Raw genomic sequence first — 228,374 nt, forward strand, 5'->3', positions numbered from 1 at the left:
AAAAGGTGAGAGAGGATTCCAATTATTGGACGCAGATTGAGAGTTACATCAATACCCGCACGGGCACGGACTTCAGTCATTCGGTATGTCCCGATTGCTACAAGGCGGTGGTGTTGCCGGAGTTGGAAAAATTGAAGGCCGATGCGGCCAAAGCGCGGGAGGAAGAAGCGGCGCGGGCCGCTCAAGACAGCGCGTCGTCTGAAGCGCTTTAAGCGATCCTTCATCTCATGGACGAAGCACGGGTATCTCGACTGGAAGAACGAATTGCATGGCTGGAGCGCCATGTATTGGAGCAGGACAAAGTCATGCTTCAGCAGGGGGACTTGGTCAAAAAATTGCGGGACGAACTTCTGACGATGCGGGAACGGGTTGGCGGGCGTGAAGTTCCGCTGGATCCCAACGAGCGGCCACCGCACTATTGAGTTTGGTCCATTTTCGGGGCTGGGGTTAAAGTCGGCGCGGCATTGCCAACGAAGGCGTGGCCCTCTGGGGCCCCCCTTCCCGGTCGCTTGGCGGAGAGGCCCTTTTCCCACTCACGCTGTTTCCTCGGCTTTCCGAGACACGTTCGCCAGCGCAGGGGCTCGGGCGTGGAGGTGATCCGCGGTGTTGGAGTGGGGCTTCTGGGCGCGAGGCGCCGCTCTTTTGGCAGCCGGTTTGGCAGTAGCATGTCTTATCGCCTGGATCAGGCATGCGGGGCGAAAACGTAACATTACATTGCTTGGCGAATGTGACGTGAAGGTTACGCTGTCACAGCAACGTAACACTTAACCCTGAGCCGACCATGAACCTCAAAAAAATCTTCTTCCCTCTTCTCGGTCTCGCTCTTGCCACCGTCGGTTCCGCAGCCGACGACGCCAAGGCGACCACGGGAGGCGTCACCAAAGTTGCCCACATCGCGGGCATGGACAAAGCACCGACGGTCGTTTCCCAGACCGCCCCGGTTTATCCGAGTTATTTGCGGGAGCGCGGGATCCAAGGGATTGCCACGGTCGAATTGCTAGTGGATTCGACCGGTCGTGTGGTGGAGGCGAAAGCGGTCCGTGCCACGGTCCCAGAGTTCGGCGTCCAAGCGGTGGCAGCTACAAAGCAGTGGACCTTCGCGCCGGCAGAGGCGGAAGGACAACCGATTGCGGCGCGCATCCAAGTTCCCTTCGAGTTTGTGATGCCGCAAGTAGCGGCTTTGGAGAGTGATAGGTAACCCTCCTCTCCCAGTCTGTCTGTATTCGGAGCGTCCACCTTTGGTGGGCGCTTTTTTTGTGGGTTTGTGTGGGCGTGCGCTTGGGCAAGGGGCTCACGCGGATGCAATTAGTGCGAGTGCTGCGACTACGCGGTTCCCGCACTTGTCTTGTCGAGGGGAGTCCTTTTGTATTCCTCGCTCGGCCCATTCTAGGGCATTCCACTCAACCTGACATGGCAGAACCAACTCAAAACCTCGACGACCTGTGGGAGCTCAGTGAATTGGAGCAGCGAATAGCAGCCCGTCCGATTCCGGAGGACATGGAGCGGTTGGCGGAAAAGTATGATCAATTTGGGTGGACGAACGAGGCGAACTCATTGCGCAAGCGCGCCTCCGATGCCCGGGCGAATCCCAGCAAACGCGAGGCGGTGCGACTGGTCGGCCCTTTTAACCCGATGGTCCTCTTGGAAATTCTGAAAGTTTTACACCTGACGAAGAAAACCGGGGAGCTGTTGCTGGAGTCCACTTCAGGGGTGACGGCTGCAGTCACGTTGGTCGATGGCGTGTTGGTCGACGCCCAAGCTGAGGACGTTCAACCCGGAATGCCTGCTTTACGTGAGGTGCTGGGTCTTTCTGGAGGGCGCTACCAGTTTCTCCCAGGGACCATGCGGGTAGCGTTCCAAACCTTACCTTCGGATAGTGCAGCTTTGTTGCTCCAGTTGTCCGATGAGTTTTGCGGAGTCTGAGCTCACGCCTCCGAGCCGAATCTATCAGCCATGGCCAATATACTTGTAGTCGAAGACGACCGCGCCACCGGGCAACTCATGCTTACGTTGGCCGAAAGCATGGGGCACACCTCCGCTCTCGCGAGCGATGGTGAGTCGGCACTCCGACTCGTGCGTGAGAGCCAGCCTGACATGATCATCTCCGATGTGCTCATGGAGCCGATGGATGGCTTGGAGCTGTTGGAAATTGTGCGGCGGGAATTTCCGGCAGTGGCCGTGGTCCTGTTTTCGGCTTCTCGCGATCCGGAGGTGCAGGTGCGGGCCCTGCGTTTGGGCTCCGTGCAATTCCTCGCGAAGCCCTTGAGAATCGAGCAACTCAAGAAGGTGCTGGAAAAGACGCTCGCAGATCGAGCTTCGGCGGCGGCTGACTCTGCGACCACGAGTGCCACCCTGAAAGCCCCGGTGCGTGAGATCACGGTCGAAGGTCTGGAGGAAGCGTTGCGCCCCTATCTGCCGGGGCCCCGCCTGCGTGATCAACGGTTTCGTTTGGCGCGTCTGGCCAAGGTTCGCAACCGCGTGCTGGTGGAGGCCGCGGAAGGAGTTTTCAACACCGACATGCTGGCGCTTTTGCACCGGCATTCGCATCGTGCGGCCGGACCTCTGGAGGTGATCAATTTTGCCAACTGTGAGTTGGACAATTTGACCGCGGAGTGGACCCAAAACGCCCACGCGTGGCTGCAGCGCTTCTCCGGCGGGACGCTTGTGTTCCTGCAGATTGAGAAACTGCCGCTGCACGCCCAGGGCTTGTTGGCGGACTTGGTGCGTCGGGTGCAGGATGTTCGCATCGTTGCCACCACGAGGCGCGACCCGGACCAACTGCTGGCGGAAGGCAGTCTGAACGAGAGCCTGTATTTTCGCCTGTCGCTGTTCTCAATGCGGGTGCCGCCGGTCTCCGAGTTGGGGTCGGACATCACGGAAGTGCTCTTGGATGCGGTGTGTGCGAGTTCCAGCTACAATCTCGCAGGTCGACCGGATTACGAGGGCGCGGCCCGCGAGGCGTTGGCGGCCTATTCTTGGCCGCGGAATTACTCGGAGCTACATCAAGTGGCCGACTACATCGCAGCCCGTCTGAAGCAGCCCCGGATATCGTTGGCGGAGTTGCCCGAATCCGTCGCGGCAGCGCGTTGGCCCTCGCTGGGAGAACACGTCAAAGAAGCCCTGAAACTGCACGTGGATCGAGTGGTTCGAACCACCAGTGACGCGGCTCGAGCGGCGGCGGTGTTGGGCGTGCCGGAGAGCCTGTTGCGAGCTCACCTTGAAGAGCCCAACGATGCGCTCTTGGCCGCCTTGGTAGAGCCGACCAGTCGCCCGAGTCTTCAAGCAATTACGCCGAGTTACGAACGCATCCTCATCGTGTCGTCCGACGATCTTTGGCGCACCTCGGCTGTCGCGATGGCCGTGCGTCCCGACCGCCTTGTTTTGGGGGTGCCGGATGCGCTGGCGGCGGTGTCCACCCTGCTCAATGCCCCGGAGTCTTTCGACCATGTCTTGATCGCGCCGCCGCTCGACGTCTTTTCCCCGGGAGAGATTGGTCGCCAGTTTCGCCGGATTTGCCCGGGCACCACCTTGGGATTGCTGGAAGCGTTTCCAGAACCGGAGGACTGTGAGCCATTCCACGAAATCTTTGATCGCCCGGACGACGGGGACCGGCTGGAGCGCCTCTTGGGGCTCATGCGCGACTACCGGGAAAAACACAGCGACGGTCGATCCGGCTGATGCCACCGCCCGACGTATTGCGCCTCATTTGCCATGGCTGCTGCACCCATTGATTTTTTTAACCGCTACTCTGGCGAAATCGAGCGCGAGCAGGTTTACGGAGAAAAGTGGCTGCGTTGGGCCTACGAAACGGGTCTGGGCCGTGCGACGACGGCCATGCTGCTGCGCCGGAAGTTTTTCTCGTGGTATTACGGCATGCGCATGGATCGCGTTTACAGCGGCAACAAGGTCCTGCCGTTCGTCGTCGATTACGATCTGGATGCCGACGAATTCGGCAAACAGGCGTGGGAGTATAAAACCTTCAATGAGTTTTTCGCCCGTAGCCTGAAGCCGGAGGCGCGTCCGATCGCACCCGGTGACGATGTGGCGGTTTTGCCGGCCGATGGCCGCCACTTGGCCTTCCCGGATGTCGACGCGGCGGACGGGTTTTACGTCAAAGGCTCCAAGTTCACGCTGGCCGAGCTCTTTGGCAGTGCGGCGGCGGCGGAGCCGTTTGCGGGCGGCAGCATGCTGATTTCGCGCCTCTGCCCGGTGGACTATCACCGCTTTCATTTCCCGGTCGAAGGTGTCCCGGAGCTTTCGAGCCTCATCAAGGGCTGGCTCTATTCGGTGAGCCCGATCGCGCTGCGCCGGCAGGTGCGTTACCTCGTCGAAAACAAACGTATGCTCACGCTTATCGAGTCGCCGCAGTTTGGGCAGGTGGCGATGTTTGAGGTCGGCGCGACCTGTGTCGGCACGATCAAGCAGCTGTTTGTCGAAGGCCGCACGAACGTGAAGGGCGAAGAAAAAGGGCTGTTTAAGTTTGGTGGCTCCTGCGTGATCACGGTGTTCCAGCGGGGGCGGATCACGTTGGCCGACGACTTGGTGGAGCACAGCCGGGAGCACCGTGAGGTTTACGCCAAGATGGGCGATGTGTTGGGCCGGGCGGCTGCTCAGAGCTGACCTGGTGCGGATTCACTGAAATTCTGGTTTTGCCTTTAGGAGGCGGAGCCGCAGAGCATCTTAAGCTGCTCAACTGCTCGGGTGGTGGAATGGTAGACACGAGGGTCTTAGAAGCCCTTGCCGTAAGGCGTGCTGGTTCGAGTCCAGTCCCGAGCACCAATGAGTTACGTAAGATTTCAAGTTTGAGATTGGCTGGTCCTATACTGCGCTCCTATACTGGAGGGCATGAAGGTGAGATCAACCAAGGTGCCGAACCTCGTCGTAACGGAGGAAACCGGCGTCTACTACGCTCGGGTTCGGGTGGCCGGGAAGCTCCGCTGGAAGTCGCTTCAGACAAAAGTTTTCTCCACTGCGAAGCTCCGCTTGAAGGACGAGGAGACGAAGATGCGGGCAGGTGCCATCGGCACCAACGAAGACGTCGGCGCGAAGCTCACTTTCGAGGACGCCTTCAAGCGCTACCGTGCGGCGGTGAATGCGGACGCGAGCCTCAAGCCGGCAACGAAACACTTTCGCCTGCGTTCAGAGCGCACCCTTCGTCGCACCTGGCCTGAACTCTGGCAACGTGAGCTGCGTCGCGTGAAGTCCGACGACTGTCGGCGATGGCTGAACGATTTTCGCAATGGCGGCGCGGCCTTCACTCCCAAGCGGGCCAAGACAAAGCGCCGGGGCGACAGCCCGACCACGATCAACGCAGCGATTCGCTTTCTGCGCGCCGTGTTCAATGTCGGCGTCGAAGCCGGCGTGATGTATGCCAACCCGGCCGATGCGCTCGAAACCGTAGCGCCGCGTCGCAAACTGCTCCAGCTTCCCAACCGCGACCAGTTCGCGAAGCTGGTCGGCGAGATCCGGGCCGCGCATTCCCGTTGGGGGCAGGGCCCTGGCGATATGGTTGAAGGCCTGGCCTATACCGGCGCGCGGGTGGGCGAGGCGCGACGCATGATCTGGGCACACGTCGATGAGGAGCGCGGCATGGTCACGATCCCCGGAGAAAAAACCGAAAGCGCTCCTCGCGTTAATCCGATGACGCCCGCGTTCCTGGACCTGATTCAGCGGATGAAAGAGCGTTACCAGCCTCGCCCGATCGATCCCATTTTTCAGGTTCGCTCGGTCCTCGGTTCACTTCGGGTTGGTTGTGAGAAGCTCGGAATTCCCAAGATCGACCATCACGATCTACGTCACCTTTTCGCGACGACCTGCATCGAAAGCGGGGTGGATGTCTTGGTTCTATCCAAGTGGCTCGGCCATAGCGACGGCGGTGCGCTCGTCTTACGAACCTACGGCCACCTGCGTCCGGAGCACAGCACCCGCGCGGCGAAGCTGGTGGATTTTGCGCCGCCAGCAGGGTGACTCAAATCCTGTGCCAATTGATTTGGGAGAAAGTGGTCCACGAAGAACCAGAGGCGGTCCTCACGAGATCCGGATAGTCTGACGGCGTCATGAAAAATCCTGAACAAAACCTCCTCCCCAAGCTTGGTTACTCCCGCGAGGAAGTGGCCAAGATACTCGGTATCAGTGTGGTCTCGATCGATCGACTGGTTCGTCGTCGCCTACTGCTTCCGAGTCGTGCAACCCGTCGGCCGCTCTTTCCTGCTTGGGAGATCGAACGCTTCCTGCGTGAGACCCAAGTGGCGGCTTGATTTCGATTGCGGCATGGGCGGCGTGCGGCGTTGCCTCCGCCCATGCCCCCTCCCGCCAAAAACCGACTCGGAGAGATTCAAGCGCTCCGGGATCTGCTCACGGACAGTTCCTGCCGCGGTCTCGCCAGCGAGATCCGCGTGTTTCTGAAAGTTTTATACACGCTACCGTCCGTGAAAGATTGGCTGGAGTGGTTGATCGATTCGGATCGGCTCGATGCTTGGAAGCGATTGGTGGACCAGGCGGACTCATCAGCACTGACGGAGCTGGAGTTGCCCGACTATGTCGCACGTCAAGTCGCCGGCGATCCTGCCTCCGTGGGCATGATACCTTCCTTCGCCGGACTGGCTGAGCGGGAGGTGATGACGATCATGCGTTTCGGCGGGCGCTACAACTCGCGCATCGGGATCGATGGAGCGCTCGCTCTCTTTGCTTTGGAGAAGGTTGCCAAAGAGGGAAAGGAGTTGCCGGCGTATCTCATGCTTCCGGTCCTTCGGACCGTATTCCGTGCCTGCACGCAGGGAGGGGCGAGTGGATTTCGATCAATGTCCAGACTGTTTGAACGAAGTCGGAGTGGAGCAGAGGGCCACTCGGGATTCGAAGAAAAAGACCTGTGGATGTGGCAGGTTCTCGACTATCTCCTGGGTCAGGAATGTGAGGAGTATTCGGCCAAAGAAATCGCTGATTCCTTTCCGGAGGGGCTCAAAGTTTACCCGGATCGAGCACAGATCGTCAGTTTTTGCGAACGGTGGGGGTGTCGGTGTCGTCCGACGTAAATTCTTGAACGAGAAAGGGTGAATCGACGTTTTTACATTTGTGGATAATTTATCGACAAAGCGTTGATTAAAAAAACGTTGCGAAAGGGCTTAAACGTCGTAGCGCCATTCTCCCATGAGTCTCAAAGCATACAGACGGCAGCTTGGTTCCTCGATGGCAGACTACTCCTATTTGATCGAGCTGATCGCGGCCGTTGACAGAGAATACACCGACGCTGGAGAGAGGCTCCAAAAATCCTTTGGCCTATCCCTTACCCTTCGGGAGACCAAGAAGCGGCTTATGGAAATGGTCGTTTCCGCCGGTAAGCGTATGATCCTGGTGACAGGATTCAAATCCGGCTTCGCGTTGTGGCCGGATGAAAACGCGACGGCCAAGGGTTTGATTGATGCGCTCCTTCGGCGGTCAGAGGCCGAAGACGGGAAGGGTAGCGACAACGCCAGTGTCGGCGGCGTGAGCTTGGCCGATCTAGAGCATCTGACCCCGGATCAACGAAATCGATTGTTGGCCTTTCTGGTCGGCGAGGTGCTCTCCATGAACATGGCGCTGCGGCAAAGCCTGGAGCAGACGATCGGAAAGGAAGTAGACCTGAACCAACTCAAGAAGACGTTCCTGCAAAAGCTGCAAGAAACCCCGCAATGGGCATTTGGCGAAACCGTTTTGGCCACCCCGAAGCAGAGCCAGAGCAACGGCTATCGACACCGTTTCTGACCTATCCATTGGTTCAGGAATTTTTCTCGGGAATCCGAAACGGATCTCGCCGGAACTAACTGCCCGTTCGCGTGCTCGCCGTTGCCAAAATGCTGATCCTTTACCGGTCCAGGCCAACGCAGCTTCAGCGCATACCGAGTCCGTCGACCACGACGGAATAGCGCTGGGGGCGTATACGTGGATGGGACTGAACGATCCTCGTTCAGCGTGCATCACCACTCACCGAGCCGAGTAGCCCTTTGGCTTCTTTGAGCCACTCCAGAGTGCGGGAACTCCAAGAAAGCCGACGGCGAAGGTCCTTCATTTCGGATTCATGCCAGTTCACGAGCTTGGCGTGATTCAGAATCCGGCGTCGCAGGCTTTGGGTGGCAGGAATCAAATCCAGTGTTTCTTGCAGCCACTTCAGCTCCACGTCGTTGATGGGTTGGCCCCCAGTTTCGCCTGTGTTTTCCGAGTCGGGATTTCCTGGGTTCTGCGCGACGACTTGCGACCGGCGAAAATTGTAGACGAGGACCTCACGGAGCCGGCTGCAATCATCCTCGGCTCGGTCGAATCGTTTGAGGCGCGCCACAGTGACCTTGCTCTCGGACAGCGTCATCGCGAGACGCACCCGCACACACTCCGCGGCTTCGATCGCATCTCGGAAAGTCAGCGCCGACGATCCCCGCAAACATAGCAGTGCTGTCTCCGCTTGCTCGCGCGTCGACCACCGCGGCACCGCCTCGCCTTCGGGATCTCCGAATTCTGGTGCATGGCGCCAATAGTAGGGACCGAAGAGTCGCTCCCACTCAGCGCCAAGTTCAGGCGCCGGCTTCAGCGGTTCCTCGCATTCCAAATCAATGCGGTCGGGTGGGCCTTTCCGGCTCATGAGGCTCGACGAATCAAGGATGCTGCGGAGTCCGAAAGTCCCAGCTTACCCTCGGCATGCGTCGCGATCCGCTTGAAAACCTCCGACGTCGGCGGCTCCTTCGCCAGCGTGGTGAATGCGGCGACAGGCTCGTTACGCTTGAGGGCGACAGGTTCGGAAACCAATGGCAGTCGGTGATAGTTGCAGGCCAAGCGAAGCCACTCGGGAGGCGAGGTTTCCCAGAGCAACAGCGTCTTGACCGCGTCCCGTTCAGAATCGGACCAAGGAAGAAGTTCCGATTCCAACCAGACCTGCTCCCGCATGTAGCGAGTGCTGTATTGGAGCTGCACCATTTTTCGAATCCACTGGTCGTATTCGACGCAGGGGAACACCATCGAATCCGCCGCCATGCCATCTCGGCACCATTCGGCAATCCCACGGAGTAGCTCATGGTGAAACCCATCGACCACCGGCAGATCGGCTTCTGCCTCCGCCTTGAGCTTCCGGCACGATTCAAGTGCTTCCGCTCTTGGAGAGGGAAACCCTACCTCGGCATGGGTAAGCTCCAATCGGGTCTCGATCAAATCGCAGGTCCCCCAAAGGCGCAGGATCTCCTTTCGAAAGGGAGAAAGGATTTCGAGCACCTGATGTGCTTTGGGCTCATGCTGGCGTTTACTGCTCATTGTTCAGGTGTGCGAAAAAGTGAAGTGATGGATTGCCGACTTGCTTCCGGTTCCCTCGGATTCGTTGATCGACTCTCACAACTGTGAGATGTGTGGTCAAGGCATACTCACAATAGTGAGATCCGTGTGACCGAACTCGACCGTCTCACGCGAGACCTCCACACGCGCATTGCCAAAGCCATCCGCCAAGAGCGGGTTAAAAGGAACCTCTCGATGTTGGCCGTTGCCGAGCAGGCCGGTCTTTCCCAGCAAATGGTCAGTTACGTCGAGCGAGGTATCCGAAAGCCCTCCCTTGATACCTTCGTGCGCCTCGCCCACGTGTTGAGGCTAGACCTCAGTCAGCTATTTGAAAGTGACGGCAAGCGCCGCAACAAGGCCTAGGAACCCTGCCGAATTCGATCAGTCGATGTTCAGCGCGTGGTGGTTACGGGGTTCCTTTTGGGTTTCAATGTCCCTCATTTGTCCCCCCGGCGAATGCCCCCCTGACCCGTAAATCGCGGTGTTCGGGAGCAAGCAGCCGCCCCTCAGCGCACCCCAATTGCCGCAGATCGAAACCGGCGAACGCACCGGCACCCGGAAAGAAGTAGCGGCTGGGGCAGTGAGCCACCAGATCGCCAGCGGCACCGCAGCCAACGTCGCTGGCCTGCCTCGTCCGCGCGGTTTCCATCAAAGGCGACAGCGGGGCGTATTCTGCGGGAACGATCAACGAGTTCCGCCTGCGCTCCCCGATCCAGCTCTACTGACCAGCGGCTATCCCATTCGCAACCAACTCGCGAACGCTGCTTTCCATTTTGAGGTGCGGCGATTAGTGGGAGGAATATCTTTGGGCGGGGCTCCCTCTCCGAGCGTCAGTCTAAGGTGCCAAGGTCTGGCGTCTTTATGTGGCGTGCCTTTGTCTAGGAGCATTTTTTGAAGGCGATTGTGGACAAATGCTCGCCAGATCGGATACCGTATGTCTTTACGGTATCCGCGATTCTATGGCAGAGTCCCTAACCAGCACCCAATCCAAGGTTCTCGCCTTTGTTGAGCAGTCAACGGCTCAAAACGGTCATCCACCCACGATGAAGGAAGTGTCGCGTCACTTCGGCTGGTCTAGCACGTCAACGGCTCAGCAGCATCTTGGTGCTCTCCAGAAGAAGGGTCGGCTGGACCGCATACCGAAGAGTCCCCGTTCTCTGCGTGTAACCAAGCCACTGCGACCGACCAGAGTAGACCAGACCGTAGCCGTGCCGCTAGTGGGACGAATCGCTGCAGGCGTGCCGATTTATGCTCTGGAGGAAGCCGAGGAAGTCCTTCCGCTGCCGCGAGCATTGTTTCATGGCAGCAGTCTTTTCGCTCTTCGCGTGAAGGGAGACAGCATGATGAACGCGGGCATATTTGACGGCGACATCGCGGTCTTACGTGCGGGGCCAGAGTTCTCGGACGGCGACATTGCTGCAGTCATCGTGGACGAAGAAGCCACTTTGAAACGCGTCTTTAAAACTAAGCGAGGTCTCCGTCTCCAAGCCGAGAACCCGGACTTCGCTGACCGCGTCGTTTCTTCAGACCAGATCAAGCAATCCTTCCGCCTTGCAGGCGTATTGGTTGGGACCATTCGCCGATTTACCTGACCATGACGGCGACGCTTTCCAAAAAGGATGAACGGCTGGCCGATGCATTGAAGGCCTATGGGTGCCCAGGTATTGTTTCGCTGCGAAACAACCAAAAGCACTCGCCCGATCATGTTCCTTATCTCGACTTGCTGTCGGACCAAGTGCAGGCAGAGGTTTCCCGGCTCCCTGATGCTGTGGCGGAATTTCAGGGAAAGCCCGTAATGTATCTACTAGATGCTGAAGCAGGCGAACCTGATGCATTGGAGCGAATCAGCCTTCAGCAGCGTCTCGCGAATCGTGGCGATCATGCAGTTTTAGCCGTTGTTCGGCCGGGGGAGTTGGTCATTTATCCACTGAATCTCGACCGTAGGACCTTGAATGAGAAAGGCATCGGGCGGCCTATTCGGGCTTCCGACCCCCGCGCGCCATTTTTATTCGACCAGATCGCCACCGGCTCGCCGTTCGGTCTTGAGGGCCAGTCCAAGGCTTCTGACCCCGTGTTTGAAGAGATTAAGTCGCTGCTCGATAAGGCGGTGGATGAACTGGTGATCAAAAAGGGCCTTGATGGTCTGGCCGTGCTCTCGATGACGGGCCGTGCGCTCTTCTTTCGGTTTTTGGTGGATCGCGAGATCGTGACGGACGACCTGATCACGGACATCTGCCCGGCGGCGAAAAGTGATCCCAAGGAATTCAGGCTGAGGCGGGTATTTTCAAACCCGGAACGAGCGGCTCAGACGTCGACTTGGCTCGACATCACCTTCAACGGAGACCTCCTGCCATTGATAGATTCCCTGCCGTTGGATGTTTCTGAAGCGAAACGCGCCAAAGCCTATGGGGAGGTTTACCAAAAGGCAGGTTTCGACTCCGCAAACAGCGTCTTTGAACACTTGGAGGCTATTTTGCGCGGCTGGGAGGCAACAAAGGGCCGGCTATTGCCCGGCATCATCGACTGGGACGAACTCAACTTCCGGCACATTCCTATCGGCGTGCTGAGCCAAGTATACGAGAACTTCAGTCATCGGGTGGACGACCTCGAATCAAAAGCCCGGTCTGTCCATTACACGCCACGAAGTCTTGCCAAACTGCTTGTGGATGAAGCTTTGGCCGGGTTGGACACACCGGCACACAAGGCCAAGATCCTCGACCCGGCCTGCGGGGCTGGGGTATTTTTGGTTCTCGCTCTTCGGGAATTGGTGCGCCGGCGATGGGCGGCTGACAAGGCGCGGCTAGGAGACTCGGTTCGTCGCCCGAGCAAGCAAGTCATCGAAAGCATCCTGCACAATCAAATCCGAGGCTTCGATGTGAGCGAGTCTGCTCTCCGGCTAGCTGCCCTGGGTCTTTATGTGACCGTTATTGAATTAAACGAGATCACCACGCCACCGTCCGCCCACCACGCTACCAAAGCCCTGCAAGGGCTTGTATTGTTCGATCAACGCACAGCTGAAGAGCGCACCCAGACAGGTTTTGTGCTTGGCAGTTTGGGCGACGCTGTAGATCGCAAGGAATTCGACGGTGAGTTTGATGTCGTAGTGGGTAACCCGCCGTGGAGCGTCGTGAATGACCCGGAGCGAAGCGAAGCTCTGGATCGGGCGGGAACCGAGGCCGCCAAGCGTGTTTTGGCAACGCGCGGGTTGGATGATGTGGCCACATCTTACCGCAATCCTGGGGGAGTGCCTGATCTTCCTTTTCTCTGGCGTGCCGCCGAGTGGACGCGGCCTGGAGGGTTCGTGGCTTTCGCAGTGGATGCTCGGTTCATTCTCAAACAAACCCCAACGGGGCTCGCTGCCAGAAATGCTTGGTTCCAAGCAATGCATGTCACGGGCATCTTGAATGGCTCTGACCTTGAAAAGACGAACGTTTGGGCCTGCCACGACCAACCATGGATTCTAATCTGGAGTCGGAACGAAAAACCGGATCTGGACTCTGCTTCTTTTCACCTCGCCACTCCAGTGCGAGAAGATGAGCTCGCCGGCCGAGGTGAGTTCCGCCTCGATTACAAGTCCGCCTATCAAGTCACCTCTGAGGCGGTCATCGAAAGCCCTTGGCTATGCAAGGCGCTCGCCATCGGTAGCACTTTGGATGTGCAGGTGATGCAGAAGCTCTGCAAAGCGGCAAACAAACGATCCATCGGAACTCTTTGGCAACATGACGAGCCAGTGAGTTGCCGAGGCTTAGACATCAGACCTTTTAGATTGGATAAATCCACCAAACGGCCGCGCCCGTGTCCCGTTTGGCTGGTCGATCTGGAGGTGTTCGACGGTGAAACACCGGACCTTTTGAGCAACGGGCGCTATCCGACATATCGAGAGCGCCACGGCGAGTTTGAGCCCAAACATACGAAGTCAGAAAACAATTTCAGAAGCCCTCTTGTTTGCATCAGCCGTAGTCCAGGCGAGACGCGCGACGATGCAAAATCCTTCCGTCTCCCAAGGCGCAAAATAGCATTTTCGAAGAACTATTTTGGATACACGACCTATTGGCACAAAGATCCGGACCTGTTGTGTGCGCTGTTGCATGTTATAGCTCACAGTCGGCTTTTTCAGCACTTTAGCTACATGCGAAGCGCTCAAGTGGGTGCCCGTAAGCGCATCCTGGACAAGTCAGACATCGACGCCTTCCCGTTTCCTGAGATTGAAAAACTGAGTAATGAGCAGCGGGCAGAGGCTCTCAGGCTTGCAGACTTACTGGATTCACATGGCGAAAGAGATTGGAAGGCGTTGGATGCGTTTGTTGGCGACCTCTTTGGCCTCACGAAAGCGGAGCAACAAATCGTATCCGACACCGTAACTTTCAACGGCCCCTATGCTGTGGTTCGTCAGCCAGCCATGCGTTCAGTGCCGGAAGAAGAGGCCAATGCTTTTGTCCGCACCTTAGAGCGGGCGATTCAACCGTTCTTTAAATCTGTGAGGCAGAAAGTGAAGGCATCGCTGATTCCACGGTTGGAGGGAGACTGGCGGCAGCCGTGGGCCTTTGTGACTTTGCTCGTGGACGGCGACGCATGGGAACCATCACCCAAGCTCATCGCCAGCCTTGTTGCTGAAGCGAGCTCCAGTGCTGCGAGCCGCGTTGTCATGCCGTTGCCCGAAGGTGGCCTTATTCTCGGTCTTTTAAATAAACGCCGGTTCTGGACACAGAGTCGGGCACGACTTTGCGCCCTGCACATCGCCGAAGAGCATCTGGAGCTGTGCTTCCCCCTGCCTGCCCGGAGATGACCGCCGGTTTCTTCACCCGTGCCTACCAAGTGCCGCATCCCCGCCTCAAGGAGAGGTGGATCTATGCCATCCACTTGGCGCTGGTGAGGGCGTTTGAAATGATCCGGGCCGACGGGTTCGATCTTTCTTCCGCTGATGAGGACGGCATCTCAAAGCAAATCGAAGAGATGTTTGAGAATCATCGGATTCGAGATGATGGCGGCGAACTGGATGTCAGTTTCATCCGTAGTGTAACGAGGGAGAGCGCAACAGCCAATCACGACGAATCCAGTATCCGCCGAAAGCCAGACCTCATCTTCAAGCTGAACAGAGAACTGCGCGAGACACACAATCGCGTCCAGGACGCGCTGTTCGCCGAGTGCAAACCTGTCGGCCGGGCGCATCCTCTACGCGATCATTACTGCGCCGTCGGGAAGAAGACTTCGGGAATCGAACGCTTCGTTTGCGGAGCTTATGCCTCGGCGATGGAACAAGGAATGATGATCGCCTACGTGCGAGACGGTTTTCAAATAGACCGAGATCTTGCGGATGCTTTGGCACTTCCCAAGACCCACGTTGGTCTCGGCGAGCCGACAGCTCTGACCTGCGTGATCGAATCAAACAGCAAGGAATGCCAAGGCCTTCACCTGACCACCCATCAGCGTCTGTTTTCATGGCCTCGCGGCAAGCCAGCCACTCCCATCGAACTCTACCACTCGTGGCACGAGTGTGGTTGATAGGAGGTCTTAAAACGAGTGGCGTTGCACGAACGGGGCCCCGTTTGCTCGCCCTGACAGTGACAGTTTGATCACGATTGACTGATTATGCGGTGCGGTGAAGTGCGCGTTCCACAACCGCTTCCTGAGTGACATGAGATGGACGTTTGTGAATGTGGATGTGCTGGCCCAAGGCACTGGTGGGGGCCGGCTCGCCTGCCGGTGAAGAGACGGCGAATATGGCGGCTTGATTGTCGGAGAAGCGCCGCCACCAGCTGCTGGAATAGCGAGGATGTTTCGTCGCAGAAACGGAGTCCTCAGGTCCTGTCGAGGCGAAGGAGCGGATGCTCAAAACCAGCAACTTTGAGCGTGGGATTGCGTTGCGTGCGACACGGGGTTGCACGGGCGCGTGAACGTTCTCACAACATCGCGATTGCCTCTAGGGGGAGTTTTCTGAGAATTCCTCTATGGGGTTGTTGAAGCGCTACCTTGAGCGTCAGCAGGAAGAGGGATGGAGTTCTGTTGGGGACAAGTATGTCTGCGCAAAATGCTTCTCAGACTACGCCATCTCCGATTTCGTGGAGTCGCATCCGGTCAAATGTAGCTGTGATTATTGCGGCAAGATCTCAGATGAGCCCCTAGCCGCGGAAATGGATGAGGTGCTATCTTTCATCGCCGGCGGTATTAACCGTGAATACGACATCCCCGAGAATTGCCTGCCGTGGGATGGTCGTGAAGGTGGATGGCAGATTGTCCAGCCGACAGATGGCTGGGATTTGGTAACTGATGGTGGATGGGTTAATGAGGATTCGGACGGGTGGGAAAAATTGCTGGAAGACCTTCGCGGCTCGTTTTCTGACAACGCGTATGTGCAGCGAGACCCGCTCGATCTATCACACAGTGAGCGTCTTGCGAGCTCGTGGGGAGCGTTCTGCCACACTGTGAAGCACCGGACTCGATTTGTGCTTTTTAAGCTTCGACGGACAAGGAAGCCGAAGCACACTTACTACCCGGACGACATGGAAGGCGTTCCGGTTTACCAGATTCTGGAGCAAATTGGCTGGCTCGCTCAGGATCTAGATCTCGTCCGGCATCTACCCCGAAAGAAGGTTCTAATTCGTGCAAGACAGCACGAGGCTGGAGTGCTACCAACCACTGCCGCCGATCTCGGGGCACCGCCATCTCACATGGCTAGTCAAAGCAGGATGAGCCCAGCGGGAATATCGATGTTCTACGCAGCCGACGACGAGCGGACTGCGTTTCTCGAAACCTACGATCCGGCTGCATCCGTTAAAGTAGAGATGAGTTTTGCGACTTTCGAAACTGCCCGAAAATTAAGGATACTAGACCTCACCGCATTGCCCCTCGTGCCGAGTATTTTCGACGAATCCCAATACGAGCGGCGGCATGATATTCTGTTTTTTCACGAACTAGCTCGCGACATTTCAAAGCCGATTGCCCGGGATGGCCGAGAGCACTACGAATACGTTCCGACCCAAATTGTCGCCGAGCATTTCCGCTCGGTTTTTCGGGATAGGCGCAGACCTATTGATGGAATCGCGTTTCGGAGCAGCCGTAAAGGGGCGGGCAAGTCTTACTGTCTCTTCACCGGTCCGGAAGGTTGCGATGATAGATTTCGGGACAAGCAGGCGGCCAAATTTCCGTGGAACAAGAAGCACAGATTTGTTGTGCTCCGAAACGTAGTCAGAAAGTCGGTTGTGAGTTGCATCTCGGGTTCCCAAAGTTAGTTCGTCACGTTTGGTAAAGCTAGAGGCCCCACCTCCCGCAGTCACATTGTGCGGTTTGATCAACCTGAGACCGGGGGCAAATACCTGGATATTTTGCCACTCCCGTTCGTGAGATTTTGGCTGTTTGTGGACTAATTCCTCGCTGGATTATTCGCATCGTCCGGTGGCCGTTTTGGCGCGCGGAACGGTGCTCAAAACCTATCCGCCGGTGCCGCGGTGGGCGACCGAAGTGATGCCGGATTAGGCCCGCGCTGGGCGATTTGGGTATTTTCCCCGACGCTGATCCGCTCCGTTTTTGAGCGGAAACGGGCGATATTGGTGGCGCAAAATGGACGCCGATTGCGGCGCCAATTGTGCGTCGTTGCGGGCCCTAATGGGCACAGTTTGGGCGCAGACTTGGGCGATTTCGCGGCCACAATTGCGGGGTTTGATGACGAATTGCGCCGATTCTTGCGGCTGATTGGAGAGGCGCGGAAGCCCTTGAAGGGCGCGCGGATTGATCGCGGCTTCGGGGGCGTGAAGACAGGAGGAATCGGCTTGCCATCACGAAGTTAAAAATCATAATTAACCCAATGTTAGTTAGTTATGATTTTATGGAATACGATCTTCAATGAGCCTGAGTGCTCACAAGTGGTCTGGGGGAAGCTCCGGACGGTGCTTTTTTCGTGTCCTTACAGCGTAAGGGGTAAGGTGTCCTTAACCATGGGGAAACGTGACCACGTTTCCGTCCTCTCAATGCGCGAATGCGCACGGTGACATGATCCGGCCTGGAATTCAGCGCAGCGTGAAAGTGGCGAGCGGTTACTTCCGCGAGCACTTGAAGGTCGGAGACTACTACACAGAGAAGTCGAATGTTCGCGGCGAGTGGTTCGGCAGTGGCGCCGCGAGATTGGGTTTGGTTCACGGCGTGAGTGAACGCGGGTTTCAACGCATGTGTGAGGGCAAGGATCCGCGCACGGGCGATCGATTGATCGCGCGCTTGAACGGCTTGCGAGTCGAACAGGGACGGCGCTGTCCAAACCGCCGCGTTGGTTTTGATTTTGTTTTTAGTCCGAGCAAGGGTGTGTCCGTGTTGGCGGAGTGCGGAGACGAACGGGTCAAGGCCGTCCATGACGACGCGGTGAAGGTCGCGTTGGGCGAGCTGGAGAAGTTTGTGGCGACCCGAGTTCGCCGGAACGGGGCGAACGATCGGCGAATGACCCAAAACTTCGTGGCCGCGCTGTTTCGACACGACACCAGCCGCGAGGGAGATCCGCACCTGCACACCCACGCCTTCGTCTTCAACGCCACGTTTGATGGCGAGGAAGGGCGCTGGAAGGCCTTGGAGCCGTCGGACATGTATCGGGCCCAGCGCTATGCCGATGCCTGCTACCAGCACCGGCTGCGTGAGGGACTCCTCAAGCTGGGGCACATGTGCATGGTGAAGGACGGTCGCGTGGAGGTTTGCGTGGTCACGTCCGAGACCGCGGAGAAGTTCTCCAAGCGCCATGCCCAGATTGACGAGATTGAGAAGGCCAACGGTGTTGAAGCGGCGACGCCGGCGGAACGCTACCAACTGCGGGAAAGGATCGCTCGGGAGTCGCGGGCGCAAAAGGACCGGGATCAGAGTTTGGACGATTTGAAAGCGCGTTGGCTGGCAGAGATGACGCCGAAGGAGCGTGATCGGCTGGCATTTCGTGCGTCGCGCAGGGAACTCGAGTTTACGGAGATCAGAACGAGCGTGAAGCGGGCCATTGATGTCGCCGAGGCTCATCTCTTCGAACGGAACGCGGTGGTGCACGACCGGGACTTGGTTGCGCACGCATTGCTGTCAGAAAGCGGACGCTTTTTATCGACGAAAGCGTTGTGGGCGGAAGTCAGAGCACGGCCGTATGTTCGCGATGAGTTGAATCCCGAAAGGATTTCATTGGCGGGTCAGTCGAAGATCGAACGGGAACTCGTTGAGCTCGTTGATCGGACCCGCGGTCGTCACGACGCCATCAATCCCGATTTCCTCGGATTAGACCCGCGTTTGGATGCCGAGCAGGCTCACGCGGTTCGCGCGTTGTTGGAGTCGCGGCATGGCACCAACGTGCTTCGCGGAAAGGCCGGCACGGGGAAGAGCTTTACGCTGAACAATGTCGTCGCTGGTGCCCGCGCTGGGGGTCGTGATGTTGTGGTCGTTGCGCCGCAGAACCAACAGGTCCGCGAGTTACAACGCGATGGCTTGGAGGCGCGCACGGTCGAGAGCCTATTGATGAAGCGCGATCTTCCGCATGGAGGCGTTCTGATTGTTGATGAAGCCGGCCAGTTGAGTGCCCGCCGCATGGTCGACCTGGTGAGGCTTTGCGCGTTGAAGCAGGCCCGATTGATTCTGTCAGGAGACACGCGACAGCACGGCGCGATCGAAGCCACGGACGCGTTGAGTTTGTTGGAGGACCGGGCCTGCCTTCCGACCGTCGAACTCAGTAAGATTCGCCGGCAGGATCCGACCCGCGGAAACACCGCGACCGAGCGACTCGCGATTCGAAGCTACCGTGACGCGGTCGCTGCGGCATCGAATGGAGATACGCAGCGTTCTCTCCGGCTTCTGGAGACGGAGAAAGCCGTAATCGAGGTCACGGAGCCGGCGCGGGTAGCCAAAGTGGCAGAGGCGTATGTCCAAGCCACTGAACGCGGCGACAGGGTGCTCGCGATCGGCCAAACGTGGAACGAAGTGAATCAATTGAACCAAGCGATTCGCGCAAATCTTCAGTCCTTTGGTAAAGTTTCCGGCTCGGTCGAATTGGAAACGCTGCAAAACCTCAATCTTACCCTTGGGCAACGCATGGAACCGGGAACCTATCAGCATTGCCGGGACCTCGTGTTCGTCCGCAGCTACGGCCGTTTCAAGAAAGGCGAGCGCGTCGAGGTTGCCGGAGCCACAGCACAAGGGTTGCGGCTCATGAAAAACGGCAAGGAGACCGTAGTCGGCTACTCGAAGGCGGATCGATTCATGGTCGTCCGGCCGCGACGGCTGAAGGTCGGGGTGGGTGACCACCTACAGCTCAAATTCAACGGCAAGTCCGAGGAAGGGCGCACACTGGCCAACGGAGAGCTCGTGCGGGTCGAAAAGGTCCAGTCAGACGGACGACTCGTCGTGCGCGACGACAGCGGCGTGCGGAAGACCCTCGGAGCCGACCAACGGATCTTTAACCACGGCTACGCTGTCACGTCTTACGGCTCCCAAGGCAAGACCGTCGACACCGTGTTGTTCTCCGATGCCGGAGCGGCAGGCGCCACGAACCAAAAGCAATGGTATGTCACGATCTCCCGCGGCCGCCGCCAGGCAAAAGTCTTCACGAGCGACCTAGCCAAGCTCAGAGAATCCATCCAGCGCGACGGCGATCGCGACTTCGCCCTCCAAGAGCGACCGATCAGCATCCAGCCCAAGCCGGCACCCACAGTGGTGCCAACAATCGCCAAGGAAGAGGACTTCGATGCGATGCAGGCATCCCGTGAACGACTTCAGCGATTCAAGCGCCATCAGTTCGTTCGAAACCACATCGCCCGCCAACAGGCTATCAAACGCCGACTCGGTCCTCGGCCTTGATGGCAGTGAAATTGGCAAGGAAATTGGAACGCCATCGGCTGGGGGCCGTATTACCACGTTGCAGTCGGCGGGGCTGCCCCTCCTTGCTGCGACCGGCTAAATCGGATAACTACTTCAAAGGACTCGGGACTTTTCTCTGTTTCTATAACTGGGTTGCCGGGTGCTAAAATAATATAGCGCGCATGAGCATCTGATTTAATGATTCTGAAATTGGGGGGCTAAGAGGCGGGGAAACATCGAGTTCGCGTTTTGGCAGGGCAGGCGCACCTACTTCTCAATCGACGAGGATGATTCGCGGAGATTCAATCAGGTGAATCGTTCATTTCATCCATCGTGGCCAGTTGCGCATATAGCTTTGAGCCTGTTGGAGTGATAGTCCAGTGTGGTTTCCTACTGCGACTACCCTTCGGCGAGGGTTTCGTTTTGATGAGATTCCTGGCCTGAAGCGCTCTAAGCATACCGTCGAATGGTGGGGATTGAATCACGCACGTCGGACGGTAAGCATGTTTCCCATGCTTGCTATTTAGTTTAGGCAACAACTCTGTTGCGAGTCTTGCTTCCAAAGTCCTCTTCAATGACGAAACGCTTGCACTTTCCTCAAGTTTGGGGGCTAAAACTGAGAAAGCACGATTCCAAGACCACTTATATTCAAGTTCGAATGGGTGCTGGTCGTTCCAAGAGGTCAAGCGCTGGTTTGGATTGTTAGATAGATAATAATGACCGGTCAATGAAAGGTTTAGTGTATCCGATAGGCCGTTTAGATTTTCCGAATCCTTGGGGCGAGCAGAGGCGTTCGTACGCTCAAGCTCCACTATGCGCTGTTGGAGTTTGGCGATTGCATCTTGGCCCTCAAGGATTGATGTAGAGCGAACCCAGCCGGGTTGTGGGTCGTGTTGGATGGCACTGATAATTGCCGACTTTATCGCCGATCCCAACCCATCGGGTGTGCTCCAGAAACGACACATGCGTTGTTTTGCTTTTTCGCGGAATTGGGCCAAACGTTTTCTTCCGACATCCGATTTCTCCAATTTTGCGCCGGTCAAGTTGTCGATGTTCTCGTGAAGGAAAGCGATCACAGGTTTTCCCAGTTCCAAAGCGTAGTCGAATTCTCGCTCAGTGTATCCGATTTGTCCATCTGGGGTTAGGCTTCCATAGCGACCGGCAATGATTAGAACATAATAATCGCAGTCGCTGATCACTCTCCGAATCAAGTCCCACTGAGTTGTGCTGGTTGCAGGGAACAACTCCATGCCGGACGGTATGCATAGGGTTTCAAGAAGCGCTTGAATCACGTGCTGGCGTTCTTCTTTTAGGTCTTCGAACGTAGAGCTTACAAAAACTTGGTAACGGCGATGCAGTGGATTTGAAGCGCCTAATGTCTGTGGCGCTTGGAGGTTCGGATCCAAATTTGGAGATCTCCGATTATGGTCCATGATACGTTCCGTGTACCCAACGGGTGCATTCGGCTCGTATCCGCCAAAAATTATTCTCTCCAGTTCTGGCAGCAAATCGGAGTTCGGCGGAAAATCCTCCGCCGCGTCAAGAACACCTGACTGCCAATCGGAAGGGCCGAACGATGCCGAGCGACTAAACAGATGCCCAGAACGAACTAGCACTCCAAGAAGATCGGCCGTCTTGTCGTCCAGACTTAGCGTCTCCTTGATCTCGGACCTCGAGAGATTGGTCTTCTCCGGGGATCGATGATAGAGGTCGCGCATGACTCCCAGATATCGAATCAGAAGCTGTTCGTAGTGCTCGCCTGAATTCGTCAGAAGGATGCCGATGATGCTGAGTTCGTACGTCGGCAGGTTCGTGTTACTGGTTTCCCAAAGAATGCTTCCGTTTAGTTCGCGGCGAACTGCGAGGACCTCTTGTTTTCCCCATTGCGAATGCATCGTTCGGCATCGCGGCCATTCTCCGCTATTTCGGAAAGCTTCCCAGATAGAGGTCAGGAGTTCGGCGGCTTGGGGGGAAATGGATTGTCGAAGGGAATGAAGCGTGGGCACGGTGCAGGAGTTGCCAAAAGAGTGAAGAAGCTGGATTCCCGGGTCGAGCGCGCGTTCGACAACACTCAATGGGGGTAGGTCGAAATTGTGGGAGGTCTTATTCGTTCTGCTTGAATTCCGGAACAGGACATTTGAGCGCCACTGGGCCCCGAAGGTCAGGAACAGGGAATCCACCGGAAACGCAGGATCGCGTCTCCCTTGGATACGGTGGGAACGATCTCAGGCCCGATCAATGTCAGTAAAAAGGAGATATCGCGAACGAGTTGTGATGTGATGGCCTAGGTCGAAACGAACTTGCGAGCAAGTAGCTGTCAGATTTGGATCGCATATGCCGAATCGGTCAGACTCCGCCACTTCTCAAGTATTAGCCAAAGCTGAGTTCGAACTACTCGCGGAGTTTCGTTTTACTTTGCGGCGTTTTCTAGGCTTCAGCGAAGCCGCAGCCAAAAGGCATGGCGTGAGCCCGCAACAGTATCAGGCTTTGCTTGCGATCGAAGGATTCCCAGGTCGCGACTGGGTGACGGTGAGCGAATTGGCCGAGCAATTGCGCATCGCGCACCATAGCGCTGTTGGTCTGGTCAATCGCATGGAAGGGCTGAAGTTGGTGAAACGCTCGGTCTCGACCGAAGACCGGCGGCGGGTCGAGGTTTCACTTCAGCCAGCTGGACGGGTGGTGCTGGGAAAACTGTATCGGGTGCACCGTGAGGAATTACGGACAGTGGGCCCAAAGTTGATCGCGTTGCTACAGGAGGCTTCGCTGCCGGAGTAGTGCCCTTCTTCCTTTGTTTCTGAGTTCACCCAAGAACGTGGAGATCGACGGGGGAGTAGAATCGTCGTTCCCTCGTAGTGGTGAGAAGAGCCGACTCGCATGGAAATGTCGTAACACGATAAAAATGACTGGATTTTGGTCGCGAAATCGGGTTCATCGGCCGGCTCATTTTATGTCTTCCAGTTTCAGAAAGTCACAGATCCTGCTAGCTACAGTAGGAGCGATCATTGCGGTGTCTGCCTTATCATTTGTCGCAGCCACGACTGAGGCGTTGTTACTGCTCGGTTCGTTTGGTGCTTCGACGCTGTTGCTGTTTGCCCTTCCGGAGGCACCCTTGTCGCAACCCCGTTCTGTGATAGGCGGTCACCTGATCGCTTCGCTGATCGCGTTGTGCTGTCTAGCTGCGTTTGGGCCGCAATGGTGGGCGGTGGGCGTGGCGACTGGATTGGGCGTCGGCCTGATGATGGTTACCCGCACGGTGCACCCGCCGGCCGGATCCAATGCGATCATTGTGTTTTTGGCCAAGCCCGGTTGGGATGTGTTGCTGTTCTCGACCGTGTTTGGAACCCTCGTGTTGATCGTGATTGCTATTGTGTATCATCGCCTCACCCGTCGGCATAAATATCCTCAATATTGGCGCGCGGCGGCGGTGTGAGGCGACGAAAGTTTCAGAACGCGACCGAAGAAAGCGATCCAAGCCGACTTGGCCTAAGTCGTGTGATCGATCGCTAATTAACGTCCGTCGGGGATCTCTGGGGTGTGGTTCGCTGACACTGAGATCGGATCCCTGATCTAAATTGGTGTCATTTGAATCGACTGATGGTGACTGTATCCACCTCAACGTGGTGTGACGAGGGCCGTCGTATTCGGCGACGTCACGGCCGTGTTAGCCGGTGGAGTCCAGTTACGGGGCATGTGGCCCCAGGTCGCCCTGCTTGGTCATGTCTGGTGGGTGGTTGAGCACGTCGTGCAGATGCCGTGACTGGATTGGCGGGGAGTAAATGATGGTCGAGCGCTGGCCGGCGTAGGGGGGGGCGACGAAGCGCCAGTTTTCACTCCCAGTTTGGTTCGGTGAATGGCGTTCTCAATGGGTGAAGGTTGGTGTTCAGACGAGTGTGACCGTGTTTGCGGTGAGCGTGCAGGGTATCCCACTAGTCGACGTCGACCGCTCGCGAAGGGCCGGCGTCGGGTGCAAATTTTCCCTTCGCCGAAAGGCCTAGCCATTCTGCAAAAATTATATCTGGTCCACAGGAAGGAATTGCAGACGGTCGGAGCTCAGATTATCGGGCTACTAAAACGTGCGGTTCCAACGGCAAACCGTGAAGTTGGTTCATGAAATCTCGGTGCGCCAATCGCTCAGGTCATCGCTGCCTTCTGGTAGCGACTCGCACAGCCATGAGGACAAGTATCGCTCGCTGCACGACGGCACGATGGTGACGATGCGTTTCCCAGCGTTTGCCGGTCGCCGTGCGAGTTGAATCGCGGCCCATACAGCCGCTCCAGAGGAAATGCCGATTGGTATGCCGTCGAGACGGTTTACCTCGAGGCTTACTGGACCGGAATCCTCCTCCCGCACTTTGATAACCTCATCGTAGATTGCGCAGTTGAGAACACCGGGGACAAATCCGGCCCCCAGTCCCTGCAGCCGATGTGGTCCGGGGCGTTCGCCGGAAAGAACTGCGGAGGTGGAGGGTTCCACGGCGACAATCTGAATGGATGGATTTCGTGGTTTCAAAATTTCGCCGATTCCAGTGATCGTTCCCCCGGTTCCGATGCCGGCGACCACGACGTCAACCTGGCCATCCGTGTCCCGCCATATTTCCTCCGCAGTTGTGGTGCGATGGATCGCGGGATTCGCAGGATTGTCGAATTGGGAGGGCACGAAGCTATCCGGTAGTTGCGAGGCTATCGCTCGGGCTTTTTCGATGGCGCCCTTCATACCCGCCGGTCCAGGGGTGAGGATCAGACGAGCCCCGAGAAGTTTCAGCATGCGGCGTCGTTCGAGAGTCATGGTTTCCGGCATTACCAGAACAAGGCGCAACCCCTTGGCGGCAGCGACGAAGGCCAAGGCGATACCGGTGTTTCCACTGGTGGCTTCTACGATAATCGTTTCGCTGGTGACTTTTCCGTCAGCGATGGCCCGTTCAATCATGGCCAGGCCAATTCGATCTTTCACGCTCGAGAGTGGGTTGAAAAATTCCAGTTTAAGTAGGATCTCCGCAGCGGCGTGATGCTTCGCGGCGGTGCGGTTGAGGCGAACCAGCGGCGTGTTTCCAATTGTTTCGGTGATATCAGAATAGATCCTGCTCATAATATTTAGTGGATTCGGATTCAATGGTCAGCAAGCGCCTGACCGAGGTCGGCTTTGATCTCGCCGAGATCTTCAATTCCAATTGAAAGGCGTATCAGAGAATCGGATATGCCAGCCCGTTCTCGTTCAGCGTCACCCATGCCTCGGTGGCTCGACATGGCCGGTCGGGTTGCCAAGCTTTCCATACCGCCGAGGCTGACCGCGTGAACGATCAAACGAAGGCGATCGATAAACCTCTCCGCCGCTGCGCGGCCTCCTTTGAGCTCAAAAGAGAGCACGGCTCCACCGTGTTTCATCTGGCGCCGCCCCACAGCAGCCTGAGGGTGATCCGGTAGACCAGCGTAGTGGACTCGCGAGACTTCTGGTCGATTAAGCAGCCAGGCCGCGATCGCGGCTCCGTTGTGATTGTGGGCTGCCATGCGAAGGGCGAAGGTGCGAAGTCCGCGCAGCACGAGCCAGGCATCGAACGCATTGACGGTGCCGCCGAGATTTTTGTGAATTCGCCGAGCGTTTGGGGTCAGCGGCTGACGACTAATCAAAGCCCCGCCGATCATGTCGGAGTGTCCGTTGAGATACTTCGTTGTGGAGTGAATGATCCAGTCGACATTCGCGAGGAAGGGACTCTGGTTGAACGGTGTGGCAATGGTGTTGTCCACGATAACTGGCGCGTCGTTCTGATGCGCCGCTTCAACCGTGGCTTTCAGGTCGATGAGCCTCATGAGCGGATTGGACGGGGATTCGAGCAGGACCGCTCCCGCGTCTACCAGCGCCTCAGACCATGCGGTGGGATTTTGTGCGTCGATGAATTGAACTGGAACGTGGAGAACGGAGGAGAGGATTTGAAGCAGTTCGAAACTCCCACCGTAGATGTCGGGATGCGTGACCAACGGGCCGTTGCGGCCATCCATGGCGATAGCTACCGCACACAAAACGGCGGCATTGCCGGAAGAGGTAACAAGAGCGCCCGCTCCGTCTTCCAAATCCGCGAGCGCGACGGCCAAGGCTTCTACGGTGGGATTGCCAAATCGGGAGTAGGCATATCCCGGTCGCGCACCAGCGAAGATCGCCTCCGCTTGTGCCGAGTCTCCCAGATGAAAGATGGTGCTCTGGGCAATGGAGGGGACAAAGGGGGTGTTCTCTGGCTCAGGTTCCCGGCGCGATCGGCCTGCGTGGGCGCAGAGGGTCTCCAGCGTGGGGCGAGGTGGAAGAGGGGGACGGTGAGGCATTTAGACTATGGTGGATCTAGAAAGCTGGTCGGTATGGGATTAAATATCGTAACGCGATATAAAAATAGCCACAGAGAATCTCTTTGTGGCGCGAGTGCGAACGCCATGTTTGGTAATCTCGGTGGGCGGCAACGACCAACCTTGAGCGGTTGGTTTGGTCCGGCCTCGACTTTGGGGATGAGTGAAACGGGGCGAGAATTTCCTCCTTCGAATATGCGAAGTAGCGTGATCAATTTTCGGGCGGCGGTGAATTCCCGGTCTCCGTGCTCAGACTACGACAGATCCGTTTCCCGGATCGAATCGGATCGAGTGGCGAGTAGATGCGCATATGATGGATGCCGACGGATGAAACCATCGGCGTAGTCACATTCAGCGATTATCCGAAAATCCTCGGCCGCTGCCCAAGTGAGCGCGGATTTCACCAACTGGGCGGCGAAGCCGCGTCCTCGCCAAACGCCTGGCACGAAGGTGTGGATGATCGTCACGACTGACCCGTCCAGACGATACCGAAGTTCGGCGAAATCATCGTTTTCAGTCAGAACAAATCGAGTGTGATCAGGTTCATGGACAACGGAGGGCACGTGGAGTGAAGGTTGAGAAGGATACGATGAGGGGAAAATGGGCGAGTGGCGTCGACGCAGGTTTGAGTCCGATCGGCGCCATCGCATCGCGGACTATGAACTCAAAGCTGAGGCCGCCGCCGACACGGGTGGTTGAACATCCATGAGTTTGAGTCTTCGTAAGCCGCCCGGCATCTGCCACGTGATTTCGTCTCCTTTTGAAAAACCGATCACAGCTGTGCCAAGCGGTGCAAAGACGGATATTTCGCCCTTTGCGATGTCGGCCTTTTCAGGCCAAGAGAGAGTGAATGTATCGACTTCTCCGCTGTCCAAATCCTTGACGATAAATTTCGAACCAAGTTGGACGGTGGACGAAGAGACCAGGGCAGGCGGTAAGAGGATTGCGCGAGAGAGCTCCTCGTGCAGGCGCTGCAAATTGAACCTCTTGCGAGAATGGGTGGAAAGCAACTGGCCCAGCTTCCAGGACAGTGCAGTGTGATCGCGTGTGGATAGAGTGATGGGTTGATTGGAAATCATCGGAAACAAGCTCCGTTTTTTTGGGGTTTAAATCATACGGGAGGAGGCCGCGACCGGTTCGCGCGAATGCGCGGTGCGTTTTGCCTTGGTCGAACGGCGCGGGCACAAAAAATGCGCCTATCGGCGCACAACACGTTGAGAATACCCGGGGAACGGCAGACGGTTGCTTAATGCGTTCAGGCCACCAAGACCCCGGGATCGGTCGGGAAGACAACGATCTCCTTGCTCGCGATGAGGCGATTCATGAGAGCAGCGACGGGGTTCATGGTTCTATTGTGATATGGCTTGTGGAATACGCGTCAAGAAACGCCGGTTACTCAGCTCATAGCGGAGGACTGAATTCAAACCGCAAAGAAGTTTACGGTTCGATAGGGGCGGAAATCAAGGGGGGGGAGAGTTGGACTCTACGCCCCTCCCAAGCGTTCAGCGACCATCGCTTTCAGTGCTTCGCCGTTGTGCACGGTGAGAACAGACCCGCCGACTTCGATCCAGCTTGCATCGCGGAACCGAGCCAGAGTGCGGGAAAGCGTTTCGGCAGTTGTCCCGATTTCTGCGGCCAGAACGCGCTTGGTGCGGCCGAGTGAAATTTTGCAGGGAGGACCTTTGGACTGATCACAGTGCCGAATAATCCAGCGGGCGAGTCGGGTCTCTACGTCTTTCAACGTGAGGTCATCCACTAGACCGACCAACACCCGCAGGTGCTGGCTCATCGAACCGAGCATACGGAGAGCAAGATCCGGACGCTCGGACACCAGTTCCAGAATGTCTGCTTTGGGCACCAGCAGGACGTTGCTCTGCTCAACTGCGCGGGCTGCCGCCGGGTAACCCGTGGGGCTGGCCATTGCGGCTTCGCCCATGGATTCACCGGGGCGAAACACATGGATCACCTGTTCCTTCCCCTGGGCGTTGACCCGGTGCACATTGATGGCGCCGCGCTGCACCACGTAAAAACCCACCGCGGGCTCACTTTCGCGAAACAGGTATTCGTCCTTGGCGAGTGCCCGGGGCTGCACGAACGATGCGATCCGCGTAATGTCTTCCTCGCTCAGGCCGGAGAATAACTGGCATTGGCGCAGTGTCGCTCCGAGGGCGATCAGGCGCATCGGATTGGAGCTGGATGAAGCGGGGCGGTTCGGCATGAACGGGCTTCATGGGCCGGTTGAGCGGCCTGCGCAACTCCCTTCGGACCGCCGAATGGCCGGGAAAACTGCTTTGTTCAGTGTTCCTCGCCCGGATCGGTGCAACCGAGCGCCGCCCGTCCGGCCGGAGTGATGCAATCCGGCGTCCAGGCCGGGTCCCAGACCATTTCGACTTCCACCGGTCGTCCGTCACTGGCCGATTCGGCGGCGGTGCGAGCGCCGTCGAAGAGCACCTGGCCCGACGGGCAATACATGGTCGTGAGCGTCATGGCGACGCGCAGGCGCTCGGGTTCAACATCGACGGAGTAGATCAGCCCCAGATCGGTGATGCTGATGCCAAACTCCGGGTCCATGACCGTGCCGAGGGCGTGGATGACGGCGGTGGCGAGAGCGGTATCGGTGTTCATTTTGAGGAGGCCTTGGTCGGACGCAGGTGGCACAGGATTTTGCAGAGATTGATCAGGTAGATGGCCGCGGCAGCGAACAGCGTCAGTCCGCCGACGCGCGAGGTGTAAACAGGGGCAACCCACCACATTGCGACGCAGAGCGTCGAAAGGGCGGCAAGGTGCAGCGTGAACCACGCGGCTTCGAGTCGGGGGCGACTCAGGTCGGTGGCCCGCGGCACGGTCTGTTTGCCGACCTTCGGACCGTAGGCCTGCATCCAGGTGAGAAACGGCACGATTTTGAGCAGCATGCCCATGACCGCCAAGGCCAGCGCGCCAGGCACGAGCACCAGCCCGTAGAGGGACACGGCGACCGGCGAGGGCCAGGCGCCGCTGTGCAGGAGGCGGGTGAGCGTCACGCCGATGGCCGCCGTTGCCAACAGGCCCAGTCCGGTCAGAAACGCCCGCAACGGTGTCTCCAGCTTCGGCTTGCGCCGACTGTGCAAGGTAGCGACGAGGGCTGCCCCCGAACAAACGATGCCGCCGAGTAACAGCAACGCGCCCAGAGTTGCCAGAGGGCTACGCTCCAGACCGAGTCCGAGCGCTAGCAGCGGCAGTCCGACCTGCGTGCAGATCAGCCCTGCAGCGATACATCGCGGTCGTTGGGCCGAACCCAGCGTGAACATGGGAACGAGTTGAAAGCCCGCGCCTTGTAGCAGGGTGAGGAAGAATCCCGCCAAACCGAGATGGGCATGGGCTCCGAGTAACGAGAGAATGGATACCGGAATCCACGGGGTGTGCCGGTTGGAGGCGGTGATCACCCCGAGCACGAAGGTGAGGGCGAGCCAGCCGGTGCTCAGGGGCAGGCAGGCGGCGATGGCGTCGCGGCGCGAACTCGCGAGGTAGGTGCGGCCGACGACGATCGCGCCAATGACACCACCGATGGCAATCAACGTGCCGCCGAGCGCGGCGGCGAGGTAGCGCCCAAGCGCGAGCCCAGGCACCAGTAGGAGTAGGCCCGTCAGGTGCAGGCCGAGGTGCCACCAGGCGGCGCGGACCCCGGCGAGCCGAGCTCCGAGAATGACCGGGGCGAGTTGGTAGACGGCACCGAGGCAGACGGTGAGCAGGAAACCCGGTAGCCAGAGGTGCATCAATCCCACCACGTGCGGGTGCACGTAGGGCAGGCGCACGAGCCCGGGCTGGAGCGCCAGCCAAGCTGTCGCGCCGAGCAGGCACAGCAGCCCGGCGACGATATAGCTGAGCGCCAAGGCGGGACGGGCGGAAAGTCCCGTGCCGGGAGCGAGAGCGGGCGCGGGGGGCGGGCGGCCCCGCCCCGCGCCGGTCGGCGTCCGGTCAGGCGCGTGGCTTGGTGATGCTGGTGCGCCAGGAACCATCGGCTTCGGCCTGTCCTTCATGAGTGCAACCGCGACTTCCAAGTTCGGGCAGCAGGTGAATGGGTTGCCGGTCCGTAAAGGCCTGCAAGGTGTCGCCGGGCGGCAGGGCTTCGAGTGCGGCGAGAATACGCAGCATGGGCTCGGGTGGTTCGAGTCCGCGGGCATCGACCAGCGTGACACCGCCGCAAGCGCTGCCGGTGGGGGCGGCTGCAGGCGCGGTCACCGGAGTTGCGGGCCGGGGCGTGGGGGCGAGGCGGGTGATGCGGACGGCGAACTGCTCGGGCCCGCGTTCTTCGTATTCCCAGTTGAAGGCGTGGGGAAACTCGGCCGCGAACTGGTAGTAGAGCGGCACCGGATCATGGTCATTGACCAAGGTGAAGTGCTCACCAACCGCGAGGTTGTGCCAGCGTTCAAAGATCATGCCGTGTTTGATGCGGCACGGAATCGGGCGCACATCGAAGCGAGTGTCGGTGGAAGATTCTAGGGATGGGTTCATAACGCTTCGCCATCCTACCGACCCGCGGCTGCGGTGTCCTTGATGCGCATCAAGGATGTCGCAGTTTGCTACAAATCAAAGCCCGGCCAGCGCCTGATCGAGATCGGCCAGCAGGTCGGCTTCGGCTTCCACGCCGACGGATAGCCGGATGAGAGCGTCCGAAACGCCGGCGCGGGCGCGGTCGGTCGGGCTCATGCCCCGGTGGCTCGACATGGCGGGACGCGTCACGAGGCTTTCCAAGCCACCGAGACTCACGGCGTGCACGATCAGGTGAAGGCGGTCGACAAAGCGTCGCGCGGCGACTTCTCCACCGGCGAGTTCGAACGAAAGCAAGGCCCCGCCGTGCTGCATCTGCCGCCGGGCCAGATCGTGCTGCGGGTGCGCGGGTAAACCTGCGTAGTGGACCCGCGTGACCGCGGGATGGCCGGCGAGCCAGGCGGCTACGGCGGCACCGTTGCGGTTGTGCGCCGCCATGCGCAGGGCAAAGGTGCGCAGGCCGCGCAGGACGAGCCAGGCGTCGAAGGCGTTGACCGTGCCGCCGAGGTTTTTGTGGATGCGACGCGCGAGGTCGGAGAGCGGTTCTCGACCGATCAACGCGCCGCCGATCATGTCGGAGTGGCCGTTGAGGTATTTGGTGGTGGAGTGCACGACCCAGTCGGCGCCGAGGGCGAGTGGGCGCTGGTTGAATGGCGTCGCGACCGTGTTGTCCACAATCACCGGGGCGCAGACGGGTTGGGCGGCGGCCGCAGTGGCGGCGACATCGATGAGGCGGAGCAGCGGGTTGGAGGGGGTCTCCAAGAGCACGGCTCCGGCGCGGCCGACGGCTGCGATCCAAGCGGCTTCATCCCGAGCGTCCACCCACTCGACCGGCACGTGGTGGACTTCGTGAAGGATTCTGAGGAGCTCAAAACTTCCGCCGTAGATGTCCTGATGGGTGACCAACGGACCGCTCCGGCCGGCAAGGGCGATCGTCACGGCGCAAAGCACCGCGGCGTTGCCGGACGCCGTGATGCAGGCGCCGGCCCCGCCTTCAAGACGCGCAAGGGTGGCGGCGAGGGTATCCACGGTTGGGTTACCGAAACGCGAATACGTGTAGCCGGGGAGCGTGCCGGAAAAAATCGCTTCGGCCTGGGCGGAGTCGCCGAGTTGGAAGATCGTGCTCTGCACGACGGGCGGCACGAAGGGCAGGTTGTCGATGGCCGGAGCGTTGCGGCTGGTGCCGGCGTGGGCGCAAAGCGTGTCGAAGGAAGGCTTTTCGGGGGACATGGAACGAATGGTGTGGTGGCGTTGGGGGCTCTGCTCCGGTTACTCCAGGCGCGTGATGCGGGTCGACCACGCACCATCGGCCCGGTGCGTCGGACTCACCTCATGTCCCAGTGAACGACAGAGTTCGATCAAGGGAGATGGTAAAAATGGCGCGATGACCGTCAGAGAATCTCCCGGTTGCAGGGCGTTGATCAGGGCGCGCAGTTGGGCGTAGGGTTCGCGGCCAGCGCGGAGCAGCGGCCTGACGTCGAAGGTCGTATCGTTGGGCATGGGACGAGTGTAGTGCGTCGAGGCAAATGCGTCCTTGAGCCAGCTCAAGGAAGTCGGTTATGACGCGAAGTCGAAGAGCTAATAGCCAGCGGGGCTTGATTCAGATCAAGGATTTGCCGGCCAGGTCGGACGATAATGGCCCAGTTCACTTCAACCCAAGCTCACGATAAACCCCATGACCAATCGCAACCTCTCCCGTCTGGTTCGCCTCCTGGCCCTGCCGTCGCTCCTCCTTGGCGCGAGCGCTCTGCTGCGAGCCGAAGAACCCGTCCAAGCCAAACCCGACGCCCGCAAGGCCGAGTTTGCCGCCAGTTTGCCGACCGAGCAGGCCGTGCTCACCGCCGCCCCGCACGTGCCGCCGCCGATTCAACGCGACCATCCTGCCCGCGTGGTGGTGAACCTAGAAGTGCGCGAGGTCGTCAAACGCCTCGCCGACGGGGTGGATTACACGTTCTGGACTTTTGGCGGAGAAGTTCCCGGTCTCTTCATCCGCGTGCGTGAGGGCGACTTGGTCGAGTTCCACCTTTCCAATCACCCAACATCCAAACTGCCCCACAACATCGACCTGCACGCGGTCACCGGTCCAGGCGGCGGCGCGGCCTCGTCCTTCACCGCGCCGGGGCATTCCTCGGTCTTTTCCTTTCAGGCCATCAATCCGGGGCTCTACGTCTACCACTGCGCGACCGCGCCGGTGCCGGTGCACGTCGCCGCGGGCATGTATGGCCTGATTCTCGTCGAACCGCGCGGCGGTCTGCCGGCGGTGAACAAGGAATACTACGTGATGCAGGGCGAGTTCTACACCGCCGGCGCCTATGGCGAGACCGGCCTGCAGACCTTCGACATGCCCAAGGCCCTCGACGAGCGGCCCCCGTATGTGGTGTTCAATGGTTCAGTCGGCTCAATGGTGGGAGACAAGGCCATCACCGCCAATGTCGGCGAAACTGTCCGCCTCTTTGTCGGCAATGGCGGACCCAACCTGATTTCCTCCTTCCACGTGATCGGTGAGATCTTTGACCGGGTCTACGGCGAGGGTGGCACGATCGCCAATCAGGACAACGTGCAGACCACGCTCGTGCCCGCAGGCGGCGCCGCCATGGTTGAGTTCCGCGTCGAGGTTCCCGGCACCTACATCCTGGTCGATCACTCGCTCATCCGCGCTTTCAACAAGGGCGCGCTGGGTATGCTCAAGGTCAACGGCGAACCCGACGCCATTGTCTACTCCGGCAAAGAGGTCGATGAGGTTTATCTCGGCGACCAGTCAGAGGCGGGTTCCGACGCCGCCCGTCGCGAAGAGGCGCTGCGGGCCGAGCGCGAAGAGGTCATCGCGGCCAATCCGCGTATTGCCGAGATCGATACCGAGATCCAGATGGAGCGCGGCAAACGCATCTACTTCTCCTCCTGCTTCGCCTGCCATGGCCAGGATGGCAACGGCATCCCGGCGGTCTTCCCGCCGCTCGCCAAGTCCGATTACCTCATGGCCGACAAGGATCGCGCGATCAAGGTGGTCATCAAGGGCCTCACTGGCCCGGTCACCGTCAACGGCACGACCTACAACAATGCCATGCCGCCGCAGGATCTCAACGACGAGCAGGTCGCCGACGTGCTCACGTTTGTGATGAACAGCTTCGGTAACACCGATGGTGTGGTCACCCCCGCTGACGTGAAGCGCGTGCGCACCGCCAACTGATCGATCCGTCCGCCGCGCCCGCTCCCTCTAATGACTTCCCACCGCCATCTCGCTTTGCTCGCGCTCGTCCTTGTGGGTGCGCCCGTTCGGGCCACTGATGGGGCGGAACGCGACCAGGTCCTGGTGCCAGCGGGAGAGTTTGCTCCGTTGCTGCGTTCACGCGATGAACCGGAACGCGTGCCGGTGGCGAGCTTTTGGATGGATGTGCGACCGGTCACCAATGCCGAATTCCTTGCCTTCGTGCGGGCCCACCCCGAGTGGGCCCGCTCCCGGGCGCGGCGGCTTTTTGTCGATTCCCAGTATCTGGCTCACTGGGCCGGTGACTTCGAACTCGGGCCGGCTGCGCCGCCGGACGCCCCGGTGGTCTATGTTTCTTGGTTTGCCGCCCGCGCCTATGCGGCTTCCTGGGGCGCGCGCCTGCCCTCCATCGCCGAATGGGAACGGGCGGCGGCGGTCGGGATCAGCACCGACAATGCCCGCACTGACCCGGCGGTCGCCGAGGTCATGGCGGGGTGGTTTTCCCGCCCCAACGAGGGTCCGTTGCCCGCGGTGGCCGGTGGAGCGCCCAACCGCCTCGGCGTTCACGATCTGTTCGGCCTGGTCTGGGAATGGGTCGAGGATTTTAACACGGCGTTGGTGACCGGTGAATCGCGGGCCGACACCGGTCTCGAGCGCAATCTTTTCTGCGGCGCGGGTTCGGTCGGGACCCGCGACAACACCGATTACCCGGCCTTCATGCGCGCAGGTTTTCGCAGCTCGCTGCGCGCTGCCTACTGTGTGCCCAACCTGGGCTTCCGCTGCGTCGTTACGCCATGAATGCCTCAAATGTTCTTTTCGCGTCCCTGCTTCTACTTTGTCCCTCGGCCTTGCAGGCGGCTTCGTCCTGTTGCGACTCGTCCGCCCCCGCGCCGTCCGCCGCCGCGGACGCGTGTTGCGCGGAGACCCCGGCGGAGGTGAAAACCGCTGCCTGCTGTGCTGAGGCACCGGCCGCCGCATCTGCCGCGGTCCTGCCCGATGCCTCGCTTTATCACTTTGACGCCGAATTCACCGACGACACCGGTGCGATCCGCCACCTCGCCGACTTTGCCGGCCGGCCGGTGGTGCTGACGATGTTCTTCGCCAGCTGTGGTTACGCCTGCCCGATGCTGGCTCACGACATGCGCAAAGTGCAGGAAACGCTGCCACCGGACGTGCGCGAGCAGGTGCAGTTTGTGATGGTGAGTTTCGACCCGGAGCGCGACACCGTGGAAAAGTTGCAGGCCTTTCGCGAGCAGGCCGGGGCCGACCAACGCTGGACCTTGATGCGCGGCGCGGACGGTGACGTGCGCACCCTCGCCATGTTACTCGGCGTGCAGTTTCGTCAGGAACCGAGCGGCGATTTCTCGCATTCCAACCTCATTACGGTGCTCGACACCGGCGGCGCGATTGCGCACCGCCGCGAGGGTCTGCAGGGTGGCCTGCCGGGGGTGAGCGAGGCTCTCGTGCGTCTCGCCACTTCACGCTGAGCCCGAGCGCTACCGCGAAAATATTCAGGAGTGGCTTGATGCAGATCAAGGCCTGCGACGGCGGTAGCGGCTAAGCTGGTGATCATGCCCCCGCTCGAACGTCCGACCCGCACTCCTTTCACGGTCAAACTCTCCTACGGCCTCCTGGCCGGGGTGGTCCTCACTTTTGCCGGCACACTGACGCAATCGGTTCTGGCATCATTCCACCCGCGGCCCAGAGATTCCGCGCCGGTGGCAACCCAGCTGACCGTGAGCGAGGAGCCCAAGGCGGATGTGGCCGAAGCCGGCGGCGATTCCGCCGACCTCGGGGCGAGCGTTTTTGCCCAGAACTGCGCGGCCTGTCATCAGGCCAGCGGTCAGGGGTTGCCCGGGGCGTTTCCGCCGCTTGCTGAGTCCGACTACTTCGCGACCGACATCGAGGCGGCCGCGAAGGTCGTGCTGCATGGCCTGGTTGGTCCTGTCACGGTCAACGGAGTCGACTACAACAGTGCGATGCCGGCCCTGCCGCTCGATGACGAGCAGGTCACGGCGGTGGTCAACTATATCGCGAAAGCGTGGGGCAATCAGGCGCCATCAATTTCGCTGGAGCAGGTCGTCGCCTTGCGTAACGGCAATTGAACTGCCCCTAAGTCGCGGTCTTTCGCGCAAATCGTATCGGATCTTGACCGGCGTCAAGGCGGGCGGAGGGCACTTGCGGTTAGGGTGCACCTGCCATGAATAAACCAACCAAGCTTCTTGCTTCCCTCCTTCTCGGACTTGCCAGTTTGGCGGCCTCCATTTTTGCCGCCGATGGGCCGCGCGAAGTCGCGATCACGGCCAACGATGCGATGCAGTTCAGCGTCAAGGAAATCACCGCCGCGCCGGGCGAGACTCTGCGCGTGAAACTCACGAATGTCGGTAAGATGCCCGCACAGGCGATGTCGCACAACTGGGTATTGCTCAAGCCGTCGACCCCCGCCGAGGTCAACGCCTTCGGCATGAAGGCCCAGAGCAAGGCTCCGACCTACCTGCCCGACGATCAGTCCGCCGTCATCGCGCACACCAAGCTGCTCGCTGGGGGCCAGAGCGATACGATCGAGTTCAAGGTTCCCGCCACCCCGGGCGAGTATCCCTTCCTCTGCACTTTCCCCGGCCACTTCGCCATCATGCGTGGCAAGCTGGTCGTCAAATGAACCAAGGCTAGAACAGGGTCTCCGCCACCAGCGCGATCATCATGAGCGGCAGGGTGGCGATGGTGACCAGAAACAGACGACGGGCGGGCTGGACCCGCCCGTCGTTTTGTTGGCGCAGCATGGCACAGGCGGCGTGAAGTAGCGCGCCGGCTGAGAGTATCCCGATCGTGCCGTAGATCGGCCCGACCGCGCCTAGCGACCAGGGAATCAAGACGGCGGCGCCCATGAGCCCGGCGTGCCCGGCCGACCACCAAGCGGTGGCGCGACCATCGGCGTCGATGACCGGCAGTAGGCGAAATCCGGCGCGGCGGTAATCCTCGCGATACATCCAGCCGACGGCAAAAAAGTGGGGCATCTGCCAAAACAACAGGGCGGCCGCCAACGCCCATGCTGCGGGGTGCTGTGGCGCGCCCGCCGCCGCCGCGCCCAACAAGGGGGGCAGGGCGCCGGAGATCGCGCCGACCTCGGTGGCCCAGCGGGTGCGCCGTTTCATTGGCGTGTAAACGAGACCGTAAAGCACGATGATGAGCGCGGCGATCGCGGCGGCCAGGGGCGTGGTGGTAGCCGCCAACAAACCGCAGCCCGCCAGACTCAGCGCGAGGCTGAAGCCCAGCGCGGTGCCGGCCGAGACGCGCCCGGCGGGCAGGGGGCGATCAGCCGTGCGGCGCATGAGCGCATCGGGTTCGCGTTCCCACCACTGATTGAAGGAAAGCGCCCCGCCGGCGGCCAGCGCGATGCCCAGGGGGGCCGGCAGGATCAGGTTTGCCTCCGGTCGGGCCACGAGCAGGCCGCTCACTCCGGAACAGACTGAAAAGAAGGCGAGCCGCGGTTTGGTCAGCGCCACCAACGCACGCAGGCGTTCACAAACTGTTGAGCTAGGATTCAAATGGTCCGAGGCGATCGCGAGGGGACGAGGGGCGGGAGGCATGTCGCAGCCTAGACCAAATGAGCGCGTTTTACCTTGATCCATATCAAGGCGCGGGGCGCGGACTTCACTTATGGTGGGTGGTAGCGATGCTGATGGATGCCTCCGACGCCCTTGTTTCTTTTGATCGTCCCGTTGGCGGCAGGCGGCGGACGCTGCGGGAGGGTCGGTCGTGATGGGTTTCGGCAAGCTCGCGCAAACGGCCCTCGCCGCCGGAGCGGTGCTGGCGCGGAACTTCGATGGCGGTCGCACCAAATTGAGCTCGGTCGAGATCGCGGGCGCCTGCGGTCACCCGCAGCCGGTGGTGGCCAAGGTCTTGGTCGCTTTGTCGGCGCGGGGGCTGGTGGATGGCACCCGCGGACCAGGCGGTGGTTATTGGCTGGCAGTGCCGCCGGTGCAGGTTGCGCTGCTTGAGATTGTCGTGCCCTTTGAACGGACGCGAAAGATGCTGTGTCCGTTGGCCACGGTCGGCGAAGCCGCAGGCGAGGGCTGCCTGGTGGCGCAAAAGGTTGAACAACTCTGCGGCCAGTGGCGGGACTACCTGCGTTCGACCACGCTCGCAGTGTTCCAGGCGGATCAACGCGGCGGAGATCGATCGGTTGGACTGAAGGTCGAAACTCGTGACAAGGCTTGATCCAGATCAAGGCGGCCGGGTGGGGGAGCGGTTACAGTGCGGTCACGTCCATGTCCGCGTCGATACTGCCACCTCCCGTCACCGCGCTCCCTTCGTTGGGACCGGGGCGCACGCGTCACCTGACCGCCCCGCTCGTGACGGCGACTCCCGCCCCCGCGCTGCGCTGGCTCAACCTGGCGCTCGGCAGTCTCTGGTTGGCGGGGCTGCTGTCGCTGGCGGTCGTGGTGGGGCGGCTGCCGTGGTTGGCGCGTTGGTTGGACGATCCCTTGTTCTTCAAGCGTTGCCTGGTCGTGCATGTGGACCTCGCGTTGGTGGTGTGGTTCTACGCCATGGCAGCGGCGCTGGCGGCGATGCGGGCGCCCCGCCTGCGCGACGTTGGCACGGCGGCGTCGACCGGCCTGTCCTTGATCGGTGTGGTGCTGATGCTGGCGGGCGCGGCGGTGCGCGGTGCCGAGCCGATTCTGGCCAACTACGTGCCGGTCATCGATCATCCGCTGTTTCTCGGCGGTCTGGCGCTGTTTTTTGCGGGTGTGCTCAGTTTTGTGATACGTGGTCTGTTGGCGACGGGCCGGGTGGCGGCGGCGGAGCTGCCCGGGGACGCCGCCACCGGCATCCTGGCTGCGACTGTCGCCCTGGTGGCGGCGGCGGCGACGTGGATAAGCACCCGCGCCGCATTGCCGGCGGGATTGGAGCGGCTGACCCATTTTGAGCTGGCGCACTGGGCGCCCGGGCACGTCCTCCAGGTCGCCAACGTCTGCGCCATGCTCGCGGTGTGGCTGTGGCTGACCCGACGGGCGACCGGCCAGGCGGTGCTGTCGGCCCGGATGGCGCGTGGATTGTTTGGGGCGCTGGTGGGGCCGCATCTTTTGCTCCCCTTGTTCAGTCTGCACGGCGCCGACCACCGGCTCTACGTGGAGAGCGCGACCTGGCTCATGCGCTGGACGATTTTCCCGGTCGTGCTGCTCACCCTTGGACTCATCGTGCGGCATGCGCGGCGGCACGGCCTCGCTCGGGACGGCGTGGGCCTGCTGGCGCTGCGGGCCGGTCAGATGAGCGCCGGGCTTACGTTGCTGGGCTTCGTGCTCGGGGCTTGTATCCGGAGCTCCACGACGCTGGTGCCCGCGCACTACCACGCCTCGCTGGGTGGCGTGACCGCGGCTTTCATGGCGGCCGGTTATCTGATCGTAGCGGGAGCAAGGACCGATGGGCTCGACCTCGCGCGCTGGCGGCGGGCGGGACGGCAGTTGTGGTGCTTCGGGATCGGCCAGGCGGTGTTTGCCCTCGGTTTTGCGTTTGCCGGTGCGCACGGGGCGGGGCGCAAGGCCTATGCCTCCGAGCAGCACGTGCGCTCGCTGAGCGAGCAGATCGGCCTCGGCGTAATGGGCCTGGGCGGCCTCGTCGCGGCCGTGGGCGGCATCTGGTTTCTTGTCCTGATGTGGCGGATGCAACGATCCGCCGCGCCACGTTTAACCCTCCCTGCTTCATCATGAAACCCACCCAAAAAACTCCGCTGCTGCAGCGACTGATGGACAACCCCTGGCTCCTCCTGGTGCTGGGCGTGGTCATCCCGCTGCTTTCCTACACCCTCTGGGGCTGGATCGAACTCTACAACGTGCCCCCGGCGCAGCTCCCCTGAGCCGCAGCGCGCCAATCCCCTGGAGATATTCCCATGAGTCTTACGCTTCCCGCCCGCGATTGGTTCCGCGCCCCCGAAGGGGCCGAAAAGCTCTGGATCGGCCTCGCGCTGCTCTGGTGCTTCGTGCTGAGCCTGATGATGCCCTACTGGCACTTTAAGGGGAAACAGAACAGTCGCGGCGAGGCCTATGCGGTCGCGCCGATGGACTTCCTGGAGCGCACCGAACGGTTCGTAACCGCAAATCAGGTGGGCGAGCACAACGGTTTTCCGTTGGTTGAGCCCGCCCCCGGCGGCGAGGCCTACCTCTTTGCCCGCATGTGGTCGTGGTATCCGGTGCTCAAGCTGCGTGAGGGTGAGACCTACCGGCTGCACCTGTCTTCCGGCGACCTGCAGCACGGCTTTTCGCTCCAGCCGCTCAATATGAACTTCCAGGTGCTGCCGGGCTACGACCACGTGCTCACGATCACACCGACCTCGAAGGGCACCTTCACCATCATCTGCAACGAGTTCTGCGGCATCGGCCACGAACACATGATCGGCCACATTCTGGTGGAGTGATCCGCCGACCGACGCCTCGACGTTTTCCACTGCAACTTTCCAACGCTTTTTCCCATCCATGTCTTCCTCCGCCACTTTGTCCGCGCCCGGGCCGGCGTCGCTTTCGGCTCCAGGCGCCAAGGCTCGCCCCTGTGACACGACCGGCCTGAAGGTCTGCCTCGGCGCCCAGCAGTTTATCAAACTCAACGCGGTTTCGGCCGTGGTGTTTCTATTGCTCGGCGGCATCGCCGCCATCCTGCTCGCGCTCACGCGCTGGCAGGCCGTCCATCTGCTGCGGGTGGATTGGTTCTATCGCATCCTCACCTTCCACGGCCTGAACATGCTGATCTTCTGGATCCTGTTCTTCGAGATCGCGATCCTCTACTTCGCCTGCACGGTGCCGCTGAATTCGAAGCTGTTCTCGCGCAAGGTCGCGTGGCTGTCCTTTGGCATGATGCTCACCGGCGCGGTCATGACCAACGTGGTGATCCTGCAGGGCAAGGCCGACGTGCTCATGACCAGTTACCTGCCGCTTCTTGCTCACCCGTTGTTTTATCTGGGCATCATCCTGATGGCGGTGGGCACGCTGGTAGGTGTCTACAATTTCTTCGCCACGCTCTACATTGCGCGCCGTGACAAAACCTACGAAGGTTCGGTGCCGTTGGTGACCTTTGGCGCGACGGCGGCGGCGATCATCGCGGTGGTGACGCTCCTGCATGGCGCGATCGTGATGGTGCCAACCTTCCTTTTCTCGCTTGGGTGGATCGCAGAACCCGACCCCATGTGGTATCGCATGATCTGGTGGGGACTGGGTCACCAGTCGCAGCAGGTCAACGTGTGCGCAATGGTCTCGGTCTGGTATCTCATTGGCCAGCTCGCGACCGGAGCGAAACCGGTCAACGAGACGGTCTGCCGGGGCGCGTTTGTGCTCTACATTCTGTTCATCAATCTTGCCTCGGCGCACCACCTCCTGGTGGACCCGGGCGTGGGTGCGACGTGGAAGATTTGGAACACCTCCTACGCCATGTATCTCGCCGTGCTCGCGTCGATGATCCACGGCTTCACGGTGCCGGCGTCGGTGGAAATGGCGATGCGCGCCAAGGGCCACGTGAAGGGCCTGTTCGGCTGGGTGTCGGCGCTGCCCTGGCGCAATCCGGCGTTCTCGGCGGCGTTGTTGTCGGTGCTCATCTTCGGCTTCGTCGGTGGCATCACCGGAGTGACACTCGGCACGCAGCAGATCAACATCATCGCCCATAACACGCTGCGCATCACCGGTCACTTCCATGCGACGGTGGTGGGTGGCACGACCCTGGCTTTCATGGGACTGGCCTACTATGTCATCCCGCTCATCTTCCGTCGTGACTTCATCTGGCGCAGCGCGGCCCGGGTGCAACCGTGGCTCTTTGGCGGCGGCATCCTGGCGGTGTCGCTCGGCATGTCCTTCGCGGGTTCGCTGGGCGTCGCCCGGCGCGTGTATGACATTGAGCACTCGGGCATCTACGGTCCGGCGGCGCACCTCTTCCTGGGCATCATGGGCATCGGCGCCATCGTGGCCGTCACGGGGCTGTTCCTCTTCGTGATCCTCTGCGTGGGCACACTGCTCTTCGGTAAATCCAACGCAGGCCGCGCCATGGCCGACTGGGGAGTGGCCGAGACCCTGCCCAACGCGCCGGGCGAGGCGCTGCTCGAAGACCATTGGGCGATGCGGGGCACGATCGTGCTGACGGCGGTGTTTCTCGCGAGTTTTGCAGTCTATTATTTCGCGAATTGGAAGGCCCTCGCCGATGTCTGGCCCGTGCGCTGAGTCTTCTCACCGGAGCCGCGGTCCGGTGCGACGCAGTGGCGTCGCACTGGGCCGTTTCCTGACGGGCGCCGGTCTGCCGGTTTTCGTCGGGGCGGCAACGGCCGTCTATGAACTCTTTCTGCTGGCGGTGCTGTTCGCCCCGGCGGACTGGGGTTTCTGGGGCGCGTTTGCCGAAGAGTTCAAAGTGTGGTGTTTCAGCTACGATCCGCGCACCGGTGGCATGGAGTGGATGGCGGTGGTCATCATGCTGGCGGAACCGCTCTTCATCTGCGGGGTGTTGGTCGGCATCTGGCGCATGGGCCGCGGCCGCTCGTTGGACCCCGCGCCAAGACTCGCGCGGCCGGTGCGACCGGCGATGGCGGGCGTGGTGTTTGGTCTGGTGGCGGTGGGTGGACTCTATGCCATCGGCCGACCGGCGGCAGAGCTGCCGGTGCCGCCGTTTCCGGGCGAGCGCATCCGCACCCAGTTGGAGCCGCCCACCTTTGCGCTAGTTGATCAACGTGGTGAGGCCGCGACGGATGCGGACCTGGCCGGCGCGGTCACACTGGTCACCGGGGTTTACGCCACCTGTTCAACTTCATGTCCGGAAATCCTGCTGCAGGTGCGCGATACGCTGGACGCCTTGCCGGCGGAGGTGCGCGACCGCCTGCGGGTGTGGGCGTTTTCGCTAAGTCCGGAATACGATACGGTCGAGCTTATGACGGGTGTGGCTGAGGCCTACGGATTCACGTATCCACAGTTCCGTTACCTCAATGGACCGGTGGCGCCGACCAAGGCCGTGCTGGAGAACTGGCAGTTCTCGGCCCGGCGGGATCCAAGCACGGGGCTGGTGGAGCATGCCAATCTGTTCATCCTACTCGATGCGCAGGGGAAGATCGCCTATCGCTTTAATCTCGATCGTCGGCACGAAGGCTGGCTGCGCGAGGCCATTTTGGCGCTGACGGCCGAGGCGGAGGCGGCGCGGTTGTGAGCGCAGGCGGTCCGAATCCGTTCGCGCCACCGCCGACCGCGCGGGGCGAGCGCTTGCTGCGAGCGTTGGACGCGCAATGGGCGCGGTGGGACGGTTGGGTGCAGCGACACCTGCCGGCCGAGGACAATCCCTGGGCACAGACCGGGCGGCTGGCGAACTGGTCCCTCGTCTTGGCCGTGTTTTCGGGCATCGCGTTGTTGATCTGGTATCGGTCGAGTCTGCACCAGGCGCACGATTCGCTGGCGGTATTGGCGGCAAGCGGCCGTTCGCTGGGTGGCTGGGTGCGCGCGCTGCATCGCTACAGCTCCGACCTCGCCATGCTGTTCATCGCGCTGCACGCACTGCGCATGCTTACAGCGTTGAAGTTCACCGGGGCGCGCTGGCTCCCGTGGGTGAGCGGCGTTGGCATGATCGTGATGGTGTGGTTCATCGGCTGGACCGGCTACTGGCTGGTGTGGGATCAACCCGCGCGGCAGATCGCGGTCACCTCGATGGGGTTTCTCGACGCGCTGCCGATTTTTGGCGAACCGCTCGGGCGGCTGTTTCTCACCGATCGGTTGGTGCCGAGTCTACTGTTCTTCGTCGTGTTTTTCCTGCACATGTTGCTGCCCTTGCTGATCGCGGTGGGGCTGGCGGCGCACCTGGTGCGCTTGACCCGGGTGAAGCTCCTGCCGGATCGTCGTTTGAAAATCGCGTTGGTGGTTGCGCTCGGGATCGCGGCGTGGATGGTTCCGGCTCCTCTGGACCCACCGGCACGGATGGCCGAACGTCCGGAGGTGCTGACGGTGGACGCGTGGTATCTCTCCCCGTTGGCCTTGGCTTCGCGGTTTGAGAAGGGCGGATTATGGTTGGCCATCGCCGGAGTCGGGTTGCTGGGGGCGGGAGTGCCGTGGTTGCTTGGCCGCCGATTTGCGCCGCGGCGCCAGGACGAAGGTCCGCGGCCTTCGGCTCTGTTCCAAACCACCGTGGAGATCGGCCGTTGCCACGCCTGCACCCAGTGCGAGCAGGATTGTCCCTACGACGCGGTGCACATGGTGCCGCGCACGGATGGCAAACCGTGGGACCATCAGGCGTGGGTGGACCCGACGCGATGTGTCGGTTGCGGTGTGTGTGTCGGGTCCTGCGATTCGGAGGCGATGCACCTGCCGTGGTTCGACGCGGTGGCGGAGGAGCCCGCGATCCAGGCGGTGACGCAGGCCGCGCTGACACAGGGCACCGGACCGGTGCGGGTGGCGCTGGTGGCGTGGGATGCGGTGGGCGGCGTGCAACGGTTTGATGAGTCCGCGTGGCGACGCACACTCCCGGGATATCAAGTGCATGGCGTGCCGACCGCCGCGTGGGTGCGACCGAAGTTTGTGGAACGACTGCTGGCCGGGGGCATTGAGCGCGTGCTGGTGGTGCGCGACGGGCGCGGTGAATCTGCCGCCCGCGACGGCAATCGTTGGGCGGAACAACGGCTCATGGGCGAACGCAAACCAGCCTTCCGTCCCCAGCGGGCCGGCGGCCACGACGACGCCATCCGGGTGTTCGACTTCACCCCCGGTGGCGAAGCGGGATTGCAGCAACGGGTGGCGGCGTGGAGTGCGGCGGGCGATGGGGCGTCGACGTTCTCGACTGCCCGCTCCTGGCGCGGCGCCGTGGTGTTGGCGGGAGTGCTGGGCCTGTTGCTGGCGTTGACGGTTGGCGGCAGTCACCTGCGCGTAACGAATCCGGAGGGCGTCGCGCCCGAGCTGGTGTTGTCGTTCAAGGCCTTTGGTCCACGGGAGACGGCCGCGACGGAGCGTTCGGCGGAGGAGCTGGCCAAGTTGCCCGTGCACATGCGCGGCGCCAGCGTCGGTAAGCCGCACCGCCTGCCGGTGGAGGTGACGCTCACGGTCGACGGTGAAGCGAACACGCGCACCTACGACGCCAAGGGGATTTCGCGCGACGGCCCCGCCATCGATGTGTGGCGGGTGAACCTCGAGCTTGGCGCGCATGTCGTCGAGATTCGGCTGCGGGATGAAGCGGGTGAGCAACGTTGGCAGGGCACCGTCGAAGCTCGTGAACGCCACCTCAACGTCATCACCTACGAACCGACCGAAGGCTTCCGTCTCGAGTGATCAGCTTTGCGACCGCATCTGCGTCCGGCACAGAGCGAGCGCGACGGCGGCGAGGGCGGTCACGGCGGCCGCAACCGCCAGCAGGGTGAAGGGATTTGCCCCTTTGAACGTCCAGCCCAGGGGCCAGAGCACGAGGATGCCTTGGGAGACCAGCACGCTGCCGAAGAAACCGGCGAGCGCGATCCGCAAACCGCGCCCGTCCGGCAGCCAGTGCCACCGCAGGCCCAGGGCCAGCAGGGCCGGGGTGACGATGCCGAGAAACACCAGGTGCAGGAACGCGATGACGATGAAACGGTGATTGGCCAGAGCCAGCAGTCCCGGCCACGCTGCCGCCGCCTGCAAAATGTGTTTGAGCGCCCAAGCACCGAGGGCGAGGCCGGCGAGAATGCGAACAAGCCCGCCTGGCGGCCTCCCTGCGGTTCGCAGGGCGCGGACAAACAGGACGACACCGATGAGTTGCGCCAATCCGCCCATGGCCGCGGCGCCGAAGACCCACGCGGGCGGATGCAGCCACAATGTGGATTGCGCGAGGGTCAGTACCAACCCCGCACCCAGCCAGTGGGCTGAGCGAGTGGCGGCGCGCTCGTCGATCTGGTGGCGGGTGGACGCCTCCTGCAGCACAGTGGCCTGCAGGAAGAAAAGGAACCAGCCGTTGTATTGGGCGTGCAGGTAGAAGTAGATCGACAGCGCGTAGAACGGGGAGTCGCGCAGGTCCAGCGCGGCCAGGGGCCCCAGGGCGAGTGGGCCGAGGCCCGAGAGCACCATTGCGCCCAATGCGATCCGCAGGTGGGGCCGCGCGGCGGGAGTTGCAACGTGGCCGCGCCAAAGCCACCACGCAAAAACAGCCGATGCCCCCATGTGCAGGGTGGAGAAGGCGATGGAAACCGGGCCGTAGCCCTGAAATGGATACGAGCAGAGCATGCCCAGCACCGCCACCTGCAGCACTGCGAACAGCCGCCACCAGCCGGGGTGGGCCAGGGTGGGCAGAAAGCGGTGCAGCGCGATCGCAAAACACGCGTTGAACACCCAGCCGAGGAAGGCGACGTGTGAATGCGTGTGGAGCAAGTGCCCGTAGTTGAGTCCTGCCACCGGATGGAGGGTGAGGCACCGCAATATTGCGCCAAGGGCAGCGCTCACGGCCAGGAATCCCAGCGCCACGGCAAATGCGCGGTGGGCGCGGCAGTTAGTGGAAGCGGTAGGGGCGGACATCGTGCGTGGGATGGAGAAGATGGGGGGATTGTGTGGCAACCCTGACCAAGTCCCTTGCGGTTGCTGGATCGGATATTTTGGACCTGACATTGGTGGTGGAAATGAAAGTCGTCGACTCCGGGTGCAGCGTTGTGACTTGCCGGGGGGTAGGTGGTCGGTGGAGTTTGGGAACATGTCGCCTGCTGCGCTCCTCTTTGAACTTGGCACCCATCGTCCCGATCGCGTGAAAGCCGCCCTGCAGGCGGTGCCCGCGCAGGCCGAGGGGTTGCGGGAAATCCTGCCGGCGCGGCTCGCCAACTGCGCCGCCCGCACGGTGGCCGATCCGTTGGACGAATCCGTCTCTGAGGCTTTCTGGTGGATGTATGTCGCCGCGGCGCTGCGATTGCCGGGATGCCACGCCTCGATCGTGCGCCTGCTGCGGAACGACGACGAGGTGGGCTACGCGCGCTGGGGCGACCTGGTGACCGAAGACGCGCCGGTGATCCTGGCCGATACCTTCGATGGCGAGGTGCGGCCGCTGATCGAGCTTGCGGACGACGAGGCCAGTGGGCCGTGGAATCGGGAAGCGGCGCTGCGGGCCTTGATCCGATTGACGGAAGAAACGCGCATCGAGCGCGCCGTGGTGATCGAGCTGATCACGCGGCAACTGGAGGATATGCTTCTTCATTTGCCGCGACTCTCGCGTGAGGCCGTCGACTCGATGCAGTTGGAAAACTTGGTGACGCACGCGACCAACCTGTGCCAGACCGTGGCCTTCGACCTGCGGGAGCCGCTGCTCCCGCCGCTCGTGCGCCAAGTGGTGCAGGCGGGCCTTTTCGATCGCCGCATGTGTGGTGTCGATGACTTGGAGGAAGGCCTCGTCGGGCGGGACAGGTTTCGGCCGCAGCGGCGACCGTCTATCCCACTGGACCTATGGCGGCATGTCAGTTGGTGGGCGTGCTTCGAAACTTCCCGCGACCGCCGGCCCAAATTGCCGAAGGTGAAAGCCAAGACCGGTCGCAATGGTCCATGCCCCTGCGGCAGCGGGAAAAAGTTCAAGAAATGCTGCGGGGCGTGAGCGGCGCGACGGATTCTTCCAAACCGCGGCCTTCGCCGGCTTCCTCGTGGGTGATGCCGTCACGGATGTGGTAGATGCGGCGGAAGGTGGGGATAATTTTTTCGTCGTGGGTCACGACGATGACGGCGGTCTGGTAGCGGCGCGCCATGGCGTTGAGAATGCGGATGACGGAGAGGGCGCGCACGCTGTCGAGCGGGGCGGTGGGTTCGTCGGCGAGGATGACCGGCGGATGATTGACGAGGGCGCGGGCGATGGAGACGCGTTGTTGTTCCCCGCCGGAGAGCTGGGCGGGCAGGGCGTCGGCGCGATGGGCCACGTCGAGGGCGGCGAGCAGCTCGTGGGCGCGCGTCCGGGCTTCGCGGTCGGAGAGGCCCGCCAGCATCGGCAGGAGCGCGACGTTGTCGGTGACATTGAGGAAGGGGATGAGGTGCGGGGCCTGGAAGACGAAGCCGATGCGGTCGCGGCGCAGAGCGCGCAGATCACGGAGTTTCCAACCGTCGTCGTAGATGACGTCGCCGCCGATGGCCATGCGACCGCCGGTGGGTTCGATGACCGCGCCGAGGCATTTGAGCAGGGTCGATTTGCCGGAACCGGAGGGGCCGACCAGGCCCACCACCTCGCCGGGGGCGACGTGGAGATTGACGCCCTTGAGGGCGTCGACGGCGGTGTCGCCGGCGCCGTAGCGTTTACGGAGGGCTGTGAGCGTGATGCCGACGGCGGGTTGCATGGCGCGAGGGTGGTTTGGGGCGGTCATCCGCCGATCGCTTCGGCGGGATCGACCCGCAGGGCGGCGCGAATGGCCACAAGACTGGCGACGACGCACAGGGCGACTACGACGCCCAGCCCGCGGGCGGTGTCGGCGGGCACGAGCAGCACGTATTTGGGGAAGAAGGGCGCCCAACTGGCGGCGACGATGCGGCCGACGGCGAACCCGATTAGGCCCAGTCCGACGGCCTGCTGCAGGATCATGCCGGCAATGGTGCGGTTGCGGGTGCCGATGAGTTTGAGCACGGCGATCTCGCGGATCTTGCCGAGGGTGAGGGTGTAGATGATGAAGGCCACGATGGCCGCGCTGACGAGGGCGAGGATGACGAGGAAGAGGCCGATCTGGCGGGCGGAGGTGGCGATGAGTTTGCGCACCAGGAGATCCTCCATCTGGGCGCGGGTGTAGACTTCGAGACGCTGCCAGCGGCGGATGGGCGCGGCGGCCGTTTCGGGATTGATGCCGGGAGTCAGGCGCACCAGGATGGCGTTGACCGAGTTGGTGGTGGTTTGGGTGCCGAGGATCGCGGCGAGCAGGCCCGGCACGCCCGGCCGGTTGAGTTCCGGGTTGGCGGTGGTACGACGGCGTTGTTGCAGGATGGCGTCGTTGTCTTTGAGGAATTGTTCGGCCTGGGCGTCCTTGAGGGGGATGAAGATCATGGGATCGCCGGCCGACGAGACCATGCGGCGCGTGAGGCCGACCACGTCGTAGGTATGGCGGCGCAGGGTGATGCGGTCGCCGATCCGCAGACCGGAGGCGACGTCGGCAATGGCCTCGTAGTGGGCGCGGGTGAGGTGTCGCCCGGCGATGAGAAATCCCGGGTGGCCGGGAGCGTCGGGTCCGCCGGGCACGACGCCTACCACCATGGCGCGTACGTCGCGTCCGCCATGACGCACCTGCATGGTGAGGTAGGTGACGTTGGCGGCGGCGTCCACGCCGGGCAGGGCGAGCACGCGGCGGTAGAGGTCGTCGGGCAATTGGGACGGTTCCGCGTAGGGGCCGAGGGTGCCGTGCTGCACGACCCAAAGATCGGCTCCGCTGTTGTCGAGCAGGGCCCGGCCGTCGGCCACGAGTCCGCGGTAGACGCCGGCCATGGTGAGGGTGACGCCGATCAACAGCCCGAGGCCCACGCCGGTGAAGACGAACTTGCCCCAACTGTGCAGGATGTCGCGGCCGGCGAGATTGATCATGGCCGACTGGCAACGAGGGTGGAGACGACCTGCACCCGAGAGCGGGTGTCGAGGGGGGATTGGCTGTAGGTCACGACGAGGCGACCCGGCGTCGGACCGTTGAGCAAAACCGTTTGACCGTCGAGATCGTGGCCGCCGGTGCGCACGGGGATGAAGGCCAGCGCACCGTCTTCCCATTGCCACACCCCGAGGTGGCCGCCGTGCCGCCGCAGCGCGGCATGGCTCACAACCGGCGCGGCGGGCAGGGCGGGCAGCGTCACGGTGACCTCGCCCAGTTCGCCGAGTGGCGGCAGCGGGTGGGGCGGGGCGTCGAAAACGACCTTGGCGAGCACCTCCTCGGTGATGGTGTCCGCCACGGGTTCAACCCGCAGGACCCGCCCGGTGAGGACGCGGCGCGTTTGGGAGTGCAGCACGATCTGGGCGGGCAGACCGGGGTGGAGACCGGCGGCCAGCGATTGGTCAAAACGAACATTCATCCACAGCGATTGGGGATCGATGAGTTCGATCACGGGCTGGCCGGCGACGACGGTGGTGCCCGCTTCGACATGGCGGGCGATGACCAGTCCGTCCACGGGTGCGACGAAGCGCAGATCGGCCTGCTGTTGGCGCAGCACCGCGAGATCTGCCGTGACCCGGGCGATCTCGTCGCGGGCGACCGCCTGCTGGGCGCGAGCGCTGGCAACGGCGGCGGCGGCGATGCGGCTGGCCTGCTCGGCGGTGTCCAAGTCCTCCTGGCTGACGGTCTGTGTGGCGAACAAGGCCCGCTGACGCCGCAGTTGTAGTTCGGCGAAGTCCTGGCGGGCGCTCGCCTCCGCGATGCGGGCTTCCGTCTCGGCCAAAGCGGAGTGCGCGCGGGCGAGCAGTGCTTCCTGCGCGTTGACACGATGATTGAAGCCCACCGGGTCCATCTCGCCCAGCACCTGGCCGGCGTGGACGAGGTCGCCAACATCGACCGTGAGGTGGAGGACGCGACCAGGCAGGGTGGGACCGATCTTGTGCCGGAGACGGGCCTCGACGGTGGCGATGCCAAAGAGCGTGGGTTGCACGGATTGCTCCGTGACGGCCGCCGTCACGACGGGCACGGCGGCGAGCGGACCGGTGCGCAGGGCGGCATAGAAGAACGCGCCGAGCAGCGCGAAGATGGCGCCAAACAGGGCCAACGAACGACGACGATGGGGCGAGAGTTTCATGGCGAAGAGGGCAGGAGACTGCGCCGCAGCAGGGCAAAGACGGTCGGGCCGCTCGACCGCAGTTGGCTGGGTTTGCCGCTGAGCAGGGATTGCATGACGAGACCCTGGATCGTGCCGATAAACACGGGCGCGATGACGACGGGATTAAGCGAGGGATCGATTTCAGCGTTGGCCTGACCGCGTTCAATCACCGCGCGGATGCGCGTGGCGTAGGCTCCGAGTAAGCTGCGCACCGCGATCTTCGCGGCCGTATCCTCCGCGCGCTGCAGCTCGGCAAAAATCAATCGCGGCACTCCCGGGTGGCGTGCCACAAACTGAAGGTGGGCCAGAAACATCGCCTCCAGAGTGGCGAGGGCCGCGCCGGGGGTGTTGGCTTTGTCCAGAGTCGCGAGCAGCTGTTCGGCGACCCACGCCATGACGGACTGCCACAAGGCCTCCTTGGTGGGAAAATGGCGAAACAGAGCCCCCTGAGTGAGCTGCATCTCCGCCGCGATGGCGGCGGTGGTGATCTCCTCCGGGTTGCGGCGCGCCGCCAGATCGATCACCGCCGAGACCGTGAGCGCCCGCCGTTCATCGGCGGGCAGGTGGCGGGAGGGGGAATGCACCGTTGCGGCGGGCGGGTGGGAAGTCGGGCGTGGCATAAAGTAAGTAAGTAAATACTAACAAATGGACGCCGGTCAAGCCTGCGCAGCAAATATGCCTGGGGTTCGTGATCGGCGGAGCGTCGTAATCGCGCGATCCGGCCCACCTCGGCAGTTCCGGAACGTCTACGGTCGAGTTGAATCGGGGTTGTCGTCGAACTCGTGGGCGAAACAGGCCGGACTGGCAAATCCACCGGTATTTTCTCCGGCGGCATTGGCGTCGTAGTCGTCGCCGTTTGTATCGTAGGCGGCGTAGCACGCTTCACAAAGTGGAATTCCGGCGACGAGCACGGAGGCGGGGGTGGGGCAATGGCGGCAGGTGGACGGGGTTTTCATCGGGTCATGGGGCCGTGGATACGGAGGTCGTCGGTGGTGTCCGTCGTCTCGGTCCAGCCGAGGCGCGCGGCGATCCGACGGCGCCAGCCGTCGGGCAGGGGCAGGGTGAGCGCGGAGGCAAGGTCGCCGATCGAGGCGGACTCGTGATAAAGCAACGCGGTGAGGCGACGGATCGGCCAGCGCGGATGCGGGCGGGCGAGGCAGGTGAGGCTATCGCCGACGGCCACGGAGCCCGGTTTCAGGACGCGGGCATACCAGCCGGTGCGCAGGGTGGCATGCACGCGTTGCACCATGTCCGGCACGTCGAAGCGATCGGCCAGTTTCCAGCAGGGCTGGCGGCCCTGAGTGATTTCCAGCGTGACCTGTTTACCGACACGCCAGCGGTCGCCGAGGCAGACGTCGGACTCGCTGAGGCCGGCGACGGCGAGGTTTTCGCCAAACGCGCCGGGGCGGTTGAGGCGCGGGAGGGGGCCGAGCTCGGTCCGCCAGGCGGCGTAGTGATCGATGGAATACAGAAGCACGGCTTTGTCGGGACCACCGTGGACGCGGCGGTCGGCCTGCTCGTCGCCGAAGAGGCCGAGGGCTTCGATCGCGACCGGGCCGGCGACCGGTTTCTTGTCGATGGCGCTGCTCGCGCCGGGGCGCGAGAGGGGCGCGATGCGGCCGGTGAGCACGTGGCGGAGGTGTCCGATGGGCGCGGGCATGATGGGTTCTGGAGTGAAGGCCACCGGGGCGACCGGCAAGGGAAGCGAACGAAAAGACGGGGTGGGCTTGATGCAGATCAAGGGTTCGGCGGGACGACCTTGCCGGTTGCGGCGGCGGAGCGTGGTTTTGAGTCGGCGCCCTGCGGAAATGGGTCCGCGGCTGCCGTCTGCTAATCATGATCGTTTCTCCAACCGAAGTCACCGTGGGTGAACTGGTGCGCGCCGTGCCGGCGCGAGCCCGCGTTTTTGAAAAGCTGCGCATCGATTATTGCTGCGGCGGAAAGAAGCCTTTGGCCGAGGCGTGCGCGCAGCGCGGGCTGGATGCGGCGACGGTGCTGACCATGCTGGAAGCGATCGAGCTCGGCGAGGCGGGCGTTGTGAATGCCGACGCTCTGTCAATCGGTGAACTGTGTGAACACATCGAACGCAGTCACCATGACTATCTGCGACAGGAGTTGCCGCGGCTGGATTTCATGACGCGCAAGGTCGCGGCGGTGCATGGCGCGGAGGAACCGCGCCTGATGGAGATCCGGCAAGTGTTTGAAGGCTTTGCGGCCGAGATCGTGCATCATACTCATGACGAGGAGCAGGTGGTGTTTCCGCGGTTGCGCGCCATCGAGAGTCCGGAGGGGGCGGGGGTGACGCCGGACGAGTTGCGGGGAATTTTTGCGCAGTTGGAGGAGGAGCACGACGGGGCCGGCGCGGCGCTGGAGAAGTTCCGCGCGTTGACCGACGACTTCACGCCGCCGGAGTGGGCCTGCAACACGTTCCGTGCGCTCTACGATTCGCTACACCAGTTGGAGCGCGACATGCACCAGCACGTGCACAAGGAGAACAATGTGCTGTTCCCGCGCGCCCTGGCGGCGCTGGGAAACTAAGGCGATGATGAACGAGTCACCGTCGTCATCACCGGCCCTCGTCACGCCGGCGGAGCATCAACCGTCGGCTTGGCTGACGGTGGATCTGCCGGTCGTGGCGCGGCACGTGCTGGTGGTGCGCCGCCGCCGCCTGCGCGCCGTGCTCGCCGTAGTGGCCGGAGGGCTGCGGGGGCGGCGGGATCGGCTGGCGCGCGAATGGTGGCGACTGCGACGAGAGATCGCCACACACTTGGCGGTCGAGCGGGCATGGCTCGGGCGGACGGCCGAGATGCCCACGCCGACGCAGGTAGCGATGGCGGCACGCGAGCATGAAGGGCTGTTGGATGCCTATACCGGATGGCGGGCGAGGCTGGAAGCGGAGGGCGGCGAGCGGTGGCGGACGCTACGGTTGGCCGTGCGACGGCTCGGGCGGGAGTTGGAGGAGCAGATTTATTGTGAGCAGGTGCTTCTGTTTCCGCGGCTGCGGGCGTTTCGGGCGATAGCCCGTGATGCCATCCAGGAGGGCGAAACGTGAGTGAGGATTTGCAGGCGCTGAAGTTGCGGGCCTTGGATGCGGCGGAGAACGCGATCATGATCACGGACTGCGACGGGATCATCCTTTGGGTGAATCCGGCGTGGGAGCGGTTGACCGGCTACCCTGCGGCTGAGGCGGTGGGGCAGACGCCGCGGATTCTCAAATCGGGTGTGCAGGATGCGGCTTTTTACGAGGGATTCTGGCGGACGGTGCTGGCCGGTAAATCGGTGAAGGGCGAGGTGGTCAACCGGCGCAAGGATGGCAGTCACTACACCGAATTGGAGACCATCACGCCGGTGCTGGATAAGGCCGGGCGGGTGTCGCACTTCATCGCGGTGAAGCAGGACATCACCGAGTCGCGCCGGGTGGAGGAAAACCTGCGTCAGACGCAGAAACTCGAGGCTCTGGGCCACCTGGCGGGTGGCGTGGCGCACGATTTCAACAACCTGCTCACGGTGATCCGCGGGCAGGCGCAATTGGCGGCGCTGGAGCGAGGGGTGGGTGAAGCATTGCGGGGGAGTCTGGAGGAGATTGAGCGGGCGGCCGACCAGGCGGCGAGTCTTACGCGGCAGTTGCTGGTCTTCAGTCGGCGCCAGGCGTGGCAGCCTGCGGTGTTTGATGTGGCGCAGACCCTGCGGAGGGCGTCAAGACTGTGGACGCGTCTGGCTGGCGACCACATCCGTTGCGAACTGGATATCGAGCACGATCCAGTGGCGTGGCAGGTGAGGGGGGACGAGTCGATGATCGAGCAGGTGGTCATGAATCTGGTGGTCAATGCCCGGGATGCGATGCCGGCGGGAGGTTCGATCAATATCCGGGCACTTCGCCGCGAAGCGACGGGCGAGGAGGTGCGGGATGGCGTGGCGGTGGTTGGCTCCGCCGGCATGGTGGTGGAACTGGTCGTGGCGGATGCGGGCACCGGCATGCCGCCCGAGGTTTGCGAGCGAGTCTTTGAGCCCTTTTTCAGCACCAAGGGGCCGGGGAAAGGCACGGGTCTGGGATTGGCCACGGTGTATGCCGTGGTGCGTCGTCATGGTGGAGCGGTGCGCATCGCCAGCGAGGTCGGTCGTGGCACCGTGGTGACCGTGGTCCTGCCTCTGACGGAGGAAGCCATCCCGGAGTCGGTCGGGAGAGTCGCGGAGGGCACGACGGACCTCGGCGCGGTTTCGGTGTGGGTGGTGGAGGATGACCTGGCGGTGCGGCGCTTCGTGCGGGACACCCTGGTGCGGCAAGGCGCGGTGGTGGCGACGTTCGGCTCCGGCGACGAGGCCTACCGAGCCTGGCAGCGGCGTCACTTTCAGGTGGATTTGATTCTGACCGATATTGGTCTGCCGGGGCACCTCAACGGGGCCGATCTGGCGGAACAGATATGGCGGGATCGACCGGACCTACCCGTGATCGGAATGAGTGCCCGGTCGGAGCTGGTGGAGGTGTTTGAACGGGCGGAGCGGCGGGGGGCGTTCTTGGCCAAGCCTTTTTCGCCGACTGCCCTGCAGGCGACGGTCGCACGCGTCATGGCGAACGACCGGGATCGCAAGAATCGCTGAGCCTCGAACAAGCCGTGCGGCGCGGAGGCTGCGTCGCTTGTGCTAGTTTGCAAGAATGGCGATGAAGTTGACCACGTGTTTGGACCGGGGCCGCGCCCGGATTTCAGGGGATTGGCAGCGGCTACTTTCGCACGCGCCCACCGGCAATCCGCTGGCGGAGCCGACGGCCCTGTATCACCTGATCGAGCCGACCCTTGCGCGCTTTCGGGAGCGCCTCGATATGATTGAGTTCCGCGAACAGAATCGGGTCGTGCGAGGCAAAGACACCTGGCCGCCGCACTGCCACTGCGGGCTCAATCCGTATCTCGAGTTTTACGTGCGCGGGGAGCGAGCGGTTATGGCCTACTTCCAACTGCAGGCATGGTTGTCGCCGGAAACGTTGCAGTGGGTGCAGGATCAGTTCCGCATCGTCGCGCTGGAAGACATCCGCGGGTTTGGCGGCGTCTGCCAGCGCAATCCGACCGTCAAGCGGGCAGCCCCAGCTGGCGAATAACGTCTGCCGCAGTGTAGTTCGCCTCACCGGGCGGAATGAAACGAGCCAGCTCGGTGGCGTCGACTCCGGCGGTGATCAGGGCGGGTTCGGTGAAGTCTTCTGGTTGACGTTGGCCTAGGCCGATCGTGCCCAACAGCCCGTTGCACAGGCACAACCGGCCGACGGTGTCGGCCGGATCGCCGCCCTTGGCAATGTAGTCGTCGACGGGTTCGGCGGGGCAGCGGTAGCCCAGGGAGCCATCGGGGCGACGGTAGGCCACGCGCAGGTAGCCAAGGTCGCAGCGACGCGGGCGCTGCACGATTTGTTCGGGATCGGCGAGGGTTCCGGGCACATTCAGGACTTTAAATGGTAGACCAGTCGGGGAGACGCGGGCGGCGGTTTCGACCCGCAGTTGCCCGGATCGACTCAGCGCAATGACCTGCGTCTTCAACTCGGCCGTGACACCGGACTCGGTGCAAAAGGCAAAGGCGGTGCCGAGTTGCACTCCTTGGGCACCGGCGGCTCGGGCGGAGGCCAGTCGATCGGCGCTGGCAAAGGACCCGGCCAGCCAGAAGGGACGATCGATCGCGCGCAAGGCGGCGAGATCAACCTCGTCCCTGGGGCCGTAGACCGGAGCTTCGCTTGTGGTGGCGTTGGTCGGGGCGCCGCGGGGCGGCGCGTTGTGACCGCCGGCGGTCCAGCCTTCAACGACAAAGCCGTCCACCCGGCCGCTGGCCTTGCGGGCCAGCGAGGTGGCGAGCACATGGGAAGAAACGATGGCGAGGAAGCGCGGCCGGTGCAGTGGCGGTAGTCCCGGCACCCAATCTGACGGGTCCAAGCGCAGCTCGACCGGGGGGGCGTTCCGATCGGGGTTGTCGTCCTCCACGTAGAGTTCAAGCATGGCCGGTTCACCGCGCGCGAATCGATCGAGCACTCCGGGAATGGCGCGGGGAATGCCGGCCCCCATCAGCACGTAGTCAACCCCGGCGAGCATGGCGCCAAAGAGTGTGGGCAGGGAGGGGAGTTGAATTTTCTCCAACAGGTTGAGTCCCACCACGCCGTCGTGTCCTTCCTTGGCCAGGAAGACCTCCACAAAGGCCGCGAGCGCAGTAAGACCGGTCCAGAAACGGCCGGCATCGTGACGCGGCATGGGAGCGGCGGCGTAGGGCGTGGCGTCGGGCCGTCCCTCCGGGCACCAATAACGATGGAGCACCGTTTCGGCTTCCGCCCGCAGCGGGCAGGCGGCGAGGGCGCGGCGGATGTCGCCGGTGAGATCGCCAGCCTGAAGACGACGCACGAGCACGCTGGCCAAGGCCGTGCCGGATACGACGCCCAGTTGCCCGCAGCGCGAGACCGCGCGCGCCAGTTTCCAGTCGGAAACACCGATGCCCATGCCGCCCTGAATCAGGGTGGGCCAGGCGGAAGAGGGAGAGAGGAAGGAGGTGGAAACCACAGGGCAGCCTAACAGGCGGGGCCGGTGCGCGCCTTGATGAAGATCAAGGTTGCGCTTGATCGCTGTGCCCGGTGCCCGTCGTAACGTCAATGATCGGGAACCTTGATCCTCATCAAGGCGCGTCGGGGCCATAGAGGATTATCATTGAGGACAAGTCTCACTCTCATGGCTTACTACTACGGATTGTTTGTCACGGTTCACCTGCTCTGCGCGATCACCTTCGCGGGGGCGGTGTTTTTTGAGGTGCTGGTGATCGAACCGCTGGAGAAGAAGCTTCCGCCCGGATTGGGGGCGCAGCTCGCGGAGGCCATCCCGGGTCACGTGCGCAAGTTTATGCCGGTGATCGTGGGGCTGCTCTTCCTCACGGGAGGGGCCATGTATTGGATCCACTACTCAACGCGCCCGGACTTCTTTTCCAGCCGCTTTGGGATCCTGCTCACGATCAAGATGACCCTGGCTTTTGCGGTGCTCGGGGTGTTCGTGACGGCGATCCGCGCCTCCATCAAGGGCACCATGGACCTCTGCCGGTTTCGCTACACGCACCGCATCGTCGCCGGACTCATGCTGGCGATCGTGCTCCTGGCGAAGGGAATGTTTTATCTTTGAGCGGCGTATCCACGGTTTCACTTCAAATTCGGAAACTCCATGACTGATCCAACCTACCTCCACGTTCCCGATCTCCTGGGCTGCTTCGAGCATCAGCCCGATAGCATTGTCAGCCGCACGCTGCACCACGATGCACACAGCAAGGTCGTGCTGTTCGGCTTCGCGGCCGGCCAGGAACTGTCCGAACACACCGCGACCGTGCCGGCGGTGATGCACTTCGTGGCGGGTGAGGCCGAAGTCTCGCTCGGCACCGATCGGATGAGTGTCAAGGCCGGTTCCTGGATCCGCATGCCGGCAAAACTGCCCCACGCCATCGTGGCGAAGTCCCCGGTGACCATGCTGCTCACGCTGTTCAAGTCGGCCAGAGGGCCGGCGGATTGAGGTCGGGACCGGATACGGAGCGGCCTTCATTCAATAACAAAGTTGAATGAAGTCCATGGCTGGTCCCGGAATCAAACGTTTACTCTACGCGCAGTTCGCCCAGGTGGCTAAGACGCTGGCGAGTGCGCCGCGGCTGGAGCTGTTGGAGTTGCTGGCGCAGCGCGAGCGCAGCGTGGAGGAGTTGGTGGGGCTCACCGACCTGCCGGTGGCGAATGTCTCGCAGCACCTCCAGCACCTGCGGCGCAGCGGTCTGGTCGCCAACCGCCGCGACGGGAAACACATCCACTACCGTCTCGCCGATCCGGCGGTGGTGAACCTCTTGGGCACTTTGCAGGAACTCGCCGAACGCAACCACGTCGAGACGGCACGCACCATTGATCGCTATTTCAAAAAACGCGATGCGCTCGAGCCGGTGTCGCGGACGGAGCTGCTGCGGCGGAAGAAGGCCGGAGCGGTGTTCGTGATCGACGTGCGTCCGGTGGAAGAGTTTGCCGAGGGCCACATCCCCGGCGCGATGCATGTGCCGCTGGTCGAGCTGGAGCGCCGACTGGCTGAGTTTCCGCGCGACCAGGAGATCGTGGCCTACTGCCGCGGGCCGTATTGCGTGCTGGCCTTCGAGGCGGTGGCGCGACTACGCCGGCAGGGTTATCAGGCGCGGCGCCTGCAGGATGGTTTCCCCGAATGGAAACTGGCGCGTCTACCGGTCGCGACGACAGCGGTGGCGTGAAGGTGGCGGACTGATATTTATCCTATGCAACTCGGCATCATCCTTTCCCAAACCGATCCTGAGACCGTCTTCAACGGGCTACGTTTGGCCAACTTCAGTCGACAGCAGGGCGATTCCGTAAAGGTTTTCCTGCTCGGTCGGGGCGTGGAACTCGATCACATCAATGATCCCCGCTTCGATGCCCGTGCGCAGGCGACGGCCCTGCTGGCGGCGGGCGGAGAGATCCTCGCCTGCGGCACCTGCCTGAAGCTGCGGAACGCGGTGGGCTCCGAACTTTGCCCGGTCTCGACCATGCAGGATCTCTATACGCTCGTGCGCGACTCGGATCGGGTCGTCACGCTTTGATTTCAGGACCTCCTTCATGAAGCTACGCGAGAGCGGCATGCCGCCGCAGAACTATTGGGAAACGCTGTTGGATGTGCCGGGCATTCTTGACGCCTTCGGTTTCGGGCCGTCCACGGGCGATTTGGTCGAGCTGGGCTGCGGCTACGGCACCTTTACGTTGCCGTTGGCGCAGCGCGTCAGCGGCACCGTGTTTGCCTGTGACGTTGAACCGGAGATGGTGGCGCACACGGTGCAACGCGCCGCGGCGGCCGGCCTCGATAACGTGAGGGTCGACGTGCGCGACGTGATACTGGAGGGCTTCGGGCGTCCGGCGGAGTCGTGCGATGCGGCGCTGTTGTTCAACATCCTGCATGCGGAGGATTCGGTCGGCCTCCTCCGCGCGGCGGCCGCCGTGGTGCGGCCGGGTGGGCAGGTGGCGGTCATTCACTGGCGCAGCGACGTGGTCACGCCGCGAGGGCCCTCGCTGGAGATTCGACCGCGTCCCGAGCAGGTGGTGACGTGGGCGGCGGAGGCCGGCCTCGCGTCGGTGCGCGCGCCGTTCTTATTGCCGCCTTGGCACTACGGGGTCGCGCTCGGCAAGTAGGCGGACGGCGTCGCGCAAGGCCGGTTCGAGTCGGGCGGCGTCGGCGGGGGCGAAGTCGACATGTTTGCTCTTGGCGACGGCGAGGCGGCTGAGGTCCCAGTGCAGGGCAGGCGTGACGCCGTGGCGGGCGAGGGTATGTCGGCCGCACTGCAGGGGGCAGCCATCGATCATGACAATGGGGCGGCCCGTGGCGGCGGCGTCTTTCGCGGTGCGGACGAGGGGTTTGACATCGCCGCCGAGCCCGACGATGCAGGACATCTCGGCCACGCCGGCGCGATCGAGGCGCAGGGCGAGGTGGTTGGCGAGCTGCGCGGCGCTGGAGCAGCCCGAGCAGGAGTAGATGAGCGGCTTTTCCGCGTCAGCGATGGCGGGCGTGGTGGTGTGGGACATGAGGTTGCGTGTGGTTGGGCCGAGTGTGTCCGGGAAAACAAAAAACTCCGCGGACACGAGGTCGGCGGAGTTTGGGTTGAGAAAATCAGGCAACCGACTTTACCGCCGAGGATAGTCACGGGTTACGACTACAACGACGGTGTCGACGGCCGCCTGGAGGGCGGTCGGGGCGAGTCGGAGGCGGTGGGCGGGAGTGGTCATGAAGTGCAGGGAGCTTATATCGGCTCGTTTTTCATGTCCTTGATCTGGATCAAGGTGCGGGCGAATTCGACACGTTAGGGTGGAGTCCGTATGGATGAACCAATGTCAGAACCGAAGAAATCGCTTTATGAACGTATGGGCGGTCGACTGGGGGTGATGAACCTGTTGCGCCATTTTTATGCCGATGTGCGGCAGCATGCCGAGATCGGGCCGGTTTTCGGCGCGCATGTGCATGACTGGCCCACACACTTGGAGAAGATCGGCGATTTCTGGTCGGGGGTGACGGGCGGGCCGGCGCTTTACCGGGGACCGATGCCGTTCAAACACCTGCACCTGCAGCTAGGGGAGAGGCATTTTCAAGCCTGGCTCGGGCTGTGGCACCGGCATTGCCGGGCCTGGCTGCCGGCGGCCGAGGCGGAGGAGTTGATTGGTTATGCCGAGGGCATCGGCGGCACTTTGCGGCGGATCGTTGCCCTGCATGGCGACGGGGCGGGAAGCGTGGGCCGCTCATGAGTTCCGCGACTCCCTCGCCGACGGAGACGCTCGACGTGCGCCTGGTGCCGTGCGCGGGCAAGCACGAGTTGATTTTCCACCGCTGGTCCGAGCTGGCCGTGGGCGGGGACTTGGTGCTCATCAACGACCACCGTCCGGAGCCCCTGCGTCGGCAATTCGAGCAGATGCTGGGCGGGTGCTATGTATGGGAGGAGATCGAGTCACCGGCGGACGGGTTTGCCGTGAAGCTTACCCGTCTGCGGCCGGACCCGGTCGGGTTTGATCCGACGCGGATCGGGGGCTGCGGGCTGCTGGCTGGTGGGCGCTTGGCCGGGGGGCGCGGTGGGTTATCGGCCGGAGGCGACGAAGCGTTCGACGATTCGATCCTGGTGGTGCTGCAACGGGACTACCGGGAGCTGATGCCCACGGAGGCGCGCGAACGCGTGCTGCGGCTGGCGGCGAGGTTGCCGGCCGAGACGGCGCTGTGGGTCGACCTGAATGGCCCCGATCCGGCGCTCGACACCGCGCTCACGGAACTCGGTTGCCGCATCCGCGGCTCGGCATTGATGGGGGCGACGCCGCGCTGGCGGTATGCGATCCGGCAACCCGAGGCAGCCGCAGCGGTCATGGTTGCGGATACGTGACGCGGATCGAGCCGGCGTTAAGGTCGGTGAGGGTGGTGATACGGCCGTCGGCCCACTGCACTTCGAGGCGCTCTACGGACTTGGCGAGGCCGAGACCGAAGATGAGTTCGGGACCGTGCTGACTGAGGTAGGACACATCGGCACCCCACCAGCGCCACTGGCGGCGGCCAGCGGATTCGATCATGACGCGGGCGCCGAAGCGGCGGGCGTCGGGGGCGTCGAGGTGGACGACGAGCGCCTGGCGATCGTCGCGCGGGGTGTCGTTGCGCAGGAGGACGGCGTCGCCTTGGTTTTGGCTGAAGGCGAGGTCGAGGTCACCGTCTCCATCGTAGTCGGCGAGGGCGAGTCCGCGGGCGGTGTAGGCTCGGGAGGTCGCCGGGCCGGCGAGCGCGGCGACGTCACGAAAGCCGCCGTCGTCCTGCATGAAGAGGAGCAAGGGTTCGGCGACGAGTCGGGTGCGGTCGTCGTCACGTTCGAGGGTGCTGCCATTGGCGACCACGAGGTCGATGCGGCCGTCGCGGTCGAGATCGGCGAACGCGCTGCCCCAGCCGACGCGGTCGATGGAGATCTCTCCGAGACGGAAGGGGCGGGCCTTGTCCAGATACTCGAGTTTGCCGGTGGCGGTGACGTGGCTTTGGTAGAGAGCGTTTTCCTGGGCCAGCCAATGGGCGATGAACAGATCGGGCAGGCCGTCGGGCGTGCCGTCGATGTCGCCTGTTTCGGCGACCGAGAGCCCCATGGAGCCGCGTCCGTCTGCGGTGCCGGTGACGGCGGAAAGATCGAGAAAGAAGACGGGTTCGTCAGGGCCGAAGTCGGCGCCGGAGTTGCGATAGAGACGGTTGGCGGAGACGTCGTTGTTGACGTAGAGATCCAACCAGCCGTCGCCGTCGAGGTCGCAGAAGAAGGCGGCGAGGCTGCGGCCATCGGGATTGGCGACGCCGGTGGCGGCGGTGACGTCCTCAAAGGTGCCGTCGCCGCGGTTGCGGAAGAGGCGGTTGGGCGAGGCGTCGTAGGCGTTGGAGTTGATGGTGTAGGGGGCCTCGTAGGCGGCGCCGGGCGGCGGGGGCGGCGGCTCGCGACCGTCGGAGTCGTAGTCGACGTAGTTGCAGAGGTAGAAGTCGAGGTGGCCGTCGCGGTCGTAGTCGCCCCAGGCGGTGCCGGTGCCCCAGCCGGGATCGTCAACCCCGGCGGCGACGGCGACGTCGATAAAGGTGCCGTCGCCAAGATTACGATACAGGCGATTTGGGCCGCGGTTGGTGACGTGGAGGTCGAGGTGGCCATCGTTGTCATAGTCGATCCACGTGGCGCCCATGCCGAATCCCGCGGGATCGGCGACGCCGGCAATGTCGGTGAGGTCGGTAAAAGTGCCGTCGCCGTTATTTCGATACAAACGGTTGCCAGAGGAGTCCCAGCCGACGGTGGGCACAATGCCTGGATGGTTGACAAGGTAGAGATCGGGATCGCCGTCGCCGTCGTAGTCGCCCCAGGCGAGACCGGAGCCATTGTCTTCCGGCAGGGCGCGGTGACGGGTCGGAGGGCCGTGGCGGAACACGAGGCCAGCGGGGGCGGTGACGTCGATGAAGCGAACGGGGGAATGATCGGCGCGGGCTTCGTCGGTGTAGGCGGTGCTGACGTGGATGCGCGCCTCCGCTTGGTCGGTGTCCTGCAGGCGCAGGAGCCACCACGCGGCGGCACTGAGCGCGCCGGTGCCGCCGATGAGGGCGAGCCAGGTCAAGCGGAGACGACGTCGGCGGAGCGAGGGACGGGGAGGCGGCCGATTCATGGGGTGACGGCGTCGTCCAGGACGATATGGCGGACGGCGGTGTCCTTGGTGACCGTGGGCTGCAGAACGCCGCTGTCGCGCTCCATTTCCGGAATCACGAGGTCGAGGAACTCCTGGCGGTAACGGCGGAAGTTCAGGCTGGCGGTGACGGTGAGCGGTCCGACGGCGTCGGCCGGGATGGCGACGTGGTAGGATTGTTTGTCAGCGTAACGGGGGAAGATGCTGCGGTTGCCGCTGCCGCCGGCCTTGCGCCAGAGCTCGTGGCGCAGCAGGGGCTGGCCGTGCTCATCGAGCGGCACGCCTTCCAGCACGAGGGTGCCCTCGTCGCGGGGGCGTCCGGGCTGGTGCTCGACGCCGGATTCGTCCTGGATGCGGCGGGTGACGGGATCGATGCCGCCGAACTCGGCGAGAACCGTGCCTGACGCGTCAGCGACGGTGAGGTGCACCCAGGCGCGCAGGAAATCGAGCGGACCAGTGATGAAGTTGTGACCGATCTTGCGGTTGCGCACGATTACCTGAAGTTCCAGAGGCGCGCCGCGGGGCGCGGAGTCGGGGGCGACGATTTCGATGGGGGCGACGGGGCCCTCGGGCCAGAGGTGGGCAATCTCGGGCAGCACGGTTTCGCCCTTGATCCAGGCTTCGGTGAGCGCGCGGTGTTTTTCCCAGTGCGGCAGTTTGAGCACCTCGGCCATGAAGAAGTTGGTCCCGATGGTGCCGTGATGGCGGTGGGCACCGTCGTCGGCGCTGCGGCGCAGGTCGCCGCCCTCGCCGGCGCCGGGGTCGCGGGAGCCGGGCACGAGGCGCATATGGCAATCGCGGCAGCTCAGGCTTTTGTCGGAGTTGCCCTCGTCGATCCAGTGACTCTTGCGCCACTCGTCGAATTGGTTCTGCGATGGGCTGGCACCGAAGCGGTTAAGTGCCTCGGGGATGAACTGCTTGTGGCAGGCACCGCAGAATTCGGGCGTGCGTAGGAGGTTACGGTCGTAGTCGATCAGATGCTGGCGCGGGTAGGCCCGAATCAGGAAATCGGATACACGCTTGGCGAGACCGGCGCTGTTTTCACCCAGATATTTGTGCGGGGGGACCAGCACGTAGTCGGCGTTGCCGCGCTGGTCGACCTGGGCAATGGAGTGGCACACGGCGCAGGAGATTCCCTCCTGCATGCCGGGAGCGGATAGACTGAGGTTGTGGATGTCCTTGGCGCCGGCAAAAAGGGAGATCGGATCGTGGCAGCCGGCGCAGTAGCGGGTGTCGGCGGCGCTACGGTCGGCGGCGAAGTTCCGCTGCACAGCCTGAAAAGGCGGGTTCATCGCGGAGAAGCGGTGAGCGCTTGGTTCCCACTCGGCCAGGATCTCCTCATGGCAGCCCGTCGTGCCGCAGGAGGCGGAGTGGGCAAGCATTTCGGGGTTGATGAAGTTGCCGTCCACGGTGGTGGCGTAGGTAGGGGCGAAGGGATTGCCGCGGTATTCCGCGAATTGTTGGGCGTATTCCGGCAGGGTGTAGCCATCGCGGGCGGTCAGGTGCACTGGAATTTGCGGCAGGAAGCTGGCCGTCAGCATGAGGGTGGCATAGACGCCGACGAGGGTGCCCGCGAGGGCAAGCGTGCGGTGGCGCAGTTTGGGTCCCAAGCCATGCAACAGGCGGAGCGGGCCGCCACGCCGCAGCCACGCGGCGACGAGGTGGGCGATCACGACGGTGGCCGTGGCCAATCCAGTGACAAGGTGGACTTGGTCCCAAAACGGGGAAACCCGGCTTCCGAAAAGCGCTTGGACAGTCACGGCGAGTCCGCTGCTGAGACATGTGAGCGTAAGGGCCAGCGCGCCGTAGCCGAGCAGCCCGACCACGGAGAGATTCTGGTCGCGCCAAGTTTGCCAGTGTCGGACTTGGTAGATCGCGAAAGGGCCGAGCAGGAGCACCCCGGCGATCCCGTGCAGCAGGACCTGCAACTGGGCGAGGAGAGAGAAGGGCGCCAGCAGTATCCATAGACCGGTGACGGCTTCGAGGGCGAAGCCGGCCAACACGAGCCACGTAAGCAGGGACGACCCTTTGGGCGATGCTTGACGGTGTCGCCGGGCAGCTGCGGTTGGTTGAGTTGCAGGCGGATGGGACAAAGCGGCGAGTGGGCGAGGCGCAGGCGGTGGGAGAGTTGGGCGCGGGGGCGGTGGTGCGAGTAGGGCATTTCCGGGACTCGGTGGCGCGGGAAGCCCGTTTGCTGCAGGAGCGGCCCACCTTTGCGGATGTGCTGGCGCTCGGACCGGGCGGAGCCGTGCTGTTGGAGCGGATCAGTGAAACCGAACTGGTGGACGTGACCGAGGCCGCAGGGTTTGGTGGGCTGAACGGCCGCGATGCCGCGTGGTTGGATTATGAATACGATGGCGATCTCGATCTACTCGTGGTGGGTGAGGCAGGTTTGACGCTGTGGCAAAACAACGGCTCGGGACGGTTTGAAGAAGTGGCGGCGATGGTTGGCCTCGACCCGAAGGGGCTGGGCATTTCGCTGGCGGTGGCGGACCTGGACGCCAACGGCGGCGTGGATGTGGTGGTGGCGGGGGCAGAGAATGGCACGACGGTGTGGCAGAATGTCCGGGCCGGTCGCTTCCGTGCGCCGACGGCACCGGTCGGTCCTTGGCCGTCGGCCGAACGCGCGCTGCTGGAGGACGTGGACAACGACGGAAGAGCGGATGTGGCGCTGGTGGGCTCCGGCCAGACCCGGCTGCGCCTCGGCGGCAAGGGCGGTGAAGTCGTGATGGACCATCCCGAGTGGACACCGACGGCGGCGGTGTGGGTGGACCTGGAGATGGACGGCTGGGTGGAGTTCTGTGCGGCAGCTGAAGGCGTAATGCGCATTTGGCGCCATGATGACGTGGGGGGCTGGCGAGAGAGCGGCGAGACGATGGCGCTGCCCACGAGCGCACAGGTAACCGACCTTATTGCGGCGGATGCCGATGGCGACGGCGACGACGATCTGTGGATTGTGAGCGAGACAGGACAGGTGACGGAGTTTCGCAACGACATGGTGCAGGTTGGGCGTGCGCTGCGACTCCGGCTGGAATCGGCGGCGATGGCTAATCACGGCGGCACCGGCGCGACGATCGAAGTGAGGGCGGGGCCGACGGTTGTAGCTCGTCAAGTTATGCGCGAAGTGCCGGCGGCGATCGGCCTGGGTGCACTCGCGCGGATGGATTCGGTGCAGGTGGTATGGCCCGATGGCACGGTCGATAACCTGATCAATGTCCCAGTGACGGGTGAGGTCGTGACGGTGGAACGCACGCGGGTGATCACGACCGGATCCTGCCCTTACCTTTATGCCTGGAATGGGGAGGAGTTCCGTTTTGTGACCGATTTTCTGGGGTCCGGCGCGTTGGGGCTCGCCCTGACGGGCGGCCTTAGCTGGCCCCCCGATCCGGTGGAAAAGGTGCGCATCGGTGATGATGCCGAACTGCAGCCGCGCGACGGACAGTATGAGATCGTGGTGAGCAGTGAGCTGCGCGAGGTGGACTATTTTGACGGGTTGCGGGTCATCGCGGTGGACCATCCGTCGAGCGAAGAAGTGCACCCGACCGATAGTTTCATGGCGCCGCCGGTGACGCCTTCGGAACTGTGGGCGGTGGGTGATGCGCGTCCGCTGCGGCGGGCGGTGGACAGCGTGGGGCGCGAGCTGACGGTGGCGTTGAGCGAAATCGACGGAACATTCGCCCCCTGTGGGGAAGTGCTGCCGCCACCCTTGCGCGGTGTGTGCAGACCGATCTCGCACACTTTGGACTTCGGTCCGATTGAGTCGGATGAAGGGCTGGTGCTGGCCGTGACCGGATTGCTGGAGTTTGGCACCGCGAGCTCGAACATCGCCTTGTCGCAGACGAACGCGGCGTCGCTGGTCTGGCCCACGCTGGAGGCCGAGGACGCCGGCGGCCAATGGCATGCGGTGGCCGTCAATCTGGGCATCCCGGACGGGCGCACCAAGACCAACGTGGTGGACCTGAGCGGACGCCTGCCGCAGGGCACAAGGCGGCTGCGGCTCACGACCTCGTTTAAAATTTATTGGGATCGTATCGCCTTGTTCACGCGACGCCCGTTGCCGGAGGAGCACCGGCACACCGTCGACTTCAGTCGGGCCGAGTTGGCCTGGCGCGGATTCTCGCGAGTGGAAACGGCGGTCGATGGAATCACGCGGGTGCCGGTGTTTGAGGAGGTGAGTGATCAACCGCCATGGCACACCACGCTCGAAGGCTGGTGCACCCGATACGGCGATGTGAGTGAGTTGTTGCGAGCAACCGACGGACGCTTGGCGGTGCTCAACGGAGGCGATGCAATGACCTTGGAGTGGTCGGCGAAGGCGCTCCCGCCGAAGCCTGCGGGATGGACGCGGACGTTCTTCCTCGACGCGGTGGGCTGGGACAAGGAGGAGAACGCCAACACGGACGGCGGAGATCGGGTGGAGCCTTTGCCCGGGCAACCGCTGGCGATTGATCCGGAAGGGACGAGTGTGCTGCGGGACGATTGGACCCGGCACTGCAACACGCGCTGGGTGCCGCGAGACCGCTTTGCGCCAACCCGCGCGAACCGTGAATAGTTTGCCTCAGGAGCATCGATCAAAATGAACTCAGACCTTGCCTACCTCAGTGCGGTGGAATTGGCGGCGGCGATAAGGACGAAGGCCTTGTCCCCGGTGGAAGTGGTGCGGTTTTTCCTAACGCGCATCGAGGCGGAGAACCCGCGGATCAATGCGTTCGTGAGGGTCTTACCCGAACATGCGCTCGCCCGTGCGGCCGCGGCCGAGGCGGCGGTGATGCGGGGGGAAAACATCGGGCCTCTGCACGGTGTGCCCGTGGCGATCAAGGATCTCTTCGATTTCAAGGCCGGTGTGCCCAATACCTTCGGGTGTCGCGTGTTTGCCGAATTTGTGCCGGAGGAGTCGGCGACATACGTGCAAAGGCTGGAGGCCGCGGGCGCGATTGTCATCGGCAAGACCAATACCCCGGAGTTTGGCCACAAGGGGACTACCGACAATCTGCTGTTTGGCCCAACCAGCACGCCGTTTGCGCCAGGCCGCAATGCCGGAGGATCGTCGGGTGGAAGTGCGGCGGCATTGGCGGCTGGCTTGGTGCCATTAGCCCAGGGGTCCGATGCGGGAGGATCCATCCGCATTCCCGCCGCGTGGTGCGGAGTTTATGGATACAAAGCATCCTTTGGACGGGTGGCGGCGGCGTATCGCCCCAATGCATTTCTTGCCCACACGCCCTTTGTTCATGCCGGCCCCATGGCCCGCTCGGTGAAGGACGCGGCGCTCATGCTCAACGTGATGGGTCGATCTCATCCCCGCGACCCGCTATGTCTGCCAGATGGCGGGGAGGACTTTCTGGCCGCAGCTAGCAGCAAGGTTCGCGGCCTGCGTGTAGCCTTCAGTCCGGACCTGGATGTGTTTCCTGTCGAGTCAGGCGTCGGGAGAGTGGTGGAGGCCGCATTGGATGGCTTCCGCGCCGCAGGTGCGTCGGTCGAACGAGTTAAGCTTGGGATCAAGCGACCGCAGTCGGAGTGGTCGGCCTTGTGGAATCGACAGATGGCGGTGCTTTACGCGGCAATGGCGGAGGATTTTCACGAGGCGGGGATCGACTTGGTCCACGATCACCGCAACCAAGTGCCGGTGGAGGTAATTGATCTGATCGAAACGGGACGTCGGATGAGTGCCTTGAGTTCCAAGCTCGACGATCGACTGCGGACGGAGTTTGCGGACGCGTTGCAGGACGTGTTGGATGACTATGATGCGTTGGTGACGCCGACGTTGGCGTGTCAACCGGTCGAGAACACGACGGACGGACGCACGCTCGGCCCAACACGAGTGGGCGGTGAGGCAGTAGATCCGGGCATCGGCTGGTGCCTGACCTATCCAATCAATTGGAGTGGCAACCCGGCGGCTTCTATTCCCGCGGGCTTGGATGATGACGGGCTACCTGTCGGCTTGCAACTGGTAGGACGTCGCCATGGGGATGCCACGGTGTTGGCATTGAGCCAAGCCTTCGAAGTAGCTCACCCTTGGCATGAAATCTACTCCCGCGCGGCAACTGGTTCAATCCGGGACTGTTGATTCTGAAGTCCATTGCGATCTCGCTCAACATTTGTTGGGCGTCGACTTGATAGGTGAGTATTAGCGTTCGGTGTGCCTAAAGGAGAGCCAAAATCAGGAGGCCCGAGAAACAAGCTAAGCATAAGCGTCCCGCGAGAGGGATGATGTTGAAACGGGTGGTGAGAGCGCGGTTCATGGTGAGTTCGGTTTGAGGTTGGAGTGAGCTTTACGCGCATGCGGATGGAGCCAGCCAGGTTCCCGGTCGCGTTCCTCCGCGTGACGTTGCAACTGAGCGGTCAGAATGGCGGATCGACCGAGATAACCGACCAAGCGGGAAGGTGATTCCCGTGAAACGACGGGCAGCCGGCCGATATGGTGTCGAAACATCCGGGCAAGCACAGCGCTCACTTCCTCATCGGGAAAGGCGGTGTGCAGCGTGCGGGAAGTGACTTCCGCAACCGGAAGACTGCCGCGGCCGGCAGCAAGCGCCTCCAGCAGGTCCCGCCGCGTGATGATACCGGACGGGATTCTGGATTCATCCGCGAGGATCAAGGCTTGGTGATGGCTTACCGTGGGATCATGGGCTCCAATGCGATTAGCCAGCGCTTGCACCGTGACATGGGGAGGAATGGTTTGCGGTTCGGTTTCCATCACCGACGAAACTCTCGTGTGAGCAAAGGCATCGGTAGCCATTTCAACCGGCACGGAAACCCCTCGTTGATGAACCGGTGTGGTCATAATCGAATGGCGGGACCACAACCGGGCGACCAGAATTGCAATGGGGCGGCGGTGGCCAACGGCCAAAGGGCGGTGGCGCTACCGGTGAATCTCCACCCCCAGAATGACGGATGCGATATAGGCGTGGGTGCCACCGGCAAAGAACGCGATCATGCCTGTAAGGGCGGCCAAGGCCGGGGGAACCGTTGGCAAGCCGATGGCTCCGGCGATCATGGTGGCCAGTAGGCCGACACCGCCGCCGGCGATCAACATGGGAGCGAGGGTCCCTCCAGAGGTGCCGCTGCTGAGCGAGATGACCCACGCGGCTAGCTTGCAGCCACAGATGATGAGCATAACAGCCACGGGGGCATCTCCGCGCAAAAGATCCTTTATTACATCGTAGCTGGCGCCAAATACGTGCGGCTGCCAAAGACCGATCAGCCCAACGGCCGCTCCCCCCAAAACGGGTCGCAGCATCCACGACCGGATGAAATGGGAAAAAAGTTTCTCCATGCCGTGAGCCGCCGCAGTGGCACTGACGGCGACGATCCCGGCGACCAAGCCAATGAATCCGATGCTCGGCCAGAGTTGCCAGTCCAGTTCAAGAGCCGCGCCCAAGGGGAAAACTGCGCCACCGCCCGTCCATGCATAGCGCACGGCCTGCGCGAGCGATGCAGCCAGCATGACCGGCACCAAAGAGCGGGCTTTGAACTCAAATAATAGGAGCTCGACTGTCAGCAGCGTGGCGGCCACCGGACTTCCGAATACCATGGTCATCGCCGCGGCTGCACCGGAGCTGAGAAGCACCCGGCGTTCGATCGCGGTCAAGGTCAGCACTTGCCCGATCAAGGAACCCAAGGCACTCCCGGTCGCGATGACGGGACCTTCCGCACCGTAGGGGCCGCCGGTGCCAATTGAAATGGCGGAGCCGATGGGCTTGAGCAGCGCCACCTGAGGCGAGATTCGGCTCCGGTTTACAAGCACCTGTTCCATGACCTCCGGTATGCCGTGTCCGAGAATGCTACGGGTTCCCCAGCGAGCCAGCAACGCGATGAGCACGGACCCCGCGACTGGAACCACCACGACCCAGCCACCCAGGCCGTGTGTCACCGGCGAGGTTAAGGTGGTGTCAATTCGGCCGTAAAAGGACAAGTTGGTGATCACTCCAATCAGGATCAAAAGCGAGTGAGCGGCGACAGCAGCGCCGAGGCTTACAACCAAGGCCAAGCCGCACAGCCAAACGCCGCGGAAATTTCCCGGCTGGCTCGAATCGACCAGCTGTTCGCTGGTTGAAGTGATGGGTGTGTTATCAGGCTGCACGTTTCTCGGATTTCAGCAAAGAATCCGTCGAATAAAACATCGTGAAGCGATATAAAAATCCCGTCCCCCCATGCCACCAGCGGTTAAGGCTAGGTGATTACAGGGCATGGGCGCGACGAACTGCATGCAATAGTTCGCCGCGATCTCGCGCGGTCGGAAGAACGTCGAAGTCTCTACCAACGACTCTCGTCGTCTCAAGCGGACATCCAGCGCACCGGAAACCGTGAGTTCGCCATTCAGCCCTCCGACCTGATCAAGGCCACGCAGAAGCCCCCAATCCACCGCCACATCCGAACGATCACGCCTCGAAGCGGCCGAGGCCTTGTCCATGCGCATGACCGCCCCACAAAGCCACGCAAACCCGCCGCGCCACCCAATCGTTCGGAGTCCGCCACGGCATGCGGCACTGACCGAACATTGTGCTTTTGCGGGTGTCGAATCAGACTGGCATTTCGGTAGGGAAACCTATGATTGGGTCGATGGCGAAGACCTTTTCGGAGCAGTCAGATATTGACGATCGAGCGAAGAGAATCTTGCGCGAACGCATCGAGGACTGGTGGACCTTGCGTGACCGAGTTCCCGATGTTCATGTGGATTACGAGATCGAGCACAAATGCGAAGGGGAACCCTCCGCACTCACGGCCTATGTGCAGTTGAAGGGAACAAGGAGGATCAATGTTTCCGGCGGGATGGCGCGTCTACAGCTCAAGACGAAACACCTCAGGTATTGGGTGAAGGCGCGACGACCTGTGATGCTGATACTCGTCGAAACATCGAGCGGACGTTCGTACTTCCTGTTCATGCAGGCATGGGTGCTTGAGAATCAACTTCAACAGGAACTGGAAAAGAAGAGCACCCTTCGTGTGCGAATTCCTCTGGAGCAAGAACTGAAGCCCGATAGCTTCCTGCGGGCGGTGCAAGAGGCAGATATCTACCTCAGAGAACAGCATCCCAGTTCCCCGGCGGCGGCGATCGCTGCTGCTGAGCAAGCGTGGTCCCATCTTGACCCACGCTTCCAGGTCGCTCTGACAGCCACCAAGGATCACAACACCTATGCAATCAGCCCCAAAGCGGGTGATCCCGTCAGTCTTAAGCTGACGCTCACGGGTCTCGCTCCGGAGCAGCTTCGTTCCGCGAAGTCGTCGCTCGACTGGGGGCGGCACTGCAAATTAACAACAGAGAAGATCAAGATCGAAGGGTCGCCGTTGTTTGAGACGATTGCCCAGAAGGCCCATCAGGCCGAGTTGGGTTTCAACGGCAACCGAAGAGCGGCTAGTGTCCGATTAATCGTGGGGAATCAACCCGCTCAACAGCTCACTGTGGATGGATTCTTATCAGCAGGCGCCGCTGGGATCGCTTTTACTGCGGATGAAGCGTCGCCCATTCGGGTAGGCTTGGAGTTCCCGAATAGTGGACGTTCGACGGCGATTGTTTCCATCAACCTGCAAACTGATCCAGATGCATGGGAGGGGCGCCGCCTCCTGTCGCTTACTCATCTGGATCAGGTGGCCCGGTTCTCTGAAACGGCCGAAAAATTCGATGGGCTCCGATTAGAATTATGGATGGGTGCGAACCGGCTATTGAAACCGGGAAAAAAGTTTAAATCAGAAAAGCTTTTTGAAGCACTCGCTTGGTGGTTCGGATTGCTGCGGGAGGCGGTTGATGCGGCGGTATACTTTGGGATCGATCCGATTGTTCCGAGGCTAGATTCTCTTTCCGATTCGCAAATCAGTAGGACTTGGCAAGCCATTCGCCTCGCGAAGAGCGGCACTCAAGAGGTCGAACATTACGACGTGGACCCGAGTGAAAAAGCCAAGGAATATTTCTCAGATGGAAAGGTCGAGGCCAGTGGATTTGTAAGGATAGCCATTCCATTGGAAATCGACATCTTGGCGCACAAAACCAAAGCAGGGTTCCTGCAACTAGAACCCGTTCATGGACGCATCGTGCGAATGGACAAGACGCACGGTGACGAAATCCTCCGCGTCTTCCCGACGGAATCACGAAGTTTTACGTTCCGACACGTTTCAGCGCTCGATACGTCCGGTGACACAGGCGATGGGGAGTGTTAGTGGATTTTTCAGACATAGCCTCCTGTCTTTGCTGATCTGAAACTGGTGCAGTTGCCTGGGCGCTTGGGAGTGGCCCCCTCGAAGCGAGTGCTGGATGAATTTCTGGCAACGGCGGTTGAGCACAGTCTGCTCCCGATTCAACGTGGAATGGGGTTCGCCTTCAGGAGTAGACGAGGGAGCAGGCCTCCGCTGGTTTTTCCTATACTCCGTCCTATACTCGGGCCCGAAATTCAGGCCTTTTCGGGACGATTCCGGACCGTGTTTGGCCTTTCTGTCGGTGTGGTTTGAGAGGCAGGGACAGGCGGAGACTGTTCGAGACCAACCACTTAAACGACCTTAGAAGCCCTTGCCGTAAGGCGTGCTGGTTCGAGTCCAGTCCCGAGCACCAGCCTTCGCTCCCGCGGGGAGCTTCGGCTGGCGGGGCCAGCGTCCGACTACGGAATATGGACTGGACGATGAACCATGGTTCGACGGAGCGGAGTGTCGCGGTGCGACACGGAGCGGAGATGGGGCGCCCGTAGGGCGATCTCGCGGAAGCGAGATCCCGCCTTTGGCGGGACCAATCCAGTCCCGAGCACCAGCCTTCGCTCCCGCGGGGAGCTTCGGCTGGCGGGGCCAGCGTTCGATCACGCGACACCTATCACGGCAGCGGCTGCAAACCTTCGGCGCGGACGGTCCAGGTGCCGTCGTTGGGGATGCCCGGATGAGGAGTCTCGTTGCCTTCCCAGCCGGCGATCATGAGGGCGACGGCGGAGAGGAAGGAGCCGTTGGCCGGTAGATAGACGGCTATTTCGGTGCGACCAGGGGCGGCACCTTGGCGGGCGCGGTCGCTGCCTTGGGGGCAGTGACCGTTGGGGGCGTAGCGGTTGTTGGGGCCGTCGCGTAGCAGGACTTCAATGGCATCCTGCGGGCGATTCAGCCGCGTCGCGGTCATGGCGATCATGGGGTAGTCCCAGCCCCAGATTTTGGTTTCCCAATCCCAGTCGGCCAACACGGCGTCGAGCGTGCGGTCCATGGTGGCGCGATCGACGTCGGGGCCACCGGGGAGGAAGCCGAGGGGCATGAGCATTTGCGGGTGGTCGTGCCGGCTGTTGAGGTTGGTCCAAGTGTCGGGGTGGGATTCGAGGGCGACGTATTTGCCGTCGTCGGTGGCGAGGGGCGGCAGGTGGGCGAGGCGGTGGTCCCAGTCGGCGTTGCGCTCCAAGCCGGCACGTTCGCGCCAGGTTTGCGCGGTTTCGAGCGCCCAACGCCAGTAAGCGAGTTCGAAGGACGGGTTTTGGCTGGTGGCTTGGTCGTGGATTTCCTGCGCGATCCACAACGGTGGGCCGAGCACGTAGGTGCCGCGGGTTTCGTCCCATTGCAGCATGGTGGCGAGGCAGGCGGCGGTGTCCTGCACGAGATCGAAGTAGTGTGTCGCGTGGGCGGCGGCCGGGTCGTGGCGGCGGAGCAACTCGGCTAGGTAGATGGGGTGGGGCTGGTTCCAGACGATGAGCGGGTTGCCGCCGGGGCTTTCGCGCATGTCTGGGCCGACCATCTTGGCCCAGCGGGCGCCGGCGAGATTGCGACTGGCGGCGAGGGTGCGGGCTTCGGGCAAGCGGCGCACAAACCAATCGAGATTGGTGGCGGCGAGATCGGGGCGGCCCCAAAGCACGAAGTGCGCGGTGTGCCACCAGATCATCTCAGTGTGGTGCTTCCCATACCACGTGTTGCAGGTGAGGCCACTCTCCTGCGGCGGCACCTCGCCGACGCTTTGCACGGCCGTGAGATATTGGGACTGCACGATGCGGCGCTCGAGTTTGGGCGCGAGCGGATTGGTGCTGCCGGTCAGGTCGACCGCGGCGCCGCGGGTCCAGAACTGCTCCCAATGGGCAGCGCTCGCAGCGCGAACAGCAGCGGGTTCCGGTATCCGGTTGGTGGGCACGGACTCGCTGTAGCGCAGACTGAGAGCGAGCGTGGTGGTGCCTTCGTTGGGTTCGAAGGCGAACGTGTGCGGGGCTGCGGCGTCGGGCGTGATGGGGAGGCTGGTGGTGACGGTGTAGGTGGTGCCGAGCACCTCGCGGGCGATGGTGTGTGTGTCGCGCAGCTCGGAGCGGTGAGACTCGGGTTGGCTCCAATCGAAGGCAGGGGTGTTTTTAACGGACGGATCGTGTCCGCGGGGGAAGCGCAGGCGGAGGCGGAGTTCGCCGCGCGCGACCAGCGGTGACTCGAGTTCGATGGCGATGGTGTCGGAATCGGGAGCGCAGCTGGTGCGCACCGAGACAGGCTCAGCACCGAGAGTAAAGTGGCTGGTGATGACGCCGGTCCATTGGTCGAGGGTTTGGTGGGGATCGACGATGTCAGCCGGGGTGAAGGGCGATCCGTCGGGTTTGCGCCAATCGAGCGCGAGCTGGCCGAGCGGATGGAGGCGCGGGTTGCGGCGCAGCCATTGACCGGCGGCTTCGTCGGAGTTGCTCGGCAAGGCCAAGGTCGTGCCGTCGGGTTGCACGTAATCGCGGTTGGCGTCGGCGACGGTGTAGTTCTCCGGGTTGGCTTCGGTCACCCAGCACCAGCGGGCGAGGGTTTCGAGGGGAATGCCGTTGGCGTAGTAGTGATCGCCGAAGGTCTGCAGACCGGTGACGTCGACGGTGAAGGCGAAGCCGCCATTGCCGACGGTGAGCGGGGCCCAGGGATCGACGGTGGTGACCACGGGATTGTTCCGGGCTACGAGGGCATGGCGGTCGATGGGGGGCGAGGCCGCGAGACTCGAGGCGAGGGCGACGAAAACGAGGAGGTGGCGCATGGCTCAGCGAGTGAAGTTGTCCGGTTTACCGCTGGTGCGCAGCGTTTGCAGATCCTCGACGTCGCGCAGCACCCAGGTGGGCTCACCCTCGGCGGGTTGAAGGGAGACATCGCGGAAGCTCGCACCATTGGCGCCTTCCAGGTGAATGGCCGGACGGGCGTCGGGGGTGTCGGTGCGCAGCTCGATGTCGTGCAGGCGCAGGTTGGCGACGTGGCGGGCGAACATCCCCCAGGATGGCATGGTGCCAAAAACATCGGGGTCGGGGTAGGCGCGCTCGTAGCCGGGGACTTCGCGGTTCGCCTGCTCGGCGGTGCCGCCGCCGGCGTAGTGGAAACGCAGGTTGGAGAGGGTCACGTCTTCGATGGGGTGGTCGGGCAGGCCGGCGATGAGGATGCCGTGATCGGGGGCGACGTTGGAGGCGACGATGTTGCTGATGTTGATGCGACGCACGGTGCCCGGGCCGGCGGCGACGGGACTGCGGAGGCGGGCGCCGAGGCGGATGAAGATGGGCGCGTTCTGAACGTCGCGCATGGTGATATTGCTGATACTCACGTCTTCGAGCACACCGCCATCGACCTGCTCGAGGGCGAGGCCGCGGGAGTAGTCGAAGACGCAGTTGTCGATGGTGATGTTGCGGAAGCCGCCGCCGGCTTCGGTGCCAAATTTGATGCGGCCCATCACGCCGCCAAAGCGCTGGGTGGTGCGGGTGCGGGTGCCGTCGAGGAGGGTGCCCTCGTCGTAGCCGGAGACGAAGCAGTTGGTGATGGTGACGTTCTCGCAGACGCGGGCGTAGCCGAGGCCGTGGGAGGATTTGAGGCAGATGGCGTCGTCCCACGGGGCGTTGACCGCGGTGTTGCTGATGCGGACGTTGGAGCAGGCATCGATGTCCATGCCGTCGCGGTTGGTATCGATGGTGAGGTTGTCGATGGTGAGGTTGTCGACGCCGGTGGCGAGGATGGCGAAGTGGCCGCCGTGCAGCATGCGAAAGTCGCGCAGGGTGACGTTGGTGCAGTTTTTGAGCGCGATGGCTTTGTTGCCGACGCCGGCGGGCAGGGCGTCGCGAGCGTTGGGGTAGTTGAAGGGACCCGGCGTGAGGTCGGGGCGGGGCGGGTAGTCGAAGGGACCGTCGGCCTTAAGCACGTCGGGCAGTTCGCCGTCGTCGGTGGGTGGTGGAGTGGCGTTGACGGGGAGGGATATGCGGCCGTTCCCGCGGGAGAGGCCGCGACCGTAGATGAGGCCAGGGCCGGTGATGGAGACGTCGGTCAGGTCCTCGCCGTAGATGAGGCTGTTGCGCCAGTGGCTGTGTCCAAAATCCTGATACTCGTTCCACTCGTTGGGCTCGGGCGCGTCGTAGCCGCCGGGTTCGCCGGGGGCGGGGGGATCGGCTGCGAGGAGGGTGGCACCCGGGCCGAGGTGCAGGGTGATGTGACTGCGCAGGCGGATGGTGTAACTCAGGTAGTCGCCGGCGGGCAGCACGACCGTGCCGCCGCCTGCGGCCGCGGCGGCTTCGATGGCGGCGTTGATGGCAGGCGAGTCGAGCGTGGTGCCGTCGCCGGTGGCGCCGTAGTCGCGCACGGAAAAAGTGCCGATGGTGGCGGATAGACTGGCCGAAGTGGCGAGAGCGAGCAGGCACGCGAGCAGACGGAGCAGCGGTCGGGGTAGGGGCATGGTGGGACACTAAAGGGGTGTTCGGATAAGAAGAAAGCCTGACCGGTCGATCCGGGTATCAACGAGGTCGATAGCAGTTAAACAATAGGGCGACATTTGTCGGGGCGGACCGGTTTGCGATTGCCGGAGGGGGGACGCGGGCCTTGCGTCTGAGCCCGTGTGGGCCCTCCCGATCAGGCTTCGATTTTTGGTAGGATTGTTGGGGGTAACTGTCGCTGGAGCCCAGCCGGTGGCACAGTTGGGCACGCAAGCGCTGCAGGAGGAGGCGCAGGTGCAAATCGAACGCGGTGCGTGGGGCGAAGCGGTGCCGTTTTTGCGCGAGTTAAATCGGCGGTTGCGCGAGTCGAGCGATGCGGCGGCGGTGCGGTCGCGGGAGCAGGTTTTGTATTTTCTCGGGTTGGGGCAGCTGCAGATGGCGAACCTGCCGGGGGCGGCGGACACGCTGGCGGAGTTTATTGCAACGTATCCGGAATCGCCACAGGCGGTGACGGCGCAACTGTATCGGGGGGACACCTACTACTACCAAGGGCGGCTGGCCGATGCGCGGGCGCTGTATGAAGAACTGGGGCGGCGATGGTCGCCGGGAGATCTGGGCGTGGCGGAGCGAGCGCTGTATTGGGAGCACTACGCGGACTGTGTATATGCGGAGAAAGACTGGGAGGCGGGGGCCGAGGTGTTCGCGGCCCTGCAAGGCGCGGCGGCGCAGCTGCTCGATGCGGGGGCGGCGCGCGAGAAGGGCGCCAAGGCCGCGTCGTATCGGCTGCAGGCGGCGATCGCGGCCAACGATTTTGCGGCGGCGCTGGAGCTGTTGCCGGAGCTCACCGGCGGGGCAGGGCGCACGCGGCACGACCTCGCGCTGAACCTCGCGCTCATGCGCGGCGGCGATGAACTCTATCAGGCCGGGCGCCACGGCGAGGCATTGTTCTTCTACGAACTGGTCCTGCGACCGGCGGAGCTGCGGCGCTTCTGGACGGAGCAGCGGGCGCGGCTGGAGGCGGAGCAGGCGCGGGTCGTCGGGGTGGCTTGGCTGGCGGATCGTGCGCTGGAGGTGGAGGGGGAACTGCGCGAAGCGGCGCAACGGTTGGGGCAGCTAGGAGAGGCGTTTGATGGGGAGACGAGCGATGCGGCGAAGCCGGTGAGCGACTATACGCAGGCGTTGGATTTTCGGGTGGCGCGCTGCTACCTCGCGGAGGAGCGGGTATTTGAAGCGTATTGGGCGTTCGTGCGGCTGGAGGAGTCGGCGACGGCGGATGGGTTTGTGGAGGAGGCGGTTTATGGTCAGGTGAAGACCGCGGCGGCGGCGGGGTTCGACGATCGGGTGCGACGCACGGCGCGACGTTACCTGCGCGAGGCGGCGTATGAGCGTTTCATCGGCGATGTGGGTTACGAACTGCTACAGACGGCGCTGCGAGCGGAGGACGAGTTGGCGGTGCAAGAACTCACCGAAGCGTTCATGGCGCGGGTGCGACTGGATCCGCGCCTGCAGGAAGCGCCGAAGCTGATTTACCTGGTGGGATCGACCTTGCTGGAGCGCGGTGATTTGGCGGGGTTGCGGGAGCGGCTGGAGCCGATGTTGGCGGCGTATCCGGAATATGGATTCAGCGATGGTCTGGCCTACTGGCTGGGCATGGCCGATGTGCTGGAAGGGCGCTACCGACCGGCGCGGGCGTATTTTGAGCGCATCGTGGCCGATTTTCCCAACGGCGGATATGCGGAGGACGCGCACTTTCGCATCGGGGTGTGTTGGTTTGGCCTGCTCGACTACAAGAAGGCGCGGCTGAAGCTGGATGGTTTCCTGCAGGACTATCCGGACAGTCGACTGGTTTGTGAGGCGCAGGCACTGCTGGGCGATCTGGCGGCGGCGGAAGGGCGGGTGGACGCGGCGCTCAATGCCTATGCGGCGGCGCGGGATGCGGGTGGGATGCTTTCGCCGCCGAATCAAGGTTACATCGACCATGCGGTGTTTCAGGGCGGCAAACTGCTGGCGGGGTCCGGGCGATGGGCGGAGATGGCGGAGTGGTTTGAAAGTTATCTGCGGCGCTGGGGTGAGGACGGGCGGGCGGGGGATGCGATCTATGAACTGGGGCGCGCGCAGGTGGCGCTGGGGCGCACGGATGCGATGCTCGACCTGTGGATCGAGTCGATCCTGCGCTTCGGCGATGATCCGCGGGATACGGGGCCGGACCTGATGCTGGCGGAGTATCCGGAGCACTACCGGGCGGTGCGGGGCGGCTCGCCGGAGGGCGTGTTTAAGGATGCTCTACGCATCGCGACCGCGCAGGCGGAAACGACCTTGGTGCTACGTCTGGCGACGGCCCTGCGGGCGTTGCCGGAGGTGGCGGGAGACGGGTTGCTGGAGGTGACGGCGGAGAATTTGGAGCAGGCGAGTGGAGCGGTGCTGGTGGCGGCGGCGCGGCGACTGGCGGAGGCGGACCCAGCGCTGGCGCGGACGGCCCTGGAGCGGGCAGTGGAGTTGTCGCCTTTTGCGCCGTTTGCGCCGGAGGCGTGGGCGCGGCTGGCAGAACTGCGCGAGCAGGCGGGGGAAGTGTTGCCGGCGATCGCGGCGTGGCAGCACGTGGCGGCGACGTTTCCGACGGCCCCGGAGGCGCGGGTGGCGCGGTTGCGCGAGGGCGATCTGCAGCGGGAACGGGGCGCGACGGCCAATGCGATCGCGGCGTATCGCGAGGTGTTGAAGGTGCGGGAGTGGCGTGGGGCGGCGTGGGCGGAGGCGAACTTTAAGATCGGGCTCACGCACTTCGAGGCGGGCGACTACGAAAAGGCGTTTGGGTTTTGCCAGCGGGTTTACGTGCTCTACGGCGGCGTGGCCGAGTGGGCGGCGGAGGCCTACCTCACCAGTGGATTGGCGTTGGAGCGGCTCGGTCGTGGTGATGAGGCAGTGGCGACGTATCGGGAGTTGGTGCAACAAAATCGACTGGCCGACACCAAAGCGGCGGCGGCGGCACGCGAGCGGCTGGAGGCGTTGGGGGCGTCATGAAAATGTGGTTACCGAAAGTGCTTTGGCTGGGGATCGTGGTGGGCGCCACGTTGACGGCGGAACCATTGCGGGCGCGTTGGGGCGGCGGAGAGGGCGATGGCGAGGGGCAATGGATGCAGGTGTTGGGGGTAGACGCGGCGGGCCGGGTGCGGTTGGTGCCGGAGGGGCAGCCGGAAGGAGAGGCTTTGGTGCCGCGGGAGGAGGCGAAGGGGTTGCGTTTTGAGCTGCCGCGGGATTACGAGCGGGCGCGACGGCTGGCGCTGGCGGGGCGGCATGGCGAGGCGGCGCTGTTGTTGCGCCGATTTGTGCCGGCGCTGGTGCCGTATACGCCGGTGCCGGAGTCGAACGCGGGGGCGGCGGTGCGACTGTATTTGCGTTCGCTGGTGCGGGAGGAGGCGTGGGCGGATGCGTTGGCGATGATGCTCGCGATCGAGCCGGAGCACGCGGGCACGGAGTTGGCGCGGGAGAGCGCGGAGCTGGCGCGGGGGTTACAGAGGGCGCAGCGTTGGGACGAGCTGCGTTTGCTGCTGGAGGTGTGGTGGGTGGCGGCGCCGACGGCGGAGTCCGCGGAGAGTCGGCGCAATGCCTTGGCGATGGCGACGGATCTGCGGCGCGGGGGTCAATGGGAGGAGGCGGCGGTGCTTTATGAGAAGCTGCGGCGCGGCACGGAAGGGGCGGAGCGGCGCACGCTTGATCTGTTGTTGGCCTATCTGGATTGGCACCGGGGCAGCGATCTGGGAGCGCGGGCTTTGTTGGAGGTGATGGAGGCACCGCCGGCGGCGGAGGATGACGGGGCTTTGTATCGGTTGTTGCGGGGGCGGTTGAATTTGGCGGCGGGGGAGACGCGGGCGGCGTTGGATGAATTGGCCACGGCATTGGTGGCGGCGGGCAGCACGAGCGAGTGGCGGATCGAGCTGGTCGCGGCGTTGGCGTTGGCGTATCGGGAAAATGGAGACGAGGCCGTGGCGGCGCGCATCACCGGGGATCTGCAACGGCAGCATCCGGATTCGCGATGGACGGCGGAAGCGAGCGCGGGGGAGCAAATTTTATGAAAACTCAACGAATCGAGTGGATGACGATCACGCGCTGGCTGTTGCTGGCCGGACTGGTGCCGGCGTTGTTGCACGCGCAGGACACGGCGGCGGCGAGTGCGGCGGACGGTGCGGGCGACGTGAGTCTGGGGCAGTTGTGGGCGCAGGGCGGTTGGGCGATGTATCCGCTGGCCTTGTTCTCGATGGCGGCGTTTGGGCTCATCGTTTTCAACGCGATGGCGATTCGAGAGAAGGCGCTGCTGCGGCCTGATGTGACTGCGCAGTTGGCGGAGACCTTGGGGCGGGGTGACGTGGCTTCGGCGCGCACCATGTGTGAGGAGGAACCGTGCCTGGTGGCCAACATCACGGCCGCGGGATTGGCGCGGGTGAAGGCGGGGGCGTATGACGTCGAAGCGGTGGAGAAGGCGATGGAGGAGGCTGCGGTGGAAGAGATCGCGGGGCCTTTTGGCGTGATCAGCTACCTGTCGATTTTGGCGACGCTGGCGCCGATGGTCGGCATGCTCGGCACGGTGTCCGGTATGATCAAAGCGTTCCGCAATATCGCGCTCGGCGGCATGGGCAAACCGGAGTTGTTGGCGGACAATATTTCGGAGGCGCTCATCACGACGGCGGTGGGTTTGGTGGTGGGAATTCCGGCGATGTTTGCCTTCTTCTTTTTCAAGAGTCGCTACGCGCGGCTGACCTCGCGGCTGGCGCGGATTTGCGGTGATTTGCATCACACGCTTACGCATGCGATGCGGACCAAAGGAGGCGGTGCGTGAAGATGGGGATGCAGGGCGCGGATGACGCGCGCTTCGACATGACGCCGATGATGGACATCGTGTTCCAGCTCATCGCGTTCTTCATGATCGTGGCGACTTACGTCACACGGGAGAAAGTCGAAGTGGAACTGCCGCTGGCGGTGAACGCGGCGATCGCGGAGAACCAGCAGGGCCGTATGATGATTTCCATTACGGTCGACGGCCAGGTGTGGGCGGGCTCGCGGGCGGTGAGCTTGGACGAACTCGCGAGCGACGTTCGCAGTTGGCTGACGGACGACGCTGATGCGAAGATCGTGATTCGGGCCGAACGTTCCAACAGCTACGGTTTGGTGAAGCAGGTGATGAAGGTCTGCCGCGATGCGGGGATCAGCGACATCATCTTCTCGTCGTTTCAATCGGAGGGCGGGGGATGAGGGAGGCTGACGCGATGAAGGGGGTGACCACGAAACACACTAAATACACGAAAGCCGTCAGCCTGATGGGTTTGGCCCACGGAACACACGGATTACACGGAACCGATTCTCTGCCGTTCCGTGTGTTCCGTGGGCGACCTCTGCAGTGGGGAGGAGTGGTTGGATGAAAACCAGTCGGGACATGTTTGCGGAGGAGGAGGGGTTCTCTTTGGACTCGATGCTGGATATCGTCTTCCTGCTGTTGATCTACTTCATGGTGACGGCGGCGTTTGTGAAGGAAGAGGCGGACATCAGCATGTCGTTGCCGAGTCGGGTGGAGCAGGACGAGCCGCTCGATATGCCGGAGGAGCAGGTGCTCGATATTCTGGCGGATGGACGCGTGCTCTTGAATGGGTTGGAGGTGGATGACGCGCTGAGTCCCGATCTGCCGATGCTTACGCGCACCTTGGCGCGGTTCCGACAGGCGGCGGATGACGCGCAGGTGCCGGCGTTTATCGTGGTGCAGCCGGAGGACGAAGCCCGGCATCAGCGGATCATTGATGTGCTCAACGCCTGTGCGGTGGCGAAGATCGAACTCGTATCCTTCAACTTGGAATGAAGCAGCGCGCCAAACGGAGCACCTTGTTTTGGGTCATCGCGATCAGTGTGGCGGTGCACGTGATAGCGGGCGCGATCTTTGCGGGGCTGAAGATCTACCGTTACACGGAGCCGCCGGAAGCGACCTTTGAGTCACCGCCGCCGGCGCGACGCATGGCGCAGGCGAATGTGGAATACCGGGTGGCGATGCAGCAGTTGCAGCAGCAGAGCGCGCGGCCGCCCGGGCAGACTGCAGGGGCGATGGACAGCCTGTTGGAGCAATCGCTGGAGTCATTCGACAGTCCGGGAGGCGCGTTTGGCACGTCGGCGCTGGGCGGCACGCCGGTGGTGGTGGGGGCGGGAGCGGGACGCGGCCGTGGTTTGGGGCGGATCGGTGGAGGGGGCGGTTCGCTGGCCATCGGGGTGTCGGCAGTGGACTTTTTTGGCATCAAGAAGCAGGGCGAACGCGTCTGTTTTATCGTGGATGCCGGGGCTTCGATGGTGGAGCCGGAGCGCGGTGATTTGCCGGGTTATGAGCGAGTGAAGGCGGAACTCGTGGCGATGGTGGAGGGGCTCTCGCCGGGCACGTTTTTTAACATCGTGGTGTTTGAGCGAGGGGTGGACCTCTACGCGCCGCGCATGGTGGTGGCCACGCGGGACAATACCTCGCAGGTGGCCGACTGGATCGCGCCGTATTGGCGGCTGGTGGACGGGAAGATCAAAGAGCGGGGAACGTTTCGGAAGAACTACGAACCGGAACTGGTGGACTGGGAGGGCGCGGGCGGAACCTCGCGCATGGATTTGGCGTTGGCGGCGGCGTTGGAGCAGCGGGCGGATTTGATTTTTATGATTACCGATGGCACGCCCTCGATCCGCTTGGCACGCAAGGAGGCCGAGGATCAAACGTGGCGGCGCCGGGTGGAGGGTTACGAGGAGGCGCGGGCGCGTTATGAGGCAAGTGAACGCGGAAAGCGGGAGATGGCGGCTTACGAGCAGGAACGGGCGGTTTGGCAGGCGGCGCGGGATCGCGAAAAGGCGGAGCGCGAAGCGAAAGGACTGCCGCCGGTCGTGCGCGAAGGCGGCAACCGCGGGGCACCGTCGCGGCCGGGTCCGTCGCGGCCGAGTCGGCCGACGGAGTATGCGGAGTTGGATGATTTGCAGCGCTGGGTGCGGCGGCGGGCGACGACGCTTTACGAGAGTGGCGGCAGTGCGTTGCCGAGTCTAAATCTGGTGGGTTATTCGCCCAACGCGCGGGGGACGGCGACGATCGAAGTGCTGGCGAAGACGTTCCCAGATGGGACGAGTCGGGTGATTGGGGCGTTTGCGGCGGGTGGGACGCCGTAGGGACGCGGAGGCGTTTCGCGACTTTCCGGGGTTTCGTGGGAAAACCGGTGGCGCAGCGGGCGATCTTGGCTAGGGTCACCGTCCCATGCCTAACGTTACCAAACTCCTGCACACGCGCATGCGTGTGAATGATATCGAAGCCACCGTGAAGTTTTACACCGAGGCGCTCGGTCTGACCGAGTCCCGTCGGCATACCTCGCCGCGTGGCGCGCAGTTGGTGTTCCTCGCGACGCCTAACAGCGAAGAGGAGATCGAGCTCTGCCAGATGCCGGCCGGCGCCGAACCGGTGAAGGTGCAGGAAGACCTCATGCACCTCGCGTTTGAAGTCGAAGACCTGGTCAAGTTTGCCGAGGACGCGAAGGCGGCTGGCTACGAGCTGAGCGACGGTCCGACCGAGACTGGAAGCGGCTCCATGATCGCCTTCATCGACGCGCCGGAAGGCTACGAGGTGGAGCTGATCCAGAAGGCGAAAGCCTGACGGGGTTATGATGTCGGGCGTAAAGCCCGACCCACAAATAAGTTACTCTGCCTGACGTGGGTCGGGCTTTACGCCCGACAACCACGCTCTTGTAAAACTAAGTCCGTTCACCGGCCTCCTTGGGTGCGTTCCCAGGCGAAGAGGTGTTGTTGGGCGAGGCCGGCGGTGGGGCCGTAGTGGACGCGGCCGAAGTGGGCGACTTGGGTGGGGCTCCACCCTTCGAGGCCGTAGCGGCGGGCCATGGCTTTGAGCATCCAGGTGTCGACGGGAAAGGCTTCGTGGTGGCCGAGGCCGAAGAGGAGCACGCAGTCGGCGATCTTTTCGCCCACGCCGGGCAAGGTGAGCAGGCGCATTTTGGCGGCGGCGTAGGGTAACGCGGCGGTTTCTTCCAGCCAGGCGGGAGCGGCGGCGAGGACCTCCGCGGTGCCCTTGATGTAGCGGGCGCGGAAACCGAGTTGGCAGGCGCGTAGGTCGGCTTCGGAGACGGCGGCGAGTTGTGGCCAGGTGGGCAAGGCGTTTTCCGAAACGCTGAAATTCTGAAAAGCTGAAACACTGAAATCGAGGGGTGTGCCAAGGCGGGTGGCGAGCAGAGCCAGCATCTGTTTGATCTGCGGGATCTGCTTGGTGGCGCTGCAGAGGAAGGCGAGCAGGGTCTCGCCGAAGGGCTGGCGCAGGATGCGCAGATGCGGGTGGAGCGCGTGGCAGGTGGCGAGGTGCGGGTCCGTCGCGAGCGGCAGGGCAGCGTCGATGCGGTCGTGGCGATCGTCATCGATGGCCAGGTAGTGGCGCAGGGCCGGGAGTGTGGTCTCGGCGAACGAGGCGGGGAGAGAATACTCGAGCGGCAGCGGCGGCGGAGAGGCAGGATTGTCGCGGCGTAAAGCCGCTCCCACAGTTGGAGTTGGCCTTAGGCGGAGGCGGGCGAGGTGGTGGGACCATTGGCCGATCCAGGTGGTGTCGTCGGATTCTGGATACCAACGGAAGGCCTGGCCGCCGTCGAGTTGCTCGCGGAGGCCGATGGCGGTGTAGGACGGGGCGCCGGGGAGAGGGGCCCACGGGGTCCAAGTGAGGGGTGGGGCGGACATGGGAAGGGCCGGCTCGCGGCCGGCCCAACGTCAGACGTCGTAGTCGAAGAAGTTGTCCTGCACGGCGGCGTGGATTTCGCCGAGGCGGATTTGGAAGGCGTCGAGGTATTCGTGCAGGCCGTTGCTGATGACGCTGGTGACGTCGGAGTTCTCGAGGTGCACGCGGGTCTGATTGATTTTGGCGAGGACCGGGTTTTGCTCGGCGTCGCCGTGGGCGGCGGCGATTTTGTTGAGGCAGTTTTCGGCCGAGATGATCGAGGCGAGAATGGAGCGAGGGAAGGCGCGGTCGTAGAGCAGGTAATCGACCGCGCGTTCGAGGTTGAGCTGACCGCGCTTGGAGCGGCGGAAGGCCTCAAAGCCGGAGCAGGAGCGCAGGACGGAGGCCCACTGCACGATGTCGAGGGCAGAGCCGACCTCGTGGAGGTCGGGCAGGATCATGAAGTATTTGATGTCGATGATACGCGACACGTTGTCGGCGCGCTCGAGGTAGCGGCCGAGCAGATAGAACCACCAGCCCTCGTCGCGGGGCAGCATGGATTCGGCGACGCCGTAGAGTTGTTGGATGCGCAGCTTGAGTTGGGCGAGGTAATCGCTGGAGCCCTGCTTTTGGTAGGTGCGGAAGCTGTGGGTCGAGAGCTCGTGGTAGAAGGTGTTGAGCGTCTCCCACATCTCGGAGGCGATCTGGTCCTGGATGCAGCGGGCGTTCTCGCGGGCGGCGGCGATGCAGGACACGTAGGAGGACGGGTTCTCGCGATCGAAGAGCAGGTAACGCACGACGGTCTCTTCGGAGATGTTGTCGCCGTGAATTTTGTGGAAGCCCTCGTCGTCGCCGGTGACGAAGACGAGTGGTTCCCAGGCGCGGGGGTCATCGGCGTCGCGGCGCGCCTCGAGGTCGAGGACGAGCTGGGCGTTGACGTCGACCAGGCGCACGGTGTTTTCGGCGCGCTCGAGTTGGCGGGCGGTCCAGTAGATGAGGCTGGCGACGCGGCTGAGCATGCCGGAACGGGCGGCGGATTCGGCGTCGTCGAGGATGAGGGGAGAAGTGGGCATGGCGGCGCAGGAGTGGATGGTTGCGGCGGAGGGCGGCGGGGCGGGCGGCGTCAGATGGCGATGCGTTCGCGGCCGGTTTCGGTGGTGGGTGGCGTCTCGGCCTCGGTGTCGGCGAGGACCCAGGTGTCCTTGGAGCCGCCGCCTTGGGAGGAGTTGACGACGAGGGAGCCCTTGGTGAGGGCGACGCGGGTGAGGCCGCCGGACATGATGCGAACCTTGTCGCCGTAGAGGATGTAGGGACGCAGGTCGAGGTGGCGGCCCTCGATGGCCTTGCCGTTGTTGCAAACGGTGGGGCAGCGGGAGAGGCCGAGGGTGGGTTGCGCGATGAAGTTGCGCGGGTGGGCGATGATCTTGGCGCGGAACTCCTCGATCTGCTCGCGGGTGGATTTGGGGCCGACGAGCATGCCGTAACCGCCGGCCTCGTTGACGCTTTTGACGACGAGGTCGGGGAGGTTTTCGAGCACGTAGGCGCGGTCCTTGGAATCGGAGGTGAGGAAGGTGTCGACGTTGGGGAGGACGGGGTCTTCCTGCAGGTAGAAGCGGATCATATCCGGCACGTAATAATAGATCGCCTTGTCGTCGGAGATGCCGGTGCCGATGGGGTTGGTGAGGGCGACGTTGCCCTTGCGGTAGGCTTCGAAGAGGCCGGGAACGCCGAGGAGGGAGTCCTTGCGGAAGACGGTCGGGTCGAGGAAGTCGTCGTCGATGCGGCGGTAGATGACGTGCACCCGCTTGAGGCCGTGGGTGCGCTTCATATAGACCTTGTCGTCCTGGACGACGAGGTCGTTGCCCTCGACGATATCGATGCCCATCTGGCGGGCGAGGAAGGCGTGTTCGAAGTAGGCGGAGTTGTAGACGCCGGGGGTGAGCAGGACGACGGTGGGCTCCTCGATGTCGGGGGCGAGGGAGGTGAGGAGGTTAAGCAGGTCTGACGGGTAGTTGGAGACCGGACGCACGCCGTATTTGCGCAGCAGGTTGGGGAAGACGCGCTTCATGACCTGGCGGTTTTCGAGCACGTAGCTGACGCCGGAGGGAGTGCGCAGGTTGTCTTCGAGCACACGGTAGGTGCCGTGTTGGTCGCGCACGAGGTCGGTGCCGTTGATGTGCACGTGGCGGTTGAGCGGCAGGTTGACGCCGACGAGTTCGCGGCGGAAGTGGGCGCAGCTCTCGACCAACTCACGCGGGACGATGCCCTCCTTCACGATGTGTTGGTCGTGGTAGATGTCGTAGAGGAACTGATCGAGCGCGATCATGCGCTGGGTGAGGCCGCGCACGAGGTGGCGCCACTCGTCGGCGGCGATGATGCGCGGGATCAGATCGAAGGGGAAAATCTTCTCGGTGCCGGCCTTGTCGGAGTAGACGGTGAACGTGACGCCGCGGCGCTTGAAGGTCTTGTCGGCGGTCTTCTGCCGCTGGGCGAGTTCACCCATGCCGTTAAGGCGGGCGTAGCGGTCGAAGAGGTTTTGGTAGTGCGGGCGGGGTTCACCGGCGTCGGTGAACATTTCGTCGTAGAAGGGGCCAGTGTCGTAGTTGGCGAAGAGATCGGACATGATGAGGCGGGCGTTCGGACAGGGGGGGCGGGTTTTAGGGAGCGTAATCGGTCCAGAGGAAACTTTGTTCGGCGGCGAGCAGGGTGCCGTCGGTGGCGGTGAGGGTGAGCGACCAGGCGACGGGGGCTTCCTCGGGATCGATCCAATCGCGACCGGTGAGGCCGACGTGGACGGCGTGACTGCCGGCGGGCAGGTCAAAGGTGAACGTGTGGGGCTCGGCCTGGGTGGTGCCGGGACGCACCACCTCGAGTTGCACGGTGGTGCCGGGATAGGCCGTGGCGGCGTCGGTGCGAATGAGCCAGTAGTAACCGCCGCGCGCGTTGGGCTGGGAACGCAGGGCGTTCTGGTTGATGGCGTCGGGGCTGCTGCCGAAGTATTCGCCGAGGCGGGTGAAACTGGTGGCATCCCGGTAGCCGGGCCAGACGCGCACGAGTTGGACGCGGGTCGCCGAGGAATCGGTGGGCGTGTCGGCGAGGGCGATGGCGGGGGCGGTCAGGAGGAGGGAGACGAAAATGGCGGTGAGGGATCGACGCATGCGGGGCCCGGCAACATGACGCAGAGTCCGACCGGGGGCAAGTCCGGTGCAATTCCTGTGCCGAGCCGCAGAGGATTTATCGGTGATCAGGGTAAGTTGAGCTCGGTGGCGGCGGACGGTTCGAGGCTCAGGTCCTGATAGCGACGGAAGCTGAGGGGGTTGGCAGTCCAACCGCGGACTTCCGGGCGAATGAGGAAGGGTTGGGTGCCGTGATAGAGCGGGACCATCGGCAGCTCGGTGAGGAGGCGAGTCTCGGCCTCCTGATAGGCGGCGAGGCGCGTGGCTTCGTCGGGGGCGCGAGCGGCGCGGGCGAGGGCGTCGTCGTAGGCGGCGTCGCTCCAGCCGGTGGCGTTGTTGCCGCCGTCGGTGATGAAGAGGGCGAGGAAGGTCTCGGGGTCGAGGTAGTCACCGATCCAGGCGGCGTTGGAGATGTCGTAGTTGAGGGCACGCTCGTCGCTGAGCCACACGCGTTGCTCTTTCACGGCGATCTCGGTGCGCAGGCCGAGCTCGCGCTGCCACATCTGTTGGATGGCTTCGAGGACGAGGCGGTCGATTTCGCGCGGGCGGGTAATGACTTCGAGGGGGCGCAGGCCGTCGCCTTTGGGGTAACCCGCGGCGGCGAGGAGGCGGCGGGCTTCGTCGGGATCGTAGCGCAACGGCGTCTCGGCAGTGTAGCCGTTGGTATTCGGGGGCGTGAGACGGGGGGCGGCGCGTTCGCCGCCGGTGAGCACGTGGTCGGCGAGGGCGTCGCGATCGATGGCGAGGGCGAGCGCGCGACGCACGCGCGGGTTATCGAGCGGCGGGCGGGTGGTGTTGAACCGCATGAAGGCGGTCTGGAAAAACGGGTCGAGGCGCAGGAGCTCCGGGGCGTCGGTCTGGTAGGCCTTGATTTTGGTGAGGGGCAGGCCGGAGGTGATGTGGAGTTGACCGGCGCGGAAGGCGTTTTCCTGAGCGGTGACGTTGGCGTAGGGGTGAAAAACGACGGCGTTGAGGGCGACGGCGTCGGCGGTGCGGAAGTGCGGGTTGCGCTCGGCGCGCAGGTGTTGATCGGGCGACCACTCGGTGAGTTGGAAGGGACCGTTGCCGATGAGGGTGCCGGCGCGGGCCCAGGGGTTGCTGAGGTTGATGGTGCCGCCGAGTTGGCGGAGCACATGCAGCGGCACGGGGTAGGCGACGGGTAGGGTCAGGATGGCCGGCAGGGCGGGCGTGGGATGTTCGAGCTCGATGCGGAGCGTGAGCGGATCGACGACCTTCACGCCCACCGCGACGAAGTCGGGTATCTCGCCGGCGGCGAAACGTTCGGCGTTTTTGATGGGGAAGAGGACGTAGGCGTATTCGGAGCCGATGGAGGGGGCGAGGGCGCGCACGAAGGAGTCGCGAAAGGTCTGGGCGTCGAGGGGTGTGCCGTCGGACCACTGCAAACCCTCGCGCAGGTGGAAGGTCCATGTGAGTCCGTCGGTCGAAGTTTCCCAAGACTCGGCCGCACCGGGCACGATGCGGGAGGTGTTGGCATCGAGAGCGGTGAGGCCTTCGAACAAGGCGGTGATGACCTGCATGTCGCTGAAGGCGATGGCGAGGTGCGGGTCGAGGGTCTCGGGTTCGTCGGAGATGGCGAGATGCAGCACGCCCTCGCGGTTGCCGACCTCGACGGCGGACTCACGCGGCGCGCAGCCTACGGCCATGAGGAGCAGGAGCAGCAAAGCGGACAAAAGCGTGAGCGGGGCGGCGGCGAAGCGAGGGCGCATGGAGGGAAAGAACGGTCGCCTGCAGACGATCGCAAGTTTGCGACGGGGTCTTGGAGCTTGCGGGCGCGGGGGCGGCGGCCTGTCATGCCGACGAACCCTCAACCAGTGAACAGCATGCAATGGTATTACGCTCTGAACGGCCAACGGGTTGGCCCGGTTTCCCCTCAAGACTTTGCCCAGGCCGTGGCCGACGGCACGGTGACCGGCGAGACCTTGGTCTGGCACGAAGGGATTCCGGCGTGGGTGCCGTGGCAGACGATCTCCGCAACGACGACGCTACCGGCGGTGGGCGCGGAAGGCGCGGGGAGCGACCTGCCGCCGGCCTTGGGCGCGCCGGAAGCGACGTCGGCAGGAGCAGGAGCCGCGGCGGAGGCTTGGACGCGGGCTGAGTTTGTGCGGCGCCTGCGGGAGAACGGCTTCGCCTTCAGCCTGGGCGAAGGGATCGGCCGTATTTGGAAAACCATGACGGACGGGTATTGGCTGGGACTGGGCGTGGTGGTGGTCGTGGCCCTGCTCACGATCGTGGCGGGGATGCTGCCGGTGATCGGCCTGCTCGCGAATATTCTGGTGGCGCCGCAGCTGACGGCCGGTGCGATGTGGTTTTTCCTGCAGCGCACGCGAGGGGAGAGTCCGGCGTTTGAGTCGGTGTTTGATGGCTTCCGGCTGCGTTTCGTGCCGCTGCTATTGCTCGGGCTGATTCAGTTTGCGGCCAGTTTCCTCATCGTCGGCCTGATGATCCTGATCATGCTCCCGTTCGGCCTGAGTCTGGATGCGCTGCAGGATAACGAGGCGATGGCGGCGATGATGAGTGGTGGGCTCGTGCTGACCTTGATGGGATTTGGCTTTGTGATCTCGATCGTGGCGGCCCGTTTCATGTTGGCCCACGTCATTGTGATGGACCAACCCGCTATGAACGTGATCGACGCTCTGTTGCTCAGCTGGCGAATCACCGGCATGCGATTCTGGTCGTTGTTGGCGATCTGCGTGCTCGTGATCGTCGTCACCTTTATCGGCTTTTTGCCCTTCATTGTGGGCTGGATCTTCCTGTTGCCGCTGGTGCCGGCGGCGGTGGCGCGGGTTTACGAAGACGCGCGTTTGTCGGCTGCGGGCACGCCGGCAGAATAATTGCGATAATGAGGGGTTGAGCTGAGCCGGTGAGCTGTCATGGAAAGTGGCACGCTTTCCTCAACCTCCATGGACTGGTTCTACGCGATCAACAACAACCGGCAGGGACCGGTGAATCCGGAAACACTCGCACGTCTCGTCAGCGACGGCACGATCACCGCGGAGACCTTGGTCTGGCGGCAGGGCATGGCGAAATGGGAACCCTATGGCGAGGTCGCGGCGGCCGAGGGACTCGATGTGCCGGGGCAGGGCGTGGACCCGGACTCGGCGATCTGCGCGGTCGACGGCAAACGTTATCCCAAGCGGGAGATGGTGGAGTATGAGGGGCGCTGGATCAGCGCCGGCAACCGCGATGTATTCTTTCAACGACTACGTGAGGGGGTGCCGCTCGATACCGGCAGCATCGTGCCGGGGCCGTATGGTTACGCGAACTTTGGCCGCCGCTTTGTAGCCAAGCTGCTTGATGGTTTCATCGTCTACGTCCTCAACACGGTGTTGCAGATGCTGACGATGCCGCTCTTCGCCTCCTCATTCATGCGGGATCCGGAGGCGATCTTCACTTACTCGATCATCATCCAGCTCATCGGTATCGTGGTCGGTCTGTCCTACGGCATTCTCTTTATCCGCAAGTTTGACGCCACGCCGGGCAAACTGGCTCTGGGCCTCAAGGTCCTCCGGGCGAATGGCGACAAGCTCTCCATAGGGCGCATCATTGGACGTTACTTCTCTGAATGGCTGAGCGGTCTGATCCTCGCGATCGGTTACCTCATGGCCGCGTGGGATGACGAACAACGCACCCTGCATGACCGCATTTGCGACACCCGCGTGATCAAGGCGCGCGCCTAATTTTCCTCCCGCACTGCATAGCATCATGGCACCCGAGCTCCTGACCAAGATCAAGTGTCCGCAGTGCACGAAGAACTTGGAGGCGATCGCTTGGGACGGAGACGGCGAGGCGACCTGCACCTGGTGCCAGACGCCCTTCGCGATTGCGGCCACCTATCCGGCCCTGGCGGCACCGGCGCAGGCCCCGGTCCCGACGGCCGTGAAAGTCGAAGCGGGGGCGACCTGTTTTTATCACGACGAAAACGAGGCGGTGCACACCTGCGACCATTGCGGGCGTTATCTGTGCAATGTCTGCAGTCTCGAATTCGACGAAGGCGTGACCTGTCCGGCATGTGTCTCCGTGAAACGAAACGAGAGCGACGAGGCGGTCGGCTCGCGCGTGTTGTATGACCGACTGGCGCTGGGCTTGGCGGTGCTGCCTCTGATCATATGGCCGTTCACCCTGCTCACGGCGCCCACCACGATCGGCGTGGTGATCTACGGGTGGAAAAAACCGACCAGTCTGGTGGGGGGGGGCAAAGCCCGCATGTTGATCGCGGCCGCGGTGGCGTTGATCGAGATCGTAGGATGGACGTTGGTCTTCGTCGGAGGATTTCCCCGCTAAACGGAGGCGCAGTGCGCATGGCGAAGAAGGAAAAACGTTACCATCGGCTCACCCGGCCCCGCTCTGGGCTCGGCACCTATGACAGTCTTTGGCGGGGCAAGGACCACTTGCTGGTGGTGAGTTCGAGCGGGTTCTCCGAATCGTATTATCGGTTTTTCCTGCGCGATATTCAGGCCTTCCTGGTGCGGCCCTCGAAGCGTTATTTCTACTTCAACCTCATCGGAGGCTGTATCGCTGGGCTGTCGCTCATGCCGCTGTTGGCGGATCTGGTGACCAACAAGTCGATGGAAGCGGCGATAGCGGACTGGATCGGTTTCGCCTTCCTTTTTGTCCCGAGCTTTTTGGTGCTGGTGGTGAACCTCATCAAAGGTCCCAGTTGCGTGGTTTCGGTCAGCACGGCCTTGCAGACCAAGGAACTACGACCGGTGGGGCGGCGCCGGACCTGGCGTCGGGTGCGGGCGAAGATCGAGCCCTTGATCCAGGAGGCGCAGGCGGCGTTGGTGAGCGCGGCTCAGGTGCCCGCGGAGCCGGTGGAGGTGCCGCCGATGCCGGACCCCACCCCGACGCCTACGCCTACTCCGACCGTAATCCCGAACTCCGACGACGACTCCGCGGATAACGGTGGTGCTGCCTCGCCGCCTCCACCGCCCGCATGAACGTTCCGCCCCTGCCGAAGACGGACGGCGCTGAGCCGGCCAGCCCGACGCGGGCGGCGCCGGTGCAAAAGCGACGTTGCATGCGCCACGCCCAACGTGAGGCGGTGGCGAAGTGTCTCGGCTGCGGCGGAGCCTTGTGTCGGGAGTGCGTCTCCACCCACGGCGGCAAAATTTATTGTGCGCCCTGTCGCGGCAAACTTCTCGCGGCGGAAGCGGAGGCGGGCAAACCGCGGCGACGTTTCGGGCCGGTGGTGCGACGCTGGGTGCTGTCGGGCCTAGCATTTCTCTTGGCCTGGACGGTGTTTTTGTTGATCGGGCGATTTGCGGTGAGCATTCCGCCGACGACCCATGACGCGACGTTGTGGGACCACTGGCAGGAGGGCGGACCATGAGCGCGGCGCGTCGTCAGTCCAAGCCGCTGAAGGACAGGGAAGGCATCGGTGGCGTGGCCATGGTGGAGGAGGCCCTGCATCTGCTGCGGCAGGCGCCGGCGGGTTGGTGGGTGTTGTATCTGGCCGGTGTGGTGCCGTGGCTGACGGGGCTGTTGTGGGTCTGGTCGCGCTGGGTCTGGCTCAAGCCCACGGCGGGCGAGCAGGCGTGGTTGGCGCTGTTGTTGGTGGGGCTCTTTTTCTGGCTCAAAGGCATGCAAAGCGAGTGCGCGGCGCGGCTGCTGGCGCTGCGGCACGGACGTCCGGCGGAGCCATGGTCCTGGCGGCGTTGGACACGGCGAGCGCAGGCGCAGTTTCGACTGCAGGCGTGGGGGCTGGTGGTGCTGCCGGCGATGGCGGCGCTGACGCTGCCCTTCGGTTGGGTGATGGCCTATTACCAAAGCGCGACGGTCCTGGGTGACGCGGAGAATCTCGATGGGGAGTCGCGGGCGCGGGCGATGGACTGGCCCGGGCAAAACCACCTCGGCCTGCTGTGGGTTTCGCTCGGCAGCCTCATCGTCTGGGTGAACCTCGCCACCTGTTTCTACCTGCTGCCGTGGTTGGCGAACCGCCTGCTCGGCATCGAAAACCTCTTCGCGACGCGCGGCATCCTGCTGCTCAATTCCACCTTCCTGCTCGTCGTGACGATGTTGGCCTGGATGGCGGTGGATCCGTTGATCAAGGCCTTCTACACGCTGCGGATTTTCTACGGGCAATCGCGGCGGGAGGCGAGTGACCTACGGGTGGAGTTGCGAACGCTGCTGGCGGGCAGTCGGGCGGCCCGCGTGGTTTCGGTGGCGTTCGTGGCGCTGGTGTTGGCGGGCAGCGGCATCGGCAGCAACCCGGCGCGCGCGGCCGAAGGCGACGCCAGCCGGATGGACGTGTCCGAGGCGGAGGTGCAGGCGGCGATCGACCGGGCGCTGCAGCAAACTGATTTTAAGTGGAACCTGCAGCCCCTGCCGCCGCCGCCCGATGAGTTGGCGGAGAAAGGATGGATGCAGGACATGGCGGAGTCGGCGCGGGATGCGGCGGTTGCGTTGCGCGACTCGATCCGGCGCACTTGGAGGCGCGTCACCGACTGGTTGGACAGCTGGACGAAGCCTGACAACGCGCCGGTCGTGCAGGAACGGCCCACCCGAGTGCGAGACGACGATGGCGGCGGCTCCTGGCTGACCCCGTTCCTCTACATCGTGTTGTTCGGCATCGTGCTCTTGCTCGGCTGGCTGGTGTGGCTGGCGGTGAAGAGGGGACGTATGCAGGTCGTGCCGGAAGTCATGGCGGCGCCGTCTGAGGCGGCGGTGCCGGATCTGCGGGACGAGCGGGTGCACGCGGCGCAGTTGCCGTGGGATCGCTGGCTGCAGTTGGCGCGCGAGTGCATGGATCGCGGGGAGTGGCGCTTGGCGTGGCGGGCCTTGTTTTTGGCGCAGTTGGCGCGACTGGCGGCGGAGGATTGGCTGCGACTGGATCCGGCCAAAACCAACCTGACCTACGAACGTGAATTGGCGCGCAACGTGCCGCACGATCCGGCGGTGGTGACCGGGTTTCGCGGGCGTCGCCAGGGCTTCGAGCGGGTGTGGTATGGCCGTGCCGAGGCAGGCGTGGACGAAGCCGAACAATGGTGGACGGAGCTGCGGCAGACGCCGGCGCCGTCGGCCCCGGCAGAAAGGGCGGTGGGATGAAGTCACGTTTTACCTGGGTCGCGCTGCTGGGACTGATCGTGCTGTTGGGCGCGGTGATTGTGCAGACCTATCATCGTCGGATCGCGCGCGACCTGTATCCGCTCTACTCCAGCCTGCGGGCGGATCGGCTCGGGCTGCGGGTCTTGCACGATACGATCAACGAGTTGCCGGGGCACCAAGCGACGCGCTGGAAGCGTGACCTGGCCGATCTGCGGGACACGCCGGACCGCGTGGTGCTGCTGGCCGGACTCGTGCCGGCGGAAGGCGAGTGGCTGGGCATGGGCAACGACGCGCGGCAGGCGCTGCAGCGGGCGGCTTACGCCGGGAACCGGGTGGTGCTCGCCTTTCGACCGCTCCGGGATGTGGCCAACCTTTTCGGGGAAAATCAGGGCATCGGGGACCCGAACGAAGACGAAGACAACGACGCGGAGGAGGAAGCGGATCCGCTGCCAAACGACACCGCGGAGTCCACGGAAGGCACATTCGTTTCGCTGGGTTTTGCGTTGCGGCGACGCTACGTGCACGACGACCGCGGGTTGGCGACCGCGACCGACGCAGCGCGGCAGCGGGGACTGCCGTCGGCGTTGCGCTGGCGGAGTGATGCCGCGCTCGAGCGGATGGATGACGTCGAAGGCTCGTGGCAGGTGCTCTACACCTATGGCGGTCGCCCGGTCGTGATGGAGCGGGCGCTGGGCCGCGGTTCGCTGGTGGTGATGCTCGAAACGTATCCGCTCAGCAATGAAGCGCTGCATGTCGCTCCCGAACCTTCGCTGGTGCGCTGGCTGCTCGACGGCAGCCGACAGGTGGAGTTTGTCGAAGCGCATCTCGGTGTGCGCGAGGATCCGGGTCTGGCGGCCTTGGCGCGGCGGTATGGCCTGTCGGGCGCGTTGATCGTGATCGCGCTGTGGGCGCTCCTGCTGGTGTGGCGGCGCACGGTGCTGTTTCTGCCGGAGCCGCCGGAACCGGCGACGCTCGATCTTACCTACGAACCGACGGCCGGCCTCGAAGCGCTGCTGCGCCGCTCGGTGCCGCCCGGCAAAGTGATGGACACCTGCGTGACGGAGTGGAAACACACGGCCCCGCCGCGCGAGCACGAGCGGCTGCAGCGTCAGCCCGGACTGTCACCAGTCGATGAATACAACCAGATTTCCCGCGAGCTGCGGCCGCGTTGACCCTTCCCCCAAACCGCCCCTCTGAATCCTCCGCTTTATGTCGAATCCTGTTCTCGAAAAATTGGTTCCCACCCTCAACGCGGCCCGCGCCGAGATCGCCAAGGTGATCATCGGACAGGAGGCCGTCATCGAGCTGGCACTCGTCACCCTGCTCACGCGGCAGCACGCGCTGCTGGAAGGCGTGCCCGGCGTGGCCAAGACCCTGCTGGTGCGCACGCTCGCGGCGGTGCTCGGTGTGCCGAGCGGGCGCGTGCAGTTTACGCCCGACCTCATGCCGGCCGACATCACCGGCACCAACGTTTTTAACCTGAAGGAGAACGCCTTCACCCTGATCAAGGGCCCCGTGTTCACCTCGTTTCTGCTGGCCGACGAAATCAACCGCGCGCCGGCCAAGACGCAGGCGGCGCTGTTGCAGGCCATGCAGGAGCGCGAAGTCACGATTGATCGCGACACGCATCGGTTGGATGAAAACTTCACGGTCTTCGCGACGCAGAATCCGGCGGATTCCGAAGGCACCTATCCGCTGCCGGAAGCGCAGAAGGATCGCTTCATGGTGAAGATTCAGATGGATGCGCCCAACCGGGAGCAGGAGCTGGAACTGGCCCAACGTTTGCTCGGCCAGGAGACGCCCGAGAAGGTGTTGGCGAGTGGCGGCGTGCAACCCGCGCTGGCCGGTGGCGAACTCGCGGCGCTGCGCGAGGTGCTGCAGAGCGTGACGATGCGCGAAGAGGTGGTGACTTACGCGGTCGACCTGGTGCGGGCGACCCGCGAGCACGAAAGTGTGATGGTCGGCGCGGGACCGCGCGCGACGCAGGCGTTGCTGTTGGGCGGTCGGGCCAAGGCGGCGTTGGCCGAGCGCGACTTTGTGACGCCGGACGACCTGCGGGCGCTGGCCGAGCCGGTGCTGGGGCATCGTCTGGTGCTGCGGCCGGAGTTTGAAATCGAAGGCCTGACGATCGACGAAGTGCTGGAGCGCCTGCTGGAACAGGTGCCGGTGCCGCGGTGAGGACGGACCATGATGGTCGATGTCACCAATGAACGGATACGATGATTGAGCCCGTGCACAGTCCGCAACCGGAAGGCCCGCAGTCCAGTGTGGTGCCGGGGCGGCGCCTGCTCGCGGGCGTGGCGGTGGTGGCGTTGTATGCCTTGCTGTGTGCGGCGTGGGACGAGTTGGCGGGCACGTGGCTGTTGGCGCTGGGCGGCTGGCTGCTGGTCGCGTTGGTGGACCTGGCTTGGAGTCTGCAGACGGTGAAGACGCCGGAGCTGAGCGTGGCGGAGGTGGTGCGCTTCACCAAGGACCGGGCGGGCACGTTGCGGGTGCATCTGGCGCGGCGGGAGGGCACGCCGGATCGGCTGCGGTTTGCGTTGGCGCTGCCGGGCGGGTTTACGGACGAACGGGACGAAGTTATGCTGACCCTGCCGGAGGAGGCGAAGTCGCATGTCGACTGGAAGGCGACGCCGGCGGCGCGGGGACGTTTTTATGGTGTGCGGGCGGCGTGTGAGCTGCGGTCGTGCTGGGGCTTTTGGGAGCTGCGGGAACGGCGAGTGTTGCCGTGCGAGCTGCGGGTGTATCCGGACCTGTTGAAAGAGCGGGCGGTGATGGCGGCGATGTTCCTCGATCGCGGTCAGTTTGGACAGAAGGTGACGCGCACGATCGGGCGCGGGCGGGAGTTTGAGAAGCTGCGGGAGTATCAGCCCGGCGACGGTTTTGATGAGATCCACTGGAAAGCGACGGCGAAGCAGGGTTATCCGGTGACGAAGGTGTTTCAGGCGGAGCGCACGCAGGAGATTTATGTGGTGCTCGACACCTCGCGACTGAGTGCGCGGCCGGTGCAGATGGACGGCATCACGACGACGGTGTTGGAGCGTTACCTGACCTCGGCGCTGGTTTTGCTGCAGGCGGCGCAGCGGCAGGGGGATCGGTTCGGACTGGTGGCGTATGGGAGCCGCGTGCGGGCGTTTCTGCGGGCGGGTAATGGAGCGGCGCATTACGGGGCGTGTCGGGAGGCGGTGCACACGCTGCAGCCGGTGCCGGAGACGCCGGACCCGGCGGAGATCGTGCGGTTTCTGCGCACACGACTGAGGCGGCGGGCGTTGTTGTTTTTCCTGACGGACCTGAGTGATCCGGTGTTGGCGGAGGAATTTGCGCGGCACATTGGACCGCTGGCGCGGCAGCATCTGGTGATGATCAACCAGGTGCGTCCGCCGGGCGTGCAGCCGCTCTTCGCCGGCGAGGCCGTGACGGAGACGGCCGAAGTGTATCAGCGACTGGCGGGACATCTGCGCTGGTCGGAGTTGCGCAAGGTGAGTCAGTTGCTGCGGCCGCAGGGCGCGACGGTGGCGATGATGGATGACGAAGCGTTGGCGGGGCATTTGGTCACGCAGTATCTCGAAGTGAAACGGAGGCAGGCGCTGTGATTGTGGATCTGGACAAATTCATCGCGGCGGAGCGGCCCGGCTGGTTGCGGCTGGACGAGATGCTGGCGCGGCGGGCGGAGGATCCGTGGGCGGAGATGACGCTGGAGGAGGCGCGGGAGTTGGAGCGGCTCTACCTGCGGGCGTCGGCCGATCTGGCGCGACTGTCGACCCTGGCGGCGGAGCCGGACGTGCAGCGGTATCTGGAGCGGCTGGTGGCGCGCGGGTATGCGGAAGTGCACGGCGGCGAAGTGCGGCGGGAGCGTTTTCAGGTTTGGCGCTGGCTGCGGGTGACGCTGCCGCAGGCGTGGCGTCGGCAACGCAAAGCCTTTGGGTTGGCCTTGGCGCTGATGCTGGTGGGCGCGGCGTTTGGGGGCGCGGCGGTGGCGTTTGATCCGGAGGCCAAGCCCGTGATCATGCCGTTTTCGCATCTGCTGGGGGATCCCTCGGAGCGGGTGGCGGAGGAGGAGGCGCAGAGCCGCTCGCCGAGTGGGCACCATTCGACCTTTGCCGGACAGTTGATGACCCACAACACGCAGGTGACGCTGACCGCGCTGGCGCTCGGCCTGACCTGGGGTGTGGGCACGCTGGTGCTGATGTTCTACAACGGCGTGATCCTGGGCGCGGTGGTGGTGGACTACGTGTTGGCGGGTGAAACGACGTTTTTGCTCGGCTGGTTGTTGCCGCACGGATCGATCGAGTTGCCGGCCATCCTGGTGGGCGGGCAGGCGGGGTTCGTATTGGCCGGAGCACTACTGGGACGCGGGCAACGCCAGCGGTTGGCCGATCGTCTGCGCGCGGTGGCGGGGGACGTGGTGACGTTGGCGGTGGGCGCGGCGTTGATGTTGGTGTGGGCGGGCATCGTGGAGTCGTTCATCTCCCAATATCACGAGCCGGTGTTGCCGTATTGGCTGAAAATCACGATGGGCCTGCTGGAGCTGACGGCGTTGATCGCCTACCTCGGTTGGAGTGGGCGCGGTGCGGAGCGGGCGTTGCCGAAAGGAGGGCGGCGATGACGGGGGCGGCGCCGGTGGCACGGATGGCGGAGATGCGCTTGCGCACGCCGGAAGGCGTGTCGTTCTCGCTGCGGCTGGCGAGTCCGCTGCTGCGCATGGTGGCGCTGTTGATCGACTGGGGCGTGGTGACGGTGGCGTGGGGACTGGTGGCGATCGTGATGGGGCTGCTGGAGCTGTTGGCCGGAGACTTCGCGCGGGGGGCGACGGTGGTGCTGTATTTTCTGCTCTCGCAAGGCTACCGCGTGTTCACCGAGTGGGCGTGGCGCGGGCAGACGCTGGGCAAGCGGCTGATGAAGCTGCGGGTGGTGGACGCGCGGGGGCTGCGGCTCACGCTGTCGCAGGTGCTGTTGCGCAACATCCTGCGGTTTGTGGACGCGTTGCCCGGCGCGTATGCGGTCGGCGGTGTGGCGGCGTTGCTTTCGGCGCGCGGGCAGCGGTTGGGGGATTTGGTGGCGGGCACGCTGGTGGTGTGGGAGCAGACGGAGCCGAGTCCGGATCTGGGGCTGTTGGGCGACAACAAATACAACTCCCTGCGCGGACATGCACCGGTGGTGGCGCGACTGCGGCAGGCGGTGTCGGCCAAGGAAGCGCGGGTGGCGTGGCAGGCGCTGCGGCGGCGGGAGCAGTTGGAGGACCGGGCGCGCCTGGCGCTGTTTGGCGAGCTGGCGGCGCATTTTCGGGCCGTGACCAAGTTCCCGCCGGAAACGGTGGATGGACTTTCGGACGAACAATTTGTGCGAAACGTGGTCGACGTATTGCTCGTGAAATGAGGCGCGACGGAGCGTCCCCACTTTATCCCTAATAAACCCACGCCTCAGGCGTCTTTACCTGCGCAGGTCACATGAACCCGACCGGAAACGATGAACACGCAGGATCTTGGATCGATGAGGCGGTGCGCGAGCACCAGGCGCCGCTGGTGCGTTATGCGACGCGGCTGGTGGGCGGTGATGAAGAACGGGCCCGCGATGTGGTGCAGGACACCTTTGTGCGATTGCTCAAGCAACCGCCGGAGCAGGTCAACGGCCACGTCGTCGAATGGCTCTACACCGTCTGTCGCAACCGCGCGATGGACGTCCTCCGCAAGGAGGGCCGCATGAGGGCGTTTGCGGAAGGCGAGGTGGAGAAAGTGACGACCGGCGAAGCGCGGCCGGGGCGTGACCTGGAGGCGGAGGAACGGCGCGAGGCGGTGCTGGCGATGATCGACCAGTTGCCGGCCAACCAACAGGAGGTCATCCGGCTGAAGTTTCAGAACGGATTCAGTTACAAGGAAATCAGCCGTATCACCGAACTCTCGGTGAGCAACGTGGGTTTTCTGATCCACACGGCGGTGAAAAAGCTGCGGCAGGAGATGGCGATGCAACGCCCCTGATCCGCGCGACCAGACGAGATTTAAAACGACGAGGAAACGACGATGAACGACAGGCAAATGAGTCCCGATGACCCGCGATTGACGGCGTATGCGCTGGGTGAACTGGAGGGCGAAGAGGCCCGCCACGTGGCGGCGGCGGTGGCGGCCGATCCGGCACTGCAGGCCGTGGTGGAGGACGTGCGTGCGATGGGCGACGACCTCGAAGGCGTGTTGGCGGCGGAGGCGTTGCCGGAGGTCGAGCCGGTGCGACCCTCGGAGCTGAAGGATGAGCTGTATCCGTTTACGCCCAAGAAGGTGGTGCGTTTCCCGGTGTTCTGGGTGTCGGGCCTAATGGCCGCAGGTTTTGCGGTGATGATGGTGGTCTATAACCGCAACAATCCGGGAGCTCAGGAGCAGGTCATCACTTACGATTTGGATCTGACAAACTTGCCGCCGGCGCCGAGTGCGACGGATGGCGTGGCCCCGGCGACGGTGCCGGCTCCGGCCCCGTCGGTCGCGGCGGCGGAGTTGGCGGATGACGAAGTGGCGGTGAAGGGGGCGGGGACGCTCTCGGCGGCACCGGTGGAATCTCGTGAAGTTGAGCCATCGTCGTCCTTTGCGGTGACGGAAGCTCCGAGCTGGGTGACCATGGATGCACCATTGCTCGAAGCGACGAACCTGCCGGCGGTGGTCGTGCAGATCAGTCGGGAACAGGCGTTGCAGGCGGCGAAGCAGCGCGGCGACACGGTTACCCTCAATGCGGATCAGCCTGAACTGGTGGCATTGGGAATGGGCGGCAATGGGACGGAGTTGACCGCGGCGAGTGGCAATGCTTCGAACCGCCCGTGGGGGCAAACGACGGGCACGTTGTCTGCGCCGGCGCTACCGGGCCTGAGGAGCGACCTCTCGTCGCGGTCCTACAGCTCTTACATCCGCCCGCTGATGGCGCCGCCGGCGCGGGTGGTGGCAAACACCGAACGTTATGCGACGGTGCGGGAGTCGGCGTGGCAGATCCCGACAGCGCAGCCGACCTCGACCTTTGCGGCCGATGTGGACACGGCAAGTTACAGCAACGTGCGTCGCTTCCTGCAGAACGGCGATCTGCCGCCGATGGATGCGGTGCGCATCGAGGAGTTGGTGAACGCCTTCACTTACAATTACGCTCCGCCGACGAGCGAGGATGAGGGGCCAATGGCGGCGCATTTGGAGGTGGCGCAGGCGCCGTGGGCGCCCGAGCACAAGCTGGTGCGGGTGGGCCTGAAGGCGCGGGACCTGAGTAACGCGATGCGCGCGCCGGCCAATCTGGTGTTTCTGCTCGATGTCTCGGGCTCGATGGGGGCAAGCAACAAGCTGCCGCTGGCGGTGCGGGCGATGCACCTGCTGGTCGATCAACTGCGACCGGATGATCGGGTGGCGATCGTGACTTACGCGGGCATGTCGGGACTGGCGCTGCCGTCGACTCCGATGACGAATCGTAGCGAGATCGAGCGAGCTTTGAACGGTCTGCAATCGGGCGGTTCCACCAACGGCGAGAACGGCATCCAACTCGCTTACGATGTGGCCAAGGCGCACTTTGTGGACGGCGGTATCAATCGCGTGATCCTCTGCACGGACGGCGATTTTAATGTCGGCATAAGCGGCGTGGGTGATCTGGAGCGGCTCATCACGGAGAAGGCGCAGACCGGCGTGTTCCTGACCGCGCTGGGATTTGGCATGCACAACTTGCAGGACCAGACGCTCGAGACGCTGGCTGATCGCGGCAACGGGCAGTATGGCTACATCGACTCCGAGCAGGAGGCGCGGCGGCTGTTGGTGGAGCAGGTGGAAGGCACGCTCGCGACGGTGGCGCAGGACGTGAAGCTGCAGGTCGAGTTCAACCCACGGCGGGTGGCGGCGTATCGACTGATTGGTTACGAAAATCGTGCGCTGGCCCGGCAGGATTTTGCCGATGATCGCAAGGACGGCGGCGAAGTGGGCGCGGGTCAGGCGGTGACGGCGCTCTATGAGGTTGTGCCGGTGGGCTCGGCGTTGCCGGAGGAGTTCATCGATGTGGAGCTGGCGGACCTGCGCTACCAACCGGCGACCGGAACGACCGCGGCTGCGGCGGCGGTGAACGACGTGCCCTTGGGGGCCGACATCGACAACGAGCTGCTCGTGGTGCACGTGCGGGCGAAGACGCCGAACGGGGAGGTGAGTCGCCAGTGGAGTTATCCGTTGGTGGATGAGGACCGGAGCTTCGCGGCGGCGTCGGAGGACTTCCGCTTTGCGTCGGCGGTGGCGGGGTTTGGTATGGTGCTGCGCGACTCTCCGCGACGGGCGGGACTGACGTTGGGCGAGGTCAAGCAGTGGGCGCAGGGCGCGATGGGCTTTGATCCCGGAGGCCGGCGGCAGGAGCTGCTGGCGCTGATCGCGGCAGCCGAGCGGTTGGTGCGATAAGAGGTCTCGCAGAGGAGGCACAAAAAAGGCCGGGCGACGTCGCCCGGCCTTTTTTGGTCGAAGGGATGAGACGCGTTTGCTTACGCGCGGCGGCGGCGCCAGGCGTGCCAGCCAACGATGGCCAGGCCGAGGCCGAAGAGGGCGTAGGTGGAGGGCTCGGGCACGGGGGTGAAGTTGACCAGCAGGAGGTTATCAGCGAGCGGGCCATCACTGAGGATGCCGATGTCGTTGGCGAGGCTGAGCGAGAAGAAGCCGTCGCCGGCGAGGGCCTGCAGGTCGGTATCGATGCTGAAGTTGATGATATCCAGATCGAAGGTGGAAATGGAGGTGAGCGAACCCAAGACCAACCAAGTGTAGCTCTCGTTGGGATCAAAATTCACGGGGACGATGCCGTCTTCGTTGGTGAGGAAAATGTTGAACGGATCGATGGCCGTGGAGGTGAAGGCGAGGGAATCGGCGACGAGGAAGTCGGCGATGACATCGCCGTTGGACGCGTCGCCGAGTTCGATTTCGAGGCCGCCGCCACTGGCGAATTCGACCGCACCGTCTAGCTGGAGGTGGCCAATGGAGAAGCCCGGCGCGATCTTGGCGTTGTCGCCGACCTGCAGGGTGTTGTCGAAGGTGAGGCGGCCGTTGCCGCCTAGGGTGCCGCCGTTGGGGCCGAAGACGAGGTTGGCGTTGACGGGGTTGAAGGTGGCGTCGCTATCGATGTAGAGGGTCGCACCGTCAAGGGTGACGGAGGGCGTGCCCAGTTCGCCGCCGCCGTTGCCAAAGGCATTGCTGCCACTCGCGTAGACTGTGGCACCATTGCTGATGGTGGTGCCGCCGGTGTAGGAATTGCCGCCGGTGAGGGATTGTTCGCCTTCGCCGGTGATGACGAGCGCGCCTTCGCCGCTGATGTAGCCGCCGAATTCAAGCTCCAGACCCTTGGGGTCGATCGTGAGGGTCGTGCCCGTTGCCAAGTGCACGAAGGCGGTGGACATGTAAAACTCCTCGCCGTCGAGGATATCGACGAGGCCCCCGATGGTCGGGTTGGCGGAGTTGAAGTTCAGGGTTTGACCGTAGCCGTAGCCCATGGCGATCGGACCGGAACCGGCGGCGGTGTCGGTGTCGATGTTGACGGTGCCTTCCATGATCAGCATGCCGCCGGAAAACTCGCTGTTGTTGCCGCCGAGGTTGAGGGTGCCGCCGCTGGCCTTGATGAGGCTGGCGCTGCCGAAGATGTCGCCGTCGAGGGTGAAGTTGGAGTCGGTCTCGAGGTAGGGAGTGTCGACGATGAGGTTGCCGGAAAGCTCGATCGCGTTGGCGAGGACCAAGTCGACGCTGCCGGCGCGTAGGACAGGATACTCCTCAAAGTAGAGCTCCGGTTCTTCGCCGTAGTAGAGCGAGTCGGTGAAGCCGTAGCCGCCGCCGATGGCGGAGAGGGTGCCGGTGCCGAGTGCGTTGTCGTGGGTTACGATCAAGCCGCCGTTGGAGAGGTAGGTGCCGCCGGTGTAGGTGTTGTCGCCAGCGAGGGTGACGGACGAATAGCGGGACTCCATGCTGCCCTCGGATTGGAACGACCCGGTGGCGGAGGTATTGTAGTCGCCGATGTAGACAGCGGTCGGGGTCTCGTTGGCGTCCGTCAGGGTGCTGGCCACGGTGAGCGCTCCGCCTTTGTAACCGGCAAATCGATACGCGGTGGCGGTGGAGGGCAGGGTGATCGCGCCCTGGAGCATGACATCGGTGGTGGTGGCGAGGTAAAAGCCGCTGTTGGTGAAGCCGGAGAGATCGATGTCTTCGGTGATGAGGCGGGGGGAGCTGCTGTCCTGCGAATCAAAACCGATGAAGCCTTGGGCAAGCTGGTTGTTCCATTGGCCGAGGTAGGACGCGATGGTGCGGGTGTCGTCCTGCAGGCCGATGTAACCGCCTTGCTGGGTCAGCAGACTGGCGCCGGTGGGGAGGGTGCCGGGGGCGTTGCCAAAGATGAGGGCGGAGTTGGCGACCTCGACGGGACCCGTGAAGCTATTAGCCGACGAATTGAGGTAGACAGTCAGGGCGCTGTCGTAGGCAGAATAAACTTGGATGCCGCGCGGGCTCTCGCCGTCGGACAGGGTGGAGCCGACGCGGAGTTCGCCGCCGCCGCCGCCAAAGCGGTAGTTGGTGCCGGCGGGCGTGATGGTGCCGGTGATTTCGGCGCGGGTGAGGGAGCCCAGGGTGACATCGGGGTGCAGGCCGCTCAGGTCGAGGTCGCCCGCGTAGCTGTTGACGACCATGGAATCGGGGTCGGTATCGAAGCCAATAGCGCCTTGGTAGCCGGTGGGATCGAAGCGGGAGAGAAACTCGGTGAGGGAGGCGGTTTGGTCGGCCAGGGTGGCTTCGATCAGGCCGATGTAGCTGGAGGTGGTGCCGGTGTAATCACCCGCGGTGGGCAGGCTGTCGCCATCGAGGAAGACGACCTGACCTTGTTGCACATTGAGGCCCCCGGTGAAGTCGGTGATGCCGCCGAAGAGCACGGGGCGGTCGGCGTAGACGGTGACGGCGGTGCCCTCGTTTTCCTCAATGACGCTGCCTTCGAAAGAGAGCAGGCCGCCGTAGTTTTCGATGAGGGTGTCGTCGAGAAGGGTGACGGTGCCGGCGAAGTTGAGCTCGTTCTCCTGATAGTCCTCGTCCTCGTAGGTGGAGAGGTAGTTGGTCACGGTGACGGCGTTGTTGATCGTCTGATCGTAGTCGACCGCGACGAGGCCCGGGTAGAGGTAGAGACTCTGGTCCTTCGGTCCGATGGTGAGGGTGGCATTGCCGAGAGCCTCGCTGCTGCCGATGCCCAGCACACCGTCGGTCAGGAGCACTTCACCGGAGAGGGCGGAGGAATTGTAGCCGGAGAGCAGCAGCATGCCGGTGCCGGATTTGCGCACTTGAGTGGAACTGGTGAGGGTGCCGGCGATTTCGACCTCGGCACTGCCGTGGACATACCAGTCGGTGTTATCGGCGATGACGTTGACGCTGTAGTCGAAGAGGATTTCGGAGGGGAAGTAGCCGTAGGCGGTATCCAGGGCGGCGGCGGAAGGTTGGGAGATCAAGGGCCCTTCGAAGCCGCCGGCGACTTCAACATAGCTGCGGATCGTGAAGTCGACATTGGTGAGCTCCACATAGTCGGCGGAGAAAGCGTAGTTGGCCCCGGAATCGAAGTTCAGCGCGGCGACGTCGGGGTAGCTATCGAGGGCAATGTGGATCTCGTCGCCGAAGTTGAATAGGAGGCCGGGGAAGTAAGCGACGGTCATGCCGTCGAAACTCGGCAGTTGCCCATCAAGCCAGTTGGCGGAGTCGGACCAGTAGTTGTCCTCGGGGTTGTCGCCGGTCCACTCGGCCGTCACCGGCACGGCGGGTTCGATGGCCCAAACGGTGGGGAGGAGAAGAAAGCTGGCGCAGGCGGAGAGAAAACGCTGACGACTCATGCTGCGGTTATGGGAGAGTCCCGAGGGCAAGGCAAGGCGGACATCCATTTGCATTTACTTTGTAAAAACGATTTTCGGAACGCGTAAGCTGCTAAATAGCAGGCGATTGTAACCTCGGTGGCGTCGCCCACTAGCTGAAGTTAGAGGCGAAAGACGAAATCAGTCGCCAAGGGTGTAGATACGGACCGGTTCGTGGCGGCCTTTAACCAGGTGTTTGCCCAAGTCACGGGAGGGGTAAGGGGCGTGGCGGCGGGCGGCGATCAAGGTGGATTCGCTGAGAATGAGATCGGTGCCAAACTCCTCGCGACGGGTGAGGGCCTGGAGGCGGGCGGCGAGGTTTACGCCGTCGCCGATGACGGAGTAGTTGAGACGCCGGTGGGAGCCGATGTTGCCGGCGATGACGCGGGCGGAGTTGATGCCGATGCCGAAGGCGAGCGGCGGCAGGCTCTCGGCGACAAATTCGCGATTCAGCTCGGCGAGGGCGCTGCGCATTGCTTGGGCGGCTTGGAGGGCGCGATGGGCGCAGTCGGGCGCGGAGACCGGCGCGCCGAAGAGGGCCATGATCTCGTCGCCGATGAATTTATCGATGACCCCGCCGGCGGACTCGATGGCCGCGGTCATACGGTCGAGGTAGCGGTTGAGCTGGGCCACGACATCGCGCGCAGGCAGGTCTTCGGCAAAGGTCGTGAAGCCGCGCAGGTCGGCGAAGAGGATGGTGACCTCGCGTTCCTCGCCACCGAGGGCGGCGCCTTCGCGCATGAGTTCGGCGGCGACCTCGGGGGAGACGTTTTTGTCCAACAGGTCGCGCACCTGGTCGCGTTCGGCGAGGCCGGTGCTCATGGCATTGAAGGCGTGGGCGAGGTCGCCGAGCTCGTCGCGGCGGTTGAGTTCGAGGCGGGTGGTGTAGTCGCCGGCGGCGATGAGTTGGGTGTGGTGGGCGAGGGCCTGCACGGGTCGGCTCAGGCGGCGGGCGAGTCCGGCGCCGAGGATGGCGGCGACCGCGATGCCGCCGAGACTGACGAAGAAAATGAGGCGGCCCAGGCGGCGGGATGGGGCTAGTTTCTCGTGCAGGGAGTATTGCAGGAGGGTGAGCAGGTGGCCGCCGGAATCGAGGGGGACGGGGCGGACGCGGACCAGGATGCTCTGCTCCTGCAGGCTTAGTTGCTGCATGGTGCTGTCGTCCATGGTGAGGCCGGGAACCTGTCGGGTCAGGGCTTCGCGCAGAGGCGCTTCGAGGGAAGACGCAGTGATTTGTCCCTGAGTGTTGGCGAAACTTACATCGACACCGGTCATGGCGTGTAGATCGGAGGCGAGGGTGGAGTCCACGCGGGTGCCGACCACCCACCAGGCGACGATCGTCGGCGCGTAGATCGGCACGGCGGCCGCGACGTAGAGTTCGCCATCGAGTTCGATGTAACCGGTGGCGCGAGCTTCCTCACTTTCGTCGGCACGGAGAACGATTTCGGCAAACAGGTCGTCCGGCGCGGCGGGCAGGGCGGTGATGGTGGCGCCATCGAGATCGACCCAAGCGTTGAGGTCGGCATCGATCCGATCGCGGGCGCTGGCCATCGCCGACTGCAGGGTTTCGGCGTCTTCGAGGAAGGTGAAAAAGTTCTGGCGAAAAGCGTAGTCGCGGGCGACGGCAGTGGCGCTGATCGCCAGTTGGCGGACGTGGTCGGAGGAGACGCGTTCGAACGCAATGGCGGCCGCTTCGAGGTCGGTCTCAATCTCCCGGCGGGCCTCCCGGTGGTTCACGAATGCGACCATTGTATAGATCGCGATCTGGGTGGCCGCGACGGCCGCGAGGAGCACCGTCAGCAGGGTCGCGCGGAAGCTGCGGAAGCGGATCATACGCGCGAGGACGGCGGCCGGTGGCGGTGCTCAGTAACCGTGGCCACCCGCATCGGGAGCGCGGCGCAGCCGGCGATCGGGACGCAGTTTGAGCTCCAGCGGCACCGTGAGCGGTGTGCCTGCCGCGAGGGTGATTTCTTCGGAGTGAGATTTGCGCAGGCGTGGATGCCAGGCTTCCAAAGTGTAGCGGCCAGCTGGCAGATCGGTGAGACGGAGGCGGCCGTCGGCGTCAGTCTGGCCGAACCACGGCGTGTCGACGACGACGATGTGGGAGATCATCCAATCGTGGATGTTGCAGCCGACGGGGATGATGCCGGGTTTGTCGAGCACGACGGATTCGGTCTGGTTGCCGCCGTGCAGCGGAATCTCGAACTGAGCGGGGCGGGAGAGCGAATAGACGTGATGTTGCACGTCATCGAGATTGGGAAAAGCGACCTCGGTGCCGACCCGCACGATGGAGATGTAGGGGGTGAACTCTTCGTCCTGCTGTTTGACGGTGGCGTGGAGGTTCGAGGGAGCCGGTGGCGTTGGCCGGTCGAGCGGCGTGAGCCAGACGGCAAGCTCGGCGATCGGGACCTGCTTCTGGTCGTTGACCTGAATTTCCACGTCGGCCGCGCGAACTCCGGCGGTCACGAGCAAGAGCAGTGCGATGCGAAAGGTTAAGTGGCTAGAACGCATGGACGAATTGCAGGGTGAGGACGGTATTGCGGTAGGTTTTGTGGGCTGACGAGGTCGAGCGAGTGGATTCAACGCCCGCCGAGATCGAGCTGGCGTGGCCGAGGGCGCGGGAGACGGTGAGGGAAGCGCCGTTGAGACGAGCCTCGGTGCGGTAGGGAAACCAGTCACCGCCGAAGATGCCGTCCAGCCATTGGGGGGTGCCGGCGAATGACGGCCAGCTGTTGCGGCACCACGAGAGTTGATCGCCCTGGCGATGGCGGAGGCGGAGCGAAATGCGCCAGTCCGGCGTGGGGTCGTAGTGAGCCGCGGCAGCGTAGGTCCACTGGGTGTGTGAATAGACGGCGCGTTTGGCATCGAGCCGATTCAACTCGACCGAGGCGGCCAGCAACCAGGCGGGGGAGAGGCGGCGGGAAAACTGCGTGTCGATGCGCAACTGGTTGCCCGACCATTCGTCGACGCGGGCGAGCAGACGACCGACGGTCACGTGCGTGTCGAGGCGGGGCGCGTAGGGGCCGAGGCCAAACTTCCAACGCAGACCCGCGGTGGCGGTGAGGTCGCTCAGGTCGAGGCCCTCGTAGTCGAGCCAGTGAGTGCTCGCGGCGGTGAGTTTGAAGGAACCCTGCAGGTCGCGGCTCAGCAGGCGGTGGGTGCCATAGTCGACGGAGGCGAAGACGGCGGAGTCGGCCTTTTCCTCTTGGGCCGAGTTGGTGACGTTGTCGTTGTGGGTGAAGCCGACGGCGGCGTTGGTGGACCACGCTTGCCCCCAGATTGGTAGGCCTGTTGTCAGTAGGCCGAACAGGCAGGCCAGAACGAAGCGGAAGCAGGATGGGGTGAGGGGCGGGGGTAACATCGACGCAACTCAAGGAGATACCAAAGGCGCAAGGTGCGTCCAGACTGTCTCGGCGACGATGCGGTGTCCGGCGGAATTGGGATGGATGGCGTCGGCTTGGTTGAGCTCGGCTACGCCGCCCACGCCGTCGAGCAGGAACGGGATGAGCGTAGCGTCGTTGGCCTCGGCGAGGCGCGGGAATATGGCGGCAAAGTCCTTCGCGTAATCGCCCATGCTCGTGGGCATCTGCATCCCAGCGATGACGAGTTGCACGTTGGGATTTTTGGCGCGCACACGGTCGATGATTTTTTGGAGGTTGGCTTCGAGCAGATCGAGGGGGAGGCCGCGCAGGCCGTCGTTGGCGCCGAGTTCGAGCACGAAGATGTCGACCGGCTGGCGCATGACCCAGTTGATGCGGCGCAGGCCGCCGGAGGAGGTTTCACCGGAGAGGCCGGCGTTGACGATGCGGTAGGGCAGGCCGGCGTCCGCCAGTTTGTCGCCGATGAGGGCGGGAAAGGCGGTGACGGTGGGGTCATTGAGGCCGTAGCCGGCGGTCAGGCTGTCGCCGTAGAACAGGATGGTCTGCACGTCGTCGGTATTGGAGTCGGCGCGGGTGGCGGCACTGCCGCAGATCAACGCGAGAACTAGAAAGGGGAGGCGAAGCGTCTTCGTCATTTGCACATCGGGAGGCACGGGGTTTCGTTCGCGCCTTCGCTCATGAGTGTTCAATCCATGTTGAAAGTCCAGCGCCTGACCAAGAGCTACCCCACGGCGGCGGGGGCGTTGACCGTTTTAAACGAAGTCAGCTTCGATCTGGCCGCGGGGGAGTCGCTCGCGATTCTGGGTCCATCGGGCAGCGGTAAAACCACGTTGCTGGGCCTTTGCGCCGGCCTCGATCGACCGTCGGGCGGTGAGGTGATGGTGGCTGGCGAAGCGATCGGCGCGATGAGCGAGGACGAGCGCGCGCGGGTGCGCAACGAGCACGTGGGCTTCGTGTTTCAGAACTTTCAATTGGTGCCCACGCTCACCGCCTTGGAGAACGTGCTGGTGCCGCTCGAGCTGCGCGGGGCGGGTGGCGCGGCGGCCGAGGCCAAGGCGGTGGAGTTGCTCACGCGCGTGGGTCTGGGCGCACGCACGGACCATTATCCGGTGCAGCTGTCCGGCGGTGAACAGCAGCGCGTGGCGTTGGCGCGGGCGTTTATCAACGAGCCCAAGATCCTCTTCTGTGATGAGCCGACAGGTAACCTGGACGGCGCTACGGCGCACACGGTGCAGGAGCTCATCTTCGGCCTGAACCACGAAAAAGGCACAACGTTGGTGATGGTCACGCACGACCTAGAACTGGCCAAGCTCTGCGCCCAAGTCCTCCGCCTCCGCAACGGCGAAGTGGTCGAGGGAGATTTTTAACCACGAAACACACGAAATACACGAAAGGGCCTGTCATGCAGAACGTCATTTATGCGGATGAATCCTACCGAATTATGGGAGCTTGTTTTGAGGTCTACCGGGAGAAGGGATGCGGTTTCTTGGAGGCGGTCTTTCAAGAGTGCCTGGAGCTGGAGTTTGCGGATCAGGGACTACCGTTTGTGGCTCAGCCCAAGTTGGAACTGAGCTACAAGGGCAGAACGCTGAAGCAGACCTATTCGCCGGACTTTGTTTGTTTCGGGAAAATTATCGTAGAGATAAAAGCGGTATCGGCTCTGACCGATGAGCACCGGGCGCAGGTCCACAACTACCTCAAGTCGACGGGCATGAAATTGGGCATCCTCGTGAATTTTGGGCACTACCCGAAAGTCGAAAGCGAACGCATCGTCCTCTGAACCCTTTCGTGTATTTCGTGTGTTTCGTGGTTTAACCCCAATCTAGCAGATGCGTTTTATCCTGAAAATGGCCTGGCGGGATTCGCGGGCTTCGCGGCGGCGGTTGGTGCTGGCTTCGTTTTCCATCGTGCTGGGCATCGCGTCGCTGGTGGCGATCGGGTCCTTCAATGCGAATCTGCGCGAGGCGATCGATGCGCAGGCTCGCACCCTGCTCGGGGCCGATCTGCGGGTGCAGGGGCGGGCGGCGTTTTCACCGGAGATCCTCGCCGAGCTCGAGGCCATGGGCGGGCAGCAGGCGCGCGAGATCGCGCTGTCCACCATGATCGTTTTCCCCACCGCGGAGAACCGCACGCGGCTGGCCACGCTGCGGGCGCTGGAAGGCGGGTATCCATTTTATGGTGACTTCGAGACCGTGCCGGCCGATGCGCCGGCCAAGCTCGCGGCGGGCGGCAAGGTGGCCGTGTTGGAAGAGACCCTGATGGCGCAGTTTGGCGTGGCGGTGGGGGACCCGATCCGACTGGGCGACGAGGAGTTTACGGTGGTGGGCGCGCTGCGGCAGATCCCCGGGGATTCGGTGATGGTGGCAATGCTTTCGCCACGGGTCTTCATTCCCTACGACGAGCTGGAGGGCGCGGGGCTGCTCGGCCCGGGCAGCCTGGCGCGGCACCGGCGTTACGTGGTGTTTGACGATGGCAGCGATCCGCTGGCGGTGGAGCGGCGCATGCGCGAGGCCTACCCGGATGAGCACCTCGGCTACGAGACGGTGGAGGAGCGCAAGCGGGAGTTGGGCAACGCGCTGCGCAACGTGTATTCGTTCCTGAGTTTGGTGGGATTTGTGGCGCTGTTTTTGGGCGCGATTGGCGTGGCGAGTGCGATCCATGTGCACATCCGTCAGAAGATCCCGACGGTCGCGGTGCTGCGTTGTTTGGGCGCGAGTTCCCGCACGGCCTTCGGCGTGTATCTCGTGCAGGGCCTCGCGCTCGGTCTGATCGGCTCGGTGGTCGGTGCGGCGGTGGGCGTGGGCGTGCAGCTCGCGCTGCCGCGATTGGTGGCGGACATGCTGCCGGTGGAGGTGGACTTTGGCATCATCTGGCCGGTCGTGTTTAAGGGCGCGGGGGCGGGTCTGTTGATCTGCGGGTTGTTTTCGCTGCTGCCGTTGCTGGCGGTGCGGCGCGTGTCGCCGCTGGTGGCGATTCGGGCGGCGGTGGCCGAGGCGGCGGCCAACCGGGATCCGTGGCGCTGGGTCGTTTACGGCGGCATCGTGGCCATCGTGGCGGGTTTTGCGCTGCGGCAGGCTCCGCGGTGGCAGGTGGGCGTGGGTTTCATCGTCGCGCTGGCCGTGAGTTTTCTGGTGCTCGGTCTGTTGGGCAGAGTGGTGGCGTGGGCGGCGCGACGGTTCACCCCAAAGCGCGCGCCGTATGTGTGGCGACAGGGCATCGCGAACCTGCACCGACCGAACAATCGCACCGTGTTGCTGTTGCTCGCGCTGGGCTTGGGCACGTTCCTGATCGTGACGTTGGCGCTGACGCGGGCGACCCTGCTGGCACAGATCGCGGGCGCGGGCGGCAGCGATCGTCCCAACCTGTTGTTCTTCGATATTCAGGACGACCAGATCGATCCGCTGCGCGAGATTCTGGTGCGTGAAGACGCGCCAATGTTGGCCGACGCGCCGATCGTGACCATGCGCGTGTCGCAGGTGCGGGGCACGCCGGTGGGCGAGATCCTGCGCGACCGGGACAACAACGTCGCGGATTGGACGCTGCGGCGCGAATACCGCTCGACCTTCCGCGATCATTTGAACGAGCGCACGGAGCGCATCACGGCGGGCGAGTGGGTGAGTGCGGTCGAATACGATGGCTCCGGCGTGGTGCCGATCTCGCTGGAGCAGGGCGTCGCCGAGCAGATGAACGTCGCGCTCGGCGACGAGATTGAATGGGACGTGCAGGGCCTATCGATCCTGACGCGCGTGGCCAGTTTGCGCGAAGTCGAGTGGCGACGCATGGAGCCCAACTTCTTTGTGGTTTTCCCGGCGGGCGTGTTGGAGCCGGCGCCGAAGTTTTACGTGGCGGCGACGCGCGTGGGCGATCCGGCGCATTCGGCGCGGGTGCAGGAGGCGATCGTGGCCGCGTTGCCGAATGTATCCGCAATCGATCTACAACTGGTGCTCGAGACCCTCGATGGCATTTTCGAGAAGGTGCAGTTTGTGATTCAGTTCATGGCACTCTTTACGGTCGCGACCGGCGTGATCGTGCTGGTCGGCACCATGATGAGCGGTCGTCTGCAACGCCTGCGCGAAGTCGTGCTGTTGCGCACGCTCGGGGCGACGGGGCGGCAGTTGTGGCAGATTCAGTTGGTCGAATATGCCGTGCTCGGTCTGCTCTCCGCGCTGGTGGGCTGCGGCCTCGCCGTGGTGGCCAACGGGTTGCTGGCGCACTTTGTGTTTGAGACGGTCGGGGTGGCCTCGCCGGTGACGCTGGTGGTGGCTGTGATCACGGTGTCGGCGATCACGCTGCTGACGGGGCTGATGTCGAACCGGGGCGTGACGAATCACCCGCCACTGGAGGTGCTGCGGGCGGAAGGTTGATGCCGATGGACGTCCCGCTGAGCACCTCTGCGGTCGAGCACCGCAAATACTTCCCGGGGCGGATGACGCACCTCGGCGAAGGTGCGGCGTGGCAAGATATCTTGGTGGAAATTCACCATCGTCCGGCGGTGAGCGAAACGATGCTCATTCCCGCGGTGGCCGAGCCGCAGCTGCAGTGGCAGATTTCCGGGCACCTGCGGTGTGAGGATCGGGAAGTGGATGGGCAGTGGGAGATGCATCAGGTCGAGCCGGGCGACTTGTTTTTGATCACCGAGCCCGAGCCGTATGAGCTCCGCTGGCAGGCCATTGACGACCAACCGGTGGTGGTGATGCACGTGACCATCGGGCTGCCGCTTTTGGCGCGCGCGGCGAAGGAGTTGTTTGGCGCCGGCGCGGGCATCCCGCTTTTGCGCGAGTTTAATGGCGAACGCGACCCCACCATCCTGGCGTTGTTGGAGATGCTGCGGCGCGAGTTGGTGGAACAACGGACGGCCAGCGTGTCGTTTGTGCAAGGCGTCGCCCAGGCGCTAGCGCTGCATCTTGTGCGCACTTACCGCGATGACGAGCGTCCGCAACCGCGGCGGGCCACGGCGCTACCCGCCTTTCACCTGCAACAGGTCCTGCGCCTGATGGAAGGAGCCCTCGCTGAAGGCATCCAGGTCGGTCGACTCGCCGCCGAGGTGGGCATGAGCGAGTCGCACTTTTCGCGGATGTTTAAGGGCAACACCGGCTTCTCGCCGTCGCGCTATTTCATCCGTCTGCGCATTTCGAAAGCACAGGAGCTGTTGCGCCAAACCACCCGGCCGATCATCGAGATCGGACTGGAGGTGGGTTATGCCAGCCCGAGTCACTTTGCCCACGTCTTCCGGCGCGAGACCGGCACCACGCCGCAGGCTTACCGCGAGCACAACCAGAGCGACCTGCCGCCGGCGTATTTGAGCAGAATCGCGACAGCGTGAGCGGATTCGCGCAAGCAGCCTGCCCGATTCGGGGGTAGGTTGCCGGGTATGAAAAAGACCCTCATCCCGATCTTTATGGCCGCAACCGCTCCGCTCACCGCCGAGGTGGTGGAGACGTGGGACAAGACCTTCCCGCAGAGTGAAAAGGTCGACCACGAGAAAGTCGCTTTCAAGAACCGCTACGGCATCACCATCGTGGCCGATCTCTACCTGCCAAAGGATCTCGGCGACAAGTCGGCCGCAGCCCTCGCCGTCAGCGGACCCTATGGCGCGGTGAAGGAACAGGCTTCCGGTCTCTACGCGCAGACCATGGCCGAGCGCGGTTTTGTGACGCTCGCCTTCGATCCGTCCTACACCGGCGAAAGTGGCGGCGAACCGCGCAACGTGTCCTCGCCCGACATCAACACCGAGGACTTCAGCGCTGCCGTCGATTTCCTCGGTCTGCACGCCAAGGTTGATCGTGAGCGCATCGGCATCATCGGCATCTGCGGCTTTGGTGGCATGGCGCTCAACGCCGCCGCTATCGACAAGCGCATCAAGGCCGTGGCCTCCAGCACGATGTATGACATGTCTCGAGTCATGGCCCGCGGTTACTTCGACAGCATGACCCTCGAGGAGCGCACCAAGACCCTCGAACAACTCGGCGAACAACGTTGGAAGGACGCCGCCGCCGGCGAGCCCGCCTACGGTCCGGTCTCGCTCGAACTGTCGGGCGGCGAGCCGCAGTTCGTCGTCGACTACGCCGGCTACTACAAGTCGAAGGAGCGCGGTTTTCACCCGCGTTCGATCAACTCCAACGCGTCGTGGACGATCACCAATCCGCTCTCGTTCATGAACATGCCGCTGCTCACCTACATCGCCGAGATTTCGCCGCGGCCGACCCTCATCATCCACGGCGCCGACGCGCACTCCCGCTACTTCAGCGAAACGGCCTACGCCAACGCCGCCGAACCGAAGGAGCTCTTGATCATCGAAGACGCCAACCACGTGGACCTTTACGACCAAGTGGATAAGATCCCCTTCGCCAAGCTCACCGAGTTCTTCACGACGAATCTCAAGTGACGCTGGCGGCGATTCACTCCGACCCATTCAGCACATGATCCGACTTGTTCGTTCCACCCTTTTAACCGCGGCCCTCGCGCCGTTTCTCCTCATGAGTTCCACCCAAGCCCAACCTGCCTCCACGCCGGTCGAATCCGGCCTGGAGCGCGTCTCTCCCGCGCTCGCGGCATACAGCCAGCGCACCAGTCTGGCCGAACTCTGGCAACGTCCCGAGCTCTCCCCCCGCGATCGCAGCATCGTCACCGTGAGCATCCTCGTGGCCCGCGGCCAAACCTCCGCCCTCAAGACCTACGTCAACCTCGCGCTCGATAACGGCGTGAAGCCGGGCGAAATCTCCGAACTCATCACCCACCTCGCGTTCTACTCCGGCTGGGCCAACGCCACCGGCGCGATCGAGGTGGTGGCCGACATCTTTGCCGAGCGCGGCATCGGTGAGGACCAGTTGCCGGCGGTCGCGCCCGAGCTGTTGCCCTTGGACAAAGAGGCCGAGGCCAAGCGCGCCAGCACCGTCGACGCCATGGTCGGCCCGACCTCGCCCGGCTTGGTGATGTTTACCGCCGACCCGCTTTTCCTCGATCTGTGGCTCCGCCCCGGGCTCGCACCGCGCGACCGCAGTCTCGTCACGGTGAGCTCGCTCATCGCCAACGGTCAGGCCGGCCAGATCACCTTCCACCTCAACAAGGCGATGGACAACGGACTCACCCAAACCGAGGCCGGTGAAGTGATCGCCCAGGCCGCCTTCTATGCCGGTTGGCCGAACGCCTTTTCCGCGGTGTCGGTCTTCAAGAGAGTCTTCGAAACCCGCGCCGAGTGATCGGCACCTTGAGGCCGGCGTCCACCTGCCCGAGAGTCTCGCGTTCACTTCGATCAACGGGTGGGCGCATTTTCGTCTCCCGAACCTCGTCCCAATTTAGCCATGTCCACCTCGACCCATTCCTCACCCGATATCTTTGCCCGCCTGCGCGCCGGTGAGACCGTGCCCTTCGACGACCCGGAGTGCCCGCGACTCAGAGAAGCGGCCATGGTGACCCGGCCCTTGGTGTTGCGGCTCAACCAGACAGCTGATCCGGACGAAATGCGGGCCTTGATGAGTGAGATCACGGGGCAGGAGCTCGACCCGAGCTTCGGTATCTTCCCGCCGTTTCACACCAACTACGGTCGGCAGACGAAGCTCGGGAAAAACGTCTTCATCAACTTCGACTGCGTGTTCCTCGACCTCGGTGGCATTACGTTGGAGGACGGCGTGTTTCTCGCGCCCAAAGTGAGTCTGCTCACCGAAAGTCATCCGCTCAAGCCGGCGGAGCGGCACGCGCTGAAAGCCGCGCCGATTCACATCAAGCGCAACGTCTGGGTCGGCGCCGGCGCGACGATCCTCGGTGGCGTGACCATCGGCGAAAACGCCGTCGTGGCGGCCGGGGCGGTGGTGTCAAAAGACGTTCCCGCCAACACCGTCGTCGGCGGCATCCCCGCCAAACACCTGAAGACGATCGAGTGAGCGGAGACGGGCAGGGACGGGCTTTGGTGGGCGCCCCATCGCGACGTTGTAGCCGGGGTCGATGACCCTGGGACCGGCCTCACCGAGGCCGGCTACAGCGGGAAGGCGACTTTGCGTCGCCGGTCACGCGCGACGGTTCAGCCTTCCGACGGGCGGAGGATGATGGTGGCGGTGCGGCCGGAGATGAGGGGAAGGTCGGCCGGGACGTCGTCCAACTCGATGCGCACGGGCACGCGTTGGGCGAGGCGCACCCAGCTGAAGGTGGGCGTGATGTTGGCCAGGAGGTCCCCTGAGTCGGAGCGCTCACGGTCGACAATGCCAGCGGCGATGCCGACGACGTGGCCGCGTAGTTCGCGCGATTCCCCCATGAGCAGGATCGTGGCGGTGTCGCCCAGTTTGACGTGCGGCAGTTTGGTTTCCTCGAAGTATCCGGAAACATAATACGACGCTTCGTCGACCAGCGCGGTGACGGCCTGGCCGGCGGTCACGTAGTTGCCGGGACGCAGGGAGAAGTTGGTGATGATGCCGGCGACGGGCGCAGTCACGCGGGAGCGGGCGAGGTTGAGTTTGGCGAGATCGAGATCGGCCAGCGCGCGGTCGTGATCGGCGCGGGCCTGCGCGGCGCGCGTCCGGGCCTGTTCGATTTCCATGCGGGGCACGGCGGTGGTGCGTTCGAGCAGGTCGTAGCGCGCCATGTCGCGGCCCGCCTGATCGAGGGCGGCCTGAGCGGTGGCGAGCTGGGCTTGCGCCTGGCGCACTGCGAGTTCAAAACGGACGGGGTCGATGGCGAAGAGCGTGTCGCCGGCGGCGACCCGTTGATTGTCGCTCACAAAGACTTCACCGACGATGCCGGAGACGTCGGGCGCGACGCCCACGATGTCGGCGCGCAGGCGGCCGTCGCGGGTCCAGGGTTCGTCCATGTAGTGGATCCAGAGGTGGCGCACGGTAAAGGCCGCGATTACGACCATGGTTACGGTGATGGTGACCCGGAGGAGTTGTTTCCCGAAGGTTTTCATAAAAGGCGGGCGTGGAGCGCGGACAGCAGACCGAGCAGGACCACATAAAGAGCGATGTCGAAGAGGCCGCGGTGCCACACGAAGGTGTAGGCGTTGGCCAGGGCGAGGAGGCGCCGCAGGCCGAACTGGAGAACCAGCGCGGTCACCGCCAAGACGAGCAAGGTGGGCACGTAGACGCCGTAGAGATTGAGTTCAGCATGCATGGCGGAGCGTGGGTGAGTGGGAGTCGGCGGTGTGCAAATCAGGCGGAGCGGCGTCGGGGAAAAAGGCGCGGCGGAGGCCGACGAGGGCGTTGATGGCGATCCGGCCGGCCGGGTGGTCACCGAGGTTGGCTTGCAGGGCGTGGTCGATGTGGGTGAGCAAATCGGGTGAGGGGGGCGGCGGGGCGTGATGCGGCCGGTGGGCGCGGTAGTGGCGGGCGACATCGTGCAGGGTCACGTCGACCGTCGTGGCGGCAGCCGTGGGCAGCTGCGCCCGCTGCTCCTGCAGCGCGAGGATGTTGAACCCGATGCGCAGCTCGGCGAGGCCGTCGACCTGCGACAGGCGGGCGTTGTCGAGTCCGGCGAGGCGGGGCACGAGTCGACCGAGGCGATCGAGCATGCGGGCGGAAAGGGTGGCGTGGTCCTGGCGGTGGCGACCCTCGGCGAGTTTGGCGAGATCCCGCCAGCCGGCGTGAACGAGGCGGTGGGCGGCGAGCTCGGCGCCGAAGGGCCGCGTGATCATCGAGCAGGCGAGCGCGAAGGTGATGCCGGCGAGGTTGGCGAGGGCGGAGTTGGTGAAGGTCGCGAAGTCGCCGCTGTAGCGGTTCTGCAGCGGCACGAACAACGCGACGTGCAGCATGATGAGATTGGACGCGGTGCCGATGGCGCGGCGGTTGGTGAGCGCGCCGAAAATGAGGAACAGCGGGGCGAAAATCAGCACCAGCATCTCGAAGCTGTGCACGAGGGGCATGAGCCCAAACACATAACCGGCGGCGATTGGCAGACTGGCCACCGTCCACACCCACATGCCCACGATCAACTTCGCCGGCGTGTCGCTCTGGGCGAAGAGGGATGCGGCCACCGCGGCCATCATGGCGAAGACGCCGCCGTTGTCCCAGCCGGAGTAGATCCAGATCAGGCACGCGGCAAACACGGTGAGCACCACCATGACGGCGTTGAACGCCATGAGCCCGTGGTCGTGATGGCGGGCGCCGTTGGCTGCGCGGCGATAGCGCAAAGGATGGTCGGCAACGGCTGCGGGTTCGCGCGCGGCGATGCGGCGCTGCAGCGACAGGCAGTCCTCCCACAGGTCGATCAACTCGCGCAAGCGCTCGAGCGTGCCGGTCACGATGAGGTCGTCCCAACCTTGGCGGGCGGCGGTGGGTTCGAGTTCCTCGAGTCGGGCGCGGAACAGCTCGGCCTCCTCGGGCTCGGCGTCGCGTCGCATCCACGCGGCGACATTGTCGAGCAGGCTGCGAATATCGGCCGGAATGCCCTGCGGACGGCGGGCGAGCGCGTGCAGGCGGTTGGCCACCGAGGAGAGCGTCGGCAACAGCATGAGCAGGCGGCCGCGCAATTCACGGGCGGCGCCCGCGAGGTCGCGGGTGGCCGCGTCGTAGCCGAGTTGGCTGATGATGAGATCGAGGTTGGCTACGTCGGCCGCCAAACGCTGACGCGAGAGCGGGGTGGTGAGACTCGCACCGTCGCCGCGCAGGATCGACTCGGCCCAATCGGCCGCGTCGCCCAACCACGTTTGGATACGCGCCGACAGCACCGAGCCCACGCTGGTGGGAAACACGATCGCGCCGATCACGCTGGCGCAGGTGATGCCGATCTCGATTTCTTCAAACCGCGCCAGCGCCACGTCGAAGATGGACTCCGGGTTGCCCACGGTGGGCAGGGCGACGAGGGCCAGCGTATAGCCAGCGAGCATGAACACGTAGCTGCGCGACGTGCGGTCCAACATGGAGATGAACAGCAGGCAGCCGGTCCAAACCGCGACGACGAGGCTGAACAGAATCGGCGTATCGACGAAGAGCGGCATGAACAGCACCGCAGCGCTCGCGCCGATCAAGGTGCCCATGACTCGAAAGAGACCCTTGGAACTCGTCGCGCCGGCGAGCGGGTTGGCCACGATGTAGACCGCCGCCACCGCCCAGTAGGGACTGGGCAGGTCGAAGGACAGCGCGATGAACAGCGCCAGCATCGCGGAGAAGAAGGTCTTCGCGCCAAACAACCAGTCCCGCCAATGCGGCCAGTAAGCGCTCATGGGCGGCGAGGAGACTCGAGCTGCGCGGCGAAGCTGTGGCAGTCGATCGTCTCAAACAGCGAGAGCACGCGGATGGTGGCCTCGAGGTCGGCGCGCGGGACGTCGGCGAGCAGGCGACTGCGCAGGTTGACCAGGATCACCTCCACCTTGCTGACCAAGCTTTCGCCCTCGGGTGTGAGCCACAGGTTTTTGGCGCGGCGATCCTTGGGGTCGACGGTGCGGGAGACCAGGCCGAGCTTCTCGAGTTGGTCGAGCAAGCGCACCAGCGACGGACCCTCGATACCGATTTGGGCGGCCAACTGCACCTGCTTCACGCCTCCGCCCATGCGGCTGATCCAGAGCAAGGGAGCGGTAAGGGCCTCGGAAATGTTTTGGGCGGCCATCGCCTGTTCGGCCACGCGCCGCCACTGTCGGCCTGCGTGGAGCAGGGAGGAAGTCAGCACGCGGCGCTCGTTATCCAGCTTGGTCATGGCCAAGAGATAGCATTCTAATTAATAGGAAGCTAATTAAATTGTCACTTTTCTGGGGCGACGGGGAGGAGCTAGAGCGCGGCGCGCGGGGGCGAATCAGAGCCCCAGTTCGTAGCGGGCGCTGCGGCCGGCGCCGACGGGGACGAAGGCGCCGAGCTCGACGAGGTGCTGGAGGTCGCGGGTGGCGGTGGCTTTGGAGACGCGGTTGAGCGAGACGTATTTGCGCGCGTTCATCCCGCCTTCGAAGCCACCGGGACCCGCATCGAGCATGCGTCGCACGGTGCGCAGCTGGCGGGCGTTGAGGTGGTCGCGGTGGCGATCGAAGAACCGCGCCTGATTCAGCACAAACATAACCAGCGCCTCGGCGTCGTGCTGGGCGGCGAGCACCGTGGCGACGAAGTAATGCAGCCACGGCGTGATCTCGTTGCTGCGCTGCGCGGTCTCCAGCGCGTCGTAGTAGCGTGACCGGTGTGCCTCGATCGTGCGCGAGAGGCTCAACGTGGCCGGTCGACCGAGCCCTTGCGACAGGGCTTTTTCGGCGAGGGCGCGGCCGATGCGTCCGTTGCCGTCCTCGAAGGGGTGGATGGATTCAAAGTAGAGGTGGGCGACCGCCGCGCGCACCGGCGCTGCGCCGAGCGAGTGGCGGGAGTCGTTGAACCACGCGATGAACCGCGCCATCTCCGCGGGCACTTGGGCGGAGGGCGGGGCTTCGAAGTGCAGCTTCGCTTTTCCGACGGCGCCCGAGACGACCTGCATCGGTTCGGCGTGGGTTCGCCATGCGCCAGCGAGGACGCGGCGATCGCCTTGCATCAGGGTGCGGTGCCAGGCGAACAGGGTCTCTTCAGTCAGGGGAGCATCCCAGGACTCGCGCACCGCGACCATCATTTCTCCGGCGCCGGCGGAGGCTCGGTCGGTCTGCGGGGGCGGGGCATCGGCCAGTCCCAGCCGGTGCCGCACCGAAGACATCACGTCGGGGCGGCTCAGGTATTCGCCCTCGATGGCGGAGGTTTTGACCGCTTCCGCGACCATGAGCTGGACCAAGGCGTCGGTGCGGTCGTGGGCATCCAGACCTTTCAGGAGTCCGGTCACTTGCCCGGCTTGGTCGGCGCAGCGCAGCAGATCGGCCTCCACCGCCGTGAGATCATAGCGGAAGTTTGGCCAATCGGGCTGCTGCCAATTGAAGGACATGAGCCGAATAGACGGCTTAATCGGCTCACAATAAAGCTAAAACGTGAGCCGATTATGGGCCGTAATCGGCTCATGGGCGGCGGGGCAAAAGTCTTTGGACGGCTGCTTGCAGGGGGCGCGGCGAACGTCCTAGCGTGGTCGTTTCGCCTGATGCCGACACCTGCCACGTCCCTGCCTGACCCGATACCCGAGACACCCCGTGAGGAACTTGAACCTGCTCAAAATCAACACTTAAGCGATGACGAGCGCCAGCTCGCGGCGTGGCGCGAGGGGCTGGAGCAACGGCTGGAGGAGCGGGCGCAGATCCGGGCGCGGCATCGCGATCAGTTGGAGGATGCCTACGAGCATCTGCAGTCGCTGCGGGATGGCGTGAACGACCGGGCGGTGCCCGATGATCCGTCGGGTTTCGTGACCGTGCCCGATGCGGCCGAGGTCGCCGCGGCGGCCGCCCCCGAGCCGGTGCGTCTGCCGGATCCGTTTACGCCGGAGGATTTGGTGAACTACCAGATGCCGTCGCTCGAGTTGCTACGCTCGGCGGAGGGCGACGTGGGCGTCTACCGTCAGCCGGAGGACGTGGCGGTCGACAAGGCCAAGCTCCAGGACGCCTTGGACAGTTTTGCGGTTGATGCGCTGGTGCAGGACGCGATCGTGGGTCCGCGCGTGACCCAATATCTGGTGCGGCCGGGCTTCGGTGTGCGGGTGGAGGCGATCGCCTCGCTCGACAAAAACATCGCGCTGGCGATGTCGGCCAACGCGGTGCGCATTCAGGCGCCGATTCCCGGTGAGCAATTTGTGGGCGTGGAGGTGCCGCATCAGCACAGTGCGCCGCTGGCCTTGCGCAGCTCGTTGGAAAACGCGGCGTGGCGCGGCAGCACGGCCGATCTGCCGCTCATGTTGGGTGTCGATGTGACCGGCCGTCACGTGATGCTCGACCTCGCCAAGGCACCGCATGCGCTCATCGCGGGTGCGACCGGTGCGGGCAAGTCGGTCTGCATCAGCAACCTCATCCTGTCGCTCATCTATCGCTTCCGGCCGGACGAGTTGGAGCTGGTGTTGATCGATCCCAAGATCGTCGAGTTCGCCATCTACCGCGATCTGCCGCATCTCATCCATCCGGTCGTGACCGATCCCAAGCAGGCCTGTCAGGCGCTCAAGTGGCTCGTGCGCGAGATGGAGCGGCGTTACCAGGTGCTGGCCGAAAAGAGCGTGCGCAACCTCGCCGGTTACAACGCCAAGGCGACCGCCGAGGGTTTTGCCAAACTGCCCTACATCGTGCTGGTGATCGACGAGTTGGCCGACCTCATGATGACCGCGCCGCAGGAGATCGAGGGCTCCATCGCGCGGCTCGCGCAGATGTCGCGCGCGGTCGGCATTCACACCGTGCTCGCGACGCAACGCCCGTCGGTCAACGTCATCACCGGCGTCATCAAAGCCAACTACCCGACGCGCATCGCCTTCCAGGTTTCGTCGCAGGTCGACAGCCGCACCATCATCGACGGCAAGGGCGCGGAGTCCCTCCAGGGGCGCGGCGACATGCTGTTCAGTCCGCCCGGGATCGGTCGTTTGCAGCGCCTGCAGGCGCCCTACGTCGACGACGCCGAGATCGAAGCGGTCGTGGGCAGCCTCAAGGCCCAGGTGCAGCCGCGTTACCGCGTGGAGCTCCGCGCCGAGGACGCCCCGGGCGGCTCCGAGGACGCGATGGGCGCGACGCTCGAAGCCGGAGCCGACCCGATGCTCAAGGACGCGCTCGAGGTCATCGCCACACAGGGTCGGGCGAGCACGAGTTACCTGCAACGCCGCCTGAAGATCGGCTACAACCGCGCCGCCTCGCTCATCGAGGAGCTGGAGGAGCGCCACTACATCGGACCGCAGGTGGGCAACAACCCGCGGGAAATTTTTGTGCAACCCGAGGACCTGCAATTCGCCTGAGGCGCCGCCTCGATCCTGAACGACCATGTCGACCGAAGATCTCACCGCCGCCGACCTGCTGGCCCGCCTCGAAACCGAAGGTATCCGTGCCGTCACTACGGCGCACCGCAAGCAGCCCATCCCGTCGCGCCTCCTGCAGGAGTTGATCGCTGAGCCGGAAGCGCCGGTCCTAGCCCGCGCTTTCATTGCCGCTTATCCGCTGTCGCCGAGCCACCTGCTGGAGGAGTTGCTGCAGGTCGAGCAACCGCCCGAGGTGTTGGCGCAGCTCGCGACCAATCCGCGCACGCCGCCGCCGCGGCTGAGTGAACTCGCCGCGCATGCCGATGTGGCCGTGCGGGTGCAGGTGGCGACGCATCCCCAATTGCCCGGTCGCGAACTGGCCGCGTTGGCGGATGATGAAGCGGTGGAGGTGCGCCGCGCGCTTGCGGGCAATCCGGCCCTGCGGCTGCCGCACCAAGCCCTCCTGGTGGCCGATGCCGACGACGTGGTGCGCGTGCGTCTCACCGCGCAGCCGACCTTGCCGCGCCCGGTGGCGCTGGCGCTGGCCGATGACGATTGTGCCGTGGTGCAGTTGCAGACCGTCGCGACCGCCACGGTGGAAGACGACATCCTCGAAAACTGGGCCGTGAGCGACGACGAGGCGGTGCAACTCGCCCTGCTGCAGCGCGAGGAGTTGCCGGTGGAGGTCAGCAATCTGCTGGTGCAATCGCCCTTCCCGGAGGTGCGCCGGCAGGCCCGCGAGGGGCTCGACCTCGACGACATCGACCTGCTTTCGCTGGTGCTGGAAGGCGACGAAGAGGAGCGTGCCTGGGTTGCCACGCAGGAGGTGTTGCCGCGGGCGCTGCAAAGTGTGTTGGCGCAGGACAAAGCCGAGAGCGTGCGCGTCGCGCTGGCGGGCAATCCCGTGCTCGACGAAACGATCACGCGCTACTTTGTGGGCGAAGCTTCCGGCGCGGTGTGTGCCGCATTGGCCGCCAATCCGGTGCTCGATGAAACGCAAGTGGAGGCCCTGGCGGCGACGCGCGAACCGGCGGTCCTGGCGGCGTTGGCGTATCGCGAGGATCTCGCGGAGGAGTTCTACGAATTTCTCATGGCGCACAGCGTCGATTTCCGGCGCCACGCGTCGATTCAAGCCCGCCATGATCGCACCATCACGGTCGAGACCGCGCAGGTGCTGCTGTCGGATCCGCTGCCCAGCGTGCGGGAGATGGCGGTGCGGGCGTGCCCGACCTGGCGTCGACCGGACCTCTACGAGCTGGCCCGCGATCCGGCGGTGGCGGTGCGCATCGCGGTGCTGGAGCATCCCAATGCGGCCGACGCGCTGCTGGACGACTACGCCGAGGATGCCGATGCGGCGGTGCGCGCCTGCGTGAAGGCGGAGCGTGAGCGCCGGGCGCAGGCGGTGCCGCGGCCGGCCGTAAAAGCGGCGAAGGCGGAGAGCAGCGTTGACGTGGACGCTGCTAATCCGAGTCTGCCCGACCCGCCCTCCACCCGGACTGCGGCGGCGAAGTCCAAGCGCCCGGCGGCGCCCGCGATCTTCAACAAACTCAAACGCTTTTTCTCTTAACTCTCATTCTAACCACTGCCGTTGAAAGCGGGCCCGAAGCCCACTGATCGGCGCAACCGAACCCTTTCCCATGGCTAAGAAAATCACCCCTCTTTCCTTCCGCGACATCGTGCTGGGGGCCGAAGCCGACGTGATTCGTCAGGCGCTGGCCGCCCGCGAGTCGATCGACGGACTCATCGTGGAACGTCAGGCCGCCTACGAACGCATCGCCGCGCTCGAAGCGCAGGTCGAAGACGTGCTCGGCGAGACCGGCGCGTTCCCGTTCCCGGCTCCGCCGCTGCCGGTCGCCGGTTTTGATCCCAAGGCCGCCACGGTCACCCGCGGCGCCGCCGCCATCCGCAAGGCCGAAGAGGTGTTGTCGGACGGCGACGAATCGACCGACGACGCCGACACCGATGTCGACGCGGACGACGAGATCGAAGCCGACGACGAGGTCGCCGAAGACGGCGACGACGATACCGAGTCCAAGGCCTGAGCACCGGCTCAGTTCCGCCCTTTCGTATCAGCACCGGCATGACGCCCGCTGACCAGATTCGCATCAACACGCTGCTCCTTGAACGGGAGGAGAAATTTGTGCGCGTGCACGAATTGGAGCAGGCGGCGGCGGCGATTCTGGGCGAGCCCTATCCCTTCTCGCAGCCACCGCTGCCGTCGAATCAGCGACGCAAGCAGAAGGGCAAGGCCAAAGGAGCGGGGGCGAAAGGCAAAGCCAAGGGCGGTGGAGGGCTGCGGCTGCGTCGCTTGAAGGACGGCGAGGTGGCTTACCGCGTGTGTTACCGCGACCGCAACGGGGAGCAGGAGGCCTGTTACGAAGAGAGCGGTCCGCTGCTCACCCTGGTGGGCGCGCAGGGCGGATCGCTGACGGTTCACAGTATCGATACGGTGGATACTGAAGGAGCGGCGGTGGAGCGTCTGTGGGCGCCGACGCCTGCGGAGATGGAAGTCCAGGCCTAGGCATTCGGCGCGCTTGCCTCTGGGCGTGAGGCTGAAAAGGTGGCGGCAATCTCATGAGTAACACCGTCGACGTGCGCGAAGAGCCGACCGAGCTCTACAAGATCCTCAAGCTGGCCAATCTGGTGGGCAGTGGCGGCGAAGCGAAGTTCGTCATCGCCGAAGGGTTGGTGCAGGTGAACGGCGAGGTGGAGACGCGCAAGCGGCGCAAAACGATGGCGGGAGACGTGGTGAGTTTTGACGGCCAGAGCGTGACGGTGCGCCTGCGGGCGGAAAAAGACTGAATATTTCCGCAACCGCGCGCGTCGCAGAGGGGTGATAGTTCTTAGCTAACCCGAACCTCATTCCTCCTGCCATGAAATCCATTCGTCGTATTGCGCCCGTGCTGGCGCTTGTTTCCGCGTCCGCTCTGTTCAGCGGTTGCACCATCATCAGCTCCCATGAAGAAGGCCACTTCACCGGTCGCACCGTCGGCGAGGAAAGCCTGCAGCGCATCGTGCCGGGCGAGACCACGGAAGCTTGGGTGATCGCCACGCTGGGGCAGCCGTCACGCACGGAGGAGGTCGATGAAGCGACTCACATCCTCAGCTACCACGCCTCGGAGATTAAGCACGTGGAGGCCTCGCTGCTGTTGATTTTTGACACCAGCACTCGCGTGGAGATCGACCACACGGTGTTTGTGGAGTGTAAGGACGGCGTGGTGCAGCGCTACTGGCGCGAAAGCGATCGCCGCTCGAAACAGCGCGCCTGACGGGGCGAATTTATCGACGAGGCAGCACGGGATTTGGGTCCGGTGCTGCCTTTGATTTTTTTACACCAAGGCCGCAAAGAGAGCAAAGGGGACGCCGGCGGAGGGGCAGGGTGGAGCGGCCGAGATCGCCGCGTTCGCGGGACAGGCGGCCGCTGCTACACTCGGACGGGAAATGTAGCCGCGGGCGGTGGACGGGCGTAGTGCCGGCTTCAGCCGGCATTGGCGCCGGAGGGGCTGGGTGGAGCGGCCGAGACGGCCGCTGCTACACTCGTATGGCTGGCAATTCAGGCGTTGCGCCGGGCGGGGGCGGAAGGGGAGCATGTCGGGCATATGTCCGAAACGCGTCGCGTGGTTACTTTTCACTACACCCTCAAAAATGCTGCCGGGAAGTTGCTCGATACGTCTCAGGGCGGGCAACCCATCACCTATCTCGAAGGTGGGGGCATGATCATCGATGGGCTCGATCAGGCGCTGCGCACTTGGGAGCCGGGGGCGAAGGGCACCGTCGAGGTGCCGGCCGCGCAGGCTTACGGGGAGCGTGACCCGAGTCAGGTGCGCAAGGTGCCGCGCCACGTCATGCCGGTGGAAGGGGAGCTGAAGGTGGGCGATCAATTTCAGACCGCGCCCGATCCGGGCGCGCCGGTCGTGACCGTCGTGGGCATCGAGGACGACGGCGTGATGCTCGATGCCAACCATCCGTTGGCGGGCATGGACCTGAGTTTTGAGGTGGAGCTGGTCAGCACGCGCGCGGCCACGGCCAAGGAGCTGGAGCACGGCCATGTGCATGGTCCGGGTGACCATTGCGGCTGAACCTTTTGCGACCATGACGCCACCGCTCACGATCGTCGGGCAGGGCATCGCCGGCTCCATGCTGGCGTGGCACTGCGAGCGGGCGGGAATCGCGTTTGAAATCTTCGACCGGGGCCATCTCGCGGCGGCGTCGCGGGTGGGCGCGGGCTTGGTGAGTCCGGTGACGGGACGGCGCCTGGTGCCGACGTGGCGTTTTGCGGAGTGGCGGGACGAGGCGCTGCAGATCTATCGCGATTTGGCGGCGGAACTGGGACTGACGCAGCCGGTGGTGCGCGAGTTGCGCTTGCGGCGGGTGTATCGGGACGCGGCGGAGCGAGCGCGTTTTGCGACGCGCTGCAATGTGCCGGAGGTGGCGCAATGGGTCGAGTCGTTGGACGACGACGGCTTGTGGCTGCGCGGCGCGATCCAGGTCGACACCCACGCCATCATCGCGGCCTTGCGCGAGCGCTGGTGGCGGCAGGGGTGCTTGCGCGAGCAGTCGGCGGACGCGGCCACGATGGCGCAGAGCGGTCGGGCCGTGATTTGGTGTGTGGGCGCGGACGCGCCGCGCGTCGTGACCTTGGGGGAAGGCGGGGCGGGTGCCACGTGGGAGCCATCGAAGGGCGAAGTGTTGCGCGGCGTGTTGCCGGGCCTCGCACCCGATACGGTGCTCAACGACGGCCAATGGATCATGCCGATGGGCGGCGACGAGGTGCGGGTGGGCGCGACCTTTCAGCGGCAGGATTTGTCGCCGGGGCTTTCGGCGCGATCGCTGGTTGGTCTGCGGGCGGCGGCGCGGCGGTTGACCGGCCGCGACATGAGCGATGTGGAAGGGTTGAGCGGGTTGCGCGTGACGGTGCCGGATCGGCGGCCGGTGGTCGGCTGGATTGATGGCGCGACCCGAGCGCGCGGCGTGTTCGGTGGGCTGGCAGCGAAGGGCGCGTTGTGGGCACCGGTGTTGGCGGCGCAGTGGGTGGCCGATGGGCTGGAGGGCGGGCGAATCGACCCAGCGGCGCAGGTAAACCGGTTTGGTTGACGTGGAGCTTGGGCGAGACGCGCGGGCATTTCGTCGCAGCGTGCAGGCGTTTTATCGCATTTTCTTTCCCATTCGGCTCTGATCTGGCTCCTCAACCCTTTCCCTCCTTCATGCAGGAAAACCGCTACACAAAATGGATCGCATTGATCGCCGTCTGGACGGTGGTGGGGCTGATCCTGAGCACCGAAGTGTTTTTCACGGTGCGGGTGACGCGGCCGGAGATCGCCTTCTGGGATGTGCTCGCCTCGCAATACGCGCGCGTGGGTTTGTGGGCCTTACTCACGCCGGTGGTGTGGTGGTTGCGGCGAGTGGTGCCGTTGCGCATGGGCAATTGGTTTGGCGGCGTGGGGTTCCACTTCTCGCTGAGCCTGCTCATCATGCTCGGCTACTATCTGGCGCGCATCCTGTTTGTGATGGTGCGGGAAGGAGAGTCGTTGGCGGCGTTTTGGAATGTAGCGGTGGGCAACTTCTTTGGCCGCAACCTCATCGACCTGGTCTTCTACTGGGCGATCATCGGCTCGGGTTACACCTTCGAGATCTACCGCAAATACAAGAACGAGCAGATCAAGGCGGCGCAGCTGGAGTCGCGCCTGGTGCGCACGGAGTTGAGTTCGCTCAAGCAGCAGCTGCATCCGCACTTCCTCTTCAACACCATGAACACGATCTCGGTGCTGGTGCGCGAAGAGCGTAACACCGAGGCGGTGAGCCTGCTCTCCAAACTGAGCGCGTTGCTGCGCATCTCTCTCGACACCTCGCGGGTGGAGGAGGTGACGGTGCGGCAGGAAATGGAATTTCTGGAGCGCTACATCGACATCCAGAAGATGCGTTTCGCCGACCGGCTTTCCGTCGACACCGATATTTCGTCCGAAGCGCTCGAGGCGCGTATTCCCAATCTCCTCCTGCAACCGCTGGTGGAAAACGCGATCATCCACGGCGTCGCCCCTAAGAACGGGCCGGGCCGCGTGCGGGTGGCCGGCGTGGTGAAGGACGGGCGTCTGCACCTCGAAGTGGCCGACGACGGACTCGGCATCGACAACGCCAAGAACGTGCGTTCGCGCGAAGGTATTGGTCTGAGCAATACACGCGAACGCCTCGCCCGGCTCTACGGCGCGCACAGCCAACTCGTGCTCAAGAGCGAGCCGGGGCAGGGCACCACGGTCTCCATCGTCCTGCCCTGCCGCATCTGACTTTCCCTCCCGCCCCGCGACCGAATCACCCCTCCTTGCTGCCCACCATGACTACCTCTCCCGCCACTCCCTACCGTGCTTTGGTCATCGACGACGAACCGGCGGCGCGTCGCGGCGTGAGCCTGCTGCTCAAACCGGAGCGCGACTTCGAAGTGGTGGGCGAAGCCGGCGACGTGATCGGCGCCCTGAAGGCTATCCGCACGGAGAAACCCGACCTGGTGTTTCTCGATGTGCAGATGCCGGGCGGTGACGGCTTCGACGTGCTGCGTCAGCTCACGCCGGACGAGCGGCCGATGGTCGTGTTTGTCACCGCTTACAACCAGCACGCTCTGCGCGCCTTTGAAGTGCATGCGGTCGATTACCTGCTGAAGCCCTTCGATGATGCCCGCTTTGCGGAAACCATCCAACGGGTGCGCGAAGCGTTCCGCTCGCGCCAAACCGCCGCGCTCAGCGCCAAGGTGGAGGCCCTGATCGCGCGACTGGCCGACGAAGGCAGCAACAGCGCGCCGCCGACTCCGCCGCCGGCGGCGGCGAGTGAGGGCGAGGGGGGGGCGCAGGACCGCATCCTGGTGAAGTCCTCGGGCGAGATCATTTTCCTCAAGCCGACGGAGATCGATTGGATAGAAGCCGAGGGCGACTACATGAAGTTTCATGTGGGCGGGAAGTCGCACCTCATGCGCGAGACGATGGCGCGGCTGGAGTCGCGCTTGGACCCGAAGCGCTTCGTGCGCATCCACCGCTCGACCATTGTGAATCTCGATCGGGTGCGGAAGCTGTCGCCCGGTTTTGTGGGGGAATACGCGGTGGTGCTGCAGGACGGCACGAAGCTCAAGTTGAGCCGCGGCTACCAGGATCGTCTGCAGACGCACCTGAAGGCCTTGCTGTAAGCGCATGCGTCCGCGCCAGCCCTCGGGAAACCGGTTTGGGCGTGCGTGGCGGCCTCAAATCCGGGATCGTTTGTCCCGGTAATGGGACGGTTTTCGAGTGGCGATCCTGTTGTTGACACGTGGTTTAAGTCATTCGTCGCACGGAATCGGCCATTCGTCGCAAGACCGGCGGCGTTGGTCGCATAATTGCGACTCCGGCCCCGGGCTTGCGTGTGAGAGCAGGCATGAAAGCCCTCCTCCTGCTCTGCCTCGCGCTCCTCTCGACCTCTTGGGTGCACGCCAGCGGTAACGCCTTGAATCGTTACGCCGCAGATGAGCAGGCCGCCCGCCATGTCCACGCCATGCTCGACGATGAGCTGTGGGCGCAGGTGGTGCGCATCGACAACCGTCGCCGCACCGGTGACTTCCCGCGGGTGGCGTGGGCCACGGTCTTTGAGCTCGGCGAGCGGCTCTGGATTTACCTGCCGCGCTACGGCACGCGCAGCCTGTCGCGTTTTGCCAGTCGGCTGGAGGAGGATAAACTCGATCTCTCCGACGTGTTGCAGCACCTGCACGAAGGTTTCCGCGGGCACGAAGTGGCGGTCGACGACGACGCCACTTGGGTGGGCCCGGTCGCGTGGGAGACCTCGCTAGGCCTGCTCGATGCCGAAGTGCCCAACGGTTGCTTCGTGCGCAGCGTGGCGTGGTTCCAACGGTTGCAGTCGGCCGGTGCGCCGCTGCGTGATGCCCAATTGCTGCTCTACTACGGTGGCAGCGGCGCGGCACGCTGGGGCCACACGGTGCTCTATTACGAAACCGATGCGGGCATGTATTATTGGGATTCCCGTGATCCCCGCGCGGCTCGTCCGGTCCCGGGTGGCGCGGTGCAGGATTCGCTCGCCCTGGCGCGTCGGGTGAGCCCGGCGCAGGCCGGTGGCCAACTCGACTCGGCTCGCACCTTTGACCTGATGCCGGCCAGTTAATCCGGGTGCCGGGCATTGGTCCCGGCGCGGGGTGAATTCGCCTCAGTCACCGGCCCGCCGATCGCACCGTTCGTCGCATTGACCCGATATTGGGACGGGTATTGGCCGCAGCACTACGGCGGTTGATCGGATCGGAATGGGGTTTGGTCGCAAAGCGTTTGTGCGATCCACCGGGCGCTCGTCTTTCGCCGCAGGGCAACTCCCCGGGGTCGTTTCGCGGCCCGGTTGCCCTCGCTTACACAAACTACAGATCAAATGAAAACACTACCGACTGCGCGCGCGATGCGTTCGCGTTGCAGCACTTCGGCGCAGCTTCTTGCCTGCGCCCTGCTGGTGGCTCCGGCCGCCATTGCCCAAGGCACCAACAATGACACGGCCGAAGAGACGGTGAACCTGAACGCCTTCGTGGTGACCGGCTCCCACATCCCCACGACCGAAACCGCCTTCGATGCTCGCACCGTTCCAGTCGAAATCATGGACCGCGCGGAGATCGATCAATCCGGATTCACCACCGCCGGCGAACTGCTCCAGCGCATGACTGTCGCCAACGCGGGTTCGGTGCCGGTGGCCAACAACGCGACCGGATTCACCCCCGCCGCCTCGTCGACCTCCTTGCGCGGACTCGGCCCGGATGCGACTCTCGTGCTGATCAACGGCGCCCGCGTCTCTTCGTATCCAATCGGCAATGACGGCACCACCGCCTTCGTCGACCTGAACGCCATTCCCATCTCGGCCATCGAGCGGGTGGAGGTGCTCAAGGACGGTGCCTCCGCTTCCTATGGTGCCGATGCGGTGGCTGGCGTCGTGAACATCATCCTGCGCCGCGACTTCGAAGGCACCGAGGTCTCGCTGGGTTACGGCAATACCGCGCACAAGGACGCGTCGGAAACCACCGTGAGTGTGATGACGGGCGTCTCCGGCGAGCAGGGCTGGCTCACGGCCGGCTTCAACTACTACAACCGCGAGGCCATTTTTGCGGCCGACCGGGAGTATTCCGCCGTGCCGCCGTTCCTCTCCAGCAACTCCAGCCCGATCAACATCCAGATCACCCGCGCCGCCGCCAACGAGGCGCTTGGCCAGGCACCGGACGCGTCCATCACTGGCGTGCCCGACGGCTCGGATCTGTTCTTCACGAGCAGCTTTGATGCACGTGATCAGAACAACGGTGACCTGCCGGCCTCGGCCTACACCTACGGGTCTGGTCGTTCTTCGAGCTACAACTTCAACGAGTCGGCCGGTGCCTATCCCGAGTATGAACGTTCGGGTGCGTTCCTCTCGTTTGAAAAGAAGGTCTTTGGTTCCGACACGCTGCGCGCTTACGGCGACTTCATTTATCAGAACACCTACGCGGTGAATGAGCTGGCTCCGTCGGCCACCGGCAACTTTGCGAACCCGGGCGGCGTGTCCATCGTCATTCCGGCGCGCACCGCCAACCCGTTCCTGACCCCGGGGGAAGAGGCGGCCGGTTCGCGCTCGGCCGTGGCTGGAGCGTTCAACCCTTTCAATCCGTTCAACCAGGACATCTCTGGTGCGTCCCGCGCTCGTCTGGCCGAGTTTGGCAATCGTATCTACCGAGAGGATACGGATTCGATGCTGCTCACGCTGGGCCTCAAGAGCGACTCGATCCTCAATGACTGGACGCTCGACATGGGCCTGCGCTACAGCCGCATCGACACGGTTTCGCGCGACTCGCTGGTGTCGATCTCGCGCCTCAATCGCGTGCTCAACGCGGCCGACCCGATCTTCGATCCCAACTCGTCCGAATACATCGGCACGACCGTGCCCTACAACCCGTTTGGTTACTACCGCAACCCGATCGAATCCAACGCGCTGGTCGTCGACTACGCTTCGGTCGACCTGCACAACCAGAACGAGTCCGACATGGGTCTCGCCTACCTCCGCCTCGGCAAGGGCGACCTCTTCGAATTGCCGGCGGGCAACGTCGGTTTCGCGACCGGCTTTGAGTATCGCAAGGAGTCCATCACGCAGTCGCCTGATGCGCTGGGGGTTTCCGGTGACGTGATCGGCAGCTCCACCGCCAACATCACCGACGCCGATCGTTCGATCGGTTCCTGGTATGCCGAGACCGAGATTCCGCTGGCTCGCGGCGTGCCGGGTGCGGAGTTGCTCACGCTGAACCTCGCTGGTCGTTACGAGCGTTTCTACACCAGCGACAAGGATACCTTCGTGCCCAAGTTCGGTCTGAAGTGGCTGCCCTTCAACGACGAGTTTGTGATCCGCGCCACCTACGGCGAAGGCTTCCGCGAACCCTCCCTCTACGAGCTCTTCGCCAGCGGCCTCACCTATTCGCTCACGCCGGTGACCGATCCCTTGACCGGTGTGACCGAGCCCGAGCAGGACGTGAGCATCGCGTCGAGCCCGGCCCTCGCGCCGGAGGAAACCGAGAGCGTGAACGTCGGCTTCGTTTGGACGCCAACGGCGCTGCGCGGCTTCACCTTCTCAATGGACCTGTGGAAGATCGAGCGCGCCGGCACGGTGACGGTCGATCACCAGGACGTCGTCAACCGCGACTTCGCGGGTGAAGCGCTGCTGCCGGGTGAGAGCGTGCAGCGCGACAACGCCGGCAACATCATCCTCGTCAACGGTGTGTTCCGTAACCTCGGCAACACCGACATTCAGGGCATCGACTTCGCGACCAGTTATGTGCTGCCGACTGATGCGTGGGGCCGTTTTGATGTGAGCTTCAACGCGAGCTACCTCGATTCGGTGAAGATCCAGCAATTCCCCGGCGCGCCGTTCTTCGAGTATGCCGGTGAAGCGGATGACATCCTCTTCGACAACGCGACCGGCGACGTGTCCACGCCCGGTCTCGGCGACGATGCTTACGTGCAGTGGAAGGCGCAGGCCATCTTCGGTTGGAGTCTCGACGCGTGGTCGGCCTCGATCACGGGTCACTATACCGACGGCTTCCGCGATTACACCGGCAACTGGGATCCGAGTGCGCCGAATGATCCGGCGACGATCACGGATGTCGCGTCGCGCACGACCTGGGATGTGCAGCTCAACTACACCGCGTTTGCCAACCACGACGCGTGGTATGGCGACACCAAGCTCACCCTCGGCGTGCGCAACGTCTTCGACAAGGATCCGCCCTTCGTGAGCGGTTGGGGCGGCAACACCAACGGGTATCCAGGATACCTCTACAACGCCGAAGGCCGCTTCATGTATCTGTCGCTGACGAAGAAGCTGTAAACGACCGCGCCATCGCAAATCACATCACAGCCGCGCCCCGTTCGGAGGGCGCGGCTATTTTGTGGCGGAGAGGCAGGCGGAGCGCGAGCGAGCTCGCGGCCTACAGTGCGGGGGGCGAACCGGGAATGTAGGCTGCGAGTTTACTCGCGCTGCGTTGCCTCCCAGCAAACGGAGGGATAGCCACAAAAAGGCACGAAGAGGCACAAAAAAGGTGGTGGGTGGGGGGACCGCAGATCACGCGGATGGGCGCAGAGGGGACCATGGTTATCGGCCCCAGCGCTGGGTCTTAGTTTTCGTGAATTTTTGTGCCTTTTTGTGGCTAATAAAAAGCGGTCAGGAGGCGGTGAGGCAGTGCAGTCGGGCGTAAAGCCCGACCCACATCCTAGAGGGTAACCTATTTGTGGGTCGGGCTTTACGCCCGACGACTGTGTTGCCCCTCGGTGCCTCGCGTGCTTCAGCGGCTCACTCGGCTGATGGGTTCGGCGAGGTCGGGGTGCACGACGGGGATGAGGAAGTCGTGGTCGTAGAGCGGCGTGACGTCTTCGATCTGGCGGGCGGTTTCGCGCAGGCGGCGGGTGAGCGCGGCGACGATGCGGTCACAGGTCGCGTCGAGCGGCGGCATGTTGGTCGGCAGCGGTGGTGGTGTGGTGTTCATGGCGGGTGGGCTTGCTTGGTGGTGAAGCCCTCCCCGGTGAGGCGCCGGCCGCGGATCTTTCTGGTTTAGCCAAAAAAAGACCCCCTCCGGTGTGGCACCGGAGGGGGCAAAGTGGGAAGCACTTACTCTCCTCTCGGTGCGCGCGTGGCGGACACGGCGGACACTACGGCCACGACGTGAGCGTGGACGGATTTAAGTGCGGATACCGTGGAGGCGAAGTTCATGCGGGAGCGCGTAGAGAGGGGATCGCGGCGAGCGGCGTCAAGCCTCGGTTCCAATGTGCGGTGGTCGGCATATGGTTTGCTGCACCGGGCCGCATGAACCCCTGGCAAAATCCCCTGTCCGCTGTGGCCTGCTGTTGATGGCGTCGCTCGATTGGCTGGTGTTGGCCGTCTATCTCGGCGGCATGATCGCGTTGAGCATCTGGCTCGCGCGCGGGCAGGCGGACGATGCCGACTATTATCTGGGCGGGCGGCGCATCGCGTGGTGGATGGTGGGCATCTCGATCGTGGCGACGCAGAGTTCGGCGATCAGTTTTGTGTCGATTCCGGCCTTTGTGGCGCTGCGCCCGGGCGGTGGGTTGTCGTGGTTGCAATACGAGTTGGCGGTGCCGCTCGCGATGTTGTTCCTGTTGCTCTTCCTCGTGCCGCGCCTGCGGCGGCGCAATCTGGTGAGCGTGTTCGAGTTTCTCACCGAACGCTTCGGTGTCGGCACGGGGCGGTTGCTGGCGGTGGTGTTTATGCTCAGCCGCGGACTGGCGACGGGCATCGGCGTGTATGCGACGGCGTTGGTGCTGTCCCCCATGCTCGGGTGGCATTTGCCAGCGACGATTCTGCTGATCGGGGTGGTGGCGATCATCTACGACACGATCGGCGGGATGAAGGCGGTGGTGGTGTCGGACGTGGTGCAGATGGCGCTCATCGTGGGCGGCGCGGGTTTGGCGATTGCGGTGGCATGGGGAGAAGTGGGTGGGGCGGGGGCGGCGTGGGCGGCGCTGGGCGAGGAGCGGCGCACGGCGGCGCAATGGGCGTCGGGTTTGGGCGATGGCGCGACGGTGCCGTTCTGGGCGTATCTGGTGGGCGGGTTCTTTTTGTATGCGTCGTATTATGGGACCGACCAGAGCCAGGTGCAGCGGCTGATGGCGACGGCGAGTCCGCGGGAGGCGCAGCGGGCGGTGTTGTTGGGCGGTGTGCTGCGGCTGCCGCTCACGCTGGTGTATCTCACGCTGGGCGTGGCGGTGGGTGCGGTGTTTCAGGCGAGCCCGGAGCTGCAAGCGGCGGTGCCGGCGGACAAGCTTGATGCGCTCGTGCCGCAGTTCATTTTGCTCTACTTGCCGGCGGGCGTGAAGGGGTTGGTGTTGGCGGCGATTTTGGCGGCGGCGATGTCGAGTTTGGACTCGGCGATCAACTCACTCTCGGCGGTGACCATGCGCGATTTTGTGGAGCCGTGGTTGCGGCCGGGGGATGCGGCGCGCCTGCGTTGGGGCAAGATCACCACGGTGGCGTGGGGCGCGTTGGTGACGGCGATGGCGTTTGGGGCGGGCAGCATCGACCGCACGGTGATTGAGGCGATCAACAAGATCGGCTCGGCATTCTACGGGCCGGTGTTGGCGACCTTTGTGCTCGGACTCGTGACGAAGCGCGTGCGCGGTGGCGGCATGATGGCCGGCGTCGCGGCGGGCGTCGGCGCCAACCTCACGGTGTGGCTGGCGGGTTGGCCGATTCATTGGATGTGGTGGAACGTGCTCGGCTGTGCGGTGACGACGGTGGTGGCGTTCGCGTGGCCGACACGAGGGGCGACGGCGGCGGTGCGGCCGACCGGCGGGGAAGTGGTGGCGGTGGAAGCCGGTGTGAGCCGCCGCAACGCGGGGCTCATTCTCGGCGGCGGTTTTCTTTTTACGCTGATTCTCGTGCTGGCGTTCTGAAATCTGCCGATTCGTTTTGAGCTAACGGGGTAAGTGACGCTTCTTGGGCGCAGCTTTCATGGAGGAACACCATTTATTGCACGACTTGGGGTGGCTCATGGCCGCCGCGGCTTTTGTCTCGATCTTCTTTCGCTGGCTGAAGCAGCCGGCGATCATCGGCTATCTGGCGGCGGGTCTGCTGCTCGGGCCGCATGTGCTGCCGTCCACGCCGCTGCATGACTCGGCCAACCTCGCTTCGCTGAGCGAGCTCGGCGTGTTGTTCCTCATGTTCTACATCGGCCTGGAATTTGATCTGGGCAAACTGCGGCCGGTGGCGGCGGCGTCCTTCCTGGGGCTCGCGCTGCAAACGATGTTGATGGGGCTCATCGGCACGTCGGTGGGGCAGTGGTTGGGTTGGTCGCCGGTGGAGGGGCTGTTCCTCGGTGGCATCCTCGCGATCAGTTCGTCGATGGTGTGTTTTAACCTGATCGGTGAGCGGGGCGACATGCAGCGGCCCTATGCGCAGATCACGGCGGGGGTGCTCATTTTGGAGGACATCCTCGCGATCATTTTGCTCGTGGTGCTGGCCGGTGTGGCGGTGTCGGGGCAGCTCGATTTTGCGGCGGTGGGGCAGACGACGTTCTTCGTCGGTATCTTCGTCGTGGCGGTGTTTATCCTCGGCAAATTGATGGCCCCGCTGGCGGTGCGACTGCTCAACAAAGTGGGCAATCCGGAGACCCTCACGCTGTTTGTAGTGGGCATGATTTTCGCGGTGAGTCTGCTGGCGGAGAGCGCTCATTTTTCGCTGGCGTTGGGCAGCTTCCTGGCAGGTGCGATCTTTTCGCGCTGCGCGATTTCGCACGACATCGAGGTCGTGATGACGCCGTTGAAGGACTTCTTCTCGGCGCTGTTTTTTGTGACCATCGGCACGCTCATCGACCCGGCGGCGATCTGGCAGTATCTCGGCACCATCCTGCTGGTGACCGGCCTGATGATGGGCGGCAAGTTGCTGGCTTGCTGGACGGGTTTTGTGCTGGCGGCGGTGCCGCCGGCGACGGCTACGCGGGCGGCGTTGGCGAAGGTGCAGATCGGTGAGTTCGGTTTCGTCATCGCGTCGCTGGCGATCAGCCTCGGCGTGACCAATCCGGCGCTGAAGGCGGTGACGACGGGTGTGGCGGTGTTGAGCATCATGTTGACGCCACTGGCGGTGTCGCAGGGCGAGCGCATCGTCGGCCTGGCGGAGCGGATCACTCCGCGCAAGTTGCGCAGCGGTTTGGCCATCTATCTGGACTGGATCGAGACGGTGCGTTTCACGCTGCGCGAAAGCAGTTTTCTGCGCGTGGTGCGGCGGCCGTTGGTGCGGGTGGGGGTGAACTTTTTGCTGCTCAACGCGCTGCTGATCGTGGCCTCATTTTCGGCCCAAGTGCTGGGCGATTCGACCTGGCAACGGATCCTGTGGGCGGGCGCGGCCTTGGCGGCGATTCCGTTCCTGGTGGATATCCTGCGCAGTCTCGACGTGGTGACGATGGCGATGGCGGAGATTGCGCTCTCGCGGCCGGCGCTGCGACTGGTGGCGCAGGGCCCTGCGCGTGACGTGCTGCGACTGGGGGCGTTTTCGCTCATCCTGTTTGGCTTCCTCACGCTCTTCCTCATCGCCTGCGCGCCGTATTTCCCGACGGGCACGTCGTTGGTGGTGTTTGCGCTCTCCACCATCGCGCTGCTCATGCTCGGCTGGAAACGGGCAGTGCGGCTGCAGAGCCAGTTGGAGTTTGCGGTCATGTCTTCGATGGAGGCCGAAGCTCGCAGTGGGGCGAAGGAGGCCGTGGCCGATGCGATCAAAGCCATGACCCGACGCAACCCGTGGCCGGTGGAGCTGGCCGAGGTGGTGATCCCGGAGGACGGTTGCGTGGTGGGGCGCTCGCTCATGCAGACGGATCTGCGGCGCAAGACCAGCGCGACCGTGGTGGCGTTGCAGCGGGGCGGGGTGACGCATTACGACGTGCCGCCGACGATGCCGCTCTCGCCCGATGACCATCTTTTGCTGGTGGCGGAGAAGCCGCAGCTGGCCGAGGCGATTGCGCTGCTCACGGAAACCGGCGAGCGCGCGACGCGACCGTCGGAGCTGCCGCATCATTTCACGCGTTTGCTGGTGGCCGGCACGTCGAAGCTGTGCGGTCTCACGCTGGGCGAAGCGGGCATCCGCTCGAGCTTCGGCGTGACGGTGGTGGGCGTGCAACATGGGGAGGAGCGCAACACCGGTCCCTCGCCGGACACCTGCCTGCATGACGGTGACCTGCTGCTGGTGATGGGCCCCGAGGAGGGGATCAGCGCGCTGCGGGATGCGTTGGTGTGAGGGCGGGAACGGCGGGCGGTGCGCTGGCGTTGCCCCTCGCTCACGCTCGTAGCCACACGGTTGATACGGCGGGCACAAAAAACCCCGTCCGACGAAGCGGACGGGGTGGAAGAACGAGAAACGAAATGAAGCGGCGGAGTCTTAGGACTCGGCGCGGAAGGTGAGGGGGATCTCGTCGGCGTCGGAGTTGGCGCTGTTCCACGCGGAGACCACGGACTCGGCGGTGGCGCGATGGGTATCGCGGAGCTTGGCGACGGCATCGATCTCAGTTTGGAGGGACTTGTAGGCCTTCTCCTGCGCGGCGATCAGCGAGGCCGGCCATTCCGGCAGACGGTCAGCGGTCTTGATGTCGCTCCAAAGGGCGTGTGCGCTGGCCTTGGCGACGATGAGCTTGCTGCGGTAAGCGGAGAGTTGCTCGTCGTAGCGGCGGGAGGCCATGGCGTAGCTGCCCATGTGCACGGCGTCGGTGTCGGAGCTGATGGTCTCGAGGGGCTCGGGCTTTTCCGGGGCCTTGTAGAAGAGCGGTTGGTTGGGCTTCACGAGGGAAGCGGTGGCGGCGAGCTCGCTGGAGAACATGTCGCGCACGAAGCTGACGCGGAAGTCCTTCTTGCCATCAGGAGCGGCGCCGGGGAACTCGGCTTGCACGGCGTTGCCGGTGAGGAGCGCTTCAACGGCCGGGAGGTCGAGCTGCGCGGTCCATTTGCCACCCACGCGGGAGAGCGGGGCGGACCAGAGGGCGAAGTTGGCGCTGTTGACGATGAGGAGCTTCGCGTCGGTGGCGGAGCTGGGGGCCTGCGCCATGGAGAGGGTCACTTGGCCGGCGTTGTTGATGGCGATGGTGTCGGAGTCGGCGGCGCGGACGGCGGTGAAGGGAGCTTCTTTGGCTTCTTCGTCCTTCTTTTGACCGAACATGGGGGCGGCGAGCATACCGAGCAGGGCGAGGCCGAAGCCAAGGCGGCGCCAGCCGCGGAGGGAACTCAAGTTGAGACGCGATTCGTGTGTCATGGATTCTCCTATGGGTGGGTTAGTGAGAGAGGGATCCGGCCGGAATGACAGATGGGGTGACCGGACTTAGGAACGCAGAAACTTACGAATCTGCCGGGGGCGTTCAAACGCCTTTTGCGATTTTCCGAACCGTCCGAACTCAGCTCACGGGGGGAGCACCAAAATGCGCGGCGTGACTGGCATAACGTGCGGCGTCGCTGAGCTGCTGTTCGAGGACCGCGATGAGAGGCGCGGCCTGCCAGAGACCGGCGAACACGGCTTTGTCGCCGATGCTGCTTTCGACGATGAAGGTGGGGCGTTGGTCGATTTGGTGGGCGCGGAAGGTGGCGGTCGATTGGGCCACGCGCTGCTGCACGGCAGGGGAGCGGGCGGCGGTGGCGAGCGTGTCGGCATCGAGTCCGGTCGCGCCCGCGGCGATGTGGGCGGCGGTGGTCAGGTCGCCGATCTTTTGGCCTTCCAACATGGCGGCGCGGGCGAGGGCGAGGCGGATGCGTTCGTCGCCGGGCGGCAGCAAATCGCGGCCGGCCTCGGCCACCCAGTTGGGGGCTTCGTAGTGGCCGGCGCGTTCGGCTTCCCACCAGCCGGAGTGGAGCTTGAAGGGCGAGGCCACGAGCAAACCGCTGCGTTGGTAGAACCAATCGCATTGGGCGCGGGAGGTCGGAAAGGCTTCGGGCGACATGAGGGCGATGCGCCACTCAAACTGCACGCGGCCGGCGAAACGCTCCTGGACCTCCTCCCACGCGGGCTGGGCCCAGAGGCACCAGGAGGACAGGATTTCGAGGTAGTAGGTGACCGTGATCGGCGCGGTGGAGGCAGCAGGCATGCGGGGAGACTAGGGTATGGGGCGCGGCCATTAACAAATGTTAAGTGACTTAATGGTGACAGTTGCGCCGAAGGTTGCACTGGGCGGGTGGGGGCCGTTCACCATCGGCAATGGTTGTGACGACTCATCACCTCGCGCTCTTCAACATCGCGCACGGGAAGTATCCGCTCGATGACGCGCGGATGGCGGGATTTACGTCGGCCTTGGACCGCGTGAACGCTTTGGCTGATCGTTCGGCCGGCTTCGTCTGGCGGTATGTGAATGCCTACGCCGATGGTGCGTCGGCGGAGCCGGTGTATGCGGATCCGCTCATCCTGCCCAACCTCTCGGTGTGGGAATCACCCGAGGCCGCGATGGCTTACGTTTATCGTGGGGTGCACGGCGGTTTCTTGCAGGCACGCGAGCGTTGGTTTCGGGAGATCGATGGACCGTCGGCCGTGGCGTGGTGGGTGCCGATGGGGGAACAGCCGAGTTTGGCCGAGTCGCGGCGGCGCTTGGAGTTGCTGGCGGCGCAGGGGCCGAGCGCGGAGGCGTTTTCGCTGCGGGAGCCGTGTCCGGTGCCGGCACCGGAGTCGGAGTCGGCCTGACTGGACGAACCGGGGGCGACGACCCCGGCTACAGCAGAGGGAGGTAGCTGCGGAGGCCGGTGGTCGCCGCGCGTCAGTTGCCGCCGCCGAGGAGGCCTTTGAGGGTGTTGCCCACGGCATCGACGGCGTCTTTGGCGCTGTTGAGGTTCAGGCGGCCGTCGGCGATGGCCTTGGTCGCGGCAGTGGCGATTTGGGTGAGGATCTGCTGGCTGACCTTGAGCGAGAGCTCGCTGGCGGTGAGGCCGTTTTCGGGCGTGCCGAGATCGGTGAGCACGAGTTCGGGCAGGGTGAGTTCGAGGGTGCGGCCGCCAGCGATGACGGACACGCGGGCGTCGCGCAGGGCGAAGTGTTGCACGGCAAATTTTTTGGCCGGGGCGACGGGCTCGGCGTCGGGTGTATCGGGGGCGGGGGCCGGGCCGCCGGTGGCGGCTTCGATGTGTTTGACGACTTCGGCGAGGTTGGAGGTGACGAGGCGGGTTTCGTAAACGAACTCCGGTTGCTCGATGGTGAGGTCGCGAATGTGGATGGTGTCGCCGAGCAGGCTGGTGGGCGCGAGGTCGAGGTGGATGCGGCCGAGCTGGGCGAGTTTGGGGCCGGTCCAGCCCTCGGGATTGCCGATGAAGAGGCCTTCGAGGCTGCCGCGGCCGGTGAAGGGCGAGAGGCTGGCGTCGTCGAGCGTGACGGTCGTGCCGGTGAGGCGCGGGCCGAAGGTGTTGACCGTCTGCTTCACGGCGGTGCCGAGGAAGACGACCAGCGAGATGAGGGCGACGACGAGCACGAGGACGACGATGCCGCCGAGGGCGGCGAGGGTGGATTTCGCGGAAGCCATGCGAGGAAGAGGAGTCAGAAGGCGATGACTTGCAAGGGTGTGGCGAATGAGGCGCGGAGCTTGCCAAGCGGTGAACGGCGGTCGCAGGGTCGCGCGAATGTTAAGTCAGCCACTGGCCTTGGTTGCTTGGAACGATCTCATCTCGCGCAGTGAAGTGGTCGCCCTCCTGACGGGAGCGACGCTGCCGGCGGCGGGGTTTGCGTTGGCGGGCTGGGGACTGCGGCGATCGCGGGCGCAGGTGTATTTTGCCGGTTACATGCTGGGGCTGTTGCTGGTGTTTTGGCTGCAGGGCGTGCTGAACGGGCCTGGGGCGGATCAAGGAGTGGCGCCACCCTGGTGGGGCTGGTTGAGCGACCTGATCCAGTTGCCCTATGCGTGGCTGTATGTGCGGTTCGTGCGCACGTATTTTGAGCTCGAGAGTTGGTCGTCGCGCTGGGCGGCGTGGTGCCGCTGGCTGGGGCGTTTGTATGTGATTCCGCTGGTGCTGGTGGGGCTCAAGGCGCTGACGGGTCTCGGGCTGAGTTCGTGGGTCATCATGCTCTTCAACTTGGCCAATGTGCTGGGGTCCTACGCGCTCACGGGTTGGGCTTGGCATCGGCGGCGGGAGGGCGCGGGGTGGTTTCTGGTGGCGGTGTCGCCGCTCGCGTTATCCGGTCTGTTGCTGGCGGTGCAGTGGGCGGTCAATGCCGGCGGGAGCGAGATCAATGGCCTGTTTCCCTTTTGGCTCGGGGTGCTGGTGCACCTCGCGCTCGGCGTTGTGGCGCTGGGGGTGCAGCACCGGCGGCTCGACCTGCGCGTGCAGGCGGAAGCGGCGGCCCGGGATGAGGCGGAGCGCAAGGCCGTGAAACTGGCGGCGGTGAACGAGACGCAGGAGGAGTATGCGTCGTTCATCAGTCACGAGGTGCGCACGCCGCTGCATGCCGTGCTGGGCATTTCGCGCCGGTTGCATGAGTCGGGTCTGACGCCGGATCAGCGCGAGCAGGTGGCCACCATCCAGTCGACCGCGCGGCTCATGCTGGGGGTGGTCGATTCCATGCTCGATATCGCCAAGGTCGAAGCGGCGGCGGGAACCCTGAAACGCGAGGCGGTGGACGTGCGGGCTTTGCTCAATGAGACGGTGGCGATGTTTGCGCCGCAGCTGGAGTGGAAGCGTTTGCGGGTGGAAACGACGGTGCAGCCGGAGTTGCCGGCCTTTGTGTCGGCCGACTCGCTGCGCTTGCAGCAGGTGCTGATCAACCTCGTGGCTTACGCGGTGAACCAGACCCAGGAGGGCGCCGTCGACATCCGGGTGCAGTGGGAGCGCGACGAACAGCTCACCCTCGCGGTCACCGACGCGGGCGGGGGAATCTCGGCGCGTCATCAGGCCAATCTTTTCACCGCGCCGCAGCGGGTGAGCCTCGGTCTGGCCGAGGGCGGATTGCGGGCGCCGACCGGGCTCGGGTTGATCATCGCCCGGCGCCTGGCGGACCTGATGCGGGCCTCGCTCACGGTCGACAGCGAGCCGGGCCGTGGCACCACGCTCACCCTCGCGCTCAAAGCCCCGCGTTGGTCGGCTTCGCAACAGCGTTCGGTGCGCACCTTCGGCGTGCGTGAGCGCGCGGGTTGATCTTCGCGGCGATCCGCGCACCTTCGGCACCTATGTCCGACGAACACGCCCATGCCCACGCCCCCGAGAACGCCTTTACCGGTCGTTGGGAAGCGGTGAGCGGTCGCCTCGGCGCATCCGCCATTCCACTGCCGGCGACCACCCTCACGCTCGAAGCGACGCGCTACACGGTGAAGTCGCCGCAGGGCACCGACCACGGCAACGCGACCTGGGACCTCACGGCCGACCCCGTGACCCTCGACATGCGCGGCACCAGCGGGGCGCATTCCGGCAACACGATTCACGCGATCGCCCGCACCCGCGGACCGGTGTTGCAGCTCTGTTACGCGGTCGACGGCAGCAAACGCCCCACGACCTTCGACGTGCCGGCGGGCGCGGTCTGGGTGACGGTGCGCTACAAACGCCTCGATTGAGGCGCGCGGCGGGTTTGCGCTTGAAAGGCCGCGCGTGGCGCTGAGCCTTGGCGCCCAGTCACCCGCAAATTCCCGTATTTCATGGCCGCCGATCACAACTACACCGAAGCATCGATCAAAACCCTCTCCGCCCTGGAGCACATCCGGCTCCGCCCGGGCATGTATATTGGTCGACTCGGTAACGGCGCCCATGCCGAGGACGGCATCTACGTGCTGCTCAAGGAGACGATCGATAACTGCATCGACGAATACACCATGGGTTTCGGCAAACGCGTGGAGGTGCACCTCGCCGAGCGCACCGTCTGCGTGCGTGACTACGGTCGCGGCATTCCGCTGGGCAAACTCATCGACTGCGTGTCGGTCATCAACACGGGCGCCAAATACGACTCCAAGACCTTCCAGAAGTCGGTCGGTCTGAACGGCGTCGGCCAAAAGGCGGTCAACGCCCTGGCGCATTCCTACCGCGCCCAGTCGGTGCGCGAGGGGCAGTGCAAGCTGGTGGAGTTTGAGCGCGGCAAGCTCGTCAAAGAGCACAAGGTGCAGGCCAGCGACGAGCGCAACGGCACCTACATCGAGTTCACGCCCGACGAACAGCTCTTCGGCGCCAACTTCGCCTTCCGCCGCGAGTATATCGAGGAGATGCTCTGGAACTACGCCTACCTCAACCGTGGGCTGACTCTCAATTTTAACGGCAAGAACTACAAGTCGGAGGGCGGTCTGAAGGACCTGCTCACCAAGAAGCTCACCGGCGAAACCCTTTACCCGATCGCCCACCTCGAGGCCGAGGACATCGAGATCGCGCTCACTCACGGCGGCCACTACGGCGAGGAGTATTACTCCTTCGTGAATGGCCAGCACACCACCATGGGCGGCACGCATCTGGCGGCCTTCCGCGAAGGTTTGGTCGGCACCGTGCGCAACTTTTTCGGCAAACAATACGACGCGGCCGACATCCGCCAATCGGTCGTCGCCGCCGTGTCGGTGCGGGTGCAGGAGCCGGTCTTCGAATCGCAGACCAAAACCAAACTCGGCTCGACCGACATGGGGCCGAAGGGGCCGACCATCCGCTCGTTCATCACGAGCTTCATGCAGCAGCACCTCGACAACTGGCTGCATCGCAACCCCGAGGCCGCCGAGACGCTGCGCAAGAAGATCGAAGCCAGCGAACGCGAGCGCAAGGAGTTGAGCGGCATCCGCAACCTCGCCAAGGAGCGCGCCAAGAAGGCCAACCTGCACAACAAGAAGCTGCGCGATTGCCGCGTGCACCTCGACGGCAAGGACAAGCGCGCCGAGGAGAGCACGCTGTTCATCGTGGAGGGTGACAGCGCCGCCGGTTCGCTCACCGCCTGTCGCGACGTGCAGACCCAGGCCGTGTTCGCGTTGAAGGGCAAACCGCTCAACACCTTCGGCCTGACCAAGAAGGTCATCTACGAGAACGAGGAATTTCACCTCCTGCAGAGCGCGCTGAATCTCGAGGACGGCATCGACGGCCTGCGCTACAACAACGTTGTGATCGCGACCGACGCCGACGTCGACGGTATGCACATTCGCCTGCTGTTGATCTCGTTCTTCGTGAAGTTCTTCCCCGAGCTCCTGACCAACGGTCACGTCTCGGTGCTGGAGACGCCGCTCTTCCGCGTGCGCAACAAGAAGAAGACGATCTATTGCTACAGCGAAGCCGAGAAACAGTCAGCGCTGCACCAGCTCGGCAAGGCGGCGGAGATCACGCGCTTTAAAGGCTTGGGCGAAGTGAGCCCGGGCGAGTTTAAGGACTTCATCGGCATGGGCATCCGCCTCGAACCGGTGAGCCTGAAGCACGTGACGGATACCGATGACCTGCTCGGCTTCTACATGGGCAAGAACACCCCGCACCGGCAGAACTTCATCATCGAAAACCTCCGCGTCGAAAAAGACCTGATCGAGGCGTGATCACGGTAACCGGTTTCTGAATACGCGGGCGTTCAGTTGCCGGTGGAAGTCGGATCGAGCAGCCGGGCCTTTTCTTCGGCCTGCAGCGGTAGGCTCTCGATCCACTCGCGGGCGGCGGTGGGGTCGTTGCGGCGCCAAAAGCCGTAGGCATTGCGCAGGGCCAGATCACGTTCGGTCACATTCTGGATCGATAGCAGCAGGGGCGTGACCTCGTTGACGTTGCCGCGAATGGCCGCGCTGGTGGCCAGCCCCGCGACGGCGCTGTCGCGATAGGGACCAGCCGGCAGATCGTCGGCCCACTGCATGGCTGCCTCGGCGTCGCGGTGCATCCAGTTGCCGGCCAAGTTCGCGTAGACTGTTGGGGCGTTGTTTTCGAGCGGCATCGAGTCCAGCCAGGTTGCGAGGGCGTCCCCGGACATCACTTGAGCGGCGTTGCTGATAAAGTTGTTGATGGCGTTGTGGCGCGTCTCCCCTGGAGGCAGGGTGCCGATGAGTTGTTGGGCTTGGGCGGGGTTGCGCTGAGCGAGGTTTACGACGGTGCTGCCGATGAGGGCACTCCGCGCTTCTCCGTCGGGCATTTGGTTGATGGCCTGCAGGGCAAGTTCGGGTGCAACTCTCGCCAACGCACCGGGGTTGCCTTGGACGAGGCCGAGCGTGCGGGGGCTGTTGGGTTCGGCGAGCAGAGCCTGCACGAACCCTGCGGGATCCTGTTGCGCCCATACGCTACCGGCTTGGGCGTAAAACTGGTTTTGGGTGTCCGCATCTGTTTGCGCGGCGATCCAGGCGAGGGTGGCGGCGGGGTTTTCCTTCATCCAATTGCCCGCGATTTCGGACCCGATCTGACGGCGGAGGCTGAGGTCGGCGATCTGGTCGACCCACTGCGCAGCGGCGACTGGGTCCGCTTGGAGTTTGGCGCGCGCTAAGGTGAAGTAGGCGCTGCGTTGGGCGTCGCCAGGGCTGATGGCGGACGCGAAGACGTCGGCAAGGTCGTGATCCTGACGCGACAGCTGGAAGACGATCTGCATGAGCGATTTTTCCCGGTCCTGCGCGGACGGCAGTTGCTGGACGGCGGCGATGGCGGCTTCGGGATCGGTTTGCGCGAGTTGACCGATGATGTTGCCGAGCGCTTCGCTCCTGGTGTTGGCAAAGGCGGGGTCGTGAACGAGCGCCAGCGCGCGAGCCGGGTCAGTTCGCGCGATCGCGTTGAGCAAATTTTGTAGCGCCGCGTTTTGGCTGCGGCCGGTGGGTAGCTGCATCGCCAGCGCGAGGGCTTTGTCGGGATCCGATTGAGCCATGTTGCCCAAGCTGCGCGCCGCGGATTCCGAGAGTTGTGCGAGCTCATCCGGGTTCGCTTCCAAAAAGGCGATGGCTGCGTCCGGTTGGCGGTCCAGCAGGTGCTGAAGCACGGAGCCGATGGCCTCGCGTTGTTTGCTTCCCGGAGGTTGGCCGCGAGTCCAGGCCAACGCGGCGTCGGGGTCGACCTCCGCCCACGTGTTCAGCACCGATGGCACCACGTTTCCGCCCAGGAAGGCGTTTTCGGTGGAGAGGCTCCACGCGGCGGAGGCGGCGGCTTGGGGATCGCGCCGGGCCCAGCGGGTGAGCACGGTGCTCGACAGCATGCCGCGCTCGTGGGCGGGTTGTGACTGGGCCCAGCTCAACGCTGCCTGCGGATCGGAGCCCGCCCAAATGCGAGCGAGGTTGTTTAAAGTCGACGCGCGACTGCGGCCGTCCAGGCGGCTGGTAATCTCGGCGATGGCCTTTTGCGGATCGCCGCGCATCCAGGCCGAGAATAGCGAGAACGTATCGAGGCCGCCCCGTTCGAGCAGACCGGATTCGGCGAGGTAGCCGAAGATGAGTTCCGGGGACAGATCGTCGACTTGGGTGGCCATCGCTCGGATGCCTTCGTCGCGGCGCTCGCCGGGTGGCTCGGAACGCACCCATTGTTCGAGGTCCGTCACGTTGGCGAACGACCAGCCGCGAAACACACTGCGGTAGGCGTCGTCGCGGGTGCGCACGAACTCGATGCCGCCGGCGTGGGCGAGGGCGGCGCGCGGGTCGATCTGCGCCCATTGTTCGTAAAGGGCGCGGCGAAGCTGGCCACGCGAGTCCGACGGCTCCGCCCGCACAATGAAATCGGTGAGGGTGCGCAGTTGCGCGCTGTTCAGCGCACTGAACCGCTGTTGCCAGTTGAGGTTGAGATTCCAGTAACCACGGGAGCAGGCGGCGCGCACCTCTGCGAAAAGCGTCGCGAAATCTTCGTCGGTGGTCGCACTCGGAGTGGGGGAGGAATCGAGGGATTCCACGGCGGTTCTGACGATCGGGGCGGCGGGTTCAGCGGCTGGAGTGGCGGCGCCGTTTTGGCGGCCGAGCCAGTAGGCGGCGAGGGTGACGGTGACGGCGGCGAAGACCGCAAGCAGTTGGGACGGACGGAGGGACATACGCGGAGGAGATGAACCTGAATGCCACCCGGCCAGTGGTGCGGATCCAGCGCCGGGCAGCGTGTGGGTTTGGTCGCTTGATGCAATCTCTACGCACCTATGCGTATCCCGGTGAAGAACCGGTCCCGCTAGGATTGTGACGAAACTCTGACTCCTACCCATGCCTACTCACTCACTTGTTATCCCTCGTTTCGGTCGCGCGCTCTTGGTCGCGGCCGCGGCGTTCTCCTTGGTCTCGGCCCCGCTGCACGCAGCCGAAAAACTCTGGACCGCCAAACTCAAAGAAAAGGTCACTTGGAACGCGCTCACGGATCTGGGCACGCTGCTCATCGGCACCAATGGCGCGGTGCAGTCTTTCGACCCCGACACGGGCGAACTGCTCTGGACGCGCGACGACCTCGACAAAACCAGCGAGTTCAACGTGCGCGAAGTGCACGGCGCGCCCTACCTGCTGTGCAACCATTCCAAGGGCCTCGGCGGCACCAAGGTGAAGCTCATGGCCATCGACTACCTCTCCGGTGAAACCGTCTGGGAAACCGATGAGATCATGGGCCAATACCTCGCCACCTACTCGATCCCGTCCCACCAGATGGCGATCTTTGCCCTCAACAGCTGGGAAGGCTCCAAGGACGAGCAAGGCATGATCTTCCGCGCGGTCGACGTGCTCACCGGCGAGGTGAAGTGGCAGACCCGCTACGGCAAAGCCAATGAGGTGCGCCTCCACATCGCCGACAACACCGGGAAGTTCGCGCCGCGTCAGGACCTGTCCGGCTACCACGATCCGCTCGTCGACGGCGACATGGCTTACCTCGGTTTCCGTGGCGTCGACGCCCTCAACCTCACCACCGGCGAGATCGTCTGGACACAGGAATTTAAGCCCGGTCACAAGGACTTCAAACGCACCTACGCGCCGCTGCGCATCGACGGCGATCGCATCTACGCCGCCGGTGGTGGTTCGGTGCTCGCGCTCAACAAAGCCGACGGTTCCGTCCTCTGGAAGAGCGACCGCATCTCCAGCTACGCCGGTCTCTTTAAGTCCCGCGACAACGCCATCGTTTCCCAGGTCGAGCCGATCAACGGCAAGGTCTTCATCCGCTTCGGCGGCAACTTCTCCAACGGCCAATCGGTCTTGCTGCGGGAGCCCCTCGGCGTAGCCGCCTTTGATGCGAACACCGGCGACGAACTCTTCAAATTCGCCAAGCCCAAGGAAGGCATCACCAACCTCATGATTATCCCCGAGCACAACACCGTGCTCTTCGCCGACGCCAAAAAACTCTACGGTCTCAACATCGAGGGTGCGGCGGTGACGGAGAAGTTTGAGGTCGAGATCGAGTTCAAGCGCAAGATGGGGGGCGGTGACGTTGCCAAGATCGGCCTCGGCGCGCTGGGCGGTCTCTCCGGCCTCGCCAAGGGCGCGATGTCTTCGAGCAAGAGCCGCCTCGACGTGCCGGTCGCGATCGTGCGCCGCGATGGTCACATCGTGGTGATGGGCAAGCAGCACCTCATGGCTTTTGATCCGGTGGCGCAGGACATCAAGTGGTCCACTTACTACGCCGCGCCGGGCAACGTGTTGGGCGACTCGCTCATGTTTGCGGTCACCGCGCTCGCCGCCACCGCCGGCAACGCCCAGGTCGCGCAGGCCCCGTCGTATTCGTCCAGTCAATACCGCAGCGGCGTGGGCAACATCCATGGCGCGCTCGACCGCTACAACGCCCGCGCCGGCAAACGCAACGCGGCCACCCAGTCCAGCGGCGGTTACTCCTACGTGCTCACCAACGTCGAGGAAGGCCGCAAGAAGGGCATCGGCCTGATGGGTATCTCGCTCGAAAACGGCGAAGGCGAGAAGCAGCTCCTGCTCAAGGACAAGAAGCCGGAATACCTCGTCGACGAAGCGCTCGACCGCCTCTTCCACATCGAGAAGGGCAAAACGATCATCGCCTACGGCCTGTAAGCCAGGTCCCGGCTCCGCCCCGCTCGCACTTTCCTAACTCACTGAGGAACGGGCGCTAACAGCCCAATGTTCGTAATACGAACATTGGGCTTTGTCGTTTGGCGGGCGAGCGGAGGAGGCGGGCGGGGGGCTGGGGAGAGGGTGGTGGGGGCTACGATCGGGGTTGCGGACCGGCGGCTTTGCCCAATGTTGCGCGGTCACATCACCGTCATGAGCCAAGGTCCGCAGTCCAACAAAGTCTACTCGCACGAGCCCGTCTGGGACCCGGGGCGCTGGCTGCCGACCACGCGCGAAGAGGTCGAGGCGCGGGGCTGGGACTACATCGATGTGATCATCGTGTCGGGCGACGCCTATGTTGACCACCCGGCTTTCGGCACCGCGGTGATCGGTCGCATGCTCGAGGCGGAGGGTTTGCGCGTGGCGATCATTTCGCAGCCGAACTGGCGCGACGATCTGCGCGATTTCAAAAAACTCGGCGCCCCGCGCATGTTCTTCGGCGTGACGGCTGGGTGCATGGACTCGATGGTCAATCGCTACACCGCGGCGAAGAAGCTGCGCAGCGAGGACGCCTACACGCCGGGCGGCGAGCACGGCTTCCGCCCCGACTACGCGACGGTCACCTACTCGCGCATCCTGAAGGACCTGTATCCGGACGTGCCGGTGATGATCGGTGGCATCGAGGCCAGCCTGCGCCGCGTGACGCATTTTGATTATTGGTCGGAGGAGCTGAAGCCCAGCATCCTGGCCGACAGCGGCGCCGATCTGCTGGTTTACGGCATGGGCGAAATGCCGCTCAAAGAGACCGTGCGCCTGCTCAAGCGCGGCGTGCCGTTCTCCTCGCTCGGCACGATTCCGCAGACGGCCGTGTTGCTGCCGCCGGGCGAGGCGCCGCCCAAGAACAAGAATTGGGACGACTTCGAACTGCACAGCCACGAGGCCTGCCTCGAAGACCGCGAGCGTTACGCCAAAAACTTTAAGGACATCGAAACCGAGTCCAACCGCGTGAAGGCGCGCCGCCTGTTTCAACAGATCGGCGACCGCACCCTGGTGGTGAATCCGCCGTTCCCGACGATGAACGAGGAGCAGATCGATCGCGCCTTCGATCTGCCTTACACGCGCCTGCCGCATCCCAAATATCGCAAGCGTGGACCGATCCCGGCCTACGAGATGATCAAGCACTCGATCAACATGCACCGTGGGTGTTTTGGCGGGTGCAGCTTCTGCACGATCTCGGCGCACCAAGGGAAGTTCGTCGCGTCGCGTTCGAAGGAATCGATTTTGAAAGAGGTCGAGTCGATCAAGCAGATGCCCGATTTTCGCGGCACGATCAGCGACCTCGGGGGCCCGTCGGGCAACATGTATAAGATGAAGGGCAAGCAGCAGTGGATCTGCGACGAGTGCGTGCGTCCCAGCTGCATCTGGCCCGATGTTTGCCGCAACCTCGACACCGATCACACGCCCTTGCTCGAGATCTACGAAGCGGTGCGTGAAACCGAAGGCGTGAACCACGCTTACGTGGCCAGCGGCATCCGTTACGATCTCTTCCTGCATGACAAGGGCACCACGCCGGAGGTGAAGGCGAGCCACGAGAAATACATCGAGGAACTCGCCGCCCACCACGTGCCGGGTCGCATCAAAGTCGCGCCCGAACACACCAGCGATCACGTGCTGCGCGTCATGCGCAAACCGAGCTTCAACCTCTTCTACAAGTTTAAGGAGAAGTTCGAGAAAGCCGGCGAGAAGGCGGGCAAAAAGAAACAGCCGGTCATCCCGTATTTCATCAGTTCCCACCCTGGCTCACGGCCGGAGGACATGGCCGAGCTCGCGCTCAAAACCAAGGACCTCGGGTTCCGGCTCGAGCAGGTGCAGGACTTCACGCCGACGCCGATGACGGTCGCGACGGAGATCTACGCCACGGGCATGCACCCCTATAACGGCGAGGAGCTGAGCGTCGCGCGTTCGCCCGAGGACAAGCAGACGCAGCGCAGCTTCTTCTTCTGGTATAAGCCGGAGATGAAAAAGGCGCTGCGCAGCTCGATGAAGCGCCTCGGTCTGGATGGCCTGGCCAAGCGACTCCTCGACGACAAACAGGTCACCGAAGACGTTACGCCGCCGCCGCACATCGCCCCGTGCGGCATGAAGGTCCCGGCCTCCGCCAAGGCAACGGCGGGCAAAGGCCCGCAGACCGGAGCACGTTTGGCGGCCGCGACGAAAGGCGCGAAGCGTCCGGTTGATCCGAAGCGCAAAGCCAAGCCGACCGAAAAGCCCGAAGCGAAGGGCAAGGCGGCGTCCAAGCCGGCGCCCAAACCGAAAGCCTTCCAGAAGTTCTTCAAGAAGCGGTGAGGCTGTGTGTTTTGGCCCACGGACCACACGGAAAGACACGGCGGCGGAGGGGCAACGTTAGCGCGAGCGAGCTCGCGGCCTACATTGTGGGGATGGACGCCGGAGTGTAGGCTGCGAGCTTGCTCGCGCTGCGTTGCCTCTCAGAGCGCCAGCCGGTGAGTTCCATGTAGGCGCGGCCGAGGCGGTTGTCGTTGGAATGGCTCGCGGACTGCACGGAAGGACACGGAGGCGGAGGGGCAGGGTTAGCGCGAGCGAGCTCGCGGCCTACATTGTGGGAGCGAACGCGGGGTGTAAGCTGCGTTGCGGCTCAGAACTCCAGGGCTTCGGTGTAGCCGGTGAGTTCCATGTAGGCGCGGCCGAGGCGGTTGCCGGCGGGGTCGTAGATGAGGCAGGCGCCTTCCCAGTAGGCGATGCCACCGAGGGTGCCGGGGAGCTCCTGGTCGTCCACTCGCGGGGTGACGATGAGCGTGGTGGCCTCTCCGGTGGCCGGGTCGTTGGTGGTGATTTCCACCTTCGCCGGATACGTCGCGCCGGTGTGGGGGCTGGTCCAGGTGGTGAGCACCTTCCAAGTAAACGGCGCCTTGGTGAGGGTGCCGTCTTTCGCGATCCAAGTGAGCTTGGAGGCCGGGTCGGAGCGACCGTCGGCGAGGCGCAGGCGGTAGAGCATCAGCTCGCGCGCATCCGAAAATTGGATACTCACCCAATCCCAACCGACCTGACCGCGACCGAGTTGGCTGCTGCTGATTTCGTGGTCCATCCACGCCGAGCCGGTCACCGCCAAGGTTTGCCCCTGCAGGGTGAGGTCGCCGGTGGCGTCGAGGCGGGTGTAGGTGAGGTAGTAACTCGCCGCCGAGGGTTCGGCGCCTTTGCGCGAGAGGCTGTTTTCGCCGAAGACCACGAGCGGTTTGGCGGCGGCGAGGCGGAGGGTGAAGCTGACCTCGGCACCGACGCCGCCGTGCAATTCCATGACATCGGGGGTGGTCATGCGCAGCGACCAGTTGCCCTGAAACACGTCGAGGCGGTCGGTGGCTGCTCCGGCGTCCCAGCCGGCGCGGTGCAGTTTTTCCTGATGGCGGAACTCGCCGGTTTTCAGGTCGATCACCGCCATGTGCGCGAGGTGGAGCTGATCCATGCCGAAGGCGGTATCGGGTTCGTCGAAACGCTGGGCAGGCGGGGCGCCGGCGGAGCGGAAGAAGGTGGCTTGGAAGCCGAAGCGATCGGTGCCGTCGACCTGCAGGTGGCCGGTGAGATACCACCACTCGATGCGGAAGTCGGGATGAGAGCCGTGGTCGCGCGGGAAGCTGAAGGTATGGCCCGGTTGGGGCAGGGCGTAACCTTCCGGCGTGGTGGCGGGAAAGGGATCAGGCAGCGGCGGCAACTGGCCGTAGCTGAGCGTGATCGTGCAGAGAAAGATCAGAAGTCGGCGCATGCTCATGCTTCCTCCCGATCTGACGGCAGGTTGGCGGCCCAGTGGCCGACGCCGTAGCCGACAAGTGCGCCAAAACCGATGACGGCGGCGGCGAAGCCGGCGAGGCTGAACCACGGCCAGTCGCTCTGCAGGGTCCAGCCGAAGGACTGTTTGTTGATCACGGTGATGAGCAGCCAACCCAGGGCGAGGCTGAGCACGGTGCCGCCGGCGGCGGCGGCGAGCGCGATGGCACCGCCCTCGGTAGCAGTAGCGCGGGCGATTTGCGGGCGGGTGAAGCCGATCGCGCGCAAGGTGGCGAGTTCGTCGCGGCGCTCCCAGAGCACGCTGATGAGCGTGAGGGCGAGGCCGATGAGGGCGACGATCACGGCGATGATCTCGAGGGCGTAGGTGATGGCGAAGGTTTGGCGGAAGACCCGCAGCACCTCCGCGCGCAGGTTACTGTTGGTGTAGATGAGCAAGCCCGGGTGGGCGGCCATAAGTTCGGCGCGCACGGCCTCGGCGGCAAAACCCTCGCGGAGATTGAGGGCGACGTTGGCGACGGCGGTTTCGCCAAACCACGCGACGTAGTGGGCGCGGTCGATCATGAGCGAACCCTGTTCGTTGCCGTAGTCGGCATAAACGCCGGCGATGCGCAGCGACTGCGGTCCGGCGGGCGTGGGCAGGAGCACGGTGTCGCCGCGGCGCAGTTGAAAACGTTCGGTGAAACTCTCGCTGACCAAAGCCAAGTCGGCGTTACGCGTGCGGTCCCAGATGGCCTCATCGGTCGGCGGCTGGACCCACGAGGCGTGGTTGCGGTAAACGGCGGTGGCGAGGTCGGTGGCGGTGAGGGTGGTGCGCAGGCCGTTGAGCTCGATGCGGTCGCCGGCGAGCACGTTGCCTTCGCGCACGGCGGGGTGGTGGAGCAGAGCGCGCCACACCGGCTCGGCGATGCGGGCGTCGGTGGACGCGGAGCGACTGCCTTGGCTGGAAATGTAGAGGTCGGCGCGCAGGGATTGTTCGATCCAGCCGCGCACGGTGGTTTCGAAACTGGCGACCATGCTGGCCATACCGCCGCTCATGGCGAAGGCGGCGAGCAGCGCGGCGACGGCGAGGCGATGGCGACCGGAGGGGCGGCGCAGTTGGCTGGCACCCACGGCGAGGCTGGGGCTGTCGGGTCGCAGACGACGCAGCCAGGCGCCGATGCGCGGTAGGCAGGCGGCGGATACGACGCCCATGCCGAGGATGCCGAGAAAGGCGGCGGCGTAACCGGCCAGCGGGAAACGCACCCCGGGGCCGAGGTGCACGGGCGGCAGGCGGGTGAGCGCGGCGGCGAGCACGAGCAAACAGAGGGCGGCCGGCCAATGGCGCAGCAGGCGCGGCCCGGGATCGGCTTCGCCGGCGCGCACTAGCACCTGCGCGGGAGGCGTGCGAGCGGCGGAACGGGCCGGGGCCCAACCGGCGACAAGGGCGGCAACCAAACCGAGCAGCAAGCCGATGAGGGTTTCGGTCGTGGTGAGGTGAGCGGCCTGCACCGTGGTGGTGAAGTAGAGCGCGTTAACCGTCTCGCCGACGGCCCGCACGGAGACTTGGGCCCCGGCCCAGCCCAGCAGCAGACCCAGCGCGCCGCCGACGAGTCCGAGCAAGGCAGCTTCGACCAGCCAGGCGCGTTGAATGCTGGCGGGGCTCACGCCGAGGCTGCGCAAGGTGGCGATCTCCCCGCGGCGACGCGTGACCGCGCCATCGAGGGCTTGGAAGATGAGGTAGAGGCCCACAACGAGGGCGATGAGGGAAAGGATGGTGAGGTTGAGGCGAAAGGCCTCGGTCATGGTGGCGGCGGTCTCGCGCGAGCTGCCGGGCGTGTCGACGACCCAACGGGTGCCGTCGGAGCTCCACGCCTGCAGCTGGCGACCGAGCTCGGCGCGGCGGGCGCTGGCGTTGAAACCCGGTTCGACCACAAACTCGATGCGATCGAGGCGACCGTTGCGGCCGGCGAGTTGCTGCAGGTGGGGCAGGTCGAGGATGAGAAGCTCGGCGGGCGGTTGGGGGCGTTCCGCGGCGGATGGGATGAGGCCGGCGATGGGCAGGGCGCGGGGCTCACCGTTGATGATGAGGGTGACCGTATCGCCGGGCTGGATACCGGCGGCGGGGCTGGCCCAGGCGCGCGGGCCTTGGCGGAAGAGGTCCCAGAAACCGGCCTCGGGATCGGTGTCACTTTGGAAGAAGCCGGCGCCGATTTCTTGTTGGAAATCGAGGTTGGCGAGGCTGACGAGGTCGATGCCGAGCAGGCGGAAGAGCGGTGGCTGGCCGGGGGCGGGGTCGGCGGGGGCGGCGGTGGTTTCGACCACCGGGATAAGGTGGACGGGAGCGGAGCCGAGTTGCTGGCGGAGTTCACTGAGGACGGAGACGGGCAGATCGCCGGCGGGGGCGCGGATGATCCAGTCGGACTCGCCGGTGAGGGTGTCGGTGAAATGGGAGAACGACGATACGGCGGCGCGGTTGGCGAGGCGCACGGACACGAACACGGCGACACCGAGGGCGAGGATGAGCACCAACAACGCGGAGCCGCCGGGCGCGAGCAGCCAGTGGCGGGCGGCGAAGCGGCGCAGCAACAGCGGCCAGACAGCGGTGGGGGTGATGGTGCGCATGACGGGCGGACTCGGACTCAGGCGGCCGTAGTGGTGCGCTCGATACGGCCGTCGAGCAGGTGGATGCGACGGTGGCAGATGGCGGCGGCCTCCTCGCTGTGGGTGACCAGCACGAGGGCGGTGGAGGTGGCGTCAGTCAGCTCGCGGAGAAGGGCGAGGATGCGTTCACCGTTGGCGGAATCGAGGTTGCCGGTCGGTTCGTCGGCGAGGAGGACGGCGGGTTGGTGGACGAGGGCGCGGGCGATGGCGGCGCGTTGTTGTTCGCCGCCGGAGAGTTGGCCCGGGCGGGCGTCGGCGCGGTGGGTGAGGCCGACGCGCTCAATGAGGTCGGCGACGCGGGGGCGGCGATCGGCGGCGGGCGCGCCGAGAAGCTGGAGGGGCAGCTCGATATTTTCGGCGACGGAGAGGGTGGGCAGCAGGTGGAAAAACTGGAAGACGGTGCCGATTTGTTCGCGGCGAAGGAGCGCGAGGGCGGACTCGGAAAGCTGGTCGAGGGCGTGGCCGGCGAGGGTGATGGTGCCGGCGTCGGCGCGGTCGACGCCGCCGAGGCAGTTGAGCAACGTGGTTTTGCCGCTGCCGGACGGGCCGGTGAGGGCGAGGCGTTCGCCGGCGGTCACGCTCAGGTCGATGCCGTCGAGGACGGTGCGCGGACCATAGGTCTTGCGCAGGCCGTGGCAGGTGAGAACCGGGGCGGAGGGGGACGCGGGCATACGCCCGGGATTTAAAGGAAACCGGGCGCAGATTGCGAACGCGGGGCGGTGATTATTCGGTGCGCAGGGCCTCGGTCGGGGCGACCTTGGTGGCGCGACGGGCGGGCAGCCAACAAGCGGAAAGGCCCACCAGCACGAGGACGCTGGTCACGGCGCCGAAGAGCACGGGGTCGGTCGCGCCGGTGCCGATGAGCACGCCGGCGCTGGCGAGGAGTTTGGTGGCACCGAAGGCGCCGGCGAGGCCCACGATGAGGCCGATGGCGAGTTGACCGAGTCCGCGGCCGAGCACGAGGCGGGCGATGTTGGTGGTGGTCGCGCCGAGCGCCATACGGATGCCGATCTCGCGGGTGCGGCGGGCGGTCTGGTGGGCGATGACGCCGTAGATGCCGACGGCGGCCATGAGCAGGCCGGTGGCGGCGAAGACGGAGAACACGGTGCCGAAGACGCGCAGGAACCAGATGGAGCGATCTAGCCCGACGACGAACGGTTGCACCTGGAAGAGCGGCAGATCGGCGTCGATGGCTTGCACGGTGCTGCGCACGGGCAGGGCGAGCGCGGCGGGATCGGTGTGGGTGCGGACGATGAGGCCGGCCCAGCCCCAAGGTTGTTGGCGGTAGGAAATGAAGAAGGCGGGCGGGGCGTCGGCGTTGGTGGGGTTTTGTTCGAGGTCGCCGGAGACGCCCACGACGGTCATCCACGGTTGGGGCTCATTGTCCTGGGGCTCGATGAAGCGGAAACGTTGGCCGATGGGATCGGCGTCGGGCCAGTGGCGCTGGGCAAAGGACTGGGTGATGACGGTCGCCTCGCTGCCGGGTTGCCCGTCGGTTTCGTTGAACTCGCGCCCGCGCAGCAGCGGCAGGTTGATGACCCGCAGGTAGTCGGGCGACGCGACCACGATGGTGCCCTCGAGCTTGGCGGTGGCGTCGGCGGGTTGGGGGCGGCCCTCGATCTCGATGACGCGCTGGTGGTGGTCCATGCCGGGGAAGGCGTTGGTCACGGCGGCGGCGGTGACGCCGGGCAGAGCGCGAAGCTGGGGCAGGAGGGTATCCACAAACTGGCGACGGGCGTCGGGTTGTTCGTAGCGTTCGCTCTCGCGTTCGGGGAGCTGGACGCGGGCGGTGAGCAGCGTGTCGGGCTGCACGAAGGCGTTGAGTTCCTGGGCGAGGAATAGGCTGCGGATCATCGCGCCGGCGCCGGCGAGGAGCACGACGGTGAGCGCGAACTGCATGATGACGAGGGCGCCGCTGAGGCGGTTGCGGCCGGAGCCGGCACCGGGGGAGCCGTCTTTGATGGCGGTGGAAAGGTCGACGCGGGAGGAGCGCAGGGCGGGGGCGAGGCCGAAGATGATGCCGCTGGCGATGGTGATGGCGGCGAAGTAACCGACGGCGACCCAGTCCAACTCGAACTGAATCCAGTAAGGGCGGCCGACGTTGGTGGTGGCCTCGTCGAAGAGGGAGACGCCGAGACCGGTGAAGGCGAAACCGAGCAGTCCGCCGATGACGCTGAGCAGCACGCTCTCGATGAGGAGTTGGCGGATGAGTTGGCGACGGGAGGCACCGACGGCGGCGCGCACGGCGATCTCACGGCCGCGGCTGATGGCGCGGGCGAGCATCATGTTGGCGACGTTGGCGCAGGCGATGAGCAGGACAAAACCGACGGCGCCGAGCATCATGAGGAAGATGACCTTGATGGGGCCACCGTTGTAGGTCTCGTGGAAGGAGCGCACGACGGCGCCGAGGTTTTTATTGGTGTCGGGGAATTCGGTGGCGAGGCGACCCATGATGACATTGAGGTCGGCGTTGGCCTCGGCGATGGACACGCCGGGTTGGCGGACGCCGTAGAGCATGAGCGAGCGGTTGTCGCGTTTGTCGATGGCCGGGGTCGGGCGGAGCGGGGCCCAGAGCTCCTCCTGGTTGGGGAAACGGAAACCCGGCGGCATGACGCCGACGATGGTGGCGGGATGGCCATCGAGGCGGACGGTGCGGCCGATGACGGCACGGTCGCCGCCGTAGCGGTTTTGCCAGAGGTCGTGGGAGAGCATGAGCACGATCTCGGCGCCGGCCGCGCTGTCGGCGGCGTTGAAACTGCGGCCGAGGAGGGGCGGTTGGCCGATCGTGGCGAAGAGGCCGGAGGAGACCCAGGCGAAGTTGGTGCGCTCTGGCGGCAGGTCGGTTTCGGAGATGACCGCGCGCACATCGTTGATGGCCTCGAGGGCCTCGAAGGTGTGGTTGGCGGCCCGCAGCTCTTGGAATTCGGGCCAGGAAACGGCGCGGCGCTGGCTGGGGTCCTCGGTGTTTTGGAGGAGGACGGTGACGAGGCGATCGCCGCCGGCGACGGGCACCGGTTTAAAGAGGACGGCGTTAACGAGGGTGAAGACGGTGGAGTTGATGCCGATGCCGAGCGCGAGGGTGGCGATGATCGCGGCGGAGAACCAGCGGTGCTTGGTGAGCATGCGCAGGGCGAAGCGGAGGTCTTGGAGCATGGCGGGGTTACCCGCGGGCGGCGGGCAAAGTCGCAACTTTTTGGCTGAAGTTGCGAAATCGAGGCGGTGCGTATGTTGGGCGCATGTTGCGTATCCTCCGAATTGCCCTGCTGGGGCTCACCACGACGGCGCTCGCCATGGCGACGCTCGAGACCAAGACCGTGCGTTACGACCTCGATGGCACGACCTTTGAGAGCACGATCGTTTACGACGCCCACACGGCGAAGCCGTTGCCCGGCATCCTGATGGTGCCCAACTGGATGGGGCCGACGGAGAACGCGCTGGAGAAGGCCAAGATGGTCGCGGGCTACGGCTACGTGGTGATGATCACCGACATGTATGGGGTCGACGTGCGGCCGACCAACGGCGGCGAAGCGGCGCAGGCGGCGGGGTTTGTGCGCGGGGATCGGGCCCTGATGCGGGCGCGGGCGGCCAAGGGCCTCGAAGTGCTGCGCGGGGAGGGGCACGACGTCGGGCTCGATCGCGAAAAGGTGGCGGCGATCGGTTTTTGTTTTGGGGGCGGCACGGTGCTGGAGCTGGGACGCAGCGGGGCGGATCTCGCGGCGGTGGTGTCGTTCCATGGCGACCTGGTGTCGCCGACGCTGGAGGCTGATGCGGCTAACACGCAGGCCAAGGTTCTGGTGTTGCACGGCGCGGCCGACCCGTATGTGCCGCGCGCTGACGTGGAGCGTTTTACGGCCGCGATGCTGGCGACCGAGGTGGATTGGCAGCTGGTGGAATACAGCCAGACGGTGCACTCCTTCACCAATCCTGAGGCGGCGGCAGCCGGGCAGTCGGAGTATAATCCGGTGAGCGCGGCGCGGGCCTTTGTCGCGATGCGGGCGTTGCTGGATGAGATTTGGGACTAACGCACGGTTCGGGCGGGAGACGCGCAGGGTCCAACGATAGACGAATTTCCGTCTAGCCATTGCGGGCGGATGGGGAAGGTTCGTTGGCTCCATGTCGGATAAGCCCCTCATCACGCACCTGTTCACCGCCGATCCCTCGGCCCACGTTTTCAACGGCCGCATTTACGTGTATCCGTCGCACGACCGGGAGACGGATCAGCCGACGAACGACAACGGTGACCAATACGACATGGTCGACTACCACGTCTTCTCGATGGACGAGGTGGGCGGCGAGGTGACGGATCACGGCGTGGCGTTGAAGCTCGAGGACATTGCCTGGGCGAAGACGCAATTGTGGGCCCCGGATGCGGCGGAGAAGGACGGCAAATACTACTTCTACTTTCCGGCGCGCGATGCGGAGGGAATTTTCCGTCTCGGCGTCGCGGTGGGCGACAAACCCGAGGGGCCGTTCGTGGCCGAGCCCGAGCCGATCAAAGGCAGTTACTCCATCGATCCGGCGTCGTTTGTGGACGAGGACGGCGAAGCTTACGTGTATTTTGGCGGCATCTGGGGCGGTCAGCTGCAGCAATGGTCGGGCAATCAACACGACCCGAAGGGCGAAGAGCCGACCGGTGATGTGCCGGCGATCGGTCCGCGCGTGGCGAAGCTCACGCCCGACATGAAGCAGTTTGCCGAGGAGGTGCGGGAGATTCAGATCCTCGACGAAAACGGCGCACCGTTGAAGGCCAGTGACCACGACCGCCGTTACTTCGAAGGGCCGTGGATGCACAAATACAACGGCCGGTATTACCTCTCTTATTCGACCGGCGACACGCACTACCTGGTGTATGCGACGGCCGACAATCCTTACGGACCGTTCACCTATGGTGGTCGCATCCTCGAGCCGGTGATCGGCTGGACGACGCATCATTCCATCGTCGAGCACAACGGCCGCTGGTGGCTCTTCCACCACGACTCATCGCTGTCGAATGGCGTGAACCACCTGCGCTGCGTGAAGGTGAAGGAGCTGTTCTACGACGAGGCCGGCAACATCAAGCCGGTGAGCTGAGCGGGGCTGGACGGGGTTGGGCTGAGCTGAACGGCGGCTCGTTATACCAATTGGCTTAAACCCGACGGTTGGTCGGGGGCCGGTGCGTCGTGGAGCATCGCGGGCGATGCACACGGACAGCGATGGTTTGCGATGGCGACAGCGATGGCGATGGCGGGGCTGGATTCGGGGCGCGCTGCTGGGCGGACTCGGATGGTTGGTCGCCGGGGTCGGGGCTGCGGAGGCGAGGGCAGACGACTCCCAACTGAGGGTGGGGTCGGTTGTGACCCAACCGCTGGCCGCGCGCTTGAATGCGGTATGGCGGGCGGAGCTGCGTTTTGATGACAACGTGCGGCGGGTCGACAGCACGCTGGAGCGGGCGTCGCTGGCGTGGCGGGTGGGCGGACCTACGCAGTTGAGCGCCGACCTGACGCACGTGAACGTGCGGCGGCAGGATCCGTTGAGCGGCGACACGATCAACGCTGAACAAGTCTGGGTGGGCGTGGGCCAGAGCAGTCGTTGGTGGCTGGGCGAAAGCTGGGGCGTGGCGTTGCGCGACACGTTGCGGTGGCGGTATCTCGACAGCCGGGGCAGTCCGACTGTGATGACGCGCCACTACGGCGAACTCACTTGGCGGACCGGGCGGGGACCGCGCGGGCTGCAGCAACTTTATTGTGGGTTTGAGTGGTTTGCGGCGCTGAGTAACAAGCCTCGGCCGGAGCACTGGATCACGCCGCTGGGAGCGCGGATTCGCGGCGGTGAGCATTGGTCGGCGAACGTGTATTATTTCATCCGCAACCGGAAGTTTGCCGACGGCTGGCAACGGCAGCACGTGCTGGGCACGTTTTTGAACTGGCAGCTGTGAGGCGCGGTGGAGATGTGGGGGGGGGACGCCTGACGGGAGAATAGCGGACGCTCCGCTTAGCGCTTGGCAGGGGGGGAGGGGTGACGCAGGTTGCTTGCGCTTCCCTCTTTTTGCTTATGGTTCCTGCGATCAGCTGGCTGGTGCGACTGGGTGTCGACCAAGGACTTTTTACCGTCGAACAGGCGAAAGCCGTGCGGGCGAAGCTGGGCGAGGATGCCGAGCTCATCGATTTCGCGCAGGAGTTGATCGACGAGGCCTACGTCGACGACGACAAGCTGGGCGACTTGGAGAAACTCGCCGGCAAAGCCCTGCAGGAGGGGCAGGCCGGACCACCCGCTCTCGATCCCTTTGACATGCCGGCGCTGCCGCCACGGGCCAAACCGCGGTTGGCGGTGGAGCCCACCGTGGCGGTGAAAACAGAACCGGAGACGAAACCTGCTCCCGCGCCGACTTCGAAAGTAGAGCCGGCGCCGGCGGTAGCACCTGCGCCTGCACCGGTCGCGGTGGAAGCGCCGCCGCCGGCTCCTCCCGCCGCGGTGCCGAAGGTCCCGGCTTTGGCCACGGGGTTGCCGCCGTCGGCGACGACCATTGAAGCGGGGGAACTGGACTTCGAGGCCTTGGGGGCGATGGACGACGCGCAGTTGGCGGCGGCGTTGCGCGGCTTTCTGGTCTTGTGCGGCGACGAGGGGGTGAGCGACCTGCATCTCTCGGCGGGAGCGACGCCGTTTGTGCGGCGGCAACGGGCGCTGACTCCGCTCTCGGACCATGTGTTGACCGAGCAGGAGGCGTTGCGGCTCAACACGGTTTTACTGTCCGCGGGGCAGAAGCAGATTTACCTCGCGCGCAAGGACTACGACTTCGCGTTGGCGCTCGATGCGACGCACCGCTACCGCGTTAATCTCATGTTCCACAAGGACGGTCCGGCGGGCTCGTATCGCATGGTCTCGGCCGATGTGCCGACGCTCGATTCGCTCGGGCTGCGCAACGTGGAAACGATCCGCAAGATGTTGTCCTATCACAACGGACTCATGCTGGTGACCGGTCCGGTGGGCGCGGGCAAAACCACCACACTGGCGGCGTGTGTTGATGAGCTGAACCGCAAGCGCAAGGACCACATCATCACGGTGGAGGATCCGGTGGAGATCGTGCAGGAGTCGACCAACTGCAACATCACCCAGCGCCAGGTGGGCGAGCATACGCGCTCGTTTGGCTCGGCGCTGAAGGGCGCGCTGCGCGAGGATCCGGACATCATCGTGATCGGCGAGCTGCGCGATTTGGAGACGATCGAGATGGCGATCAGTGCGTCGGAGACGGGTCACTTGGTGATCGGCACGATGCACACCAGTGATGCCGCGACGACGCTCAACCGTCTGCTGGATGTGTTTCCGCCGGCGCAGCAAACGCAGATCCGGGCGAGTGTTTCGGAGAGTCTGCGTGGCATCGTGTGTCAGCGCCTGCTGCCCGGCAGCGGGGGCAAACTCACGATGGCTTGTGAGATCCTCGTTTCGAATCCGGCGGTCGCGGCGCTCATTCGCGAGGGCAAGACGCAGGGTCTGCGCAACGTGATGGAGACGGGGGTGCGCGAAGGTATGTGCACGATGGAAAGCTCCGTCTTCGAGCTCTACAACAAGCGCAAGATTTCCGCGGCGACCGCCCGCCAGAACATCACCACCAAACAACTGCTCGCGCAGATCCGATAAACTGCCATGGCCGCGATTGATCGACTTCTGAAACTCATGCTCGAACAGGGCGGTTCCGACCTGCACCTCAATGTGGGGCTGCCGCCGAAGGCCCGCATCTCGGGCAACCTCGTCGCGTTGGAGGACGAGGTGGTGACCGCAGAACAGATGGAGGCGTGGCTGAGCGAGATTTGTCCGCCGCACCGCTGGGCGGAGTTTGTGGAACACAAGGATCTCGATCTGGCGCACGAGATTCCGGGCGTGGCGCGTTTCCGCGGTAACTACCTCTACAACCACTGGGGGCAGGCGGGCATTTTTCGTCAGATTCCGTCGAAGATCCTGTCGTTTACCGATCTCAATCTGCCGGAGGTGCTCAAGAAATTCTGCCACATGAGCGAAGGCCTTGTGGTGGTGACCGGGCCGACCGGTAGTGGTAAATCCACTACGCTGGCGGCGATGATTGACTACATTAATGACAACCTCGCGCGGCACATCATCACGATCGAGGATCCGATCGAGTTTGTGCATCCGAACAAGAAGTCGGTCATCGTGCATCGCGAAGTGGGCGAGCACACCCAGACCTTTGCCGATGCGCTGAAGGGCGCGATGCGCCACGACCCCGACATCCTGTTGCTTGGTGAGATGCGCGAGTTGGAGACGATCAAACTCGCGCTGGGCTGCGCCTCGATGGGCATGCTGGTGTTTGGCACGCTGCACACCAACAACGCGCCGAAGACGGTGGACCGCATCATCAACACCTTTCCGGCGGAGGAGCAGAACCAGGTGCGGGTGATGTTGGCCGGCTGTTTGTCCGGGGTGGTGGCTCAGCTGCTGTGCAAGAAACAGCCCAAGGGCCGCGTGGCGGTGCACGAGATCCTGCTGCGGCACGAAGCGCTGCCGAACACGATTCGCAGCGGGCAGATCGCGAACATTCGCGCCATCATTGAGAGCGGCAAGCAGGACGGCATGACCACGATGGACTGGAGCCTGATGGATCGCGTGAAGGACGGATCGATCACCGCCAAGGAGGCGTTCATGAAGTCGTCGAACAAAGGCACGTTCCAGCACCTGCTCAAACCTGGCGACCTCGACGGGGAGCATTGAGAAGACGGTGCGGCTATCGCGGCCGTGAATTAGTTGTGCGATTGGCTCGCGTTTTGCCTGTGACTTACCCCAACCCCATTTCCCATGCATGAATCCCTGCCCAGTGGAGTGAGTTTTTTGCAGCGCCTGGATGGTGCCGGCCATACCAGAGAGGCGGCGTGGCGGATGCTCTACGAGCGCTACTGGGACTTCATCCTCTCAGCGGCCTTTCGCCGTGGGCTGGACCGGGAGCGGGCCGAAGGCGTGCTGCAGGAAACGCTCACCCGCTTGCTCACCAAGTTGCCGGAGGTGCGGAAAACCTACCCGGCCAAGGGAAAGTTTCGCAGCTACGTCTACGGTTTGGCGCGGCACGTGACGCTGGAGGAAGTCCGCCGGGCCGGCCTCGAAAAACGCCGCCAGCTTTCGCTCGACGCTCCCTTGCGCGACGGAGAGGGGGGCGATCAATCGAAACTTATCGAGCACTGGGAAGCCGGCGATGTGCGGGAGGAGATCAAGCAGGCGGAGGAAAGCGCTTTTGCGGAAGGCCTGTTACGGCGCGCCCTTGCCGAGGTGAAAGTGAAGGTCGAGCCCGCGACCTGGCGCGTTTTTGAGGATTATGTGGTGGAGGGAATGCCCGCTCCGCAGGTGGCGCAGTTACATGGTCGCCAAGTGAATGCGGTCTACCAGATCAAGAAGCGGCTGGAGAGTCAGATCACCCGTGAAGTCGAGCGGCTGCGGTCTGAGCTCGATGAATGAAACTATTCCATCCCCGCGTAAGAACCGGCCGGCAACACGCAGTAGATCCAGATGAATTCTCCCTCCGACTCGTCCCTTAATCTCACTCTGACCGATTTGCCGGTGCCCTCCAGCCAGGTGGAAGACCGCCTGGCCTTGATTGCCCGGATCCTCGATGCCGTGGGTCGGGAGCTCACTGAGCCCTGTCTCGTTCACGACACCGAAATGGGGCCGGTGGTGGTGTCGCTGGATGCAGCGCGAGTGATCGGGCGTTCGGTGCGGGCCGATTATCCGGGACCGACATGCGCCGACCTGAGTCTTTCGGGCCGACACTGCCGGGTGGAGCCCACCCCCGACGGTATGTTGCTGGAAGATCTGCAATCCACCAACGGCACGTGGATTGACACCCGGCGGGTGGAGACCCGGCTGCTGCGTGCCGGCGATCTCGTGCGTATCGGCCGGCAACGTTTCGTCTATTTCGACCCGCAATAAAACATTTTCCGCCGCGTAAGAACCCCGCCTCCTTTATCAGTAGCTTTCCGAACCACCCTTTAAAAAATGAAACGATCCCTCTCCCTTCTGCTCGCCTGCTGCGCCCTGTCCCTTTCCACCTTGGTCGCCCAGCCGGTCATGCCGACCGAAAGCGCCGCTCCCGCCCTGCCGGGCCAGTGGCAATCGGTGCCGGTCTCCGAACGTTTGATGGCGGTGCGCGCCGCTCAACTCGACGCCATGCGGCTGTTGGCCGAATCGGTTTACGGCACCGAACTCGGCGAAGGTTCGGCGGTGATCGACTTCGTGGGGGCAGCCAGCGAAGTGCGGGCGGAGACGGACGCGGCCTTGCGCGGCGTCATTCTCGGTGAACCTGTTTTCTTTGCGGACGGTCGCGTGGGCGTGCCCGCCTCGATCAAGTTGCGCGAAGTGGTGCAGCGTCTGCGCCTGACCTTCAGCCGGCCCAAGATGGCCAACCGACTGCACACCCATCACGTCAAGATTCTGGACTCGGTCGACGAAGAGGCGCTGGAGCGCAAGGTCGAGGTGCTCGGCAGCGCGGCGCTGGAAGGCTCCGCCGGCCAATCCAAGTTGCTGGCCAAGCGCGCTGCGGAAGTGGATGCCTACCGTCGTTTGGCGGAGCGCATTCTTGGCACCGAAGTCAGCAGTGACACCAAGATCGCCGATTTTGCGGTCGAATCCGACCGCATCTGCTCCCGCCTCGCCCGCATCATTCGTGGTGCGGAATACGTTTCCATCCAGTTCCTTTCCGACGAAGAGGCGACGGTCGACCTGCGGGTGGCCTACGCCGACATCGATCGGATGCTCCGCGACGAAATTGCGCAGGGACAGCCGATTCGCCCGCTGACCCGCAAGCAGGCGGGCGAGTTTCTGGTCGAGCGCGGTCGTGGTGCCGCTAGCGCCGCCGTGCCGCCTCCGGCGATCACGGCTGGTGCCGATCCCTTTGCCGATGTGCATGAAATCGTCACCGCGGTGAGCGAGACCGAGGTCGTCATCGACGGCTGAGTCGGTCGAACACCGCCCGCCGCAGCGGCCGGTCAGTCGCTGCGTTTATCCCCTCCCATCCGGTCGTCGCGACGCAACGTGGCGCCGACCGCAGGCCGGAGGTGTGTCCGGATGACAGCACCTTCGTTTCCCGACTCCTCTTCACCTACCCGCACTTCACTTCTCCTACTTCCGATGAACTCTGCCTCTTTTTCTGAACCAAACCTTTCCCGACCGACGAACTCGCACCGCTCCCGATTTCGCGCCGCACGCCGGGTCCTGCAGTCCGCCGCCACCCTCGCTGTGCTTTCACTCTTTTCCGGCTGTCTCGAAATCAGCGAGTCCACCACGGTGCACCGAGACGGCAGCGGCCGCATGCAGGTGGCGGTGGCCGGTGACGGCGCCGTGGTGACCTTGGAACGGCTGGGTTCGTTGGATCCCGTTCTGGACGGACCGAATCTTGAACGCCGCCGTCTGATGCACGAAGGCATGCCGGTGCGTTTGGAGTCGGTGAGCTTCCGTAATCTGGGTGAGACCTACAACAACATCGGTCGGTATTCGCTGCGGACGGAGAGTGGAGTGACCAAACTGAGCAAACACATCGCGGGGGCGGATCGACCCGATCCTGATATGGACGGCGTGCAAATTGCGCTCGCGGGCCGTTCCTACCACTTGGAGTTCAACGTGCCGGGCCGGGTCCTGTCCGCCGATAAGGTGCGAGTGTGGGGCCAGGATTATTACCCCGATCGGAATGGACGGACGGTCACCTGGATCGTGCCGATGGCCGATCTGCTGCTGCACACCAACGCCGGTTACGCGGTCGATTTCCAGGTGCGCTATGATTGAGGCGTGGCGGCGAGACTTTCCGGAATTGAGCCGGTCGGACGCGAGTCCGGCCGGTTTTTTTATGGCTCAAACTGGAAGCGACAGAACCCGCCGACGTCCCAGGCTCAGGGACGCCAAATCTCAATCCGGCCTGCGCTGAACGTGAGCAGCTGGGTGCGGGGGCCGCTCTCGTCTTCATCGTTGATGAGCGTCAATTCGATGGGGAAGCCGGCGGGCACAAAGATGGTGGCCACCTGGTCACCGACCCGAAAGGGTTGCGAGGTGACGTGCTCCGTTTCGCGGGTGTCCCGCCAATGAAAGCGGGTGGAGGCGGGCAGTTGGCGGGCATCGACGATGATCGCACCAGCAAGACGCAGGTCGGCACGGGACTGCAGCGTGTCGTGCACGTGGCGGTAGAGTCCCCATAAGTCTTCTGGCAGCCGGGTGACGGGTGCAGCAGGTTCCGAGAAGTCGGCCAGAGCAGCGGAATCGTAGGTGCTCACCTGGATCTGACGGGCGAGTGCGGCGCTGGCGCCCTCATTTTGCTCTGGCCAGAACAGGACACCAAGCGCGAGGGCACCGGCGGCGAGCAAGCCGCCTCCGGCGAGAACCGGAAGGGAGAGCGAACGCTTGGTGACGGAGGCAGTGGCCGAGCCTTGGCGCAGCGCGGAGAGGGCGGACGCCATCGCCCCGGCATCGGGAAACCGCTGGCTGGGATCCTTGTGCAGGGCTTTGTTCACCAGCGCATCGAAGCGCGGCGGCACCCGCGGATTGGCTTGTGATGGCGGCTTCGGCAACGCGCGACGGATCGACTCGATGGCGGACATCATATTGCCGTCGAGCGGGTAGGGATACTGATCGGTGAGCAGTTGGTAGAAGATGGTGCCGAGGGCGTGAACGTCGGCTGCGGCCGTCAGCTCCGGGATGCGTTCGAGGTAGGTCTGCTCCGGCGCCATGAAGCGAAGGGTGCCCGAAATGTGGTCCGGCGGATTGCGCCGCAGTTCCTCCTGCGTGGCGGCGAGGCCGAAGTCGAGCAGGCGAGGCTCGCCGTGGCGGTCGATGAGAAAGTTGGCCGGTTTAAGGTCGAGATGGAGGATGCCGTCGCGGTGTATGCTGGCGACGATTCGGCAGAGTTTGTGGAACAGGTCGATGCGTTCCTCGAGGTCCATGGCCTCGCCTTGCACGTGTTCGGTGAGCGTCTGCCCGTGCAGCAGGGGCATGACGTAGTAGGGAACCCGATCGATTTCGCCGGTCTCAAGGATGGGGACGACGGCCTGTTGGTCGAGGCGGGCGGCGAGGGCGACTTCCTCGCGCATGCGTTGGTGGGCCTCGGGCGAGGCCAGGTCGATGCCGCGCGGAAATTTAAGCACGACCTGGCGCTGTGGCGCCGTGTCCTCAGCGCGGTAAATGATGGAAAGGCGGGTCTCGGCCAGCACGCCGAGGATACGGTATTTGCCGATTTGTGACGGCACGTCGGCGGGCGGCGGCGGTTGGTCGAACACGCCGGTGTCCTGCGAATCGAGACTCGCGTAGCGGTCGCCGGAGGACTGGCCGGAGGACGCGGAAGCTGATCCCGAGCTGGCGGTGTTGCCGGTCGGGATATCCGGCAACGTCGGCGGCTCGACCGGATCTTCGTCGGACGGCGGCAAGTTCGGGGGAGAAGGATCCGCAGGAGGCATCAGCGCTCGGAAAGCTCGGACATTTTCGCCGCCATGAGCTCCTTGAGCACATCAATGCGGCAGCCGAAATTGATCATGGCTTTGACGTATTCCTCACCGGCGAGACCGGCGAAATGAATGCCGACGACTTCACCTTTTGTATTGAACAAAGGACTACCGCTCGCGCCTCCAAAGGAGGGAATGTTGTGGCGAATGAGGGTGTTGCCCGAGGGGCCGGCGTCGGAGTAGTCGCCGTCGCTGACGGCCACCACGATGCCGGATTGCATCGAGGCGATCGGAGAATCGTAGTTCACGTTGCCGCCCTTTCCGGCCGCCGGGAATCCGAGGTAGGCGAGCTTTTCGCCGGAGTCCAACTGACGTAGGGTGGTGTCGTCGGCCAAGGGAAAGAACTTGGGCGCCTCGGTTTCAACGAGGAGCAGGCCGACGTCCATGTTGCCATCGCGTTCGTATTCGGAGTGGTAAACGGCTGACACGATTTTGAGCGACACGCCCTTGGTGCGGTTGGGCAGAATCACGGCGCCGCGGCCTGCGGCCAGAGCTTCGCTGATGGGTTTGGCGACGTGGGCGTTGGTGGCGTAGACGTTGGGGGCGATGGCCCAGGCGGTGCCGCGGCCCATGCCTTTTTCGCTCTTCCAAGCGGCCAGACCGACTGCGGTGGAGTAGGCTTTGGCGACCATGGCGAGAGCGGTGTCGGGGTCGGGATCCACGGGGCGTTCGGCTGGTTTGTTTTGCACTAACGCCGGTGGCGGTTCGGGCAGATCGATGACCTCGTATTTGCGGTTTTCGATGATGGCCGTGGCAAGCTCGCGGTATTCCGGGGTGTCGGGCGCGATGACGATGTCGGATGCGGACACAACGCTGTGGAAAGCTTGTTCCGCCGGTCGGTAGCGTTCCGGGGTGTTCTCCCATTCGCCGAAGAGGCGGCGCAGGCGGTAGGCGCGATTGAAGTCGTCCTTCACAATGGTGGGAGACTGGTAGCGCAGGCGCACGAGGTTGTCGGCGAGGGTGACGGAGCCGGAGAGCAGGCGACCTTTGTCCTCGAGTGCGACCTCAATGAATTCGCGGAATTCGTCGGAGTCGTAGAAGAGGTGAATGATCTGAATCGCGCCGCGATCGGCGCGATCGTTCCAGTCGGCGACAATCTGAGGGATGGCTTTGCTTTGGCCGATGCGTCGCGCGACCTCCGAGCAGGCGGTGATCATGGCGACGCGTTCCTGCGGATTACTCAGCGAGGTCTGGTAGTTGAGTGGCAGGGCGAGGTTGGTCTCGGTGTGGGTGTCGAGAATCTCGCCTTCGAAGGAAACGGAGACGTCGTATTCGCCGTTGCGTTGCTGCAGGTCGACGATGGCGGTGCCGACGACCAAGTAGTGCACATCCGGATCCATCTTGGAAAGGTTGCGGGCGTTGAGCTTAAACTTTTCGATGTTTTCGGGTTGGCCGGTGAGTTCCTCGTGTTGTTCGCGCAGCCATTGGGGGGAGACGATGCGAAAGCGGTATTCGGAAAAAAGCTGCCCGAGCGCCGAGGTCAGCGCGTCTGCCAGAGCCTGCTCGTCCGAGGCATTGAGGGTGGTTCCCTGCGGGGCGCGGGGAACGAGGGCGAAGGCGATCTGGGGTTCGTCGAGTTGGCGGGAGGCGCGGACGGCCAGAGTGCCGACGAAGTGATCGCGCAGGGCGACCTCATCGAGGGTGAAGTTGACGGTGAGAACGATATCGTCGCCTTCCCGCGAGGTGCTGATCAGGCGGCGGTTGCGGAAGTAGGTGTCGTAGTCGGAGAGCACGTCATCGCGGTCGGCATCGCTGCCGTTGAGGTCGAGGCGGGAGAGCGCTTGGCGGAGGGCGCGGTCGGCGGCGTCCCGCATCGCGGCGGTCTCGGTTTCGCCGCGGCCGCGAACGCCCTGAATATCGATGGCCAGCAGCGGCGGCAGGTAGAACAGGCAGAGCAGGGTGGTGAGCAGAGAGAGGCGAGGGAAGCGGCGGGACCGAAGCATGGCGCGGGACGGGGGATGAGGATTCCGAAGGGAGGGCGGGTAAAGCGGGACCGGATCGAACGGGTCAGGCCTGAAGCTGACGGCGGAGTTGATTGATCTTGAGGGTGAGTTGACGGTGGTTGGTCTCAACCGTATTCAGTGCGCGGCGCTCCTGCTGCAGGCGGCTTTGGGCGGCGGCGAGGTTGGCCTCGGCCTGCTTGTAGTTGGCGTCGGCTTCGGTGATGACTTTGGCCACCTGGTAGATTTCCTTGGCATTCGCCAAGGCGTAGAGGGCGGCGATGACGGCGACGCCACCGCTGATATCCTTGGCCTCTTGGGAGAAGCGTCCGGTGCGATCGAGGGCGACCGAGCCGCCGACCGCTCCAGCGGCGATACAGGCGACGGCCATTTTATGATCGAGCAGGTAGCTGTTGACCTGCACCTCGTAGTTGCGGAGGGCGCGGGTCTGTCGGGTGATGGCCTGTTCGAGCTCGGTGACGTTGTTGCGCTGTTGATTGAGGCGGGAGACGAGTTGGTAGCGTTGGCCGTCGAGTTCGGTGAGCTGGGACAGGGCGAGTTGGCGGCGCACCGCGGCTTGGTCGGCAGCGGGTTTGGCGGGGGCGGAAACGGCGGCGCTGGAGGAATCGGTGCGGCCGAGGGACTGGTGCTTGGATTTGGCGTCGCAACCCACGAAGGTGAGGAGGGCGGCGGCGAGGAGGGAGTAGCGAAGAAGTTGAGACATCATGGTAGGAGCAGGTTCGTCCGTTACTGTGTCTCAGTTGCCGATTCTTACGGGTTGATGTTCAAAAAGCTTTCTCCACCCCTCCGAGACGTCCCGCGTCAGCACCACCAATGCTTCCATCAAGTGGGGACGGAGGCTGGCTTTGGGGTGGTCGGGGAGTTTGGGGAACCCGGAGCCGATCAGCACCGGGGTGTCGGTGTCGCCCGTGCGCGAGAGTTTCATTTTTAATACGAACGCCCAGTCACTGGACCCGCCGGCGGCCGCCTTGCCCAGGAGTTTGGTCACGGTTTTCACCTCGCAGTGCAACCATTGGTCAGGCTCCGGAATCGCAATGGGGATGAAGACGTTACCGGATTCGTGGCGCGGGAGTCGGTGGGACGGGTCTTTGATCGTGCTTACTTCCAACCCGTAACCGCGCACGTGCAGGGTGCGTTGGAGCTCGGGGTCGATGGTTCCGGGCCCCGACGGAATGACCAGCTCGGACCGGGACCAGAAGCATTCCAAAGCGCTCCGAAGCAATCGTCGCACTTCGGCGGTATCGCCATAGACGCGGGAATCACCCTCCTCGGTGTCTAAGATAGTTACGTCGGTGAGGCGGAGCCCATAGGTTACATCCATACTGCTGGATCGACTGGCGTGGTCGAGACTCTCGAGCAGTCGCCGCTGATGATATTCGGCGAACTCGTCGCCATCATATAACGACGACAGTTGGTTTATCACGGTGGCTTTGGTCTCAGCCGCCGAAAGATCGACCTGCTGATCGAAGCGCATATCCAGCCACGCCGGTTGCGAATAGATCAGCGAGTAGGTTTGGGAAGATATTATAACCAGCGGGAGGGGAACAAAGAGCCGATAGGTGGAGAATCCGTTGGGATAATACTGTCGGGTGACAACGACTTCGTTCGCGTCGAAGGATACGGCGGCCAATGCGGCGGATTTCGCCTGCCAAGCTTCTCCCAAGGGGGCATCGGGTTCGATGACTTCCAAAAGGGGCAGATTCGGATTGGCTCCCGTGCTGCGAAGAAACCGCAATGCGGATGCTTCCAGGGCCGAACGGGCCTGTGCCGAGGAAAGCATTTCGACCAGTGCCTGCGTGGTCGGGTCCCGGTCCGTCGCGGGCAGCGAGGTCAGGGTGCGGCCGAACCCAAAAAAATGCACCCGGACTTGGGCGCAAAGCGGCAGGCAGGATACGACGAAGATCGCTGCAAGCCTGCCAAGCCGGGCCCACCGCACCCGCGATACCGAAGCGGAAAACGCGCCGGTGTTAGCCTGCTGCATCGCTCAGGTGCCTTCTTTGCGCGACTTGGTTCGTTCCTCGCGCTCTTTGGCCGCCCGTTTGATGGTTTCCTGCAGTGAGGCCGAGGATTCTCTCGCCTCCTCGTAGCCCGTATCGGTGGCGGCGGTTTTACGGGGACCGCTGGAGGTGCCGGTTGTATTGCAGCCGGTCAGGACCGCAATTGAGGACAGGCTCAATGCCAGCAAGGCGACGCGATGGAGGGTAGGGGAACGCTTTTTCATTAGGATTCGGCAGATTCAACGTCGTCAGCGGGGGCCTCGTCTTCGGCCATCAATTGGAGAATGAGGTCGGCCTCGATTGCTTTCTTTTTCTCTTCGTCGAGCTCCAGGAAGAAGGCGTAGATTTGCTCGTCCGCCGCTTTGCCTTGTTTAAGTTCCTGCTCGATCGTCGATTCCATCTTTTGGATGGTTTCGGCAATATCGGTATTACGGGTGACGACCACCGGAGACATCTCGGCGATAGTGGCCATAATTTCTTCGGCCTCGGTGCTGAAGTTTTCCAAGTAGACGATGTCCAAGCGGGTTTCCTCGAACTTTTGGTCCAGGCTGGCAAAGGCGGCTTGCTGAAGCTTTGCGCCGATAGCGCCCACCATAATTCCGCCGCCGGATGAGAGTTTTTCAGTGAGTTTTTCCTGACCGTAAACGAGCGCCAGTTTCAAACCGGTAAACAGGATCATTTGCGCCGCCGCCTTGGTTTTTAGCTCGGAAACCATCTTATTGATTTGTTCCGCCGAGGCCTCATCGATGGCGTTGGCGACGCGGTATTTGTTTTCAATCACGGTGAGAGAAGCGTCGCCCCGGGCCAAGAAAGCGCAGAATTCCTCGTGATTTGACATCGCGGCCTCATACAAAGCGTCATGTTGTTCCAGCAGCTCGTATAGCGCCTCTTTGGAAGCGGCAGCGTTTTCGTCGGCCAAAAGCACCGCTTGGTGAAGCTCTGGAATCGATACACTGTCATCCTCCAGATCGGCGTTCGCCATGGTTTTACTGACAAACTCCTGCTGTTGAATCGCGTCCAGATCCTTGCGCTCCATCAACGACTCGAGTCCGACATTCAAAGCCACATAGACTTGATTTTGGGCGTTGATGGCCGTGGTGAGTTCCCCCACGCCTTGGCCGAGCAGCTTGCGAATCTCGACTGAGCGGGCTCGCAGCTCTTTGTTGGTTTCCAGAAGCTCCTTGTAGCCATTTTTCAACTCTTTGATGGAAAGGAGCTTTGGCGGCTCAGTGCCATCCGGGGCACCCGATTCGGCGGTGGTGGAATCTGTTACCGACGTTTCGTCGTCGGCATCCGGTGTCTGGGCAGCGGTCGCGGCGGCATCTGATCGGGCTTTGGTGGTTTCTTCGGTTGCGTCCTTTTTTTTGCCGAAGGGCAGTTTGGGGAGCTTGTCGAAGAGTTGGGCGGAAGCGGGCTGGGCCGCGAGGAGGAGGGTAAGAACGAGAATACGAAGGATCATGTTAGTCGAAGGGTTGAACACCCCTTGCTGACGGAGGTGGTGCGCTTCTTACGTTGTAACTTATAGCGGCCAGTAAATTTTTTGTTATGCAACTGGATGGAGATGGTCCAGAAAAAGGCCCCGGGCATTAGCTTCGAATTCGTGACTTTTTGCGTAAGAAGTGGTCGCTCGGTGACATTCTAGACCATGCAAGCCTTCAAATTTCGCTTTCTATCGTTGCTCTGGGTCCGGTCCTTTTTGCTCTTCGCGGTGGTGATGGGGGCAGGGGGAAGGGTGATGGCGGAGCGCCTGCAAGTTACGGGCCAAGCTCCCGGAGACCTGCCCACCGCTCGTAATGCGGCTTTGGCGGATGCTTTGCGGGCGGCGGTCGAGCGTGGTGCCGGTGTGGAGCTGCTCAGTCGCAGCGCGAGCCGTAACATGGTGTTGGAGGCCGATGAAATCCTGACGGAGTCGTTTGGCTTCGTGCGCAGTTACGAGGTGCTGAGTTCGGGGCTGGGAGCCGACGGCGTGTATCGCGTGGAAATTGCGGCGGAGGTGGAGCCGGGAGAGATTGGGCGCGGTGATGCGCTGGCTTTGCGAAATCTGGTCCGGCTGAAGGGCTCGCCGCGGCTGGCCCTTGTGGTGACGGAGACCTTGGCCGAGGTATCGCCGGATCAGCACCCGGTCCGCGATTGGTTGGAGATGACCGCCCGCGAGCTCCAACTCAATGTGGTGGCGGTGGAGGTGCTGCGGGAGCAGGAGGCCAAGGTGGCGATGCGCGATGAGTTGCTTGATCCCACCCAACCCAGTCCGTTGCGGCAGCGTCTCGCCCAAGAGGCGGATTATGTGTTGGAGGTGGCGCTCGACGTCCGGCACGTGGAGCAGGGCAGCTTTGGCGGTAATCTGCCGCACCATCGCTTCGTGGTGAACGGAGTAGCGCGTATTTATCAGCCGGATACGGGAAAACTGCTGGCGACGGCGCCGTTGGGCGGCACGGGCAACGCGCGCAGCTATCAGAAGGATATCGCCGCGGCTGCGACCGACGCCGCGACCAAGGCGATGGCTGGCGACCGCACCGCTCAGGAGGGTGGGGTCTGGCCGGCGATGCGCGGGTTGTTATCCCAGTGGGCGGCCGATTTGGACCTGGGCCAATTGGTCCGAATCGAACTACCGTCCTTGGACAGCGCATCCGTGGATCAAGTGTTGGCGGTTTTGGACCAGCAAGACTCCGTGGGAGGGGTGTGGCTCCGGCAAGTGGACAGTGCGGCCGGCGTAACCATCGATGTGGAATCCAAACAAACGGCCTATGACGTCGCGCGCTTGGTGGAGCAGGCCGGACCGTCTCTGCGCACCGATTTGGTTTCGGCGCATTATGTTCGTCTGGTGGCTGGGTCTCCTAAGGTCGCCGATCGCAGTCTGTTGATCGGCGGTGCTGCGGCGCTCGTGCTGCTTGGACTGGTCGTGCTGATCTGGGCCAGTCGCAGACGGTCGGCCTGACGGCGTCAAATCACGACCGCAATGTGGCGAATCCTCAGTTGCCGCACTCAGCGGGCGGGGTCGGGGGCGAGTTCGCCGGCGGTGAGGTCGTCTTTGGCGCGGGCGAGGGCGCCGAGCAGAGTCGGCGGGTAGGCAATCACATCGACGCCAGTCGAGAAATGGCAGCGCGGTGGCTCCTTGGGTGGGGTGAGGCCGGCGGCGGTGAAGAGGTCGTTGTGTTGGATCTCGATCGTGGCCTCCTGCAGCGGCCACGGCGGGTGGTGGACTTCGGCGCGCACGATTTCGCCGCGGCCGTTGCGGGTGTAGAGGCAGTAGCGCTCGGTGGCCCAGTGTTCGAAGGAGCCGGGGTCGGCGATGAAGCTGTCGCCGGTGGCGCGGAAGATGCCGCTGAAACGGACGCGGCCGCCGAGGCGGGTGCTGTGAAAGGCGAAGCCTTGGGAGGTCTCGAAAAAGTCGATGCGGGCGTGGTGGTAGGGCAGATGAAAGCGCAGGCGACCGCCGAGCACGATGGGCCAGCTCTGGGCGTCGAGGCTGAAGAACCATACGCCCGGTTTTCCGTCGGTCTCGACGTAGGTGCGCAGGTTCAGCTCGGGGAAGGAGGGCATGACCGGGAGCCAGGGGAGGCCGCGGCGGCGCACGTTGCCGAGTTGAAAGGGCACGACGGCGACCCACGGCGAGCCGTCAAATTCCTGCAGGCGCAGGCCTTCGGGGATGAGAGGGCGCAGTTCATCGCGGGGCACCCGGTAGTGCGCGAAAGCCAGGTCGGACCACGTTTGGCTCCAGGCCCAGGGCACTTCGGGCAGAGGCCAGGGGCGGTGGTCGGCGTGTTGCAGAACAGGCAGCATGGCGGAGGGAGAGTCCGGTGTTAGTAGGGACGTTTGGAGGGGGCAATCTCTGTCGCAACCGCGGGTCTAGGATTATGGTCAAATCGCCGGCAAGTGGGGCGGATTCTTGACGACGGCGAGTTGGCGTGGGTTGGTGGGGAGGACCATCCGTTTGCAATGCCTGCTGCCGAACCTGACGCCTTGACCTCGACTGAATGCCTGCGCCGCGGTGGGCGGGCGTGGGCGAGTTGGTGGGGGACGGCGGTGTTGGTGTTGGCGGTGGTGCTGAGTGGCGGCTGTGTCGCGCCGATGGCGGGCCCGCCGGAAGAGGTGGTTTACGCGTCGGCGGAGGAGAAGGCGCAGGCGCAGGTGGAGATTTTGGAAGAGGCGTGGGAGCTGGTGAACGATCGGTTTTACGATCCGGCTTACAATGGCGCCGACTGGCCGAGTGCCTTGCATCGGTATGTCGAGGCGGCGGCGACGGCGGAGGATACGGCGGCCTTGTATGACGTGATCAACGACATGTTGGATGAGCTGGAGGATGCGCACACCGTGGCGATGAGTCCGGCCGAAGCTTGGGAAGATTACGTGGCGGAGCGGGCGTTTGTGGGCGTGAACCTGGAGCGGGTGGAGGACCGTTGGGTGGTTTCGGAGCTGCGGCCGGGGAGCTCGGCGGAGGAGGTGGGCGTCGAAGTGGGCTGGATCGCGGTGGCGCGAGATGGCGAGGTGCTGACGGAGGACGGCATCACCTTCACCAGCGAGCCGGGCGAGCGCTACGTGTGGACCTTTCTGGATGCTTTGGATGTGGAGCGGGAGGTGGTGCTCGAGGCGCGCACCCTGTCGGACCGCATGCCGCCGGTGGAGCGGCGCTCAGCGGAAGGTTGGGTTTACCTGCGCTTCGATGAATTTGAACGCGACTACGACGCTTGGCTGCAGGAGCGCTTGATGGTGCATCGCGACGCGCCGGGAGTGGTGTTGGATTTGCGCAGCAACAGCGGGGGCGACGTGAGTTCGTTGGAACGGGTGATCAACCAGTTCTTCGACGAGCGCAAAGCGTATGGGGCGTTTGTTTCGCGCAAAGGGAAGCGGCGGGATGAAAAATCGGCGTGGCGCAGCGGGGCGGATTACGGCGGTGAAGTGGTGATTTTGATCGGTCCGGGATCGGCCAGCTCGGCGGAAATTCTGGCGGCGACGATGCAGCATTACGGTCGGGCGACGCTTATCGGGCGACCCACGGCTGGGGTGGTGGTGGCGAGCCAATACCATCGGTTGCGCGATGGCGGACAGTTGCAGCTCGGCACCTACGATTTTCAAACGCTGGACGGCACGCGGTTGGAAGGTAATGGCGTGCACCCAGATGTGGACGTGGAACGCACGCTGGTGGATCTCCGTGAAGGGCGAGATCCGGACCTCGGACGGGCAGTGGAGTGGTTGCGAGCGAAGACTGCGCTGGCGCGGTCGAACCTCTGAGCGGGTGGGCGCGGAAGCCCCGCACGAGCACTCTGTGTGACCTCTAAAGAGGGACCTCCCCCGGAGAAGCGGGTTGCTTTCATCCTAGTTCCTAATCACCGGAGCCCGAAACGACCCCGGGGGAGATTGTCGAAATATGGTAAGAATTGCGCTTTCGTCCACCCCGGTTTGACGAACGAGCCGACTTTCTTGACTAAAGGCAGCCGACTTGCGGAAGGGGCGGTCGACTTGGCCCGAAGAGGTCAGCCCGAATGGGCAGGAGGATGAACTCGAGTCATGAAAACCAGGGAGAGACAGCCCCTAGGGCAGCAATTGGGTAAGACCGGCGGCTTCGAGGCGTTGCTTGAGGTCGGAGACGCGGCGGCGACTGGCGGAGAGCGGGGGCAGCGGGTCGTCGAATTGGAACTGCACACTCTCGCCCTCGCCACGCACGATGGCGCGCACATGTGCGAGGTTGATCAGAGTTTGCCGGTGAATGCGCACAAAGAAGGCGGTGGGCAGGCAGGCTTCCCAGGATTTGAGGGTGCGCAGGGTCATGAGTTTCTGGGCGTCGGCCAGCTGCAGCTCGGTGTAGTTTTCGTTGCTGGTGACGGAGACGATGCTTTGCACGGGCACAAAACGGGTGGCATCGCTGGTTTTCACCAGCACCCGGTCGTCCGGGAGCAAAGGCATGGCGGCGGCGGCGGTCGTGTCGTCTGCGGCGGAGGTTGGGGCGGCGAGCACGCGTTGCAGGGACGAGGCGAGCCGGGCGCTGGTGACGGGTTTGAGCAGGTAGTCGAGGGCGTTCACCTCGAAGGCACGCACGGCGTAGCGATCGTAGGCGGTGACAAACACGATGTGGGCGTGCGGCGGAATGCGATCCAGCAGGTCGAAGCCGCTGCCGCCGCGCAGTTGGATGTCGAGAAAGACGAGGTCGAAGGGGGTGTCGGCCAGCAGGGCGCGGGCGGCGTTGAGGGTGCCGGCTTCGCCCACGATTTCGATTTGCGGATGAGTCTTGAGGAGGCGGCGCAGCTCCAGCCGAGCCAGGGGCTCGTCGTCGATGAGCAGAGTGCGAAGGGAGTCGGACATGCGGGCGGGATGCGTGATGCGAGATGCGGGCGGCGGGATACGGGATACGGGATGCGGGATGCGGGATGCGGGCGGCGGGCGGCGGGATACGGGATGCGGGAGGGGATCAGGGGGTGGGGTGGCAGGGCAGGGTGACGGTGATGATGACGTGACCGTCGGCTTCGTGGTGCGTGACGGTGGCGACGTCGCCGTAGTGGCGGGCGAGACGTTGGCGCAGGTTTTGCAGGCCGATGCGGGTGGAGTCGCTGAAGGGGTTCTCGCTGGGCTCGACCCAATGACCGGTGTTGGAGACCTCGCAGTGCAGCTCGGTATCGGTTCTACGAATACGCAGGGCGACTTCGAGCAGCGCTTCGGAGGTGCGGCCGCCGTATTTGATGGCGTTTTCCAGCAATGGGAGGAGGAGGTTTTGGGGTAGCAGGCAGGCGGAGGCGGCCGGGTCGATGTCGAGTTGCACCTGCAGGCCGTCCTGCCAGCGGACCTCTTCGATCTCGAGGTAGTTGCGCGCCATCTCGACCTCGTCGTCGACGCTCACCATCTCGTCGCTGCCACGGTTGAGCGTGCGGCGGCAAAACTCGGCGAGTTTGGTCACCATCTCGCTGGCCGACTCGGGGGCGCTGTGCACGAGGGCGCGGATGGAGTTGAGGGAGTTGAAGAGGAAGTGGGGGTTGAGCTGGTAGCGCAGCAGTTCGAGGCGGGCGGTCTCGGCGGCGAGGCGGGCGGCGAGGGTTTCGTCGTGTTCGAGGCGGTGGAGGCGTTCGAGGGCCTGGGCTTTGTTGGCGAGCTCGGCGGTGCGCTCGGCGACGATGACTTCGAGGGCGGCGCGTTGGTGGACGAGGCGGCGGGTGCGCCAGCGCACGATGAGGTAGACGGCGAGGGCGGCGGCGAGGACGTAGAGCGTCTTGGCGGTGGGGGTGAGCCACCATGGGGCGAGCACGTCAAACTCGAAGCGGGTGGGCTCGCTCCAGCGGTGGTCGGCGGTGCGGCCGCGCGCCTCAAAGGTGTAGGTGCCGGGCGGGAGGTTGGTGAAGGTGCGTTCGCCGGAGTTGTTGACCTCTTCAACGCCGCCGACGAAGCCGATCAGGCTGGAGGTGTGCAGGCGGTCCTCCTCGCCGGCGAGGGCGGGGGTGCCGAAGTGGAAGCGCAGGGAATTGTCGTCGGGCGCGATGCGCAGGCGGCCGTTGAAGCGGTGATCGGCGAGTTGTTTGCCGTTGGTGGTGACGACGCTGTGGAGCAGGGTGTGGCCGGCGGTGAGGGGTGTTGACGGGGAGGGGGACAATTTGTCGACGTTGACGCGCAGCAGGCCGTTGCGGCCGCAGATCCAGAGGATCTCTTCGCCGTCGACGAGTTCGGCGGAGAGCGAATCGAGGGCGCCGATTTCGCTGAGGTCGGGCAAGGGAATGGGCGTGAATACGCCGTCGCGGGAGCGGCCGATCTGGTGGGCTTCGTTGCGAGCTGAGCGTGACTCCTCGCGGGGGCGTGCCTCCACCCAGACGCCGCCGCGGGGGGAGGGGCAGATGTAGTAGGCGACGGAGCGGCCGTCGACAAAGCGGGCGCCGTAGCGAGGCTCCGGCACGAACTGATCGGTGGCGGCGTCGTGCCGGAAAAACCCTTCGCCGGTCATGAACAGGGGCGTGCCGTCGATGCGTCGCACGGTGGTGCGGTCGCGGTAGGTGGGGAGGCCGTTGTGCTCGTTGTAGTGGATCGGCGTGGGGTCGGGCAGCGGGGCGGTGGGATCGCTGGGGCGTTCGATCTGGCTGTAGGGCAGGCGCCACAGGCCGTCGTTGTTGGAGCCGATCCAGAGGTCGCCGGAGGGGTCTTCGGCCAAGCCGCCAAACTCCCCGCGCGGCTCGGGCACGGGATGGTCCTGTTCCCAGGAATCGCCGTCGCGGCGCCAGATGAAGAGGCCGGTGAGATGCAGACCAAAGAGGCGGTCGGGAAAGCGGGAGTGAACGAGCAGGTTGCGGATGTTGCTCGGGCTGCGGATGGCTTCGATCTGGTCGCCCTGCACCCACCAGATGCGTTGGAGGCCGCCGAGGATCACGCCGTCGTCCAGCGGGAAGAGGAGGTTGAGGTTGTCCTCCACCGTGACCCACGGCTGCAGTTGCGGGTTGTCGACGAGGCCCTCGCCGGGGCGCAGCACGAGGGGGCCCTGGTTGGTGGCGAGCACGGTTTCGCCATTGATGCGGGCAACGCTCTCCACGCCGTTGGCGCCGACTCCACTGGCGCGACCGTAGCGGGTGATGCCCGGGGAAAAATCGAGTCGGGAGAGGCCGTTTTCGGTGCACACCCAGACAATATTGGCGGGCATGACGCGGATGTTGATGACGGTGCTGCTGGGCAGGACGTTGGATTCGTCGAGGAGGAGGAGCGGATTGAGGTCGGCGTCGGTGACGAGCAGGCCGCGGCCGAGGGTGCCCCAGAGCAGTCGGCCATCATCGAGGCGAGCGAGCGCCATGAGGCGGGACTGGCGGATGTAGTCGGCGACGGGAGACGAAACGAAGCGGGAGCTCTGCAGATCGGTGCGCAACACCCCGTGGCGGGTGGCGGCGCCCCACCAACCGCCGCGCCCGTCGGGCACGAGATCGGAGATGAGGGTCTCCTCTTCCGGGTCGGGCTGCCACGGCACGGTTTCCCAACCGCCGTCGGGGGTGGGCATCTGCCACCCCTCCGTGCGGCAGAGGATGAGCCGATCCCCGAAGGGCACGGCGAGGCAGATGAATTTCTCGTGCATGTCCCAGCGCAGCAGGGACCGTCCGTCCCAACGCAGCAGGTATTGGTCGGACTGAAAATAGACGCCTTCGGGCAGGGCGTGGATGGTGCGGATATCGCCGATTTGGGTGAGGTCGGCCGGCAGTTGATCGCGCAGGGAGTGAAAGCGCAGGCGTCCGTCGGGGCCGGGGCGAATCTCGCCAAACTCGTTGACGCCGCCGACCCAGATGCGGTCCTGCGCATCGATGGCGAGTCCGCGCACAAAGGCGGCGCCGGGCACGGGGATTTTGCGCCAGTTGATCCCGTCGAACTCGAGCACCTCGCCGTGCGCGCCAAAATAGAGCAAGCCATCGGAGGTGCGGCCGGCGTCCCAGATCTGGTTGTGACCGTCGTATTCAGATGGCAAATACTTGCGGGCGGCGGGGAAGCCGCGTTCCTCCAGCGCGACGGCGGGAGCCGTCTCTGATTGGGCCATGCTCCCGCCGGCGCCGAGTAGGAGCAGACCGACCACGCAGAAGAGGCGTTGGAGGAGGAGGCGAAGGGACATCGGGAAGCGGGAAAAGCAGTCGGAGCGGAGGTGTGGCGACAGTGTTTTGCAGGCGGACGATCGTCACGTCTTTAGATGCGACGCGCGCCGCGGGTAAAACCCGGGCGCGCTGAAAGATCGAAGAGCGTGATGGGAAAAGGGGGTCAGGAAAGCGGCGAGAGGTGGAAGCCAGCGGAGCAGGGCCCGTGATCGCTGGCGGCGAGGATATGGCCGGAGGCGTTGATGGCGGTGGCGGTGGAGAGGTGGAGGGTGAGTGTGGGGGAGAGCAGATCCTGCAACAGTTGCACGCCGTGAGAGGGCGTCCAACGGGCGGCGGTAAGACGGCCGGATTCGTCGCGCACGTGGCCGATGACGAGATGGGTGCCGTGAGCGGCGGTGGCGTGAAAACCCAGCTCAAAGGGGCAACCGAGATCGACGAGGCGGCCCTCGATCCAGAGGGCGGCGCATTCGAGGCCACCGGTGGTGCGCACGGCGCCGAAGACGATGCCGTCTGGCGTGATACCGTGGCCGATGGAGGCGCACTCGGCGGGGGTTTCGAGCGGCTCGAACGCGTGGTCGATCCACACCCAGGCGCGTTGGCTGGTGTGGTGGGGCGAGAGGCCCTCCACGTTAACGAGCACGGTGCCGGCGTCGTTGATAGCGACGGCGTCGGTCATGCCGCCGCTGGGGGCATTGAGAAAGCGTGGGCGACCGGCGGGACCGATGATGAAGGCGCGGGAGATGAGCAGGGGCTCGACCGGCAGGAGGGTTTTGCCGACGACCACGCCATGAGCGTTGACGCCTTGGGCGACACTGACGGAGCCGGGCCAGTAGGTTTCGCCAAACTCTCCCAGGTGGGAAGCCCAGGCGCGCCGATGGGAGGCCGGGCTGCCGATGGCGCCGGCGATGTGGCCTTGGGAGCTGAGGGCGTGGTGGGGCCAACCGTTTTCGGTCGGGATGGTCTGTAGGACCGGCTCACCTTCGAGGGGGTGCAGGATGCCGGTGGCGGCCCAGGAGCCGGCCTCGAAACGGGGCGGACGCACGAGGTTGCCGATGATGTCGCCGCGATCGTTGAGGGCGGTGGGGCGATAACCGTGGTCGAGCGGCGGCGTGTAAATGGGACGGACGGCGTAAGCGGGCGGCGGAGGTGCGGGGGGCGGCCGGTCCGGAAGGTCCGACGAAGCAAACGGAGCTTGGGTATTGAGCATCAACGGGCGCATGGCAGGCGGGGGACGACGACGGGAAAATCGGGTCAAAACCGGTGGTAGCGAAGGTCTGATTGACCAGCGGCGGGCAGCGCTTGACGAGTGGCGCGGTGGATCGCGGAGGGGGGAGGCCAATTTGAAGACAACACCCTAAAGGCGGCGAAGGCTGTGCCGAAGGGAAGGGGACCTTTGTCCGCCCGTTTGCCGCGAGCATCGGCCTGCCGATGAGCGTCTCGTTTCCCCCTTCTTGCTGAATCCCCGGATACTTATGCAGCCTACCCAAACCCTCAAGATAGCCATTGTTGATGATTCCATGTTCATGCGCCGCATGGTGCGATCGGCGGTGAAGGAGTGTTTTCCCGCGGCTGAGTTGCTGGAGTATGGCGATGGCCAGGCGGCGATTGAGCAGCTGCCGGCAGAGTCGCCGGACCTGATCCTGTTGGATTTGCTGATGCCGCGGCTCAATGGGCAAGACACGCTGGCGCAGCTGCGGGCGCTGGGCGTGAAGTCGCCGATCATTGTCGTCACGGCCGATGTGCAGCAAAGCGTGCGCGACCGGGTGCGAGAGCTAGGGGCGCAGGGCTTCATTCAAAAACCCATCACCTACGAAAAGCTGAAGACGGTGCTCGGGGAGGTCATGTCTTCATGAGTGGCGAACTCAAAACCGACGAGGTGGTCCTGGATGCCCTGCGCGAGCTGGTGAACATCGGCATGGGGCGGGCGGCGGCCTCGATTTCCGAGATCACGGCGCGGCCGATCGGGGTCGATGTGCCGGTGGTGGAGGTGCTCGAGTCGTTTGCCGGGCAACACCTGCCGGACTTGGACCAGAAGGTGGCGGTGCGCGTGACGATGCCGTTTGTCGGCGACATTCGCGGCCATGGTTTGCTGGTGCTGAGCGAAGGCGGCGCGGGGCGTTTGGTGGAACTGCTGATGGGCCACCGTCGGCTCGGGAATGTCTTCGATGAGGACGAACAGTCGGCGCTCTTGGAAGTCGGCAACATCACGCTCAACTGCGTCATCGGTCTGTTGCTCAACGAACTGCACGGTGAGGTGGAATATCAGATTCCGCAGCTGCACCTGCGCGGGTTCGACGAGACGGTGGATCTCATCTCTGATCTGCAAAATGGCGACGTGGGGGGCATGTTGATTCGCGCCGGTCTGCGGGTGGAGTCCGAAGGAATCTGTGGTTACCTCATGATGCTGATGCAGGAGGGGGATCTTGAAACCTTGCTGACCCAGGTCAGCCGTATCGCTGCCTGAGATCGATGAGTGCCCCCGACGAATTTGCCGCGTTTGATACCAACCCTTCGCTCGATGCGTTGCCGCATGGTTTTGTGCGGGTGGATGAGGCCAGTCGGATCGTCGATTGGAACCAACGCATGGAGCAGTGGACGCGTAAGGCGCGGTCCGAAGTGGAAGGTCGCACGCTCGATGAAGTGTTTCCGGAGCACCCGCGCATTCTCGCGGTGATCGGCAATGTGCGCGAGTGGCGCCAGCCGCAGGTGCTATCGCAGGCTTTCCATCATTACTTTCTGCCCATCGCGCTGCCGCCGCAGCACATCAGCGGTTTTCAAATGATGCAGCAGGAGGTGCACCTGAAGCCGCTGCGACGTCCGCAAGGGCACGTGGCGATCACGGTGTTTGACGTGACGGCGGAGGTGGTAGGCCAGGCGCACGCGCGACAACTGCGGGTGGAGCTGGAGTCGGCGCGCACGGCGTTGGCGGAGCGAGTGGAGGAACTCGATGCGTCGCTGCGCGAGGTGCGCACGCTGCGCTCCGCGCTCGATGAGCACGGGCAGGTGATCAAGTTCGATTGCGCGGGTCGGGTGACGTTTGCCAATGACAAGGTCATGGCCATCACGGGTCGCCGCAAAGAGGAGGTGGTCGGCCGTCCCTTCAGCCAGGTGTTGGGAGGGTTTCACGATGAGGCGTTTTTTGAGCGCGTGCGTGATCAGCTCGACGCGGGTCAGGTGTGGCGAGGCGACATCAAGTTTGCCACGGCGCACGGTCGACCGGCGTGGAAAAACATGACCATCGTGCCCTTCCCGGGCGTGGATGGCACGCCGGAGCAGTTTGTGGCGATCGGTCACGACATCACCGAGCATGTGGAGGCGGAGGAGGCGGTGACGGCATCGCTGGCCGAGAAGGAAATCCTGCTCAAGGAAGTGCACCACCGGGTGAAGAACAACATGCAGATCATCTCGAGCATGTTGCAGTTGCAGAGCGGTTATTTGGAGGACCCGCAGTTTAAGGCGGTCTTCAACAACTGCCGCAGCCGGGTGCTCTCGATGGCGATGGTGCACGAGAAACTTTACCAGAGTCGCAGCCTCGCCTCGGTCGACTTCGGGCGTCACGTCGAGGACCTGTCGAGGATGTTGGCGCGGTCCTTTAGTGCGGAGCACCAACGGGTGGAGCTGAAACTGGAGGTGGAGAGTCAGATGCTCGACATCGACACCGCCATCCCAGTGGGGCTGATGCTCAATGAACTGGTCACCAACGCGGTGAAGTATGGACGTCAGGCAGACGGGAACAGTCTGGTGCGCGTCGAGTTCCGGGCGGTGGAGGACGGCGAGTTGTTGCTGGCGGTGGAGGACAGTGGTCCCGGGCTGCCGGCAGGGTTTGATTTCGCCGGCGCCAAATCGCTTGGCTTGAAGATGATCAACATCCTCGCGCGCCAGGTGCGGGCGCGGCTGCACCTGCGACCCGGTCCGGGGGCGCGCATGGAGATCCGTTTCAAAGCGCCGAAGCTCAAGGTGTCGCTACCCGAAGGAGTCGGCGGTGCGGAGGCTGCGTCCGGCACCGAGGCGGTTGCGGAACGCGTGGCCTGAGTGGCGGGGCGTGTTTAGGCGGGGGGCGGCGCTTCGGGCGGAGTCTTCGCGTGGCGTTTTTGCACCAACGCGTTCACGGTGCTGAGCAGCACCTTGCCGGAAAACGGTTTGGCCAGTGAGCTGGTGGGCTGAGCTTGGCGGGGGCCTTGCCACCGTTCGTGGGCGTTGGGGTGACCACTGATGGCCAGCACCGGCAGGTCGGGGGCGATGCGACGCAGCACGTTGACCAGGATGTCTCCGGTCATGTGCGGCATGTGAATATCGGTGATGACCAGGGAGATGTGCCGGGGGTTGAAGTTGATGATGGAAAGTGCCTCCACGCCGTCGGCCGCCAGCAGCACCTCGTAGCCACGGGACCCGAGCGTCTCGCGGATAACATCGCGCACGGAGGCTTCGTCGTCGACGACCAGCACGCGGGTGCCGGGCGGAGCCGAGGTCGGCGGTGGGGACGGGGATTCGGCCGGCGGCTTGGCCTGAGGCAGGGTGGGCAGATTGACGTGGAAGCGGGTGCCTGCCCCGGGTTGGCTTTCCACCTCGATGAAACCGCCATGTGCGGTGATGAGGCTGCGCACGGTCGAGAGCCCGAGGCCGGTGCCGCGATCGCTGGGTTTGGTGGTGAAGAACGGGGTCCACATCTGCTCCAGTTGGGCGGGGGTCATGCCGATCCCGGTATCCGCAATGGTGATACGGAGCCATTGCGCGCGGTTGACGGCGACGGGCGTATGGGGCGGGGGCTCCTGGAGCAGGAAGGTCTCGACGGAAAAGGTGAGGTTGCCGCCTTCCGGCATCGCATCGCGGGCGTTGATCGCGAGGTTGAGCAGGAGTTGGTGCAGCTGGCTGGGGTCGGCCTGCACGGCGGGCAGTCCCGGCGGGCAGTTGCACACGAGATTGATCGTGCGGGGGAAGGTTTCCTCCACGACCAACATGAGCTCGCGGAGGATGAGGCGGATTTCGACCGGACCGCGGCTCTCGTCGTGCGCCTGAGCGAACTGCAAAATCTGGCGCACGATGCGTGCGCCGCGTTCGGCCGAGCCTTGGAGCACCTGGATGAGACGGCGGTGGGATTCCTCCTGGGCCAGAGGCTCAAGGAGGGAGCCGGCGATGAGGATGGGCGAGAGAATGTTGTTGAGATCGTGGGCGATGCCGGCGGCGAGCAGGCCGAGGTTTTCCAAGCGTTGGGCCTCCACGATCTGGGTTTCGCGCAGGCGACGCATGGTGATGTCGATGATCACGCCCGACCAGGTGTCGTCGCTCTGGCCGGGGGTCTCGCGAATCTCAACCCAGAGGGGCATGGCATTTTCGGCAATCAGCTCCAGCTCGACGGGTAGGTCAGACTCGCCACGGCTGGAATTCGTAACGAGGTCCTCCCAGTGGGCGAGGCTGGCGGCACTGGCGCGGAACCAGTCCTCCAAGTTCCGGCCGATGGCGTTTGCCGGGGCACAACCCAGGAAGCGCTCACACGCGCCGCCCACTCGGAGCAGCCGTCCCGTGGCGTCGCGCTCGTAGAGTAGGGCGGGGCTGTCGGGCCAGGATGCGTTGGTCAGCGTGGAGGGGGAGTCACTCATACGCAGGGCCGGGATCTTCGCCGATTCGAAGGTGCGGGGCAAGGTAAAGCTAAATGGCAAGCGATTGGCAAACAATGTGATGCGAAACGACCGAGTTTGGGGGGGGGCTATTCCCTTAGGATCGACGGTCCTTCTAAATTGAGCGGACCGGGAGGGGGTGAGGGGCAATATGCCGGGCTCGAGTCGGTCGCGGGCTTGCGCCGCACCGGGGCTGTCGTTCAGCTCCTCCTTTTCACACGTAGATTCTCGCCCGATTTCCACCCCCCACATGCCCAAACGCAAGTCGCCCAAGGACGAACAACCCGAACTCGAACTCGCCGCGCAGGCTGCCGCAGACGCGGATGCCGCGGAGACGCCGGAAGCTCCGGCCGAGGCCGCTGGCGGGGAGGGGGATGGGCCGCCGCCGCAGGCACCGCTCGCCGGCGCCTACCGCAACTGGTTCCTCGATTACGCCAGCTACGTGATCCTCGATCGCGCCGTCCCGCACATCAACGACGGTCTCAAACCGGTGCAGCGTCGCATCCTGCACACGCTCTGGGACAAGGATGACGGTCGTTTCCACAAGGTCGCCAACATCGTCGGCGCGACCATGGCGTTTCACCCGCACGGCGACGCCTCCATTGAGGCGGCCCTCGTCAACATCGCCCAACGTGGTTACTTGATCGAACCGCAGGGCAACTTCGGCAATACCCTCACCGGCGACGGCGCGGCGGCCGCCCGTTACATCGAAGCGCGGCTCACGCCCTTTGCCCGCGAAGTGATTTTCAATCCCAAGACCACGGTTTGGCAGCAGAGCTACGATGGCCGCGCCAAGGAGCCGGTCACGCTGCCGGCGAAGTTTCCGCTGGTGCTGCTGGAGGGCGCCGAGGGCATCGCGGTGGGTCTCTCCACCAAGATCCTGCCGCACAACTTCAACGATCTCTGCCGCGCCTCGATCAATTACCTGCAGGGGAAAACCTTTCGCATTCGCCCCGATTTCCCGACCGGTGGCACGGCGGATTTTTCCGACTACAACGACGGGGCGCGCGGCGGCCGCGTGAAGGTGCGCGCCACCATCGAGTCGCAGAGCAAATACGTGCTCGCGGTCACTGAACTGGCCTATGGCACCTCCACGACCTCGCTCATCGAGTCGATCCTCTCGGCCAACGCCAAGGGCAAGATCAAGATCAAGCACGTCGACGACAACACCGCCGACAAGGTCGAGATCCTCATTCATCTGCCGCAGGGCGCGGACCCGAAGCAGGTCAAGCAGCAGCTCTACGCCTTCACCGATTGTCAGGTTTCAATCTCCCCGGCCGCCTGCGTGATTGAGAACGTCGACGGGCGCGACCGGCCCGCCTTTCTCGGCGTGTCGGAGATTCTCAAACGCTCAACCGACCAGACCGTCGGCCTGCTCAAGCAGGAGTTGGAAATCAAACTCGGCGAACTCGAGCAGCAGTGGCACTGGGACTCGCTGGAGCGCATCTTCATCGAGGAGCGCATTTACCGCCGTATCGAAAAATCCACGACGTGGGAAAGCGTGCTGGAAGAGATCCGCCTCGGTCTCGAGCCGTTCCTCGATCGCCTGCAACGGGAAGTCACCGACGACGACATCACCCGCCTGACCGAAATCCGGATCAAGCGCATCTCCGCCTACAATCGCTTCAAGGCCGACGAGAAGATCAAGCAGATCGAAGCCGACATCAAAGAGGTGAAGCATCACCTCGCGCACCTCGTCGACTACGCCATCGCCTGGTTTGAGTCGCTGCAGGAAAAATACGGCAAGGGGCGGAAGCGCCGCACCTCTTTCGACGAGATCGCGCAGATCAACGTGAAGAAGGTCATCGCCGCCAACCAGCGTCTCTACGTCGACCGCGAGGGTGGCTTCGTCGGGCTCAATTGGCGCCAGCACGAGTTTGTGACCGAGTGCCGCCCGATCGATCAGGTCATGTGCATCATGGCCGACGGCACGCTCAAGATGACCAAAGTGACCGACAAGGTCTTCATGGGCCGCAACATCCTGCACGTGTCGCTCTTCGACAAAGCCGGACCGCCCGAATACTTCACCCTGCTTTACCAGGACAAGAAGTCGAAGCGCTGCTTTGCCAAACGCTTCACGGTCGGGGGCCTCACCCGCGACAAGCTTTACTCCCTCGTCGCCAGCGAAGGCTCCCAAGTGGTGTATTTCGACGTCACCAAAAACGAGTCGGCCATGCCTACGAAGCTGCGCATCCAGCTCAGCGGGCGTTGCAAGGCGCGGGTGAAGGACTTCGAAATCGACCTTTCCGGTCAGACGGTGAGCACCCGTTCGGCCAAAGGCGTGACGGTCACCAAATATCCGGTGCGCAAGGTCACGCGCGTGCTTGGGGCCGGTGAGAGCGAATAGACCCGCCGACCTGCCAAGTAACTGTAAATACCCGGGACATTTTGCAATAGGGGCTCGCGGGACGCTCTCCCGCGGGTTTTGGTAAAGCGAATCCGCTACTCATGAGTGTCCCCCCCGAAAGCCGTAACCCGCTCGTCCTCGTGGTCGAAGACGAGGAGAAGTTATTGGAGATCACGACCATCCGTTTGGAGGATCTAGGGTGCGACGTGCTGGGAGCGGAGAACGCCACCAAGGCGCTCGAGCTTTACCGTGAGCACGGGGCGCAGGTGGATTTCGTATTCACGGACCTGCGGATGGACGGCATGAGCGGTTTCGAACTCATCGCCGCGCTCCTCGAGCTCAACCCCGAGGTGCGCATTGTCGCGGTGAGTGCGCTCATCGACGAACTCGATGCGGTGCGGGCCCGTTGGGGCGATCGGGTGCGCATGATGCTCAAGCCCTACAATACCGAGGAGCTGCAGATGTTGCTGCGCCTCGAGAGCGCCTGAGGCGACGTCGCGGTTTTGCGGGACGTGGTCGCCCGGCGATGAAAAGCGGCAAAGCCGGTCGGCATCGTTTGACGCGGCGTGGGTCGGGCATTTGCTGGCCGGATGCGTTTGCGGTGCTTGATGTTCCTTTTGCTGGCGGGAGTGGCTGCGGCCGAAGCCCCGCTCAACCTCACCCGGGCCAAGGCCGCTGTGCGCGCGTATTACGATACCGGCGCTTATCACGCCGATGTGCAGGCGGTGGCCGATGCCGCCACCGCGTGGCTGGAAGAGCGGGTGGCGGCGCGCACGGCGGACGAGCGCCTGGCCATGGTGTTCGATATCGATGAAACCGTGCTGTCCAACTACCAGCAGATGGTGTCACAGGATTTTGGTTACGTGCCGGTCGCGTGGGAGCAGTGGGTGGAGCAGGGCACGGCCGCGCCGCTCGAGCCGGTGCGTGCCGTCTATCGCCGGGCGCGGGAGCTGGGGGTGGCGGTGATTTTCCTCACCGGCCGTTCGCACGACGCCGAGCGTGAGGGCACCCTGCTGAACCTCGAGCGCACCGGCATGACCGACTACGAGCAGATCATCTTCAAATCGGACGAGGACACCGCGCCGACCGCAGCCGAGCGCAAGGCGGCGCGTCGGGCCCAACTCGAGGCCAAAGGTTGGACGATCATCGCCAGCATCGGCGATCAGGAGAGCGACCTCGCCGGCGGTCACGCCGAGAAGCTCTTCAAACTGCCGAATCCGTTTTACGAGATTCCCTAAGGCTGGGCCGTCATGACGGCGGCGCTGGCGGGACACAGGGCGCAATATTCGCGACTGGCCTGAATGGCGGGTGGCGCGGTTTCGCGGGGGACGCGCGTGAAACCGGCGCGGGCAAAAAAGGTCTCGGCCGTGGTGGTGAGCAGCCAGAGCTCTTGCACGCCGGGTTGGCGAGCGAGCTGACGGGTCTCGGTCAGCAGGTGTTGGCCGATGCCGGCCCCACGCAGGTCCGGGGTCACGACAAACGAGCGTAAGAGCGCGACCTCGCCGGTCGGTTCGAGGCCGGCTGCGCCGATCACGCGTGCGTCGGCACGGGCGACGATGAAGTGTCGCCAGCTTTGCGTGGTGAGATCTTCGGTGGGCAGATCGACCGCGCGCAGCAGGGCGGTGATGGCGGGGCCGTCGCGGGTCTCGGCGAGTTCGTAGGTGAGCGGGGGTAGGGGCATGGCGAGGAACGCTTTCAGCGGGGGACGATCGCCAGGTCGTAGATCGCAAAGCAGAGCGGGCGGGCGTCGGGGTTGGGCGCCTCGGGCTGCGGTGGAGTGGGCGACGTGAAGGTGAGGGTGGCAGCGCCGCGGGCGTCGAAGGTGAGCGCATCGAGCGGGAGCGAAAGCGTGTGCCCTTCGCGTGGGGCGGTGCCTTGCCAGAGGAGCTGGTCGCCTTGGCGGATCGTTACCTCGGCGGGAATGAAGCCGACGAGCATCAGCCGCAGGAGTGCGGCGGGCGCGGTGGGTCCGGCGTCGGCGAAGCGGCGGACGGTGATGGTGCCCTCGCCGCTGCTCCAGGACCAACGGTGGTTTTTATCGCGCTCGATGCCAAACCAGCCGTCACCTTCGTCGACCACGTAGGCGGTGTCGGCGAGGACGGCGTGGGTGTATTCGTGGTCGATGGTGCCGCTGTCGGTGAGCATGGCGACGCCGGCGAAAACGGAGAGGTTGCCGAGCAGCAGCAGGACGAGGGCGCGCCGGGCGGTTTCGTGGAGCGCGAGCACGTTGAAGGCGAGGCTTAGCGGGAGCAGGATGCGAGTGTAGGCGCTGGGGAAGCCCTCGAAGGTGGGCCAACCGAGGATGGCGAACAGGCCCACGTAGCCGATGCCGAGTTGCCAGGCCGGATCGTGCCGGCGGGGGCGGAGGGCGAGGTAGAGCACCTGCACGGTCACGGAGAGCAGACAAAGCGCGCCGGCCCAGGTGAAGATATTGCTCTGCGGATCGCTGAAGGCGGCGATGACCTCGGTGGATTTCTGGGCCCAAGCCGAGAAGGGCCAGGTGAAGTTGCGCAGGCTGTTGGTGTCGCGGCCGAGGGTGAGGAAGACGTAGAGCATCCACAGCGCGAGGGGCGTGACCAGCAACGCGGCGCGGAGGACGCGGCGGCGCCAGGGTTGACCGGGAAGGAGGGCGAGTCCGGCGAAGAGGGCGGTTTCGCGGGCGAGGCTGGCGCCGGCCATGAGGGCGGCGGCGCCGAGGCTGCCGGGGCGTTTTTGCAACCAAAGCAGGGCACCGGTCAGCAGGAGGAAGGCGGGGAGATCGGTGAGCGCGTAACGCACACTGGTGAGCACGCCGCAGGATGCCATGAGTCCGGTCCACGCGATGAGGTGATTGAGCGAGCGAGCGGGAAAGAGGCGCAGCAGGAGCGCGCCGAGGGCGAACCAGCTTACGAGGTTGATCCAAGCGTAGGCGTGGAGCGTGCGGGTGGCGTCGCCGAGGCCGACGAGGGCGGCGACCCAACTGCCGAGAATGCGGCGGGCGCGCAGAGCGGGGTTGTCGAGGGCGGTTTGCAGGGCCGGGTCCTGCAGGGTGGGCCGTAGGGCGAGTTGGGCGTAGAACTGGCCGTCGTAGCCGGCGTGGTTTTCGTTGATGAACACCCGGCCCTCGCGGAGCTCAGGCAGGCCGCGGGCGGCGACCTCGTGCTGCAGCTGGAAGAAGCGGGTGAAGCCGTAGACCGGGTGGTGGTAGCGCGAGACGGCGAAGATGAAAATGCCACCGAGTAGCACCACCACCAGGAGGCCCAGGCGGGAAAGCTTGGGCGAGGCGGGTGCGGGAGCGGCGGAGGCAGAGGGCGACGGCATGGCGGCGGGTGAGCAGAGGGGAGCGAAGACGATTGCTGAGGGTGAGCAAGGCTGCGTCCGGCGCATTGTAATTCACGCACTTGTCACGTGGCCGATTCGACAGGAAGGCCGTAGCCCAAACACGCTCAGGGTTCGCATGAATCCGGACCAAAAGCCCAACGTCGCAAGCTCGGGGGCAAACGCTGAGGTGACTGCAACGGTTGATTACGGAGAGGCCTACGCGGTGGCCAACGTGCCGTTGAGTTCACTCGTGCACCATTGCCATGTGGTGGCCGACAGCGATCGGCTGGAGCAGGTGTTTGAGCGCTTTCGCGAGTTGGAGGTCGACTTCATGGCGGTGCGGCAGCGGGACCGCGTCATCGGCCTGATGGGGCGCAGTCGGTTGGGTTTGTTGATGGGGTCGCGTTTCGGTTTCTCGCTCTACAGTCACAGTGAGTCGCGCAAGTTCATGCTGCCGCATCCGCTGATCGTGCGGGAGGACGCGCCGGTGCATGCGCTGTTGGATCAGGCGTTTTCGCGGCAGGGGGACGCATTTTACGAAGACGTGGTGCTGGTGCGGGAGGACGGTGACTTGGTGGGGCTGATCAACGTCGAAACTCTGGCGCGGTTGCAGACGCGGTTGGTGAGCGAACAGGTGAGCACGCTGCGCCAGCAGCACGAGGCGTTGCACGAGCAGAACCTGGAGCTCTTTCGCACCAACCATGCGCTGCGGCAGTCGCAGGGCCTTTACCAAGGGCTGTTTCGGAGCGAGGCGCTGGGCGTCGCGCTGCTGAGTCCGGAGGGACGGGTGGAGCTGCATAACCCGCGTTTCGTGGAACTCACCGGCGTGCAGGAGGAAGGGGAGGGGCGGCGGAGTTTGCTCGACCGGATGAACGGTCGGGAGCGGGAGGACTTCGCCCGGATGTTGCGCGGTTACGCGGCGGACGAGGCCGGAGTGGAGTCGACCCGCGAAGTGACGCTGCAGGTGCCAGGACGGCGGGCGCGGGTGTTTCGTGTCACCACCGGATGGATACGCGAGACCTCGCAGGTCTGCGCGTGCTTTGATGATGTGACCGAGCAGCGGGCCCTGGAGCAGATGATGGTGCGGCAGGAAAAGCAGCACCTGCTCGATACCTTGGTGGGCGGCATCGCCCATGAGTTGAACAACAAGCTCACGCCGGTGCTGGCCTTTGCGGAGATCCTGGTGCGCGAAGTGGCGGGGCGGCATCTGACCCATGCCGAGAGCATTCGCAGCAGTGCGGAGGAAGCGGCGAAGATCATCCGGCAGCTGTTGCAGTTTTCGCGCCCGGTCGAGGCGGAGCAGAGCATGGTGGATATGCGGCAGGTGGTGCGTGATGGCGTTGATATTTTGGAGGTCTCGACCCGCGACTGCTGCGAGCTGCAGATCCTGCTACCGGAACAGCCGGTGTGGGTGATGGGGGATGCGGGACAGCTGAAGCAAGTGCTCATGAACCTGGTGCTCAACGCCTGTCATGCGGTGGAGAAATGCGCGTGTCCGCGAATCACGGTGAAGGTTTCGAGTGAGCATGAAGTCGCGGAGCTGGCCGTGGTCGACAACGGGCGGGGGATCGCGCCGGAGGTGCTGCCGCGGGTGTTTGATCCGTTCTTCACCACCAAGGGGCCGGACAAGGGGTCGGGTCTGGGTTTGAGCATTTGCTACAGCATCGCGCGACAGCACGGCGGCGAGATCGCGGTGGAAAGTGAAGTCGGCGAGGGCACGCAGTTTGTGCTGACCTTGCCGCGGCAGAATCCGGCAACGGTGTTGCTGCGGGGTGATGGTGGTGTGCCGCGGTTGTTTGCCGACGCGGACGTGCCGGAGCGGCGGCGACGGGTATTGGTGGTGGAGGACGAGCAGGTGTTGCGCGGTGTGTTGCGCGAGATGCTGCGATCACAGTTTGGCAGCGAAATCGACATGGCCGAAAACGGGCGCGAAGGCGTCGAGGCGGTGATGGCGCGGTCGTATGATCTGGTGTTGTCGGATATCCGGATGCCGGAGATGAACGGCTTGGAGTTCTACCAACGGGTGCGCGAAGTGCGGCCGGATCAGGCGACGCGTTTTGCGTTTGTGACCGGTTACGCGGGGGCGGTCGACGGCATGGTGATGCCCAGCGGCGTGCCAGTCTTGGGGAAGCCCTTCAGTCTGCGCCAGTTTGAGGACTTGTGTGGTCCGTATCTGCGGGCGACGGAGGTATCTGCGCTGTCGGATTAAGCCCCCTCGGCCCCACGGAGTGGGCGAGGGGGGCGCGTTGTCGGTCAATTATTGATCGGGCTGGAAGAAGCCTCGGTCCACGTTCCACCGCTGTGGTAGGCCAGCTCGTGGATGAAACCGAGTCCACCGATGCCGAGGATCATGGAGGCGGGGGATCCCAAGTTGAGGAAATGGGCCATGTTCTCGACGACCCTCCATTCGAGGGCCAATCCGCTGGTGGGAATTTTTTGGGACAGCGGGGTCCAGTTGGAGGTGAACCGGGCGACGATCGTGAGCACGTTTTCGACCCAAGCGATTACGTCCAAGGTGATGTAGCTCGCGGTGGTGGAGGTGGTGTGCACCTGGATGGACGAGTTGTGGATCGTCCCGGCGGGGAGGATCTGGGTGCTCTGGCCGAGCCATGAGGGTTGGGCGGCGGTGGCGGTGAATTGGTCGACGTCCCAAAGCGAACCATCTTTGCCGAGTCCGATGACGTGAAAGAGGTTTTTCGCATCGCTCGAGACGAGGACGAGTTGTTGGAAAACGGGCAAACCGACGGGTTGGCCGAGGTAACCTTGGCCGGGTTTCCAATTGCCCACGCCCGTGCCGCGTCCGGCTGCATAGGCGACTTCGAACGGCTGGCCGTCGGTCGTGAGGCCGATGGCGTGGGTGGTGGCGTCGTCGCTCATGTCGGGGCGGGCCTGCAAGCTGGTGAGCTCGACGGACTGGGGGCTGGGCAGCGCGTAGCCGGGGGTCCAGGTGCCCTGCGTGTCCTGCGCTTGGTAGGCGGCGACCCACGGGGCACCGCTGGACGAAACGGCGAAGCAGGTGCCGGTGTTGATGATCCAGGACGTCAGCGTGTCTTCGCGAAAGGTGGTGCTCTGGCTGATGACACCCGATCCCGGTTTCCAGTGGGAGCCACCGATGTTGCGGCCGACGACGTAGACCTTGCCGTCGTTGCCGAGCCCGACTGCCGAGGTGGTGTTCATGCCGGCGCATACGGTCAGGTCCGTGAGGAAGTTGGGCGGGACGGCGCCAGTGAGTGCTTGGAAGGCAGGCGTCCAGGTGCCACTGGCGGCGGGCGAGTTTTGGGCCGAAGCCAAGGCGGGGAGTCCGGCCGCTTTTCCGCCGGTGAGACCGACGACCTGTATGTAGTCGTTTGTCGGATCCTGGCCGCAGACAAAGGTGGAGAATTGGTGGGGGAGGGTGCGATCTGAATCGAGGCGCGGATCGGGGAGGGTAACGGTATCCATGGGAGTGGTTGGTGGGACGAGGTTGGTTGGCGATCCGGGCGCTCGGCATTGAGGCGCACCGGATGGAGCCGGTTGCTTCTTAAGCGATGTGCGGATGCGGAATGGGACACCGGGAAAACGGCCCCTACCGGGCGTGCACAAAAAAGCCCCCAGCTAATGTTGCGGGGGGCTGAGATTAAGTGGGGCGATGACGCGTGGTTTTCAGCTCGCGGCGTCGAGGGCTTGGCGAAGGTCGGCCTCGAGGTCGGGCCAGTCTTCGATGCCGAGGGAGAGGCGGATGAAGTCGGGCGATACGCCGGAGGCGGTTTGTTCCTCGGCGCTGAGCTGGCTGTGGGTCGTGCTGGCCGGGTGGATGGCGAGGGATTTGGCGTCGCCGATGTTGGCCAGATGCGAGAACAGCTGGAGCGATTCGATGAACTTGCGACCGCCTTCGTAGCCGCTCTTGAGGCCGAAGCCGAGCAGGCCGCCGAACCCGCCGCTGCAGTATTTGCGGGCGGCGTCGTGGTGTGCGCTGGTTTCGAGGCCGGGGTAGTTGACCCAGGCGACGCGGTCGTCGTGCGCGAGGAAATCGGCCGCGAGTTTGGCGTTGGCCGAGATGCGGGCCATGCGCAGGTGAATGGTCTCGAGGCCCTGCAGGATGGCCCAGGCGTTGAAGGGTGAAATGCAGGCGCCGACGTCGCGCAGGAGTTGCAGACGCATCTTCATGACGAAGGCAATGTTGGCGTCACCGGCGGGCGGGAAGGCCTTGAAGGCATCCCAGTGCACGAGGCCGTGATAGGACGGATCGGGATCGGTGAAGCCGGGGAATTTGCCGCTGCCCCAATCGAAGTTACCGGCGTCGACCACCACGCCGCCGATGGAGGTGCCATGGCCGCCGATGTATTTGGTGGCGGAGTGCACGACGATGTTGGCGCCGTGTTCGATCGGGCGGTGGAGGATCGGTGAGAGGGCGGTGTTGTCGATGATGAGCGGGATGCCGGCTTCCCGGGCGATCGGCACCACTTCATCGTAGGGGAAGAGGTTGAGGGCGGGGTTGCCGAGGCTCTCGCCGTAGAAGGCTTTGGTGTTGGGCCGGAGGGCGCGGCGGAAGGCCTCGGGGTCACCGGCGTCGACGAAGGACACCTCGATGCCGAGCTTGGGCAGCGTGTAGTGGAAAAGATTATACGTGCCGCCGTAGAGTTGAGAGACGGAGACGATGTGGTCGCCGGCGCCGGCGAGGTTGAGGATGGCGTCGGTGATGGCGGCCTGACCGGAGCTGTGGGCGAGGGCGGCGGTGCCACCTTCGAGGGCGGCGAGGCGCTGCTCGAAGACGTCGGTCGTCGGATTCATGATCCGCGTGTAGATGTTGCCCAGTTCCTTGAGGGCAAAAAGGTTGGCGGCGTGCTCGGTGTCGCGGAAGACGTAGGACGTCGTCTGATGGATCGGGACAGCGCGCGAGCCGGTGGTGGGGTCGGGGGTTTGCCCTGCATGCAGGGCCTTGGTGCCGAGGCCTTGGGGGTTGGACATAGGGGGCGGAGGATTAAGTAAGAAGGTAGCCGGGAGAAGTCAGAAGTGGAGGGAACGTCCTGCAGGACGTTTGCGGAGTTGCCGTGCTCGTGGCGGGCGGTTTAGGCATTGGGGGTAAGTCGGAGCGATGGTGCTGCGGCGCAGACCGTTCTCGAACCAAGGCGAAGTATGAAACGATTTTTCCCACTGTTCCTGTCGGTTGGTTTGGCGAGTATGGCACCCGGTGAAGATACGTCTCGCGCGCAGGTGGTGCCGCAGCCGCGGGTGCGGTTGGACTACGCACTGGTGGCCAAGGCGCAGGAGCTCGCGATCGAGCGGGGCGCGGATGCGGAATCGGTGGTGATGATGGATCCGGTGGTAGTGTCTCGACCGGCCTTGGCGACCGGCCCAAAACGGGAGCCGGTCCCGCAGGGCAAATTCACGCCGTCGAAGGGCGGAGTGTTTATGAAGAAAGAGCTGGGCGCTGTGAGCCTCGAGTTTGGCCTACGACCGTATATGGATGTCATGGAGAACACGCTCTCGGGGCAGCCGACGCGGGTGGATTGGGAGTTCCTGCGGCTGGCGTGGTGACGCGGAAACGGTCGGGCTGGATTTTGGGCTGGCGGGGCAAACGGTTTTCAAGACGTTTGGACGCGTGAAGCTCGTGCGACTGGCCGCGGACGAGACTGAAACTCCGGCAATGTTTGTCGGGCAGTCATGCAGGCCATGTTCCAATTTTCAGAGTTTCGGTTGGTGGCGGCGAACGGCGCGGGAGCGTGCGACCGGAGGTGGGCGTGAACATCCACGCGCTCTACGATCAGATTTTCCGCATCTGGCGGCGGCGGCGGATGGAGCGTTTTGTGGCCCTCGTGGCACCGCAGGCAGATGAGGTCATTTTGGATGTGGGCGGCATGCCGGGAACGTGGATAAACCGGGAGCCTCTCGGGCGGGAGGTGATCTGCGTGAATGTGAATGCGGTGGAGTGGGACGGCGCAGCCTTTCCGGCGCATCACATCGAGATGCGGCAAGGCGATGGCTGTGAGCTGCCACATGCCGACGGGTCGTTTGCGGTGCTGTTTTCCAACTCGGTCATCGAGCATGTGGGAGATTGGGCGGCGCAGCAGGCGTTTGCGCAGGAGGCGCGGCGGGTGGGGCGGCGGCTCTGGATTCAGACGCCGGCGTTTGAGTGCCCGCTGGAGCCTCATTTCCTCGCGCCGGTGGTGCATTGGCTGCCGGTGTCGATCCGACGCCGAGTGGTGCGCTGGGTCACCTTGTGGGGCTGGATCACCAAACCGACTCAGGCGGAGGTCGATCGTATGATCGCCGGGACGCGGTTGCTCACGCGGCGCGACATGGCGCAGTTGTTTCCCGACTGCGTCATCCTGACGGAACGGCTGTTGGGGGTGCTGCCGAAGTCCTACGTCGCCTACCGCGTTTAGGCAGCGGCAGCGGTCCTGCTCAGGGGGCGGGCGTGCGCAGGATTTTGGTCAGCGGGCGGCCTTTGGCCAACTCGTCGATGAGTTTATCGAGGTAGCGGATTTCGCGCATGGTGGTCTCCTCGATTTCCTCGATGCGCACGCCGCAGATCTTTCCGGTGATGAGGGTGCGGTGCGGGTTCATTTTTTTGGCGCTGCCGAAGAAGGTTTCAAAGTCGGTTTCCTGGGCGATGTGGCGCTCGAGTTGTTGCTGGGTGTAGCCGGTGAGCCAGCGGATGATTTCGTCGACCTCGGCTTTGGTGCGGCCCTTGCGTTCGGCCTTGTTGAGGTAGGCCGGGTAGACGTTGGCGAAGGGCATGGAATAGATGCGGTGTCCGGGCATGGTGGGGGAGAAAGCTAAAGATAAAGAAGAAAGAAAAAGATGACCGCGGCTGCTATGCCGCGGTCGTCGCCAAGCGATGGAGGAAGAGGGCGGCGAGGCGGGCGCGGGCGGTAAGGCTGGCGACCTCGATGTATTCATTTTCTGAATGCAGGCCGCCACCGATGGGGCCGAGGCCGTCGAGCACGGTGAGGCCTTTGGCGTGCAGCAGGTTGCCGTCGGAGCCGCCCTGGACGCTCATCCACTCGAGTTTGCCCTGGCCGAGATCGCGGGCGCAGGTTTGCAGCTGAGCGAAGTAGTTTTCGGTCTCGGCGGTAGCTTGGAGCGGACCGCGATTGAAGCCGCCGGTGAGCTCGAGGCGGTAACCGTCGCGTTGGCTCAGCTCGTCGGTGAGGCGGCGGATGGCGGTGTCAAACGTGGCCATGGCGGCGGTGGTGGCGGCGCGGGCATTGATGTGAGCCTCGGCGAAGTCGGGCACGATGTTGACGGTGCCGCCGCCGCTGATGCGGCCGATGTTGACCAGCAGGTCGGGGATGACGGTGGGCAGGCGGTCGAGTTCGAGGCAGAGCGAAGCGAGGGCGGTGATGGCATTGCGGCCCGCTTTGGGGTCGCGGCCGGCGTGAGCGGCGCGACCGTGCACGGTGAGTTCGTAGATGGCGGTGGCGGCGCGGGCGCGCACCATGGCGCCGGATTCGCGGGCGGGTTCGAAGACGAGGGCGAGGAGGTGGTCGGCGGCCTGGGCTTCGATGGTGGCGCGGGAGGCGTTGGAGCCGGTTTCTTCGTCGGGGGTGAGCAGGATGGTCCAGCCGAGTTGGGCGGCGGCGGGGGTTTGTTCAAAGGCGGCGAGGGTGGCGAGCAGGGCGACGATGCCGCCCTTCATGTCGGCGACGCCGGGACCGTGGAGGCGTTTGCCGTCGGCGCTGAGTTGGGCCGATTGGAAGGGGGAGTCGGCGGTGAAGACGGTGTCGTAGTGGCCGGAGCAGAGCACGCGACGAGGGGCGTCGGGGCGGCAGGTGGCGCGCAGGGCGACGCGACCGGCGGCGTCGAGGGGGATGCGTTCGACGAGGGGCGTGAGTTCGCGCAGGGCGGTCTCGAGGGCGTCGGCCATGCGGGTGAGGCCAGCGATGTGGTCGGAGCCGGAGTTGATAGCGCTCCAGGCAATGAGGCGCTCGATGAGCGGCGCGGCGTCGAAAGGCGTGGCGAGGGCGGCGGGAAGGTCCGACATGGCGCTTAGGGAAATCCTAAATCCTGATTTCTAAATCCTAAAAGCGCGGTGGGGTGTGCGTCTGTTGGTGATCAAGCGGCGTCTTTGGCGCGCACGACGAGCACGATGCCCGTGACCACGATGGCGGCAGCGAGGAAGAAGACGGCGTCGGGGCGCTCGCCCCAAAGGAGGTAGGCGAGGGTGCCGGCGGAGATGAACTGGCCGCAGTTGGTGAGGCTGACGACCTGACCGCGAAAGTGGCGCATGGCGCGGTTGATGAGGGAGTGCCCGATCATGGTGGGCAGGCAGGTGAGGCCGAGGAGGAGGAACCACTCGCGCGGGGAGGTCCAGGCGACGCCGTCGAGGATCCACGGGGTGGCGGCGAGGAGAGCGAAGACGGCGGCGTGGCGATAGACGGGCACGACGTAGAGCCAGATGGAGGGGATGTCGCGGTTGCGGCGGCCGAGGGCGAGGTAGACCGCAAAGAAGAGCATGGCGATGATGCAGACCACGTTGCCGAGCGCGTTGCCGGTGGCGGTGAGGGCGTCGCGGAGCGTGAGCACCAGCAGCCCGATAATGACGATGGCCGTGCCGAGAATCTCGCGACGGTTGATGCGTTCATGGGCGAGAAAAACGAGGAAGAAAGGCAGGGCTACGGGCGCGAGGTTGACGATCAGGGAGGCCTGCGCGGTGGCGGTGAGTCGGGCGCCGATGGCCCAGGCGATAAAGTGGGCGGCGAGCACGGCGCCGGCGATCCAAGTGCGGCGTGACAGGTCGGGATGATCGACGGCGAGGGTGATCGCGTGTCGGCGGCGCATCCGGAGCTCGAGGGGCGTGAGCAGGAGGGCGGCGAGCGAAAGGCGGATGGCGCTGAGTGCGACCGGATGGGTCGTGCTGGCCTTGATCCAGATCACGGCGGTGGAAAGTGCGATGACGCCGGCGATGAGTTGCAGGGGGCGCAGGAGCATGGAGCGGAGCTAGCGCGGGTAGCCTGAGGCAGGCCAGTTGGGTGGCACTTTCGGACGTTTTTGCGGAAGAGCGGCGAGTTGCTAGAGGCCCTCGGTGACGGCACCGAGCTGAAAAATGGGGAGAAACATGGCCAAGGAGGCGGCTTGGGCGATGAGGAAGGAGAGGAGCCCCAGGGCGGTGGAGAGCAGGACGGATTTGGCGGGGTCGGCCTGCAGGGCGGCGATCACGGAAACAATGGGAACGAAAACGCCGACAAGTCCGAGACCGTAGCGGTAATCAATGAGCCATTGGGTGGGAGCCGGAAGCTGGGCACCAAAGTCGGCGAACATGTCGGCATAGATCGGGTTCGCGAGCCACAGCAGAAGGAGTTGGGCGGAGAACAGCAGTGGCAGAGAACAAAGGCAGAGCGCGACGGTGCGGGCGAAGCGCTGGTGGCGCCGTTCGAGTTCGGCGAGGGATGTCGGCAGGGGAGGTGAGGCGGAAGCAGTCATGGCAGAAAGAAGCCCGCCGGGAGGGGCGGGCTTGGAGAAAGAGAAAGTGGAAAGATAAAGAGGGCGGAAGGGGCGTTCGCTCGATTCTTACGCTCAGTCGTGGTGGCGGAGGGCCTGGAGGATGTTGAGGGAGTGGTTACCGATGGCCTCCATGTTGTTGAGGATATCGATGTAGAGCATCTCGGCCTTCACGAGGTCACCGCTGGTGCGCATGCGGGCGATGGATTCCTTGCGCAGGTTTTTGCGGAACTGGTCGATGAAGTTTTCCAACTGGTAGGCGGTCTCCATGTCGGCCGCCTGCACGCCGCGTTTGAGGCAGGTGGAAGTGAAGTCGACGAAGCGCAGCACGATTTCGCCGAACTGGCGGACCTGGTTCATGGTCTCGGCGGGCAGTTCGCGCTTTTTGCGGTAGCGGCGTTCGGCGAGGAGAACGAGACGGTAGCCGCGGTCGCACATGTCTTCGAGTTCGGCGATAACGCGGAGCATGGAGGAAATCTTGGCGCGAGAGGCGTCGGAGACGCTGCCGGCGGAACAGCGCAGCAGGTAGTCGGTCGTCTCGATCGCCATGCGGTCGGAGTCCTTTTCGAGCTGTTTGAGGGCTTTGACGCGATCACCCATCTTCTCGGTGGGGCTCTGGTAGAGTTCCACGAAGCCGGACACGAGGTCATGGGTGAGTTTGTTCATCTTCTGCACGTCTTCCTCAGCCTCGGCGAGGTTGAGCTCACCTGTTTGCGGGAGGAAGGTGTTCTCGTATTTGACGTGGTCGCTGGTGGCTTTGCGGTCCTTGATGACGCGGGTCACGATCTTGCCGAGCAGGGGCACAAATCCGATGAGCAGGGCGGTGTTGAGGATGTTAAAGCCGGAGTGGAAGGCCGCCATGTGGAAGGGGATGGCGGTTGGGTTGAGGGCGTCGCCCGGCACGAGGTAGTCGGTAAGACGGGTGAGGGGCACGAAAAAGATGATGGCCCAGATCACGCCTACGATATTGAAGATGAAGTGAGCAAAGGCGGCGCGTTTGGCGTTGGTGTTGGCGCCCATCGCGGCGAGGTTGGCGGTGATGGTGGTGCCCACGTTTTCGCCGAGAATGATGGCGGCGGCGGTGGGGAAATCGATCCAGCCGTTGGCGGCGGCGGTGATCGTGATGGCGCCGGCGGCGGAGGAGGACTGCACGACAATCGTCAGCACGGTGCCGAAGGCGAAGAAGAACAGGACGGAGAGCAGGCCGCGGCCGGTGAAGTTTTGGATGAAGGCGACCTGATCGGGGTTGTTGCGAATGTCGGGCACGGCGTCCTTGAGGAACATCAGGCCGAGGAAGAGGATGCCAAAACCGATCAGGAATTCGCCGGTGTCGCGCAGGGTGGACTTGCGCGAGAAGATAAGCGGCATGGCCACGCCGATGATGGGCAGGGCGATGCTGGAGAGGCTGAATTTGAAGCCGAGAAAAGAGACGATCCAGAAGGTCGTGGTGGTGCCGAGGTTGGCCCCCATGATCATGCCGATGGCTTCGACGACGGTGAGCAGACCGGCGTTGACGAAGCTCACCATCATCACGGTCGAGGCGGAGGAAGATTGCACCAGGCAGGTGACGAGGAAACCGCTGCCGACGCCGGCGAAGCGATTGCCCGTCATGGTGCGCATGATGGCGCGGAGTTTTTCGCCGGAGAGTTTCTGCAGGGCCTCCGACATGACTTTCATGCCGAAGAGGAACATGCCCAAGGAGCCTAGGATTTCGAAGAGGGTGCCGATCATGTTGAGGGGACGTGGATGTCGGAGCGTGGGGTGATTGCGGGCCGAGGGGCAATGCCCTTGTCGGTCAAATGCAAGGGCTCGGGGAGGGAAAAACAAAAAACCGGCCCTGTTTGGGGCCGGTTCGGTAAGTGGGAGGCGTAGCTGGTCTCAGAGGCCGCGTTTGATGAAGGCGACTTCTTCATCCTCGGAGTTCACTTTCACCTGTTGGTCCTTCTCGGTGGTGACGCCGATGTAGTCGACCACGACGGAGGCGAGCACGGGCAGGGCGGAGCGGATGTCGTCGTCCTCGGCTTCGTTGGAGACGTAGACGCTCCAGAGCTGCTCGGGCGGAGCGTCGTCGCCGCTGGAGACGTTTTCGCGGGCGGAGACGCGCAAATACTTTTCGTAAACGGTGACCGGCACGGTCTTTTCCTCGAAGCCCATGAGTTCCTGAGAGGGCGGATCGAGCACGGAGATGCGGCGATAAACCACGCGGCCGGTGGTGGGATCGCGGGCGGGGACAATCATGGAGCGCACGCCGCCCTCGATGCGGGCGAAGACGGGCACTTGGCGGGTCTCAAATTCAACGCGGGGCGGTTCGACGTCGTAATCGACCTCGACCACCATCTCGGCGTTCTCGGGCGAGGGGGCCTCATACATGCCGCGGCCGGAGAGGGCAGCTTTGACGTAGTCGACGGCTTCCTTGGTGCGCAGGTCGGTGCGGGGGTCGCCGCCGTTCTTGGTGACGATGCGGTAGGACGTCCCGGATGGCTTCTCTTGGTTGGCGATGGCGTTGATCTTAACGTCGTAGTTGCTGCTGGTCTGGCAGCCGGCGAGGAGCAGGAGGCCGGCACTGACCAACAACAGGCGCGTGAGTCGAGAGGGAAGGGACGCGGTGGCCATGATGGAAAGAGAGGACGAGGGGGAAGCGGAGTTAAGAGCGGTGGGGAGGGGTAGGGCTAAAGGGGCAATGACACAGATGGGCGGGGCGAGTTCCGCAGGCAATCACGGCGTATTACGGGCCGGTTTCACCACGAAGCTCGGCCAATTCGGCTTCGAGGCGGGCGATTTCAGCTTCCTCGGCGGCGATCTTGGACTCGGTTTCGTCGAGGGTCTTCTTGCGGTTGAGGGCCCATTCGCGCTCGGCCTTCAGTTCGGCGAGGCGGGAACTGGTTTCGTCGGCGCGGCGTTGGGCGTCGTCGAGTTCGGCGTCGGTGATGCGGAAGCCTTGGGCGATGGCCAGTTCCTCTTCGAGTTGTTCCTTGAGGCGGGCTTCTTCCTGACGGCGGCGGGCGACTTCCTGCTGGTAGGCGCGTTCCTGGGCGAGGCGGTCCTGTTGGCCGCGTTCCTTGGCTTCCTGAACAGCGCCGACGATGCCGCCGATGACGGCACCCGCTGCACCGCCGAGGGCGGCGCCTTGGCCGGTGGCGCCGGATTGGTGGCCGATCACGGCACCGGTGACACCGCCGGCGACGGCACCGGTGGTGGCGCCTTTGGTGGTTTTGGAGGGCGTGACTTGGCAGCCAGCGAGAAGGGTGACGGAAAGCAGGGAAACAGTGGCGATTGCAGACCTCATGCGGGAGTGACGGTTGAAATTCGGAACAATGCCGGTAGCCATTGGGGGTGTTAGGACGATAGTAGGGTGAAAGGGTGACGCAAGGCCGAGTGGCGAAACGTTGTCCGACACCCTGCTTCGCTCAAATGTTCACAAAGACTTTTTGAACTTTTCTCGGCACATTTAACCACCTTCACACTCTTATACCTCCATGACCCCAACTCGCTCGCGCGGATTTTTCACCCAAGCGTTTATTGTTCAAAGTGTTGGTCTGTTGATCGCCGTCATCGGCATTTGGATGTTGTATAGCCAATACATCCGCCCGCAGGCCCAAGAGGCAGAAATCACTCGTCGGATCTTGGCCCAGCGCGGCGATGAGGACGCGCAGAGTTCACAACGTAATTTTGTGGTCATCTTGAAGGACTATGAGCAGCAGGCGTGCCTGACACTCATGGTTTGGGCCACGATTCTGTTGATGCATAAGCTCTGGGTGGTGTCGCGGGAGCAGAAGATGTTGGACCGTGATTTCGTTAGTCTGGAGGTGGGGCAACGCATCCTGCCCGACGACGCCTTGGATCACTCGAAGGAGGTGCACGCGTTGTTTGAGCAGGAGCGAAGTCTGGCGTCGAAACTCCTGCCGCAGTTTGTGCTCTCGGCGCTGCAGCGTTTCCATGCGACGCGCTCCATTCAGGATGCGGCCGGGGCGGTGCAGGAGCAATCGCAGCTGGCGGCCGACGAGCTCGATTCGGATCTATCGTTGGTGCGCTACATCGCCTGGGCGATTCCCTCGGTGGGCTTCATCGGCACGGTGCGTGGTATCGGTGACGCTTTGGCGCAGGCCGACGAAGTATTGCGCAGCAACGACCTCTCCGGCGTGACCAACTCGCTGGGTCTGGCCTTCAACTCGACGCTCGTGGCGTTGGTGTTGAGCATTTTTCTGATGTTTGTCCTGCACCTGCTGCAGTCGCGCCAGGAGCATCTCATCCAGGACTTTCAGGAGTATTGCCGGCGCAAGATCGTCGATCTGATGAAGGTGCCGGAACGCGACGAACTGGACGAAACCTTCGTCTGATGCGGCGCGGGGCGCGCCGGCTGCTCATCGCCCCACCAGTCATTTCTTTCTCCACCCAACCCACCCCGCACCATCATGGCCTTCGCTTGTGGCATAGAGTTTTCGGATTTTGGATTTAACGCCGCGACGGTTTCCGTCGATGGCACGGCGGAAACCGCCGTCAACGAGCTCGACGGATTGTGGCCGGCTTTTGCCGCTTGGGATGGGAGCAAGCTGGTCTTCGGGCGCGCTGCCGAAGCCCAATCCCGGTTGCATCCGCGGGCGACCAGCCATGTGTTTTGGGAACACCTTTCCCTGGCTCCGTCGGACCTGCAGGGGCCACCGCGAGTGCCGGCGTATTCAGAACTTGCCTACGCGTTCCTGAGCGAATTCTGGCGCGAAGTGGTGGAGCGGGTGGGGCAGCCGGAGCGCGTGGCGCTGGCGATGCCCGGGCAATTGATGGGCGAGTCCGGCGGCGACAATCCGGGCATGGGCATGATCCTCGCGATGGCGCGGGATCTGGGGATGCCGTTGACGAGCATCAGCGGCTTGTCCATTTCTTCGCTCAACGATGTGGAATCCACCGCCGGACTTTCCAGCGGGCGTCTGCTTTACCTCGATTTGCACCTGCACTCCGCCGCGATGTCGCTGCTGTCGACCGATGGTGAGGGCAAGATGCTCCGCCGACGTCACCTGCGTTTACCGCGGCTAGGTTACATTCCGCTCATGCAGGGCCTTTTGCGCACGATGGGGAATCGCTTCCTCAAAGCGACCGCCTTTGACGTGACCGCGCAGCGCGAGTTGGAGCAGGCTTTCTACGACCAGACGCGTGAGCAGTTGCTGGCGGCAAGTGGCGGCGCCGATGTGCGGTATTCGATCTCGACTGCGACGCGGGTGCACCAGGCGGCGTTCCCACGCGAGGCGCTGCTGCGCGATCTCGCTCCGCTCGAACAGGGTTGGGCGGAAGCGGCGGTGAAGTTTCTGCGCGATGCTTCGCTTACGCCGAAGGACGTCACCGTGGTGATCAGCTCACGCGGGCGGTTGTTGCCGGGGCTCGACGACGCCTTCGGTCAACGCGGCTTCAAACACATCACCCAGCTCAAGGTGGGTGCGGCGGCGCGAGGCGCGGCGCGATTTGCGGCGGAGTTATCGCCCTGTGCCGACGTTACGGAGGTGCCGGTGATCAACGAAGTGGCGCTCGCGCGCGGTGGTGCGGCGGGCGGAGACGGCTTGGAAATTTTGCATCTGGCGTCGCCTTATCCGATGCCGGCGCTGGCGCCGAGTCACCTGGTGGTCGACGGCTCGGCCTATTCGCTCTTTGCCCTGCCGAACACCTTGCACCGCGGACCCGACGGCGAGCTGGCCGTGCAGGCGCTGGGCCGACTCGGCGAAGTGGATGTGCGCCTCAACCGCGAAGCCGGGGAGTGGCACCTCGAAGCCCCGACGACGGGCGTGCCGCCCATCCGCGTGGGCACGGGGGATCGCATCAAACTGCGCGCCAACGACCAGGAAGTTGAAATGATCATCGCGGCCGAACGCCGCCCGGGTGCGCTCTGAGGATGCTCGCGCCCGCTTTGAAAACGAACCATGCCGCGTAAGCGTCGCTCCACTCCGATCTTCAGCCTCTCGTTCCTGGACTGCATCTGCTGCGGGTTCGGCGGGGTGTTGCTGTTGTTCGTGTTGGTGGCGGGCAAGCAACGCAATGCGCAGGAGCAGCAGGTGGCCAAGATCCAGGAGATGGTCGGTCGCTTCGAGTTCGACGTGAAGAGCAAGTCGGACCGTATCGAGGAACTCACCATCGATTTTCAGGAGAACGAACGTCGTCGCGAAGATTTGGAGACGCGCAACACGGTCACGATGGAGGAGCTGTCCGAGTTGGAAAAAACGCTCGCCAAGTTGATGGACAGCGAGAGTGAGCTGCAGAAGGAGCTGGAGGAGTTGCTCGCCGAAAAGGAGACGCTGGCCACGGCGGAAAAGCCCGACCCGGTGCCCATCCCCAACGTCAAGCGGCGGCAGTATCTCACCGGCTTCCAACTTGAGGGCGAATACATCCTGTTCCTCGTGCGCGCGTCCGGCTCGATGGTGGGCGACACCGTCGAGGAAGCCATCGCCATGCAGGCGAAGACCGACGACGAAAAGCGCGAGTCGAAGAAATGGCAGCGCGTGGTGAACTCGATTCGCTGGCTCATCTCGTCGCTGCCGGAGGGATCGGCTTTCCAAGTGATGACCTTTGCCGAAGAGACCAAGCCGCTGATCGACAGTTATTCGATCGATTGGATCTCGCGCAGCGACGGCGACACGATTCGTGAGGTGCTGGACGCTCTCGGCGAAGTGGTGCCAGAGGGTGGTGCCAATCTGGAGCGCGCCTTCACCGAAATCCGCGGTCTGTCGCAGGTGCCGGATGCGCTGGTGCTGCTCACGGACGGTCTGCCGACACAGAGCGATTCCTACGGATCCGGGGAGTTTGTGACCGATGAAGACCGTGTGCGTTTTTTCCAGGCGGCTCAGCGCGCGGCCGCGCCGGATATTCCGGTGAACACCATCCTTTATCCGCTGGAAGGCGACCCGGCCTCTCCCTTCCTGTTCTGGCAACTGGCCGACAAAACCAAGGGCGCCTTGGTGAGCCCCGCGCCGTCGTGGCCCGACATCTGAACCGAGCATGAGAGCACGCAACAAACGTGACAGTGCCGACTTCGGCCTCTCCTTCCTCGACTGCATCTGCTGCGGTTTCGGAGCGATCGTGCTGCTGTTTGTCATCACGATGGGCTCGGCCAACCAGATGATCCAATCGCTGCGTGATCGGCTGCAGGAGGTGACCCAACAACGACTCTCGCGGCTGGAGCAGCTTGATGCGCAGGAGGTGGAAATTTCCCGCCGGGCCGAGATTGCCGAAGACAAGGCCGAGCAGGCCGAGCGCCGCAATACGCAGCTACGGTCCATGGTCGACGAGTTGGCCCTGCAGTTGGCCCAACTCGAAGCCGGACAGGAAGCCAAGATGGTCGAGCTCGAAAAAGAGAAGACCGAGATCGCTTCGATGCAGAAGGAGCTCGAGGTCGAGATGAACCTGCCCGACATCAACCTGCCGGTAGGCCTGCCGGTGGAGAGCAACTACATCGCTTTTGTCTTTGATACCTCCGGCAGTATGCGTGACACGGCGACGGAAAACCTGCATGCGGCCGCGGTGGAGAAGATCCGCAACGTCCTCGACAGTTATCCGGAGATCAAAGGCGTGCAGTTCCTCGATGCCGACGGTCGTTTTATGCTGCCGGGCACGCCGGGCATCTGGCTCACGGATGATCCTGCGACTCGCGAAGGCGCGCTGCGGGTGCTCGCGAGCTACGCCTATTTCAGCAACTCCAATCCGGTGCCGGGCATCTTCCGCGCGATCCGGTCGCTCTACCAACCGGACAACGAGGACATGCGCATGGCGGTCTTTGTGTTCGGCGACGAGTTCACCGGCAAAGCCGAGCCGGTGTTGCAACGGCTCGAACAGATCAATCCGCGCAAGGAGGACGGCCGCCGTCACGTATCGATCAACGCGGTGGGTTTTCCAACGGTGTTGGGCTATCCCCTCTTGGGCTCCCATACCGGCATGAAGTATGCGAACCTCATGCGTGAGGTCGCCTTCCGCCACGACGGCGCATTCATCGCGGTGCGCAACGAACGCTAGTCTTTATTCTGCTCGTCGGTTTGGGGCCGATCGAGGAAGTAGACCGCGTCGTCCACCCATTCGCCGCGGATCTCAAACGCGCGCGGAATGAGAGCGTGGCGGTGAAAGCCGAGTGCGGTGCAGAGCCGGATCGACGCGGTGTTGCGCGGGTCGACCGAGGCACGCCACCGGCGCACGGACGAGTGCGCAAAGACGTGTGCGATCAACGCGGCCATGGCTTCGCGCGCGAGGCCGGCGCCCTGATGGTCGGGGTGCAGCGCGATGCCAAACTCGGCGACGGTCGGATCCTGTGCGTCGAGCGACAGGGCGATGTCGCCGAGGCAGGTGTCGTCGCTGCGGCGAGCGATGGCGAGTTGGAACCAGCGGCCGGGCAGGAGCACGGGAGCATCCTGCAGGGTCGCGATGAAGGTGGCCACTTCGTCAACCGTGTCCGGCACCCAGCTCTGATAACGGGCGACCGCGGGCAGGTTGCGGCAGGCGTGAACGAAGGTCGCTTCGTCGGCGCGCAGGCGGCGCAGGTGCAGGCGTTCGGTGGTGAGCGGCAGCATGCTCAGCCGCCGAGACCGAGTAGGCGTCGCAACATTTCCACTACATCAATGCTGCTGCCGGGCTTGGACTGCTGGCTCGAACTGGAGCTCGAGCTGCTGGAGGAGCTGCTCGACGAGGACGAAGAGGAAGAGGACGACGACGAACTCGAGGAACTGCTCGATGAGGAGGACGAGGACGATGAGGACGAAGACGAGCTGCTGCTATTGCTCGAGGACGGCGAGCCCATGCTGTTGGACGGTTGGCCCGGCATGGGGTTGAGCTGCGCGAGTTGCGGTTGGCCCTGACCTTGTCCTTGGCCGCTTTGTGACTGCGACTGGGAAGAGGAGGAGGATTGCGACTGGCCCTGGCCCTGGCTGCCAGACTGTTGACCCTGGCTGCCCTGTTGCTGACCCATCTGGCCGAGTTGAGCGAGCGAGCCCTGCTGGCCTTGAGAGCCCTGGCCCTGCTGTCCCATCTGACCCTGTTGGCCGGATTGGGAGCCTTGTTGACCCTGCTGGCCGCCTTGTTGCTGACCCTGCTGGCCGCCTTGTTGCTGACCCTGCTGGCCACCGTTTACGACCATGCTCGGCATGCCGGGCATTTGGCCCTGACCCTGGCCCTGCTGGCCTTGGCCCATGGAGGTGAGTTGGGCGAGTTCTTGGGCGTTGCCGTAGGGATCGACGCCATTGGGGTTGTCGCCCATGCCGTCGCCGCGGTCCGACTGGCCGCCGGTGCCATCGGCGCCTTCCGGGCCGCCGTTTACGACCATGCCTTGGCCACCCATGCCGCCCTGACCACCCATGCCGGGCGGGACCATGCGTGGGTCGTAGGTGTAATACACGACATCGACGATGCTGCTGCCGAGCGCGGCGTTTTTCATGACCAGCGTATTGCGCAGCTCGTGCATGCGGTTTTCGTGCTCACGCACCTCGATTTCCTCCTGCACCGGGCCGAAGAAGTAGGTGAGGTTTTCGTGACGATAGCGCACATACCAACCCTCGTCGGACAGACTCTGGTTGGTGTAATCGATGCCGGGAAATTCTTGTTTAAACTCCTCCGCGGTGAGCTCCCAGGCGGCCTCGATGGCGGAAGTGGGCAACACCATGGTGTAGGCGCGCAGCACCGAGGGCAGGGCGAGCGCGGCGCCGAGACTGAGGAGGGTAAGCAGGCGATGGGCGCGGTTCATGGGGCGGAGAGGCAGGGGAGGGGTTAGAGATTGGACGGGATGTCGACGCCGCGCTCGGTGCCTGAGCTGCGGTTGGCGGTCTGGTTGCCACCGCCGGCGGACTTCACCGCCATGCGGTCCTCACCCTGTTGGGTGCCGTCGACGGCGCGATTGGCGTCGACGACCGGAATATCAGCGGTGGCGAGTTTGGCGCCTTCGTCACCGATTTGCACGGCGCCGGGTTTCTGGAGTTGGCGACCCTGGCGACCGGCGAGAGTCGGGGCTTGTTGGTCGGAGGGCGTGCCGGCCATGCCACCGGGACCTTGTTGGCCCTGCTCGCCGGATTGTTCACCCTGCGGACCTCCGCCACCTTGGCCTTGTTGGCCTTCCTTGCCGCGATCACCCATGTCGAGGGTGGGCAGGGAGGGCAGAGAACCGCTGCCGGAGCCTCCGCCCATTTGTGGAAGCTGGGGCAGGCCGGGAATGCCGCCGGCGCCACCGCCACCCATGGAAGGCATGCCGGGGATGCCGGGCATTTGGGGGCCGGACATGCTGACTTGGGGACCGCCCATGCCATCCATCGGCGAATCGCCGCCCATGCCTTGGCCGCCGCCGCCCTGTTGTTCGCCGGGACCCGGCACGTTTTGGGTGGAGGGCTGTTGCTGGCCGGGCATCTCAAACGGTGCGATGAGGCCCTGCTCCGGGCGTTCCTCGGGCGGGTAGGCGGAGCCATCGAAAATGCTGACGTCGGGGATGGGGCCGTTGACGTTGCGATTGGCGGAGTCGGCGCCGGTGCGTAAGGCGGGGAGTTGCGTCTGGGCCAGCGCTGAGGCCGACCCGAGCAGGCCCGCCGCAACAATCAGGGCCGCGCAGCGCGGGGGGGGCTTGAGCGGGCTCATGGTGAAAGAGAGTGGGGTGATGGGGAGATGGATGGAAGTTGAAACGCGACGCGCCTCAGGAGTCGGCGCGCACGTTGCAGACGACCGAGACCTGATTGGTCGACATCTGTGGGCGCACGCGGAGGGTGAGCACGACGTCGCGGTAGTTTTTCCGGCGCCCGACGACCTCGTAGTCACCGGGCGGCAGAGCGACGGTCTCTTCGCGGATCTTTCCGAGCATGCGGAAGTTGGTGATACTCACCCACGTGCGGTTGTCGGAGAGGAAGGTGAGGCTGACTGGCTTGCTGTTGGTTTCCAGCGTCTCCCGGATGCGTTGCACGTCCGGGGTGATTTCCATGTAGCCGGGCTTGCTGGCCATGGCCTCGTTGAAGCGGCGGATGGCGGCTTGAAAATCGGCGATGTCGACGAGCTGCTGCGTGAGCTCGATGAGTTTCTCGTATTCGAGTTTGGCGCGCACGGTTTTGCCGACGCGGATGAGGCCTTCGATGGCTTCCTCGTGGTCGGGTTCGAGATCAAGAAGTCGCTCGTAGGCCTCGCGGGCGGCGTCCCAATTATAGTCACGCTCGAGGTCGTAGGCCTCGGCGAGGGTGTCGAAGACTTGGGCGTCGTGATGCTGGACGCGGGCGTTTTCGAGCGCCTCGGTGATGTCTTCGCGTTTCGGGTAAACTTCGAGCGCCTCTTCGTAGTGGGTGATGACCTCGTCCCACTTTTCGTCCTCGGCGGCGGCTTCGGCGGCGGCGACGAAGCCGTTGAACTGGGCTTCCTTCTGGTCGGCCTTGGCGCGGGCGGCACCCTGTTGGGCGACGGTGGAATACTGGTCGAGCTCGAACGCTTCTTCGTAGGCGGCGATGGCGGTGTCGAAGTCGGCCACCTCTTCGGCGGTGGCGGCCTGAGTGAGCAGCGCGTGCACCTGTTCGATGGTCTCGGCGCGGTCGAGTCCGCGGAGAGCGGTTTCGTTGGCGCTGTCGTAAGTGAGGGCGGCGCGGAAGGAGGAGTCGGCTGCGGCGCGGTCGCCATCGGTCAGGGCTTTTTGGCCGGCGCGGATGCTGTCGGCGACAAAGGTGGATTTGCGGGTCTCGAAATCTTCGAGGGTGGATTCGGCGCGGTCGAAGGCGCCCCACGCGGCGCGGAAGGAGCCTTGCTCGAGCAGGAGACGACCTTCGCCGATGGCGGCGTAAGCCTGGTCGTAAGCGGTCGGGTCAAATTGCTTCACGCGCTCGGCGGTGCGGAGCCGGCTGTAGAGATCGTCGTAACGCTTGTTGGCGTTCTTCTGCATCTCGACGGTCTCGGTAAACGCCTCCATCTGAGAGATGACGGCTTCGAGCGCGGTGGAGGCCTCGGCGTAGCGCTCATCTTGAATGAGGCTTTCGGCGCTCGTGAAGGCCTTCTCGATCAAAGTGATCTCCTGCACCAGGTTGGGGTGGTTGGCGGGCAGGCGGCGGACGCCGGCGAGGTTTTCTTTGGCCGATTCGTAGGCGAGCTCGGCGCGCCCGCGACTGATGTAGGCGGGTTCACGTTCCACCTCGGCGATGGCGGTGCCGTCGGGGTTGAGGGGCTGCTGGTTCTGGCGGACGGAGTAAAACACCGCCGCGGCCGCCACGAGCACGGCGATGACGGCGATGGCGGCGAAGAGTTTGGTGCGGCCCGAAGTGTCGGCCTGCGCCGCGCCCTGATGGGCGGCTGGATTCCAATCAATGACCCGGTGCTTTGGGTTTGGTTTGTCGGACATGGCGTAGTGGGAGGGTGGGGAAAGCGTTAAGCAGCTTTAGGACTACGGAGTGGGGTATTTGTTCAGTCGACCTGAAGAAATATGAAGAAAGAGCGATCCGCTCGATTTCTCAAGGATGCGGACGGTTTGGATGTGCAGTCGGCCAGGATGCGAGGAGTCATGGCGGGAATTACAGCGGGTGCCTTGCCAATTTAGGGGCAGTGGAACATTGTTTTGGCGGTTTGGGTCAGTGAGAGCCTTCAACTGGCTGTTTTTACCCTCTCGCGACCTTCAACCTTTTTCTTGGACCGACTACCATGTCCCGACTTCGCCTCTCACCCCAGATGCTGAGCTGTTTTTCTCTAGCCGCTGTGCTGCTGACGGCTTCGGGCTGCTACAATGTCCCGGTCACGGGGCGCAAAGCGGTGGCGATGGTGGACGAGCAGGACGTGAAGGAGAAGTCGCTCGTGGAGTGGGAGCAGATGAAGCGCATGCACCGACTGTCGCGCAACCAGGCGCAGATTCGGGTGGTGCAGCAGATCGGTTCGCGGCTCTCGCAAACGGTGTTCTGGGATGTGCCGTTGGCCGACTGGGAGTTCGTGGTCTTCGAGTCGCCCAACATGATCAATGCGTTCGCGCTGCCGGGCGGCAAAGTGGGTGTGTTCTCCGGGCTCATCGATTTTTGTGAAAACGAGGATCAACTCGCCTCGGTGATCGCGCACGAAATCGCCCACGTGGCGGCGAAACACACCCACGAGCGGTTTTCCCAAAACATGCTGCTCTCTCCCCTGAACGCTGCGACCAATGTGGGCGTGGGCATCGGCATCGGCGGGGTGGGGGTCTCCATGCCGAGTGTGGGGCGCGCGGCCGGTTCGGGCGTGCAGTCCGTCACGCAGGCGGCGTTTGACCGCGGCAAGGAATTGGAGGCCGACGAGATCGGGCTCAATTACATGGCTCGCGCCGGATATGATCCGCGGGAGGCCCTGAATTTGCTTATTCGGATGGAAGAAAATCTGGCTGCCCAGGGCGTGAAAGGTCCTCCGGGCTGGCTGGCCAACCATCCGGGCTTCCCCGAACGGCAAATCCGCATCAACGAACTCCTTCCAGCAGCTATCAAAATTTATGAATCCGGCGGCGATTCGACCACTCCCATCATCATCCAATAAACGAGCGATATGGGGGCGCCGTGCAGCGTGCTGGGCTTTGGCCGGCGTGTTGGCGCTGGGGCTTGCCTCCGCGGAAGCAAGCGCGGCGGATCGCGGCAACTCGGAGCCGCCGCGACTGACTCGACCCGTCGAGCCGCAATACCCGCCGGAGCTGCGGGATGCTGGGGTGGAGGGGCAGGTGGACGTGCATTTTCTCGTCGACCGTTACGGCGTGGCGAAGAACCCGGAGATCAGTTACGCGACCCACAAGGAGTTTGGCGAAGCGGTGAAAGCGGTATTGCCGCGTTGGCGTTTTGCGCCGGCCCGCCGCAATGGCACGCCGGTCGATCAACAGGTGCGCATGCCGGTCATGTTTGTGGTCAAGCAGGCCGACCCGCTGAGCAAGTGGGCCGGCCGCAACGTGTTCAAAAAGATGGAAGCAAATCCGCCGGTGAACGCCGATGACCTTGGCGTGTGGCCGGAGCCGAGTGACTGGATCGAGCCGTATTACCCGCCGCAACTCACCGGCACCGGCAAACGCGGCGAAGTGGTGGTGAGTTTTGTGATCGATGAACACGGCGACGTGGTGAATCCCGAGATCGTGGTGGGCGACGACCCTTACTTCATCGCCTCCGCGCTGGCCGCGACCGTGAGCCTCGACTTTTCCCCGCACTTGGATCCCGAGACCGGCGAAGCGATTCCGGTCGAAATGGCAGTCTCCTACCACTTCGACGAGAAGAAGCAGCAGCAGTGGGAGCAGGCGGTGAATACGCCCAAGAACTGAGCTATTTGAGTGGGTCGATCTGCCGCAAAATCGGCCCGGTGGGGTAGACGCGGTCAGGTAGCTGGTTAGGTTGGTCGCGTTTGAACACCCAACCTATCATGAAGTTATTTCGTTCCTCTTCCCTCTCTCTGCGGGCGCTCGCCGCCGGCGCCGTGCTCTCCCTCGCCACGGGTTCCGTGGCGCTCGCCGACGATCACGGCCACGGTCACCACGACGCCGCGACGATGGCTCCCATCGGCTACAAGGCGATCGCCGTGCTCATCGAAGGTAATGATTCCGGCGTCTCCGGCACGGTCACCTTTGAACAGACCAAGGATGGCGTGCGTGTCGTGGCCGACGTGAAGGGCCTCACGCCGGGCAAGCACGGTTTCCACGTGCATCAGAAGGGTGACCTTTCCGCGGCCAACCTCACCTCGACCGGCGGTCACTTCAATCCGACCGGTCACGATCACTCCGGTCCCGATGCCATGATGCGTCACGTGGGTGACCTTGGTAACCTCACGGCCGATGCGTCCGGCCATGCGACGGCGGATTTTGTGGACCACAAATTGGCCCTCGCCGGCGAGCACTCCATCATCGGCCGCGGTGTCATCGTGCACGCGGACGAAGACGACCTCAAGAGCCAGCCCACGGGCAACGCTGGCGGTCGCGTGGCGGGTGGCGTGATCGGCATCATCGGCACGCCGTAAAACGTCGCACCACTCTTCGCTGGTTTGAGAAACGCGTTCGTCGCTCGACGAACGCGTTTTGCGTTAACACAGTGGCGCTTCCCTCTACCCCGCGTTATGCCCGGCCGCTGGCACCTTTATTCCGAAGCCCGATTGCTGCAGACCCGTCTCTGCGATCTCCCGCTGCGCATCGAAGGCGGCATCATCGAAGAGCGTAAACACCGGCTCTACGAGGAACTGGAGGCAAAGGCGTTGCGGTTTCGCCCGCATTTTTGGCTGAGCCAGGAATGGTTCACGCCGGACGGGGTGCCGGGGATCGCGGTGCCGTTTTATTTGGCGCATCCGCGCCTCGTGCGACTGGAACGGCAGTTCATGCTCGAAGCCGAGGGGGCGACGGAAAGCCAGTGCATGCGCATCCTGCGGCACGAAGCCGGACACGCGATCGACAATGCCTTTCGCCTGCACCGGCGGCACCGTTGGAAGGAGCTGTTTGGCTCGTTCAACGATCCCTATCCCGATGCCTACCGACCGCGGCCGGCGAGCAAGCGCTACGTGCACCACCTCAATGGCTGGTATGCGCAGGCACACCCGGCGGAGGATTTTGCCGAGACCTTCGCCGTTTGGCTCACGCCCGGTTACCCGTGGCGCAAACGTTACGCCGGTTGGCCGGCGTTGGAGAAGCTGCTCTATGTCGACGAGTTGATGGGGGAACTGGCGGGCCAGACCGCCCCGGTGCGCACCCGCCGGCAGATCGAGCCGCTGCGTGAAGCCAAAGTCACCCTGGCAGAGCACTACGAGCGCAAGCGGGATCACTACTCGGTCGAGTGGCCCGGCTACTACGATCGCGATCTGCGCCGTATCTTCGAAGTGGATACGGGGAAGAAGGTCAGCGCGACGCGCCCGGCGGCGTCGGCGTTTCTGCGCACCCATCGCCGCGAATTCAGTCGGAAAGTCTCCGAGGCGTCCGGCGTGCCGGCTTACACCATCGACCAATTGTTGAAGAACATGATCGAGCGATGTAGGCAGATGAAGCTGCGCCTGCGGGAGTCGCCCACGCGGACGCGAGAGCAAATGCTGTTGATGCTCACGGTGCATACGATGCACGTTGCCCATGCGGGATATTTCCCGATCGCCGTATGAGTCTGAGTAAACGCCGCCACCTCAAACCCCTCAAAATCCTCGCGCTGATGCACGAGGATCTCGTTCCGCCGGATTCAGTGGAGGGTCTGACCGAAAAACAGATCCAGCCCTTCAAGATGGAGTATGACGTGAAGGTCACGCTCGAGGCGATGGGGCACGAAGTGCATGGCGTGGGCGTTTATAGCGATCTCGGCGTGCTGGCCGATGCGTTGGACGCGGTGCAGCCCGACATCGTGTTCAACATGCTGGAGGAGTTCGACGGGCAGGTGCTCTACGACCAGCACCTGGTGAGTTTTCTCGAGCTGCGCAAGGTGCCCTACACCGGTTGCAATCCCCGTGGACTCACGCTCTCGCACGACAAGGCGCTGTCGAAACGCATACTGGCGCATCATCGCATCCCGGTGCCGGCCTTTGGCGTCTTTCGGCCGGGACGGAAAGTGAAGCGGCCGCAACGGCTGCACTTTCCGCTGTTGGTCAAATCCCTCATCGACGAAGGGTCGGTGGGCATTTCCCGGGCTTCGGTGGTGCGCGATGACGCGGCGCTCGAGGAGCGCGTGGCCCTCATTCATCGCCAGGCCGGCAACCCGGCCATTGCCGAGGAATACATCGCTGGACGTGAGCTCTACATGAGCATCATCGGCAACGAGCGCCTGCAGACCTTCACCCCGTGGGAGCTCATCATGACGCGGTTGCCGGAAGGCGCGCCCAACATCGCGACGAGCAAACTCAAGTGGAGCTACGCGCACCAGGAGCAGGTGGGTCTCGAAACGCGTCCGGCGGAGCTTACGCCGGAGCAACACCGCCGCATCACCGCGCTGTCCAAACGCATTTACCGCGCGTTGTTCCTTTCTGGATACGCGCGGTTGGATTTTCGCATGTCAGAAGACGGCGAATTCTACCTGCTCGAGGCGAATCCCAATCCTTGTCTCGCTTACGGCGAGGATTTTGCGGAAGGCGTGGAGACGGCCGGACTCTGTTACGAGGACCTGCTCGATACGATCCTGCGCAACGGCCTGAACTACCGGCAGCAGTTGTAGCTCGCCCCGTCTGTGCTGGCCGGGCCGCAGGCTAGCCGACGTGGAAAGTCTCGTTGAATTTCTCCTCGGCGGAGACGGAGCCGATGAGCACGAGTTTACCGCCGGGGGGCAGGATGCTTTGCGGGCCGGGTTGCAGCTCGCGACGGTCGTCGCGATCGATGGCGAGGATGGAGCAACCGGTGAGGGTGGGCACTTGGGAGTCGGCCAGGGTGCGGCCGGCGAGCGCGCTGGGAACCGGCGCGGTGAACACGCTCACTCCCTCGGCCAACAGCAGGTTGTCCTCACCGCGCAGGTGGTTGAAGATCACATTCGCGCTCATCGAGGCGTAGGAGAGCACGAGGTCGGCCCCGGCGCGATGGAGGCGAGCGACGTTGGCCTCGTGGGTGCAACGACTGATGATCTGGGTGCGCGGGCGCAGCTTCCGATAGAAGATGGTGAGGAAGATGTTGGTGTCGTCGTCGTGCGTGGTGATGACGATGGAAGTGGCGTCGTGCATGCCGGCCTTCACCACGACTTCAAATTCCGCGCCGTCGCCGATGTGGGTGCGCTCGGGAAATTCCACGCGGCCGGCGTCCTTTTCGATAATCGACCAGGTGATGTCGCGTTCATCGAGGGCGCGGGCGGTGGCCCGGCCGACGCGACCGCCGCCGACGATGACGACGCTGGGCTTGCTGGCGGCTTTGTCGGGATCGGTCGGCGCGGTGTGGGCGTAGATCGCGTTGTAGGTGGCAATCTGCGGGACCGTGCCGGCGAGGATGAACAAGGTCTTTTCGTCGAAGGTGAACGCCGGGGAGGGCGGCACCAGGTTGCCGTGGTCCCATACGCCGACGACGCTCAGGCCAGTGTCGTTGCGCAGGCCGGAAGCGGCGAGAGTCTGGCCTTCGAGGGAGGTGCCGTGGGCGCTGGCTTCGGCGATGACGAGTTCGCCGAGATTGCCGATGGGCTGGGCGATGGAGTTGCCCACCAGCACGCGCCGGGAGAGCGCCTGTCCCATCATGTCGTTGAGGGAGAGCAGGTGGCTGACACCGGCGAGTTCCAACACATCGCGAGCGGCTGACGAGCGGGCCGAAGTGATGACGGGCACCGATTCGGACACCTCGCGCACCGAGAAAGTGACGTTGGTATTGATGACGTCGCTCAAGGTGGAGACGACCATGGCGGCGCGATCCACGCGTAGGCGGCGGTAGGTTTCCGGATCGCTCAAATCTCCCACCACCACGGGCACCCCACGGTCATGCAGCTCGAGCGCTTCGGTCAGGGTGGGCACCAGTGTGTAGAACGGGTAGTGGTGCTTCTCCAGCAAGCGGGTAAGCAGCTTGGTGGTCGGCCCGTGCATGGTGAGGATGACGTGGCGCTCGGTCTCGGCCGGCAGTTCCCGGGGGGCGCGGGCCGCCGCCTGGGCTTTCATCCAGGGAGCGTAGAAAAACTCGATGAAGGTGAAGGGCAGTAGCACCAGCAGGAAGATCACGCCGGTGCCGAGCACGATGATGGAAAACCCACGGCCCAGATCGGTGTGAAAGGTGATGTCGCCGAACCCGAGTGTGCTCATCACGGTGAGCGTCCAGTAAAAGCCGGTGATCCACGAGTAGTGCTGGCCCTCCCGCTCCATCAGGATGTGGAAGATCACCGTGAACGCGCCCACCAGGATCGCCAACAGGAGCAACAGCTTGCCCAAGGTAAGCAGGTTGCTGCGGCTGGTGCGGCTTTCGAGGAAGGTCGTGAGGACGGATCCGATGGCTTTCATGCTCGGGCAGGGAGGGGGCGGCGGGGACGCCGTTGCGAGGAAAGGTGCGAGAGGCTTCACGGCGGCGGCAACCCAAACCGGCCGGTCTCGGCGATTGGGGTTGCGCCGGAGCCCGGACCCTTAGGCTGGGCGTATGGAATCCAGTTCTCCCTATGCTCAATCGGTGCGGGTGCTCGCGATCGGTGGCACGATCGACAAGGTCTATTTTGACGCCAAGAGCGACTACGAGATCGGCGAGCCGCAGGCGGGAGCGATCCTGCACGAGGCAGGCGTGGCGTTTGACTTCGTGGTGGAGAGCGTGCTGCGCAAAGACAGCCTCGCGATGACCGATGAGGACCGGACGCTGGTGCGGGCACGCGTGGAGGCCGCGCCGGAGAAACACATTCTGATCACGCATGGCACCGACACCATGACCGAGACTGCCAAGGCGCTCGGCGAACAGACCGACAAGGTGGTGGTGTTCACCGGCTCGATGTTGCCCGCGCGTTTTCGGCAGAACGATGCGCTCTTCAATCTCGGTTGTGCGGTGGGCGGACTGCAGGCGCTGCCGCCGGGCGTTTACATCGCCATGAACGGCTGCCTGTGGCCGGCGCATCGCGTGCGCAAAAATCGCGAGGCGGGGCGCTTCGAATTGATCGCCGGCTGAGCCTCGGGCGCTT

At 63.9% G+C, this 228,374-nt stretch carries 202 protein-coding genes and 1 tRNA gene (1 of these 203 only partly in view); 123 read left to right on the forward strand and 80 right to left on the reverse strand.

Annotated elements, in window-relative coordinates; genetic code table 11:
* The 11 genes from K1X11_RS16985 to K1X11_RS17035 form a co-directional block, all read left to right on the forward strand.
* Positions 1-212, forward strand: partial view of a response regulator gene (locus tag K1X11_RS16985; protein ID WP_225919746.1) — the 3' end only. 424 nt of this gene lie to the left of the window's left edge; 212 of the gene's 636 nt are visible here — the last part of the coding sequence; its start codon lies off the left edge, out of view; it ends in the stop codon at positions 210-212.
* 15 nt (positions 213-227) lie between these two features.
* Positions 228-422: a SlyX family protein gene (locus tag K1X11_RS16990; RefSeq protein ID WP_221033257.1), complete on the forward strand. Its 195-nt coding sequence runs from the start codon at positions 228-230 to the stop codon at positions 420-422.
* A 359-nt stretch (positions 423-781) separates the two neighbouring features.
* Positions 782-1,198, forward strand: coding sequence for an energy transducer TonB (locus K1X11_RS16995; protein ID WP_221033256.1), 417 nt, complete (start codon positions 782-784; stop codon positions 1,196-1,198).
* Positions 1,199-1,410: 212 nt separating this feature from the next.
* Positions 1,411-1,923 carry a DUF4388 domain-containing protein gene (locus K1X11_RS17000; protein WP_221033255.1) on the forward strand — a complete coding sequence of 171 codons (513 nt, stop codon included), beginning with the start codon at positions 1,411-1,413 and terminating at the stop codon, positions 1,921-1,923.
* A 30-nt stretch (positions 1,924-1,953) separates the two neighbouring features.
* On the forward strand, positions 1,954-3,678 hold the full coding sequence (locus K1X11_RS17005) for a sigma-54-dependent transcriptional regulator (protein ID WP_221033254.1): 1,725 nt from the start codon (positions 1,954-1,956) through the stop codon (positions 3,676-3,678).
* A 33-nt stretch (positions 3,679-3,711) separates the two neighbouring features.
* Positions 3,712-4,620, forward strand: a complete 909-nt coding sequence (gene asd, locus K1X11_RS17010) for an archaetidylserine decarboxylase (protein ID WP_221033253.1) — start codon at positions 3,712-3,714, stop codon at positions 4,618-4,620.
* A 75-nt stretch (positions 4,621-4,695) separates the two neighbouring features.
* Positions 4,696-4,779 (forward strand) — tRNA-Leu (locus K1X11_RS17015).
* 66 nt (positions 4,780-4,845) lie between these two features.
* Positions 4,846-5,967, forward strand: coding sequence for a tyrosine-type recombinase/integrase (locus K1X11_RS17020; protein ID WP_221033252.1), 1,122 nt, complete (start codon positions 4,846-4,848; stop codon positions 5,965-5,967).
* Positions 5,968-6,056: 89 nt separating this feature from the next.
* The gene (locus tag K1X11_RS17025) at positions 6,057-6,257 is read left to right on the forward strand and encodes a helix-turn-helix domain-containing protein (RefSeq protein ID WP_221033251.1); all 201 of its coding nucleotides are present in this window, start codon (positions 6,057-6,059) and stop codon (positions 6,255-6,257) included.
* Between the two features lie 42 nt (positions 6,258-6,299).
* Complete coding sequence (locus K1X11_RS17030) at positions 6,300-7,031, forward strand: hypothetical protein (RefSeq protein ID WP_221033250.1); 732 nt, start codon at positions 6,300-6,302, stop codon at positions 7,029-7,031.
* Between the two features lie 115 nt (positions 7,032-7,146).
* Positions 7,147-7,740: a hypothetical protein gene (locus K1X11_RS17035; RefSeq protein WP_221033249.1), complete on the forward strand. Its 594-nt coding sequence runs from the start codon at positions 7,147-7,149 to the stop codon at positions 7,738-7,740.
* A 202-nt stretch (positions 7,741-7,942) separates the two neighbouring features.
* Here the strand turns inward: K1X11_RS17035 and K1X11_RS17040 are convergent, their stop codons facing one another.
* Positions 7,943-8,608 carry a hypothetical protein gene (locus K1X11_RS17040; RefSeq protein ID WP_221033248.1) on the reverse strand — a complete coding sequence of 222 codons (666 nt, stop codon included), beginning with the start codon at positions 8,606-8,608 and terminating at the stop codon, positions 7,943-7,945.
* Positions 8,605-9,270: a hypothetical protein gene (locus tag K1X11_RS17045; protein ID WP_221033247.1), complete on the reverse strand. Its 666-nt coding sequence runs from the start codon at positions 9,268-9,270 to the stop codon at positions 8,605-8,607. Before K1X11_RS17045 ends, K1X11_RS17040 begins: the two co-directional genes overlap by 4 nt.
* 126 nt (positions 9,271-9,396) lie before the next feature.
* Here K1X11_RS17045 and K1X11_RS17050 point away from each other — a divergent pair, with 126 nt between their 5' ends.
* From K1X11_RS17050 to mobF, 6 genes are all read left to right on the forward strand, one after another.
* Entirely contained in the window at positions 9,397-9,651 is a 255-nt protein-coding gene (locus K1X11_RS17050) for a helix-turn-helix domain-containing protein (RefSeq protein WP_221033246.1), read from the forward strand.
* 596 nt (positions 9,652-10,247) lie between these two features.
* Entirely contained in the window at positions 10,248-10,880 is a 633-nt protein-coding gene (gene lexA, locus K1X11_RS17055; RefSeq protein ID WP_221033245.1) for a transcriptional repressor LexA, read from the forward strand.
* Positions 10,881-10,882: 2 nt separating this feature from the next.
* Complete coding sequence (locus K1X11_RS17060; RefSeq protein ID WP_221033244.1) at positions 10,883-14,074, forward strand: N-6 DNA methylase; 3,192 nt, start codon at positions 10,883-10,885, stop codon at positions 14,072-14,074.
* Complete coding sequence (locus K1X11_RS17065) at positions 14,071-14,790, forward strand: hypothetical protein (protein ID WP_221033243.1); 720 nt, start codon at positions 14,071-14,073, stop codon at positions 14,788-14,790. The genes K1X11_RS17060 and K1X11_RS17065 overlap by 4 nt, the downstream gene beginning before the upstream one ends.
* Before the next feature lie 446 nt (positions 14,791-15,236).
* Positions 15,237-16,517 (forward strand): HEPN-associated N-terminal domain-containing protein, encoded by a 1,281-nt coding sequence (locus tag K1X11_RS17070; RefSeq protein WP_221033242.1) that lies wholly within the window; start codon positions 15,237-15,239, stop codon positions 16,515-16,517.
* 712 nt (positions 16,518-17,229) lie between these two features.
* Positions 17,230-20,088: a MobF family relaxase gene (gene mobF / locus K1X11_RS17075; RefSeq protein WP_221033241.1), complete on the forward strand. Its 2,859-nt coding sequence runs from the start codon at positions 17,230-17,232 to the stop codon at positions 20,086-20,088.
* 302 nt (positions 20,089-20,390) lie between these two features.
* On the opposite strand, the gene K1X11_RS17080 is transcribed toward mobF, so the two are convergent.
* Positions 20,391-22,268 (reverse strand): DUF4062 domain-containing protein, encoded by a 1,878-nt coding sequence (locus tag K1X11_RS17080; RefSeq protein ID WP_324726014.1) that lies wholly within the window; start codon positions 22,266-22,268, stop codon positions 20,391-20,393.
* 154 nt (positions 22,269-22,422) lie between these two features.
* Here K1X11_RS17080 and K1X11_RS17085 point away from each other — a divergent pair, with 154 nt between their 5' ends.
* The gene (locus K1X11_RS17085; protein ID WP_221033211.1) at positions 22,423-22,863 is read left to right on the forward strand and encodes a MarR family winged helix-turn-helix transcriptional regulator; all 441 of its coding nucleotides are present in this window, start codon (positions 22,423-22,425) and stop codon (positions 22,861-22,863) included.
* Between the two features lie 172 nt (positions 22,864-23,035).
* Positions 23,036-23,518 carry an HPP family protein gene (locus tag K1X11_RS17090; protein WP_221033212.1) on the forward strand — a complete coding sequence of 161 codons (483 nt, stop codon included), beginning with the start codon at positions 23,036-23,038 and terminating at the stop codon, positions 23,516-23,518.
* Between the two features lie 675 nt (positions 23,519-24,193).
* Here the strand turns inward: K1X11_RS17090 and cysK are convergent.
* The 10 genes from cysK to K1X11_RS17140 form a co-directional block, all read right to left on the reverse strand.
* Positions 24,194-25,174, reverse strand: coding sequence for a cysteine synthase A (gene cysK / locus K1X11_RS17095; protein ID WP_221033213.1), 981 nt, complete (start codon positions 25,172-25,174; stop codon positions 24,194-24,196).
* Positions 25,175-25,194: 20 nt separating this feature from the next.
* Entirely contained in the window at positions 25,195-26,400 is a 1,206-nt protein-coding gene (locus K1X11_RS17100) for a trans-sulfuration enzyme family protein (RefSeq protein ID WP_221033214.1), read from the reverse strand.
* A 272-nt stretch (positions 26,401-26,672) separates the two neighbouring features.
* Positions 26,673-27,068 carry a GNAT family N-acetyltransferase gene (locus tag K1X11_RS17105; RefSeq protein ID WP_225919743.1) on the reverse strand — a complete coding sequence of 132 codons (396 nt, stop codon included), beginning with the start codon at positions 27,066-27,068 and terminating at the stop codon, positions 26,673-26,675.
* Between the two features lie 6 nt (positions 27,069-27,074).
* A complete protein-coding gene (locus tag K1X11_RS17110) occupies positions 27,075-27,497 on the reverse strand; it encodes a GreA/GreB family elongation factor (protein WP_221033216.1) in 423 nt (140 codons plus the stop codon).
* 404 nt (positions 27,498-27,901) lie between these two features.
* Positions 27,902-28,600, reverse strand: a complete 699-nt coding sequence (locus K1X11_RS17115; protein WP_221033217.1) for a Crp/Fnr family transcriptional regulator — start codon at positions 28,598-28,600, stop codon at positions 27,902-27,904.
* 113 nt (positions 28,601-28,713) lie between these two features.
* A complete protein-coding gene (locus K1X11_RS17120) occupies positions 28,714-29,043 on the reverse strand; it encodes a metal-sulfur cluster assembly factor (protein WP_221033218.1) in 330 nt (109 codons plus the stop codon).
* A complete protein-coding gene (locus tag K1X11_RS17125; RefSeq protein WP_221033219.1) occupies positions 29,040-30,287 on the reverse strand; it encodes a hypothetical protein in 1,248 nt (415 codons plus the stop codon). The genes K1X11_RS17120 and K1X11_RS17125 overlap by 4 nt, the downstream gene beginning before the upstream one ends.
* A gap of 85 nt (positions 30,288-30,372) precedes the next feature.
* A complete protein-coding gene (locus tag K1X11_RS17130) occupies positions 30,373-30,909 on the reverse strand; it encodes a DUF2249 domain-containing protein (RefSeq protein WP_221033220.1) in 537 nt (178 codons plus the stop codon).
* A 75-nt stretch (positions 30,910-30,984) separates the two neighbouring features.
* Positions 30,985-32,175, reverse strand: a complete 1,191-nt coding sequence (locus tag K1X11_RS17135; RefSeq protein ID WP_221033221.1) for a trans-sulfuration enzyme family protein — start codon at positions 32,173-32,175, stop codon at positions 30,985-30,987.
* A gap of 39 nt (positions 32,176-32,214) precedes the next feature.
* Positions 32,215-32,445: a DUF2249 domain-containing protein gene (locus K1X11_RS17140; RefSeq protein ID WP_221033222.1), complete on the reverse strand. Its 231-nt coding sequence runs from the start codon at positions 32,443-32,445 to the stop codon at positions 32,215-32,217.
* A 175-nt stretch (positions 32,446-32,620) separates the two neighbouring features.
* Between K1X11_RS17140 and nirK the strand changes: the two genes are divergently transcribed.
* From nirK to K1X11_RS17165, 5 genes are all read left to right on the forward strand, one after another.
* Positions 32,621-34,132, forward strand: a complete 1,512-nt coding sequence (gene nirK / locus K1X11_RS17145; protein ID WP_221033223.1) for a copper-containing nitrite reductase — start codon at positions 32,621-32,623, stop codon at positions 34,130-34,132.
* 30 nt (positions 34,133-34,162) lie between these two features.
* The gene (locus K1X11_RS17150; RefSeq protein WP_221033224.1) at positions 34,163-34,948 is read left to right on the forward strand and encodes a formylglycine-generating enzyme family protein; all 786 of its coding nucleotides are present in this window, start codon (positions 34,163-34,165) and stop codon (positions 34,946-34,948) included.
* A 137-nt stretch (positions 34,949-35,085) separates the two neighbouring features.
* Positions 35,086-35,637: an SCO family protein gene (locus tag K1X11_RS17155; RefSeq protein ID WP_221033225.1), complete on the forward strand. Its 552-nt coding sequence runs from the start codon at positions 35,086-35,088 to the stop codon at positions 35,635-35,637.
* Between the two features lie 84 nt (positions 35,638-35,721).
* Positions 35,722-36,255 carry a c-type cytochrome gene (locus K1X11_RS17160; RefSeq protein ID WP_221033226.1) on the forward strand — a complete coding sequence of 178 codons (534 nt, stop codon included), beginning with the start codon at positions 35,722-35,724 and terminating at the stop codon, positions 36,253-36,255.
* A 95-nt stretch (positions 36,256-36,350) separates the two neighbouring features.
* Positions 36,351-36,809, forward strand: a complete 459-nt coding sequence (locus K1X11_RS17165) for a plastocyanin/azurin family copper-binding protein (protein ID WP_221033227.1) — start codon at positions 36,351-36,353, stop codon at positions 36,807-36,809.
* 7 nt (positions 36,810-36,816) lie between these two features.
* On the opposite strand, the gene cyoE is transcribed toward K1X11_RS17165, so the two are convergent.
* The gene (gene cyoE / locus K1X11_RS17170; RefSeq protein WP_324726015.1) at positions 36,817-37,779 is read right to left on the reverse strand and encodes a heme o synthase; all 963 of its coding nucleotides are present in this window, start codon (positions 37,777-37,779) and stop codon (positions 36,817-36,819) included.
* A 130-nt stretch (positions 37,780-37,909) separates the two neighbouring features.
* Here cyoE and K1X11_RS17175 point away from each other — a divergent pair, with 130 nt between their 5' ends.
* The 7 genes from K1X11_RS17175 to K1X11_RS17205 are packed head-to-tail and all read left to right on the forward strand — an operon-like array spanning position 37,910 to position 45,414.
* Positions 37,910-38,368 carry an RrF2 family transcriptional regulator gene (locus K1X11_RS17175; RefSeq protein ID WP_221033229.1) on the forward strand — a complete coding sequence of 153 codons (459 nt, stop codon included), beginning with the start codon at positions 37,910-37,912 and terminating at the stop codon, positions 38,366-38,368.
* Positions 38,369-38,418: 50 nt separating this feature from the next.
* Positions 38,419-39,858, forward strand: a complete 1,440-nt coding sequence (locus K1X11_RS17180; RefSeq protein WP_221033230.1) for a cbb3-type cytochrome c oxidase subunit I — start codon at positions 38,419-38,421, stop codon at positions 39,856-39,858.
* Complete coding sequence (locus tag K1X11_RS17185; protein ID WP_221033231.1) at positions 39,855-40,004, forward strand: hypothetical protein; 150 nt, start codon at positions 39,855-39,857, stop codon at positions 40,002-40,004. Before K1X11_RS17180 ends, K1X11_RS17185 begins: the two co-directional genes overlap by 4 nt.
* Positions 40,005-40,037: 33 nt before the next feature.
* A complete protein-coding gene (locus K1X11_RS17190) occupies positions 40,038-40,562 on the forward strand; it encodes a cupredoxin domain-containing protein (protein ID WP_221033232.1) in 525 nt (174 codons plus the stop codon).
* Positions 40,563-40,620: 58 nt separating this feature from the next.
* Positions 40,621-42,345 (forward strand): cbb3-type cytochrome c oxidase subunit I, encoded by a 1,725-nt coding sequence (locus K1X11_RS17195; RefSeq protein ID WP_221033233.1) that lies wholly within the window; start codon positions 40,621-40,623, stop codon positions 42,343-42,345.
* Positions 42,326-43,315, forward strand: a complete 990-nt coding sequence (locus K1X11_RS17200) for an SCO family protein (RefSeq protein ID WP_221033234.1) — start codon at positions 42,326-42,328, stop codon at positions 43,313-43,315. Before K1X11_RS17195 ends, K1X11_RS17200 begins: the two co-directional genes overlap by 20 nt.
* Before the next feature lie 53 nt (positions 43,316-43,368).
* Complete coding sequence (locus K1X11_RS17205) at positions 43,369-45,414, forward strand: cytochrome b N-terminal domain-containing protein (RefSeq protein WP_221033235.1); 2,046 nt, start codon at positions 43,369-43,371, stop codon at positions 45,412-45,414.
* Here K1X11_RS17205 and K1X11_RS17210 read toward each other — a convergent pair whose 3' ends face one another.
* Positions 45,415-46,623 (reverse strand): hypothetical protein, encoded by a 1,209-nt coding sequence (locus K1X11_RS17210; protein ID WP_221033236.1) that lies wholly within the window; start codon positions 46,621-46,623, stop codon positions 45,415-45,417.
* Between the two features lie 172 nt (positions 46,624-46,795).
* Between K1X11_RS17210 and K1X11_RS17215 the strand changes: the two genes are divergently transcribed.
* On the forward strand, positions 46,796-47,680 hold the full coding sequence (locus K1X11_RS17215) for a DUF1186 domain-containing protein (protein WP_221033237.1): 885 nt from the start codon (positions 46,796-46,798) through the stop codon (positions 47,678-47,680).
* On the opposite strand, the gene K1X11_RS17220 is transcribed toward K1X11_RS17215, so the two are convergent.
* The 6 genes from K1X11_RS17220 to K1X11_RS17245 all read right to left on the reverse strand — a co-directional run bounded on the left by K1X11_RS17220 (position 47,658) and on the right by K1X11_RS17245 (position 52,504).
* Positions 47,658-48,407: an ABC transporter ATP-binding protein gene (locus K1X11_RS17220; RefSeq protein WP_221033238.1), complete on the reverse strand. Its 750-nt coding sequence runs from the start codon at positions 48,405-48,407 to the stop codon at positions 47,658-47,660. The two genes, K1X11_RS17215 and K1X11_RS17220, sit on opposite strands and share 23 nt — an antisense overlap.
* Before the next feature lie 23 nt (positions 48,408-48,430).
* Positions 48,431-49,633, reverse strand: a complete 1,203-nt coding sequence (locus K1X11_RS17225) for an ABC transporter permease (RefSeq protein WP_324726016.1) — start codon at positions 49,631-49,633, stop codon at positions 48,431-48,433.
* On the reverse strand, positions 49,630-50,823 hold the full coding sequence (locus K1X11_RS17230; RefSeq protein ID WP_221033018.1) for an efflux RND transporter periplasmic adaptor subunit: 1,194 nt from the start codon (positions 50,821-50,823) through the stop codon (positions 49,630-49,632). The genes K1X11_RS17225 and K1X11_RS17230 overlap by 4 nt, the downstream gene beginning before the upstream one ends.
* On the reverse strand, positions 50,820-51,464 hold the full coding sequence (locus tag K1X11_RS17235; RefSeq protein ID WP_221033019.1) for a TetR/AcrR family transcriptional regulator: 645 nt from the start codon (positions 51,462-51,464) through the stop codon (positions 50,820-50,822). Before K1X11_RS17235 ends, K1X11_RS17230 begins: the two co-directional genes overlap by 4 nt.
* Positions 51,465-51,590: 126 nt before the next feature.
* Entirely contained in the window at positions 51,591-51,800 is a 210-nt protein-coding gene (locus K1X11_RS17240) for a hypothetical protein (RefSeq protein WP_221033020.1), read from the reverse strand.
* Positions 51,797-52,504, reverse strand: coding sequence for an MOSC domain-containing protein (locus tag K1X11_RS17245; protein ID WP_221033021.1), 708 nt, complete (start codon positions 52,502-52,504; stop codon positions 51,797-51,799). The genes K1X11_RS17240 and K1X11_RS17245 overlap by 4 nt, the downstream gene beginning before the upstream one ends.
* A 203-nt stretch (positions 52,505-52,707) precedes the next feature.
* On the opposite strand from K1X11_RS17245, the gene ric reads away from it, so the two are divergent.
* The 4 genes from ric (at position 52,708) to K1X11_RS17265 (ending at position 55,936) form a co-directional block, all read left to right on the forward strand.
* Positions 52,708-53,382 carry an iron-sulfur cluster repair di-iron protein gene (ric, locus tag K1X11_RS17250; RefSeq protein WP_221033022.1) on the forward strand — a complete coding sequence of 225 codons (675 nt, stop codon included), beginning with the start codon at positions 52,708-52,710 and terminating at the stop codon, positions 53,380-53,382.
* 4 nt (positions 53,383-53,386) lie between these two features.
* Positions 53,387-53,896 carry a hypothetical protein gene (locus K1X11_RS17255; RefSeq protein WP_221033023.1) on the forward strand — a complete coding sequence of 170 codons (510 nt, stop codon included), beginning with the start codon at positions 53,387-53,389 and terminating at the stop codon, positions 53,894-53,896.
* On the forward strand, positions 53,893-55,443 hold the full coding sequence (locus K1X11_RS17260; protein ID WP_221033024.1) for a hybrid sensor histidine kinase/response regulator: 1,551 nt from the start codon (positions 53,893-53,895) through the stop codon (positions 55,441-55,443). Before K1X11_RS17255 ends, K1X11_RS17260 begins: the two co-directional genes overlap by 4 nt.
* A 61-nt stretch (positions 55,444-55,504) precedes the next feature.
* Positions 55,505-55,936: a hypothetical protein gene (locus K1X11_RS17265; protein ID WP_221033025.1), complete on the forward strand. Its 432-nt coding sequence runs from the start codon at positions 55,505-55,507 to the stop codon at positions 55,934-55,936.
* On the opposite strand, the gene K1X11_RS17270 is transcribed toward K1X11_RS17265, so the two are convergent.
* Entirely contained in the window at positions 55,908-57,368 is a 1,461-nt protein-coding gene (locus K1X11_RS17270; protein WP_324726017.1) for a nitronate monooxygenase, read from the reverse strand. The genes K1X11_RS17265 and K1X11_RS17270 overlap by 29 nt on opposite strands.
* Positions 57,369-57,533: 165 nt before the next feature.
* Between K1X11_RS17270 and K1X11_RS17275 the strand changes: the two genes are divergently transcribed.
* Genes K1X11_RS17275 through K1X11_RS17295 form a run of 5 tightly spaced genes read left to right on the forward strand, consistent with a single transcriptional unit; the run spans position 57,534 to position 60,010 of the window.
* Positions 57,534-57,974, forward strand: coding sequence for a CopD family copper resistance protein (locus K1X11_RS17275; protein WP_221033026.1), 441 nt, complete (start codon positions 57,534-57,536; stop codon positions 57,972-57,974).
* A gap of 39 nt (positions 57,975-58,013) precedes the next feature.
* A complete protein-coding gene (locus tag K1X11_RS17280; RefSeq protein WP_221033027.1) occupies positions 58,014-58,355 on the forward strand; it encodes a cupin domain-containing protein in 342 nt (113 codons plus the stop codon).
* Positions 58,356-58,410: 55 nt separating this feature from the next.
* Complete coding sequence (locus K1X11_RS17285; protein ID WP_225919714.1) at positions 58,411-59,082, forward strand: ArsR/SmtB family transcription factor; 672 nt, start codon at positions 58,411-58,413, stop codon at positions 59,080-59,082.
* A 24-nt stretch (positions 59,083-59,106) separates the two neighbouring features.
* Complete coding sequence (locus tag K1X11_RS17290; protein ID WP_221033029.1) at positions 59,107-59,427, forward strand: DsrE family protein; 321 nt, start codon at positions 59,107-59,109, stop codon at positions 59,425-59,427.
* A 16-nt stretch (positions 59,428-59,443) separates the two neighbouring features.
* Complete coding sequence (locus K1X11_RS17295) at positions 59,444-60,010, forward strand: class I SAM-dependent methyltransferase (RefSeq protein WP_221033030.1); 567 nt, start codon at positions 59,444-59,446, stop codon at positions 60,008-60,010.
* On the opposite strand, the gene K1X11_RS17300 is transcribed toward K1X11_RS17295, so the two are convergent.
* Entirely contained in the window at positions 59,969-60,400 is a 432-nt protein-coding gene (locus tag K1X11_RS17300; RefSeq protein WP_221033031.1) for a putative zinc-binding protein, read from the reverse strand. The genes K1X11_RS17295 and K1X11_RS17300 overlap by 42 nt on opposite strands.
* A 303-nt stretch (positions 60,401-60,703) precedes the next feature.
* Here K1X11_RS17300 and K1X11_RS17305 point away from each other — a divergent pair, with 303 nt between their 5' ends.
* Together K1X11_RS17305 and K1X11_RS17310 are read left to right on the forward strand one after the other, a co-directional pair.
* Positions 60,704-61,114: a truncated hemoglobin gene (locus K1X11_RS17305; RefSeq protein WP_221033032.1), complete on the forward strand. Its 411-nt coding sequence runs from the start codon at positions 60,704-60,706 to the stop codon at positions 61,112-61,114.
* The gene (locus K1X11_RS17310) at positions 61,111-61,737 is read left to right on the forward strand and encodes a DUF2249 domain-containing protein (RefSeq protein ID WP_221033033.1); all 627 of its coding nucleotides are present in this window, start codon (positions 61,111-61,113) and stop codon (positions 61,735-61,737) included. The genes K1X11_RS17305 and K1X11_RS17310 overlap by 4 nt, the downstream gene beginning before the upstream one ends.
* Here the strand turns inward: K1X11_RS17310 and K1X11_RS17315 are convergent.
* Both K1X11_RS17315 and K1X11_RS17320 read right to left on the reverse strand, forming a co-directional pair.
* Positions 61,718-63,472: a CRTAC1 family protein gene (locus K1X11_RS17315; protein ID WP_221033034.1), complete on the reverse strand. Its 1,755-nt coding sequence runs from the start codon at positions 63,470-63,472 to the stop codon at positions 61,718-61,720. The two genes, K1X11_RS17310 and K1X11_RS17315, sit on opposite strands and share 20 nt — an antisense overlap.
* A 44-nt stretch (positions 63,473-63,516) precedes the next feature.
* Positions 63,517-65,538 (reverse strand): multiheme c-type cytochrome, encoded by a 2,022-nt coding sequence (locus tag K1X11_RS17320; protein ID WP_221033035.1) that lies wholly within the window; start codon positions 65,536-65,538, stop codon positions 63,517-63,519.
* A gap of 35 nt (positions 65,539-65,573) precedes the next feature.
* Here K1X11_RS17320 and K1X11_RS17325 point away from each other — a divergent pair, with 35 nt between their 5' ends.
* Together K1X11_RS17325 and K1X11_RS17330 are read left to right on the forward strand one after the other, a co-directional pair.
* Complete coding sequence (locus K1X11_RS17325) at positions 65,574-68,090, forward strand: CRTAC1 family protein (protein ID WP_221033036.1); 2,517 nt, start codon at positions 65,574-65,576, stop codon at positions 68,088-68,090.
* A 24-nt stretch (positions 68,091-68,114) separates the two neighbouring features.
* Positions 68,115-69,602: an amidase gene (locus K1X11_RS17330; RefSeq protein ID WP_221033037.1), complete on the forward strand. Its 1,488-nt coding sequence runs from the start codon at positions 68,115-68,117 to the stop codon at positions 69,600-69,602.
* Positions 69,603-69,773: 171 nt separating this feature from the next.
* On the opposite strand, the gene K1X11_RS17335 is transcribed toward K1X11_RS17330, so the two are convergent.
* Both K1X11_RS17335 and K1X11_RS17340 read right to left on the reverse strand, forming a co-directional pair.
* On the reverse strand, positions 69,774-70,319 hold the full coding sequence (locus K1X11_RS17335; RefSeq protein WP_221033038.1) for a CBS domain-containing protein: 546 nt from the start codon (positions 70,317-70,319) through the stop codon (positions 69,774-69,776).
* Positions 70,320-70,397: 78 nt separating this feature from the next.
* The gene (locus K1X11_RS17340; RefSeq protein ID WP_221033039.1) at positions 70,398-71,618 is read right to left on the reverse strand and encodes a chloride channel protein; all 1,221 of its coding nucleotides are present in this window, start codon (positions 71,616-71,618) and stop codon (positions 70,398-70,400) included.
* Positions 71,619-72,097: 479 nt separating this feature from the next.
* On the opposite strand from K1X11_RS17340, the gene K1X11_RS17345 reads away from it, so the two are divergent.
* A complete protein-coding gene (locus K1X11_RS17345; protein WP_221033040.1) occupies positions 72,098-73,690 on the forward strand; it encodes a DUF4365 domain-containing protein in 1,593 nt (530 codons plus the stop codon).
* A 640-nt stretch (positions 73,691-74,330) separates the two neighbouring features.
* Here K1X11_RS17345 and K1X11_RS17350 read toward each other — a convergent pair.
* Both K1X11_RS17350 and K1X11_RS17355 read right to left on the reverse strand, forming a co-directional pair.
* Complete coding sequence (locus K1X11_RS17350) at positions 74,331-76,469, reverse strand: hypothetical protein (RefSeq protein ID WP_221033041.1); 2,139 nt, start codon at positions 76,467-76,469, stop codon at positions 74,331-74,333.
* 3 nt (positions 76,470-76,472) lie between these two features.
* Positions 76,473-78,137 (reverse strand): rhamnogalacturonidase, encoded by a 1,665-nt coding sequence (locus K1X11_RS17355; RefSeq protein ID WP_221033042.1) that lies wholly within the window; start codon positions 78,135-78,137, stop codon positions 76,473-76,475.
* Between the two features lie 229 nt (positions 78,138-78,366).
* On the opposite strand from K1X11_RS17355, the gene K1X11_RS17360 reads away from it, so the two are divergent.
* The 7 genes from K1X11_RS17360 to K1X11_RS17390 all read left to right on the forward strand — a co-directional run bounded on the left by K1X11_RS17360 (position 78,367) and on the right by K1X11_RS17390 (position 85,756).
* Positions 78,367-81,132 (forward strand): tetratricopeptide repeat protein, encoded by a 2,766-nt coding sequence (locus K1X11_RS17360; RefSeq protein ID WP_221033043.1) that lies wholly within the window; start codon positions 78,367-78,369, stop codon positions 81,130-81,132.
* A 2-nt stretch (positions 81,133-81,134) separates the two neighbouring features.
* The gene (locus tag K1X11_RS17365; protein ID WP_221033044.1) at positions 81,135-82,184 is read left to right on the forward strand and encodes a hypothetical protein; all 1,050 of its coding nucleotides are present in this window, start codon (positions 81,135-81,137) and stop codon (positions 82,182-82,184) included.
* Complete coding sequence (locus K1X11_RS17370; protein WP_221033045.1) at positions 82,181-82,945, forward strand: MotA/TolQ/ExbB proton channel family protein; 765 nt, start codon at positions 82,181-82,183, stop codon at positions 82,943-82,945. The genes K1X11_RS17365 and K1X11_RS17370 overlap by 4 nt, the downstream gene beginning before the upstream one ends.
* A gap of 2 nt (positions 82,946-82,947) precedes the next feature.
* Complete coding sequence (locus K1X11_RS17375) at positions 82,948-83,358, forward strand: ExbD/TolR family protein (RefSeq protein ID WP_225919721.1); 411 nt, start codon at positions 82,948-82,950, stop codon at positions 83,356-83,358.
* A 163-nt stretch (positions 83,359-83,521) separates the two neighbouring features.
* Positions 83,522-83,956 (forward strand): ExbD/TolR family protein, encoded by a 435-nt coding sequence (locus tag K1X11_RS17380; RefSeq protein ID WP_221033047.1) that lies wholly within the window; start codon positions 83,522-83,524, stop codon positions 83,954-83,956.
* Positions 83,953-85,278, forward strand: coding sequence for a vWA domain-containing protein (locus K1X11_RS17385; RefSeq protein ID WP_221033048.1), 1,326 nt, complete (start codon positions 83,953-83,955; stop codon positions 85,276-85,278). The genes K1X11_RS17380 and K1X11_RS17385 overlap by 4 nt, the downstream gene beginning before the upstream one ends.
* An 85-nt stretch (positions 85,279-85,363) precedes the next feature.
* Complete coding sequence (locus K1X11_RS17390) at positions 85,364-85,756, forward strand: VOC family protein (RefSeq protein ID WP_221033049.1); 393 nt, start codon at positions 85,364-85,366, stop codon at positions 85,754-85,756.
* 107 nt (positions 85,757-85,863) lie between these two features.
* Here K1X11_RS17390 and K1X11_RS17395 read toward each other — a convergent pair whose 3' ends face one another.
* The 5 genes from K1X11_RS17395 to K1X11_RS17415 all read right to left on the reverse strand — a co-directional run bounded on the left by K1X11_RS17395 (position 85,864) and on the right by K1X11_RS17415 (position 91,718).
* Positions 85,864-86,838, reverse strand: a complete 975-nt coding sequence (locus tag K1X11_RS17395; protein WP_221033050.1) for a DNA-3-methyladenine glycosylase family protein — start codon at positions 86,836-86,838, stop codon at positions 85,864-85,866.
* A gap of 30 nt (positions 86,839-86,868) precedes the next feature.
* Positions 86,869-87,888 (reverse strand): alpha-E domain-containing protein, encoded by a 1,020-nt coding sequence (locus K1X11_RS17400; RefSeq protein ID WP_221033051.1) that lies wholly within the window; start codon positions 87,886-87,888, stop codon positions 86,869-86,871.
* A gap of 50 nt (positions 87,889-87,938) precedes the next feature.
* Positions 87,939-89,438 (reverse strand): circularly permuted type 2 ATP-grasp protein, encoded by a 1,500-nt coding sequence (locus K1X11_RS17405; protein ID WP_221033052.1) that lies wholly within the window; start codon positions 89,436-89,438, stop codon positions 87,939-87,941.
* Positions 89,439-89,472: 34 nt separating this feature from the next.
* Positions 89,473-89,973 (reverse strand): hypothetical protein, encoded by a 501-nt coding sequence (locus K1X11_RS17410; protein WP_221033053.1) that lies wholly within the window; start codon positions 89,971-89,973, stop codon positions 89,473-89,475.
* An 86-nt stretch (positions 89,974-90,059) separates the two neighbouring features.
* Positions 90,060-91,718: a peptide ABC transporter substrate-binding protein gene (locus K1X11_RS17415; protein WP_221033054.1), complete on the reverse strand. Its 1,659-nt coding sequence runs from the start codon at positions 91,716-91,718 to the stop codon at positions 90,060-90,062.
* Between the two features lie 84 nt (positions 91,719-91,802).
* Between K1X11_RS17415 and K1X11_RS17420 the strand changes: the two genes are divergently transcribed.
* The 13 genes from K1X11_RS17420 (at position 91,803) to K1X11_RS17480 (ending at position 105,446) form a co-directional block, all read left to right on the forward strand.
* Entirely contained in the window at positions 91,803-92,843 is a 1,041-nt protein-coding gene (locus K1X11_RS17420; protein WP_221033055.1) for a DUF4339 domain-containing protein, read from the forward strand.
* Between the two features lie 69 nt (positions 92,844-92,912).
* A complete protein-coding gene (locus K1X11_RS17425) occupies positions 92,913-93,689 on the forward strand; it encodes an RDD family protein (protein WP_221033056.1) in 777 nt (258 codons plus the stop codon).
* Between the two features lie 25 nt (positions 93,690-93,714).
* Positions 93,715-94,293 (forward strand): hypothetical protein, encoded by a 579-nt coding sequence (locus K1X11_RS17430; protein WP_221033057.1) that lies wholly within the window; start codon positions 93,715-93,717, stop codon positions 94,291-94,293.
* A 17-nt stretch (positions 94,294-94,310) separates the two neighbouring features.
* A complete protein-coding gene (locus tag K1X11_RS17435) occupies positions 94,311-94,949 on the forward strand; it encodes a hypothetical protein (protein ID WP_221033058.1) in 639 nt (212 codons plus the stop codon).
* Positions 94,946-95,341, forward strand: a complete 396-nt coding sequence (locus K1X11_RS17440; RefSeq protein WP_221033059.1) for a B-box zinc finger protein — start codon at positions 94,946-94,948, stop codon at positions 95,339-95,341. Before K1X11_RS17435 ends, K1X11_RS17440 begins: the two co-directional genes overlap by 4 nt.
* Complete coding sequence (locus K1X11_RS17445) at positions 95,338-97,056, forward strand: hypothetical protein (RefSeq protein ID WP_221033060.1); 1,719 nt, start codon at positions 95,338-95,340, stop codon at positions 97,054-97,056. The genes K1X11_RS17440 and K1X11_RS17445 overlap by 4 nt, the downstream gene beginning before the upstream one ends.
* Positions 97,053-98,228: a hypothetical protein gene (locus K1X11_RS17450; RefSeq protein ID WP_221033061.1), complete on the forward strand. Its 1,176-nt coding sequence runs from the start codon at positions 97,053-97,055 to the stop codon at positions 98,226-98,228. The genes K1X11_RS17445 and K1X11_RS17450 overlap by 4 nt, the downstream gene beginning before the upstream one ends.
* Before the next feature lie 37 nt (positions 98,229-98,265).
* Complete coding sequence (locus K1X11_RS17455; protein ID WP_221033062.1) at positions 98,266-99,234, forward strand: AAA family ATPase; 969 nt, start codon at positions 98,266-98,268, stop codon at positions 99,232-99,234.
* A 41-nt stretch (positions 99,235-99,275) separates the two neighbouring features.
* Entirely contained in the window at positions 99,276-100,649 is a 1,374-nt protein-coding gene (locus K1X11_RS17460) for a DUF58 domain-containing protein (RefSeq protein WP_221033063.1), read from the forward strand.
* Positions 100,650-100,651: 2 nt separating this feature from the next.
* Positions 100,652-101,662, forward strand: a complete 1,011-nt coding sequence (locus K1X11_RS17465) for a stage II sporulation protein M (RefSeq protein WP_324726018.1) — start codon at positions 100,652-100,654, stop codon at positions 101,660-101,662.
* On the forward strand, positions 101,659-102,432 hold the full coding sequence (locus K1X11_RS17470) for an RDD family protein (RefSeq protein WP_225919715.1): 774 nt from the start codon (positions 101,659-101,661) through the stop codon (positions 102,430-102,432). The genes K1X11_RS17465 and K1X11_RS17470 overlap by 4 nt, the downstream gene beginning before the upstream one ends.
* A 71-nt stretch (positions 102,433-102,503) precedes the next feature.
* A complete protein-coding gene (locus tag K1X11_RS17475; RefSeq protein WP_221033065.1) occupies positions 102,504-103,031 on the forward strand; it encodes an RNA polymerase sigma factor in 528 nt (175 codons plus the stop codon).
* 42 nt (positions 103,032-103,073) lie between these two features.
* Complete coding sequence (locus K1X11_RS17480; protein WP_221033066.1) at positions 103,074-105,446, forward strand: YfbK domain-containing protein; 2,373 nt, start codon at positions 103,074-103,076, stop codon at positions 105,444-105,446.
* Positions 105,447-105,526: 80 nt separating this feature from the next.
* Here K1X11_RS17480 and K1X11_RS17485 read toward each other — a convergent pair whose 3' ends face one another.
* The 5 genes from K1X11_RS17485 to K1X11_RS17505 all read right to left on the reverse strand — a co-directional run bounded on the left by K1X11_RS17485 (position 105,527) and on the right by K1X11_RS17505 (position 112,913).
* Entirely contained in the window at positions 105,527-108,880 is a 3,354-nt protein-coding gene (locus K1X11_RS17485; protein WP_221033067.1) for an autotransporter-associated beta strand repeat-containing protein, read from the reverse strand.
* 159 nt (positions 108,881-109,039) lie between these two features.
* Positions 109,040-110,731 carry an adenylate/guanylate cyclase domain-containing protein gene (locus tag K1X11_RS17490; RefSeq protein ID WP_221033068.1) on the reverse strand — a complete coding sequence of 564 codons (1,692 nt, stop codon included), beginning with the start codon at positions 110,729-110,731 and terminating at the stop codon, positions 109,040-109,042.
* 30 nt (positions 110,732-110,761) lie between these two features.
* Positions 110,762-111,409, reverse strand: a complete 648-nt coding sequence (locus K1X11_RS17495; RefSeq protein WP_221033069.1) for a carboxypeptidase regulatory-like domain-containing protein — start codon at positions 111,407-111,409, stop codon at positions 110,762-110,764.
* On the reverse strand, positions 111,399-112,259 hold the full coding sequence (locus K1X11_RS17500) for a hypothetical protein (protein ID WP_221033070.1): 861 nt from the start codon (positions 112,257-112,259) through the stop codon (positions 111,399-111,401). Before K1X11_RS17500 ends, K1X11_RS17495 begins: the two co-directional genes overlap by 11 nt.
* A 9-nt stretch (positions 112,260-112,268) precedes the next feature.
* Positions 112,269-112,913, reverse strand: coding sequence for an arylesterase (locus tag K1X11_RS17505; protein WP_221033071.1), 645 nt, complete (start codon positions 112,911-112,913; stop codon positions 112,269-112,271).
* A 42-nt stretch (positions 112,914-112,955) separates the two neighbouring features.
* On the opposite strand from K1X11_RS17505, the gene K1X11_RS17510 reads away from it, so the two are divergent.
* The 7 genes from K1X11_RS17510 to K1X11_RS17540 all read left to right on the forward strand — a co-directional run bounded on the left by K1X11_RS17510 (position 112,956) and on the right by K1X11_RS17540 (position 120,158).
* Positions 112,956-113,645 carry an ABC transporter ATP-binding protein gene (locus K1X11_RS17510; RefSeq protein ID WP_221033072.1) on the forward strand — a complete coding sequence of 230 codons (690 nt, stop codon included), beginning with the start codon at positions 112,956-112,958 and terminating at the stop codon, positions 113,643-113,645.
* Between the two features lie 35 nt (positions 113,646-113,680).
* Positions 113,681-114,058: a GxxExxY protein gene (locus K1X11_RS17515; RefSeq protein WP_221033073.1), complete on the forward strand. Its 378-nt coding sequence runs from the start codon at positions 113,681-113,683 to the stop codon at positions 114,056-114,058.
* Between the two features lie 49 nt (positions 114,059-114,107).
* Entirely contained in the window at positions 114,108-116,642 is a 2,535-nt protein-coding gene (locus K1X11_RS17520; protein WP_221033074.1) for an ABC transporter permease, read from the forward strand.
* Positions 116,643-116,647: 5 nt separating this feature from the next.
* Complete coding sequence (locus tag K1X11_RS17525; RefSeq protein WP_221033075.1) at positions 116,648-117,601, forward strand: helix-turn-helix domain-containing protein; 954 nt, start codon at positions 116,648-116,650, stop codon at positions 117,599-117,601.
* Positions 117,602-117,676: 75 nt separating this feature from the next.
* Positions 117,677-118,663 (forward strand): alpha/beta hydrolase, encoded by a 987-nt coding sequence (locus tag K1X11_RS17530; RefSeq protein ID WP_343212936.1) that lies wholly within the window; start codon positions 117,677-117,679, stop codon positions 118,661-118,663.
* A gap of 91 nt (positions 118,664-118,754) precedes the next feature.
* Positions 118,755-119,477: a carboxymuconolactone decarboxylase family protein gene (locus K1X11_RS17535; protein ID WP_221033077.1), complete on the forward strand. Its 723-nt coding sequence runs from the start codon at positions 118,755-118,757 to the stop codon at positions 119,475-119,477.
* Between the two features lie 102 nt (positions 119,478-119,579).
* Positions 119,580-120,158: a DapH/DapD/GlmU-related protein gene (locus K1X11_RS17540; protein WP_305082569.1), complete on the forward strand. Its 579-nt coding sequence runs from the start codon at positions 119,580-119,582 to the stop codon at positions 120,156-120,158.
* A gap of 137 nt (positions 120,159-120,295) precedes the next feature.
* On the opposite strand, the gene K1X11_RS17545 is transcribed toward K1X11_RS17540, so the two are convergent.
* The 5 genes from K1X11_RS17545 to K1X11_RS17565 form a co-directional block, all read right to left on the reverse strand.
* Positions 120,296-121,174, reverse strand: coding sequence for an efflux RND transporter periplasmic adaptor subunit (locus tag K1X11_RS17545; protein WP_221033078.1), 879 nt, complete (start codon positions 121,172-121,174; stop codon positions 120,296-120,298).
* Entirely contained in the window at positions 121,171-121,377 is a 207-nt protein-coding gene (locus K1X11_RS17550; protein WP_221033079.1) for a DUF1656 domain-containing protein, read from the reverse strand. Before K1X11_RS17550 ends, K1X11_RS17545 begins: the two co-directional genes overlap by 4 nt.
* On the reverse strand, positions 121,367-123,424 hold the full coding sequence (locus K1X11_RS17555) for an FUSC family protein (protein ID WP_221033080.1): 2,058 nt from the start codon (positions 123,422-123,424) through the stop codon (positions 121,367-121,369). The genes K1X11_RS17550 and K1X11_RS17555 overlap by 11 nt, the downstream gene beginning before the upstream one ends.
* A complete protein-coding gene (locus tag K1X11_RS17560; protein ID WP_221033081.1) occupies positions 123,421-123,894 on the reverse strand; it encodes a MarR family winged helix-turn-helix transcriptional regulator in 474 nt (157 codons plus the stop codon). Before K1X11_RS17560 ends, K1X11_RS17555 begins: the two co-directional genes overlap by 4 nt.
* A gap of 96 nt (positions 123,895-123,990) precedes the next feature.
* The gene (locus K1X11_RS17565) at positions 123,991-125,082 is read right to left on the reverse strand and encodes a Fic family protein (RefSeq protein WP_221033082.1); all 1,092 of its coding nucleotides are present in this window, start codon (positions 125,080-125,082) and stop codon (positions 123,991-123,993) included.
* A gap of 150 nt (positions 125,083-125,232) precedes the next feature.
* Here K1X11_RS17565 and K1X11_RS17570 point away from each other — a divergent pair, with 150 nt between their 5' ends.
* The 12 genes from K1X11_RS17570 to K1X11_RS17625 all read left to right on the forward strand — a co-directional run bounded on the left by K1X11_RS17570 (position 125,233) and on the right by K1X11_RS17625 (position 138,354).
* Positions 125,233-127,011 carry a DNA translocase FtsK gene (locus tag K1X11_RS17570; RefSeq protein ID WP_221033083.1) on the forward strand — a complete coding sequence of 593 codons (1,779 nt, stop codon included), beginning with the start codon at positions 125,233-125,235 and terminating at the stop codon, positions 127,009-127,011.
* Positions 127,012-127,036: 25 nt separating this feature from the next.
* Positions 127,037-128,578, forward strand: a complete 1,542-nt coding sequence (locus tag K1X11_RS17575; RefSeq protein WP_221033084.1) for a hypothetical protein — start codon at positions 127,037-127,039, stop codon at positions 128,576-128,578.
* Between the two features lie 70 nt (positions 128,579-128,648).
* On the forward strand, positions 128,649-129,053 hold the full coding sequence (locus tag K1X11_RS17580; protein WP_225919717.1) for a hypothetical protein: 405 nt from the start codon (positions 128,649-128,651) through the stop codon (positions 129,051-129,053).
* A gap of 38 nt (positions 129,054-129,091) precedes the next feature.
* Complete coding sequence (locus K1X11_RS17585; protein WP_221033085.1) at positions 129,092-129,532, forward strand: hypothetical protein; 441 nt, start codon at positions 129,092-129,094, stop codon at positions 129,530-129,532.
* Positions 129,533-129,585: 53 nt separating this feature from the next.
* Positions 129,586-129,813, forward strand: coding sequence for an RNA-binding S4 domain-containing protein (locus tag K1X11_RS17590; protein WP_221033086.1), 228 nt, complete (start codon positions 129,586-129,588; stop codon positions 129,811-129,813).
* Positions 129,814-129,884: 71 nt separating this feature from the next.
* Positions 129,885-130,280 carry a hypothetical protein gene (locus tag K1X11_RS17595; RefSeq protein ID WP_221033087.1) on the forward strand — a complete coding sequence of 132 codons (396 nt, stop codon included), beginning with the start codon at positions 129,885-129,887 and terminating at the stop codon, positions 130,278-130,280.
* 330 nt (positions 130,281-130,610) lie between these two features.
* A complete protein-coding gene (locus tag K1X11_RS17600; protein ID WP_221033088.1) occupies positions 130,611-131,090 on the forward strand; it encodes an FKBP-type peptidyl-prolyl cis-trans isomerase in 480 nt (159 codons plus the stop codon).
* A gap of 13 nt (positions 131,091-131,103) precedes the next feature.
* A complete protein-coding gene (locus K1X11_RS17605; protein WP_221033089.1) occupies positions 131,104-132,105 on the forward strand; it encodes an NAD(P)/FAD-dependent oxidoreductase in 1,002 nt (333 codons plus the stop codon).
* A gap of 110 nt (positions 132,106-132,215) precedes the next feature.
* Positions 132,216-133,292, forward strand: coding sequence for a sensor histidine kinase (locus tag K1X11_RS17610; RefSeq protein ID WP_221033090.1), 1,077 nt, complete (start codon positions 132,216-132,218; stop codon positions 133,290-133,292).
* Positions 133,293-133,339: 47 nt separating this feature from the next.
* The gene (locus K1X11_RS17615) at positions 133,340-134,179 is read left to right on the forward strand and encodes a LytR/AlgR family response regulator transcription factor (protein ID WP_221033091.1); all 840 of its coding nucleotides are present in this window, start codon (positions 133,340-133,342) and stop codon (positions 134,177-134,179) included.
* A gap of 224 nt (positions 134,180-134,403) precedes the next feature.
* Positions 134,404-135,141 carry a hypothetical protein gene (locus K1X11_RS17620; protein WP_221033092.1) on the forward strand — a complete coding sequence of 246 codons (738 nt, stop codon included), beginning with the start codon at positions 134,404-134,406 and terminating at the stop codon, positions 135,139-135,141.
* 282 nt (positions 135,142-135,423) lie between these two features.
* A complete protein-coding gene (locus K1X11_RS17625; RefSeq protein WP_221033093.1) occupies positions 135,424-138,354 on the forward strand; it encodes a TonB-dependent receptor domain-containing protein in 2,931 nt (976 codons plus the stop codon).
* A 454-nt stretch (positions 138,355-138,808) separates the two neighbouring features.
* Here the strand turns inward: K1X11_RS17625 and K1X11_RS17630 are convergent, their stop codons facing one another.
* Positions 138,809-139,009: a hypothetical protein gene (locus tag K1X11_RS17630; protein WP_221030474.1), complete on the reverse strand. Its 201-nt coding sequence runs from the start codon at positions 139,007-139,009 to the stop codon at positions 138,809-138,811.
* Between the two features lie 361 nt (positions 139,010-139,370).
* Between K1X11_RS17630 and K1X11_RS17635 the strand changes: the two genes are divergently transcribed.
* Entirely contained in the window at positions 139,371-140,933 is a 1,563-nt protein-coding gene (locus tag K1X11_RS17635) for a sodium:solute symporter family transporter (protein WP_221030475.1), read from the forward strand.
* A gap of 97 nt (positions 140,934-141,030) precedes the next feature.
* The gene (locus tag K1X11_RS17640) at positions 141,031-143,265 is read left to right on the forward strand and encodes a cation:proton antiporter (protein WP_221030476.1); all 2,235 of its coding nucleotides are present in this window, start codon (positions 141,031-141,033) and stop codon (positions 143,263-143,265) included.
* Positions 143,266-143,406: 141 nt separating this feature from the next.
* On the opposite strand, the gene K1X11_RS17645 is transcribed toward K1X11_RS17640, so the two are convergent.
* Both K1X11_RS17645 and K1X11_RS17650 read right to left on the reverse strand, forming a co-directional pair.
* Positions 143,407-144,246, reverse strand: a complete 840-nt coding sequence (locus K1X11_RS17645; protein ID WP_221030477.1) for a hypothetical protein — start codon at positions 144,244-144,246, stop codon at positions 143,407-143,409.
* A gap of 163 nt (positions 144,247-144,409) precedes the next feature.
* The gene (locus K1X11_RS17650; protein WP_221030478.1) at positions 144,410-145,093 is read right to left on the reverse strand and encodes a DsbA family oxidoreductase; all 684 of its coding nucleotides are present in this window, start codon (positions 145,091-145,093) and stop codon (positions 144,410-144,412) included.
* A gap of 110 nt (positions 145,094-145,203) precedes the next feature.
* Between K1X11_RS17650 and K1X11_RS17655 the strand changes: the two genes are divergently transcribed.
* A complete protein-coding gene (locus tag K1X11_RS17655) occupies positions 145,204-145,680 on the forward strand; it encodes a DUF3291 domain-containing protein (RefSeq protein ID WP_221030479.1) in 477 nt (158 codons plus the stop codon).
* Between the two features lie 73 nt (positions 145,681-145,753).
* Here the strand turns inward: K1X11_RS17655 and K1X11_RS17660 are convergent, their stop codons facing one another.
* Entirely contained in the window at positions 145,754-146,509 is a 756-nt protein-coding gene (locus K1X11_RS17660) for a DUF748 domain-containing protein (RefSeq protein ID WP_221030480.1), read from the reverse strand.
* Between the two features lie 118 nt (positions 146,510-146,627).
* Between K1X11_RS17660 and K1X11_RS17665 the strand changes: the two genes are divergently transcribed.
* The 3 genes from K1X11_RS17665 to K1X11_RS17675 all read left to right on the forward strand — a co-directional run bounded on the left by K1X11_RS17665 (position 146,628) and on the right by K1X11_RS17675 (position 150,457).
* Positions 146,628-148,115, forward strand: coding sequence for a sensor histidine kinase (locus K1X11_RS17665; RefSeq protein WP_324726019.1), 1,488 nt, complete (start codon positions 146,628-146,630; stop codon positions 148,113-148,115).
* 32 nt (positions 148,116-148,147) lie between these two features.
* A complete protein-coding gene (locus K1X11_RS17670) occupies positions 148,148-148,528 on the forward strand; it encodes a TIGR03067 domain-containing protein (RefSeq protein WP_221030482.1) in 381 nt (126 codons plus the stop codon).
* Positions 148,529-148,609: 81 nt separating this feature from the next.
* Positions 148,610-150,457 carry a DNA topoisomerase IV subunit B gene (locus K1X11_RS17675; RefSeq protein ID WP_221030483.1) on the forward strand — a complete coding sequence of 616 codons (1,848 nt, stop codon included), beginning with the start codon at positions 148,610-148,612 and terminating at the stop codon, positions 150,455-150,457.
* A 32-nt stretch (positions 150,458-150,489) separates the two neighbouring features.
* Here the strand turns inward: K1X11_RS17675 and K1X11_RS17680 are convergent, their stop codons facing one another.
* The gene (locus K1X11_RS17680) at positions 150,490-152,895 is read right to left on the reverse strand and encodes a hypothetical protein (RefSeq protein WP_221030484.1); all 2,406 of its coding nucleotides are present in this window, start codon (positions 152,893-152,895) and stop codon (positions 150,490-150,492) included.
* Positions 152,896-153,055: 160 nt separating this feature from the next.
* Here K1X11_RS17680 and K1X11_RS17685 point away from each other — a divergent pair, with 160 nt between their 5' ends.
* On the forward strand, positions 153,056-154,846 hold the full coding sequence (locus tag K1X11_RS17685) for an outer membrane protein assembly factor BamB family protein (protein WP_221030485.1): 1,791 nt from the start codon (positions 153,056-153,058) through the stop codon (positions 154,844-154,846).
* A gap of 186 nt (positions 154,847-155,032) precedes the next feature.
* The gene (locus K1X11_RS17690; RefSeq protein ID WP_225919384.1) at positions 155,033-157,189 is read left to right on the forward strand and encodes a YgiQ family radical SAM protein; all 2,157 of its coding nucleotides are present in this window, start codon (positions 155,033-155,035) and stop codon (positions 157,187-157,189) included.
* Between the two features lie 307 nt (positions 157,190-157,496).
* On the opposite strand, the gene K1X11_RS17695 is transcribed toward K1X11_RS17690, so the two are convergent.
* The 4 genes from K1X11_RS17695 to K1X11_RS17710 are packed head-to-tail and all read right to left on the reverse strand — an operon-like array spanning position 157,497 to position 164,434.
* Complete coding sequence (locus K1X11_RS17695) at positions 157,497-158,618, reverse strand: lipocalin-like domain-containing protein (RefSeq protein WP_221030486.1); 1,122 nt, start codon at positions 158,616-158,618, stop codon at positions 157,497-157,499.
* Positions 158,619-158,620: 2 nt separating this feature from the next.
* Complete coding sequence (locus K1X11_RS17700; RefSeq protein WP_221030487.1) at positions 158,621-161,242, reverse strand: ABC transporter permease; 2,622 nt, start codon at positions 161,240-161,242, stop codon at positions 158,621-158,623.
* Positions 161,243-161,259: 17 nt separating this feature from the next.
* Positions 161,260-161,952 carry an ABC transporter ATP-binding protein gene (locus K1X11_RS17705; RefSeq protein ID WP_221030488.1) on the reverse strand — a complete coding sequence of 231 codons (693 nt, stop codon included), beginning with the start codon at positions 161,950-161,952 and terminating at the stop codon, positions 161,260-161,262.
* A gap of 52 nt (positions 161,953-162,004) precedes the next feature.
* On the reverse strand, positions 162,005-164,434 hold the full coding sequence (locus tag K1X11_RS17710) for an ABC transporter permease (RefSeq protein ID WP_221030489.1): 2,430 nt from the start codon (positions 164,432-164,434) through the stop codon (positions 162,005-162,007).
* An 83-nt stretch (positions 164,435-164,517) separates the two neighbouring features.
* On the opposite strand from K1X11_RS17710, the gene K1X11_RS17715 reads away from it, so the two are divergent.
* The 9 genes from K1X11_RS17715 (at position 164,518) to K1X11_RS17755 (ending at position 173,032) form a co-directional block, all read left to right on the forward strand.
* Positions 164,518-165,303, forward strand: a complete 786-nt coding sequence (locus K1X11_RS17715; RefSeq protein ID WP_221030490.1) for a dienelactone hydrolase family protein — start codon at positions 164,518-164,520, stop codon at positions 165,301-165,303.
* A gap of 91 nt (positions 165,304-165,394) precedes the next feature.
* Entirely contained in the window at positions 165,395-166,351 is a 957-nt protein-coding gene (locus K1X11_RS17720) for a glycoside hydrolase family 43 protein (RefSeq protein ID WP_221030491.1), read from the forward strand.
* A gap of 262 nt (positions 166,352-166,613) precedes the next feature.
* A complete protein-coding gene (locus tag K1X11_RS17725; protein WP_221030492.1) occupies positions 166,614-167,195 on the forward strand; it encodes a hypothetical protein in 582 nt (193 codons plus the stop codon).
* A gap of 116 nt (positions 167,196-167,311) precedes the next feature.
* Positions 167,312-168,895, forward strand: a complete 1,584-nt coding sequence (locus tag K1X11_RS17730) for a type IV pilus twitching motility protein PilT (protein WP_221030493.1) — start codon at positions 167,312-167,314, stop codon at positions 168,893-168,895.
* Between the two features lie 6 nt (positions 168,896-168,901).
* Positions 168,902-169,978, forward strand: a complete 1,077-nt coding sequence (locus tag K1X11_RS17735) for a type IV pilus twitching motility protein PilT (protein ID WP_221030494.1) — start codon at positions 168,902-168,904, stop codon at positions 169,976-169,978.
* Between the two features lie 84 nt (positions 169,979-170,062).
* Positions 170,063-170,713, forward strand: coding sequence for an RNA polymerase sigma factor (locus tag K1X11_RS17740; RefSeq protein ID WP_221030495.1), 651 nt, complete (start codon positions 170,063-170,065; stop codon positions 170,711-170,713).
* Positions 170,714-170,764: 51 nt separating this feature from the next.
* Positions 170,765-171,184, forward strand: a complete 420-nt coding sequence (locus tag K1X11_RS17745) for an FHA domain-containing protein (protein ID WP_221030496.1) — start codon at positions 170,765-170,767, stop codon at positions 171,182-171,184.
* A gap of 66 nt (positions 171,185-171,250) precedes the next feature.
* Positions 171,251-172,207, forward strand: coding sequence for a hypothetical protein (locus K1X11_RS17750; RefSeq protein WP_221030497.1), 957 nt, complete (start codon positions 171,251-171,253; stop codon positions 172,205-172,207).
* Between the two features lie 282 nt (positions 172,208-172,489).
* Complete coding sequence (locus tag K1X11_RS17755; RefSeq protein ID WP_221030498.1) at positions 172,490-173,032, forward strand: hypothetical protein; 543 nt, start codon at positions 172,490-172,492, stop codon at positions 173,030-173,032.
* Between the two features lie 104 nt (positions 173,033-173,136).
* On the opposite strand, the gene K1X11_RS17760 is transcribed toward K1X11_RS17755, so the two are convergent.
* The 6 genes from K1X11_RS17760 to K1X11_RS17785 form a co-directional block, all read right to left on the reverse strand.
* Positions 173,137-174,660 (reverse strand): serine/threonine protein kinase, encoded by a 1,524-nt coding sequence (locus K1X11_RS17760; protein WP_221030499.1) that lies wholly within the window; start codon positions 174,658-174,660, stop codon positions 173,137-173,139.
* Positions 174,661-174,689: 29 nt separating this feature from the next.
* Entirely contained in the window at positions 174,690-176,678 is a 1,989-nt protein-coding gene (locus K1X11_RS17765) for a trypsin-like serine peptidase (protein ID WP_221030500.1), read from the reverse strand.
* Between the two features lie 64 nt (positions 176,679-176,742).
* Positions 176,743-177,402, reverse strand: a complete 660-nt coding sequence (locus K1X11_RS17770) for a hypothetical protein (protein ID WP_221030501.1) — start codon at positions 177,400-177,402, stop codon at positions 176,743-176,745.
* A gap of 30 nt (positions 177,403-177,432) precedes the next feature.
* Positions 177,433-178,677, reverse strand: a complete 1,245-nt coding sequence (locus K1X11_RS17775) for a hypothetical protein (protein WP_221030502.1) — start codon at positions 178,675-178,677, stop codon at positions 177,433-177,435.
* A gap of 3 nt (positions 178,678-178,680) precedes the next feature.
* Positions 178,681-178,917 (reverse strand): hypothetical protein, encoded by a 237-nt coding sequence (locus K1X11_RS17780; protein WP_221030503.1) that lies wholly within the window; start codon positions 178,915-178,917, stop codon positions 178,681-178,683.
* A complete protein-coding gene (locus K1X11_RS17785) occupies positions 178,917-180,152 on the reverse strand; it encodes a hypothetical protein (protein ID WP_221030504.1) in 1,236 nt (411 codons plus the stop codon). The genes K1X11_RS17780 and K1X11_RS17785 overlap by 1 nt, the downstream gene beginning before the upstream one ends.
* A gap of 186 nt (positions 180,153-180,338) precedes the next feature.
* On the opposite strand from K1X11_RS17785, the gene K1X11_RS17790 reads away from it, so the two are divergent.
* Positions 180,339-181,628 (forward strand): hypothetical protein, encoded by a 1,290-nt coding sequence (locus K1X11_RS17790; protein ID WP_221030505.1) that lies wholly within the window; start codon positions 180,339-180,341, stop codon positions 181,626-181,628.
* Positions 181,629-181,675: 47 nt separating this feature from the next.
* On the opposite strand, the gene K1X11_RS17795 is transcribed toward K1X11_RS17790, so the two are convergent.
* Positions 181,676-182,473, reverse strand: coding sequence for a YqjF family protein (locus tag K1X11_RS17795; protein ID WP_221030506.1), 798 nt, complete (start codon positions 182,471-182,473; stop codon positions 181,676-181,678).
* Between the two features lie 180 nt (positions 182,474-182,653).
* Here K1X11_RS17795 and K1X11_RS17800 point away from each other — a divergent pair, with 180 nt between their 5' ends.
* Entirely contained in the window at positions 182,654-183,922 is a 1,269-nt protein-coding gene (locus tag K1X11_RS17800) for a S41 family peptidase (RefSeq protein ID WP_221030507.1), read from the forward strand.
* A gap of 300 nt (positions 183,923-184,222) precedes the next feature.
* Here K1X11_RS17800 and K1X11_RS17805 read toward each other — a convergent pair whose 3' ends face one another.
* The 3 genes from K1X11_RS17805 to K1X11_RS17815 form a co-directional block, all read right to left on the reverse strand.
* Positions 184,223-184,990, reverse strand: coding sequence for a LytR/AlgR family response regulator transcription factor (locus K1X11_RS17805; protein WP_221030508.1), 768 nt, complete (start codon positions 184,988-184,990; stop codon positions 184,223-184,225).
* Between the two features lie 106 nt (positions 184,991-185,096).
* A complete protein-coding gene (locus K1X11_RS17810) occupies positions 185,097-188,246 on the reverse strand; it encodes a sensor histidine kinase (protein WP_221030509.1) in 3,150 nt (1,049 codons plus the stop codon).
* Between the two features lie 143 nt (positions 188,247-188,389).
* Complete coding sequence (locus tag K1X11_RS17815; RefSeq protein ID WP_221030510.1) at positions 188,390-189,445, reverse strand: hypothetical protein; 1,056 nt, start codon at positions 189,443-189,445, stop codon at positions 188,390-188,392.
* A gap of 253 nt (positions 189,446-189,698) precedes the next feature.
* Here K1X11_RS17815 and K1X11_RS17820 point away from each other — a divergent pair, with 253 nt between their 5' ends.
* The 3 genes from K1X11_RS17820 to K1X11_RS17830 are packed head-to-tail and all read left to right on the forward strand — an operon-like array spanning position 189,699 to position 192,258.
* A complete protein-coding gene (locus K1X11_RS17820) occupies positions 189,699-190,079 on the forward strand; it encodes a response regulator (RefSeq protein ID WP_221030511.1) in 381 nt (126 codons plus the stop codon).
* The gene (locus K1X11_RS17825; protein WP_221030512.1) at positions 190,076-190,690 is read left to right on the forward strand and encodes a chemotaxis protein CheC; all 615 of its coding nucleotides are present in this window, start codon (positions 190,076-190,078) and stop codon (positions 190,688-190,690) included. The genes K1X11_RS17820 and K1X11_RS17825 overlap by 4 nt, the downstream gene beginning before the upstream one ends.
* A 5-nt stretch (positions 190,691-190,695) precedes the next feature.
* Positions 190,696-192,258, forward strand: coding sequence for a histidine kinase dimerization/phosphoacceptor domain -containing protein (locus K1X11_RS17830; protein ID WP_221030513.1), 1,563 nt, complete (start codon positions 190,696-190,698; stop codon positions 192,256-192,258).
* A 14-nt stretch (positions 192,259-192,272) separates the two neighbouring features.
* On the opposite strand, the gene K1X11_RS17835 is transcribed toward K1X11_RS17830, so the two are convergent.
* Complete coding sequence (locus K1X11_RS17835) at positions 192,273-193,865, reverse strand: hybrid sensor histidine kinase/response regulator (RefSeq protein WP_221030514.1); 1,593 nt, start codon at positions 193,863-193,865, stop codon at positions 192,273-192,275.
* A gap of 226 nt (positions 193,866-194,091) precedes the next feature.
* On the opposite strand from K1X11_RS17835, the gene K1X11_RS17840 reads away from it, so the two are divergent.
* The 3 genes from K1X11_RS17840 (at position 194,092) to K1X11_RS17850 (ending at position 197,426) form a co-directional block, all read left to right on the forward strand.
* Complete coding sequence (locus K1X11_RS17840; protein ID WP_221030515.1) at positions 194,092-196,188, forward strand: DNA gyrase/topoisomerase IV subunit A; 2,097 nt, start codon at positions 194,092-194,094, stop codon at positions 196,186-196,188.
* Positions 196,189-196,289: 101 nt separating this feature from the next.
* A complete protein-coding gene (locus K1X11_RS17845; RefSeq protein ID WP_221030516.1) occupies positions 196,290-196,676 on the forward strand; it encodes a response regulator in 387 nt (128 codons plus the stop codon).
* A 120-nt stretch (positions 196,677-196,796) separates the two neighbouring features.
* Positions 196,797-197,426 (forward strand): HAD family acid phosphatase, encoded by a 630-nt coding sequence (locus K1X11_RS17850; protein WP_225919395.1) that lies wholly within the window; start codon positions 196,797-196,799, stop codon positions 197,424-197,426.
* Here K1X11_RS17850 and arsN2 read toward each other — a convergent pair.
* A complete protein-coding gene (gene arsN2 / locus K1X11_RS17855; RefSeq protein ID WP_221030518.1) occupies positions 197,423-197,869 on the reverse strand; it encodes an arsenic resistance N-acetyltransferase ArsN2 in 447 nt (148 codons plus the stop codon). The genes K1X11_RS17850 and arsN2 overlap by 4 nt on opposite strands.
* 14 nt (positions 197,870-197,883) lie before the next feature.
* Positions 197,884-199,488: a hypothetical protein gene (locus K1X11_RS17860; RefSeq protein WP_221030519.1), complete on the reverse strand. Its 1,605-nt coding sequence runs from the start codon at positions 199,486-199,488 to the stop codon at positions 197,884-197,886.
* A 187-nt stretch (positions 199,489-199,675) separates the two neighbouring features.
* On the opposite strand from K1X11_RS17860, the gene K1X11_RS17865 reads away from it, so the two are divergent.
* Positions 199,676-201,697, forward strand: a complete 2,022-nt coding sequence (locus K1X11_RS17865) for an ATP-binding protein (protein ID WP_221030520.1) — start codon at positions 199,676-199,678, stop codon at positions 201,695-201,697.
* A 44-nt stretch (positions 201,698-201,741) separates the two neighbouring features.
* On the opposite strand, the gene K1X11_RS17870 is transcribed toward K1X11_RS17865, so the two are convergent.
* The gene (locus tag K1X11_RS17870) at positions 201,742-202,929 is read right to left on the reverse strand and encodes a hypothetical protein (protein WP_221030521.1); all 1,188 of its coding nucleotides are present in this window, start codon (positions 202,927-202,929) and stop codon (positions 201,742-201,744) included.
* Positions 202,930-203,130: 201 nt separating this feature from the next.
* Positions 203,131-204,435, reverse strand: a complete 1,305-nt coding sequence (locus K1X11_RS17875; protein WP_221030522.1) for an O-acetylhomoserine aminocarboxypropyltransferase/cysteine synthase family protein — start codon at positions 204,433-204,435, stop codon at positions 203,131-203,133.
* A 168-nt stretch (positions 204,436-204,603) separates the two neighbouring features.
* On the opposite strand from K1X11_RS17875, the gene K1X11_RS17880 reads away from it, so the two are divergent.
* Positions 204,604-205,005, forward strand: a complete 402-nt coding sequence (locus tag K1X11_RS17880) for a hypothetical protein (RefSeq protein WP_221030523.1) — start codon at positions 204,604-204,606, stop codon at positions 205,003-205,005.
* Positions 205,006-205,208: 203 nt separating this feature from the next.
* Positions 205,209-205,853, forward strand: coding sequence for a methyltransferase domain-containing protein (locus tag K1X11_RS17885; RefSeq protein ID WP_221030524.1), 645 nt, complete (start codon positions 205,209-205,211; stop codon positions 205,851-205,853).
* Positions 205,854-205,872: 19 nt separating this feature from the next.
* Here K1X11_RS17885 and K1X11_RS17890 read toward each other — a convergent pair whose 3' ends face one another.
* From K1X11_RS17890 to K1X11_RS17920, 7 genes are all read right to left on the reverse strand, one after another.
* A complete protein-coding gene (locus K1X11_RS17890; protein ID WP_221030525.1) occupies positions 205,873-206,232 on the reverse strand; it encodes a DUF2200 domain-containing protein in 360 nt (119 codons plus the stop codon).
* A gap of 52 nt (positions 206,233-206,284) precedes the next feature.
* Entirely contained in the window at positions 206,285-207,454 is a 1,170-nt protein-coding gene (locus K1X11_RS17895; RefSeq protein ID WP_221030526.1) for a hydrolase, read from the reverse strand.
* Between the two features lie 71 nt (positions 207,455-207,525).
* A complete protein-coding gene (locus K1X11_RS17900) occupies positions 207,526-208,401 on the reverse strand; it encodes a DMT family transporter (protein ID WP_221030527.1) in 876 nt (291 codons plus the stop codon).
* Positions 208,402-208,482: 81 nt separating this feature from the next.
* Positions 208,483-208,893, reverse strand: coding sequence for a hypothetical protein (locus tag K1X11_RS17905; protein ID WP_221030528.1), 411 nt, complete (start codon positions 208,891-208,893; stop codon positions 208,483-208,485).
* A gap of 93 nt (positions 208,894-208,986) precedes the next feature.
* On the reverse strand, positions 208,987-210,642 hold the full coding sequence (locus K1X11_RS17910; RefSeq protein WP_221030529.1) for a Na/Pi cotransporter family protein: 1,656 nt from the start codon (positions 210,640-210,642) through the stop codon (positions 208,987-208,989).
* A 147-nt stretch (positions 210,643-210,789) separates the two neighbouring features.
* Positions 210,790-211,524: a hypothetical protein gene (locus tag K1X11_RS17915; RefSeq protein ID WP_221030530.1), complete on the reverse strand. Its 735-nt coding sequence runs from the start codon at positions 211,522-211,524 to the stop codon at positions 210,790-210,792.
* Between the two features lie 112 nt (positions 211,525-211,636).
* Positions 211,637-212,197, reverse strand: coding sequence for a glycine zipper domain-containing protein (locus K1X11_RS17920; protein WP_221030531.1), 561 nt, complete (start codon positions 212,195-212,197; stop codon positions 211,637-211,639).
* 190 nt (positions 212,198-212,387) lie between these two features.
* Between K1X11_RS17920 and K1X11_RS17925 the strand changes: the two genes are divergently transcribed.
* The 4 genes from K1X11_RS17925 to K1X11_RS17940 all read left to right on the forward strand — a co-directional run bounded on the left by K1X11_RS17925 (position 212,388) and on the right by K1X11_RS17940 (position 216,897).
* A complete protein-coding gene (locus K1X11_RS17925; RefSeq protein ID WP_221030532.1) occupies positions 212,388-213,248 on the forward strand; it encodes a MotA/TolQ/ExbB proton channel family protein in 861 nt (286 codons plus the stop codon).
* A 75-nt stretch (positions 213,249-213,323) separates the two neighbouring features.
* Positions 213,324-214,784, forward strand: a complete 1,461-nt coding sequence (locus K1X11_RS17930) for a hypothetical protein (RefSeq protein WP_221030533.1) — start codon at positions 213,324-213,326, stop codon at positions 214,782-214,784.
* A gap of 30 nt (positions 214,785-214,814) precedes the next feature.
* Positions 214,815-215,879, forward strand: a complete 1,065-nt coding sequence (locus tag K1X11_RS17935) for a hypothetical protein (RefSeq protein WP_221030534.1) — start codon at positions 214,815-214,817, stop codon at positions 215,877-215,879.
* 7 nt (positions 215,880-215,886) lie between these two features.
* Positions 215,887-216,897, forward strand: coding sequence for a vWA domain-containing protein (locus K1X11_RS17940; protein WP_221030535.1), 1,011 nt, complete (start codon positions 215,887-215,889; stop codon positions 216,895-216,897).
* On the opposite strand, the gene K1X11_RS17945 is transcribed toward K1X11_RS17940, so the two are convergent.
* From K1X11_RS17945 to K1X11_RS17960, 4 genes are read right to left on the reverse strand one after another with little or no spacing between them, the layout of a single operon-like run.
* Positions 216,894-217,445: a GNAT family N-acetyltransferase gene (locus K1X11_RS17945; RefSeq protein WP_221030536.1), complete on the reverse strand. Its 552-nt coding sequence runs from the start codon at positions 217,443-217,445 to the stop codon at positions 216,894-216,896. The genes K1X11_RS17940 and K1X11_RS17945 overlap by 4 nt on opposite strands.
* A 2-nt stretch (positions 217,446-217,447) precedes the next feature.
* Positions 217,448-218,611 carry a hypothetical protein gene (locus K1X11_RS17950; protein ID WP_221030537.1) on the reverse strand — a complete coding sequence of 388 codons (1,164 nt, stop codon included), beginning with the start codon at positions 218,609-218,611 and terminating at the stop codon, positions 217,448-217,450.
* Positions 218,612-218,634: 23 nt separating this feature from the next.
* On the reverse strand, positions 218,635-219,489 hold the full coding sequence (locus K1X11_RS17955; protein WP_221030538.1) for a hypothetical protein: 855 nt from the start codon (positions 219,487-219,489) through the stop codon (positions 218,635-218,637).
* 55 nt (positions 219,490-219,544) lie between these two features.
* Positions 219,545-221,218, reverse strand: coding sequence for a tetratricopeptide repeat protein (locus tag K1X11_RS17960; RefSeq protein WP_221030539.1), 1,674 nt, complete (start codon positions 221,216-221,218; stop codon positions 219,545-219,547).
* 296 nt (positions 221,219-221,514) lie between these two features.
* On the opposite strand from K1X11_RS17960, the gene K1X11_RS17965 reads away from it, so the two are divergent.
* From K1X11_RS17965 to K1X11_RS17985, 5 genes are all read left to right on the forward strand, one after another.
* Positions 221,515-222,363, forward strand: a complete 849-nt coding sequence (locus K1X11_RS17965; RefSeq protein WP_221030540.1) for a M48 family metallopeptidase — start codon at positions 221,515-221,517, stop codon at positions 222,361-222,363.
* A 46-nt stretch (positions 222,364-222,409) separates the two neighbouring features.
* The gene (locus tag K1X11_RS17970; RefSeq protein WP_324726170.1) at positions 222,410-223,126 is read left to right on the forward strand and encodes a TonB family protein; all 717 of its coding nucleotides are present in this window, start codon (positions 222,410-222,412) and stop codon (positions 223,124-223,126) included.
* A gap of 98 nt (positions 223,127-223,224) precedes the next feature.
* Entirely contained in the window at positions 223,225-223,815 is a 591-nt protein-coding gene (locus K1X11_RS17975; protein WP_221030542.1) for a superoxide dismutase family protein, read from the forward strand.
* Positions 223,816-223,911: 96 nt separating this feature from the next.
* On the forward strand, positions 223,912-224,934 hold the full coding sequence (locus tag K1X11_RS17980) for a putative zinc-binding metallopeptidase (RefSeq protein ID WP_221030543.1): 1,023 nt from the start codon (positions 223,912-223,914) through the stop codon (positions 224,932-224,934).
* Positions 224,931-225,971 carry a D-alanine--D-alanine ligase family protein gene (locus K1X11_RS17985; RefSeq protein WP_221030544.1) on the forward strand — a complete coding sequence of 347 codons (1,041 nt, stop codon included), beginning with the start codon at positions 224,931-224,933 and terminating at the stop codon, positions 225,969-225,971. The genes K1X11_RS17980 and K1X11_RS17985 overlap by 4 nt, the downstream gene beginning before the upstream one ends.
* 31 nt (positions 225,972-226,002) lie before the next feature.
* Here the strand turns inward: K1X11_RS17985 and K1X11_RS17990 are convergent, their stop codons facing one another.
* Positions 226,003-227,715, reverse strand: coding sequence for a potassium channel family protein (locus tag K1X11_RS17990; RefSeq protein WP_221030545.1), 1,713 nt, complete (start codon positions 227,713-227,715; stop codon positions 226,003-226,005).
* Between the two features lie 133 nt (positions 227,716-227,848).
* On the opposite strand from K1X11_RS17990, the gene K1X11_RS17995 reads away from it, so the two are divergent.
* Positions 227,849-228,361: an asparaginase domain-containing protein gene (locus K1X11_RS17995; protein ID WP_221030546.1), complete on the forward strand. Its 513-nt coding sequence runs from the start codon at positions 227,849-227,851 to the stop codon at positions 228,359-228,361.
* Positions 228,362-228,374 lie beyond the last annotated feature (13 nt).

The sequence above is a fragment of the Actomonas aquatica genome (genome assembly GCF_019679435.2).
GTDB classification, from domain to species: domain Bacteria; phylum Verrucomicrobiota; class Verrucomicrobiia; order Opitutales; family Opitutaceae; genus Actomonas; species Actomonas aquatica.

Excerpts from the sequence above, each read along its gene's own strand:
- K1X11_RS17590 (WP_221033086.1), top strand. The coding sequence starts at position 129,586 with ATGAGTAACACCGTCGACGTGCGCGAAGAGCCGACCGAGCTCTACAAG.
- K1X11_RS17605 (WP_221033089.1), top strand. The coding sequence starts at position 131,104 with ATGACGCCACCGCTCACGATCGTCGGGCAGGGCATCGCCGGCTCCATG.
- K1X11_RS17870 (WP_221030521.1), bottom strand. The coding sequence starts at position 202,929 with ATGGATACCGTTACCCTCCCCGATCCGCGCCTCGATTCAGATCGCACC.
- K1X11_RS17265 (WP_221033025.1), top strand. The coding sequence starts at position 55,505 with ATGAAGTTGACCACGTGTTTGGACCGGGGCCGCGCCCGGATTTCAGGG.
- nirK (WP_221033223.1), top strand. The coding sequence starts at position 32,621 with ATGACCAATCGCAACCTCTCCCGTCTGGTTCGCCTCCTGGCCCTGCCG.
- K1X11_RS17875 (WP_221030522.1), bottom strand. The coding sequence starts at position 204,435 with ATGTCCAACCCCCAAGGCCTCGGCACCAAGGCCCTGCATGCAGGGCAA.
- K1X11_RS17565 (WP_221033082.1), bottom strand. The coding sequence starts at position 125,082 with ATGTCCTTCAATTGGCAGCAGCCCGATTGGCCAAACTTCCGCTATGAT.
- K1X11_RS17060 (WP_221033244.1), top strand. The coding sequence starts at position 10,883 with ATGACGGCGACGCTTTCCAAAAAGGATGAACGGCTGGCCGATGCATTG.
- K1X11_RS17435 (WP_221033058.1), top strand. The coding sequence starts at position 94,311 with ATGGCGAAGAAGGAAAAACGTTACCATCGGCTCACCCGGCCCCGCTCT.
- K1X11_RS17830 (WP_221030513.1), top strand. The coding sequence starts at position 190,696 with ATGAGTGCCCCCGACGAATTTGCCGCGTTTGATACCAACCCTTCGCTC.
- K1X11_RS17845 (WP_221030516.1), top strand. The coding sequence starts at position 196,290 with ATGAGTGTCCCCCCCGAAAGCCGTAACCCGCTCGTCCTCGTGGTCGAA.
- K1X11_RS17705 (WP_221030488.1), bottom strand. The coding sequence starts at position 161,952 with ATGCCCGCGTCCCCCTCCGCCCCGGTTCTCACCTGCCACGGCCTGCGC.
- K1X11_RS17535 (WP_221033077.1), top strand. The coding sequence starts at position 118,755 with ATGAGTTCCACCCAAGCCCAACCTGCCTCCACGCCGGTCGAATCCGGC.
- K1X11_RS17000 (WP_221033255.1), top strand. The coding sequence starts at position 1,411 with ATGGCAGAACCAACTCAAAACCTCGACGACCTGTGGGAGCTCAGTGAA.
- K1X11_RS17975 (WP_221030542.1), top strand. The coding sequence starts at position 223,225 with ATGAAGTTATTTCGTTCCTCTTCCCTCTCTCTGCGGGCGCTCGCCGCC.
- K1X11_RS17735 (WP_221030494.1), top strand. The coding sequence starts at position 168,902 with ATGGCCGCGATTGATCGACTTCTGAAACTCATGCTCGAACAGGGCGGT.
- K1X11_RS17630 (WP_221030474.1), bottom strand. The coding sequence starts at position 139,009 with ATGAACACCACACCACCACCGCTGCCGACCAACATGCCGCCGCTCGAC.
- K1X11_RS17445 (WP_221033060.1), top strand. The coding sequence starts at position 95,338 with ATGAGCGCGGCGCGTCGTCAGTCCAAGCCGCTGAAGGACAGGGAAGGC.
- K1X11_RS17950 (WP_221030537.1), bottom strand. The coding sequence starts at position 218,611 with ATGAACCGCGCCCATCGCCTGCTTACCCTCCTCAGTCTCGGCGCCGCG.
- K1X11_RS17030 (WP_221033250.1), top strand. The coding sequence starts at position 6,300 with ATGCCCCCTCCCGCCAAAAACCGACTCGGAGAGATTCAAGCGCTCCGG.
- K1X11_RS17210 (WP_221033236.1), bottom strand. The coding sequence starts at position 46,623 with ATGTCCGCCCCTACCGCTTCCACTAACTGCCGCGCCCACCGCGCATTT.
- K1X11_RS16990 (WP_221033257.1), top strand. The coding sequence starts at position 228 with ATGGACGAAGCACGGGTATCTCGACTGGAAGAACGAATTGCATGGCTG.
- K1X11_RS17620 (WP_221033092.1), top strand. The coding sequence starts at position 134,404 with ATGAAAGCCCTCCTCCTGCTCTGCCTCGCGCTCCTCTCGACCTCTTGG.
- K1X11_RS17750 (WP_221030497.1), top strand. The coding sequence starts at position 171,251 with ATGAAACGATCCCTCTCCCTTCTGCTCGCCTGCTGCGCCCTGTCCCTT.
- K1X11_RS17595 (WP_221033087.1), top strand. The coding sequence starts at position 129,885 with ATGAAATCCATTCGTCGTATTGCGCCCGTGCTGGCGCTTGTTTCCGCG.
- asd (WP_221033253.1), top strand. The coding sequence starts at position 3,712 with ATGGCTGCTGCACCCATTGATTTTTTTAACCGCTACTCTGGCGAAATC.
- arsN2 (WP_221030518.1), bottom strand. The coding sequence starts at position 197,869 with ATGCCCCTACCCCCGCTCACCTACGAACTCGCCGAGACCCGCGACGGC.
- K1X11_RS17390 (WP_221033049.1), top strand. The coding sequence starts at position 85,364 with ATGCCTAACGTTACCAAACTCCTGCACACGCGCATGCGTGTGAATGAT.
- K1X11_RS17635 (WP_221030475.1), top strand. The coding sequence starts at position 139,371 with ATGGCGTCGCTCGATTGGCTGGTGTTGGCCGTCTATCTCGGCGGCATG.
- K1X11_RS17310 (WP_221033033.1), top strand. The coding sequence starts at position 61,111 with ATGAGTTCCGCGACTCCCTCGCCGACGGAGACGCTCGACGTGCGCCTG.
- K1X11_RS17860 (WP_221030519.1), bottom strand. The coding sequence starts at position 199,488 with ATGCCGTCGCCCTCTGCCTCCGCCGCTCCCGCACCCGCCTCGCCCAAG.
- K1X11_RS17040 (WP_221033248.1), bottom strand. The coding sequence starts at position 8,608 with ATGAGCCGGAAAGGCCCACCCGACCGCATTGATTTGGAATGCGAGGAA.
- K1X11_RS17810 (WP_221030509.1), bottom strand. The coding sequence starts at position 188,246 with ATGTCCCTTCGCCTCCTCCTCCAACGCCTCTTCTGCGTGGTCGGTCTG.
- K1X11_RS17275 (WP_221033026.1), top strand. The coding sequence starts at position 57,534 with ATGGCTTACTACTACGGATTGTTTGTCACGGTTCACCTGCTCTGCGCG.
- K1X11_RS16995 (WP_221033256.1), top strand. The coding sequence starts at position 782 with ATGAACCTCAAAAAAATCTTCTTCCCTCTTCTCGGTCTCGCTCTTGCC.
- cyoE (WP_324726015.1), bottom strand. The coding sequence starts at position 37,779 with ATGGATCAAGGTAAAACGCGCTCATTTGGTCTAGGCTGCGACATGCCT.
- K1X11_RS17485 (WP_221033067.1), bottom strand. The coding sequence starts at position 108,880 with ATGAGTCGTCAGCGTTTTCTCTCCGCCTGCGCCAGCTTTCTTCTCCTC.
- K1X11_RS17100 (WP_221033214.1), bottom strand. The coding sequence starts at position 26,400 with ATGCCTCACCGTCCCCCTCTTCCACCTCGCCCCACGCTGGAGACCCTC.
- K1X11_RS17805 (WP_221030508.1), bottom strand. The coding sequence starts at position 184,990 with ATGTCCGACTCCCTTCGCACTCTGCTCATCGACGACGAGCCCCTGGCT.
- K1X11_RS17965 (WP_221030540.1), top strand. The coding sequence starts at position 221,515 with ATGTCCCGACTTCGCCTCTCACCCCAGATGCTGAGCTGTTTTTCTCTA.
- K1X11_RS17135 (WP_221033221.1), bottom strand. The coding sequence starts at position 32,175 with ATGTCCCCCGAAAAGCCTTCCTTCGACACGCTTTGCGCCCACGCCGGC.
- K1X11_RS17780 (WP_221030503.1), bottom strand. The coding sequence starts at position 178,917 with ATGAAAAAGCGTTCCCCTACCCTCCATCGCGTCGCCTTGCTGGCATTG.
- K1X11_RS17995 (WP_221030546.1), top strand. The coding sequence starts at position 227,849 with ATGGAATCCAGTTCTCCCTATGCTCAATCGGTGCGGGTGCTCGCGATC.
- K1X11_RS17110 (WP_221033216.1), bottom strand. The coding sequence starts at position 27,497 with ATGATTTCCAATCAACCCATCACTCTATCCACACGCGATCACACTGCA.
- K1X11_RS17220 (WP_221033238.1), bottom strand. The coding sequence starts at position 48,407 with ATGCAACCCGCCGTCGGCATCACGCTCACAGCCCTCCGTAAACGCTAC.
- K1X11_RS17085 (WP_221033211.1), top strand. The coding sequence starts at position 22,423 with ATGCCGAATCGGTCAGACTCCGCCACTTCTCAAGTATTAGCCAAAGCT.
- K1X11_RS17475 (WP_221033065.1), top strand. The coding sequence starts at position 102,504 with ATGAACCCGACCGGAAACGATGAACACGCAGGATCTTGGATCGATGAG.
- K1X11_RS17385 (WP_221033048.1), top strand. The coding sequence starts at position 83,953 with ATGAAGCAGCGCGCCAAACGGAGCACCTTGTTTTGGGTCATCGCGATC.
- K1X11_RS17930 (WP_221030533.1), top strand. The coding sequence starts at position 213,324 with ATGGCCTTCGCTTGTGGCATAGAGTTTTCGGATTTTGGATTTAACGCC.
- K1X11_RS17150 (WP_221033224.1), top strand. The coding sequence starts at position 34,163 with ATGACTTCCCACCGCCATCTCGCTTTGCTCGCGCTCGTCCTTGTGGGT.
- K1X11_RS17035 (WP_221033249.1), top strand. The coding sequence starts at position 7,147 with ATGAGTCTCAAAGCATACAGACGGCAGCTTGGTTCCTCGATGGCAGAC.
- K1X11_RS17370 (WP_221033045.1), top strand. The coding sequence starts at position 82,181 with ATGAAAACTCAACGAATCGAGTGGATGACGATCACGCGCTGGCTGTTG.
- K1X11_RS17905 (WP_221030528.1), bottom strand. The coding sequence starts at position 208,893 with ATGACTGCTTCCGCCTCACCTCCCCTGCCGACATCCCTCGCCGAACTC.
- K1X11_RS17425 (WP_221033056.1), top strand. The coding sequence starts at position 92,913 with ATGGACTGGTTCTACGCGATCAACAACAACCGGCAGGGACCGGTGAAT.
- K1X11_RS17350 (WP_221033041.1), bottom strand. The coding sequence starts at position 76,469 with ATGCGCCACCTCCTCGTTTTCGTCGCCCTCGCCTCGAGTCTCGCGGCC.
- K1X11_RS17775 (WP_221030502.1), bottom strand. The coding sequence starts at position 178,677 with ATGCAGCAGGCTAACACCGGCGCGTTTTCCGCTTCGGTATCGCGGGTG.
- K1X11_RS17580 (WP_225919717.1), top strand. The coding sequence starts at position 128,649 with ATGGCTAAGAAAATCACCCCTCTTTCCTTCCGCGACATCGTGCTGGGG.
- K1X11_RS17670 (WP_221030482.1), top strand. The coding sequence starts at position 148,148 with ATGTCCGACGAACACGCCCATGCCCACGCCCCCGAGAACGCCTTTACC.
- K1X11_RS17245 (WP_221033021.1), bottom strand. The coding sequence starts at position 52,504 with ATGCCCGCGCCCATCGGACACCTCCGCCACGTGCTCACCGGCCGCATC.
- K1X11_RS17440 (WP_221033059.1), top strand. The coding sequence starts at position 94,946 with ATGAACGTTCCGCCCCTGCCGAAGACGGACGGCGCTGAGCCGGCCAGC.
- K1X11_RS17765 (WP_221030500.1), bottom strand. The coding sequence starts at position 176,678 with ATGCTTCGGTCCCGCCGCTTCCCTCGCCTCTCTCTGCTCACCACCCTG.
- K1X11_RS17045 (WP_221033247.1), bottom strand. The coding sequence starts at position 9,270 with ATGAGCAGTAAACGCCAGCATGAGCCCAAAGCACATCAGGTGCTCGAA.
- K1X11_RS17400 (WP_221033051.1), bottom strand. The coding sequence starts at position 87,888 with ATGCCCACTTCTCCCCTCATCCTCGACGACGCCGAATCCGCCGCCCGT.
- K1X11_RS17570 (WP_221033083.1), top strand. The coding sequence starts at position 125,233 with ATGCCGACACCTGCCACGTCCCTGCCTGACCCGATACCCGAGACACCC.
- K1X11_RS17770 (WP_221030501.1), bottom strand. The coding sequence starts at position 177,402 with ATGATGTCTCAACTTCTTCGCTACTCCCTCCTCGCCGCCGCCCTCCTC.
- K1X11_RS17680 (WP_221030484.1), bottom strand. The coding sequence starts at position 152,895 with ATGTCCCTCCGTCCGTCCCAACTGCTTGCGGTCTTCGCCGCCGTCACC.
- lexA (WP_221033245.1), top strand. The coding sequence starts at position 10,248 with ATGGCAGAGTCCCTAACCAGCACCCAATCCAAGGTTCTCGCCTTTGTT.
- K1X11_RS17305 (WP_221033032.1), top strand. The coding sequence starts at position 60,704 with ATGTCAGAACCGAAGAAATCGCTTTATGAACGTATGGGCGGTCGACTG.
- K1X11_RS17985 (WP_221030544.1), top strand. The coding sequence starts at position 224,931 with ATGAGTCTGAGTAAACGCCGCCACCTCAAACCCCTCAAAATCCTCGCG.
- K1X11_RS17365 (WP_221033044.1), top strand. The coding sequence starts at position 81,135 with ATGTGGTTACCGAAAGTGCTTTGGCTGGGGATCGTGGTGGGCGCCACG.
- K1X11_RS17165 (WP_221033227.1), top strand. The coding sequence starts at position 36,351 with ATGAATAAACCAACCAAGCTTCTTGCTTCCCTCCTTCTCGGACTTGCC.
- K1X11_RS17330 (WP_221033037.1), top strand. The coding sequence starts at position 68,115 with ATGAACTCAGACCTTGCCTACCTCAGTGCGGTGGAATTGGCGGCGGCG.
- K1X11_RS17355 (WP_221033042.1), bottom strand. The coding sequence starts at position 78,137 with ATGCCCCTACCCCGACCGCTGCTCCGTCTGCTCGCGTGCCTGCTCGCT.
- cysK (WP_221033213.1), bottom strand. The coding sequence starts at position 25,174 with ATGAGCAGGATCTATTCTGATATCACCGAAACAATTGGAAACACGCCG.
- K1X11_RS17510 (WP_221033072.1), top strand. The coding sequence starts at position 112,956 with ATGAGTGTTCAATCCATGTTGAAAGTCCAGCGCCTGACCAAGAGCTAC.
- K1X11_RS17920 (WP_221030531.1), bottom strand. The coding sequence starts at position 212,197 with ATGAGGTCTGCAATCGCCACTGTTTCCCTGCTTTCCGTCACCCTTCTC.
- K1X11_RS17500 (WP_221033070.1), bottom strand. The coding sequence starts at position 112,259 with ATGTTACCCCCGCCCCTCACCCCATCCTGCTTCCGCTTCGTTCTGGCC.
- K1X11_RS17180 (WP_221033230.1), top strand. The coding sequence starts at position 38,419 with ATGTCCGCGTCGATACTGCCACCTCCCGTCACCGCGCTCCCTTCGTTG.
- K1X11_RS17695 (WP_221030486.1), bottom strand. The coding sequence starts at position 158,618 with ATGCGCCGACTTCTGATCTTTCTCTGCACGATCACGCTCAGCTACGGC.
- K1X11_RS17675 (WP_221030483.1), top strand. The coding sequence starts at position 148,610 with ATGGCCGCCGATCACAACTACACCGAAGCATCGATCAAAACCCTCTCC.
- K1X11_RS17285 (WP_225919714.1), top strand. The coding sequence starts at position 58,411 with ATGGCTGGTCCCGGAATCAAACGTTTACTCTACGCGCAGTTCGCCCAG.
- K1X11_RS17105 (WP_225919743.1), bottom strand. The coding sequence starts at position 27,068 with ATGCGATGGCGCCGATCGGACTCAAACCTGCGTCGACGCCACTCGCCC.
- K1X11_RS17600 (WP_221033088.1), top strand. The coding sequence starts at position 130,611 with ATGTCCGAAACGCGTCGCGTGGTTACTTTTCACTACACCCTCAAAAAT.
- K1X11_RS17690 (WP_225919384.1), top strand. The coding sequence starts at position 155,033 with ATGTTGCGCGGTCACATCACCGTCATGAGCCAAGGTCCGCAGTCCAAC.
- K1X11_RS17900 (WP_221030527.1), bottom strand. The coding sequence starts at position 208,401 with ATGCTCCTGCGCCCCCTGCAACTCATCGCCGGCGTCATCGCACTTTCC.
- K1X11_RS17555 (WP_221033080.1), bottom strand. The coding sequence starts at position 123,424 with ATGAGCGCTTACTGGCCGCATTGGCGGGACTGGTTGTTTGGCGCGAAG.
- K1X11_RS17700 (WP_221030487.1), bottom strand. The coding sequence starts at position 161,242 with ATGCGCACCATCACCCCCACCGCTGTCTGGCCGCTGTTGCTGCGCCGC.
- K1X11_RS17625 (WP_221033093.1), top strand. The coding sequence starts at position 135,424 with ATGCGTTCGCGTTGCAGCACTTCGGCGCAGCTTCTTGCCTGCGCCCTG.
- K1X11_RS17140 (WP_221033222.1), bottom strand. The coding sequence starts at position 32,445 with ATGCCCAACGATACGACCTTCGACGTCAGGCCGCTGCTCCGCGCTGGC.
- K1X11_RS17540 (WP_305082569.1), top strand. The coding sequence starts at position 119,580 with ATGTCCACCTCGACCCATTCCTCACCCGATATCTTTGCCCGCCTGCGC.
- K1X11_RS17190 (WP_221033232.1), top strand. The coding sequence starts at position 40,038 with ATGAGTCTTACGCTTCCCGCCCGCGATTGGTTCCGCGCCCCCGAAGGG.
- K1X11_RS17525 (WP_221033075.1), top strand. The coding sequence starts at position 116,648 with ATGGACGTCCCGCTGAGCACCTCTGCGGTCGAGCACCGCAAATACTTC.
- K1X11_RS17225 (WP_324726016.1), bottom strand. The coding sequence starts at position 49,633 with ATGATCAATCTCGCCGGCCGCGACATCCTGCACAGTTGGGGCAAGTTC.
- K1X11_RS17325 (WP_221033036.1), top strand. The coding sequence starts at position 65,574 with ATGCTTGACGGTGTCGCCGGGCAGCTGCGGTTGGTTGAGTTGCAGGCG.
- K1X11_RS17335 (WP_221033038.1), bottom strand. The coding sequence starts at position 70,319 with ATGACCACACCGGTTCATCAACGAGGGGTTTCCGTGCCGGTTGAAATG.
- K1X11_RS17655 (WP_221030479.1), top strand. The coding sequence starts at position 145,204 with ATGGTTGTGACGACTCATCACCTCGCGCTCTTCAACATCGCGCACGGG.
- K1X11_RS17495 (WP_221033069.1), bottom strand. The coding sequence starts at position 111,409 with ATGCGTTCTAGCCACTTAACCTTTCGCATCGCACTGCTCTTGCTCGTG.
- K1X11_RS17575 (WP_221033084.1), top strand. The coding sequence starts at position 127,037 with ATGTCGACCGAAGATCTCACCGCCGCCGACCTGCTGGCCCGCCTCGAA.
- K1X11_RS17460 (WP_221033063.1), top strand. The coding sequence starts at position 99,276 with ATGATTGAGCCCGTGCACAGTCCGCAACCGGAAGGCCCGCAGTCCAGT.
- K1X11_RS17990 (WP_221030545.1), bottom strand. The coding sequence starts at position 227,715 with ATGAAAGCCATCGGATCCGTCCTCACGACCTTCCTCGAAAGCCGCACC.
- K1X11_RS17195 (WP_221033233.1), top strand. The coding sequence starts at position 40,621 with ATGTCTTCCTCCGCCACTTTGTCCGCGCCCGGGCCGGCGTCGCTTTCG.
- K1X11_RS17420 (WP_221033055.1), top strand. The coding sequence starts at position 91,803 with ATGCCGACGAACCCTCAACCAGTGAACAGCATGCAATGGTATTACGCT.
- K1X11_RS17450 (WP_221033061.1), top strand. The coding sequence starts at position 97,053 with ATGAAGTCACGTTTTACCTGGGTCGCGCTGCTGGGACTGATCGTGCTG.
- K1X11_RS17915 (WP_221030530.1), bottom strand. The coding sequence starts at position 211,524 with ATGGCCACCGCGTCCCTTCCCTCTCGACTCACGCGCCTGTTGTTGGTC.
- K1X11_RS17685 (WP_221030485.1), top strand. The coding sequence starts at position 153,056 with ATGCCTACTCACTCACTTGTTATCCCTCGTTTCGGTCGCGCGCTCTTG.
- K1X11_RS17490 (WP_221033068.1), bottom strand. The coding sequence starts at position 110,731 with ATGATCCGCTTCCGCAGCTTCCGCGCGACCCTGCTGACGGTGCTCCTC.
- K1X11_RS17520 (WP_221033074.1), top strand. The coding sequence starts at position 114,108 with ATGCGTTTTATCCTGAAAATGGCCTGGCGGGATTCGCGGGCTTCGCGG.
- K1X11_RS17405 (WP_221033052.1), bottom strand. The coding sequence starts at position 89,438 with ATGTCCGATCTCTTCGCCAACTACGACACTGGCCCCTTCTACGACGAA.
- K1X11_RS17935 (WP_221030534.1), top strand. The coding sequence starts at position 214,815 with ATGCCGCGTAAGCGTCGCTCCACTCCGATCTTCAGCCTCTCGTTCCTG.
- K1X11_RS17640 (WP_221030476.1), top strand. The coding sequence starts at position 141,031 with ATGGCCGCCGCGGCTTTTGTCTCGATCTTCTTTCGCTGGCTGAAGCAG.
- K1X11_RS17005 (WP_221033254.1), top strand. The coding sequence starts at position 1,954 with ATGGCCAATATACTTGTAGTCGAAGACGACCGCGCCACCGGGCAACTC.
- K1X11_RS17615 (WP_221033091.1), top strand. The coding sequence starts at position 133,340 with ATGACTACCTCTCCCGCCACTCCCTACCGTGCTTTGGTCATCGACGAC.
- K1X11_RS17380 (WP_221033047.1), top strand. The coding sequence starts at position 83,522 with ATGAAAACCAGTCGGGACATGTTTGCGGAGGAGGAGGGGTTCTCTTTG.
- K1X11_RS17070 (WP_221033242.1), top strand. The coding sequence starts at position 15,237 with ATGGGGTTGTTGAAGCGCTACCTTGAGCGTCAGCAGGAAGAGGGATGG.
- K1X11_RS17585 (WP_221033085.1), top strand. The coding sequence starts at position 129,092 with ATGACGCCCGCTGACCAGATTCGCATCAACACGCTGCTCCTTGAACGG.
- K1X11_RS17785 (WP_221030504.1), bottom strand. The coding sequence starts at position 180,152 with ATGATCCTTCGTATTCTCGTTCTTACCCTCCTCCTCGCGGCCCAGCCC.
- K1X11_RS17295 (WP_221033030.1), top strand. The coding sequence starts at position 59,444 with ATGAAGCTACGCGAGAGCGGCATGCCGCCGCAGAACTATTGGGAAACG.
- K1X11_RS17120 (WP_221033218.1), bottom strand. The coding sequence starts at position 29,043 with ATGAACACCGATACCGCTCTCGCCACCGCCGTCATCCACGCCCTCGGC.
- K1X11_RS17345 (WP_221033040.1), top strand. The coding sequence starts at position 72,098 with ATGGCGAAGACCTTTTCGGAGCAGTCAGATATTGACGATCGAGCGAAG.
- K1X11_RS17925 (WP_221030532.1), top strand. The coding sequence starts at position 212,388 with ATGACCCCAACTCGCTCGCGCGGATTTTTCACCCAAGCGTTTATTGTT.
- K1X11_RS17955 (WP_221030538.1), bottom strand. The coding sequence starts at position 219,489 with ATGAGCCCGCTCAAGCCCCCCCCGCGCTGCGCGGCCCTGATTGTTGCG.
- K1X11_RS17815 (WP_221030510.1), bottom strand. The coding sequence starts at position 189,445 with ATGCGCCCGTTGATGCTCAATACCCAAGCTCCGTTTGCTTCGTCGGAC.
- K1X11_RS17530 (WP_343212936.1), top strand. The coding sequence starts at position 117,677 with ATGGCCGCAACCGCTCCGCTCACCGCCGAGGTGGTGGAGACGTGGGAC.
- K1X11_RS17215 (WP_221033237.1), top strand. The coding sequence starts at position 46,796 with ATGTCGCCTGCTGCGCTCCTCTTTGAACTTGGCACCCATCGTCCCGAT.
- K1X11_RS17470 (WP_225919715.1), top strand. The coding sequence starts at position 101,659 with ATGACGGGGGCGGCGCCGGTGGCACGGATGGCGGAGATGCGCTTGCGC.
- K1X11_RS17545 (WP_221033078.1), bottom strand. The coding sequence starts at position 121,174 with ATGAAAACCTTCGGGAAACAACTCCTCCGGGTCACCATCACCGTAACC.
- K1X11_RS17895 (WP_221030526.1), bottom strand. The coding sequence starts at position 207,454 with ATGTCGGACCTTCCCGCCGCCCTCGCCACGCCTTTCGACGCCGCGCCG.
- K1X11_RS17790 (WP_221030505.1), top strand. The coding sequence starts at position 180,339 with ATGCAAGCCTTCAAATTTCGCTTTCTATCGTTGCTCTGGGTCCGGTCC.
- K1X11_RS17715 (WP_221030490.1), top strand. The coding sequence starts at position 164,518 with ATGTTGCGTATCCTCCGAATTGCCCTGCTGGGGCTCACCACGACGGCG.
- K1X11_RS17720 (WP_221030491.1), top strand. The coding sequence starts at position 165,395 with ATGTCGGATAAGCCCCTCATCACGCACCTGTTCACCGCCGATCCCTCG.
- K1X11_RS17160 (WP_221033226.1), top strand. The coding sequence starts at position 35,722 with ATGCCCCCGCTCGAACGTCCGACCCGCACTCCTTTCACGGTCAAACTC.
- K1X11_RS17840 (WP_221030515.1), top strand. The coding sequence starts at position 194,092 with ATGCCCAAACGCAAGTCGCCCAAGGACGAACAACCCGAACTCGAACTC.
- K1X11_RS17375 (WP_225919721.1), top strand. The coding sequence starts at position 82,948 with ATGGGGATGCAGGGCGCGGATGACGCGCGCTTCGACATGACGCCGATG.
- K1X11_RS17115 (WP_221033217.1), bottom strand. The coding sequence starts at position 28,600 with ATGCGCCTGATCGCCCTCGGAGCGACACTGCGCCAATGCCAGTTATTC.
- K1X11_RS17280 (WP_221033027.1), top strand. The coding sequence starts at position 58,014 with ATGACTGATCCAACCTACCTCCACGTTCCCGATCTCCTGGGCTGCTTC.
- K1X11_RS17065 (WP_221033243.1), top strand. The coding sequence starts at position 14,071 with ATGACCGCCGGTTTCTTCACCCGTGCCTACCAAGTGCCGCATCCCCGC.
- K1X11_RS17240 (WP_221033020.1), bottom strand. The coding sequence starts at position 51,800 with ATGAAAACCCCGTCCACCTGCCGCCATTGCCCCACCCCCGCCTCCGTG.
- K1X11_RS17730 (WP_221030493.1), top strand. The coding sequence starts at position 167,312 with ATGGTTCCTGCGATCAGCTGGCTGGTGCGACTGGGTGTCGACCAAGGA.
- K1X11_RS17550 (WP_221033079.1), bottom strand. The coding sequence starts at position 121,377 with ATGCATGCTGAACTCAATCTCTACGGCGTCTACGTGCCCACCTTGCTC.
- K1X11_RS17505 (WP_221033071.1), bottom strand. The coding sequence starts at position 112,913 with ATGACGAAGACGCTTCGCCTCCCCTTTCTAGTTCTCGCGTTGATCTGC.
- K1X11_RS17650 (WP_221030478.1), bottom strand. The coding sequence starts at position 145,093 with ATGCCTGCTGCCTCCACCGCGCCGATCACGGTCACCTACTACCTCGAA.
- K1X11_RS17290 (WP_221033029.1), top strand. The coding sequence starts at position 59,107 with ATGCAACTCGGCATCATCCTTTCCCAAACCGATCCTGAGACCGTCTTC.
- K1X11_RS17850 (WP_225919395.1), top strand. The coding sequence starts at position 196,797 with ATGTTCCTTTTGCTGGCGGGAGTGGCTGCGGCCGAAGCCCCGCTCAAC.
- K1X11_RS17415 (WP_221033054.1), bottom strand. The coding sequence starts at position 91,718 with ATGCGCCCTCGCTTCGCCGCCGCCCCGCTCACGCTTTTGTCCGCTTTG.
- K1X11_RS17960 (WP_221030539.1), bottom strand. The coding sequence starts at position 221,218 with ATGTCCGACAAACCAAACCCAAAGCACCGGGTCATTGATTGGAATCCA.
- K1X11_RS17395 (WP_221033050.1), bottom strand. The coding sequence starts at position 86,838 with ATGTCCGCCCCACCCCTCACTTGGACCCCGTGGGCCCCTCTCCCCGGC.
- K1X11_RS17455 (WP_221033062.1), top strand. The coding sequence starts at position 98,266 with ATGTCGAATCCTGTTCTCGAAAAATTGGTTCCCACCCTCAACGCGGCC.
- K1X11_RS17300 (WP_221033031.1), bottom strand. The coding sequence starts at position 60,400 with ATGTCCCACACCACCACGCCCGCCATCGCTGACGCGGAAAAGCCGCTC.
- K1X11_RS17480 (WP_221033066.1), top strand. The coding sequence starts at position 103,074 with ATGAACGACAGGCAAATGAGTCCCGATGACCCGCGATTGACGGCGTAT.
- K1X11_RS17235 (WP_221033019.1), bottom strand. The coding sequence starts at position 51,464 with ATGCCACGCCCGACTTCCCACCCGCCCGCCGCAACGGTGCATTCCCCC.
- K1X11_RS17740 (WP_221030495.1), top strand. The coding sequence starts at position 170,063 with ATGCATGAATCCCTGCCCAGTGGAGTGAGTTTTTTGCAGCGCCTGGAT.
- K1X11_RS17745 (WP_221030496.1), top strand. The coding sequence starts at position 170,765 with ATGAATTCTCCCTCCGACTCGTCCCTTAATCTCACTCTGACCGATTTG.
- K1X11_RS17610 (WP_221033090.1), top strand. The coding sequence starts at position 132,216 with ATGCAGGAAAACCGCTACACAAAATGGATCGCATTGATCGCCGTCTGG.
- K1X11_RS17910 (WP_221030529.1), bottom strand. The coding sequence starts at position 210,642 with ATGATCGGCACCCTCTTCGAAATCCTAGGCTCCTTGGGCATGTTCCTC.
- K1X11_RS17820 (WP_221030511.1), top strand. The coding sequence starts at position 189,699 with ATGCAGCCTACCCAAACCCTCAAGATAGCCATTGTTGATGATTCCATG.
- K1X11_RS17430 (WP_221033057.1), top strand. The coding sequence starts at position 93,715 with ATGGCACCCGAGCTCCTGACCAAGATCAAGTGTCCGCAGTGCACGAAG.
- K1X11_RS17025 (WP_221033251.1), top strand. The coding sequence starts at position 6,057 with ATGAAAAATCCTGAACAAAACCTCCTCCCCAAGCTTGGTTACTCCCGC.
- K1X11_RS17560 (WP_221033081.1), bottom strand. The coding sequence starts at position 123,894 with ATGACCAAGCTGGATAACGAGCGCCGCGTGCTGACTTCCTCCCTGCTC.
- K1X11_RS17980 (WP_221030543.1), top strand. The coding sequence starts at position 223,912 with ATGCCCGGCCGCTGGCACCTTTATTCCGAAGCCCGATTGCTGCAGACC.
- K1X11_RS17880 (WP_221030523.1), top strand. The coding sequence starts at position 204,604 with ATGAAACGATTTTTCCCACTGTTCCTGTCGGTTGGTTTGGCGAGTATG.
- K1X11_RS17090 (WP_221033212.1), top strand. The coding sequence starts at position 23,036 with ATGTCTTCCAGTTTCAGAAAGTCACAGATCCTGCTAGCTACAGTAGGA.
- K1X11_RS17945 (WP_221030536.1), bottom strand. The coding sequence starts at position 217,445 with ATGCTGCCGCTCACCACCGAACGCCTGCACCTGCGCCGCCTGCGCGCC.
- K1X11_RS17515 (WP_221033073.1), top strand. The coding sequence starts at position 113,681 with ATGCAGAACGTCATTTATGCGGATGAATCCTACCGAATTATGGGAGCT.
- K1X11_RS17410 (WP_221033053.1), bottom strand. The coding sequence starts at position 89,973 with ATGCGTCGATCCCTCACCGCCATTTTCGTCTCCCTCCTCCTGACCGCC.
- K1X11_RS17175 (WP_221033229.1), top strand. The coding sequence starts at position 37,910 with ATGGGTTTCGGCAAGCTCGCGCAAACGGCCCTCGCCGCCGGAGCGGTG.
- K1X11_RS17255 (WP_221033023.1), top strand. The coding sequence starts at position 53,387 with ATGATGAACGAGTCACCGTCGTCATCACCGGCCCTCGTCACGCCGGCG.
- K1X11_RS17185 (WP_221033231.1), top strand. The coding sequence starts at position 39,855 with ATGAAACCCACCCAAAAAACTCCGCTGCTGCAGCGACTGATGGACAAC.
- K1X11_RS17940 (WP_221030535.1), top strand. The coding sequence starts at position 215,887 with ATGAGAGCACGCAACAAACGTGACAGTGCCGACTTCGGCCTCTCCTTC.
- K1X11_RS17795 (WP_221030506.1), bottom strand. The coding sequence starts at position 182,473 with ATGCTGCCTGTTCTGCAACACGCCGACCACCGCCCCTGGCCTCTGCCC.
- K1X11_RS17130 (WP_221033220.1), bottom strand. The coding sequence starts at position 30,909 with ATGAACCCATCCCTAGAATCTTCCACCGACACTCGCTTCGATGTGCGC.
- K1X11_RS17200 (WP_221033234.1), top strand. The coding sequence starts at position 42,326 with ATGTCTGGCCCGTGCGCTGAGTCTTCTCACCGGAGCCGCGGTCCGGTG.
- K1X11_RS17230 (WP_221033018.1), bottom strand. The coding sequence starts at position 50,823 with ATGAAACTCTCGCCCCATCGTCGTCGTTCGTTGGCCCTGTTTGGCGCC.
- K1X11_RS17020 (WP_221033252.1), top strand. The coding sequence starts at position 4,846 with ATGAAGGTGAGATCAACCAAGGTGCCGAACCTCGTCGTAACGGAGGAA.
- K1X11_RS17710 (WP_221030489.1), bottom strand. The coding sequence starts at position 164,434 with ATGCTCCAAGACCTCCGCTTCGCCCTGCGCATGCTCACCAAGCACCGC.
- K1X11_RS17825 (WP_221030512.1), top strand. The coding sequence starts at position 190,076 with ATGAGTGGCGAACTCAAAACCGACGAGGTGGTCCTGGATGCCCTGCGC.
- K1X11_RS17660 (WP_221030480.1), bottom strand. The coding sequence starts at position 146,509 with ATGGCTTCCGCGAAATCCACCCTCGCCGCCCTCGGCGGCATCGTCGTC.
- K1X11_RS17890 (WP_221030525.1), bottom strand. The coding sequence starts at position 206,232 with ATGCCCGGACACCGCATCTATTCCATGCCCTTCGCCAACGTCTACCCG.